Genomic DNA, 230,686 nt, shown 5'->3' on the forward strand with positions numbered 1-230,686 from the left:
CGCCTTCACGGCACCGGCGACGCCACGCTCAACATCCAGGGCAGCGTCGGACTGCTGCCGCCGGCACCCGGCGAGACGATGCCGCGCTACGACAAGCTGGAATTCAAGATGCTGGGTGGGCAGATCGTCTGCGAGGGCGTCATCGTCGAGGCACCTGCGCATGCGAGCCAGCGCAGTTTTACGCGGCTCGCCGAGTCTGCGAAACTCGACCGGGTCCGCGAACCCGTGCGGGAACGTCAGGCCGCTCTCGCCTGATCCTTTGTTCTGCGGCCACCCGAGCTTGTGCTAGGGTGACGTCCCGACAAGGAGATCGCCTATGCGCGCGAGATCGCTGTCTCTGGTCCTGATCGCCGCCGTCTGCACGTCGCAACCCGCTCTCGCGGCGGGCAAGCGACCGCGCCATACGACGGCTCCCGCCACCGATCTCGCGGCGCCCTACAGGGCCGATCGGCTCTCCTCCTCGCGCGGCGAAACGATCCTCGACACGCCCGGCCAGACCACCGTGCTGACACGGCAAGTCCTCGACGACAAGAAAGCAACAAGCCTCCGCGACGCCATGCGCTCGACCGCCGGCGTGACGATCGGGCGTTAGGCTTCGCTCGGCGCTCTCGGCCGACCCGCCGCTATTCCGCGCGGCACATCGATATTTCCAGACACGAAGCAGTTGCCCGCAACGCCAGCCACGACGTAACTTGCGCAGCGGTCGAGCCACACGACATTCGCGCGCCCGATCAAAACGACAAGAACAATCTGGGAGACGAACCATGAGAAGGCTCACGGCCGTACTGTGTGCATCGGTGCTGCTCGCAACGAGTGCGCAGGCGCAAACCATCAAGGATTTCCTGGCCGCGGTCATGCAGAAGTGGACGGCGCCATTCGAGCCATTCCAGCTCATCGGCAACATCTACTATGTCGGCACCGCCGGTATCGCCGTCTACGTCATCAAGACACCGCAAGGCCTGATCCTGATGGATACGGCGATGCCCCAGTCGACAGGCATGATTAAGGACAACATCGTCAAGCTCGGCTTCAAGGTTTCGGACATCAAGATCATTCTCAACACGCACGCACATCTCGATCACACCGGCGGTTTTGCCCAGATCAAGAAGGAGACCGGCGCGCAGCTCGTGGCCGGCGAACGGGACAAGCCGCTGCTCGAAGGCGGCTATTATCCCGGCGACGAGAAGAACGCGGATCTCGCCTTTCCTCCGGTGAAGGTCGACCGCACGGTGAAGGAAGGCGACAAGGTCATGCTCGGCGACGTCACGCTGACGGCGCACGAAACGCCGGGCCACTCGCCGGGCTGCACGAGCTGGGAGATGAGCGTCAAGGACGGCGATCAGAACCGCGAGGTGCTGTTCTTCTGCAGCGGCACGGTCGCGCTGAACAGGCTGGTCGGCCAGCCGACCCATCCCGGTATCGTCGACGACTATCGCGCCACTTTCTCCAAGGCCAAGGCGATGAAGATCGACGTGCTGCTCGGGCCGCATCCGGAGGTCTATGGCATGCAGGCCAAGCGCGCGCAGATGAAGGACGGCTCGCCCAACCCGTTCGTCAAGCCGGAGGAGCTTGCAACCTACATCACCGGCCTGTCGGAGGATTTCGACAAGCAGCTGGCCAAGCAGACCGCCGCGCTGGAGAAGAAATAGCCGCCATCAGGCATTGCGCTTCAACTCGTTCACCCGGAGAGGCCAAAGCCCGCACCGAACCCGCAGCGCGCGAGGTGCTGCGGGCAATCGGCCATGACGACGCGCATGGTTAGCAGGACGTAGCCGTGCCCGCCGACGCGATTGGCGACTAACTGGCAAAGGAACGACTTCGCCTCGACGGCGCCGAGGCCAAGGTCGTGGCGTAGTGGTTGATTGTCAGACCGCGCAGTAGCGCTCCTGGATGTCCTTGTCGGCGAGCAGCGCGGACGCGCTGCTTTGATGCACCACTTCGCCCTGATCGATGATGACGGCGCGGTCGGCCAGCCGCAGCGCCCATTCGACGTTCTGCTCCACCAGCAGCAACGTCTTGCCCTCGTCGCGCAGGCGGCGGAACAGAACCCCCATCTCCTCGACCAGCACCGGCATGATGCCCTCCGATGGCTCGTCGAGCAGGATCATCCTGGGCTTGGCAATCAGCGCCCGCGCGATCGCCAGCATCTGCTGCTCGCCGCCGGAGAGCGTCACGCCCTCCTGATCGAGCCGCTCCTTCAGGCGCGGAAAGGTTTCGGCGATCTCGTCGATGGCCGCGCGTTCCTCGATATCGCTGCCCGCCGCGACCAGGCCGAGCCGGAGGTTCTCGCGTACGGAGAGCCCGGGAACGATGCGACGCTCCTCTGGTACATAGGCGAGGCCCAGGTGGAAACGCTGGTGCGCACGCAGTGGCAGGAGCTCCCTGCCTGCGAAGCGCACGCGGCCCTCGGCCTTTGGCATCAGGCCCATCATCGCCCGCAAGGTAGTGGTCTTGCCGGCGCCATTGCGGCCGACGAGCGCGACCACTTCGCCCGGGTTCACGTGCAGCGAGATGCCGTGGAGAACGTGGCTCGCGCCATACCAGGCATGGAGGTCCTCGATGTCGAGCAGTGCGGTCTCAGCCATAGCCTTCACTCTGTCCGAGGTAGACCCGGCGGACTTCCGGGTTGCTCCTGATGTCGTCCGGCGCGCCGTCTGCGAGCAACCGGCCGTGGTGTAGCACCACGACGCGCTTGGACAGTCCCAGCACCATCTTCATCTTGTGCTCCACCAGGAGCACGGTGCGTTTCTCTGCCAGCCGCTCCAGCAGCGCCACCATGTCCTTGGTCTCTTCCGGGCCCATCCCGGCGGTCGGCTCGTCCAGCAGCAGCAGTTCCGGCTCGGAGACCAGCGCGATCGCGATCTCCAGTGCGCGCTGCTGGCCATGCGACAGGAATTTCGCCAGATCGCCGCGCTTGCCGAGCAAGCCGACCGCCTCGAGCACGGCATCAGCACGTGCATTCAGCTCGGAGAGCCGGGTGCGGTTGCGCCAGATGTCGTAGCTCACGGTCAGCGCCTGTGCCGCCACGCGGACGTTCTCATGCACGGACAGGTCCGGAAAGATGTTCGTGATCTGGTAAGACCGCGAAATGCCCTGATGCACGAAGCGATGCTGCGGCAGGCCGTTGAGCTCGCGTCCCCTGAATTGCAGTCTGCCCGACGTCGGCGTCAAGGCACCCGACAGGATGTTGAAGAGAGTGCTCTTGCCGGCGCCGTTCGGCCCGATGATCGAGGTGAGCTGGCCGGCCGCGAACGACACGGAGATGTCTTCGAGCGCGACGAAGCCACCGAAGCGTTTGCCGATACCATCGGCGCGAAGCAATTCGCCGCTCATGGCTGCGCCTTTCCGATGCGGAGGGCGTCCAGCAGCGTTCCCCAGATGCCCTTGGGCAGGAACAGCACGAACAGGACGAAGATCGCGCCGACGAAGATCTGCCAATGCGGCGTCCAGAGCGAGATGACATCCTCCAGGATCAGGAAGCTTGCGGCACCGACGAAGGGTCCGAAGAAGCTGCGGGCGCCGCCGAGCAGCACCATCATCACGATCATGCCTGAGGTCTGGTAGTGCAGGATGTCCAGCGGTACGATGGACAAATGCAGCGCCAGCATGCAGCCACCGAGCGATGAGATCGCGCCCGACAGCATGAACACGACCAGCTTGCTGCGTTCGACGTCGTAGCCGCAGGCCCGTGCCCGCTGCTCGTTCTCGCGGATCGCTTCGATCACGGCGCCGAACGGCGAGTTCAGAATGCGCGACTGGAACCACATCGCCAGCGCCGCAAAGACCATCAGCACGTAGTACTTGTTGACGGGGTCGAGGAAATTGACCTGGAGACCGAGCAGATTGATGCGGTCGACGGTGAAGCCGCGCAGGCCGTTCTCGCCGCCGGTAAAAGAGGCTGCCTGGAGCGCGACGTAGTAGACGAGTTGCGCCAAAGCGAGCGTCACCATGGAGAAATAGATTCCGCGGGTGCGCGTGGAGACGAGACCGATCACGGCCGCAAGACAGGTGCTGAGAAGCACGGCGAGCCCGACCGCGGCAAGCCACGGCACGCCATAGCGGCCGATCGCGATCCCGGTGAAGTAGGCGCCTGCGCCGAAGAATGCGGCCTGACCAAACGACAACAGTCCGGTGTAGCCGAACAGCAGATTGTAGCCCATCACCACGACGCCGTAGATCAGGACATTGACCGCCAGAGCCTTGGACGGCAGCAGCCAGGGCAGCACGGCCAGTACGGCGATCGAGAGCAGCACGCGGTGGTCGAGAATCCGGTCGAGGCCGCCCGGTGCAGATTTGGCGAGAGCTTCGCCGCTCGAACGTAGCGTCACGCCGTCCTCCCTCTGACGCCGAACAGCCCCTGCGGGCGGATCAGCAGCACCACCGCCATCAGCGCGAACATGACGATGGTCGCCATCTCCGGCGCGAACAGTGCCACCAGGCTGATGGAAATGCCGACCATGAGCCCGGCCACGACAGCGCCGACGATCGAACCGAGGCCGCCGATCACGGTCACGACGAAAGCTTCCGCCAGCACCAGAGAGCCCATTTCCGGGTTGACGCTGCGCATCGGTCCCGCCAGCACGCCGCCCAGGGCGGCGAGCCCGACGCCGAGCCCGAAGATCGCGAGCCAGACCCGGCCAATGTCGACGCCGAGCACCTGCATGATGGTGGGATCGCGCGCGCCCGCGCGCACGATCAGGCCGACGCGGGTCTTCTCCAGCGTCAGCCAGAGCGCCAGCAGCACCACCGCGACCAGCACGATGACGAACAGGCGGTAGCGCGGGAAGAAGCCAATGCCGAGGTCGAGCACGCCGATCAGCTGCGGCGGCGTCGGAAACGGAATGCCGTCGCTGCCGAACACGATGCGCACGCCCTCGACCAGAATGTAGCTGAGGCCGAAGGTGAGCAGCAGCGGATCGTCGATCGAGCGCCCATAAAGCCTGCGGATCAGGACGAACTCGATCAGCATGCCGAAGGCGCCGATCAAGATGGGAGCCAGCAGCAACCCCCACCAGAAGCTGCCTGTGAGCGATGCCAGATACAGTCCCGCATAGGCCCCGATCATGAACAGCGCGCCATGGGCGAAATTCACCACCCCGAGCATGCCGAACACGATCGTCAGGCCAAGTGCCGTGATCACCAGGACCGCCCCAAGGGCGATCCCGGAGAGAAGCTGCATAACGATCAGCGACAGGTCCATCATCACAAGACTTAGGTGGCGTGGCCGAGCTCGCTGCAGCTGCGCAGCATATCGTCAGAGCCGGCGTCGTTGGCCAGGATCGCGAACAGATCGTTGTCGCCCGCCATGGCTGACTTCTTCTTGGACTCCAGCACCAGCACCGACTGGACAGACTGATGGTCGCATTTGCGGTAGTGCTGCGGACCCTTGGTCAGATCGTATTGCAGCTTCTCCAGGGCATCGATGACCTTGTCGGTATCGGTGCCGCCCGCGGCCTGCATGGCAGCCAGCAGCGATCCGACGCCGGAATAGCCGTAAGCGCCGTAGTCGGTCGGGATCGCGCCGCCGTTGGCGGCCTTGAACGCCGTGTTGAAGGCGGCCGCCGACTTGCTCTGCGTCTCCAGGCCCCAATAATAGTTGGCACCGCCGACCACGCCCTCGAACACGTCGGGGCCGACTGCGAGGCGCTGGTTGTGCAGGATGACCGGCACGACGATCTTCATCTGCTGCTTGATGCCGAAATCCACAGCCTGCTTGATCGCGTTGGCCTGGTCGCGGCCGAAATTGGAGATGCAGAGCACGTCCGGCCGCATCGACATCAGGCGCGGCATGAAGGTGGAGTAGTCGGCAGCGCCGAACGGATGCAGGATCTCGCCGACATTGTCGGCACCGATTGCCGCCTGCGCTCGCTTGAAGCCGCGCAGCATCTCATGGCCGTAAGCATAGTCGGCGACGAGATGAGCGACCTTCATCCCCTTCTTCAGGGTCTGACGCGCCACGGCGGCAGTCGTCATGTGCGGGTTCAGCGCCTCATGGAAGGTGTATTTGCTGAAGTCCTTGGCCTCGTTGATGGTGTCGGACTGGCTGATCGAGACGTAGATCACGCCGCGGGCGCGGGTGACCTCGTTGACCGCCAGCTGCACCGCGCTGGAGAGCGCCCCGACCACGGCGTGAACCTTGTCCTTCTCGATCAGCTCGAGCGTGCGGGTCGCCGCCTCGCCGGCATTGAGCTTGTCGTCGCGCACCAGGAGCTCGACCTTGCGGCCGCCGATTCCGCCCTTGTCATTGACGAGCTTGACGGCGAGCTCGGCACACTTGACCTGGTCGCGCGCTTCCGCAGCGAACGGGCCGGTCAGCGGCGTCGGGAAGCCGATGCGGATCGGCTCATCCGCGGCGCGAGCGAGCCGCGGCATCGCGAGCAGTGCCGCGCTGGCCGAGAGGCCGGCGAGCGCGGTGCGGCGGGTCATCTTCGGGGTCGAACCGGATTTTGGCATGATTTCCTCCAACTGTCTTTTTTCTAGAAACGCTTCAGGGCTTTCAGGACTTTGGCGGGCGTGATTGGGATGGAATTGATCTTGGCACCGAACGGCGCAAGCGCATCGTTGACGGCGTTGAGCACGCAGGCGGACGCCGCGGCCGTGCCGGCCTCGCCAACCCCCTTGGCGCCGAGCTCGGTGTCGGCGGTCGGGGTCTCGACATGGGCGATGACGATGTCGGGCATCTCCATCGGCATCGGCACGAGATAGTCGGCGAGCGAGCCGTTCATGAGCTGGCCGGTCTCGCTGTAGCGGCATTCCTCGAACAGCGCCGCGCCCAGCCCCTGCACGATGCCGCCGCGGAGCTGCTCGTCCACCAGCATCGGATTGATGACGCGGCCGCAATCCTCGACGATGAAATGCTTCAGAAGCTTGACGAAGCCGGTCTCGACGTCGACCTCGAGCGAGCAGCCCTGGATGCCGTTGGTGAAGGCGAAGGGATAACCCTGCGGCGCAAAATGGTGGCTAACGGTAAGCTGCGCCTGCGTGCCCGGCGGCAAAGTGTCGGAGCGGAAATAGGCGATACGCGCGATCTCCGCGATCGGCATCCGCTGGTTCCGCGTGCCCGCGTCGACGATTTCGCCATGAACGATGTCGAGCGCCGACGGCTGCTCCTGAAGGATCAGCGCGGCAATGTCCAGAATGTTGCGCTTGAGGGCGCGCGCAGCCTGCAGCGCGGTCTCCCCGCCGATGCCGGCGCCGCGGCAGGCCCAGGTGGCGCCGCCATGCGGCGTCACCTCGGTGTCGCCGGTGATGACCTTGACGTGCTCCTGCGCAAGGCCGAGCTGATCGGCCACGATCTGGCTGATGATCGCCTCGGTGCCCTGCCCCTGCTCGGTGACCGAGATCAGGCAGCGCACCTCGCCTGACGGCGTCAGGCTGACGATCGCGCCATCTTGCGAAGAGATTCGCGCACCGCCGACGCCGTAGAACGCGGGACCTGGATTGGTGATCTCGACGAAGGCCGCAATGCCGATGCCGCGATGGACGCCGCGCGTGCGCAACTCTGCCTGCTCGGCACGGAGCGCATCATAGTTCATCAGTTCGTGCAGGCGTTTGAGGCAAGCCTGGTGGGAGAGCGCCTCGAAACGGTAGCCGGTCGGTGACGTCTGCGGATAGTCATCGTCTGCGATCACGTTCTGCGCGCGGATGGCGAAGGGATCGATGCCAAGCCTGGCGGCGGCCATGTCAACAAGACGCTCGGTCACCGCGCAGGCGATGGGATGGCCGACGGCACGGTACTGGCTGGTCTGCACCTTGTTCTGGAAGATCACCTCCAGCGTGGCGCGATAGTTCTTGAAGCGATAGGGCGCACCGATCAGCCGGATAACCTGATTGCCCTCGACCACGCTGGTGCGCGGATAGGTCGAGAACGCGCCGATCGCGGTCAAATCCAGCACGTCCATCGCCAGGATCTCGCCCTTGGCGTCCAGCGCCATCCGGGCGCGGACGCGATGGTCGCGGGCGTGAATGTCCGACACAAAGGACTCGATGCGGTCAGCAACGTATTTGACGGGGCGGCCGATCAGGATCGAGAGGCCGACCACCGCCATATCCTCGTGATAGACATGCAGCTTCATCCCGAACGAGCCGCCGATGTCGGTGGCAATCACGCGAACACGGGCCTCGGGAATGCCGTAGTGGCGCGAATAGAGGTCCTGGAACTGGTAGGGCGTTTGCGTCGCGTGATGCACGGTCAGCATCCCGGCCGCGGGGACGTAGTCGGCGACGATGGCGCGTGGCTCCAGTGTCACCGCGGTATGGCGGCCGAAGGAAAACTCCTCCTCCACCACATGAGCTGCATGTGCAAACGCGTCGTCGACAGTGCCGCTGTCGAGCTGGCTACGGAAGCAGGTATTGTCGGCGCTGCCGGGATTGATCAGCGGGCCGCCGGCCTCCCGCGCGCGGTCGATATCGACGACGAGAGGAAGGTCCTCGTAGTCGATCTCGATCAGCTCCAGCGCATCCTCGGCGATGGCCCTGCTCTCGGCGACGACGGCCACCACGGCCTGTCCCGCCCAGACAACGCGATCCAATGGCAGCGGCAATTGCGGCGCCGAGGTCATGCCCTTGAAATGATCGAGCGTGCCGATCCAGGGCGTGCAGATCCTGGCAAGGTCCGTACCCGTGGCAACGAGATGTACGCCTTCGAGCCCGCGCGCCTCGTCGGCATTGATCGTGACGATTCGCGCATGTGCATGCGGGCTGCGCAGGAAGGCAGCATGGAGCATGCGCGGCAGCCGGAGATCGCTGACATAGTGCCCGCGTCCGGCGAGCAGGCGCTTGGCGTTCGGCCGCGGCAGGGAACGGCCGATATAGGAGTTCGGGCGGTCGAGCGAGGTCAGCGGCGCGCTCATGTCGCGCCTCCGGTCCCACCGCGCGCTTTGGCGACGGCGTCGATCGCGTCAACGATGGCCTCATAGCCGGTGCAGCGGCAATAATTGCCCGATAGCGCGTCGCGGATCTCCTCGCGGCACGGCTGCGCCACCTGCGAGAGCAGCTCATGGGCATTGATCAGCATGCCCGGGGTGCAGAAGCCGCATTGCAGCGCGTTGCGGCGGTGGAATTCGGCCTGGAGTTCGGTGAGTGCGCCGGCCTCGGTGAGACCCTCGATCGTGTTGATGGTCGCGCCGTCGGCCTGCACCGCGAAGACCAGGCAGGAATGCACCGCGCGGCCATCGAGCTGCACCAGGCAAGCGCCGCAGGCCCCCATCTCGCAACCGGCATGCGTGCCGGTCAGTTCGAGCTTGTCGCGCAGGCAATCGACCAGCGTCTGGCGCGGCGTGACCTCGCAGGCGACCTTGCGGCCGTTGACGACAAGGCGGACCCGGACGGTCTCGTCCGCTACGTCCAGACTATGGTCGTAGCCGCTCATTTGCTTTCACCGAAACGTCCGAGCAGGCGGCCGAGCAGCACGCGGGCAAGATGCATTCGCATCGCCGGCGGCACCTCGTCGCTCTCCGGCGGCGCGAGATCGCCTTCGAGCGCGGCTTGCGCGGCAGCAATCCGGTCGGCATCGAGTCCTTTGCCGACGAGCGTCGCCTCGGTATGCCTCGCCCGCGTCGGCGTGTCGCCAACTGAAAAGAAGGAGATGCGGATGTCGTCGATGCGCCCGCCAGTGAAAGTTGCCAGCATCCCGCAACCGACCAGCGCGTAATCGCCACGCCGCCGTGCCAGCTCGTCGAATGCAAAGCGCTGGTCGGCCTTGAACAGCGGAACATGGATCGCAGTGATCAACTCGCCGGGCTGCAACGCCGTCTCGAACAGGTCGATGAAGAAATCGTCGGCCTTCACGCGTCGGCGCCCTGCCGGACCGACCATCTCGATCTCGGCATCCAGCGCCAAGGTCATGGCCGGAAATTCGGAGGCGGGATCGGCCAGCGCGACGCTGCCGCCTAACGTGCCGCGGTTTCGGATGGCCGGATGGGCGACGAAGGGCGCCGCCGCATGCAGGAGCGGTGCGAATTCGGCGATCAGCGGCTCGCTCAGCATCTCGCTATGGCGCGTCAGCGCGCCGATGCGCAGATAGCCGCCCTCGCGCCTGACGCCGCGCAGCTCGCCGATGTGGGTGATGTCGATCAGCAGCCGCGGCGCCTGGAGCCGCAGCGACAGCGCCGGCACGAGGCTCTGGCCGCCGGCGATGTAACGTGCGTCGTCCCCGGCGCGCGCGTGAGCGTCCAGCGCCTGGTCGATCGTCGCAGCACGAAAATAGCTGAAAGCCCTCGCCTTCACTGCCGTTTCCTCGAGATCCGTCGGCCCATCGGCCTGGATGCCAGATTTGTAACCATCTGGTCTCAAAATCCTGACATGCCGCCGGAAGCCGGTCAACAGGAAATGACCATTTGGTCACAAATGCAGCTTGGGCTATGAAGGACGCAAGACGTTCGATTCAGCGGCGAAATGGCTCGAAAAGCGCAGAAAACGGCAAAGCGACCGGTCCGCAAGCGGACTGAGACAGGCAGCAAGTCTGCGCCAAAGCGCCGCAACATGCGTGCGGCCGATCGCGAGCGCGCGATCGTGGACGAGGCAATCCGCTTCTTCGCCGAGCGCGGCTTCGAGGGCCAGACCCGCGAGCTCGCCAAGCGCATGGGCATCACGCATTCGGCGATCTACCGCCACTTCCCGAGCAAGGAAGCGCTGATCGAACGGGTCTATCAGGAGGTCTATCTCAGCCGCTGGTCGCCCGATTGGGGACCGATGATCCGCGACCGCACTTTGCCGCTCGAGGCCCGGCTCACGCGTTTCTATCTCGACTATGTCGAACGCGTGTTCGAGTACAATTGGGTGCGGATCTTCGTCTTCTCCGGCATGAAGTCGTTTGGCATCACCAGCCGCTATCTCGACATCGTCCGGCGCGAGATCATCGAGCCCGCGGCTGGTGAGCTGCGTTATGAGTTGAAATTGCCCGACGCAAAAGCGCACTCATTGAGTGAACGCGAGACCGAGCTGTTCTGGGGCCTGCACGGCCGCATCTTCTATCTCGCCATCCGCAAGTTCATCTACGCGACGCCGATCCCGCCGGACCTCGACGCGATCGTCCGCGACGCCGTCCAGACTTTCATGGACGGCGCGAAGACGACGATGCCGAGGCTCCTGGAGAGCGGCTGAGGGCGTTACTTCGCCAGGCTCGGCAGATCGAGCCCCTTGTCGCGGGCGCAGTCGATCGCGGTCTCATAGCCCGCATCGGCATGGCGCATGACGCCGGTCGCCGGATCGTTCCAGAGCACGCGCTCGATCCGCTTGGCCGCTTCCGGTGTACCGTCGGCGACGATCACCATGCCGGCATGCTGCGAATAGCCGATGCCGACGCCGCCGCCATGGTGCAGCGAGACCCAGGTCGCGCCGCTGGCGCAGTTGAGCAGCGCGTTGAGCAAGGGCCAGTCGGACACCGCATCCGATCCGTCCTTCATCGCCTCGGTCTCGCGGTTGGGGCTTGCCACCGAGCCGCTGTCGAGATGATCGCGGCCAATCACGATGGGCGCCTTCAATTCGCCGCGCGCCACCATCTCGTTGAAGGCCAAGCCCAGACGATGGCGATCGCCGAGGCCGACCCAGCAGATTCGTGCCGGCAGGCCCTGGAACTTGATGCGCTCCTTGGCCATGTCGAGCCAATTGTGCAGATGCTTGTCGTCAGGCATCAGCTCCTTGACCTTGGCGTCGGTCTTGAAGATGTCCTCGGGATCGCCGGAGAGCGCAGCCCAGCGGAACGGCCCAACGCCGCGGCAGAACAAGGGACGGATATAGGCGGGAACGAAGCCCGGGAAATCGAATGCGTTCTTCAGGCCCATGTCCTGCGCCATCTGGCGGATGTTGTTGCCGTAGTCGAGCGTCGGGATGCCCTGCGCGTGGAAGTCCAGCATGGCCTGGACATGCTCGACCATCGACGTCTTGGATGCACGCTCGACCGCCTTCGGATCGGAGCCACGCTTGGCTTCCCACTCCGCGAGCGTCCAGCCCTTCGGCAAGTATCCATTGATCGGATCGTGCGCGCTGGTCTGGTCGGTGACAATGTCTGGCCTGATACCCCGGCGCACCAGCTCCGGAAAAATCTCCGCCGCATTGCCGAGCAGGCCGACCGAGACTGCCTTCTTCGTCTTCGCCACCTCCGCCATCATCGCCAGCGCTTCGTCGAGCGTTGCGGCCTGGCGATCGAGATATCCGGTGCGCAGCCGCATCTCGATGCGGCTCGGCTGGCATTCGACCGCGAGCATCGAGGCGCCGGCCATGGTCGCAGCCAGCGGTTGCGCACCGCCCATGCCGCCGAGACCGGCGGTGAGAATCCATTTTCCCGCAAGGCTGCCGCCATAATGGCGACGGCCGACCTCGACGAAGGTCTCGTAGGTGCCCTGCACGATGCCCTGGCTGCCGATATAGATCCAGGAGCCCGCCGTCATCTGGCCGTACATCATCAGGCCCTTCCGATCGAGCTCGTTGAAATGATCGAGCGTTGCCCAGTGCGGCACGATGTTGGAGTTCGCGATCAGCACCCTTGGCGCGTCGGCATGGGTGCGGAACACCCCGACCGGCTTGCCGGACTGGACCAGCAGCGTCTGGTCAGCTTCAAGTGAGCGCAAGGCCGCCGCGATCCGGTCGAAGCTGTCCCAGTCGCGTGCGGCGCGGCCGATGCCGCCATAGACGACCAGCTCACTCGGGCGCTCCGCGACATCAGGATCGAGATTGTTCATCAACATGCGCAAGGGCGCTTCCGTGAGCCAGCTCTTGGCGCTGATATCGCTGCCACGAGGGGCGCGGATGATGCGGTCATTGTCCAGTCGGCGGTTCATGCGGACCTCTCAATCAAGTCTCGGAAACGGATCGGATGCAAGCGCGGTGATCGCGACCGCTGGCAACGCGTCGGCCTCGATCAAGGCGGCTGCCTTGGCCAGGTCGCCGGCCATGTAGCGGTCGGCGCCGAGCGCGGACACGTGCTCGCGCAGCTTGGCAATGACGGCAACGAGCGGCGCGCTGGTCGCATGCGGCGCGCGCAGCGTGATGCCTTGAGCGGCGACCAGAAGCTCGATGCCGAGAATGGCGGCGAGATTGTCGGCCATGTCCGACAGCCGCCGCGCGGCATGCGCGGCCATCGAGACGTGGTCCTCCTGGTTGGCGCTGGTCGGCGTCGAGTCGATCGAGCAGGCCAGCGCACGCTGCTTGTTCTCGGCATAGAGCGCGGCCGCCGTCACCTCGGCGATCATGAAGCCGGAATTGATTCCGGGGTCGGGTGTCAGGAACGGCGGCAGACCGAAATTGAGCGCGGGATCGACCAGCGTCGCGATGCGCCGCTCGCTGATGGCGCCGATCTCCGACAGCGCGAGCGCAATCGCGTCGGCGGCAAAGGCAACCGGCTCGGCGTGGAAATTGCCGCCGGAGACGATCTCGCCGGTCTCGACCAGCACCAGCGGATTGTCGGTGACGGCGTTGGCCTCGACCGTCAATGTGCGGGCGGCCTGCGTGATCAAATCGAGTGCCGCGCCGGCGACCTGCGGCTGGCAGCGCAAGCAATAGGGATCCTGTACGCGCTCGTCGCCTTCGAGATGCGACAGGCGGATGTCGCTGCCGTCGAGCAGTGCCGTCAGCGTCGCGGCCGCAGCGGTCTGCCCGGCATGACCGCGCAGCGCCTGAATTTCGGGACGGAACGGCGCCGTCGATGCCATCGCAGCGTCCACCGACAGCGCGCCGGTGACGAGCGCAGCGCGCGCCAGACGAAATGCGCGCAATACGGCGGCGATGGCGTAGGCGGTCGAGAACTGCGTGCCGTTGATCAGCGCAAGCCCCTCCTTGGGGCCAAGCGTGAGCGGCGCGATGCCGGCGGCCATGAGTGCCTCGGCGCCGGACACGGTCTTCCCCTCGACGATCGCCTGCCCTTCGCCGATCATCACTGCCGTCATATGCGCAAGCGGCGCAAGATCGCCGGAGGCGCCCACGGAGCCCTGCTGCGGCACCAATGGGTAGACACCACGCGCCAGCATGTCCTGCAGCTGTTCGATCACCTCGCGGCGCACGCCGGAAGCGCCGCGGCCGAGCGAGACGATCTTCAGCGCCATCATCAGGCGGACGATCGGCTCCGGTGTCGGCTGGCCGACGCCGCAGCAATGCGAGACGATGAGATTGCGCTGGAGCAGCGCCGTCTGGTCGGGCGGAATACGCTTCGACGCCAGCTTGCCGAAGCCGGTGTTGATGCCGTAGACGGGCGCATCAGCCCGCGCCGCCTTCGCGACGATCGCAGCCGCCGCTTCGACCCGCGGCCAGATCGGAGGATCGAGGACGACAGGGGAGCCGGCGAGCACGCGCGCGAGGCCATCGAGGCTGACCGTTCCCGGCTTCACGACGATCGGCGCGCCCTGCCCTGTCACATTCCCCTCCATATCCGCGCGTGCAACGGATTGAAGCCGATGCGATAGACGAGCTCGGCCGGGCGCTCGATGTCCCAGATCGCGAGGTCGCACCATTTGCCGGCCTCCAACGTGCCGGTTTCGTGAAGCACACCGAGCGCCCGCGCGCCTTCGCGCGTGACGCCGGCAAGGCATTCGGCCACATTCATCCGGAACAGGGTCGCCCCCATGTTCATCGCAAGCAGCAGCGAGGTCAGCGGCGAGCTGCCGGGATTGCAATCGGTCGCCAGCGCCGTGTGGACGCCAGCCTTGCGGAACGTCTCGACCGGCGGCTGCTGCGTCTCGCGGATGAAGTAGAAGGCCCCTGGCAGCAGCACCGCCACGGTACCCGCCTTCGCCATCGCGGCAGCGCCGGCCTCGTCGGCGTGCTCGAGATGATCCGCCGAGAGCGCCGCGAATTTTGCGGCAAGCGCGGCACCGCCAAGGTTCGACAGCTGATCGGCATGGAGCTTGACCGGCAGTCCAAGTCCCCGCGCCGTCTCGAACACCCGCGTGGTCTGCCCGGCCGAGAACGCGATGCCCTCCATGAAGGCATCGACGGCATCGGCAAGGCCAGCCTTCGCGACGGCCGGCAGCATCTCATTGCAGACGAGATCGATGTAGCGATCCTTGTCACCATTGGCTTCGATCGGCAGCGCGTGCGCGCCGAGGAAGGAGGTGCGGATCGCAACCGGCCTCTGGCGGCCAAGGCTGCGCGCGGCAGAGAGCTGGCGCATCTCGGTTGCGGTATCGAGGCCATACCCGGACTTGATCTCGATCGTGGTGACGCCCTCGGCGATCAGCGCATCGAGCCGCGGCAGCGCGCTCGCGACGAGCTCCGCTTCGCTCGCCTTGCGCGTCGCCACCACCGTCGACACGATGCCACCGCCGGCGCGCGCGATCTCCTCGTAGCTCGCGCCCTTCAGGCGCAGCTCGAATTCGTGGGCGCGGTTGCCGCCATAGACGAGATGGGTGTGGCAGTCGACGAGACCGGGCGTGACCCAGCGTCCTTCGCAGTCGATCCGTTCGGCGGCATCGGCATCCGCCGGAAAGTCGGCCTGCGCGCCCGCGTAGACGATACGGCCGCCGCGCGCGGCGATCAGGCCGCGCTCGATCTCGCCGAGATCGGGACGATCGGCCCGCATCGTGGCGAGCCGGGCATTGTGCCAGATCCGGTCGAAGCGCTCTGCCATGCAACGGTCCCTTCGCGTGGGATGCTTGACTTATATGTCTAGACATATAATCGTAAGACGGTTCTGTCCAGCCGGCGTGTAAACATGACCCGACTGCATTTCGCCTCCGCGCTCCTGCCCTCGGGCTGGGCCAATGACGTGCAGGTGGCGATCACCGCCGGCGCGATTGCGGAGGTGACGGCGGACGTGGCGCCGGCCGCCGGCGACGAGCGCCATCACATCGCGCTTCCGGGATTGGCGAGCCTGCACAGCCACGCCTTCCAGCGCGGCATGGCGGGACTGGCTGAACTGCGTGGCGACAGCACCGACACGTTCTGGACGTGGCGCGAGACGATGTACCGCTTCGCGCTGGCGATGACGCCGGACGACGTCGCCGCCGTCGCCACGCTGCTCTATGTCGAGATGCTGGAGCAGGGCTTTACCCGCGTCGGCGAATTCCATTATCTGCATCACGATCGCGACGGCGCGCACTACGCTGACCTCGGCGAGATGGCCGCGCGCATCGCACAGGCTGCCGAAGCTTCCGGCATTGCGCTGACGCTGCTGCCGAGCTTTTATGCGCATGGTTCCTTTGGAGGCGCCGCACCACATGACGGCCAGCGCCGTTTCATCTGCTCGGTCGATCAGTTCGCCGCGCTGATGGCGGCCTCGCGCAAGGCCATCAGCGGTCTGCCGGGTGCCAACATCGGCATCGCACCGCACAGTCTGCGCGCGGTGACATCCGACGAGCTCAAGTCGATCATTCCGCTTGCCGATGGCGGGCCGGTGCACATTCACGCCGCCGAGCAGGTGAAGGAAGTCGAGGATTGCCGGGCCTGGTCGGGACGGCGACCGGTGCAATGGCTGCTGGAGCACGCGCCGCTCGATCAGCGCTGGTGCCTCATCCATGCCACGCACACGACGGATGAGGAGGTCGCCGCGTTCGCGAAGACCGGTGCGGTGGCGGGCCTTTGCCCCATCACGGAAGCCAGCCTCGGCGATGGCATCTTCCCGGCCCGCGAGTTTCTCGACGCCGGCGGCACGTTCGGTGTGGGCACCGATTCCAACGTGCTGGTCGGCGCCGGCGACGAATTGCGCCAGCTCGAATACGGGCAGCGCCTCAAGCACCGCCAGCGCAACGTGCTCGCCAACGGCGCGGGCCGTTCCACCGGTCGCACGCTATTCGACCACGCTCTTGCGGGCGGCGCGCAAGCGCTGGCGCAGCCGGCGGTCGGCCTCGTACCGGGCGCGCGCGCCGACATCGTCACGCTCGACACGGCGCATCCTTCGCTGGCGGGGCGCAGCGGCGACGCAGCCATCGACGGCTGGATCTTTGCCGCGGGCAGCGGCGCGATCGATTGCGTCTGGGCCGGCGGCCACAAGGTCGTCGACGGCGGCCGCCACCGATTGCGCCAGGCTGCGCGCGAACATTTCAGCGCCACGGTGCGGAGGCTCGTCGCATGAGCCTCGCGACAGAAGCCGCCGACAAGCCGACGCTCTATAAGCGCATCCGCGCGGACATCGAGAAGCGCATCCTGACCGGCGAGTGGCCGCCCGGCCATCGCATTCCGTTCGAGCATGAACTGGTCGCGCGTTACGGCTGCTCGCGCATGACCGTGAACAAGGCACTGTCGGAACTCGCGCAAGCCGACCTGATCGAGCGGCGACGGCGTGCCGGCTCCTTCGTGCGCCGTCCGCAGCATCAGTCGGCGGTGCTCAAGATTGCCGACATCCGCGCCGAGATCACCGCGCTCGGCCGCGCTTACGGCTACGAGCTGATCGGCCGCAAGCTGCGCGCGGCGACCGCGGCCGACCGCGACCGCCTCGGCGTCAAGAAGGCCGGCAAGGTGGTCGCGATCGCCTGCCGGCACAGCGCCGACAACGTGCCGTTCGCGGTCGAGGACAGGCTGATCGACCTTGCGTCCGTGCCGGATGCCGCAAACGCGGATTTCTCGCGCGAGCCGCCCGGCTCCTGGCTGCTTCATCATGTCCCATGGACGGAGGCCGAGCACACGATCAGCGCCATCGTTGCCGACGACCGCGCGGCGGAGGCGCTCGACATCGCCGTCGGCGCCCCCTGCCTCGTGATCGACCGCTATACCTGGCGCAGCGCGCGCACCATCACCGCGGTACGCCTGCTCTATCCCGGTGACTCTCACCGCCTTGTCGCCCGATTCAAGGGAGGTTGAGGGAAGAATGTCGGCACAATTCGTGCAACGCTTCGGGCAGCGGTCCGCATGGACCAACAAGGATCAACAGGACGTCAATCCATCGATCGGCAAGAGGACGACAAACATGCGTAGTTCAAAAGTATTTGCGACGATCATTGCCCTCGCCGCCTCCACTCCGGTGCTCGCCGACGACGTCAAGGTCGGCGTCGGCATCTCCGGATGGACCGGCTTTGCGCCGCTGACGCTGGCGAAGGAGGCCGGCATCTTCAAGAAGAACGGCCTCGACGTCACCATCAAGAAGATCCCGCAGAAGGACCGGCATCTTGCCATCGCCTCCGGCGACATCCAGTGCGCGGCAACCACGGTCGAGACCTGGATCTCCTGGAACGCCAATGGCGTTGCGACCAAGCAGATCTTCCAGCTCGACAAGAGCTATGGCGCCGACGGCATGGCCGTGCGCAACGACGTCGCCGCGATCAAGGATCTGAAGGGCAAGACCGTCGCCGCCTCCGCGCCCGGCACCTCGCCCTATTTCGCGCTGGCCTGGATGCTCAAGAAGAACGGGCTTTCCGTGAAGGACGTCACCGTCGTGAACCTGGAGCCGGCTGCTGCCGCCCAGGCCTTCGTCTCCGGCCAGAACGATGCCGCGATGACCTACGAGCCCTACCTGTCGACCGTGCGCGCCGCGCCGGACAAGGGCAAGATCATCGCGACCACGCTCGACTACCCGATGGTCATGGACACGTTCGGCTGCACCCCGAAGTTCCTGACGGAAAATCCCAAGGCCGCCAAGGCCCTCGCCGACAGCTATTTCGAGGCGCTCGACATGATCGCCAAGGACCAGGCCAAGGCCTACGAGATCATGGGCGCCGACGTGAAGCAGACCGGCGAACAGTTCGGCAATTCGGCGAAATATCTGCGCTGGCAGGACAAGGCCGCGAACCAGAAATTCTTCGCCGGCGACTTCCTGGCCTTCAACAAGGAGGCCGCCGACCTGCTGCTCGAGATCGGCATCATCAAGGCCGCGCCAAAGGTCGAGGACCTCTTCGACGCGAGCTTCATCAAGTAAACTTCGTCAAGCCGCCGGTTCCGCGCGAGCGCGGGACCGGCGCATCATCGACCTCTCGGATAGACAGTCTGATGCGTCCTCTGGACCCCGTTACATCGAGGCAGCGCGCGGCGTATGGCCTTGCGTTCTTCGTGCTGTTCGTCGCCCTCTGGTCCTGGGCGACGTTCGGCGGCCATGTGTCGAAGACCTTCCTCGCCAATCCCCTGACCATGGTGCAGGAGGGCATTGAGCTGCTCACCAAGCACGGCTTCCTGTACGACATCGGCATGACGATCTGGCGTGTCGTCGGTGGCTTTGCGCTCGCCGCAATCATTGCGGTGCCGCTCGGCGTGCTGATGGGCGCCTACAAGCCGGTCGAAGCGTTCCTCGAGCCGTTCGTCTCCTTTGCGCGCTATCTGCCCGCCTCCGCCTTCATCCCGCTGCTGATCCTGTGGGCCGGCATCGGCGAACTGCAGAAGCTGCTCGTCATCTTCATCGGCTCGGTGTTCCAGGTCATCCTGATGGTCGCTGTGACCGTCGGCGCCACGCGGCGCGATCTGGTCGAGGCCGCCTATACGCTGGGTGCCAGCGACCGCGGCATCATTCGCCGGGTGCTGCTGCCCTCCTCCGCGCCGGAGATCGCCGAGATCCTGCGGCTGGTGCTGGGCTGGGCCTGGACCTACGTCATCGTCGCCGAGCTGATCGGCTCGTCCTCGGGCATCGGCCATATGATCACCGACAGCCAGGCCCTGCTCAACACGGGCCAGATCATCTTCGGCATCATCGTGATCGGATTGATCGGTCTCGTCTCGGACTTTTTGTTCAAGGCGTTCAACGCCTGGCTGTTTCCGTGGAAGCTGGCATGACGACGCTGAAGATCGAACAGGTTTCGCGCACCTTCCCCGCGCGCCACGGCAACGCACCGACCAAGGCGTTGGAGCCGACCGATCTCGTCATCGGCAACAACGACTTCGTCACCATTCTCGGCCCGTCCGGTTGCGGCAAGTCCACGCTGCTGCGCATCGTCGCGGGCCTCGACCGCCCGACCAGCGGGCGTGTCACGCTCGACGGACGCGAGGTGACCGGCCCGGGTGCCGACCGCGGCATGGTGTTCCAGTCCTACACGCTGTTTCCCTGGCTGACCGTGCGCGAGAACATCGCCTTCGGCCTGCGCGAGCGCGGCGTGGCACAGGACGAACGCAACAGCATCGCCGACGCCTTCATCCGCCAGGTCGGCTTGTCCGGCTTCGAGAACCACTGGCCGAAGCAACTCTCCGGCGGCATGCAGCAGCGTACTGCGATCGCCCGTGCGCTCGCCAATGATCCGAAGATCCTGCTGCTCGACGAGCCCTTCGGCGCGCTGGACAACCAGACTCGTGCCCTGATGCAGGAGATGCTGCTGGGGATCTGGGAGCGCGATCAGAAAACCGTGCTGTTCGTCACCCACGACATCGAGGAAGCGATCTTCCTCGGCAGCCGCGTCATCGTCATGAGCGCGCGCCCCGGCCGGATCAAGGCCGAGATCAATGTGGACCTGCCGCATCCGCGCTCCTACAAGATCAAGACCACGCCGGAATTCGTCCAGCTCAAGGAACGGCTGGTCGAGGAGATCCGCACCGAGGCGCTGAAGGTTGCCGAACATGCCTGACACCCAGCCCCGCGCCGACGGGAAACGCGTCCTCGCCGATCTCAACGCGCTCCGCGCGATCGGGACCTACAAGACCGGCGTGCACAAGCCGACCTTCTCCGAGCCGCACAAGCAATCGCTGGACTGGCTGGTGCAGAAGCTGCCCGACGCAGGTCTCAACGCGACGGTCGACGGCATCGGCAATGTCTTCGGCACCAGCGCCAAGTCCGGGCCGAAGCTGCTGGCGGGCTCGCATCTGGAGAGCCAGAATTACGCCGGTTGGCTCGATGGCCCGCTCGGCGTCGTCTATGCGCTGGAAGCCGCGCGCGTGCTCAATGCCGATCCCGCCTTCAAGGGTGCGGTCGAAGTCGCCTGCTGGTGCGACGAGGAAGGGCATTTCGGCAGCTTCCTCGGCTCGCGCTCCTTTGTGGGGCAAGTGACCGAGGCCGAAATCGACGCCGCGCGCGACCGCACCAGCGGCCGCTCCATGCGCGAGGCGCTCGCCGACATGGGTCTCGCCGGACGGGTGCGCGTCGCCGCCGAGCCGGGCCGGCACATCGGATATCTCGAGGCGCATATCGAGCAGGGCGACACGCTCGATAGCGGCGGCCTCGCGATCGGCGTCGTGACGTCCATCGTCGGCATCTGGCAATACAGGATCGACTTCGTCGGCGAGCAGAACCACGCCGGCACGACGCGCATGGCGGTGCGCAAGGATGCGGGGCTGGCGCTGGCCAAATTCTGTGTCGCGATCGACGAACGTTTCCCGGATACTTGCGGCCCGCGCACGGTGTGGACCACCGGTCGCATCACCCTCGATCCCGGGGCACCGAGCATTATTCCGGGTCGCGCGGAAATGCTGTTCCAGATCCGCGACGACGATCCGGCCGTCATTACGCGGCTGGAACAATTGCTGCGGACCATGGCGGACGAGGTCAACGCGAAGGGCCCCTGCACCGTCACCGTTACGAAGCTGCGCACCGGCGCGCCGGCCATGATGAATCTCGCGTTCCAGGATGCAATCGAAGCCGCGAGCAAGGCCATAGCCAGCGGGCGATCGGTCCGCATGCCCAGCGGCGCCGGGCACGATGCGCAGATGCTGGCAACGACCATGCCCGCGGCGATGCTGTTCGTGCCGTCGATCGGCGGCATCAGCCATCACTGGACCGAGAACACCGCCGATGCCGACATCGTCGCCGGCGCGCAGGTGTTTGTCGAGGCCTGCCGCAGAATCCTCGGCGGCTGAGCGAATCCGCCGCCGCGGCCTGATCGATCGCGGCGGGATCGGGCAAATCGCGCCTGCTTCGGGCAAGACCCAGGCGCGGCGGCGTGCCTAGAATCGGGACTCGTACCCGCGAGAGGACCGCCTTGCCAGAGAGCCCGAACGGCGCCGCAACACCCGCCTCCATCGTCCGTGCCCTGAAGGCCCTCGCCGGCAATCCGCCGAATGCGCGCGCAAGCTTCGCCAAGGGCTGGTGCGTTCGCGGCACCTACACACCATCGGACCGGGCGGGGGACGTCACGAGATCGCGGAGTTTCACGAGACCATCGCGCGTGCTGGCCCGCTTCTCGGTGGGCGGCGGCAATCCTGAGGTGACCGATACCGACCGCCACGAGCTTCGCGGCCTCAGCCTCAGGCTCGGCAGCGAGCCTAATCGGTCCGACATTCTCGTTCAGAGCGCGCCCGTATATTTTGCAAGGACGCCCGAACAGCTGCTGGCCTTCCTCACGGCGCACATTCCCGGGCCGGACGGAAGGCCGGATGATGCGAAGGTCGCCGCTTTCTCGGCGGCCAATCCCGAGACGCTCAATCAGGCGAACTATGTCGCTGCGCGTCGCCGGCCCGGAAGTTTTGCGGCTACGACCTATTGGGGCGTGCACGCCTTTCCGGCAACCAGCTTGCACGGCGAGACGCGCTTCATCAAGTTCAAGATCGCCCCGGTCGGCGACGACATCACGCCGGCAGGGCCGGAGGCCGCGACGAAGCCGGCCGATCTGCCGCACCACGATCTGAACGCACGGATCGCCAAGGGCGATGTCCGCTTCAACGTGATGGCGCTGCTCGATCGTCCCGGCGACCCCGTCATGGACGTGACCACACGCTGGCCGGACGAGGACAGTCGCGAGGAGGTGCGCCTGGGCACGATCGTGATCACGGGTTCCGAGCCGAGCCAGATCTGCGATGCAGCCATTTTCGACCCGGCCAATCTCGCCGACGGCATCGGTCACCCCCCGGACGAGATTTTTGCGGTGCGGCGCACTGCCTACGCCATTTCGCTGGCGAAACGCCGCTGAGCGCGTTCACGCCTCGGCGGTCGAGGCGCCGAGTGCTTCGCGGCGCCACGCGGCCGGGCTGACGCCGACGAGCGAGGAAAACACCCGCGTGAAATGACTCTGGTTGGCGAACCCGGCCGAGATCGCGATCTCCGTCAGCGGCAGATCGCGCACGGTCATCAACTGCTTGGCGGCCTTGACGCGCTGATGCAGCAGCCATTGGTGCGGCGGCAGGCCGACGGAAATGCGGAAGGCACGTGAAAAATGGCTGACCGAGAGGTCGAGCTCGCCCGCGATCTTCTGTAACGAGAGCTTGCCGCCGAGGTCTGACTCCAGCCTCTCGCAAGCACGCTTCGCCTGCCACGGAGCGAGTCCGCCGCGGGTCGGGGCAGCCATGCTCTGAAGTCCGCCATAAGTCTGGGCGACATGGGCGGTCAGCCCGAGCATCATGTGGTCGATGAAAAGCTGGTTGGCCTCGTCCGGCCTGCGCAGGCCTTCCCGCAGCGATGCGCCGATGTGGCGGATGGTTCCGTCGTCGTGTGCAACGCCGACCCGACAGTCGAGTTCGTCGATCCGCGACGCACGGCTCTGCTCGCAGATGCTGTCGAGTGCCGACCGCGGAATGTAGAAGTGCAGGGAGTGGAACGGCTTGTCGATCACATAGCGCGGATCGCGCTTGAGGTCGTAGAGATAGGTCGTGCCGGCGCGGACGTCAGCCTTCATGATGCACTTGCCGTCATCCCAGAGCTCGCAATCCGGGTAATCCTGAAGTTTCAGGCTGACGAGAAACGCGTCTTCGGCGGCCAGTGAACCGGACAGGCCGGGCACCGGGCGATCATTCCGTGTTTCGGTCACCGCGAGCTCGGTGCTGCGCAGCGAGCGCGTGACCAAGGCGGGCGGCGTTTCCTTCAAACGCAGGAACTGCCCGAGCCGCTGTCCATAAGCGCCTGGCTGGGTCATGGGATTGGCCTTTCTGTGGAATCCGAGTGCAGGCCACAGTGTCCTGCAATTTCAGGCGCGCATTATCCAACATCCGGAACCGACTGTCCACTTGTGCGCACAAGGCCATCTTCACACGTTTTTCACAAACGCACGATCGCTCTCGGTTCAATTACTGCCACCTCGGAATACTGGATCGCCCGGTCAAGCCGGGCGATGACAGCGCGTGCGTGGCTGCAGACACGGCTTCGCGTCCTCGCGGCGCTTTTCGCCCGAGCTTTGCTTCGTCACTTCGCCCTGAAACCAAGAGGGCGCAGGGAAGGCCGGGTGCCGGCGGCACCCGCGGTCCACTGCGCGAAAGGCACACGCAGGAAGAACCGCACAGCAGCATACAGGTGAAGCCCAACACACGGCCTTCCCTGCGCGGTGGTCGGACGGCTTATGCCGTGCTCTCCCGGGAGCCGAATTCCTTCTGGCCTCCCTCACCCCGGCGAAAGTCGCCGGCACCGCGCCGGTTGACGCGAGCGCCGCATCCGCCGGGGCTTGACCGTAGCAACGACGGCCAGGACCACACGGTTTTGCCGTACGCACGGCCCGTTGGCGCCACAGGGTCCGACGGCGTTGTGCACGTGGCCATCGGACTATGACGCGACGAACCTGACAGCGCCGCTCGTCCACGCAAAGCCCCGGGCTCACGGAGAGCAATCCGCCCTGCCCACGCCTCTCGCGCACGACGCTGCTGCGTCCACCGCAAGCCGGCCCTGCGATCACACGACACATGACCGCCCCTCAAGGGCGAGCCGGGATGGGCGATACATACGTCATTTCCGAATTTCGGTAAAGTGGAATATTTTTGCAGGGTGGGATTGACGGAATAATGCACTGTTTCGCCCGATGGACAGGCCGCGCATTCGACCATGGCTCCGACACAAAGATGCGGCAATGCATGAGGGCTTTCGAATCACCCCTGCCCGCTTCCCCCGGAGTTCCCATGCTTTCTGCCGACCGCCCGGCGACACGCCTCGCGACCCGGCTCGCCTTCCTCGTCGCGGGGTTCGGCATCGCGTGCTGGGCGCCGCTGGTGCCGTTCGCGAAGACGCGCCTCGGCGTCGACGACGGCGTCCTCGGATTGCTGCTGCTGAGCCTCGGGATCGGCTCGGTCCTCGCCATGCTTCTGACCGGCGTCATGAGTGCGCGCTACGGCAGCAGGCCGATCATCATTGCGGGCGGGCTCGGCCTCGCCGTCGTCCTGCCGCTGCTCGCGATCGCGAGCTCGCCCGCGACGCTGGCGCTGGCGCTGTTTGCGTTCGGCGCGGCGCTCGGCTCGATCGACGTCGCCATGAACATCCACGCGGTGGAGGTGGAACGCGCCGCAGCCCGTCCGCTGATGTCCGGCTTCCATGCCTTGTTCAGCATCGGCGGCTTTGCCGGTTCCGCGCTGATGACGGCCTTGCTCTCGCTGCAGCTCGGCGCCCTCGCCTGCACGCTGATCTGCTCCGTCCTGATGCTGATCGCGATGCTGGTGACCTCGCCTCGGCTGCTCCGATCGGCGCAGACGCAGGAAGGGCCGCTGTTCGTGCTGCCGCATGGATCGGTGCTTCTGCTCGCGCTGCTTGGCGCCATCACCTTCCTCGTCGAAGGCGCGATGCTCGATTGGGGCGCCCTGCTCGTCATCGGCGCGGGTCTCGTCTCCGAGGCACAGGGCGGCGCCGGCTATATCGTGTTCTCGATCGCGATGACGATCGGGCGGCTCGGCGGCGACGCCGTCGTCGCGCGCATCGGCGACCGCACGACGCTGTTCTGGGGAAGCCTCATCGCCATCGCGGGCTTCGTGGTTCTGCTCACAGCTCCCACCGCGGCAGCCGCCATGGTCGGCTTCCTGCTGATCGGCCTCGGCGCATCGAACCTCGTGCCGGTGCTGTTCCGCGGGGCGGCCAATCAGACCGCGATGCCCACGGGGCTCGCGGTCGCGGCGATCACGACCGCCGGCTATGCCGGCATCCTGATCGGTCCCGCCGGCGTCGGCTTCGTTGCTCGCGTCAGTGGACTGCCAATGGCATTCTGGCTGCTGGCCGCGCTGATGGGTCTCGTCACGCTGTCGGCAGGCATCGTCACGAGGGAGCAGCGCCGGACATCGCGCGCCAGCGCATGAGCAGGCTCACAGCTGCTTGAGCCCGATCGATTTGATCACGGGCGCAAGACTCGCCGTTGTCGCGTCGACGATGCGTTGAAATCTGTCAGGACTTGAATCGGCGTCCGGCTCCATGCCTTGAGCGCGATAGCTCGCCTGAAGCGCGGCATCGGCCATGGCCAGCCGCGTGGCCTTCGCGATCCGATCGATGATCGCATCGTCGGTACGTTTGGGCGCGAACAGGCCGAACCATCCTTCATAGCGCAGATCCGGCATGCCGGATTCGACGGCGGTCGGAATGTCAGGCGCGCCGCTCAGCCGCTTTTCGGTGGTGACCGCGAGCAGCCGGATCTTGCCGGCTTCACTGAGCTGCTGCAACTGGACCGACATGACGGCAATGACGAGCGATATCTGGCCACTGACGAGATCGTTGGTCGCCTGCGCGATGCCGCGATAGGGCACGTGGACGATGTCGAGCGCCCCGGCCTGCTGCTTGAAGGATTCGCCGACCAGATGATTTCCCGTCGCGACGCCGGGCGTGCCGTAGGACAGCATTCGCGGATTGGCCTTCGCATGGGCGATCAACTCGCGCAGGTCGCCGGCGGGCACGGACGGATGGACGGCGAACACCAGCGCGCTGTTGATCAGGCGATAGATGGCGCGGAAATCGCCGACGGAATAGCCGGGATTTGCCGAGGTCAGGGGAATGATCACCTGCGTGCTGCCGTTTCCGAGCAGCAGCGAATGGCCGTCGGGCTCCTCGCGCGCGACCGAAGCGGTCCCGATCGCGCCGCCCGCACCGCCGATATAGTCGACGAAGGTTGGTCCGAGCAGCGATGTCATCTTGTCGACCCAGGGACGCCCGATCTGGTCGCCCGATCCGCCGGCCCCGTAGGGGATCACGAGACGAATGGGACGCGAGGGATAATCCTGGGCTTGCCCGCTGCGCGGGATCGCAGCCAACCCCGCTGCGCCTGTGAGCGCACGGACGAATTGTCGCCGCGAGAAAGAAGGCATGCTCGAATTCCGGAAGCGTAGTTGCTGTCGAGGCGGAGACCGGCTCCCTGTCATCCCATCGCAGCAATGCGCGACCGCCGTCAAATGCTCGGTCCGGCCGGCCGGCCGCGTCACCGCAGCATCAGCTCGACCTAACCCATTCCATCTTAAGAATTATTCTAAAGAGCTGAGGGCGACCCAAGCGATCCACGCAGGTCTGCCACCCATGCTCCTTTCGGCCAGTTTACTGTACGCTTCGTTCTGATATTCCAGACCGACATACCTTTTGACTCCCGCGAGGGGGCAATGGCGCGTGCCAGCACATAATCAACAAGACTCGGCCATTTCATTCGGGCCCTTCCGGCTGTTTCCGAAGTCCCGGCTTTTGGAGAAGGAGGGCGCGTCGCTTCATCTCGGCGGCCGCGCGCTCGATATTCTGATCTTCCTCGCAGAGCGCCCCGGCGAAGTGATCGACAAGCGCGAGCTGGTCAAGCACGTCTGGGCCGACGTCAATGTCGACGAAGGCAGTCTGCGTTTCCATGTCGCCGCGCTGCGCAAGGCGCTCGGCGATACCGGCAAGTCGGCGCGCTATGTCGTCAACGTGCCCGGCCGCGGCTATTGCTTCGTCGCCTCGTTCGCTCAAGCCGCGCCGCAGGCCGCACCACCGCCCTCCGCCGAGATCGCCGTTCCTCGCTCCCTGCCTGCGCAGCTTGCGAAGATGATCGGACGAGAGGACGTCATCGAGAAGATCGCCAGCGGCCTTTCGCTCCATCGCTTCATGACCGTGGTCGGCCCCGGCGGCATCGGCAAGACGGCCGTCGCCGTCACCGTCGGGCATCGTCGTTCCCCGGATTTCGGCGGCCGCGTGTTCTTCGTCGACTTCAGTCCCTTGCGCGACGCCAGCCACATCGCCACCACCATTGCTTCGGCGCTCGGGCTGGCCATCAGCGCGGAGGATCCGACGCCGGCGCTGCTGACGTTTCTGAAGTCCGGCCCGGCCCTGCTGATCTTCGACAGTTGCGAGCATGTGCTGGATGCACTGGCGCCGCTCGTCGAGCGCATCGTTCGCGAGGCGCCGCAGCTTCGCGTGCTCGCAACCAGCCGCGAGTCGTTCCGCAGCGAAGGCGAGCGGATCTTCCGCCTCTTCCCGCTGGATTGTCCGCCGGAGCGCGACGGCCTCGAGGCCGCTGACGTGCTTGCCTATCCCGCCGCCCAACTCTTCGTCGAACGTATCGCGCAGAGCGCGGGTCCGTTCCAGCTCAGCGCCGAAGAAGCGCGGCTCGTCGCCAGCATCTGCCGACGCCTCGACGGCATCGCGCTGGCGATCGAGCTGGCGGCGGGCCGCGTCAATGCATACGGCATTGCCGGCACTGCTTCCCTGCTCGACAGCCGCTTTTCGCTGCAATGGCGGGGGCGCCGCACCGCCGTGCCGCGACACCAGACCCTCGCCGCAGCGCTCGACTGGAGCTACGATCTGTTGCCCGCGGCCGAGAGCGCCACCTTGCGGCGGCTGTCCGTGTTCGCCGGCCCCTTCGCGCCGGAGGCGGCTGCCGCGGTCGCGGCCGGCGACGGTCTCACGGAGTCAGAGACGCTGGAGGCGATCGATAGTCTGGTCACCAAATCGCTGATCTCGCCGTCGGGCTCACGCGCCCTGCGCTATCGCCTGCTCGACACCACGCGCACCTACGCGCTCGCGAAATTGAACGCGCTCGGCGAAAGCAGGCAGTTCGCGCGGCGCCATGCGGAGCATTTTCGCGACCTCTTCGAGCGCGCCGAAGCCGACGCATCGACGCCGTTGCCGGAATGGCTCAACATCTACGGCGCGGAGCTGGACAATGTGCGCGCGGCGCTGGATTGGGCCTTCGCGCCCGATGGCGATGCCGCACTCGGGATCGCCCTGACCGCGGCCGCGGTCACGTTGTGGGTTCGGCTCTCCTTGTTCGCCGAATGCCGGGAGCGCAGCAGAACGGCCCTCGCCGCGCTGGGCGAGCCCGGCGACGACCGCACCCGCATGCAGCTCCTCGCTGCACTCGGCTGGTCGCTGATGTATGGCGAGGGCCGCGCGCGTGAGGCACGGCCGATCCTGGAGACGACCCTCGAGCTAGCCGACAGGCTCGACGACAAGGATTTCCGGCTGCGCGCGCTCTGGGGATTGTGCATCGACCAGTTCAACAACGGGCAGTTCGGCAAGGCTCGCGTGCTCGCCGAGCGCTTTGCGAATGCGGTCGCGAACTCGCCCGACAGGACCGATCTCATGCTGGGCGACCGGCTGATGGCCGTCGCGCTGCATTATCTCGGCGAGCAGAACGAGGCCCGGGTCCGCATCGACCGCGTCAACGGCTCGCTGCATGTGCTAGCGGAGAAGCCGAAAATCTTCCCGCTCGACCTCAGAATATCGACGCAATATTTCCGCGCCCGCATCCTGTGGCTGCAGGGCCTGGCCGATCAGGCCCAGGCGCTTGCCGCCAGGAACATCGAGGAAGGCCGTGCCAACCGTCATGCCCTGACCTTCTGCAGCGTGCTGGGACAGGCCGCCTGCCCGATCGCGCTCTGGGCCGGCGATGTCGACGCCGCGGAACGCCACGGCACCGAGCTGCTCGAGCACACCGATCGCCACGCCATCCGTCTTTGGGGTTTGTGGGCGCGTGCGTTCAACGCGGCGGTCATCGCCAAGCGCGGCGACGTCGCGACGGGCCTGCCGCTGCTGCGCGAGGAGCTCAATCGCGCCGGCGATGCGCGCTTCCTGCCGCGGTTTCTTCCTTTGCTCGGCGAGCTTGCGGCGGGTTTCCTGGAGGCCGACCAGATCGACCGCGGCCTCGACGTGATCGACGACGTCCTCGCCCGCTGCAACGACCGGCAGGAGCTCTGGTATCTGCCGGAGCTGACCCGCATCAAGGCAGAGCTGATGCTCAGGAGCGCGCGGCACTCAGGCGATGCCGAGGCACGCTTGCACGAGGCCATGGACATGGCCGTTCAGCAGGGCGCTCGCTTCTGGCAGCTGCGTTGCGCAACCAGCCTCGCGCGATTGATGACGGGAGCTGGCCGGAGCGCGGACGCTCTGGCGCTTCTCGACGATGTCTGCGGGGCGTTCGCCGAGGGTGCAGACACAAGCGACATGCGCGTTGCGCGCGACCTCATCGCGCAATGGCGCGGCTGACGGCGTGGCCTAACCTCCGGCAGCAGCTGCGCGGCGCGGCAGCTTCCAGTCGGGCCGGATGAAGTGGCAGGTGTAGCCGTCAGGGTAGCGTTCGAGATAGTCCTGATGCTCTGGCTCGGCTTCCCAGAACTCGCCAGCGGGCGCGACCTCGGTCACGACCTTGCCGGGCCACAGGCCGGACGCCTCGACGTCGGCGATGGTGTCTTCGGCGATCCGCTTCTGCTGGTCACTCGTGTAGAAGATGGCCGAGCGGTAGCTCGTGCCGCGATCATTGCCCTGACGGTTGAGCGTGGTCGGATCGTGGATCTGGAAGAAGAACTCCAGCATGGTCCGGAAGTTCGTCTTCGCGGGATTGAAGATGATCTCGATGGCTTCGGCGTGCCCTTCGTGATTACGATAGGTGGCGTTCTTCACCTGCCCGCCGGTGTAGCCGACGCGGGTGGAGACCACGCCCGGCTGCCTGCGGATCAGATCCTGCATGCCCCAGAAGCAGCCTCCGGCCAAAACTGCGCGCTCTGTCGTCATCTGACGCTCCATTGATTTGATCGCGATATTCAGCGCTTGTCCGCGGCGGGATGCAAGCGCGGATCGTCGTCGTCGTCGTGATATTCGAGGCCCAGCGGCCCGATGGCCGAGACCTGCGTGACATATTCGCCCGATTTCGCCCAGTGGAAATGCCAGGTTTCGCCAGGCAAAACGATGACGCTGCCGGGCGGATAGGCTTTCACCTTGTCGCCATCGAAGCTCTCGCCGAGCCCGATGTAGAAGACGCCCGACATCACCGTGTAGATGCGATCCTCCGGATGCTTGTGCGGCATCAGCTTCGTGCCGCCGGGCACCTTCACCCGGACCAGGTAAGGTCCGGGCTCGGAGGGATGGCCGACCATCACGGCCAGCCGCGCGCCCGGCGGGAAGGCGGGGAACGGCTGCCATGCGACATCCTCGGGCAGGATCGCCCGAAACCGGTCTTCGTCCGGCTGGTGTTGACGAGGCAGATCCTGTCGAGACATGGCAGCGTCCTCTCTGTTCGGTCAGCCCAGCTTGGCGTCGAGCGTGATCGCGGCGTTGAGCACCTTTGACACCGGACAGTTCTTCTCGGCCTCGCCGGCGATCTTCGCAAAGCCAGCGTCGTCGAGATTCGGCACCTTCGCACGCAAGGTGAGCGCCGACTTGCTGATCTTAAAGCCCTTGCCTTCGGGCTCGAGCGTGACGGCTGCTTCCGTCGAGAGCTCCTCCGGCGTGAAGCCCGCCATCTGAAGACCGAAGGCCAACGCCATCGTGAAGCAGCCGGCATGGGCCGCTGCGATCAACTCCTCGGGATTGGTCCCCTTCTCGTTCTCGAACCGGGTCTTGAACGAATAGGGCGTCTCGGCGAGCACACCGGACTCGCTCGAGAGATGGCCCGTGCCGTCACGACCGGTGCCCTTCCATACTGCTTTTGCCTTGCGGATCATCTCAAGTCTCCTGGCTTGTTGTTGAGCACCGGCGCTCGTACCGATGAAAGGCGACATCGGCATGACCGCCAGCCACCATTCCAACCGGTCGAGCGCCGCACCGGTTCCGTCAGCTACCGATCTGCCCGACGTGGAAGCCGAGCCGGTTCTCGACGTCGCCCGCGCGATGAAAGCCCCGCGCCATCAGCGCCTTGATGCGGCTCTGGCTCGCCGGGCGGCCGAGCGAGGCCAGGAAGGCATCCCACTCCGGCTTGATCTCGGCATCCGGCGGCAGGCTCGCAACGTCGACGAGCCGCTTGGTCTCGGCGATCGCCTCCTTGTCGAAGGACGCGATGCGCATGGCCAGCGCCTCGACGAAGCCGTCGAGCTCGGCATCCGGCAGCGACCGGTTCACATAGCCGTAGCGTTCGGCGAGATCGCCGCGGATGTCGTCGGCGCCGAGCAGCACTTCGAGGGCGCGGCCGCGGCCCATCAAGCGCGGCAGCCGCGCCATCGGTCCGCCGCCGGGCACGAGGCCTGCGCCGACTTCCCATTGCGACAGGATCGCCTTCTCGCGGCTGGCAAAGCGCATGTCGCTGGCAAGCGCGAGCTCGCTGCCGACACCGGTCGCGCGGCCCCGGATCGCGGCGATGGAGACGACAGGCGCGCGGCTGAGGCGCACCAGCATATCGGGCAGAGCCTGCAGACCGGTCGGCCCCGGCGGAACGCTGAGGGACTCTTCCAGCGGCGCGAGGAAGTCGTAATGCGTGATGAAGAAGCCTTCGACGGCGCTGTCGAAGACGACCACCTTCACCTGCGGATCGGTCTCGATCGCTGTGATGACGTCATTGAGCAGCGGAAGCTGCCTGGGACCGAAGATGTTGACGGGCGGCATATCGAAGGTGACACGCCAGTACGACGGCAGGCGGCGCTCCAGATGGATGTCTTCGGTCGTGAAGGCGCGTTCGGGACGGTTCATGATTGGCTCCTGATGTGCAGTAAGGGACGGCTTCAGATCGACTGGCGCAGCGGGCGGAATGCGGTGCGCATCTCCGCTGAGAACAGCGCAGGCTGCTCCCAGGCCGCGAAGTGGCCGCCCTTGTCGAGGCGGTTGTAGTGCATCAGCCTGGGATAGGCCTGCTCGGTCCAGCTGCGCGGCGCGGCATAGATCTCGTCCGGAAAGACGCTGACGGCGACGGGGATCTTGACGTGCTTGGGCGCGAAGAACACCAGCTTGTTCTCCCAATAGAGGCGCGCCGACGAGACCGCCGTGTTGGTGAGCCAGTAGAGCGTGATGTTGTCGATCACGTCGTCCCGTGACAGCCCTTCCGCCTTGCCGTCGAAGACACGCGCGATCATCGCGGCACTGCGCGCATCATGGTCGAGCATCCAGGATGCGAGGCCCGCGGGCGAATCCACGAGGCCATAGAGCGTCTGCGGCCGGTTCGACATCTCGATGGCGTAGCCGAGGCCGTGCTTGTAGAAGTCGTCGAGCTGGTCGTAGGCCATGCGCTCCTCGGTCGAGAGGTTTGCCGGCCGCTTTCCGCCGGGCTGAAGCGCCTTGGCGATATCGTCGGGGACGGTCGCGGGCATATTGGTGTGAATGCCGAGCAATTCCGGCGGCGCGATCAGCGCCATCTGCTCGGTGACGGCATTTCCCCAATCGCCGCCTTGCGCGACATAACGGCTATATCCGAGCCGCTGCATCAGCACGATCCAGGCCCGCGCGATGCGCTGCGGATCCCAGCCCAGCGTCGTGGGCTTGCCGGAGAAGCCGTGGCCGGGCAGCGAGGGAATCACCAGATCGAACGCGTCCGTGGCATTCGCGCCGTGCGCGGTCGGATCGGTGAGCGGACCAATGATCTTCATCTGCTCGATGATCGAGCCGGGCCAGCCATGCGTGACGATCATCGGCAGCGCATTCTCGTGCCGCGAGCGGACGTGAATGAAATGGATGTCGACGCCGTCGATCTCGGTGACGAATTGCGGCAACGTGTTCAGCCGGGCTTCCATCTTGCGCCAATCGTAGCTGCTCTGCCAGTAGCGCACGAGCTCCTGCACCGTCGTCAGCTGCACGCCCTGCGACTGGTCGGTGACGATTTCGCGATCCGGCCAGCGCGTGGCAGCCAGGCGGCGCCGCAGGTCGAGCAGGCTCTCTTCGGGCACGTTGATCTGAAAGGGGCGGATCGCGCCGCTCGCGGCCGCCGCCTTTGCCGGATGCAGCGGCAGCAGGCTCGATACGCTGGCGGCAACCGCGCCCATCGCGGCCTGGCCCAGCAATTGGCGGCGGTCGGGGTTGAGGATGTCGGCGCGTGCTTGCGTGGTCATTCTGGATCTCCCTGCTTTGACCGGTGACGTTGACCGAATTTGGAAACAACGTGTCGTTTCGTGTGCAGAGAGATTGGCGCAGGCCTTCGTCATTTGCTCGTTATGGCTTGTTAGCCTGCGTTAGCGCTTGCGAGCTGGCGAACCATAGGAAGTCGCACGACGAAGATGCGTCGACATGATGCGACACGGCGCGCGACGACCAGGTCATCGCGCGCCGTGTCGGCTCAGTCGGAGATCTCTTGAACTCAGGACGGCAGCGGCTGACCGGCCTGTTCGTGCACGATGTAGTCGGCGTACCAATCCGCCCAATTCTCGTCGTGCCCGCCGATCCGCGTCTCATGCTCACCATGTGCGACCGCCGCACGGCGCAATGCCGCCGCCAGATCGGCCTGCGATGCGAACGACGTGTCGCCTGCCGCGATACGTCCGGGCAATCGCGCCGTGACCTCCTGGAACAGCCAGCCGTTGCCATCGGGATCGCTGAACGAGGCAAACGAGCTGTAGCTGCCGCGCTTCGGATCGACTCCGTTGGCCCGAACGCTGCCGAACAAATACGGCTCGTCCGGTCCGGCGTGAGCGTCGCCGGCGCCGTGGAAGGGTTCGCTGACCGCGATACCGCGGTCGAGCAGATCTCGTCGCGCCGCCTCCAGATCGGAGACGATCAAATACAGGCCTCGCGCCGAGCCGGGCGCGGCCGCCGTGACGTTCCTGCCGAAGATCACCGAGCACGCCGAACCCGGCGGCGTGAACTGGATCACGCGCCACTCGTCGCCGGAGGTGAAATCGGCATCCAATCGCCAGCCGAGGCGCGTGTAGAACGCCTTGGCGCGGTCGACGTCGGAGACGGGGATCACGACGACTTCGAGTTTCAGATCGAGGCTGCGCGATGCCGAAGGCTTGGTCGCAGTGTTGCAGTCGATTTCGGTGGTCGCCATGTCGAACTCCCTGAGGTGAGACGTGGGTACAAGACCGTTGAAGTCATGCGGCGACGGGCATCACGAGGGTAACCCTCGTTCCGCCCTGTCCCGCCTCGTCATGCAGTCGCGCATGGATGCTGCGGGCGAGACCTTCGAGGATGCGGCTGCCGGTGCCCCGGAGCGGCGCGGTCGCGCCGATGCCGTTGTCGGACACCGTGCAGAACCAGGCGTCGTCGTGGTGCGCTACCTCGATGCGGATCAATGCGCCGTCCTTGTTCGGGAAGGCATGCTTTGCCGCATTCGTGACCAGCTCGGTCAGGATCAACGCGAGCCGATGACATTGCGAGGCCGGCAGCGTGCCGCTCCCGATCGCGGCCTCGCAGCGAATGCCCGCCGGCTCCAGCACCGCTCCGGAGAGCGCTCCGCACAGATTCTCGAAGAATTCCTCGACCTCGACGGTCGATCGATCGTCGCCGTCGGACAGGAGCTGATACAGCCTGCCGAAGGCGACGATGCGCCGTTCGAACCGGTCCACCGCCATCGACATGTCCCCGGCGCCCGCTCGCGTGAAATCGCGACGGACTGACGCACCCAGCAGCGTCAGCGTGTTCTTCATGCGGTGATGGGATTCCCGCAGCACGAGCTCCCAATCACGCGAAGGCCCATCGGGGCTGGCGACAAATTGAGAGCGAACGACGTCGTCGTTCAGTCGAGCTCCGATACCGGACATGATAGCCTCCCGTTGAAATACGATCCAACCCGCAGGCCATACTGGATGCGTCGCGCGCGTTTTGCCCGTTAGACGTTGCAAGATTCTGTTATGATCGGCGGCATCGCAACGATGGCTGCGGCGACTGCGATCTGACGGTCAAGCATGCTGACGAATTGTCGCGGCCATGTTGTAAACCGCTCGCGTTTAAGCAAAATTTGCGACGGTCTTTCCCCGTGCGCGCGGCGATCGCCACGCGATTTCGCCACTTTCGGCCAGTTTACTGAACTTCCCATTCTGATAGATCAACCCACAGACAACAGCTCATTTACTGGAATCATTGACCCGTGCCGGACACTCGCGACCAGGATGCGGTCATCGCCTTCGGACCATTCCGGCTCTTTCCCAAGTCGCGGCTGCTCGAGAAGAACGGCGCCCCGCTCCAGATCGGCGGCCGTGCGCTCGACATCCTCGTTTTTCTCGCCGAACGAGCCGGCGAGGTCATCGACAAGCGAGAGTTGATCAAGCGCGTCTGGGCCGACGTGAGCGTCGATGAAGGCAGCCTGCGCTTCCACATCACGACGCTGCGCAAGGCTCTGGGCGATGCCGGCGAAGGCGCACGCTACGTCGTCAATGTCCCCGGACGCGGCTATTGCTTCGCGGCCCCGCTGCTTCAGGCTGCACCGGTCGAGGACAGGAGCAGCGGGCCTGCCGCTTCGCCCCATGCGCTTCCTGCGCCGCTTGCGAAGATGATCGGGCGAGACGATGCGGTCGAGAGGATCTGCTCAGAGCTTGCCGACCATCGCTTCGTCACCATCGTCGGCCCTGGTGGGATCGGCAAGACCTCGGTTGCGCTTGCCGCCGCGCACCGCGAACGCAGGGCTTTCGACGGCCGGGTGAGCTTCGTCGACTTCGGTGCGCTGACGGATGCCCGCCTCGTGCCCGCAACGATCGCGGCCGCGCTCGGCCTGACCGTCAGCTCCGACGACCCCATGCCGGGCCTGCTGACGTTCCTGCGCAGCCAGCGGATGCTGCTGGTATTCGACAGTTGCGAGCATATCCTCGACGAGCTCGCTCCGCTGGCCGAGCGCATCGTCCAGCAGGCGCCGGAGCTGCATATCCTCGCCACCAGCCGCGAATCCTTTCGCACCGAAGGCGAGCGCGTTCACCGGCTGTTTCCGCTGGATTGCCCGCCGCAGCGCGAAGGGCTCGGCATCGCCGACATCCTTGCTTATCCCGCAAGCCAGCTCTTCGTGGAACGCATTGCCGAGAGCCTGAGCGAATTCGAGCTCAGCGAGGACGACGCGCCGCTCGTCGCCGAGATCTGCCGGCGCCTGGACGGCATTGCCCTCGCGATCGAGCTCGCGGCCGGACGCGTGAACGCCTATGGCATTGCCGGGACCGCCTCGCTGCTGGACAGCCGCTTCTCGCTGCTGTGGCGGGGACGACGCACCGCGATTCCGCGGCACCAGACCCTCAGCGCGGCGCTCGCCTGGAGCTACGACCTGCTGCCGCCGGCCGAAAGCGCGACGCTGCGCGGATTGTCCGTGTTCGTCGGGCCGTTCACGCTGGAAGCCGCGCTTGCGGTCGCCTCCGGCCAGGGCATCAGCGAGCCCGAAGCGGTCGAGACGATCTCGAACCTGCTCTCCAAATCGCTGATCGCGACATCGCCCGCGGAGCGACGGCTGCGCTACCGCCTGCTCGACACGACGCGCGCCTTCGCCGCGAACAAGCTCGTCGAGCACGGGGAAGCGGAGCGCGCCGCGCGCGCCCACGCCGAGTATTTCCGCGATGTCTTGCGCGACATCGCCGACAAGTCCACGGGCATGCAGAGCGCAGGCGGCTTCCTGCCCTATGCCGACTACCTGCCCAATGTCAGGGCCGCGCTGACCTGGAGCTTTTCGGACGGCGGCGACCGGACGATTGGGCTGGATCTGGCGTCCTCGGCCGCCCAGTTCTTCCTCGAGCTGACATTGCTGACGGAATGCTACCGTTGGACCCGACAGGCGCTGGCATCCCTCGATATCGATGCGATCGACAGCCGCCAGGAGATGACGTTGCAGGCCGCACTCGGCGTCTCCGTGATGTTCACACAGGGCAATACGGAAGCTGTCCGGGCAGCGTTCACGCGCAGTCTCCAGCTTGCGCAGGAGCTGGAGGATTTGCACTGGCAGCTCTGGCTGCTGCGCGGGTTGCACATCTACCTCACCAGGGTCGGAGACTTCCACGGCGCGCTCGGAACGGGCGAACAGGGCGAAAGCGTCGCGCGCAGGCTGAACGATCCCGCCGCCACGCTGAACGTGGAATGGATGCTGGGCGTCGCGCATCATCTGATCGGCAATCAGGACAAGGCCGTGCAGTTCTGCCAGAGCGCGATGGTGCACAACCCCGGCTCGCAGCGGCTGAACATCGGGCATCTCGGCTACGACGACCGCATCGTCGCGCTGGTGGCGCTGGCGCGCGGGCTCTGGCTGACCGGCCGGCCTGATCGTGCCATCGAGGCGGCAAGATACACCGTGCGCGAGGCCGAGCTGCTCGAGCAGCCGCTAACGCTCGGCATCTCCTTGATCTGGACGATCTACGTGTTCCTCTGGATCGGCGACTGGGCCAATGCGGAAATCCTGATCGAGCGGCTGATCGATCATTCCGCGCGGCATTTCCTCGGCCCCTATCACGCGGTCGGCATCGGCCAGAAGGGCGAGCTGCTGCTGCGCCGCGGCGACGTCGCCGCCGGCATCGAGCATCTTCGCCGCAGCCAGGCGACGCTGTACGCTACGCGGCACCGGATCATGACCACGGTGTTTGCAACCGCGCTCGCGGAGGGGCTCCTGGCCCAGGACCAGCCCGACGAGGCCCTGCGGACGATCGATGAGGCCATCGCGCAGATCCCCGATCACGGCGAGTGCTTCGACATGCCGGAGATGCTCAGGGTCAAGGGCGACATCCTGGGACGGGCGGGCCAAGTCGCGGAAGCCGAGATCGTCTTGCGCAAATCGCTCGATCTGTCGCGGCGCCAGTGCGCCGTCGGCTGGGAGCTCCGCGGCGCTATCAGCCTTGGGCGCATCTGGGAGCGGACCGGCAAGGCCGCCGATGCGCGCGCCCTGCTCACCCCGCTCGTCGCCGGGTATCAGGAAGGCCTCGAGAGCCGCGACCTGGTTACCGCAAAGCGCCTGCTTGCCGCCCTGAATTGAGAGCATCTTCAACGGGATACCGTCATCGTGAATGCTTGCAAGTCCTAACAACTTCTAACACGCCAAGCCGCATAGACCCCGCCATGGTGGTGGCACTTCACGGTGGATATGGCGGGACATGGCGCTTCTTGACGATGTAATCGATGCCAGCGGCGGTATGGCCCGCTGGAACAGCTTGAACCGGTTCACGCTCCACCTCTCCGTCGGCGGAACGTTGCTCTCGAACGCCGGCCACGCCCGGGAATTCAAGGACGTGACCGCGGAGGGCTTCACCCGGGCGCAATCGGTCCGCTTCACCGGCATCACGGGGGGCGAGCATTCCGGATCGTTCCAGCCGGACGCGATCACCATCGAGAGCCTGAATGGCGAGGTCCTGCGGACCCGGGACAATCCGAGCTTTGCGTCTCCAGAGGCCGGTCCTGCGCTCGCGGACGAACTGCATCTCGTCTTCTTCTGCGGCGTCGCGATCTGGAATTATCTGACGACGCCGTTCCTGCTCGCCGATCCCGACGTCGTGGTGGAGGAACTGACGCCGTGGCGCGAGAACACCGAGACCTGGCGGCGGCTGCGGGCGCAATTCCCCCCGCGTCTGGTCACGCTCGCTCCCGAGCAGATCTTCTATTTCGACGAGACCGCGCTGCAACGGCGCACGGATCACGATCTCTTCGGGATGAAGATCGCGCACTCCTCCTGGGCCCATGACAGCTTCGGCGGCATCGTGGTGCCGACGCTCCGACGGGCGCAGACGCTGCGGCCCGACGGAACCGTGATCGCCAAGCCCGTGCTGTTGGATGTCGAGATCTTCGACGCCGTCTTCGAATAGCGCGCGCGGGCAAGATCACCGCTCTCGAGGTCTAACAATACATAACGTGCGGGCGGCCGCGCTCGCATGCAGACTGGTTTCGCGAGCACCACGATGTGATCAAGCCCACGCGAGGCGTCGATCTCTCGACGTTGCCGCATTCGGATGTCCGACACATCTGCACGCTACATGCCGCGATTGGAGCCATGAGATGAAAATTCCAGCCACTCTCGCCCTGTCAGCTGCCCTTGCCTGCACGACGCAGGTCTCAGCCGAGGATTTGCGATCGAGCCGGCACTCGATCAGCTACCACACCGTCGATGTCCAGGGGCTCAAGGTGTTCTATCGCGAGGCAGGCCGCGCCGACGCCCCGACCGTCTTGCTGCTGCACGGCTTTCCCTCCTCGTCGCGAATGTGGGAGCCGTTGCTGCCGCTGCTGGCCGACAAATATCATTTGATCGCGCCAGACTATCCCGGCTTCGGCCCGAGCAGCGCGCCGCCGCCATCCGGCTTCAATTATACGTTCGACAACATCGCCGCCGTGATCGGCGAGCTGACGATCAAGCTCGGCCTCACCGACTACGTCCTCTTCATGCAGGACTATGGCGGCCCGGTCGGTTTTCGCATGGCGCTCGCCCATCCCGAGCGGGTCCGAGCGATCATTATCCAGAACGCAGTTGCCCATGAGCAGGGCCTGAGCCCGCTCTGGGAAGCACGCCGGAAATACTGGGCCGATCCGGCACGCGAGCTCGAGGCACTCAAGGCCAACTTCACCTCGCTGGAAGCGACGCGCCAGCGGCACCTCGGCTCCAGCCCGCACCCTGAACGCTACGACCCCGATGCCTGGACCGACGAATACGCGTTCCTGACGCGGCCCGGTCAGGCCGAGATCCAGACCACGCTGTTCCTGGATTACCGGACCAACGTCGCCTCCTATCCCAAATGGCAGGACTGGCTGCGCAAGACGCGGCCGCCGACGCTGGTGGTCTGGGGCAAATACGATCCGTCCTTCACCGTCGCCGGCGCCAAGGCCTATCACGACGATGTTCCGGATGCCGAGGTTCACATGCTGGAAGCCGGCCACTTCGCGCTGGATGAGGCCACCGACGAGATCGCCTCGCTCGTGCGCGACTTCCTCGCGCGACTGGACGGACGCAAAGGCTGAGAACGCGCGTGATCAGGCCGGCGGCATCAACATCAGCCGCGCGGCCCTGAGATCGGCGGTCTCGAATCCCTCGGAGAACCGGGCGTGGGTATTGGCGAGCTGCTGGAGCGGATCATGCGCGCCTCGCCGAGACCGAAGCTTCACCAGCGACATCTCGCTTCGCAGCCGCCAGGACAATGCGCCCTGTTGTTCGGCGAGCGTAGCCGAGGCGACGAGACTTGCCTCGGCGGCGTCGAGATCGCCGCCGCGCGCCTCGAGCTCGCCGCGCAGTCGCAGCAGCTCGGGCATGTCGAAGCCGCCGCCTTCCTGCTCGACCCGCGCGATGGTCTCCTGCAAGATCTGAGCGCCTTCCGTCGCCAAGCCCAGGGCCGCCATGCCCCGGGACAGATCCGCGGCGAACGCCGACGCGTAGAGCTCATAGCGGTCCGCATGCAGACGCGGAAGCGCGCTGCGCAGAAGCTCGATGCCGCCGCTCACCTCTCCGCGCGCGATCATGGTCTGCGCCCGGAAGCCGGTTGCAACGGCTTCGTAGGGCACGAGCCCGTGCATGCCTGCATGCGCCACCAGCCGATCGGTCATGGTCTCGACGGAAGGCCAGTCGCCAACCCAGCCGAACACAGAGGCAGACCAGCACAACGCGATGCAATGCATGACGGCGTCGCGGGGCACCGAGGCGCCGACGAGTGGCCGGACACATTCGACCGCACGATCGGGGAAGCCGCGCAGCCATAGCACGCGCGCAAGCGGGATCTGCGGTGTCCGCGAATAGGCGAAATGTCCGGGTTGCGTTCCGCGCAGCGCGGCATCGTCCCGTACCCCCTCGTCGAGATGGGCTTGGGCCTCGGTCTGGTTGCCGGCGAGGTGATAGGACACGCCGAGAAGCGCTTTGCTGCCGGCAATTCCCGCGGTATCTCCGATCAGATGCGCAACCCGCTCGGCGTGACGCGCAGTCGGCACCAGATGCCGGTAGCTGCCGGTCCGGCGGTAGAACATGTTCAGGCGCGACAACAGGCGGAATGTGTTGGCATGGTCGGAAAGCGCTTCCGCAATCTCCAGCCCGCGCCTGAGCGCCGCCTCCGCGTGCTCGCTGTTGCGCTCGGTGAACATGAAGGCGTGGCCGAGCGCCGACTGCAGCTCGAGCTCCCATGGGCCGCCACGGTTGGCATCGTCGAGCGCCAGGAGCGCGCGGCCCGACCAGATGCGCGCCTCATTCAGCAGATTGAGCTCGACGAACAGCCTCGTGCAGGTGCCGGCGAGCAGCACCCGCAACTCGGCACTATCCTCGTTGCCATAGCTCCATTCCAGCGCCGCGCGGGCATCGGCGAGGAGGTCCGACCTCTGGCCGCTGCCAGCCTGCTTCATCATGCCCGCTTCGAGCGTGCGGTGAACAAACAGCGCGTGACGGCGCGCGATGACGTCGACCTGACCGCGGTCCGCCAGCTTCTGCAAAGCATAGGCGCGCGTTGCGTCGAGCAGACGATAGCGCCGCGATGAGCCGTCCGGCCGCGCGGACACCAGCGACTTGGCCACCAGCTGGTCCAGCGCCTCGACGACGCGATCCTCCGGCATGTCCGCCTCGGCCGCCACCGCTATCGCACCCTGGAACGTGAAGTGACCTGCGAAGATCGCGAGCCGCTGAAACACGATCCGCTCGCTCTCGCCGATCAGGCCAAAACTCCAGTCGAGCGTGGCGCCGAGCGTCTGCTGCCGGGGCGGCGCCGTCCGCCGCCCGCGCCATTCGAGCTGCAGCCGGCTGTCGAGCATCGCCGCCATTTCGTGCAGGCCGTAGAGACCGACACGCGCGGCGGCGAGCTCGATCGCAAGCGCAATGCCGTCGAGCTTGCTGCAAATCCGAGTGAGGACTTTCGCATCCTCGTCCGTCACATCGCCGCGGTGGCCCGCCGCGACGGCGCGATCGACGAACAGTCGCACAGCGGGGTAAGCCAGCACGTCGTCAGCGCTGAGGCGGGCGTCCTGCGGCGGGCCCGCCAGCGGAACGAGCTCGAATATCTGCTCGCCCTCCACCAGCAGCGACTCGCGGCTGGTTGCGAGAAGGGCGATGCCGGGCGCCTCGCGATAGATGTTTTCCGCAAGTCGCGCGACCTCGTCGATGACATGCTCGCAACTGTCGAGAATGAGCAGCAGCCGCCGTCCGCGCAGAAAATTGACGATACTGCCCGACGGATCGTCGTGATGCACGACGAGGCCCAGCGTGGCGGCAACAGTGCTCGCGACCAGTGCGGCATCCTTCAGCGACCCGAACTCCAGGAAGCAGACGTTTCCTTCGAACGTATCGCACATCTCATGCGCGAGCGCGGCTGCAATGGTCGTCTTGCCGATGCCGCCCGGTCCCCGCAGCGTGACGAAGCGGTCGCGAAGCAGGCGTGCCACCAGCTCGCGGACAATGTCGTCCCGCCCGACCATGCGATCCGGGCGATGCGGCAAAGACGGTGGCACCATTGTCTTTTCGGGCGGCCGCGACACTTGCAACGGGGCCTGTGCTCGTTGGCGACGCTCCACCGGTGCGACGAAGCAGTAGCCCCGGCCCGGAATGTTGGTGATGTAGCGGACTCCGTCCTTGCCGTCGCCGAGCACCTTGCGCAGCTCGACGACGTGCACTCGCAGGCTGATCTCCTCGACGGACAACCCATGCCAGGCGAAACCGAGGATCTCGCTCTTTGGCACCACCTCGCCGGCGCGGCTGACGAGCAGGCGTAAAATGTCCGTCGCGCGGCTGCCGAGCTTGACCGGAACCCCGTCCTTTTCAAGCAGCCGCGACCGAAGCGAAAATGGCCCGAACGAGACTACATCGAGATCCAGGATCGTTCCGGTGCTGCCGCCGCTGCGGGGGGCTTGTCCTGCCGAGAGATCGCTCACGTCTCACTCATTCACGACTGCTTCATCGAAGCGCGGCGCGACTATACAAGGCACCGGTGCGAGGTCCAGCAAGGGCACCGCGTCGCTCACAGCGGAGAAACGCACCTTCCTGCGCCGTCCCAGCGTCGGCCACGCCTGTCCAAATACTTGAAATTGCGTACAAAATTGCCTTCCCGCGACGGCTGTTACACCTTCTGCGCATCACAAAAACTAACAGATCCTAATCAGCACTAACGGGCTTCCTGGCAAACTCACGCCTATCCTCCGAGCATCGAAATGATTGCGTTTGCGCGTTTGCCAGCGGTTGCAAACGGCAGCGAAGCAAGGAAGAGGACGAAGCGATGTTGACCAACTTGCACCCCTCGCATGGCTGGATTGATGTCCCGGTCGATCCGCGGGACCGCGAATCCACCCCGCCGACGCCGGCGTTCGCCCGGGAAAGCCGGTGGCGCCAGATCGATCGCACCGCGGAGGCGGCGATCGACGGCATTGCGATTCCGCGATGGGAGGACTCCCGCACTGCTTCGTCGCACGAAGCGACAACGCCGCGGGATTGCTATTTCATCGGCATCGCGCTGAAGACCACGCGCGCGAAGCTGACCCGGGACCGGCAGATCATTTTCGACGGCGTCATGCCCGCGGGAACGCTCTATGTCAGCGCGCCGTCGCGATCTGTCGGAGTGCAATTCCAGTCGCCCTGTGCTTTCCTGCACTTTCACATCCCGACGGATCATTTTCCGGGCGAGCTCACCGCGACCGAAGGACTGAACGACCTCGTCCTGTTGCGCGACCCGCTGGCTGCGGAGCTTGCCAAGGCGCTGATCGAGCGTGGTCGCGCCGCGGACCACCAGTTCATGCGCTGCCTCGGCCAGACCCTCGCGATGCATCTCGCCCGGCTGGAGCCGCCGCGCGCGAGGGTCAATGCCTTGCCGAAATGGCGGCTGCGGCGAGTTGAACAATATATCGCCGATCATTTCGACCGCTGCATCAGCCTGTCCGAGCTGGCCAATGTCGCCGGCCTGTCCAAAATGCACTTTGCGGCCCAGTTCCGCGCCGCGACCGGTTATCGGCCCCGCGAATATCTTCTCAATCACCGCACCGAGCAGGCGAAGACCCTGCTCGCGACAACCGGGCGGCCGTTGGCGGAGATCGCGCTTGCCGTCGGCTTCAGCACGCAGGCGCATTTCTCGACGGTGTTCAAGCGCGTCAGCGGCCAGTCTCCGGCGCGCTGGCGCGCAGCCCGCAAGAGTGATCGCGTTGAGGCTGAAGGGCCTTCGCGGCGGCGCCCCGCTTCGGAGATGGGCTGGACCAGCGCGGCCGCGTAGCTCATCCAGCTACAGGGCGGGTGCCCTAAGCCGGATCGAACGCCCGGATCGGCGGCAGATTGCCGGTGAACTTCTCGACCTCGACCGTCGTGAGCTGCCCCGTGCAGCCCTGGGCGAAAGATGACGTGCCGATGTCGCGGGTGAGCACGTTCGGATTGCCGTGAACGCAAAGCGGCGCGTCGTCCTCGGGGTCCATCGGGTCGTACCAGGCTCCGGTCGGAAGCTGCACGACGCCGGCTGCGACACCGTCGGTGACGTGGACGGCGGCCAAGCAGGCGCCGCGACTATTGAACAGGCGGATGATGTCGCCGTCCTTGATGCCGCGCGGATCGGCATCGTGCGGGTTCATGCGCGCAACCTCGCGGCCGCGATGCTTCGATGCGAGCGAATGTCCGCCGAAATCGAGCTGGCTGTGCAAGCGCGTCACGGGCTGGTTGGCGACCAGGAAACAGGGCGCGCCAGGCCGCGGCATATCGGTCTTGTCGAGCCAGACCGGATGGCCCGGGCAATCCGCATCGCCATGGCCCGCGATCTTCGCCGAGAAAATCTCGATGCGGCCGCTCGGCGTCGGCAACGCATGATCGACGGGATCCTCGCGGAAGCGGCGCAGCCGGCCGCCGTCGTCTGGTTGCTGCGGCACGACGAGGCTGCCGCGTCGCCAGAACTCGTCGAAGCCGGGCGCCTCCAGGCCGCGCCCGGCGAGCGAGGCGCGGGTCGGCTCATAGAGATGTTCGAGCCACTGCCGTGAGGTGCGGCCTTCCGTGAAGGGTTCGCGCGCACCGAGACGCTCGGCGAGATCGGCGAAGATATCATAGTCGTCGCGCGAAAGGCCGAACGGTTCGGCGATCCGGTGCATGGCGACCATCAGGGGATCGTTGGTGGAATAGCCGATGTCCTCGCGCTCCAGCGTCATGGTCGCGGGCAGCACGATGTCGGCGTGGCGGGCCGTCGCGGTCCAGCCGAGCTCGTGCACGACCAGCGTGTCGACCTTCGCGAACGCCTTGCGCAGGCGGTTGATGTCCTGATGGTGATGGAAGGGATTGCCGCCGGCCCAGTAGACGAGGCGGATGTCCGGATAGGTGCGCGTCTCGCCGTTGTAGCGATAGGTGCTGCCGGGACCCAGCAGCATGTCGGCGATGCGCGCCACCGGAATGAAATCGGCGACGCCGTTGCGGCCCTGGCCCAGCGTCGGCCCCGGCACGTCGTTGACGCGGCGACCGTAATAGCCGATCGCACCCAGCGAATAGGCGTAGCCGCCGCCGGGAAGGCCGATCTGGCCGAGCGCTGACGCCAGCACCAGTCCCATCCACACCGGCTGCTCGCCATGCTCGGCGCGCTGCAGCGAATGGGAGACGGTGATCAGCGCGCGCTTTCCGGCAAGGCGACGCGCCAGCGTCCGGATGGTGTTCGCGTCGACGCCCGAGATCGCGGCGGCCCATTCGGCGTGCTTCGCCTGCCCATCGCTCTCGCCGGTGAGATAGCGCAGGAAGACGGGCCAGCCTTCGGTGTAGCGATCCAGGAAGGCCTGATCGTGCAGACCCTCGCTCACCAGCGTGTGGACGATGCCGAGCATCAGCGCGGTATCCGTGCCGGGCAGGCAACTCATCCATTCGGCACCGGCCTCGACCGGCAGATCGTCGCGCAGCGGGCTGACCAGGACGAACTCGCAGCCGCGCTTTCGCGCCGCCGCCATCGCACCACGCTCGACATGCTTGCTGATCGAGCCGCCGGCCACCATCGAGTTCTTCAGCGCCATGCCGCCAAACGCCAGCACGATCTCGGTGTTTTCAGCGATCTGCTCCCAGGTGACGTTGCGCTTGGTGATGTCCTCGTATCCGCAGAGGATCTGAGGCAGCAACACCGAGGACGCGCCGGAGGAATAGGTGTTGACCGAACGCACATAGCCGCCCATCGCGACGTTGAGGAAGCGATGCACCTGGCTCTGGGCATGATGAAAGCGGCCCGCGCTCGACCAGCCATAGGAGCCGCCGAACACGGCGCCGGGGCCGTGCGTGTCGCGGATGCGCGCGAGCTCCGCGCCGAGAAGGTCGAGCGCCTTCTCCCAGCTCACGGAGACGAATTCGTCGCGGCCGCGGCGATCGTCCGGACCTGGACCGCGCTCGAGCCAGCCGCGGCGAATCGCCGGCTGGGCGATGCGCGCCTGATGGCGGAGCGCACCGGGGAAATTGTCGATGATGCCGTTCGGATCGGGATCGCCGGCATAGGCCCTGACCTCGAGTCCGGCCTTGCCATTGCGTGCCGAGAACACGCCCCAATGCGAGGTATGCGGCTTGAAGCCGTCGGACAGGTCGAGGCCGGGGTCGGGAAAGCCAATCGTATCGTCCATCGCCTGATCCTTGTTCCGGTGCGTGTGGCAGTATACCGATCCACGCCCCGATGTCATCGCGATCGGGGTTGACGCAAATGCGGGGTTCCCGTGAGACGTGGAGGCCTCGCATTGGTGCTTCGGGTGTGCGATATGCGTCTCCTCCTCAAGCAACACCGGTCGCATCATGATCAAGCGCGTCTTGCCCTACGAAGGTCTGCTCCACGAAGTGGTCGAGCATAATGGCGTGCTTTACATCGGTGGGATCGTCCCCGAGGACACAAGCCTCGACATGTCGGGCCAGGCAAACGACGTCCTGGGGCAATTGGCAAAGCTGCTGAAGACCCTCGGCTCCGACCTGGGCAACGTCCTGCAGGTGACGATCTACATGACCGACCTGAAGGAGAAGGCCGCGTTCAACGCGGCCTGGAAGGCGCACTTTGCCGAGGCTCATCTGCCGGCACGCGCCGCAATCGGCGTCGCCGACCTCGGGCCGGGCGTGAAGCTCGAGATGACCGCAATCGCGGCCCGACACTAAAGCGCGATGAGATTAGGATGAATCGTCAGCGCGCTTTAGGTTGCTGTTTGAGCATGATCTCCGCGCAAACGCGTTCCGCGTTTGTCGCGAGGGAAAACCGCTTCACACGTTTCGCTAACGCGGCCTTTCGGGTCCGGATCATGCTCTAGCGGCGCAAGCCCGCTCCGCTGTACGGCTTCGCCGCGCGGTCAGACGATCTTCTGCTGCGCGAGGCGTTCGAGCTCGCGATCCGAAAGCCCGAGCCAGCGCTGGTAGACGTCGCGGTTATCCTCGCCGATGTCGCCGCCGGATTTGCGCAGCTCGGTGCGGTCCATTGTGAACCGTGGCACGACATTGCTCATCGCCACCGAACCGAAGTCACGGGGCGTCGCACTTAGGTGTATACCTTACCAGTTCACGCGCACCCCGACCTTTCCGTCATAGGAAAAGCCGCCGCCATCGAACCGGCTCTGATACGAAGCGTTGGCGTAAACCGTCGTTATCGCCGTCACCTGGCCGCTGACGCCCAGATTGATCTCACCCCACAAGCCGCCAAGATCGGCATGAAACGGCACGAAGCCGTTATCCGACGAGAACCACGTCGTCGGGTTGCCGCGGAATTCATTCCAGAGGTTCGGGCGTATCCAGGCCGTGATCGTGCGCGCGCTGTCGTCGATCGCCCAGGTCCGGCCGAACCGCGCGCCGATCCGTGCCGCGAGCGAATCCACGTTCGAGAAGCGGATCTGCGCGCCGATGTCGCTGGAATCGTTGACATGGATATTCTGGTAGACCAGTTGCGCCTGCGGCTCGATGAAATATCCGCCGGCAAGCCTGAAGGGATATCCGCTCTCGATCGACGCCGCCGCACCTTGCGCGCCAGTCTTGAACGCAGGCAGACCGCGATCCGCCGAGCTCCGCATGTCGTAGAAGGTGCCCTGCAAGACCATGTCCACGTACCAGTCGGCCGGACCGAAATGCGTCCAATAGCCGCCGAGCGTATAGGCGGCAAAATCGCTGTCGCCGATCGCGCCGTCGAAATGGGCGACACGTCCCTTCGCCCCGCCGATCGCAAAATAGGCGCCAGCGAGATCGCGCGAGCCATCCGCGGTATCGTGCCGGTACAAGTCCATGCCGGCCTGCAGCGCGGCAAAACTGTAGGCAATGCGCGGGCCGGCCGAGCCGCCGAGCACGCCGAGACTGTCGCCCTCTTGGACGCCGTTGGTGCCGATCAGGCGGCCCCATCCAACCTTCCCGTTCTCCGGATCGGCGCGGACGCGCGAATCCTCTTCCTCGCCCACGCGCTGGTGTAAGGTATCGAGGAGATTGCGGCCATACATCAGCGCCATCGACGGCAACGCGGCGTAGAGCGACGTCTCCTCCCGATAGTCCGGGATGTCATCGCCGCCGCCGCCGCCACCACCACCTCCTCCTCCGCCTCCACCTCCTCCTCCCCCACCGCAGATGCGCAGGTTGGGATGCGCAAGGCAGTCGAGCGTCGAGCGCAGGTACCAGGCCTCGGGATTGCCGGCATCCACGCTCGAGCGAAACAGGGTGTATTCGTAAGGCCCCGCCACAACCGGCCGTGACAGGCTGAAGGCGCCGGATGCCGTGGTCGCGCCGTTGATGGCATCGACGACGAGAATGCCATTGCCGGTGGTGAGTGCGCCGGCGCCCGTAGTGTTGGCGATCTTCAGGAACGTGTTGCCGCTCGCGGTGCCGCCGTCGATTACGAGCCGGTCGGACGGCGAGCTGTCGGTCCCGAGATGGGTGTTCAGGCCGATCGTGCTGCTTTGTCCGAAATAGGTCACCGCCGTGAGTGTCTTATAGCTCGACAGCAGCGTCGGATTGCCGGTTGGCGGCGTGAACTGGATCTCGCTTTGGATGTTGGTTAGGTTCGTGACGCTCGAATTGCCGGTCATGGTCCAGAGCGTGCCGTCGCTCAGCGTGACGTTCGACGTGCTGCCGGCGTCGGTTAGCGCGACGCCCTGCAGGATCGAGCCCTCAGAAGCGAGGTTCAGCGTGGCGCCACCATTCACGGTCAACCATTGCCCGTTGTTTACGACGGCCTCCACGCCGTTGAGGTTGACACTACTGGTGCCGCCGGGCGCCGCGATCGAGGCGCCGTTCGGGCTCGTCAGGAGGGTCACGGTCAGGGTCGCATCGCCGCCGCTGACATTGAGGGCATTCGCGCCGGCGCCGTTCGCCGTCAGATTCCCGGTCATCGTCAAACTGCCACCGCCAGTCACCGCCGCGGCATGAGCCGCCGATCCCGAGGTCGTGACATCGATACCAAGGCCGTTGATCGAGGAGCCGGCCCCGGTCGCGAGCAGACCGACCGCCGATGCGCCGGTCGTCTTCACCGTAAGGTTCCGGAGCGAGATGCTGCCTGCACTGTCCGCCTGCACGCCGGTGGCGTTGTCGCCGCTGGTCGCGATCGCGGTCTCCTCGGCCGTGATCGTGCTACCGGCGCCCGTCGCCTGGACCGCGATGGCCGACGCGGCGCCGGTGCTGACGCTGCCACGCAGCAGTGTGATCGTTCCCGCTGACACGGCCTGCCCGCCTGTCCCGCTGGCGCTGTTCGGGACGGTGACGGCCACATCGGTCGCACTGATCGTGCTGCCGCTGGCCTGTAGTCCGATCTCCCCGCCATTCGTGCCCGTCGCCGCGACGCTGCCTCCGTTCAAGGTGATGGTTGCACTGTCCAGCGCCTTGGCGCCGACTTCTCCGCCCGCACCGGAGACTGTAACTGCGACATTGGTCGCCGTGATCACGCTTCCCGATGCTTGGGCAAGCAGCCCCGTCTCGCCGCCGCCATTACCTGTCACTGTCACCGCGCCCTGGCTCAGCGCCACCGTGCCGCCACCATCAGCCTTTGCGCCGACATCGTTGCCGCCGCCGCCCAACATCGAAATCGTCGTCCCGGTCGACGTGATCTGGCTGGCGGGGCCGGTGGCCCAAAGACCCGTGTTGCTGCCGCCGCCGGCCGCGTAGCTGATGGTGTCGTTGGTCAGCGTGATCCGGGCCGCGTTGGTTGCCCGCGCCACGACATTGTTTCCGGAGCCGTTGAGATTGACGGACAATCCCGTCGCCTGGATGTCCGAGCCTGTTCCATCCGCGAGCAGCGCCGTCCCGCCGCCCCCGAACGACGGATCGATTGTCGCGCCGGATTCGAAGATGACGTGACCGCCGCTCAGCGCCTCGGCCGCGATGCTCCAGTTGCCGTTGATGCTGGCTCCCGCGCCGAGCAGGATGGTGCCGTTCGTATCGGCCAGCGCGCCGATGCTGCCGCCGTTGTTGGGATTGATGGTGACATTGTTGGTGTTGATCGCGGCACTCGTAGAGGAGTGAACACCCGGCGAGCCGGTGAGCGTGGTCCCTGGCGTGATGGCGCAGGTTCCGCTGGTGAGCGTCACGGTGGAATCGGCAGCGACGGTGCACGTTTGCGCCGACACCGGATCGATCGTGGTGCCGAACCCGATCAGCAGCAAAACGAGAAGGCAAATGCTCCGCGCGCGACTGCGCCCGGACCACGAGCAGCGCGAACAATGTCTCCTCCCGCTACCCAAATCGATGGACGCAGCAATCCGATCGCACGCGCCGTTCATTGCGCTGCCCCTTTCATGCTTGTCAGTCGTCAATGCTGACAAATCGAAAGATCGGGTCGCGCCGTTCTGGCTTCGCTTAGAAATTTCTACAATTTAAGATCGCAAGTCGCTGCATCGACTATTGGCATCAAGGACGCCGCGATTGTGGCGAGAGCGAACAGGTTTGCGCTTTTTCAAAAACCTGCGTCGCAGGGGACACACGAATGTTCCGCGATATGCAGATCGTGCCATGCACGGGGCCATGTACAGGTTGCGTCGTAGTCAGGTAAACCCACAGGGGTCGACGGCGTTGTGCACGTTGCCATCGAAATACTGGCACGACGACCCTGACAGCGCCGCTCGTCCACGCGAAGCCCGGGCTCACGGAGAGCAATCCGCCCTGCCCTTGACCTCTCGCGCCCGACGCTGCTGCGTCCACCGCTCCCCGGCCCTGCGATCACCACGACAAGGACCGCCCCTCAAGGGTGTGCCGGGATGAGCGACACATACGCGAATTCCGAATTTCGGTAAATGTGAGTATATTCGCAAAAGGGGATTGATGGAGCGGCGAAACAGCATGGCGCGGCCGTGCCCGGCAACGGGCGGCGCCCCGGTCACCGGCTCCGAGCCGACTCCAGGGCCAATGAAATGTTGAGATTACCTAAGCTCAATGACGGGTCTGCGGCAGCTTCCAGCCCAGCACCTTGCTGGCGACCAGCGTGCGCAGCACCTGGGCCGTTCCGCCGCCGATGGTGAACATGCGCACGTCGCGCGCCATGCGCTCGAGCGGGAAGTCGCGCGAATAGCCGCGGGCGCCGAACATCTGAAGCGCGTCGTTGACGATCTTGATCGCTGCCTCCGACGCAAAGATCTTCGCCTGGGCCGCGAGGGTCGGATCGGGAAACGCGCTGCCGCCCGGGCCTCGCGATGCCGCGGCCGCATGCAGCATCAGGCGCGACGCGGTGAGCTGCGTCTGCATGTCGGCGAGCATCCATTGCAGGCCCTGGAATTCGCCGATCGGGCGCCCGAACTGCTCGCGCGTCTTGACCCATTCGACGGCGTGATCCAGCGCGCCCGCGGCGATCCCCATCGCCACGGTGCCCGCACCGACACGCTGGCTGTTATAGGCGTTGATGAGATCGGCAAAGCCGCGCTTGAAGCCCGACGGAGGCAGCAGCACCATGTCCGGCGTGATCTCCAGATCCTCGAACACGAGCTCGCCCTCGGGCATGCCGCACAGGCCCATCGTCGTCTCGCGCTTGCTCATGCGCAGCCCTTCGGACTCGCCGCGCACGGCGAGGAAGCCGCCGACGCCGAGTTCCTCACCGTCCTCATCGAACACCCGTGCGAAGATCAGATGCAGGCGCGACACACCGGCACCCGTGATCCAATGCTTCCTGCCGTTGAGCACGTAGCGATTGCCGCGCTTGTCGGCCCGGGTCTTCATGCCGCTCGCGTCGCTGCCCGCCTCCGGCTCGGTAATGCAGATGGCCGGCTTGTCACCCGAAAGGACGAGATCGGCAGCGCGCCTGCGCTGCGCATCGGTGCCGTAGGCCATGACGGTCGAGATCGCACCCATGTTGGCCTCGACGACGATGCGCGCCGAGACGGTGCAGGCGCGCGCCATCTCCTCGATCACCAGCACCGAGTCGAGGAAGCTCTGCCCCTGTCCGCCATATTCTTCCGGGATGGTCATGCCCATGAAGCGTTCGGCTTTCAACGCCTCGACGACATCCCAGGGATACTCGCGCGATTGATCGATCTCGGCGGCACGTTTGCGCAGCAGCCCGTTCGAGAAGGCGGCGGCCCTTTCCTTCAAGGCCAGTTGCCGGGATGAAAGCTCCATGGCGTCGCCCCTTCTGTCAGCCGCGGCCCATGGAATAGAACTCGGCATTCGGCCGCATGCTCGTCACGTTCGCGAGCCGGTTCGACATGCCGAAAAAGGCCGAGATCGCGGCGATGTCCCAGATGTCCTCCTCGGTGAATCCATGGTCCTTCAGCGCCGCGAAATCGCTTTCGGACGCCTTGTGCGCCTCGGTCGAGACGCGAACGGCGAAATCCAGCATCGCCTTCTGCCGATCGGTGATGTCGGCCTTGCGGTAGTTGATGGCGACCTGATCGGCAATCAATGGGTCCTTGGCTCGGATGCGCAGAATCGCACCATGCGCGACCACGCAGTATTGGCACTGGTTGAGGTTGCTGGTCGCAACGACGATCATCTCGCGCTCGGCCTTGGTCAGATTGCCGGGCTTGTCCATCAGCGCGTCGTGATAGGCAAAGAAGGCGCGAAACTCGTCTGGCCGGTGGGCGAGCACGAGAAAGACATTCGGAATGAAGCCGGACTTCTCCTGCACGGCCAGGATGCGACTGCGGATGTCGTCGGGCATGTCGCCGAGCTCGGGGACAGGGAAGCGGCTGACGGCGCGTGTTTCGGTCATGAATCGGGCTCCCGGGTAAGATGTGCGCGATAGTCATCGCCCACATCCGAAAAATCAATCTCCGCTTCTTCATCGCCGTCCTGCTCCATTGCAACATGCGTCAGCCGAACAAGGTCCGCGTCCTGGGACGGATGCACCGCGCCGTCGAAGCATAGGGGCCGTCAGTTCGGCGGATTGCCTGCCCTCCTGAATCAACCTCGCTCACGGCAGACTGGCCTTGGCAGGATCGATGGAGATCTGGCGCTTCAGCGTCCGCAAGCCGAATGTGGTCCGGGACTGCCGGATGCCCGGTATCCGGTACAGCGCTTGGCGCAGGAAGCGCTCGTAGTGATCAGTGTCCCGCACGACGACCTTGATCAGATAGTCGTAATCGCCGGTCACCAGATAGGCCTCCATCACCTCCGGTATTCGCGAAAGAGCGCCGCCGAAGCGCTCGAGCGCCTTGTCGTCGTGCTTGTCCAGCGTGATCTCGACGAACGCGACGTTGTTGTAGCCGAGATTGCCGTGATTGAGCACCGCGACGTACTTCTCGATCGCGCCGGTTTCCTCCAGGCGTTTCACCCTGGTCCAGCATGGCGAAGTCGAGAGCCCGACCTGTTCTGCCAGCGCGCTCGTCGTCAATCGACCGTTCTCGCTCAGCGCCGAGAGGATCCGGCGATCCAGTTGGTCGAGTTCCTCGACGGGGCTGCGCTTGGAGGCCATCGGCCGATCCTTCTGTCTATTGGCTTCTGAACGGGAAAAATTTCCGTGATTTCGGCCAATCCGCCGGAATTTTGGGAAATTTTCTCGGGCAAAGAGATTATCATTGTGCCGCGAGAGAACGTGCCATGCAACCTCGACAGCGCCGACGCGTCAGCGTGACGGCCACGACGTCCGATCCCTTTGACGGAATCGTTCGACTGGTCCTCGACACCGCGCGTTTCGGCTTCGACCTCGACCATATCGCGATGACGACCCGTCCCGACGGAGGCCGGTCAATCCGGATGGTCATCGACGTCCAGCCGTCGGCCGACTGCGCGGACATCACGGAGCGATTGTCACGTCATCCGGCCATCACGGAGCTTTGTGTCGTGGAGCTCACGCGCGAAGACCTGGGTCAAGCGGTTGTCGTCGCTCCAGGACCTGCCAACGAGCGGATTCTTCCATGAACAGCCTCATGCCACTTCGCTTTCACGTTCCGGAGCCTGCAAGCCGGCCCGGAGGCAAGCCGGATTTCTCAGGCGTCGCGATCCCGAAGGCAGGCTCGACCCGACGCCCGCCGGTCGACGTCGCGCCGGAGGAGATCCGCGATCTCGCCTACTCGATCATCCGCGTGCTCAACCACGAGGGGCAGGCGATCGGGCCGTGGGTGCCGGACCTCACCCAGGACGAGCTGATCGCCGGGCTGCGTCACATGATGACGCTACGCACGTTCGATGCGCGCATGCAGATGGCGCAGCGCCAGGGCAAGACGTCCTTCTACATGCAGCACACCGGCGAGGAGGCCGTGAGCTGCGCCTTCCGCATCGCGCTCGGTCCCGACGACATGAACTTCCCGACCTACCGCCAGGCCGGCCTTTTGATCGCGCACGACTATCCGCTCGTCGACATGATGTGTCAGATCTATTCTAATGCGAACGATCCGATGAAGGGACGCCAGCTTCCGGTGTTCTATTCATCCCGGAAGCACGGCTTCTTCTCGATCTCGGGCAATCTCGCCACCCAGTTCGTGCAGGCGGTCGGCTGGGCCATGGCCTCGGCGATCAAGGGCGACAGCCGCATCGCGGCGGCCTGGATCGGCGACGGCTCGACCGCGGAGTCCGATTTCCATGCCGCCCTCGTGTTCGCCTCGACCTACAAGGCGCCCGTCGTCCTGAACGTCGTCAACAATCAATGGGCGATCTCGACCTTCCAGGGCATCGCGCGTGGCGGCTCCGGCACTTTCGCTGCGCGCGGCCTTGGCTTCGGCATCCCCGCGCTCAGGGTCGACGGCAACGACTACCTCGCGACCTATGCCGTCGCAAAATGGGCGATCGAGCGGGCGCGGCTGAACCTCGGCCCCACCCTCATCGAATACGTCACCTACCGCGCCGGCGCGCACTCGACCTCGGATGATCCCTCCGCCTACCGCCCGAAGCACGAGTCCGAGGAGTGGCCGCTTGGCGATCCCGTCATCCGGCTCAAGCAGCATCTCATCGCGGCCGGGGCCTGGTCCGAGGAGCGCCACAAGCAGACCGAGGCCGAGATTCTCGCCACGGTCATCGCCGCGCAGAAGGAGGCCGAAAGCTTCGGCACATTGCACTCGGGCAGCAAGCCCTCGTCACGCGACATCTTCGAGGACGTCTATTCCGAGTTGCCGCCGCATCTGCGGCGCCAACGCCAGCAGATCGGAGTCTGAGCGATGCCGCGCATGACGATGATCGAGGCGATCCGCTCCGCGCTCGACGTGTCGATGTCACGCGACGACAATGTCGTCGTGTACGGGGAGGATGTCGGCTTTTTCGGCGGCGTGTTCCGCTGCACGCAGGGACTTCAGCAGAAATACGGCGTCTCGCGCTGCTTCGATGCGCCGATCAGCGAGTGCGGCATCGTCGGCACGGCGGTCGGCATGGCCGCTTACGGCTTGCGGCCGTGCGTGGAGCTTCAGTTCGCCGACTACATGTATCCGGCCTACGACCAGATCGTCTCGGAGGCCGCACGTCTGCGCTACCGCTCGTCCGGCGACTTCACCTGCCCTCTCGTCATCCGCATGCCGACCGGCGGCGGCATTTTCGGAGGGCAGACGCATAGCCAAAGTCCTGAGGCACTGTTCACCCATGTCGCCGGACTGAAGACCGTGGTGCCGTCCAACCCGCACGATGCAAAGGGCCTCCTGATCGCGGCGATCGAGGATCCGGATCCCGTGATCTTCCTGGAGCCGAAGCGGCTCTATAACGGCCCTTTCGACGGCCACCATGATCGTCCGGTCACCGCCTGGTCCAAGCATGAGCTTTCCGAGGTGCCGGAGGGGCACTACACGACGCCGCTCGGCAAGGCCGTGACGCGGCGCCAGGGCGAGGCCGTCACCATCCTCGCTTACGGCACCATGGTCCACGTCGCACTGGCCGCGGTCGAGGAGACCGGGATCGACGCCGAGGTGATCGATTTGCGCACGCTGATTCCGCTCGATCTCGAGACGATCGCCACCTCCGTCGCCCGGACCGGCCGCTGCATCGTGCTGCATGAGGCAACTTTGACGTCCGGCTTCGGCGCGGAGCTGGCCGCGCTCGTGCAGGAGCACTGCTTCTATCACCTCGAGGCGCCGGTGATGCGTGTCACCGGGTGGGACACGCCCTACCCGCATGCGCAGGAATGGGACTACTTCCCCGGTCCCGCGCGGCTTGGGCGCGCCCTGCGCGACGTGATGGAGGCATCCTGATGGCCGAGCACACCATCAAGCTTCCCGATGTCGGGGAAGGCATCGCCGAAGCGGAGCTCGTCGAACTGCACGTCAAGGAAGGCGATCTCGTTCGCGAGGACGACCTGCTTGCCACCGTGATGACCGACAAGGCATCGGTCGAAATCCCCTCTCCGCGCGAGGGCGAGGTCATCTGGATCGGCGCCCGGATTGGCGACACGGTGGCGATCGGCTCGGCGCTCGTGAAGCTCAAGGTCGCCGGTGACGATGCCCCCAATGCCGGCGACGCGACGCCGGCCGAGAAACCCGCCGCCTCGCGGGCCACGACCAAGGACCAGAAGACGGTTGTGGCCCCTGTCGCTTCCGCGCCAGCCGCCCCCCGCGCCCGGCGTCCGTTCGAGGATCAACCGGCATCATCAAGTTCCGGCCATCGCGCGCCGGGCGAGAAGCCCACGGCTTCGCCCGCGGTACGCCTCAAAGCGCGCGAGGCCGGCATCGACCTGCGCCAGGTCCGCGGCACGGGCCCTGCCGGACGCATCACGCACGAAGACATCGATGCCTTCCTGTCACACGGGCCGGTGCCGGCCCATGCGCGCGGCATGAGCCCCAGGACCGATGTGACCGATGTGAAGGTGGTGGGCTTGCGGCGGCGCATCGCCGAGAAGATGTCGCTGTCGAAGTCGCGCATCCCGCACATCACCATCGTCGAGGAGGTCAACGTTTCTCCGCTGGAGGAATTGCGCGCGACATTGAACAAGAAGCCAAGGCCCGATCGTCCCAAGCTGACGTTGCTGCCCTTCCTGATGCGCGCCATGGTCAGGGCGCTTGCCGAGCAGCCCGCGCTCAACGCCCTTTACGACGACGAACTCGGAATCATCCATCAGCATGCCGGCGTGCATATCGGCATCGCCACGCAGACGCAGGCGGGCCTCGTCGTCCCGGTCGTGAAGCATGCGGAGGCTCGCGATCTCCGGGATTGCAGCATCGAGCTCGACCGTCTCGCGCAGCGCGCCCGCGACGGCACAGCGACACGCGAGGAGTTGACCGGTTCGACCATCACCATCACCTCACTCGGCGCGCTCGGCGGCCTCGTCACCACGCCGGTGATCAACCATCCCGAAGTCGCCATCGTCGGCGTCAACAAGATCGCGGTGCGCCCGGTCTGGGACGGCACGCGCTTCGTGCCATGCAAGATGATGAATCTCTCCTCCAGCTTCGACCACCGCGTCATCGACGGGTGGGACGCCGCAATCTTCGTGCAGCGGCTCAAGGAGCTGCTGGAGAATCCGGCGACGATCTTCGTCGATCCCTAGAGCGCGGAAGCAGGAAGCAGCATGACCGAGATCACCTGTCAGCTTGTCGTGATCGGCGCCGGGCCGGGCGGCTATGTATGCGCGATCCGCGCCGGCCAGCTCGGCCTCGACACCGTCCTCGTCGAACGCGGCAAGCTGGGTGGCAGCTGTCTCAATGTCGGCTGCATTCCATCAAAGGCCATGATCCATGTCGCCGAGGAGTTCGAGAAACTGGTCCATGCCGCCAGCGGCAAGACGCCGTTCGGCCTGACGGCGGCACAGCCCGCGCTGGACTTGAAACAGGCGGTGGCCTGGAAAGACGGGATCGTTCAGCGGCTGAACAACGGCGTCGCTGCGCTGCTGCGCAAGGCCAGGGTCAAGATCGTTCAGGGCCACGCGCGCTTCCGCGACGGCAAGACGATCGTCGTCGAGACCGAGACCGGTCCGAAGACGATCAAGGCCGAGACGGTGGTGATCGCGACCGGATCGGCTCCGGTCGCACTGCCGTCGCTGCCGTTCGGCGGCAACGTCATCTCGTCGACCGGGGCGCTGTCGCTCACCAACGTGCCGAAGTCACTCGTCGTCGTCGGTGGCGGCTATATCGGGCTCGAACTGGGGACAGCGTTCGCCAAGCTCGGGAGCAAGGTCGCGGTCGTAGAGGCGCAGGACAGGATCCTGCCGCTCTACGATGCAGAGCTGACGGCCCCGGTCGCAACGCGCCTGGCCGCGCTCGGCGTCGAAGTGTTGACCGGCGCCCGTGCGCTCGGTCCGACCGCGCGAGGCGACGGCTTGCGTGTCGAGACGGCCGATGGCCAGGAGCGCAGCCTGCCGGCCGACAATATCCTGGTCACGGTTGGACGCCAACCAGTGACGGCTGACCTGGGCCTCGAGCAGCTCGTCCTCGACATGGATGACCGTTTCATCCGGATCGGCCAGCGCTGCGAGACCTCGATGCGCGGCATCTATGCGATCGGCGACGTCACGGGAGAGCCGATGCTGGCCCATCGCGCCATGGCGCAGGGCGAGATGGTGGCGGAAATTGCCGCCGGCCTGCCGCGGGCCTGGGACGAGCGCTGCGTCCCGGCAATATGCTTCACCGATCCGGAGATCGTCTCCGTCGGCCTGTCGCCGAACGAAGCGCGGCGGGGCGGGCTCAATGTCAAGGTGGGACAGTTTCCGTTTGCAGCCAGCGGCCGCGCGATGACGCGTCACGGCGAGATCGGTTTCGTCCGCGTCGTCGCCAGGGCCGACAATCAACGCGTCCTCGGGATCCAGGCCGTTGGACAGGGCGTCTCGGAACTCGCCGCCGCGTTCGGCCTCGCGATCGAAATGGGCGCGGTCTTGCAGGATATTGCCGGCACGATCCACGCGCATCCGACGCTGGGCGAGGCAATCCAGGAAGCCGCCTTCAAGGCCCTCGGGCACGCGATCCACATCTAGCGCCAAAGCGCCTTGACAGATGGCTGGGCCTCAGTGATGTTATGTTATAACATTACATTACATCAACCGAAAATGCCCAGTCCCAAGCGCCGCCGCCCTATCCCCTTGAAAAGGCTCTTCGATCTCCATGCACAAACTCCCCGTCACCGTCTTGTCCGGCTTCCTCGGGGCTGGAAAGACCACTTTGCTGAACCACGTCCTGAACAATCGGCACGGCCTGAAAGTCGCGGTGATCGTCAACGACATGAGCGAGGTGAACATCGATGCGGATCTGGTTCGCGATGGCGGTGCGAATCTGTCCCGGACCGATGAGAAGCTCGTCGAGATGACCAACGGCTGCATCTGCTGCACGCTGCGGGACGATCTGTTGAAGGAGGTCCGTGCGCTCTCCGAACACGGGCGCTTCGATTACCTGCTGATCGAATCGACGGGGATCTCCGAGCCGCTGCCGGTCGCGGCGACCTTCGATTTTCGCTCCGAAGACGGCACAAGCCTTTCCGACGTGGCGCGTCTCGACACCATGGTGACCGTGGTCGACGCCGTGAACCTGCTCAAGGACTATTCGTCGACGGATTTCCTGGAGCAGCGTGGCGAAGCCCTCGACAACGACAAGCGCACGCTGGTCGATCTCCTCGTCGAGCAGATCGAATTTGCCGATGTGATCGTCCTGAACAAGGTCGATGACGCCTCGCCCGAGCAGCGCGAGGCCGCACGCAAGATCATCCGCGCCCTCAATCCCGAAGCGGACTTGATCGAAGCCAATCACAGCCGGGTCGCATTCGACCGAATTCTCGACACCGGCCGATTCGACTTCGAAAAGGCGCAGGCGCATCCACTCTGGTACAAGGAGCTCTACGGCTTTGCCGATCACGTGCCGGAAACGGAAGAGTACGGCGTGAGGAACTTCGTCTACCGCGCGCGCCGGCCGTTCGACCCCGCCAAGTTCGACCAATTCATCAAGGAGCCCTGGCCCGGCGTCATTCGCGCCAAGGGGCACTTCTGGCTTGCGACCCGGCCGCAATGGCTGGGTGAAATCAGCCAGGCCGGTTCGATCATTCGCACCGAAGCCCTTGGATTCTGGTGGGCCAGCGTGCCGGCCGAACGATGGCCGGACGATCCCTTCTGGCGGAAGAAACTCCGGCAAAACTGGAGCAGCATCTATGGCGATCGCCGTCAAGAAATCGTGTTCATCGGCGCGGGCATGGACGAAAGCTCGATCCGGGCCCGCCTGGACGCGTGTCTCGTCACGGGAAAGCCTGCCATGAACGTTGCGGAATGGGCAAAGCTTGCAGACCCGTTTCCGACATGGCGACGCGCGCACGAAGCAGCCTGACGACGGGAGCCGACATGGGTGACATCATTCGACTTGTCCCGAAATCCGAGCTCGAGCGGCTTCGTCTCATTCGGGAAGCTCGCGCGATCTACGACAGCATATTCCCGCCAACTGTTATGGCCAGTGAGCAGCCATTTGGTTCAGCACGAAGCGCGCAAGGCTCATCCGATTCCATCAAGAAATCCACGCGCGAAGGCGACTGACGAAGATCCTCGCGTCGTGGTTACCGTGCTTCGGCAATCGTGGAACCGCTGGCTGTGAAGTGGCTCACATCGCGCGAGCCAATCTCGATGTATCCGTCGTGTCGGGTGGACATGGCAGACGGAGATGCGCATGAAACGCCTAACGCTCTCGCTCATTGCAGCATTGCTTGTCGCTGGTACGGCCACCAGCATGCTCAGATCGCACGTTCTGTTCCACTACGGTCGAAGCGACATGCCTTCCATCCAGGAACTGCAGACAGGTCAGGCCAGCAAGCTTCCTGAACAGGAGATGCAGGACCGCTCAGTCTTGTTTGCGAAGGAAACGGCCCAATAGAGCGGGCCGTCGCTTTCCAGGCCGTCCGTGCTACTCGGCTGCCGCGGTCGCCGGTCGAGGCCGCCCGTCGTTCGGACCCGTTCGCGCCTTCTGCTCGTCGAGCCAGAGGCTGTGGTGCTCGCGGGCCCAGTTGACGTCGACCTCGCCCGAGCCCATGGCCTCGAATGCACCTTCCATTCCGATGGTGCCGATATAGATGTGCCCGATCATCGCCGCGACGAACAGCACCGCGACGATGGAGTGAACGATCTGGGCCATTTGCATGCCTTCGATTCCCGTGCCGTAGAACGGGAACATCAGCGCATAGCCGCTCGCCGCGACGAGCGCGCCGCCGATCACGACGATCCAGTAGATCATCTTCTGACCGCCATTGAAGCGGTAGGCCGGCGGATGATCATGCCCGATGATTCCGCCGCCGCGCTTGGCCCATTCGACATCCACCTTGTTCGGGATATTGCCGCCGATCCACATCAGGAAGATCAGGACGACGCCAAGGGTGAACGGGAAGCTCAGATAGTTATGGGCGTACTTTCCCCATTGCGACCATTCCGAGAAAGCCTCGAAGCCGATCAAGGGCAGCAGCAACGGCCGACCGAACGTGATGTTGAGCCCGGAGATGGCCAGCACGATGAAGCAGGTCGCGGTCAGCCAGTGCACGAACCGCTCAAATGCGTTGAAGCGCACGATGGTTCGGCCCGACCGTCCGGCCTGGAGGCGAACCATCCCGACGGTGAGATAAAAGATCACGACGGCCGCGATCATCCCGAGGATGGCGATGCCGCCGATCCAACGCAGCGTCACATCGCGGAATTCCCGCCATTCCCGCCCCTGCGGCTGCTCGAGAACACCGGAGCGCTGATCGGGAATGCTGACGCGTCCCTGGATCCGGTTCAGCTCCTGCAGGAGCTGCTGCTCCTTGACCGAGCTTGCGGTCGGATTGACTTGCTGAGCGCTCGCAGGCGCCGCCGCCACCAGGACAAGCAGCGCCCAAGCTCCCAACGCCAGACGAATGAACCTTCCAAACGATGCCATCACGTCCTCTCCGGTATTGCGCGCCCGTCCGGTCGCCACGTCAGGACTCGATCGACTCGCGATAGGCGGTCTTCCAGCCCCATGCACCCGAGCCGTAGCCGCGCTTCGTGACGCGCTCCTTGTAGATCTGGGCAATGATCTCGCCGTCGCCGGCAAGCAACGACTTGGTCGAGCACATCTCGGCACACAGCGGCAGCTTGCCTTCGGCCAGCCGGTTCGCGCCGTATTTCTCGTATTCCTCCTTGCTGCCGTCAGCCTCCGGTCCGCCGGCGCAATAGGTGCATTTGTCCATCTTGCCGCGCGAGCCGAAATTCCCGACCTTCGGATATTGCGGCGCACCGAACGGACAGGCGTAGAAGCAATAGCCGCAACCGATGCAGAGATCCTTGGAGTGCAGCACCACGGCATCGGCGGTGGTGTAGAAGCAGTTCACCGGGCACACCGCCGCGCACGGCGCGTCGGTGCAGTGCATGCAGGCCATCGAGATCGAGCGCTCGCCCGGCTTGCCGTCATTGATGGTGACGACGCGGCGCCGGTTGATGCCCCAGGGCACCTCGTGCTCGTTCTTGCAGGCGGTGACGCAGGCGTTGCACTCGATGCAGCGATCAGCGTCGCAGAGAAATTTCATCCGAGCCATATGCGTGCTCCTCTCAGGCTGCGACGATCTGACAAAGCGTGACCTTCGGCTCCTGCATGCCCGTCGCGGGATCGTAGCCGTAACTCGTAATCGTGTTGGCGCTCTCGCCCAGCACGATCGGGTCGGTGCCGGCGGGATAGTTCTTTCGCAAATCGGCGCCACCGAGCCAGCCGCCGAAATGGAACGGCATCCAGGCGACGCCCTTGCCGACGCGTTCGGTCACGAGCGCCTTCATCCTGGCCCGCGCGTTGTTCTCGGCGCCGCTCACCCAGACCCAGCCGCCGTCCTTGATGCCGCGATCGGCGGCATCGGCCGGACTGATCTCGATGAACATGTCCTGCTGCAACTCCGCGAGCCACGGGTTGGTGCGCGTCTCTTCGCCGCCGCCCTCGTACTCCACCAGCCGGCCGGAGGAGAGGATGAGCGGGAACTGCTTTGCGATCCCCTTCTCGACCGCCGCCTTCTGAACGGAGAAGCCGATATTGGGCAGTCGGAACTGCTTGGCGTCGGGCAGTGTCGGATATTTTTCCACCAGGTCGACGCGCGGCGTGTAGATCGGTTCGCGGTGCACCGGGATCGGATCCGGCAGACCGAATGCATTCATGCGCGCCTTGCCGTTGCCGAACGGCACGCAGCCGTGCTTCAGCGCGACGCGCTGGATGCCGCCCGAGAGGTCGGTCGCCCAGGACACCGCATCGGGATTGGCCGGATTGACCCGCTGGATGGTTGCCATTTCAGCTTCGGTGAGATCCGTGTCCCAACCGAGCTTCTTCAGGCTCGCCAGCGTGAATTCGGGGTAGCCGTCCTCGATTTCCGAGCCCTTGGAGAAGGACTTGTCGGCAAGCAGGCTCACTTTCCGCGTCGTCCCGTCCGGCAGCTTTTCCTCGCGCTCGATGCCGAACCGCGGCCGGAACGCGCCGCCGCCGTCCATCACATGCAGATTGTTGTTGTAGAGCAGCGCCGATCCCGGATGCTTGACCTCAGGCGAGCCCCAGCACGGCCACGGCAGGCCGTAATAGTCGCCGCCGACTTCCGGGTCGTCCTTGGGCGCGCGCATCGTCACCAGATCGAACTTGTTCTGGTTCTTCATGTGCGCCTTGATGCGCTCCGGCGACTGGCCGCAATAGCCGGTCGACCAGCTTCCGCGGTTGATCTCGCGCAGCACGTCTTCAGCGACGGGAAGATTGTTCTCGACCTTGATGTTCTTGAACATCTTGTCGGCGAAGCCGAACTTCTTCGCCATCAGATAGATGACCTCGAGATCGTCCTTGGACTCGAAGATCGGCTTGACGATCTGTTCACCCCACTGCATCGAGCGATTGGAGGCGACGCGCGACCCCACGCACTCGAACTGCGTTGCCACGGGCAGGATGTAGACGCCGTCCTTGCGTCCCGCCTCCACGGCCAAAGAAGCCCAGGTCGTCGGATGCGGATCTGCGATCACCAGCAGGTCCAGCGCCTTCAGACCCTTCATCGACTCCGGAATGCGGGTGATGCTGTTGCTGGCATGGCCTTGCACGAAGACAGCCTTGACGTTGTCCTTCTGTGCGACATCGGCCTTCGGCAGCAGCGCGGCATCGAACCAGCGTGTCAGCGGGATGCCTGGCGTCTCCATCTGCTTCTTCTCGTCGAAGCGGGATACGAGATAGTCGTATTCGACTTCCCAGACCCGCGACCAGTGCTTCCAGGCGCCTTCCGCAAGGCCGTAGTAGAACGGCAGCGTCACGATATCGAGGCCGACGTCGGTTGCGCCCTGGACGTTGTCGTGGCCGCGCAGGATGTTGGCGCCGGCGCCGGCCTTGCCGATATTGCCGGTCATCAGCAGGGCGATGCAGCTCGCCCGCACATTGGCGGTGCCGACCGTGTGCTGGGTCTGGCCCATGCACCAGATGATGGTCGCGGGCTTGACCGTCGCAAACATCTTGGCGACGCGCTCGAGCTGGGCTGCGGGCACGCCGGTGACGCGTTCGACCTCCTGCGGATTCCACTTCTCGACTTCCTTGCGCAGATCGTCGAAACCGTAAACGCGCTGGGCGATGAATTCCTTGTCTTCCCAGCCATTCTTCAGGATGTGCCACATCATGCCGTAAAGCACGGGAATGTCGGTGCCGGGACGGATCCGGACATAGTCGGTGGCATGCGCCGCAGTGCGGGTCAGGCGCGGATCGAAGACGATGAAGTTCGCCTTGTTGAGCTCCTTGCCTTCGAGCAAATGTTGCATGCTGACGGGATGCGCTTCCGCTGCGTTGCTGCCGATGAACAGCATCGTCTTGGAGTTGCGCATATCGTTGATGCTGTTCGTCATCGCGCCATAACCCCAGGTGTTGGCGACGCCGGTAACGGTGGTGGAGTGGCAGATGCGAGCCTGATGGTCGGTGTTGTTGGTGCCCCAGAACGCGCCGAGCTTGCGGAACAGGTAGGAGCCCTCGTTGGTCATCTTGGCCGAGCCGAGCCAGTAGACGGAATCGCTGCCCGACTTCTCGCGCACCTGGAGCAGCTTGTCGCCGATCTCGTTCACCGCCGTGTCCCACGACACGCGCGTCCATTGCCCGTTCACGAGCTTCATCGGATAGCGCAAACGGCGATCGCTGTGCACGAGCTCGCGCACCGAAGCGCCCTTGGCGCAATGGGAGCCACGATTGATCGGGGAATCCCAGCTCGGCTCCTGCCCGATCCAGACTCCATTGAGCACTTCCGCCGTGACGGTGCAGCCCACCGCGCAGTGCGTGCAGACGCTCTTCTTGACAACGGCGCCGGCGGCAAGCGGGCCGGCCGCGGCCGCTTCAGCCTTGCGCACGCTGCCGACCGGCATGGCCCCCAGCGCAGCGAGAGCGCCGCCGGCGAGGCCCGACCTGCGCAGGAACGTACGGCGATCAAGTCCCCCGCCCTGGCCCGCAAGGGACTCGGCAACGGAACCTCGGCGATCGGAACGCTGATGTGTTCGCTTGATAAGCACGGGCAGCCTCCCTCTCAGGCCGGATAACGATTGACGCGGTAGAACGTCTTTACGTGATCGGATTCCTTGTAGCGCGCCTTGCGCTTCTCATCGTTGTTTTCGCTGTCCGCATGCGCCGACCCGACCAACGGCGTCGCAAGCGTCGCGCCGGCGCCGACCGTGCCGATGCCGACCCGGCGAAGGAAGTCGCGGCGTCCGACCTTTGCTTTCGTCTCGTCACTCATCGCATTTCTCCCAGGACCGACGCGCGTCGATCAATTGGCGAATGTGAATGCTTCCGTCTCGATCTCGATGAAGGTGCGTCCGAGTGCCCCGACCGCGCGATAGAATCGCGCGTTGCCGGCGCTCTCCATGTCTGCGAACAGCCGCCCCATCCACGGCGACAGGTGCTTGTCGAAGAAGGCGCGCTCAGCCTCGGGCGAGGCATCCAGGCAGCCATCGGCAAGGCCCGACATGATCTCGCACAGGATCGCGGCGTGATCCTCGGGCTCGGAATTGTTGGCAATCCGCTCGATGCCGAGCTTCGTCAGGTCGGCGCGCAGGCGCGACAGCGGTCGTTCGTTGAGAAATCCGGTGAGATAGTAGGACGCGTAGGGAAGCAACTCGCCGCGACCGAGACCTACGAACAGATCGAAATATTCCCGCTCGACCTGACTTGGGACCGCCCCCGCGGCGGCGTCGGCGAGCACGGCATGCGCGCGTCCGAGCGGTGTTGCATCACCGGTCAATGCCGCAAGCTTCTCGAGCAATCGCTTCGACGGCGGTGCGGACAGCAACGTCGCCAGCAGCGCATATTCCTGCCCGCGCCCTGCATCGACGGGATCGATGGGCTCTGCGGGCGCGGCCCGTTCGTAGAGATCGGGTCGCAGGTCGTTGCGAGGAATTCCGGTGGCGGTTTCGACGGCAATCACCCGCTGCGCGGGTACGCGTGTCCACGTCGAGACGGAAGGCTGACTGATGCCAATTTTGCGCGCGAGCTGAGCAATGCCGCCTGCGGCATCGATCGCGCGCTCAAGCCCGTCATCACGCACGTGGACCTCCCATCCAAGAGTCCCGTCTGCTGATTATTGCTTTTCTAACAAAGCACTAAGGAGAAGGTAATCCCGGTTCCGCGAACCGTCAATCGCCCGCCCATAGCCCCGGCCTATAGTCTTTGGTCGTGCTGCTTAGCGCGGCAGTGCACCACCGTGCGTACGCGGCCTGGCGGGCTCGGCAAGTTCCGCAGATCTATCCGCCATCGTCGGTTGCGCTGCAGCAGGGATCGGCGGCTGTTCCGCCTCGACCGGCGGCTCGACGACATCGGATACGGCTGGCGCATCGGCCCGATGCAATTGCGCCGAAGAATCCGCTGTTTCAATCGACGCTTCGGGGAGAGATTGGGCCACCTCGCGCACCCCACCGACGATGCGCTCGACGAGTGCGGCCAGTTCCTCGGAGGAACAATCCAATGGCCCAAAACCCGGCATCGCGGTCGGATCGTTGAAGTCCCACGCATTCTCCGCAAGCCCGACGAAGTCGCGAATGGCGGGATCGGCCGCCCAAGCGCGGCGAAGAGCCGCACGACCCAGCTCCTGCGGAATCCCCTTGCGCAGGAACGCGGTGATGTCGGTCGCAGCATTGATCTCATCGATCGACGGCAGGCTCGAGAGATCGATCTCGCTCTCGTTGTCCTTGACCTCGGCAGGAGGCGCAGGCGGCGCCACAGCAGGCTTCGCCGGCTCCGCTCGCGCCTCGCGCTTGCGGCGGGACCAACGGGCAAGGAACTCCTCCTCACTCATTCGTGTCCGCCCTCGTGCTCGCGTCGCGCCAGCGCCTCCGGGTCGGCGCGGCGCCGCTTGCGTTTGACGAATTCCCGCTCGACATGGTGCTCGGCCACGAAGCTTTCAATTGCCTCGCGCAGCATCTCCGGCATCGGCACGGCTTCGACGAGATTGTCGGCGGCTTCGGTAAAGCCCTCGCCCTCCGCGGGATCGGCGGTCACCGCGGCGACCGCATAGGGCCAGGCGCCTTCCGAAGGCGAGAGCACGGTCCATATGCTCGGATTGCCGGAGGCGAGATTGTCACGATAGCGCGCCGTCTCGGACGGATAGAGATCCACGGTCGCACGTCCGGCGTAGAACAGGGTCGAGCCGTCCTGCTCGCGAAGCACGGTCCAGGGGCGCGTGTCCGGCTCGTCCGGCAGGACGGCGATGGCACGCCAGACGAAATCGACCCAGGGCGAGTCGGCCTTGCCCCGCTCGACCACGACACCCACGGCGATCGACAGTAAAGGCCGCGCTGCCGGGCTCATGTCGCCATCTCCGGGCCTTTCACCGGCAGCCCCGTCAGCAGATTCTGCGGCTTCAACCGGAGCTTCTGGTCCGCCGTCATCGACAGGATCAAGTAGACCGGCTCGCCCCTGACATCGTCAAGCGTGCGGCTAGGGGCGGCAAAGGTCAGGCGGAACAGTGCGAGTACCCGGTCGGCGCTGCGCTGATCGAGTTCCTCGCCATGCCAGAGGCGGTCGCCGAGCCTGGTGGCATCGGCATCGAGCCCGACATACCAGGTGAGCTGTTCGTCCTGCAGCGCGCGCAGCGGCTCGATCGCGACGTCGATGCCAAGCAGATGGGAGATCCAGCGCGTCATCGCCTGCGCCAGCGCAGCCGATCCGCGTCCTCCGGCGGTGAGGTCGAGGGCCATGTCGAACTGGTCGCTGCGCTGCCAATAGGCCCCGGCATTCTCTTCGCTCAACACGTCCACCACCGCATCGGTGGTGGCCCCCAGCATCGACATCAGGGACAGCACCGGGGTCGGGCTCCGGCCGCCGACAATCTCCTCGTCGCCGAGCAGCACGGCCTGTTCATGCGGCAGGACCCGCTGGATCCGGAAGAACAGCTCGGCCGCGCGCAGCACGAACGGATCGTCGCAGCCGTCGAGGGCGTTGCGCAGGATGACGTGCACGAGCTGGTTGGCGAATAGCGGCGGCAGATCGCTCGCGCCGGATCGCACCGAGGCGAGGTAAGCAGCTTCGAGCGTCGGATGCCGCAACAATAGATCGCGAAAAGCCAGCACCAACTGCCAGTTCTCGCGGGCGTCGGGATCGGCAAGCGCTGCAATCTCGTCCACGCCGACCGCCTGACGTGGATCGGCGAGCAGTTCGCGATGCAACCGGCGTTCGACCGGGCACGCATCCTCCGGCGGCATCAACTCGGGACGGGCAAAATAGGCCTTGAGGAATTCGTCGGTGACGCGGAGTCCACCGCCCTCGTCCCGATCGAGCAGATGATGGCCGCACGCGATCCAGAAATCGTTCATCTGACGGCTGGCCCCCGGCCGAGATCCGCAAGCCTGAGATTGCCGTCAGGCTCGACGTCATCCTCCATTTCCATGAACGAGAACGCCTTGCCGTGCCCCTGGCCTTCACGGAGTTGCAGCCGGCGGAAGGACTCGCGGACCTCGCCGTCGCTCACCGCACGGTGCACCGCAACAAGCGAGCTGATCGGATGGCTGCAAAGCGACTGCGAGAACGCCACCTCCTCTTCGGCGGCCGCGGTCGCGGTCGCCACGTCCGGCGCACCGAAACGATCGACGAGTTGCCGGGCCAGGAGATCGACCAGGCTGCGGTAATCTTCCTCGGTCGCCGGAACGATCTGCGCCAGCGTCGACCAACCCCAGGATTGCACCCCGAGGAAACCGCCGCGAAACGCCGCGCGCGCCTTGCCCTCGAGCGCCGCAGCATCGCAATCCCAGAAGCGGAAGGCACCGGAGACGGCCCATTCGCCCGGCTCCGCGGCCACGTCGAACACGAATGTGTCGGAAGGATCGAGCGCGATGGTACGCAGGAGCTTCACAGCCGCGGCCCCCCGAGTGCCGGATCGAGCCAGGATGGGGTCGCTAGCGCCTGCACGAGGTCACCGCGCGCGATCGCGTCCGCCCCAATGCGGCGCGTGAGGAGATCGCCGCGATCATCGATGCGCTGGACGATCTGCCGTTCGCGCGGCATGCGGGAGAGATATTCGCGCGCAACGCCGTCAAAGCCGTCCGCCCGCCACCCGTCGAAGGCCAGCATCAGGTGCCGCGCAAAGCTTTCGGTGATTTGCGCCGCGCCAGTCTCGCCAAAGCCCTCCTGGTCGAGCGCCGAGGCGAGCGGGTGTACACCCGGCTCCTCGTCATTCATGGCCACCGTCCGGATCATCGCGCCGAACACCAGCCAGTGCGGCGCCTCCTCCTCATGGGCCGCAAGGGGCCATCCCATGCGCCCGCCGCCAATCAAGCCTCCGTCGATCCTGACGGCATCCGGCCAGGTGATCGTGATGGGCTTGCTCGGCGGCGCGTAGGCGCGCAGGGCATCGGTGAGCGCGACCATACCGGCGTAGAATGCGCGCCGCGCGCTCCGCAGCGGCTCGGCCGGCTCGAGCACCACCGCGAACTCCGCGAGGTCAAAGCGGCCGACATAGACGAGCGTGCCGGCGCCACTCTCCGGTGCAATGCGGCATGCATGGGCAAAAGCGTCACCACTCTCGCGTAGCCGCACCAATGTGAACGGCGGCGGCAGGTGGATCGGTTCCGCCAGGGACAATTGGCTGATGGGGGTCGACGGCAGGCCGTCCTCCGCTTTCCTTTTCTTCCCGATGGATAATGTCTATACGAGGCGAAGGGCCGGCGCGAGTCCGTCGTCGTCGTCCGAATGGCGGAGGGTTCAACCTGGAGCAGCCATCGAAGACCGTCCTGATCTGCTCGTGCGAAGACACGATGCGTCCCGACGTGGCCGCGATCAAGCGCGGATGTTCCAACAGCGAGATCAGGAGTTTCCGTCATCTCTGCGGTGCCGAGCTCGATCACTTTCGCAAGATCGCCGCGACAGACGGCGCTCTGACGGTCGCCTGCACGCAACAGGCGGCGCAATTCGCGGACGAGGCCGGCGAACGGCCCGATCCGATCAGCTTCGTCAACATTCGCGAAACCGCGGGATGGTCGAGCGACGGCGCCCGGGCCGGCGCCAAAATGGCTGCCCTGCTGGCATCCGCCTCCATCCCGGCGCCGGACTATCCACTCGTCACCTTGTCGAGCGAGGGTGTGGTCCTGATCTATGGACGCGATGAGGCCGCGATCGAGGCCGGCCGCCTGCTTGCCGATCACCTCGACGTCACGGTGATGCTGAAGCAACTCGACGAGTTGATGCCACCGACAGCAACGGTCTTCCCGATCGTGAAGGGCACGATCCGCTCCGCCAAGGGACATTTCGGCGCCTTCGAGCTTGCGATCGACGACTATGCGCGTCCCCGCCCCTCCTCGCGCGATCGCTTCGTGCTGGACGCGCCGCGAAGCGGGGTCACCTCGCGCTGTGACATCGTGATCGATCTGTCCGGCGGGATGCCGCTATTTCCCGCTCACGAGCTGCGCGACGGCTACCTTCGCGCGGATCCGAACGATCCCACAGCGGTGTTGCGCGCCGTGCTGAGCGCGCGCGACCTCGTCGGCAGCTTCGACAAGCCGAAATATGTCGACTTCACGCCCAGTCTTTGCGCCCATTCGCGCTCGAAGCGCACGGGATGCCATCGCTGCCTCGACCTCTGTCCGACCGGGGCGATCACGCCCGCCGGCGATCATGTCGCAATCGATCCGAACATCTGCGCGGGCTGCGGCCAATGCGCCGCTGCCTGCCCGACCGGCGCTGCCTCGTATGCGCTGCCGCCCGCCGATACGCAGCTCCACCAAATCCGTGCCATGCTGCTCACCTACCACGAGGCCGGCGGCACCAATGCCGTGCTGCTCTTTCATGACAGCCCGCACGGCACGCCGTTGATCGATGCCCTGGCACGCCATGGCGACGGCCTGCCGGCGAACGTGCTTCCCTTTGCCGTCAACGAGCTCACGCAGCTCGGACTCGAGGCGATCGTCGGCGCCTTCGCCTATGGCGTATCGGCCGTGCGTTTCCTGCTGCGGGCAAAGCCGCGCCACGATGTGACCGGGCTGTTGCAGACGATCGGCATGGCCGAGGCGATCCTCGGAGGTCTCGGATTTGCCGGCCGCCGCCTCGCCACCATCGAGACGGACGATCCCGATGCGCTGAGCGAGCATCTGGCAGGGATCGGCGCGCTCGCAGGCATCGCAACGCCCGCGACCTTCAAGACCGTCGGCAAGCGGCGCGACCTCTTGCGATTCGGGCTGAGCGAGCTGCACCGCCTGGCGCCGCAGCAGGTCGACGTGATCGCGCTGCCGCCGGGAGCGCCGATCGGCGCGATCACCGTCGATACCGGCGGCTGCACGTTGTGCCTGTCCTGCGTCTCGGCCTGCCCGACCGGCGCGCTGCGCGATGATCCCGAACGCCCTGTTCTGAAGTTCGTCGAGGACGCCTGCGTGCAATGTGGCCTGTGCCAGAGCACCTGTCCGGAAAAAGTCATCAGTCTCAAGCCGCAGATCGATTTCCGCGCGGCCCGCGCTTCCGCCGTGATCATCAAGGAAGAGGAGCCTGCGCTGTGCGTCCGCTGCGGCACGGCCTTCGGCGTCAAGAGCACGATCGACCGCATCGCCGCCAAACTCGAGGGCCGGCACTGGATGTATCCGGCCGGCGACAAGCGGATCGCGGCACTCAGGATGTGCGCAGACTGCCGCGTCATCCTCATGAGCGAACAGCAATTCGATCCGTTCAAGGGCGTCCCGGAACGAACGCCACCGCGCACCACGGACGATTATTTGCGCCAGCGCGAGGGCAAGGACAACAACGGATAATTTCGCAGGGTCGGAAAACCAAGGACGCATCACCATGTCTCGTTTGATCGCGGCTCTGTCGACATGCCTGATCTCGGTCGCTCTCGCCGGCGGATCGGCCGAGGCCGCCGCCCCTCCCCTGACCAAGGCGCAGAAGACCGCCGTGAAGCAGGCGATCGTCGCCTGCAAGGCCGAAGCCAAGGGCAAGAAAGTCGCGTGGCTGACGCGCCGGAAATACGTCAACCGCTGCGTCGCGGACACGCTCAAGGAGCATCCCACCATCGACGTCATTCAGATCCTCAAGGAGCATCCGGAGATGAGGGATCTTCCAATGGACAATTGGGACTCGATCTGAGAGACGGCTATCGCGACGTCGCGCGGCCAAGGAAGTCGGTCAATGCGCGGCGGTCCTCGGCCGAACCGATGCGCTGCTCCGGCATCTTCGTGCCGGGCGTGTAGCTGTTCGGCCCGACTTCGAACAACTTTGCGACCGTCTCCGGCGTCCAGACGATGTCCATCGTCTTCAATGCCTCGGAGAATCGGTAGCCCGGGAGCGATGCAATCTTGCGGCCGTACAGTCCGGCAAGCGTCGGGCCCGCACGCTGCACCTCCTTGTCCGACAGCGTGTGACAGGCAACGCACGCGCGAAACACCTCTGCACCGTGGTCGCCGGCATAGACCGCCAGCGGATCAGCCGATTTCCCGGATAGAGGAGAGCTGATCGGCTCGCCCGTACGCGTATTCCAGCGCCGGATCTTGCCGTCCGAGCCACCGGTGATCAGAGTCTCGCGATCTGGAAGGAAAGCCACCGACCACACCGGCAGCCCGGGCCCGATCAACGTACGCAGCAGGCTGCGCGACTTGCGGTCGATGATCGCAACAGTGCCGCCAATGCCGGCCGCGGCAATCAACGAGCCGTCCGCCGAGATGGTCAAGGCCACCACCGGTGTCGCGCCGGCCGCAATCTGGCCGCTGATCTTGCCGTCCCTAGTCAGCATCCGCAGCATGCCATCGACCGCGCCTGTGACGATTTCACCATCCGGGGCCACGGCCACGGCGTTGAGCGGTGCCGGCAAGGTGACGATTTCAGGCTGGCCGTCCGGTAAACGCCAGATGCGCGATGTGAGATCATAGCCGACGCTGACCAGCGACTTGCCGTCCGGTGTGAACGCGACGCCGTTGACGTTCTGCGAATGCCCTTCCAGCACGCGCGAGGCACCGTCCGACAGCGACCACAGCCGCACCGTCCGATCCCATGAAGCCGATGCCAGAAGTGCACCGTCGGGAGAGACTGCGAGCGCGACGATTGGGCCGACGTGTCCCTCGAACACCCGCTCCGGCTGCTGCCGGCCGGCCATCCACACCGCAATCCGCGCATCGGCACCGGCGGTGACCATGCGGCCGTCCTTCAGAAAGGCGACCGCATTGACGGCATCGGCATGGTACCGCAGCACTTGCCCCGCCGTGTCCGTCTCCAGCGACCAGCGAATGGCCGCCGTATCGAAGCTGCCGGACAAGAGGCCGCTCCCATCGGGAGAAATAGCAAGCGCCCTGATGGGGCCGCCATGTCCCACCATGTCAGCGTGCACCGATGATATTGATATTGCGACAATGGCCCACAGGGCTGCGGCGACACCCGCACAGAAAGGTAACCTCATTGCCCCTCACCGGCCCTGGTCACGTTCACACCCTCGAGATTGCCAGAACAGCCGGCCGAGATGAATATCCGATCTATTTGGATTTGGCGGGGGCTGTCGTGACCTTGGATGATCCCTCAGGCGCGGCCTGCATTCCCGGCGGACTCTGACCCTGGGGACTTTCGGCGGGCGCACCGCCCGAACCGGTGTTGATTGGGCCCGTCCAGCCTTGCGGCTGTGGTTGGCCCTTCTCCTCGGGAGGGGTTTGCGCCGCAGGCGAGTTGGTTTGCGCGGGCTGGGCGGAGGCGCTCTCGAAGAGGCCAAGTGTTGCAAAGCACAAAATGCTCATCAGCAATTTCACGTCAGATCCTCCGGTGCACCTACCAAACGAGTTGTCGCCGCTTGCGTTCCGGCAGGTGCGCCGCGACAGACTGACCACGCACACCCGCTTGAACGCAGAAGGACCGGGCACTACGCTCCGGCTGGTCTGGCGAACGTCAGGGATGACGGTATGCAGGGGCGAACGCGGCCATTTCTGCAGATGCTGGCGCGACTGCGCGCCTTTCGCGCGCTCGACGGATCGATAGATCCCGATTCCCGAGGCGCCTCGCCTTTCCTGATTCTCGTTGCCGTCGTGCTTGCACTTGTTTTGGCGATCCTGGAAATCGACCTGAATCACGCCGCCCTTCAGTCTCTTGGTCTGATGGGTGATGCATTTTCCGCCGACCCGATCTTCAAGAGCCCGTAGGACCGCTTGTGCCGTGATGCGATCAACGAGTTTGCTCGCGGCGAGCCGTGTCGTATATACAGCTTGATGTTTCGTCGAGGAGGCTGCGGATGAAGGCGTTTCTTCTTGGCTGCGTCGCGGCCCTGGTGATCGCGATTGCGGGAATGATGCTCCTGAATCGGGTCCAGGAGCCCGTCGCCCAAGCGTTTGCTACGACCGGGGTGCGTCTCTGAGGCGCTTGATTGCGACAGAATTCCTTTGATGCTGCCGGCAGCACAAAGAGAAGGAGGCACCGCCTTCCGCCGCAGCAAGTCGTTTGCCGTTGTGTCCCCGCACGATCTCATGGCTGATGCAAAGCCCAAGTTGCGTGCCTCGCAGACCCGCTTGGCCGCAAAGGTGGCCCGAAGTTGCAGTTGATGTGATCCTTGCCGACTCCATGGCCATTGTCTGAGATTCCGGAACAGGATTCGTTATTTAACACTCGCCTGTTTTGCTGGGACGGATCACCGCGTCATGCAGACTACGCCATCACGCCCGGGGACAGACATCGTGGAAGACGGATCGCAGCGCATCATATCCCGACGGGGCCTGCTGGCGGGCATGGCTGCAAGTTCGATGGCGGGCGTGATGACGCAGCATGCAGCAGCCGGTGAGGCCGACGCCGGCCCCCTCTACTTGCCGTCGGGACCGTCGGCCGACCTCCATGGCGAGGCGGCAGGATACCCCATCGCCGACCCGAGCCTGTCGGTTCAGCCAGGAAATCCGTTCGAGCCAAAATATCGCGTCGGCGCGTTCACACATCTCGACGAGATCTTCAAGACGCGCACGGTCAAGCGCGCGGCTGCCCCGTGGTCCTTCCGGCGCGCCCCCACCGACGTGAACTACTGGCACTTCGGCGACCGTTCATCGGTGCGAGCCTATCTGGCGCGCAACCCCGTCACCGGCCTGATCATCGCGAAAGACGATTGCATCCTGTTCGAGGGTTACCAGTATGGGCGAACGGACAAGAACCGCTTCGTCTCCCAGTCCATGGCGAAGTCCATCACCGGCTTGCTGATCGGCATCGCGGTCAGCGAAGGCAAGATCAGAAGCGTCGACGATACCGCTGAGACCTATGTGCCCGGTTTTGCCGGTACCGAGTACGGCAAGACGCGGCTCCGCGATCTCCTGCACATGTCCTCGGGTGTCGAGTTCGGCGAGGAGGAGGACAACAGCCGCGATCTCAACCGGCTGTGGCGCACCATGGTGCAGGGCTACAGCCTGTTTACCCGCGGGACGATCAAGAGCATCATCCAATTCAACAAGCGGATCGCTCCGGCTGGGACGCGATTCTTCTATGCGAGCATCGAGCCGGACGTCCTGGGCGTCGTGCTGCGCTACGCCACGGGCAAGACGGCCTCGGCCTACCTGGAGGAGAAGGTCTGGTCACAGATCGGCAGCGAATCCGACGCCAGTTGGATGGTCGACAAGGAGGGGTATGAAATCGCTCACGGCTTCTTCAGCGCCAATTTGCGCGACTACGCCCGTCTCGGCCGCCTGCTCGCCCATGACGGCTCCTGGAATGGAAACCAGGTGGTGAACAAGCAATGGCTGATCGACGCCACAACGGTGCGCCCCTCCGACGGGTATCTGTCGCCGGGGAAAGCCGGTCCCAACCTGGGCTACGGCTATCTGCTGTGGCTGCTTCCCGGTACGCGCCGCCAGTTCGCGCTGATCGGCTCTTATGGGCAAATTATCTGTGTCGACCCATCATCGAAGCTCGTCATGGTGCAGACGAGCGTCGAGCGGTCCAACGAAGTCTGGCCATTCTGGGCCACCTTGATGCAACAGTTCGCTCACGGTTGATCGGTAATTACGTTCTCACGATGCCGTAAAAGGCGGCCAATGCCGCCTTGAGCGACGAGCGATCTGAGGCTCGGACTTCACGACATTTTAGAGGTCGATCGTTTGCCGTCAGCGATACGCCTTTGATCGCCTAACCGCGGCCGCGTGCAGAGCCGAACGGGCCTGCGGTGATCGAGGAGGATAGTTGCACTTCCGCCCGGATAGGGTTGCTGGAGCAATTTGCCCAGTTTATAGAAGCCCTTATGCGCAAACTTGACCCGATCAAGCACGAAAAGAAGCGTCAAGAAATCCTGGCCGCCGCCAAGCGTTGCTTCCTCCGAAGCGGCCTGAGCGGCGCCTCGACAGCTCAGATTTGCGCCGAAGCCGGGATCAGCCCTGGTCACCTCTATCATTATTTCGAAAGCAAGGACGCGATCATCGCCGCGATGGCTGACGCCCGGCTTGAGGGAGTTTCAGAGCGATTCAAGCAGGACGTCCATGGCGGTCGTTCGGTCATATCCGCGCTGCTCTCGGAGATCGAGCAGCATCCCGCAAATCCGGCCCAGTCTGCGCTTTTCTTCGAGATGCTCGCGGAGAGCAGACGCAATCCCGAAATGGCGAAAATATTGCACGGCCGCAGTCGGAGAATGCGCAACCTTATCGCCGAAGTGGTCCGCCACGGACAGGCGCAGGCTGAGATCCAGTCCGAATTGGACCCCGAGACTGCGGCTATGGCTATTCTCGGTCTTATGGATGCGACAAAGGCGGTATCGTTGCACGATCCGAAACAGGATACCAAGAAGGTCACAGCTCTATTCAAGCTGTTGATCGACCGTCTCCTCTCTTCGGACAACCAGACAGCAAAGCTCTCGCGGGCGCGGAAATCTGTGCAACGATCACGCTCCGCCTGATCTCATGCTTCATTGATCTGAACAGCATGCGTGCTCGTAGCTGAGACGGTCGGTTTGACCGCGCATTGGAAGCAGCACGGCTGGACATCGATCTGGCCGAGCTTTCCGGCCGTTGCGCAGGAGATGTGCCAGCAACAACTGCCGCTCGCGGCGATCTCTCGCGCATGATCCGCCAACTGCCGGGGCGCGCGCCCAATCAGCGCGCAGATGGAGCATCAGAGCCTTCGCAACGATCGCGGACGCCATGGCTCAGTCCCGCTTGGCGCAAGCTGCCGAGCACCTCGGTGCCATTGCGCATAATTAGAGCGTCTCGTCCATCGAAAGCAGCGCCACGTTGCGACCATATTTATCATAGACTAAACGATCTATATAACTCACGATCTGGATGGAAGAAGATGCTGACCTCGAATTCTGACGCGGGTCGGGAACGCTTCTCCCGAAGCGCGGGCCTGCTTCGTAACAGCATCGCTTCGACCTGGCGCTGAAAAGAAGAGAGACGCCTGCCGCCACTCCGGGTCCCTTCAAGGGGCCCCTCACTGCATTTGAACTGCGATTAACGCCTGTCGCGGGAGAAGTACGAAGCTCGCAGGCGGGAATGCCCAATCGAGCACTCGGCGCTAACGCGTCCAACGAGTCTGCGTAAGTGCTTAATCTCGCTACGGTGGGCGCACCGCACAGGCCTGGTTGGCGACGAGGTCGACGCGATCACTTGTGATGCCCGCGGAGGCCAAGGTGGGTGCCGATGGAGCCAGGGCAGGCTCTCTGCAGCGAGGATTTTCGAACCTGCAAATGCACGCCATTCATCATTGGAACCATATCCGTGGTGGCCGTTTGGCTCGCAGTTGCGCTATTACTTTGCAGAACAGCTCGACAAACCGGCACGAGGTCTAGCGCCGGGTATCCGTCAGGGCCAATCCCATGATGGACCACGGGACCAGAGTTGGAAATCGGTTGTTAGCAGCGTTGCCGCCAGCGGATTTCGCTTTGCTTGCACCTCATCTACGGAAAGTCGTTCTCGGGCGTGATGCCGTACTGGTCCGATCGGGCGATCGGATCGAAAACGTTATCTTTCCCTGTGGTGGCGCGATCGCCTTCATCGTGGACTTGCCCAACGGGCAAACAGTTGCCACGGGGGTCGTCGGCCATGAGGGTGCCATCGGCCTGACCTCGGCGCTAGGCGCATCCCGCTCACCCGTGACAGCAGTCGTCCGCGTCCCAGGGACAGTGCTGCAGATCCCGGCGGCGCAATTTTTGATGGCTCTACGTCGCAGCCCCGCGATCACGTCCATGGTGCAAATTTTCACGCGGTCGCTGTTGACGCAATTTCAACACGTTGCGGCGTGCAATGCCCTCCACTCCGTCGAAGCCCGGATGGCACGCTGGCTGCTTCACATTCACGACCGGACGGATGGCAGCAATCTCCTCCCTTTGACGCAGGAGACCATGTCGGAGTTGCTGGGCGTCCGCCGCACCACCGTCACGCACGTCGTGAGCGCGTTGCGGGCGTCAAGAGGATTGAAATCGAACCGGCGGGGTCAGCTCGAAATTGACCGGCCGCGGCTCGAAGCCGTGGCGTGCGAGTGCTACAGGGTGATGAGCCGCAGGATCGAGCGGATCGTCTCTCAGGGTGCCGCCGAGATTCACGCCACGACGGCGCGAGACGCTTGCCAGCCACCGGGCCGACTATCCGGGGCAGGCTCGTAGACCCAGGCCTCTCTCGCGAACCACTCGTGTGTCGTCGCGCAGATCCGGCAATAAGTGCGTGAAAAGAAAACCGCGCTACACCGGAACCTCTCGCGAGAGGTCTCGATACCGGTTGAAATGGCGCTGCCCGTTTCCGGGCATTTGATCATCACTATACCCATCTTGATTTCCTGCAATCCGTTGCCGGCCCGGTAGGCCAGCCGATCCGCGCGGCCGGTGCCTCGATTCAGACGGTCTTATGCGACGGTCCTGTTCAATACCCGGTTGAAGCCGGACGTGATGGGCTCGGTCGTGTCGATCGCAACCTCTCGCATGTGCGGCCTGCTCGACAAAACCACGGAAGAGTTCCTGGAAATTTGAAAGCGGTGAATCGAGCTTGGCTTTGCTCCATGCGTAATCTCATTCACTGCATCGGCATGCGTTCCGACTTTCACATTGGCATCATTCACGAGCTTTCATCCCTTCAAGCGAAACTAGATAACGGATTGAAGACCCCAACAACTCCGGCATGTGCTGCGCCGGAAGCCCAGTGCCCCTGCTCTTGGCGTGGGGCGGATGAACCGCTCGCCCCCGCACCGGTGCAAACTATGATCGATTAAAGTCGAGCCATCCGTTCGGTTTCGGACACTCGTTGTGATAATTCGATGGAGCGCGGCCGAGAGGCGCAGGCCTGAAATATAAAACTGCCAGTTTGCCGCGACCGTTCGCTTGCCCGCTGAGCTCACTCGCTTTGCGGACATAGCCCGGCTTACACAGGTCGCGCCGACGGTTCTCTTCCCGATCGACTCGGTCTCTGAGATTCTCGGCACGCGTCTTTACGGGCCCGGCTGCACTAGTGCTCAGATCCGGTTACGCTCGAAATTCGGGTGGCTGGTCGCTCACAATCGGGATTGCGCCTCCGCGCAGCGTCGTCTTCATCTGCGCAATCAACGCCTCCAATTGCGGACGGATTTCCAGAGTTCCCGCCGGTCGCGAAAGGACCCTGACCGCCAGAACTCCCTCCACCGGATTCGCCGCTGGACTTCCCGCCGATACTCGATGACGCGCTGCGGCTACTGCCAGATGATCCACCACCTACAGATCCCCCGCCACCGGAGCCCCCTGGCGCTGCCCCGGACGAACGATCGTTGTCGAAGAATGACTGGCTCCTGTCGTCGCCACGCGTCGCGCTGCGCAGGCCGCCTGAACGTGCAATGGCTGTTGATGTCAGTGAGGTGGACAGGAGCAGGGTCATGACAGGGGGCGTAACAGCCGCAAATCTTCCGCAAGTTTTCAAAAATGCCCTCCGGTCGTCATCTTTATCGCCGTCCCGGGTCACGATACGTCCTCCATCAATTTAATAACCATTTAAAAGCTATTATAAATTAAATAAAGGCTCAACAACTATTTCAGCGACGGCCTGGCGTTCGCTACGAAGGTCCGGCCCACTTGAGTCCCCCCGTGCCGGATCAGGGCGCTGCGCCAAAAATTTAGCTTGCGCTTCCGATTTAATATTATTTATTTAGACATTCGCCTCGTCGAACCTAATCGCAACCGGCAGATCGTTGCCATGCCACTGCAATTTCGCCGACCCGCTGCCCAGGGTATCGAGATCTGGAGCGCAAGCAGCGATGGCTTCTCGTTCGTGATCAGTTTCGGGAACCCCACCGGTCCCGGCTTTCATGGACGCTCTGGCTACTTGGCGAGCTGGCGACCGCTTTTCGAGAACATTGGAGCCATCAAGATCAGCGGCTCGCCGTTCCGAACGCTGGCCGAGGCCGAAGGGGCCTGCCGCAACATGCTTGAATATCTAAGCGCGATAGACGACGCCGAAAGCACAAAACAATGACCCATGCATGCCAAGGAGCTAGCTTCTTGGCGCCCACGTCATTTTGCGCTGGCGGGATATCGCTGTAGCAGGCCGGGAGCGTCGATTTCACGAGCCTCCAGATGCTCGCTCCGTGAAATCGCCAGCGCCGCGAGAACAGTCCGGTTGCTGATATCCAGCTTCTGGAAGATGTGATGCAGGTGCACTTTGATCGTGCCGTCGGTGATTTTCAGGCAACGCCCGATTTCCTTGTTCGATAATCCCTCAGATACAAGCCGCATGATCTGCCGCTCGCGGCCGGTTAGCTGCGTCAGTGACTTCTCTTCACCGGCCTGAGGATCCTCGCCGACGTCTCCGGGACTCGCCGAACGTGACGCCAGCCGCTGGTTCTGGGCTACCTTCCGTAGGGTGGCGACCAAGGTCTCCAGCTTGGCATCTTTGGTGAGAACGAGGCAGGAGCCGTCCACGGCCAAGCTTTGCAACTCGCGACGGCCGGCCGCATCTGCGAAGAGAATTACTTGGGTACCTTGGCCCGCAGCGCTTGCAGGAGCAAGAAGGTCCGGCAGTCTGATATCAGACATTGCAGCATCAATCAGCGCAATATCCGGCACAAGAAGCCGTATGGACTGGGTGCAGCTTGCTGCATCTCCGCAAGAGGCCACAATCGCGAGATCACTCTGCATCGAAAGCAGGCTGCTGATCCCCTGCAAGACGATTGGGTGTCGATCCGCGATGACTATTCTGGTGCGGCGCATATTTCCTCTGCCCGAGATCAAAACCCGCACGCCGGCGGTTTATTCCAGCAATGTCCTGACGCGTGACGCACATTAACCATACAGTCGGCGCGCAACGTCAAAGCTTGGCACCTGTCGCAGCGCACAGGGGGCCGCGGCACCGTAACTTGCTTTGAAAATGCCTGCAGCACCGTATGAATGCGGGCTCCGCCCGCCAAGCCCAGCCATGAATTCCTGTAAAGTCAGGTCCATTGGACAATTTTAAATAGATATGTCAAACAAACTCTCGCAACGATGTAGTTGCGTCGACATTGCCTCAGCGTCCACTGCAGATTATTACCAAGGATATATAGTTACATTCGCGATTCAAACCTAACATTCAGCGAAGTTTCGCCGAAAGTGAGGCAGGCCAACAGGAAGGCAAGAAACATTTACCGATCCGTCGAGACCAGGGGGGCTCATCGGATACACAAATAGCTGCAATCTTTTGATTTTGCCGTTGCGGCAGGAGGCTCAAATGAGGAGCGCGAATTTTCTCAATTGTCTGATTTCGAGGGAGGTAGCCGGATAGACGCTTTTCAAACGAGACAGGCTTTCAGTTCCGATTATAGGACCGTTGAACGCTAATCGGCAAAGTGGGTCGGCATCTTCGTCAGCCGGGCAAACTTCGCCAAGCGGTCATTTTCGCCAAGCGGTCATTAAGTGATCTTCAGTAGCGAGTAGGTGGTCACATGTATTCTGCGGCTATTCTGCGTCAAACCCATCAAAATTTGATTATTCAATTCAACGAATTACAAAATTTGCGTAGTCGCGTCTTGAAGGCCGAGCAGCGTATGTTTGGCGGAAGGCGAGCCAATCGGCGCATCACCCCTAGGAGACGCCCTCCCGGCCGGACCGTCGTCCCCAGTCGGTAGCGCTAACAGGCTTGCCCGACGGGGCTTCGACCTGATATTCCCCCTGCTCCTGCTTTGAGGCTGGAAGTAGTTGGGGACAGCTTCCAATGGACAATGACAACTGGACGTCCGCCAGTACGGCGGAGCTTTGGCGGCTGTATGACGAAGTGACTGCGGTTCTTGGCCGCAGAATGACCGCGGAAAAGGTCAAGCTCGAAGAGCGGCTTCGCAGGCTGGAGGGGACTGCCGATGGCCGCGGGGAACATGCACGCCGCCCCTACCCTCCGGTGCTGCCAAAGTACCGGAATCCCAAGAATCCATCCGAAACTTGGTCTGGCCGTGGCAAACAGCCCCGATGGCTGAAAGCGCAACTTCGCTCCGGCAAGAAGCTGAATGATCTCCTGATCGACCGCCGCCCATCCGGACAAAAGCGCCGCCGAACCGCCTGAGCCTCCGACCGTCGTTAGGGCGGCGGTGTCAGGAAGTTGTCGCTGGCGTCACTTCAACGGGTACGAGGGCTGCCATCGTCGCCAACCCTGCCCTTGCCGTTGCTGCACTGCACAATCGCCAGAACTGCGATAGCGGTTGAGGTCCGAGAGGCGGAAGCAGCGGAGCCACCGCTGACGGCGGCGAATTTCCCACAGTTCTTCAAGACCTCCCGACAACTCGTTCTCGGTATCAAGTGAGCCATTGATAGCCTCCCGCTGGTCCAGCCCAGCGGCAAAATAGCGGCGCCCGATATCGCGCATTCAAAATGGTAGGAACAGCTGGCCACAACACCGCTCGCGACACGCGCCTCGTGGATTATTTATTTTGACATTTGAATTTTAGGATTTAATAGTCCTATTAAATATGACGGAGGGCCTGGGTGAGCGTAGACAACCGAAGGCCGCGGAATTGCATTTCGATTACTAGATTCACTTATTGAGAGGCCTCTTTTCTCGAAACGGCGCCTTGCGCCGAGTACGCAAGCACGAGGCCTTCGTTCTTTTTTTCGTCGATAATGTCTTTCCAGCAGAGTTATTGGACATGCTCGCGGGCCGAATGCACTGCCCTCCAAGAGTCCCTCTGACGACCACGAATAGCGATCGCGTGGTGAAGCAGAAGGTATCGGAGGGTTTGGGGGCTGCCCTCCAGCAGCTGTTGAGCTCGGGGGACCGGGCGCGCTTCCGAGAATGCGCATCGGCAGGACCATCAGAGCGCTCATACGCGATCCGTTCTACGACACGCTCCGGGCGACGCGCGATTGGTATCCAGAGCGCCCCGGTCAAAAACACCACGAAGCCGGCTTCCTCCACGGGCAACAGCGGGGCAGATCAATGACTGTGACTGGAACAACGGTCGCGCAATTGCGATCTGGCGATGCGGACCCGAGAGCTTATCACAGACCGGGCTTCTCGCCTGTTCGACTGCGAACGCTGATGAAGCTCGCCGTCGCGGAGACGGGACTGGACATGTCGGGAATGACTGTGCTGACCGAAGCCGCAACTGGCGCTTATGCCGTGACCCCAATCCTCGCAGCGATGGCCGGAGCCAAGTGCGTCTACGCGTTCACGAAGCCCGGCCGCCATGGGACCGTGCTCGATGCCAAGCGTGAGACCATGGAACTCGCGACCCTTCTGGGCGTCGCTGACCGTATCGAGATCTTGGAAAGCATCAGCCCTGAGATCCTCCGCAGCGTCGACATCATAACCAACAGTGGCCACCTTCGTCCTCTTACGGCTGAACTGATCGACCAGCTTCGCGACGACGCCGTGATTGCCTTGATGTTCGAGGCTTGGGAATTTCGCCCTGAGGACCTCGATATCGAAGCGTGCGCACGGCGCGGAATCCCAGTGGTCGGAGTCAACGAGCGGCATCCCGCTGTCGACGTCTTCTCATTCCTCGGCCCGCTCGCCGTGAAGCAATTGCACGACTGTGGTCTGGCGGTCCTTGGCAACAAGATAGGCCTGCTCTGCGATAACGACTTCCTTGCTCCCCTGCACACCGGGCTGACAAGCCTTGGGGCGAAGGTCGAGACGTTCAACAGTGTTGCCGCTGTTCACCCCGATGCGTGGGACGCCTTCGTCGTCGCCTTGCAGCCAGCGACCACATCGCGCGTCGGCCAGGCAGAGGCTACACATTTGGCAGCCTGCGCGCGCGCCGGCGCCGTAGTGGTCCAGTTCTGGGGCGACATCGATCGAACGGCGCTGGCGCGAAATGGCTTCGCTGTCTGGCCAGCGAGTCCCGTAAAGCCAGGCCACATGGGCATTCTGCTGTCGGAGATTGGCCCCGAACCGATCGTACGATTGCAGACTGGCGGCTTGCGTGCGGCCGAATGGATTCGGCGCGGCGGCGCCGTCACTCGGGATGGCTTCGCCCAGCTCGTACCGTGGCCGGCGGCGACATGACGGAACTGCTGCAGCCCGATGTCGTGCTCCTCGCGGACGGACCGACAGGCTTCGCGGCGCTTCGCTCCTTGGCCGCGAAGTGCCGCGTGGTCCAGATCTTCCGAAAACCGGACCAACCCGAGGCCCGTGCGTTCAGCACATTTGCAGAAGCACGCGGCATCCCGGTTACAGAGATGCAGGAGTTGAACCAGCTTCAGAAAGTGATCGCAGACCTGCGCCCGGCGGCAGTTGTGATCTCCTCGTTCGACCGGATCATTCCGCCGCGCATTCTTGCATTGTGTCGCTTCGTCAACGTGCACTATTCCCTTCTGCCGCGTTATCGCGGCCGCGCCAACGTTAATTGGGCAGTCATCAACGGCGAGACCACCGCCGGCATCAGCATTCACCTTGTCATCCCGGAGCTTGACGGCGGAAATCTGCTGTTTCAGAAGGCGATCTCGATCGGTGCGAACGAGACGGTCACCTCGCTCTACGATCGCCTCAACGCGATCCAGGAAGATGAGCTCGGCGGGGTCGTCGTTCGAGCGATCAACGGCTATCAGGGCACGGCTCAAGATGCCGATCACGCCTCCTATGGCTGCACCCGTGTTCCTGATGATGGAGAGATAGACTGGCAGCAGTCGACCGACACTATCGATCGGCTGATCCGCGGCTTGACGCCGCCATTTCCTGGTGCCTTCACCCACCTTGCCGGGCAGCGGCTCATCATCGCTCACGCCTCCCCGCAGCTTGATGCTCGCTGCTATGTCGGCCGCGTGCCAGGCCGGATCGTAGGGCGATCACCTTCCGAAGGCTGGGTCGATGTGCTGACTGGCGACGGCGTCCTGCGTATATTCAGCGTCCTCCTTCCCAACGCCGAGCAACCGAGTGCTGCCGCTTCCGTCATCGGATCGACACGGGCTACCCTGGGGCTGTCGCACCTCGATCTTCTCCGCCGGATTGTCGCGCTTGAGGATCGGATCGCTTCGCTCGAGCGGCTGAATCGCGCTCACGAGTAAGCGCAACCGGTCTCGCCAAGGCAGCCTCGGGCTCCAGCGCTCGTGCCCTCATACCCCTTCTCGTCCAACAGTGGCCCACAGCCTGTCACTGCCGGCGCTTTGCACGCGAACCCAGCGATAGGGCGTCCGTGACCATGGCTTGACCCGTGGCGTGAGATTGTCGAGGACGAAATCGCCGCTCCTAGTCCGCACCAGAAGCACGAGATGATGTTCGCCGGACCTCATGACGACTTCGCTCAATAGGAGGACGCGCGCCGGCCAGCCGCGCCGAAGCAGCTCGTGACGCTTGCTCACCGCGTAATCGTTGCAATCGCCACGATCGGGGTTGATGGTCCACTCTTCGCTGGCGAGACCGAGCTCGCTGCGAGCCGGTTCTATTGCCTGATTGACCGTGCGATTGATCTCCTGTAGGTCCGCCCATCGCTTCTCGGTCAACCGGATCGGACCGCCGCGGAAGGAGCGCCGCGGGCGACATTCGGCCTCATATCGCAGGCAAAACACCGTGTACGTGAGAGGTGGAAGCGTCGGGCGTCCGAGCTCAATGCGGGCCGGTGCCGGCGGCGCCCTTGGCACGGTCAAGAATCCCGCACGGGCCCACTGAACGCCCCCGATCATAACAGCAATCGCTGCCGCGACGGCCAGCCCCGAGGTACGTTGCATCCGCCACCCCCTGAGAACGCCAACTAAGTCAGGATTCACCGCTCCGAGCGGTCCGGTCGCGGAAGCGGTCCGGTCGCTCAGGTTATTTAATATATTTAATGTCTTTTAATTTAAATAGCAATAATCAACTCGACATTAAGTCGGTGCAGATGCCGTACGCAGACGGCCGCAGGGATGTGCGCAGACCGACCTGCTGATGGAAACACTAGGGCGAGTGAACAGAGCGAGAAATTCTGGTCCAGTCGGGCGGTCCGACGAGAGGCCCATCAAGGACGCACGCCCGACGCATCCAGCGATCCCAAGATCCTGCCGCCGCATATAATTCGAGTTCGCGATCTGATTACTCGAGGCAAATGCTCAACGGCACGTCCCTACAGGATCGATGCGCATGCAGATGAGTTGCTCGTGGGCCAAGCTACGATACTTGCCACCGTAACGGCGATGCCTTTCACTCCAGGCGGGCGTGCTGAGCGGACGGCTCGAGCGATCGCTAGCCTTGCCCCAGAGGCAACAGGCTTCCGTTACGGTTGATCCACCGAAAGCCGCGCGACCTGCTGCGGCTCATGAGGAGGCGGGCGATCTCACGACATTCGCCAGGCCAAGTCTCCTGCGGCGAACCGACATTCCCAGAGCGCCGCGGTCAGGCGTTCAAACCAGGTCTCAATCTCCAGCCGGGGATGATGCGCTTTCGTCGCCGGGCACGCCCGCCGCCAATGCGTCAGGTCGCCCTTCCCGGCGCAGCTCGCGGCGCCGACACCCTAGGAATAGGCGCCGGCGCCGAATGCTTGCGCGAAAGGCTCTCAACGCTCCTTGAACGCGTGCCCCGCCTGATCCTGCAGCGGCTTGAGCAGGTATGACAGTGCGGTCCGACCTGCCGTCTTAATGAAGACCTCGACCGGCATGCCGGGCAGCAGCTTGGCCGAACCGAGTTTCGCCAGCTCTTCCGGCTTCAACAGGACGCGGCCCGTATAGTAGCTCGTGCCGGCGCGCTGATCCTGCGTAATATCTGCCGAGACCATGCTGACCTCCCCATCGATTTCGGGCGTAGTCTTCTGGTTGAACGCCGCGAAGCGCATCGTGGCAGTCTGCCCCACATAAACCTGGTCGATATCGCGCGGTGCGATCTTGACCTCGATCGCGAGCGAATCTGCGTCAGGTACGATCAGCATGATCTGCTCGCCGGGCGCGATGACGCCGCCAACAGTGTGGACGTTCAGCTCGTGGACACGGCCGGACTGCGGAGCCCGGATATCGACCCGGTTCAGCTGATCAACCGCGGCAGTCTTGCGCTCGCTCAGTTCGGAGAGTTTCGAGCGTGTTTCGATCAGGTCCTTGCCGACTTCCGTCCGCAAATCCTGGTCGACCTGAATGGTCTGGAGTCCGATTTCCGAGATCTTGCCCTTCGACTGAGCAATCATTCCGGCGAGCTGGCTGCGCTCGCCTTCGATACGGGCGGAGTCGCGTTCGAGGGCATTGAGCCGCGTGATCGGCACCAGATTCTTTTGCCAGAGGCTGCGCACGCCCTCCAGCTCCTGGCGGATGAATTCGACTTCCTTCTGCTTGGCCTCGGTCTGGCCCATATAGCCCTTGATCTCGTTCTCCAGCTGCGCGCTTCTCTCCTGCAACTGCGCTTTCTGGCCGCTCCTTGCCTGACGACGCAGGTCGAACAGCTTCCGCTCCGCGGTGATTGCACGGTTAGCCTCGGAGTTGCTCTCCTTGGCCCGGTCGAGCAGCACCTTGGGGAACACGACCTGGTCGGCGCCATCGCGCTCGGCCTCGAGACGAGCCTGCCGTGCCAACAGCTCATCGATGCTGTTGGTGACGATCGTCGCGTTCGCGAGCGTCTGGGTCTCGTCGAGGCGGATCAAAATGTCGCCTGCCTTGACCCGGTCGCCTTGCCGCACCCGCAATTCTCCCACGATCCCGCCCGTGGCGTGCTGGACCTTCTTGACGCTCGAATCCACCACAACCACGCCCTGGGTGATGACCGCGCCCGACAATTGGGTCGTTGTCGCCCAGCCGCCGACCCCGAAGGTTACCAGAGCCAGCATGATCATTCCGACGATCATGTAACGCTGGATGGATTGCAGCGCCGGCGCTACCTGACCGCTCATCGGCCACCTCCTTGAGCTTCCGCGACGACTTTGAGCGGTATCGGATTACGCAACACCTTCTTGAGAACCTCCTCCCTCTTGCCGAAGGACTGAACCCTGCCGTCTCCGAGACACAAGACATGGTCAACCGCTTCCAGCGCCTTCGGGCGATGCGCGACGACGGCGACAATTCCGCCCCGGCGGCGCACGTTCAAGATCGCCTCGGTCAAGGCCTCCTCGCCCTCGGCATCTAGATTTGACGAGGGTTCATCAAGTACGACCAGGAAGGGCTTGCCGTAGAACGCGCGCGCAAGCCCGATACGCTGCCGCTGCCCGGCGGACAGCGCCAGCCCTCCCTCGCCGATCTTCGTGCTGTATCCCTCCGGAAGGGAGAGGATGAGGTCGTGCGCACCGGCGGCATGTGAGGCTTCCAGAACAGCAGCAGCGGTTGCCTGCGGGTCGAATCTTGCAATGTTCATGGCAATGCTGCCGTCAAACAATTCGACATCCTGAGGCAAGTAACCGATGTGCTTGCCGAGCGCGTCCGAAGACCAGTGATCGAGCGCGGCGTTGTCGAGCCGGATCCGGCCTCGGACGCACGGCCACACCCCAACCAGCGCCCGTGCCAGCGTCGACTTGCCGGATCCGCTTGGACCAATGATTCCGACCGCCTGCCCGCTCCGCAGCTGGAATGACACTTCGCTGAGGGTGGGCCTCTCGCAGTTCGGGGCGCCGACATAGAGATGCTCGGCGGTGAGGGTTTCGACAGGCGCAGGCAGCGCCAACCGCTCCTCCTCTTCAGGGAGAAGCTTCAGCAAGTGATCGAGCCGTTGCCCCGACTGTCGCGCAGCGACGAAGCCTTTCCAGTTCGCAATGGCCATCTCGACGGGCGCCAGTGCCCGCGCGGTGAGGATCGATCCGGCAATGATGATGCCGGCGGTCGATTCCTGGTTGATGACGAGGACGGCCCCGACGGCCAGAACCAGCGATTGCAAGATTGCCCGGAAGATCTTCGAGGCGCCACCGAGTCCGTTTGCGACGTCGCTGGCCCGCTCTTGCGCCGCGAGGTACTTCGCGTTGGCATCGCGCCAACGCAGCGCCGCCTGCTGGCGCATGCCCATGGCCTGGAGAACTTCGGCATTCCGCCGCCCCTCGAGCACAAGGGCAGTTCGCGATACGGCCAGACGCGAGGTCGCCTTTGCCGGCCCCCGGGTTCGCGTTTCCGTAAGGATCGTAATGCCGACAAGCACCAGCGCGCCGGCCAGCGCAGTGACGCCGATCCAGAAGTGAAAGAGGAAGCAGACGCCGAGATAAATCGGCATCCAGGGCAGATCGAACAGCGCCGTCGGCCCGCCGCTCGACAGGAAGCTGCGGACCTGATCGAGATCCCGCACCGGCTGCAAGCCGTCGCCATCCGCCCTGGTCTTGAGAGGCAGTCGAACAAGCGCGTCGAACACGCGAGCACCGAGCATTTCATCGAAATACCGCCCGACCCGGGCACTGATCCTGCTCCTGATGAGGTCGAGCCCACCCTGAAACAGGTAAAGCACCGTCGCCAGGACCATCAAGGCGATCAGTGTCGGTATGCTGCGCCCGGGCAGCACCCGGTCATAGACTTGCAGCATGAAGAACGAACCGGTGAGCATGAGAAGATTGCTCATCCCGCTGAAGGCCGCGAGGGCCCAGAAAATCCGGCGGCAAGACCGCAGGAAGGCCGACAGCTCCGACTGCGAATCGTCATAGTCATCCGTTGGCCGCGGTCGACCAATGAATATTCGTTGCCGCAGGGCGTCGATCGGGCGCTTTGCCCAATCGACCAGTCGCGGTGTCCGCAGCTCGGCCTTTTCCGCCCGCTGCCGTCCAGCCGCCCAGAGCTCTGATATGTGAAGAAGTGGAATTCTAATGAGATTAGCGGGCGGGGGGAATGCCCCCCGCCGTCCAAAGTCCATCATGGTAGCCGCCCTTGAACCATGCCTTTGTCTGAAGATCCCCCAAGAGATCCCCAAGGCAGTTGTTGAGTACTACTTGGTGTGGATGCCCACACTTTACGCGAAGTGGAAGTCCTGGCTGGTCAACGAACCGACCTTCATGTTCTTCAGCGTGAGCGTGTCGCTCCCCGTCGCGATGACGACGTCCTGACCCGATTGGGTCGCGTGAGAGAGAACACTCGCAAAACTGTCGAACACGCTCTTGCTGAACTGGATCGTGTCGTGAGCAGGTCCGCTGGCAGTGAAGTCCTTGATGACATCGTTGCCGAAATTCGCGGCAAACGAGAACGTGTCGGCCTTGGTGGTGCCAACGAAGGCGTCATTGCCTGACGTGCTCGTCTGTACGTTGCTGCTCGTCGAGCTCGAAGTCGCAGCGAGCTGAGTGGTGCTCGTCGACGACGTCGCCGTACCGACCTGCCCATCACCGTTGAGATCCTGATGGAAACTCGTCTCAAGTGATTTAAGGCCGGAGTTCGTACCCGACACGGTGCCGCCCGACGTCGAGCCGGTCAGGCTGCTGACGTGGGAAACGTAGTTACCGTTGTTGTCGGTGTTCCACGCCGTATACTGACCGGTGCTCGCTTCCTTCCAGACGACCTGATAACCGGTCGCCGTCTTCTCTGCACCAATCGGCGCCCAGGTGTGATCTGACCCTTCCACAAAGTCCACGCCGTGATTCTTCAGCGTGGGCCCCGTCCCGGTGCTGCCGTTGAGGTAGAATTTGTCTCCACTCTCAACGAGACGCGTCGCACCGGCCGACTCGATCACTGTACCAGCAGTGGGCGACGTCGGTGAGGTGGGGGACGTGGGTGAGGTGGGGGACGTCGGTGTGGACGTGGACGTACCGATCTGCCCGTCACCGTTCAGATCCTGGTGGAAGGTCGTCTCGAGCGATTTGAGGGCAGAGCTCGTACCCGACACGGTGCCACCCCACCCAGAGCCGGCCAGAGCGACGTGGGAAAGGTAGTTGCCGTTGCTGTCGGTGTTCCAGGCCGTGTACTGACCGGTGCTCGCCTCCTTCCAGACGACCTGATAGCCCGTCGTCGTCTTCTCCGCACCGATCGGCGCCCAGGTGTGATCTGAGCCGTCGACAAACGCTACGCCGCCCTTCTTCAGCGTGGGGCCCGTCGTGGTGCTGGTGTTGAGGTAGAATTTGTCACCACTCTCGACGAGACGTGTTGCACCGGCCGACTCGATCACCGTGCCAGCAGTGGGCGACGTTGGCGTGGTGGGCGTTGTCGGGGTGGTGGGCGTCGTCGGTGTGGTGGGGGACGTCGAGGTGACGCTCGCCGTGACAACAGCGGACGCCGTGCTGGTGTTTCCCGCCACGTCCGTGGCCTTCGCCGTAAGGCTGTGCGCACCGACCGCAAGGGCAGCGGACGTATAGGCCCACACACCGCTGCTGTTCGCCGTCGCGGTCCCGATCTGGGTCGTGCCGTCGAGCACCTTCACGAGGCTACCCGCTTCGGCATTGCCCGACATCACCACCTGGTTGGCGCTGTTCACCTGGTTGCTGGCAATGGTCGGCGCGGTCGGAGCCTTGGTATCGACCGTGACTACCATTGCAGACGACGCCGCGCTGGTCTGCCCCGACGAGTTGGTCGCCGTTGCGGTGAGCGTATGCTTGGCGTCAGTCAGGACCTTCGTGATGTAGTCCCAATTCCCGCTCGAATCCGCGGTGGTCGAACCGAGTTGGGTCGCACCGTCATAGACCTTGACCGTGCTGCCGGCAGCCGCCTTACCCTTCAGCTCGAGAGTGCTGTCGTTCGTGATGCGATCGCCAGCAGTGCCGCTATCGGTGGAAATGGAGGCGATCGTGGGCGCAGTCGGACCGGTCGGCGACGTCGGAGACGTCGGCGATGTCGGTGACGTCGGCGCATTTGCGTCCTGAAGGACGGCACCAGTCTTCATGTTGACGTTGTGGATATAGATCGACTTGGAGCTGGAGTCGTTGGGACCGCCCCGAACACCGCCGAACGCCAGCCCGGAAGACGAGGTGGACGGATCGAAGTAGTTGTCGTGGACGGTGAACGTATTCTGGATGTCCGCCACCGTGACGCCAGTGAAGGCGTTGACGCTGCCGGTGAATACGTTGTTGCCGATTTCGCCGGAGACAATTTCGCCCGGGCTGCTGCCGATGTCAGGCTCCACCATGAAGCCCTGGCTCGCCCCGCCGTTCTGGGTGGTGGTGTTGTACATGATGGTGGCGGTAAACGGCCCATCCATGAACTCGGTGTAGTCGCCGTGCGCACCGGATGCCATTCCGGCGTTCTGCAGCAGATTGTACTCAACGACAAGGCCGGCCGCTTTGCCGCCATTGTGCATTTGAATCATGTCGCCGCCGGCATTCTTGAGCCAGGAATACTCCACGGTCAGCGTGCCCGAACCGCGATTCTCGATGAGACCGCTGACATTGCCGTTGTTGTTGCCGTCGAGCGTCGAGTACATGACCGTCAAATTCGACGACGAATCCGTCGCCAAGATCGGTTTGAGGCCATTGGACCCGACCTGGAAGTTGGAATTCAGAATCTTTGTGCCGGCGCCCTGGACGACAACGCCCCAGCCCCCGTTGAGCGAGAAATCATAGCCGTCGAGCGTGACGTTGCTGCCCGTGACCGTGATGGTGTGGTTCGCCGTATTCACCGATACCCCGGCCATCGAGATCGTCGCCGGATTTTTCAGCGCTAATCCCGAAGGCGTCCCCACATGGTAATCTACGCCCGCGACATTCCATCCGGGCCGGTTCGCACCGTAGGAATCGAGCAAGTTCGGAAGCTGCGGCGTTCCGATTGGAGCATTTGCGGAGCCGTCGTTAATTGCCATCTACCCTGTTCTCCTGATTCATTAGGAACGATAGGCATGCGCTCAACCGCGAGGTCCCCCGAGCAACACGCTATCCTTAGAAGCCGATTATCTCGGCCGCGGCGACTCTTGGCCGAGTACCACGGACTTTTTTTGGACTAGAACGAGGCTGTGCTGGGGTCATGTCTTGGCTCAGACCGCCACACTCACGTGCTTTTAAAAGATTAAACACGTGATTTGCACAAACGCACCGGCACGAATCACCACCCACAGGCAACATCGCACTATAACCGTGCACAGAAAAGACCGGTAGCCGATTTGCCAGCGATGAATTGACGCTAAGGAGCCTTAAATAATTGCGTCAACAAATAATATTCTATTCCGCAATAATCATTTTAATATAAATACATAACTTGGATCGATGCCGGCAAGTAAATCGGTCGTCCTGATCGAAGGCATTACGCCAAGCCCACACGCCAAGCCCACGCCACAATATCCGGACGATCCCGGCCCTTTCTGACGAACTAGCTCGTGGTGATCGATTGAGGGTACGGGTCGCCACGACCAGGGCCGCCCGAACTGATACACGGGCGCCTTTAGGCGGGGAGCCTTATTGCAACGCGTCAAGCAGCGCCGCCCAATTGGCGCAGGCTCGCCAACCGCGCACTCGCACAAGACAAGCACGAGCCGCCTCCGGCGATTGAAGCTGGAATATGCCGCGCCTAGCCGGGCTGAGGCAGTCGCACAGAAGCGTCGGGTTTTCCGGATTTTCCCTGAGCGCCGTCCATCAGGCCGACAAGGGTGACCTTCGCGGCCGACGGCGCGCCAATAACGACGTACCTGACTGCGTGCAGCAAACCCCAGCCAAAGTGAAGCAGCCACCGGCGTTTGGCCCACCGGCGCGCGAAGAGGATGCTGTTGCGCGCAGACAGATAGACCGAAAGGAATGATTGCTTTCTGGGATCAATCGCAGAACCAATAGCGGTGCCGCCGACGTGGCGTACGATCGCCCGTTCCGCGAAGCCTATCCTGTGCTTGCCGCGGCGACGACCCCAGTCCACGTCCTCCATGTAGAGAAAATAGTCCTCTGCCATCAGTCCGACGTCCTCGATAAAGGCTCGCGTGACCAGCACGCAGGCGCCACTGATCGTATCGATCCGTGAAAGCACCTCAGGTGCCGGAGAGGTGCCGGCCGCAAAATTCCGGCCGACTGCGAGAACCCGGCCTGTGACGGGCGACCATTGAAGCCCGTAATTGATGATTTTGTCGGGCGCATCATCGAAAACGAGGGTACCACCAATCATTCCGAAGCCCTGGTCTGCCTTGGCCATGAATTCCGTCAGGCAGTTCTCGTGCACTTCGGTATCGGGGTTAAGAACCAGCACCGCTTCCCAGCCGCGCGTACCCAGCAGGCGCTCGAGCCAGGCGTTTACCCCTCCGCCATAACCGAAATTATCTGTCGCCAGTCCAAGTCGGACGATAACGGCCCGATTCTGGAATCGGAATTTAATGACAGAGCTGAACCGCCCGCCGGGCATATCCGCGACATCATCTTCGTCCCGGATACATGGCAGCATCCGCTCCTGACCGTTGAGCGCAGCCGCCAACCTTTCGAAGGCTTCTTTCCCTCCATTTTCGCAGACAAAGACTTCAAAATCCTGCCAATCGGACCCTGCGAGCGACCTCAAGCAGCGCTGAATGTCATCGGGATTACGGTACCCGACGATGAGCACTGCGAGCTTTGCGCGATCAGAGGCCATGGCCAAGGCATTCCTCGATCTGCTGACGACGCTGACTGGCGACCTCAGCCCAGACAAAACGCTCGGCGCGCGCGGCAGCAGCCTCCGACATCGTTCGTCGAATCTTGAGGTCCCCTGCCAGCAAACGAATAGCCTCGACCCAACGCCGCGCATCGTAGGGATCGAGCACAAACCCTTCATGACCGTCTCGCACGAACCGCCCTGCCCCCATCTCCGTCGTGACGACCGGAAGTCCAGCGCCGCACGCTTCGTACATGACCAAAGGACTTCCCTCCTCCAACGAAGGAAATATGAATAGATCTGCCGATCGATAAAGCGCGCCAACGTCTTTGAGATAGTCGAATACGATCACATCATCCCTCGCAAGAAGGCTGGCGCACTTCTCACTGATGGTCGGCTCCATCTCCCCCGCAAGCACAAGCCTTCCCTTCACCCCGCTCTTTGCCCAATAATCCAGAAGCAAATGGGCCCCTTTCCGCACACAAATGGCGCCGACAAACACCACTGTGACGCCAGCGCTCGGTTCGAGCAAAGGCTGTTTTCCGACAAGCCGTGCCGGCTCCCAGCCGTAACTTGCCTTCAAGAACTTGGAGCGAGGCACGCCGTTCTCCACCAGCGAGGCCTCGACCAGCGGGCTCGGACAAAACACGTGATCCACCGCCTCCAGGACTTGTGCCTCACGATCGACCTTCGCAGCCGTGATCCCATGCGCCGGCGCTACTCCAAGCCGCTCATATGCGTGATCCAGAATCCTTTTTGCTGTCCCGGTGTGGCAATTGAACTGTTCACGAAACACAGTAACCCCGCGCCGCTTCAGTTCCTTGATCGTCTCCAGGCTTGCATCCGGCCAAAGATAAGCTGCCGACCTCTTGGCTTGAAACTCGTCAATGCTCGAGAGAAATACGCGTTCGATTGTACGGCCGACCCAGCGTCGCACGAACCGGTATGGGACGTATCGCGCCCAATCCGGCAGCACCTCGACGAGTTGGACCGGTGGCAACGCCAACTGCGCCCGCGGCGTCACGATCGTCACATCGAAGTTCTCGCCCGCCATCCCCTTTGCGAGGGAACTGCATGTATAGCCAACTCCCATTCCATTGAGTGGCAGCGGCATCAGCACATTTAATGAGACGCTCTTTGCGACTGCGCGCGCGACAGCGCGACCCTGCCTCTGATGAATACATCCGGGTTCTTCCGCAAGAACTCCGGGACGCACATCTCGCCTTGTTTTGGGGCCATTCACGGGCTTCACGATCATGACGGCGGCGCCCGATAAGACGGTTGACTGCTAACCCCGGTCCGCCACTTTCGCTTGATTCCCGCGAGCCATGATCTCCCCAGCAAACTCTTGGCCAGACGATTCATCTTACCGACAGAGGTGCGCAGGAGGTTGATGCAGACCGCCTTGAATCGCGGAGCAAAGATATAGACCGTCGACTCCTGCCTCGAGAGGTTGGCCAGCAGATCCTTGTAAGTTGCGTCGCCGATGCCAAAGTCGACCAGCCGCACCGGCCGGCTCGACGACGCCTGTAGTTCTTCCAATATGCTCAGAATCAGATGGAGGCCGGGGCCGTACTTCGCGTAGGCCGGATCGAAGGAAACATACTCGCTGAGAAAGACTCCGTTGCGCAGCGAGCCGATCCAGAGAGCGACCGGTTGGCTGTCGAGATAAAGAATGTATCCTCGCAGCCAGCCCTTGCTTGCTTCGAAACCGAGCCGCGATCGGATGATCGGCGTTTCAGAGAAACCTACACCCAGCCCCCGCTGATAGGATTTGGCCGCGATGGTCTCCGCGTCTCGCATCAACTGATCCAGTTCAGCGGGTGAACCAAATCGCTCGATCCTGCTGTCCTCAAAATCACAAGCTATAGTTTCGACGCGTTTACGCTGGTTGTATCGCCCCTTCTTCGGAAGACCAGCCAGGAACGAACCCGCTTTCTCCGGAAGTTCGCACAACCGATGGGCTTGTGGGTTGATCAAATGATCGGCGCACCACCGCGAAGGAAGATCGCGGGCATATTTGACAAGGGGGGAATTGACGTTCGGAGAGTGAAATGACGCTGCATCGGCCTCCCCAGCTGCCAGCGAATTCATGATGCTCCCGAGCAGCATCTTTGCGTTATGCTCGGAGATCTCTCCCAACCAGCCGCCGTGCACGATCTGAAGCACTCTCAACTCGGGAACCGGAAGCGCAAAATACCCCAGCTTGACCGGCACCTGGCTCGTCTCCAGTCGACCTACGAGAAGTGCGCTGGGAACTCCTCCGTCGTAGAGAACCACGATATGCGGCCGCTGAACTTGCGGATACACCTCCAGGATAAATAGGAAGAAATCGATATCTGCGTCTCGAGGGGGATTGCACGAGTCCCAGAACTCCCGGAGTGGCTCGATCTCGGAGGGTGTTCTAACAACCTTGATTTGATGGCGCGCAGTGATTTCGTTCATGGCGTTGACCTGACGAACACTCCCTCGGCTCTCATTCCTGCCCCTGCACGATGCTGATGGAGCCAGGCCGATACACGACCTCAGGCGATCAGCGACGAGATATCCCACTTGTCTTGACATCCTGCACGATGGCGCCCGTGAGCATGTTCACGTTGCGCAGATAGATCGATTTGGCGCTGTTGTCGTTGGGTCCGCCGCGGATGGGTCCGCCAAATGCCAGTCCCGACGAGGTCCTCGAAGGATCGAAATAATTGTCACGCACCGTAAACGTGTTCACGATATCGGCGACAGTGACGCCAGTGAACGCGTTGACGGTGCCGGTGAACGTGTTGTTGCCAATTTCGCCCGAGATGATCTTGCCGGGGTTGGAGCCAATATCGGGCTCAACCATAAACCCCTGACTCGCGCCTCCGCTCTGGGCGGTCGTATTGTACTCGATCGTCACCGTAAACGGTCCGTCAATGAACTCCGTATAGTCGCCGTGCGCCCCACGCGCCATACCGGCATTCTGAATGAGATTGTACTGAAGAACGAGGCCTGCTGCCCGGCCACCATTATGCATTTGAACCATGTCGCCGCCGGCATTCTTCAACCAGCAATACTGGACAGTCAGCGTACCTGAGCCACGGCTTTCGATGAGGCCGCCGACGCTGGGCTCGTTGTGGCCGTCAATCGCACAGTACGCGACTGTCACGTTCGATGACGAGACCGCCGCAAGGACGGGTTGATTGCGATTGGCGCCAACAAGGAAATTGCAATTTTGAATCGTTGCATCATTTCCCTCGACCACGACGCCCCAGCCTCCATCGAGGGAGAAATCATAGCCGTCCAGCGTGACGCCGTTTCCGGTTACGGTGACGAGTCGTTTCTTGTGATCGACCGTCACCCCGGCCATCGAGATTGCAGCAGGATCCTTGAACTCGATCGCCGCAGGGTGACCGACGCAATAGTCAACCCCAGCAACCGGCCACGGAGGACGCGCGCGATATCGGCTTAGCAGCGAGGGATACTGAGCGTCGCAACGAGGCGCGCTGGCGGCCCCATCGCCCTTCTCCGTGTATGCCCGTGGCGCACCTGTCTCCTCGCCCGCTCCTGCGACAGCGTAACCCGCATGCAGTGCCACTGCGGCAGCAAATGCGCAGGCAAGCAAACTTCCAACGGTGGTTGTCAAAGTCGACTGCATGGACACCTACCATCGACGCCCGGTTGCCGGAACATAGACCGGAGGATCATACCAGGCAGTGGAAAGCTCGCTGAGATGTCTCGTCCCCAGAAAATGTTCGTAGAGTGAGGCCCGTATTCCTATATAGGCCCCCCAAAGCATCCACATCGTGTTCCAATAGTGCACGGTTAATCCGACCAGCACGAACGTCATGACCGCAAGCGTAAAGCCCGTTCGCATCCTGTCCATGTAAACATCCATCGTCGGGCCAACGGTCTTTCGTCCAAACCCGACGAAGAATGAGGTCACATTGGCCAGCAGTATGAAGACGACGATCGGAACACCAAATCGGAGCGCGATGACCAGCCAAACGGCGTCCACCGAAGCATTGTCGAAGAATTCCAGGCTTTCGCCAATATCGCCAAAACCAAAGCCGACCCAGGGCGCGAAACCGATATTGTAGAATGCTCGATCCCATGTGGCCTTGCGAAAATAGCCTGTAGAGGGATCGAGAGTGAGGTGCGCGATGATCCAGGAAGTCGGATTGTTTGTGGTCAGGTAGATGAAGGCGAGCACGGCTCCGATGACCGCTGCGAACAACTTCCATCGCCATGGCGAGGATTTCAGGAGCCGGTCATAGCTGTAGACCGACAGGACCACCATGAACATCAGCATCGGGGCCGAAGACATCGCCAGGAAGCATCCGACGAAAGCAATCCCAACCCAGCAAATCTGAGACACCTGGCGGCTTTCCGAGTATAGAAATATCGCTCCGGCGGCAGTGCAGAATGTCCCATAGGAGATCGCGTGCGGAAAGACCGACGCCGCCCTCATCAGGCCGTTCCTGTACTCCGGCTCGCTATTCAGCCCGAGAAAGCTGTTGACGATGAGCTTTCCCGACATATGGTCGACCATCGCGACTGCAACGATGGTCACGACTGCAACCTTCAAGACCTTGATGAAGTCGGCGACCGCCAGGTGCCCGAAGAAGAATGCGCGCGCGACAATATAGCCGCCCAGGAATTCGAGCGCCACTGCGCCAGCCGACGACAATTCGGCGGAGCGGACCTCTGCTGATACTCCAAGCATCCATGCTGACGCCAGCAAGACGAACAGATCGCAGGCTAAGAACCGCCGTCCCTTCTGCAGCAACAAGAGAAAGGCCGGAATCATGAGCAGTGCGATGACGAGCCGTTCGGGATTGAACTTCGCTCCCCCGAGCAAGAAGCTCATGTCGCCGGGCAATACGAGTCCGAGAATGAACAGCCAGGTCGCGAATGGATGGACGCGTTGCGAAGCCGCACCGGCACTCGCGATCAGCCAAGGCTCCTGTCCGACCGGGCCCTTGGCTACCGCAACGTTGGGGAGGCGGTTCCTCAACGAATGTCTCCCCACCTGTTGGGCCGATCCGCTCGCTGTGCCTGCAGCAGGACGCTCTTCGCCATGCCGAATGAAAAGATGATCAGCGCCTGAACATTCTCGGAATCTGCCAGACGATGGGCGGGATGAAAGGCTTGATGACCTCGAGGGACGTTCGCCTTCTGACCTCGCCCGGCCGCATTTTGAAGATCGTCGTGTGGTCTTCGGACATTTCGTCTTCCGGTCGACCATTGGTGTAGTAGTAAAGCGCGATCGACTTGCGATACTTTCCTTTGGGACTCGTCAGGGGATCGGGATGCCCGTGATAGGCAGTATCGGTCGTTGAGAATACAACGATCCGGTTCGCGATCGGAAAATAGGCCTTTTGTTTTGCCTTGACGTCCTTATCCCACAATTCGAGGGCTCCGCCCCACTCCTGCTTCCAATCATGGTTCAGATAGACCAACAGATTGAGCCGGCGGTCCAGCCTCAGCTTCTTGTGCTTGTTGAAGTCCGCGTGAATGGCGAGCCGGCCTCCGCGCGGAATCATGTGCAGCCCGCCACCAACGAGGTAAGGATCGGAAATAAGGCCCTCGATGCCCGTGAGGCGCTCGAGAAAATCAAGAAAGAGCCGCGAATTTAGCGAACTGACGAATTGCTGAATGTAAGGAGGAAAATCCTCAAATCGGTCGAGGCCGAGCTTCTGCTCCTCGTACGCGCCGGCATCGAGGAAGGTCCGATTCCACGAACTCTCGAACTCCCCGGGAAATTCCGCGGCGACCTTTCTGATGACCTCGTCATCAAAGAAGGTATCAATTCCGATGTGAGGAAACGGCTGGTTGTCCCGGTATTGCTCGGCCCATGCATCGGCCTGGCGGCGCATTTTGTCCAGCGGAAGAAAGGACTTGGTGTCGAGACATTGGGATTCCGCAGACCGCGGGAGCACAGCTGTGGCAACCATTTCTACCTCTTTCCCCGTTCAGCGGGACAAATGACAGCCTTGCATGCCGTCCCTCGCGTGGCCGGCCGCATTATTAAATTACAATACATTATTCTATTATATACGGCAAGCCAATTAAATAATTTCTAATCACGAACGTTAATATTGCCACCTGAGGAGACACCGGGCCCGCAGCAAGAAAGCCGGATTGAATCACGCCGGCGTCAGGCAACCATTCTCGGACAAGGAAGCCGCCAACATCCGGTCCATCCCCAGCTCCCGAGACTTTGCGCTGGGATCCGACGTTCGCTGCGTCGAATACGTCGACCGTCGGAAGATCGCCTTATGGCGCATGCGCAGGCGACGCATCGGCAACACGAGCGGATTGCGGCTGATGGTCCCGCACGTGGTCTGGACAGGAAGGCGATCTCGCCATTTCCGCACCATGTAGCGATAGGATCGGACGTAGTCGCGCCCCAACGACAGCTGTGCCTTGGCGTTGTGAATCAACGGCAGGTCCAGACCGTAGCAGGACCTGCCCAGCCTCTCGGCTTCGAGCACGATATCTGCCCCGTAGAGGTGAAACTCCGGTAGCAAGGGATCGAAGGACACCCCCGAATCCCGGCGAACAATGATCGCCAATTCATCCACGCTGACCACTGGTACGGGTGCCTTCAACTGCCCCCCATGAATACCTCCAGTTTGAGGAAACAGCGGAGCAAGAGAAGCATCCCACGTGCGACCAACCACGTCTCCCGCCGCAGTGACGCTGCTCATTCCAGCCACGGCCCACTGGCTGTCTTGCTGCGTGAGCCGTCGGATTTCCCACTCCAGCCGCTCGAACCAGTATTCGGGGAAGAAAACGTCGCAATGGGCAAAAATGAGGATATCCTCTTTCGCACTTGCGATCGCCCGGGCATAGGCGCTGGAAGCGCTAGGCTGATTCCATAGGACCGTGAGCTTTACGTCTCCTCTGGCAATCGCCGGCGAGCGCCGAAGGTCGCGTTCGAGGATTTCGACGTCCGTTGATCGAGCACAGGTATATACGTGAAAATTAGCGCCCGGGAACATTAAGACACCACCATATAATAATCATTAAATAGCCAATACATTAACTTGCGACGGCTCTTAATCAAGCCCTCGACGAATAAAAGAGCGTCGCCTGTTCGGCGCTCGATCTTGGTCGTTTCGCTAATCAGCGCCGCATCGCGGTCTGATGATCCGGGCGGCAGCGAACTTGCAAATGTAACCGACGCCGCCCCCTAAACAGTAACGAGGTGGAGAATGCCGACGGATTGGGCATGGCGCTGCCGTTACTCCATTTTTCATGTCGCGCGAGCTAGTTGAATTCTTGACTCGGAGCTGCGCCACTTTTCCGTCTCATCGCATCCTGGATCAGCGACGCTATCGCTCGCGCCCCCTGTCTGGGGGTATGGCGCGTCTCAAATTTGCGTTTCGCCGCGCGTCCCATTTGCTCCCGCAGCGAAGGGGACGAGAGGAACTCGATCACCTTCCTACTCATTTCCCCAACATCGAATTCGGCCACGCTGAAGCCGGCGTCCGGTTCGACAAATCTCCGCGCCGCATCGCTTGCGTCGAAGCAAATCGTGGGCGTGTTGCGCCGAGCCGCTTCCAGAACCACGAGGCCGAACGCCTCCTCGCGCGACGTGAGAAGAAAAACATCGGATGCAGCAAAATATGTATCGACGTCGGCCTTTCGCCCAACGAAGCGCACTTGCGCGGCCGGCGCCTCGCTTCTGAGCCTGCGCCGCATGGTTCTGACTTTGTCCGGCGCGCCGCCCACCCAAACGAATTGGACATTTCGCCCACCGACGCCGCCAGCAACCTGTCGAGCGACCTCGATGAACAGGTCCGTGCCCTTTCGTGCCTCGATCGAGCCGCAACCGCACACGATGCTTACGTCAGGCGAGATGTCCAATTCGTGCGCGAGCCTCAGTCGCGCTTCCTCCGCGTCGGTCGAAGCGTCTTCGAGCTCAGGAATGAACGGATCGACGACCTCGATCCGGTGCGGCGCGATGTCGAAATCCCCGATCAGGCAATCCCTCACAGCGTCAGACACCGCAATATAACGCGGACGGCGCCGTTCAAGCGCTGCGAGATTCGTCAATCCCACGCTTCGGATCGCTCCCGCAAGCTCATGGACGTGACAGAGCACTTCGCAATCGCCAATCGGCAATCGCTCGAGCAACCGCCCAGACGCTACCGAATTGACATAGACGAGATCGAATCGCTCGTTGGAAAGATTCTCTTGCAGGCGGGCCAGGTGGCTGGATTGCAAGGCATGATGCAAATCGAAGCGTCTCATCGCACGATAGAGCACATCGCCCGGTTCGACGGAATCGACCTTGCCGAGCATGGCGAATTCGCTGCTGAGTTCACCCGGGCTGGCGATCACTGTGCGGAAGGAAACGGAATCGTTGCGACGAAGCCAGCGTTGTACGTTGAGGAGCATGATTGGCGCCCCCGTCCGCGACGCCTCATGGCTGAGGAAGAGCACCTTATTCGTCATAGCCTAGCTCTGGCGATCGCTATCCGCGCCTAGAACGGGGACGGCGGCTGAAGCCTGCAAAACCTTTCGCTGTCGCGCCTTCGATTGCCCCATCAAGGACAGGAGCCTTTGGCGCCCCTCCGGCCCAGGCATCCGCAGAAGCCGCCAGACCGGCGGAAGGTAACGCATCCCTGGGTCGAGGCTCATGGCCCAGCGTAGAAGCGCAAAGCCACTCTCGATACGCCCCTGCCGGATATAACTGATCCCGCTGTCGAAGGCCTGGTCGGCGAGCGAGTGCGCCACCTGCCGCTGCAACAACGGCATGTCCTGGCGTCGATCGTGGCAGGTCTCGAAGAAGCTGTCGAACGCTGCTTTCCTCTGTCGGTACTCCGTGATCATCTCCGCAAGATAGGGGTTCGACATAGCCGAATCATGCTTTCGATAGATCCCCTGCACCGCCTCGATCCTGGCGACTTCCGCATGCGCACCAAACCGGAGCCACATCTCCAGGTCGCCGCTGTGAGGAAGCGAGGGTCGATAGCCACCTACGGCCTTCTGGACACTTGTTCGCGTGATCGCTGTCGCCGTGGCCACGAAGTCGGAACCGGTCCGGCACATGTCCGCCACCACGTCCTGCTTGGTCCATCGCAAGTCCTGCACCGGCTCGACGAAAGGCCGAGGCGTGTCCCGACGCCACACCAGGCATTCGCCATAGGTCAATCCCACTTCCGGTCGCGAATCCATGATTCCGGCCGCACGTTCGAACGCGCCCGGCACGAGCAGATCATCGGCGGACAGCAGCAGGAAGTAGTCGCTTTCCGCCCATTCGATTCCCTCGTTGTATGTTGCGATATGTCCTTTGTTGCTTGCGTGGGCCACAACGCTTACGCGTGTGTCACTTTCAGCGAGGCCACGCGCGATTTTCACAGACGAATCTGAGGATGCGTCATCGATGATGAGGATTCGAACGTCGGCAATGGATTGATCAAGCACGCTTCGCACGCAATCCGTCAGGTACCGCCCGTAATTGTAGCAGGGGACAAGGACGTCAAACTTGGCCATTGCTCCGATTTCTCCTGTCGTGGCAACCTCGCGAGATGAGAGGGGGCTGCGCCGAACTGTTACACTCTTAGCGATTTTCGCCCGAACCAGCTCTGTCTTGAGAGCTTCAGCCGCTCTTTCCCGGTCATCGGCGCGCATCTGTGCGCTCAAGGGGACGCTGACTCGCGTGCACTCCTCGAGTGTCTGCCGCGGGCCTGCCTGGCAAGAGCTATCCCTTGGCCAGTTCCGCTTTAAGACCCTCTGCGACGCGAAGCTGCTCTGCCTCGCTCATCTGCGCGTAAATCGGCAGCAGGATTGAACGATCCTGCGCGAGTTCTGAGTGGCGAAGGTCGTGGCGCTGCGCCGCCTTCGCGTAAGGCGGTTCGCGATGCGAGCACATGATGCCGCGGCGCGTCGCGATCCCCTGGTCGAGCAAACTTTGCATGACCGAGCGCTGATCGAGGCGATTGGGGAGGCGCACGCAATAGCTTTGCCAGTTAGACTTGGCCCATTTGGGCTCAGCTGGCAGCCTCAAACCTTCGAAGTTGCCAAGCAGCTCGGCGTATCTGGCCGCAACGGCACGGCGGCGTGCCACCAGTTCCGGAAGCCGTTCCAGCTGTTTGCGCCCGATCGCGGCCTGCATGTCGGTCATCCGGAAATTGTAACCGGAAACAAGGTATTCTTCGAAGATCACCTGCGAAGAGCCATGCCGCACCGTATCGGGAACGCTCATCCCGTGCTGGCGCAGGAGCCTGAACTTGCGGTCGAGCTCGGCATCCGCAGTGGTAAGCATCCCACCCTCGCCTGTCGTTATCACCTTGCGCGGATGAAAGGAAAAGCAGGCGATCCGCCCGTGCGGCTTGCCAATCCGCTCCCAATTCTCCTTGATCTGGATCTCGCTGCCGGCAGCACAGGCTGCGTCCTCGATCAGGGTGATGCCATGGCGATCCGCCAAAGCCGTCAGGGCTCCCAAATCGCACGGCATGCCCATCTGGTGAACGGCGATAATCGCGCGCGTGCGCGGCGTAATCGCATCCACCAACCGGCGGGGGTCTATGTTGTAGGTCTCCGGATCGACATCGACAAAGACAGGAACAGCGCCCTGATTTCGGATTGAATTGGCCGTTGCGATGAAAGAATGGCTTGCTGTGATGACCTCGTCGCCGGGTCCAACGTCCAGCGCCGCCAGCGCGAGTTGCAGGGCTGTCGTGCAGTTGGACACGGCACACGCAAAAGGCGCGCCGACGAAAGCGGCAAATTCACGCTCGAAGGCCGCCACTTGCGGACCTTGCGACACCCATCCGGAGAGGACGGCTGCTCGCGCCGCATCGGCCTCTTCCTCGGCAAGGAGTGGCATTGCAATCGGAATCATGATGCCGCTGCCTGTCCCTGATCGACAGCACTGAGCTCGCGTTCAGCCAGCCACCATTTCACGAGATCTGAAAGCCCCTGCTCAAGCGAGATGGTGGTGCGGAAACCCAGCAGACGCTCTGCTTTTCCAACCGAAGCCAATCGGCGCGGCACCGGATTGACCGAGCGTTCCGGTGCGAACTCGGGCATCATTCTGGGCTGGCCCATGACGGAAGCGAGGGCTTTGGCAAGGTCTACCAAGCTCGTTTCGGTCCCGCTGCCTACGTTGAACACTTCGTCGGTCACCTTGGCCCGGGCTGCCAGTATGTTTGCACGGGCCACGTCGCGCACATGCACGAAATCCATGGTTTGCTGGCCATCGCCAAAGATGACCGGTGGCAGACCGGCCTCGAGCCGTTCCATCCAGCGGATCAGCACCTCGGTGTAGCGCCCGTGAATGTCCATGCGGCTGCCATAGACGTTGAAGTAACGGAACGCCACGTAGTCGAGGCCGTACATGTCGTTGAAAGTACGAAAAAGGCCTTCGTTGAACGCCTTTGCGGCGCCATAGAGAGTTCGGTTGTCGTAGGGATTTTGCCGCTCGGTTGTGGGGAATTCCTCCGCCATACCGTACACGGATGCGGAGGACGCCGCGACCACCTTCTCGACGTCGTGCTTGACGCAGAGCTCGAGCAGATCGAACGTGGCATCCACCATGACTTCCTTGGCCAGGCGGGGCTCAGCGGCGCAGTGCGTGATCCGCAGCGCTGCTTGGTGAAATACGATATCGGCCGCCTTAACCAGCGCTCCCATCAGCTTGTTGTCGCGTATGTCGCCGTGGACGAGCCGTACCGGCCCGCGCCCCAGCGCGCGCCTGAGATTCGCTGGCCGGCCTCGCACCATATTATCGAGGGCCACGATTTCGATGCAGCCTTCGTCGCACAGAAGGTCGACGATATGGGAGCCGATAAACCCCGCTCCCCCCGTAACCAAAATGCGTTTGCCCTTGAGATCGATCAAGACGCCCTCCTGTTGCTGGGCTCTGCCGGAATTTGATCCCGCTCGCCGTCAACATCCCGAGCGAATTCCAGCGGCGCCACTCTCTTCAGAGTGGAGACGACTTCGGCAACCTGCTCCGGCAATAGCTCCGGATAGATGGGAAGCGAGAGAAACTCGTTCGCCAGCATCTCCGTGACGGGGAGATCGCCAGGCTGATAACCAAGTTCCGCATATGCCTTTTGCAGATGAACCGGAACCGGGTAATGAATCCCGACGTCGATGCCGGCATCACGTAGCGATTTGATCGCATCGTCGCGCCGTGACAACCTGACGGCATATACGTGATAGACGTGGCGGCTGTACCAGGGCGGCTGGGGACAAGCCAACTGATTATCTGACAAGAGCTTATCGTATCGCTCGGCGAGAGAACGGCGCGCGTCCGTCCAGGACTCGATGTGATTCATCTTGACGTTCAGCACCGCGCCCTGGATGCCGTCCATGCGGTAGTTGTAGCCGGCAACGACGTGCTTGTACTTGGCCTCCTGGCCCCAGTCCCGCAGCAACGACATACGACGTAGAAGGTCAGGCTGATCGGTAACGACTGCCCCACCCTCGCCGAATGCGCCGAGATTCTTGCCGGGATAGAAGCTGAAGCACCCCACATCGCCGATCGAGCCGGCGCGGCGGCCCTTGTACTCCGCACCATGCGCCTGTGCCGCATCCTCGATGACGACCAGGCCATGACGGCGGGCAATGGACATGATCGGATCCATGTCGGCCATCAATCCATGCAGGTGAACCGGCATGATCGCCTTGGTCCGTGGCGTTATCGCCGCCTCGATCAAGGCAGGATTCATCGTCCACGTATCGGGATCGACATCGACGAACACCGGTTTGGCGCCGCTGTAAAGAATGGCCGCCGTTGTCGCAACGAACGTCATCGAAACCGTGATGACTTCATCGCCCGCGCCGATCCCGGCCGCGAGCAACGCCAGGTGAAGTGCCGACGTACCGCTGTTCACTGCACGGCAGTGAGAGGTCCGGCAATATTCGGCGAAGCGTTCCTCGAACGCCGCCACCTCGGGACCGAGCACGAAGTTTGCGCTTCCGATGACTCGCGCCACCGCTGCATCGATCTCAGGCTTGATCCGCGTGTATTGGGCTTTCAAATCCAGGAAAGGTATCAAGGTCAAAACTCTCTCAGCGTGCGCTTTTGCAATTTAAATTAGTTTAAATGCCATTATCGAATTAAATCAATACTAAATATTCGCCTATCACCTTTTAATGGTTTACGGAGAATGACCAACGACGCGCTCGCGCCGCAAAACCGGTGCTTCTTCGGCGACTAGAGGCCGTGCAGGCACTCCTGCCACGATCGCGCCGGGCGGGACGTCCTTGGTCACCACAGCGCCGGCGCCGACGGACGCGCCGGCACCTATCGTCACACCGCACAGGACGGTTGCATTCGAGCCGATAGAAGCTCCTCTGCAAACACGGGTGCGCTGCAACGTCCAATCGGAGGCCCCTTGAGGCCGGCCATCCGCCGTGGTCGCCCGCGGGTGCTTGTCGTTCGTGAACATTACGCCATGGCCGACGAACACCTCGTCCTCGATCGTGACGCCTTCGCAGACGAAGCTATGGGAGGAAATCTTGCAGCGCGCGCCGATCGTGGCGCCCGCCTGGATTTCGACAAAAGTGCCGATTCTCGTTTCGTCGCCGACCGTGCAACCGTAAAGATTGACCAGTTCCGGATGAAAGATCCTGACATCGCGGCCGAGCTGCACATCACTTGTAATCGGCATCTTCGTCTCCAAAAGAATTGCAGGGCCTCATAGGGCCGAACGTGACAGTCGCAGCCTTGGCGCAATACGGGCAAGATCCGCCACCACCTGGTGAAGCTGATGCAGCAAGGGATGGCCGGTCAGTAGCAGCCCCAGCCACCAGCACAACGCCCCGGCACAGGTTGCCAGAACGAGCCCGGCCAGGGGGTTCAGCACTCCAGCTTCCATCAACGTCGCACAGCCGGCAACGCCGAATGCAGTTGCCGCAGTGACGATTACGCTCCTCTTCAGCGCCCGCATGAGATCCTTTAGCCCAAAGCGCAGGTGCCGTCCGATGAAGTAAATCGCGACTGCGGCCTGAAATGGCAAAGTCAAAAGTGCCGCTCCCGCGACCGCCTGCACACCGAAGAAGGATGCGCCCAGAACAACGAGAAGCGACGGCGGTAGCGAGATGCAAGAGGAGATCAAGGCGTCCCGGACGCTTCCAACGGCGACGAGTACCGGATAACTCAAGCACGCTGCAAAAAGCGCCATGTTCGCGATGCACAGCAAGCGCACGAGCGGCACGATCTCCAGCCAGGTCGGACCGAGCCAGATCGCAATGATCGGCCGAGCCATAAAGGCCACAAATATCAGGAAAGGCCATTGGGCGACCGAAAGCAGTTCGATCGCCTCGAGGTAAACGGCCTTCAAATCCTCCTTGGCTTGGCGCTTTGCGACAATGGCCGGCATGATGACGGGGTTCAGGACCTGCGTGACGAGCCTGTCAAAAACCTGCGTCAAATTGGTCGCGCGGCTGTACAAACCGACGGACGCAAAGTCGAGGATTCTGGCCAAGAATAGCTGGGGTGCCAGATTGTAGAAGATATTGATGACGCTGACGCCACTCGAATACAGGCCAAAGCTGACGATGTCGCGGTAGGCGAGAAGCGAAGGACGCAGCGCGCCAGGATCCCGATAGCCTACCATTAGCGCCAGAGTCAGGGCCACGTTTCCAGCCAGACCACCCCAGACCGGAGCCATATAGCTCAATCCTGCTACCGCAAGTCCAATCGAGACCAGCGCGACCACCAGGCCAGACACAAAGTTGCATATGGCCAGCGTTCCGAACTTCATGTCCCTTCGCAGCAAGGCAGAATACGTTCCGGAGATCGGCAGTAGCAGGAAATTCAGAGCCGAGACCTCGATGGCTTCCTTGAGGCTATCCTGCGCGAACAACAGCGACAGCCTGTCAGCGAAGACGAACAAAAGAACGGAAACTGCGCCCGAAATGATGAACGTGATGGTGAAGGCCGAGCGGACATCTTCGGCCGACAAGTCACGCTTCTGAATCAGATAACTTCCGCCTCCGAACTCCTGGAACGAAGCCGCAATGACCAATGCGATGGCGTTGACGACCGCATAGACTCCGAATTCCGCCGGCGACAATAAGCGAGAAAGGACTGCGGTAGCCGTGAAGAACAGGACAAGATTACCATAGCGGTCGGCCGCAGAAAGCAGGATGGAACGCTGGACCGAATTCATCGCGAAACCGTCGCTTCTCGGCTATTGGCAATGCTCGCCGGCATCAGGATCTAGGCCGTCGCGCGGACGCGCTCCCGAATCAGCTGCGGCTGCTTGAGGACGACTGGCTTGCCGTGCTCCGATATCGAGCGCGACGCCGCCTCCAGCACCTCAATTACCCGCAATGCGGATGTCCCGTCGGAAATTGGTCGGCTACCGGTGCGCACGCAGTCCAAGAAGTGCCCGACTTCCGTCTGCAGCGCCTCCTGAGGCGAGATGTGCGGAGCCCACATATCGCCGGCACGATATCCAATTCGAAACTGGTGTGCGTCCTCGATGCTCGCATCGAGCGTAATTCCCTTGTCGTAGACCTTGATCTTTTCGGTCGGCTCGAGGTCGTCGTAGACGATCATCTTCTTGCTGCCACCGATGAAGGTCTGGCGCACCTTGACGGGCGAGAGCCAGTTGACGCTGACGTGTGCCACACATGCGTTGGCAAAGAACAACGTGATATGCGCCATGTTCTCGGGCGAGCCCGCAACATGGCACGACCCCGTGGCCGAAACCGCCACCGGCTCCTCATCCAGGATATGGTGGATGATGGAGATGTCGTGCACCGCCAAATCCCAGATCACGTTTACGTCTTTCTGAAACAGACCCAAGCTAGAGCGCGTGCTGTCATAATAATAGATATCCCCGAGCTCTCTCTTCAGCAGCAGCTCGCGAATCTTCTGGACCGCTGGAGTGTAGAGAAAGGTGTGATCGACCATCAGCGTCAATCCGCGCCGGTCGGCCTCGTCGATCAAATGCATGGCCTGCTCTGCGCTCGATGCGATGGGCTTCTCGACCAGCACGTGCTTGCCGGCCCTCAAAGCCGCCATCGCCAGCTCGTAATGCGTACGCACCGGCGTCGCGATTGCGATTGCATCGATGGAGCTGTCCTTCAACAGATCGTCATAACGTGTCGTCGTCTCTACCGCAGGGTAAAGCTGTCTAATCGCACCGAGCCTGCCTGGATCCAGGTCGCTTACGCCGACGACACGCGCGGCCGGATTGACCGAGAAATTACGGACGAGATTGGGGCCCCAATAGCCATATCCCACGACCCCGATTCCCAGCTGACTATCTCGCATGCTAACCTCGAACCATTTGGGAGTTACTGTGTGCCTTACGTCCGCGCCGGCATATCCTGCCAGATGCCTCGCGTATCGATGACGTCCAGATGCCGGCGCTCTGACAGCGGCACCATTCTGAATTCATCATGATCGACAAGGAGAACCGCAATCTCGCAACTGCGCAGGGCTTCCTCGATGTTCATGAACGCGACGCGATAGTCGGCCAATTGAGGCGGCAGGCGACGCAAGTTCGGCTCGACGACCTTGATCCGCTCGCCGTACTTCGCCGCGAGATGCGTTGCGATCTCCATCGCCGGGCTTTCACGCAAGTCGTCGACATTGGCCTTGAACGTCAGTCCGCAGCAGGCGACGTTGGCATAGGGATGATCGTCGATCAGTGCCTCTGCGCGCTCGATGATCTTGTGCGTCTTGGCGTTGTTCACTTCCCGACTTGTTCGCATCACACGCGCAAGGTCCGGGGCAGAGTCGATGATGAACCAGGGGTCGACCGCGATGCAGTGCCCGCCCACTCCCGGTCCGGGGCGCAGTACATTTACGCGCGGGTGTCGGTTGGCGATATCGATCACCTCCCAGACGTTGATGTCGAACCTGTCGCAGATCAACGAGAGTTCGTTCGCAAATGCGATGTTGGTATCGCGATAGGCGTTTTCCGTTAGCTTGACCAGCTCCGCCGCGCGCGCCGTAGTGCCGACGCAAGCGCCGCGAACGAACATCTTGTAGAATCGCTGAGCGAGTCGGGTGCAGGTCGGCGTGATACCACCGATGCACCTGTCATTGTTGATGAGTTCGGTCAATATCCGTCCCGGCAACACGCGCTCGGGACAGTAGGCGACGTAAATCGCTCCGGCTTCCTTGCCGTTCCCACCGATGTGCAGATCCGGCCTGCGTTCGACGATCCGCTTTGCGATCGCTTCCGTCGTTCCAATCGGCGATGTCGATTCGAGAATGACGAGATTGCCAGGCGCGATGAGATCGACGATGCTGTCGACTGCGGCGTTCACACTCGACAGGTCGGGACGGCTCTCGCGATCGATCGGCGTCGGTACTGCGATGATGAAAACGTCGGCCGGCTGCGCCGTCTTGGATGTGGTCAACGCACCGCTCGACACCACCTTGGAGACGAGACCGTCGAGATCGGGCTCCGCGATGTGGATCTTGCCGGATGCAACCGTCTCGACGATCCGCTCATTGGTGTCGATGCCGACTACCTGCAACCCCCGGCTCGCAATCAGAGCGGCGGTCGGCAGTCCAATATAGCCGAGCCCAACGACATTGATCTTTTTGAATTCATGCATCGAGGAGAACCTTCACGATCCGCTCGCTCGCGTGACCATCACCGAAGGGATTGTGCGAACGCGCCATGGCGGCATAAGTCTCGTCATCGTCGAGCAGGCGAAACGTTTCCCCAACGATCCTGTCGTAGTTCGCACCGACCAGCCGTGCCGTTCCCGCTTCCACCCCTTCGGGGCGCTCGGTGGTATCGCGCATCACCAGGACCGGTTTACCGAAGGTCGGCGCCTCCTCCTGGACGCCGCCTGAGTCCGTCAGGACCAAATGCGAGAGCGACAGCAGGCTCACGAAATCGGTGTACTCCTGAGGAGAAATAAGAACGACCCGCGGGTGATCCGACAGCCGGGCCGCAAACAGGTCGCGGACGTTCGGATTCGGATGCACGGGAAGCACCACTGCGACGTCCTCCCTGCGCAGGATCGTCTCCAATGCGTTCACGATGTTGACGACGCCGCCCCCGAAGTTCTCCCGCCGGTGGCAGGTCACCAGGATGATGCGTCGATTACCGTGGCGCTGCTTGATGCCGTCCCAACGACTCGACAGACCGGGATCGGATTCGACCATGGCTTTCGCGAGAATGAGAGCATCGACCACCGTGTTGCCGGTGACGTGTATGCGGTCAGTCGAGATATTTTCAGTGCGCAGTGCGCGTGCAGCGCGCTCGGTCGGAGCAAAATGTTGATCTGCGATCGAGCCGACGATCTTGCGGTTCACCTCTTCGGGCCAGGGCGCGAAGATGTCGCCGCTGCGAAGTCCTGCCTCGATGTGCGAAACCGGTATGCGATGATAATAGGACGCCAGTGCGCCCGCCATGGCGGTCGCCGTATCACCTTGGACGATGACCCTGGTGGGCTTCACTTTCTCGAGCAGTTCGCCGATCTGTCCGAGCAGCCGAGCGGTCAGATTGTCCAGCGTCTGATTGGCTGTCATGACATTCAGATCGAAATCAGGGACGACTTTGGCCAGCTTCAGGACCTGGTCGAGCAGCTGTCGATGCTGCGCCGTCGCACAGATCGTCAGGGAAATGTCCTTGCGATTCTCGGCCTTGAGCCGGTTGATAACCGGAAAGAGCTTGATTGCCTCTGGCCGTGTCCCCAGAAGGATGAAAAAATGCTTGTGCACGCCTTACCCTCCGATCCGGCTCGGCCCCGGCGGCACCGCGCCCGGCGCGTCAAGCACATGCTGAAACAGCTGCCTGATGAGCGCTTGTACCAGGACGCCCGCAAACAGCGTGTTGGTCCTCGCATATCGCCACCACATCCGTCCTGGCTCCTGATAAATGCGGTACAACCATTCGAGGCCGAGCTTCTGAATCCGTGCCGGCGCGCGCTGAACGGTGCCTGCTAGAACGTCGAACGCTCCACCCACCCCCATGATGAAGGGCACGCCGAGATCGTCGCGGTGGGCGGCGAGAAAGCGCTCCTTCCGAGGCGTCGGCATGCCGATGAAAAGGCAGTCGGCCCCGCTGGATTGGATATCGCGGACGACGTCGCCCTCCTCCTCCCGCTTGAAGTAGCCGTCGTGCCAGCCGGCGAAGGAGAGTGAAGGATGCCTCTCGCATGCCGCCTGCAGGGCCTGGTGCAAAACGGCGGGGGTGGCGCCCAAAAAATATGGCTTGAAGCCTTCCTGCGCACATATCGCGAGCAACTCGGCGAGAAGATCGACGCCAGCGACCCGCGATGCCGCGGGAAGTCCCAGCGCTCGAGCGCCCCAAAGAATCCCCATGCCGTCGATACCGACGATATCGCTGTTGGCAACGTCGGTTGCGAGCACGGGGTCGGATCGCATGTTGACGAATTTTGCGACGTTGAGCGCGACGTGCTGCAGCCGCTCCCTGCTGCGCATCGCGCCCCGCGCCAGATCAACTGTCTCGGCCATCGTCAGCAGGTCAACGGGGCATCCCAGAAATGAGGCGCGCATCGGAACCCAGCTCCCAGAAAAATTGATCAATTTAAAAAGTTGGCATTTAACATTATTATTGAGATAATACGCACCGGGCATTTAATTGCAAGGTTTAAATCGATCAAATGACATCGCGCACCGCAAAAAAGCGAGACCGGCGAAAGACGGCCGCAATTCGAATTAAATGAAGGGTTTAACCAATGATCTCCGTCATTATCCCCCACCTCAACCAGCCTCACGCGCTTGAGGCCTGCCTGCGCAGCCTGGACACGCAGACCCTGGGGCGGGACGCGTTCGAGATCATCGTGGTGGACAACGGCTCGGCGACGCCCCCGGTGGACGTCGTAGCCGATCATCCTGGTGTACGACTGCAGTACGAACCGCGTTCGGGCCCTGGCCCGGCGCGAAATGCAGGCGTTGCTGCCGCCATGGGCGATATTCTCGCGTTCATCGACGCTGATTGTAGAGCTCATCCGGATTGGCTGAGCAGTGTGCTGAAATGGTTTTCCTTATCACCAGCTGGCACGGTTCTCGGGGGCGACGTCCGTATCTGGCGGCCGGAAAATGCGGAGCTCGACGCCATCGCCGCTTATGAGAGCGTCTTCGCTTATCGCTTCAAGCTCTATATCGAGCGGCATGGCTATTCCGGCACCGGCAACATGGCGGTGCTTCGGCGTGACTTCGATCGCGTCGGCCCTTTTGCAGGCATCAATGTCGCCGAAGATATGGAATGGGGGCAGCGTGCGCTCCGCGCGGGACTTCGATTTCGCTACATCCCTGAAATGATCGTCTTCCATCCGGCCCGGAGCTCGCTCCAAGAGCTTTACGCAAAATGGGACCGGCATATCGCGCACTATCGAAACATGGCGGAAGGGAAGCCGATTTGGCAATTGCGCTGGATCATGCAAGCGTTGCTCGTCTTCGCATCCCTCGCGCCAAACGCCGTGACCGTACTCACCAGCGATCGCCTGCATGGTAGCAGCATCCGCCTGAAAGCCATCGCCGTACTGTGTGCGGTCCGAGCACATCGCGCCATGACGATGCTCTCGCACTTGCGAGGCCGGCGAGCGGTCGCCTGGAATCGCTAGCGAAGGAGCGACGCTGTCAGGCGTCGCCGAAGGCACAATTGTGCGTCAGCTCCGGCAAGTCAGTGCGTCGACCGAATGACCACAGGATCCAACCTAGCTCGTAGCTGCGGCACTCGAGCCTGACTTCAACGTCAGCACTGTCGATCAGCCGTGCCTCGCTGCCGGTCCAGGCGTTCCTGACTGCGCGCAATATCCGGGGCGCCTTTGTCGTCAATTCACCCCGGCGAACCTGCGAGCGGATGGTCAAGCTCAGCTCAGGCACGAGCATGGTCCGGCCAAGCTGGTTATGGCCAAGTGCCCAGTTGAAGCCCTTGACCAGAGCCTCCCGCGCCCCGCGCTGCCCAAAACGCTCGGCCCATTCCAGCAATGCCGGGGCCATACCATACTGATGGACCGAATAGACTTCGTAGAAATCGAGGACGCGGCCGGTCTGCGCGTCGAAAAACCAGGGCCATTCACCTTGCGGGCCTTGAAGCGCAATCAGATTGCGCACGCAGTTGTCGGCCATGACGAGCGCGGACGCATCGCCGGCGAATTCGCCATACTGATAGCAGGCGATCGAGAGATATGTCTGCGTGGCAAAGGACGAGAAGCGCCGCCGAACGCCAAACGGCGCATCGAAGAACAATCCCGATTCGCTATGGAAGCGTTCCTTCAAGAAACGATAAAGCGGCCCGGCGTAGCACCACCATTCGTTCTCGCCGGCCCTTGCCTGGGCGACGACCCCCGTGAGCAACATGCCAAGATCCTGGGCACGGAAGCTCTTCCACCGGGATTCATCGGCAAGAAGCGTTCTCAGCTCGCGTTTGACCGGGTCCGGTATCTCGAGGCCGAGCTGGGCACCGCTCCATAGCGCCATGCCGAACGCGTATTTGCGCACCGGAAGCTTTGTCAGTTGCAGAACGTTGCGATGGAATACTTCGGGCAAGTCAATGCCATCCGGCACTTCGCAGATGCGCGACATCCCGAGCAGAACATTGAGGGTATAAAATACGTCGCTGTTTGGTACCGACTCGTTGGGCGAAGAACGTCCGTCGAGATGGTAAATATGCGACCATCGGCGGTGCTCAGGTAGCCAACAACGTTCAAGCCCGTTGAGCGCATAGTTCACCAGCGGTGAATTTTCCGACAGTTTACTCGCCGCCGTTGGCACCACCAGCTTTACCCCACAGTTCGGACTAATGATCATGATCAATCGCCATCCTGAGCCAAGTTAGTATTCACGGATGCTTTCATCCAATCCGCGCAGCAATGGATAGAGGAAATAGGAAATCACAGTGCGCTTGCCGACCTTCAGTTCGGCGGTCACTGCCATACCCGGAATCAGTTGAATGCGCTCGGCCGGCGGCCGAAGGTGCGTGTCCGACAGATCGACCAGTACGCGGTAATAGGGAGCTGGCGCGCGGCGCGCACCTTCGGTCTTCGCATCCGGCGAGAACGTATCCTGACTGATGACGCGGACTTCCCCCGTTGCAGTTCCATACTTCTGGAACGGAAAAGCTTCGAACTTGATACGGACAGCCTGCCCAAGCGCGACCTGCCCGATGTCCCGGCCCTCGACGTTGACTTCCGCCTGAAGCGGCACGTCACGGGGAACCAGGACAAATAGGGTTTCTGCTTCGCGAACCACTGAGCCGACCGTCCGGCTCGCGATGTCCAGCACCACGGCATCTGCCGGCGCCTGAAGAACGATCAACTGCCGGCGAAGTTCGGCCTTCTTCAATTCCTCGGCCACGCTATTGCGCTTCGGCAACGTCTCCACCAGCTCCTGATACGCGGTGCGACGAAACTCCTCGGCAAAGACCTTCTGGTCAGCACGGGCCTTCTCCAGCCGGTGGGTCGTATCGGCGATACTACCGCGAACACGCGCCAGGTTGCTTTCAACGTCGAGCCGTGCATCACGAGAAAGCAGAAAATTCAGCCTCGAACCGACCTCCTTGTCCATCAACGAGGTGCGCATGGCTTCAATTGAACGCATCGTATCGAGCCGCTGAAGGAGCACCCCCTCTTCGTCCTGCGCTGTCTTGAGATTGGCCCGAGCCGAAGCGATCTGGGCGTCGAAGTTCTGGATTTGCGCCTCATAGGCGGCTTTCCTCTGCAGGAACAACTTTCCCTGCAGGATCTGGTCCGCATTGGTGAGGTCCTTGACGGCATACTCGGCCCCGTTCAGTTCGGCACCCAGGCGATCGATCGACGCATCGAACCCAGCCACTCTGCCGCGCAGTTGATCGAGGTCCGCCTGTGAGAAGGTCGGATCGAGGGTAGCCAGGAGATCACCACGGTTGACGCGATCGCCGGCCTTGACGTGGATCTCGCGTATGACCGACGTCTCCAGGGGCTGCACGACCAGGTTGGGACGTGTCGTGGTCAGCTTTCCCGGCGCTGTGACGATCATCTCCACTTGCGAAATGGATGCCCAGATGACCGCGAAGGCCATCAGTGCAAGTACGCCGTAGAGGGTGAGACGGGCGAGCCGCGGCGGCGCTTGCTGCTCGACCTCGGTTGCATCCGATTGAAACTCGGCGACCACCGGCGTTCGCCTCGGCCCCGGCCTGAACAGCTTTCGCCGTCGCTCGGCCGATCTGGCGGGGACCAGACCGTCCGGCTTCCCATCCGCGCGTGATTGCTTTGTCTCCTTCATGCAATCTGCTTCATCTGCTGGTTCCACAAATGCCTGTAGATGGTGCATTTCGACAGGAGGTGGTCGTGACGATCCACGTCAACGATCCGGCCGCGGTCCATCACCAGGATCTGGCTCGCTTCCGTCAGCATCGACAGCCGATGCGAGACGATGATGACGGTACGACCCGCCGCCAAACGGCGGAGATTCCGTCTGATGATCATTTCGCTTTCGGAGTCGAGTGCACTCGTCGCCTCATCAAAGATCAAGATCCGTGGATTGACGATGAGGGCCCTCGCAATCGCGAGCCGCTGTTTCTGCCCGCCGGACAGGTTCGAGGCGTCCTCCTCGAGCATGGTGTCGAAGCCGCGGGGCAGCCGTTCGATGAACTCGTCGGCGCCGGCGAGCTGGGCCGCAGCGACGACCTCGGCAAAGGTCGCGTCGCGTTTCACGCAGGCGATATTGTCGCGGACCGTCCCACGAAACAGGAAATTGTCCTGCAGAACGATTCCGAGGTTTCGGCGCAGATGTGCCAGATCGAGCTCCCTCGCATCATACCCATCGATACGCAGGAGCCCCTGCTGCACCGGATACATGCCCGAGATCAGCCGTGTGAGCGTCGTTTTGCCAGAGCCACTCCGGCCCACGATCCCGAAGATCGAACCCGGCTCGACCGTGAAAGAGACATCTTCGAGCGCCGGCGCTCCTTCAGCTCCGTAGCGAAAGGAAACACTCTCGAACTCGATTTTTCCGGCGAAGTCAGGCCGCAGCCCATCTTTCTTCCCATCACGCTCCGGTGTTTGATTCATCACCTCGCCCAGCATCTTCACGGCGAGAGCAACTTCCTGGTATTCGTGCACCATGGTCACGAGTTGGACCAACGGTCCGGAGACCCTCCCGGCCAACATGTTGAAGGCGACCAGCGCTCCGATTGTCATTTCGCCCGCGAAGACATCGAGTGCCCCGACGGCGATGATCCCGAGCGTCATGATCTTCTCGAGAAATCCTGTGAGCGCCTGGGCGCCCGCGGAAATCTTCTCGACACCGAACCGCATGGCTACGGATTGCGCACAGCGGCTATCCCAAACCCTGCCCTGCACGGGCTCCATTCCCAGCGATTTCACGGTACGCATACCGTGAACTGTTTCGACGAGCAGCGCCTGCCGCGCGCCTTCCGCCTGGTAAAGATCGTAAAGACGTCGCCGGAAAGGGCCCATCAGCACGCCGACGACAGCACCGCTCGCGGCCGTGAAGGCCAGAACCATCAGCGTCAGCTTGACGCTGTAGAGCGCCAGGACCGGCAGGAAAACAAAGAGCGAGAGCGCGTCGAGACTCGTCAAGAATAGCCGCCCGGTCAGAAACTCTCGAATGCGGGCCGCTTGCTGCATGTGCTTGACCAGCACCCCGGCGGCCATGTGCTCGAAGAACGTAACCGGCAGCCCGAGAAGATGCGCGAACGTCTTTGTAGCAACTCGGATGTCGACCCTATTGGTCGCATAGAGCAGAAGATAGCGTCGCAGAAAGCCGAATATCGCGTCAAAGACAAGTGCTACGGCCGCTCCTGCCGCAAGTACGTAGAGCGTGGTGAAGCTCTCGTGAACCAGAACCTTGTCGATGACGAGCTGGAAAAAGATCGGAATAACGAGGCCCAAGGCATAGAGCAGGACGGCGGCAATCGCGACATCCCTGAACAGTCGCCATTGACGAAGCAACTCCGGTACGAACCACCGTAAACCGAAACTCCTCCGACCATCCCGAGCCGGCTGCTCGCGCTTGATCAGGATCGTGTCACCGACCCATTGGGCACAAAATCGGTCCCGATCGACAACCAGGACTTCGTCCTTGCGGTCGGCGAGCGGATCGAAGATGCAGACCGCATCGCTCTCAGCGCCTCGTTCCGTACCAAGAACCACGATCCAGTTGCCATTGGCGAGCCGAACCAGCGCCGGATAGGCCTCTCCGAGACGTACCAATGCGGTCCAATCCAGCTTCGCGCTTTTCGCGCGCAGGCCTGCATCCTTCGCCATCCGCAACAGCAGATCCAACGAGGGCGGAGCGGCCACGGCATAGGCGTGCTTCAGGCGCTCGACCGGCAGGTCGATGCCATGATGTCCGCATATCTTAGACAAGCATTCCAATGCCGTCTGCGTTACCGGCTCCGGCGCGCCTGCCGCGTGGTCGTTCGCGCCATCGGCGGGGTCGATTTCAGCGGAAATTTGAAGAGACATTCAAAGACCGTGTGTTAGGCGACTGCGCATCATGCACTCCCGACGAGCCATTGCGCGCCTCAGCGGGCGGGGTCCTGCGCACCACACCCGCATCAACCAGTCCCTGCAGTGCCTTCTGCATCACGTCGACCGAATTGGCGAAGGATTCGACCGAAAAGATCAGTCGCTGAGAAAACACGCGCTTGGGGACATTGTTGTCGTCACGTTCGGTCGGTGAAAGACTGACCAGATCGACGCGGACGATGGTTCCGCTGACGGTAATCTCCTCAATTCCATCGGTATAAAGTTCGGGGTGCATACACGTCTCCTATGCTGCTAGCTTCGGCCTGAGAACAACGTCAGCGCCATCGCTCGTTGAGTTGTGGGGTGTTGGTCGGAAACAGCCTGCCTGTGCCGTACGGAAACACACCGTTGCTGCCGATCGATGCGGAGGACGGGGCCGAAGCCGGTGAGCCCAGACCGTTGGTTTTCACCAAAGAAAGGGGATACCCCCCCGGAAACACGGCCCGCGCGCCCCGACCGACGACGCTTTTGGTCCAGCATGGCCACACCAATTAAATAATTCGCTATTATATATTTTAATTCTATTTAAAAAGGCCGTCAAACTTTTAATGCGAATTTAATGCGATTTCCCGTTGCCGGTAAGGATCGTTATTGGGAAGCAAATTGCGGGAGCGCCGTGATTTCGCTCAGATATTTGCCGTAGCCACTCTTCTCCAGCGGTCGCGCAAGCGCGAGAAGTTGATCCCGATTGATGAAGCCGAGCCTGAAGGCGACCTCTTCGAGACAGGCGATCTTCATTCCCTGCCGCTTCTCCAAGGTCTGCACGAACGTTCCTGCATCGATGAGAGACTCGACCGTGCCGGTGTCCAGCCAGGCAAAACCCCGCCCCATACGCTCAACATGGAGCGCGCCTGCCGAAAGATAGCGCATCTGAAGATCGGTAATCTCGAGCTCGCCGCGTGATGATGGCTCGACGCGACGAGCGTACCGAACCACGCGATTGTCGAAGAAATACAACCCCGTAATCGCCCAGTTCGAAGCCGGCCGCTTGGGTTTCTCCTCGATCGATACCGGGCGATCCGCCGCATCGAACGCGACCACGCCATATCGTTCCGGATCTCGCACATGATAGGCAAAAACCGTTGCACCTTCCTCACGCCCTGCCGCCCTGGCAAGCAGATCGCTCAGGCCGTCGCCGAAGAAAATGTTGTCCCCCAGCACCATCGCCACACGATCGTTTCCGATGAAATCGGCCCCCACAATGAAGGCGTCCGCGAGACCGGCGGGACGGGTTTGTTCCGCGTAGCTGAGCCGAATGCCCCATTGGCTGCCGTCACCCAGCAACTGCTCGAACTGACACCGGTCCGAGGGCGTGGTGATGATCAGAATTTCACGAATTCCTGCCAACATCAGCGTCGACAGGGGATAATAGATCATTGGTTTGTCATAGATCGGAAGCAATTGCTTGCTGACCACGCGCGTGATCGGATAAAGGCGCGTTCCGCTGCCGCCGGCCAGCACGATTCCCTTCAGCATCGGTTTCTCCCAGTTGCTCCAGACAAGCTTTCAGTGCATGGCGCCAAGGCGCTAATCGAATCCCAAACACGCGTTCTGCCTTGGATGAATCCAGGCGCGAATTCCGCGGCCGGCGCGCAGCGGTCGGAAATTCCTCAGTCGTGATCGCTTCCAGCGCCGGAATTCTCGCTCCACGACGGGAACGCTCGCAGAAGATTACTTGTGCAAAGTCGTGCCAGTTCGTCTCACCTTGGCCCGCGAGATGAAAGATGCCGGCCGTGGCCCTGCGATCGTCCATTGCCGACCGCTCTGCGATCCGAAGAACGGCGTCCGCGAGGTCGAATGCGGAGGTCGGATTGCCATGTTGGTCGCGAACGACCCTTACAGTTTGCTGCGTTTCACACAGCCGCAGCATCGTTCGGACGAAATTGCTGCCATAGGGGCTGTAAAGCCACGAACATCTGATCACGGTCGCAAGGGGGTGCGCTGCCAGCACAGCAGCTTCACCGGCCAGCTTCGACGCGCCGTAGGCGTTCAACGGTGCGGGAATGTCACTTTCATCGTATGCATCCGGCTTCGAGCCGTCGAATACATAGTCGGTCGAATGATGAATGAGCGGGATATTCATCTGCCAGGCGATATCCGCCAATGCCGCCGCGCCGTCGCGGTTGACGCTGAACGCCTTCGCCGTTTCAGATTCGGCCTGGTCGACCGCAGTATATGCGGCCGCGTTGATGATTGCAGAAGGCGCGATCGACGCAATGAGCTTGTCGATCCCCGCGCGGCTCTCCAGATCCAGTTCTGGGCGCCCGAGCGCCACCACGGGCAGACCGCGCATTGCGGCAAGTTCACGAAGACACCTTGCCAACTGACCGTTTCGGCCGGCAATGAGGATGGGTTGCACCATCATCTTCACCTCAGTGTTGGGAGGCCAGGAGACCGAGACGAGAGCCGTCATAGGCGCCGCGGCGCGTACGCTCCCACCACGCACGATTCTTGAGATACCATCCGACTGTCTCGGCCAGCCCCTGTTCGAAGGTTCTCGTCGGTTTCCAACCGAGTTCGCGATGTGCCTTTGACGCATCGATTGCGTAGCGCGCATCGTGCCCCGGACGATCCGGCACGAATGTGATGAGCGATCGTCTTGTTTCCTCGGAGGGCGACCAACGATCCAGCACATCACAAACTTGGGTGACGACGTCCATGTTGGATCGCTCCGCATTTCCACCGAAATTGTACTTCTCGCCTGGCTTCCCTTCGTACAGCAGGCTTATCAAGCCGGCGGCATGATCGTCGACGTGAAGCCAGTCGCGGATATTCTTGCCATCGCCATAAACCGGTAAAGGCTTTCGGTCGATCGCATTGAGGATCGTCAGCGGGATGAGCTTCTCCGGAAACTGGTACGGTCCGTAGTTGTTCGAGCAGTTCGATACGATGACCGGCAAGCCATAGGTTCGGAACCACGCTAGCGCGAGATGGTCCGATGCGGCCTTGCTCGCCGAATACGGCGAGCTCGGCCTGTAAGGCGTGTCCTCCCGAAACAAATCGTCCGGGCCCAATGAGCCGTAGACTTCGTCTGTCGACACATGAACGAAGCGAAATTGCTTCCGCCTCGGAAGCGGCAGACGTTCGTAGTAGGTTTTGGCAGCCTCCAGTAGCGTGTAGGTGCCAACTATGTTGGTGTTGACGAATGCGCCGGGTCCATCGATCGAGCGATCGACGTGGCTCTCTGCAGCCAAATGTATGATCGCATCCGGCTCGTAGTCGGCGAACGCAAGATCAATAACTTCGCGATCGCAGATGTCGGACTGCAGGAACTCATAGGGCTCCAGTCTCTCGAGGCTCGCAAGCGACGCTAGATTGGCTGCATATGTCAGTTTGTCGACGTTGATCACTGCGGCGCCGGTCTGCAACACCAGACGACGACACACCGCAGAACCGATGAAGCCTGCTCCGCCAGTCACCAAGATACGCATCTATTCGCCTCCATCAGTCGAACACGCAACCGAGCTGGTTGAGCGCAGGAAGGATCTCGTCCTTCGGCGACAACTGAGCCTCGGAGGTTGTCACAGGCCACTCAATCTTCAGCGCTGGATCGGCCCAATAGACGCCGCCGTCATGGCTCGGGGCGTAGACCTGGTCTACCTTGTAGAGGACGACGGTGTTGGGTTGCAGCGTACAGAAGCCATGCGCAAACCCTTTCGGAATGAACACCTGCTCGCCGCTTTCACTATCCAACTGGATGGCGATGTGCTTGCCGAAGCTCGGCGATGAACGCCGGAGATCCACTGCGATATCGAGAATGGCGCCGCTCAACACCCGTATAAGCTTCGCCTGGGCGAAAGGCGGACGCTGAAAGTGCAGTCCACGCACCGTGCCGATACGATTCGAGCTGGACTGATTATCCTGAACAAAGTCATGGAGAATTCCCTTCTCCGCAAAAGTCGATCGTTGGAAGGTCTCGGAGAAGTAACCGCGGGCGTCGGAAAACCGATCTGGGCGAATTACTTTGACATCGGGGATCGCCAAGGCTCGCAATTCCAGCATCGGGTACTCTCCTGCCCGCCTAAACACGAATTAGGTTTCGATACGGTAGGCCATGGTGCGACGGCATTATTACTCCGCCCCTTCATCTCACGCCTGAACCTTCGAATTAATTTTGGCCGACTTACTATTACGGCATTAAGTCATTGAAATATATCGCTTTTATCGGCATCAGCTTGCGCGGATTTGCCACAACGTCATTTTCTCTCTTGGGTCGATTAATATATGATTTATTTAATTTGGCAATATGATTTTTATAAGATATATAATCACCCGCCGGCTGCAGGTCTCCTCGAATGGGCCTGCGAGCGAGCGGCCGCAAAGACCCACCCGTCGAGACAGGTACGTGATGCTCCAGAACAACCTTAAAGACACGGACAGGCTACGGCTGCCGGTGAACCTGACCCCACCCAGTCAGGCCGACGGCGGAGGGATCACCGAGGTCATCAATCTCGGGATCGGACTGTTACGGCGTCAATATCTGGTGATCCTTGTCACCGCCGCGCTCGTCATTGCGGTCAGCCTGCTCTATCTCAGACTGGCATCTCCAACCTACACGGCGCAGGTTCAGATTCTGTTGGCCAATCCAAGGGCCCAGTTTGTCCAGCAGCAGTCGCTTCTCGCCGAACCGCCTTTCGATCTCAACCAAATCGAGACCCAGATTCAGCTCGTGAGGTCGAAAGCTACCGCTGCTGCGGTAATCGACCAGTTGAAACTGACCAACGATCCTGACTTCAACGCGTCGGGGCCATCCCTACATTCGCTCTGGCAACGAATTCGATCATGGGCATCGACTGCATCGCCGAAGGATGCGCCATCCGATAGGCATGGCGAACCATCGGATGCCATTGTCGACGCATTTCTCAGTCGGCTTTCCGCGATGCGTGTCGGGTACAGCAACGTCATTGAAATCAGCTACAATTCGAGTTCTTCAGCTCGAGCCGCCGAGATCGTCAATGCGGTAGCCAACACTTATGTTGCCGATCAGCTCAATGCAAAATTCGACGCCAATCGCCGGGCAACAAGCTGGCTGCAAGACAGGCTGCGGGATCTCGGGGACCAGGCCCTAGCTGCACAACGTGCGGTCGACGTCTACAAGGCCCAGAACAACATCGTCTCTCTGGACGGGCGTCCAATCGACGAGCATCAGCTCACGGAAATCAACAATCGATTGGCCGTCGCACGTACCCAGACCTCCGAGGCCACGGCCAAGCTGTCTCGCTACGAAACCCTCCTTGCTTCCTCCGATCCGAAGAAGCCATCCTCGATGCTCGATCTGGATGCGATCGGAAGCGACGGGCTGAACAGTACGATCATCACGGGGCTGCGCCAGCAATATCTCGAGCTCACCCGACGTGAGGCGGAGCTGACGGCAAGGGTTGGCCGCGACCACTTGGCAGTGGTCAATGTCCGGAACCGCGCGCGAGAGTTTCGCGTCTCCATTTTCGATGAGGTCAGGAGGCTTGCTGAAGTCAGTCGAAGTGAATTCGAACTCGCAAAGCAGCGCCAGGAGGAAATCGAGAAACAGCTGGCTAAGGCCGTTGTACAATCCCGCTCGGTCAATTCCGCCGAGTTGACCATCAAGGATCTGGAAAGCCGGGCAAAGGGCTTGCGCAGCTTGTATGAGACCTTCCTGCAGCGCTACATGAGCTCCGCGCAGCAAGAGACATTTCCCATCTCTGAAACGCGGGTGCTTTTCCCCGCTTCGCCGCCGTCGAGCAAAAGCAAACCAAAGTCACGATTGGTGCTGGCGCTCGGCATTGTCGGCGGTCTCGCACTCGGCATCGGCTTGGCGCTCCTCAGAGACCTAATGGACCGCGTCTTTCGTACCTCCTCACAGGTGGAAACCGTGCTGGAACTGCCTTGTCTATCCATGGTCCCGTTCTTGCCGACCCGCAAATCTCCGAAGCCGGCAGCGCGACTTCAGAAAACCGATGATGATGTTCAGCAACGTATAGTTTCGCCTCCGACCGCAATCCATCGGACCGTGGTCGGGATGCCGCTTTCTCGATATACCGAGGCAATTCGTTCCATCAAGCTGGCCATCGACCACAATCCGGAGAAGATCTCCTCGCAGGTGATCGGTATCACCTCGGCGCTTCCCAATGAGGGAAAGACCACAATTGCAGCCTCGCTTGCGCAACTGATCGGCCACGCCGGCAAGAAAGCCATCATCGTTGATTGCGACCTCAGGAATCCTTCACTGTCTTCCATCTTCGCGCCCAAGGCAGCCTGCGGAATCATCGAGGTTGCAAACGGCAGTCGATCGCTCTCCGACGCAATCTGGCGGGATCCGACGACCAATCTTGCGTTTCTGCCCGCCGTACGGCGAGGACCTTTGCTTCACACCAGCGAAATTCTCTGCGCCGACGCGATCAGCAAGCTGTTCGACCGTTTGCGTGCCCAATATGACTACATCATCGTCGACCTTCCTCCCCTAACCCCGTTGGTTGATGTCCGCGCCACTTCGTCTCTCATTGATTGCTACATCCTTGTCGTTGAATGGGGCCGGACCAAAATCGATGTCGTGCAGCACGCACTGCACACGGCTCCCAACATCCAGGATTCACTGATCGGAGTGGTTCTCAGCAAGACGGATACCAAGGCAATGGCCCGATATGACGGTCATCGGAGCTACTATTATCATGACAGCCACTACATCCGTTATGGTCTTTCTGGCTCTTGAAGCGGTCCCCTGGCGGCCAGCACGTTCTCCGGCCAGCGGACAGCGGAGTGGCCGCACCACACGATGGTGTTAGATGATTATCCGGCTTGTCATGTTGGCCGAACTGGTCGCGATTGCCGCAGCGCTCGTAATGCCGGAAAATCTACGAAGCTGGGTGTTCGTAGCCTTCGTGCTTGCAACAGCGTCGATGATCGTGGCGATTTTTCCACCGGTCGCCGCCCTCGGGCTCGCCAGGCTGCTGCGGCCGGGCCTGGTCGTCGTGCTTGCGACTCCAGCGTTCCTGATGGCTCTGCAGGCCGTGCCGATGCCAATCGGCACGCTCGGAAATCCCATCTGGGCAACCGCATCGACGGCCTTGAACGAGCCCCTCGCCGAAATAATCACAGTCGATACTGGGGCGACCATGTTCTCGCTCGCGCAGTATTGCGCCGTGCTCGCCGCAGCCCTCGTCACTGCGGTCATCACGCTTGACCGGATTCGCGCGGCCCAGGTCCTGCATCTCCTGTTGTCGCTGACCACGATCGCCACGGCTCTGTGGTTCACCAAGGAAACGACTGGTGCCGCTGGCCCCGACGGTTCAACCCTCGTCGTGCTCGGTGTCTTGGTGTCCGCCGCGACGGCGATACGCGCGGTCGATCAGTTGCGGAGGCACCGTCGACCTGGAACGATTGTGTCGGCCCCGCTCCCTGCTCTGTTCGCCGCGATCATCACAATGATTGTCTGCGTGGCAGCGCTGCTCATTCGGGCCAACTTGGCCGCGGTCGTTGCCGCCCTCCTCGGATCGGGACTATTGCTCTCGGTGTTCGCTATTCGCAGGTGGTTCTTGGGCTTGTGGGGTACCGCTGGCGTTCTCGCCGCCGCCATGATCATCTTCATTGCCACTCTAACCGTCATTCCGCTCAGGACGAACACCGATCCGACGATTGCGTTGTCGACGAGTAGCCAGACCGCAACCGAGCGCATGCTGCAGGATGTCGGGCCGGCGGGATCGGGTGCAGGCGCTTCGACGGTCCTTTTGCCGATTTATCGGGACGCTGGCGTCAGCGCCTCGCGAGAGAGGCCAACCGCCGCCGCCGCGATCGTCATAGACATGGGGTGGGTCTTTCTTTGCGGCGTCCTGATCTGTGCAGTGCTGGGCGCGGGTGTCCTGATCTGGCGTTCTCTGTCGCGAGCCCATGATTACATATATCCAGCCTTGGGTGCCGCAGCTTCAATTGCGCTGATGATACTCGCCTTTGCCGACCACGGAGTTCTGGGTTTGGGCGCGTCTCTTTCGGCCGCCGTGCTTTTCGGACTTGCGTTCGGCCAAAGCGGCCCAGGCGCAGGCCGTGACGCCCTGTCTTTGGAAGCGAAAGAAGCGCCCGACCGAGCTGCCGACCCCGTTCCAGCTTCTTACCCGAAGTTCGCGTCGGCGCTTGTCACCGCTTGGCCGCGCGTCACGCTGATGGTGCTAGGGATCACGCTGATCATGCAAGCACTGTGGATGGTCTTCCCTGAGTGGTATCTCGGTGGTCAATCCTCATCGAAGATTGTGTCGACCGCAACGGCATGGCCGAACGGGATATCGAAGCCGGCTTCGATTGCAGCAGCGCGTGAAGACTTGTGGATCCGAGGGGGATCAAAACCCGGCGCGAATTCGGCCTCTTCTGCGGACGAGCAAGAGGCGACGGCTCCTCCCGTGCCTTCGAATACGCTTGCCCGCGCATTGCGCTCGTCGCCGCTCCGCGGAGACATTTGGCTCATGCTCGCGGCGGCGTCCAAGCCCAGTTCGCCGCAGCCTGGCACAGCAGCAATGCTCAAGATGTCGTACTACACCGCACCGAATGATTTGGATCTGCTGCCGCTACGCGTATCCGTCGCACTCGCTACAGATGCCGTGGTACGGGAGCCGGAGTTTCGCGACTTGATCAAGCGCGACGTGAACCTGGTCGTTACGCATCGGCCAGCCCTCAGACCGGCGCTTGTGAGCGCGTACCGGTCAGCCTCGGCCGACGGCAGGACCTATCTCGAGAGCCTGATTTCGGAACAGGATCCGTCATACCTCGACCAAGTGCGCGCGCGCAATTTCCGACAGGGATCTCGGTAAGCCGCCGGCGCCCTGGTTCGACAGACGATAATGGATCCGGCGACAAGACAGCGCACGGCCAAAATTAATTTGCCGGAGTCGCCATTTTAAGCTTGATAATTCCAGTTAATTAATAATAAATTAAATATTAAATTGCAGGGCACGCGCGATGAATTTCGTGAATCGACATTTCCCTGATCGTGAGATTGCCGACCGTGTCAGCCCCGGGCTGCCAGCACCCCGCCAGCACAAGTGGCCTCTTCGTTATGACGCGGTCGAACACGTGGCGGTGTGTGCGGACATTGCAACCATCCTGGTTGCTGGCGTCGTCGCTACATTTCTGTTGCAAGCTCAGAATGGGCAAGCCGCGGCCGAGCTGAGCGACATGATTGGCCTGGCGCTGGTCAGCGCCGCTTGTCTCGTTTGCCTGCTGAAGACCCAAGGCCTTTATCGGCCAGTTGAGCTCCTCGTCCTCCGAAACCAGATACGCTCCGTTTGTACGGCCTGGGCGTTATTGCTGATCTTCTTTTGGGTCCTGCATGGCTTGGAGGTTCGCCCGGGGACCTCTCAGCAAGCGGCCCTGGCTTTTGGCGTCCTCGCCTTGGGCCTCCTTACAGCCGAACGGTGGGCGGTCAAGGTGCTGCTCGGAAAGGGGCTGAGCGGCAGAAAGTTCGCCAATACGAATATCGTCCTGATCAGCGATCAACCACTGTCGAAGAACGTCGGGCTGTCTGAAACCCTATCCATGCATGGCTATTGCATCAGGGGACGGTTCAGCTTGCCTCCGCTTGGTTTTGGTCCCGCCAGCCGAAAGCGGCTCAGAGCGCGGGTGATCGACTACATTCGCAATTGCCAGCTCGACCAAGTGGTGGTGGAAGCCGACCCGGAGCGATGGCCCGAACTGCGAGCCTTCGTTGCCGAATTGCGAGTATTGCCGTTCCCGATCATGTTCGTGCCCGTCGGCACGACATCCGAATTGCTTCGGCATCCTACGCGGAGGCTCGGAAGTGCCGTTTGCGTAGAACTTCAGCGTGGCCCCCTCACCCCGCTGGAATGTGGGGCAAAGCGGATGATTGATCTTGTTGGCGCGGGCCTCGCCTTAGCAATATTTGCCCCGTTGCTGGCTCTGGCAGCGGTTGCGATCAAGCTGGATTCTCCCGGTCCGGTCTTCTTTCGGCAGCAACGCTGCGGCTTCAACGGCCGGATCTTCTTGATCCGTAAATTCCGGACCATGCATGTGCTTGAGGACGGACCCGTGATCCTTCAGGCCAACCGCACGGATCGGCGCGTCACCCGCGTCGGCAAATGGTTGCGCCGGACAAGCTTCGATGAACTGCCGCAACTGCTGAATGTTCTCGACGGAAGCATGTCGTTGATCGGGCCGCGTCCTCACGCCTTGGCTCACGACGGGAAATTCGACAAGCTCGTACGGAACTACGCCCTTCGCCGCAGGGTCAGGCCAGGATTGACCGGATGGGCGCAGGTCCACGGCTGCCGCGGCCCGACGCCCACGGCCGTCATGGTCGAAACACGTGTGCAATACGATCTCTGGTACATCGATAACTGGAGCCTTCGGCTCGATCTCGCAATCCTACTGCGGACCCCGGTCGAGGTGCTGCGGGCGCGCAATGCCTACTAGCAGCACGGGTCTATCGGGCTGTGTTGTCGACCGTTTCCCAACCATCCGCCTGAGAGACTGCAAGTCCGATCAGGCCCGCTGGCGAAGCTTCGACCCCGCCTCCCCTATGCGAAATTCCTCAATCCGCTTGCCAGATTTCATGGCTGCAACCAACCACCGCGGTCGCTTGCCACGACCAGACCACGTCTCGGAAGTCTGGGGGTTCCGATACTTCGGCAGCACCCGCGGATATTTGCGCCTCGGCTTCCCGGTCGACGATAGCTTTGCCGCGCCTGAGTCCACCAAAACAGCCGCACTGCCACCGAGAGCGGCCAGGCGTTTCTCCAATTCGTGCTTTTCTGCTTTGATCCGGTCCGACAAGATCCCGCTGATTTCCTCATGCAGCGACCAGAGATCGTCAAGCGACATGGATTCTAATTCGAGTTTCTTTGCCGACATGTTCCACCGTATAGTTGTGCCCAACTGATAATGTTCCACCTAACATTAATCAAGCCGAAGAGTTCAGATGTTTACAAAAAAATATATGGAACCGTGCGGAAACTGGCGCCCCACATAACTGCGCCGCGCCGACTAATCAAGCCAGGAAACGAACGATCCGCAGAATTAACTGCGGAGCCCGGTTATATTGCACGCCTGAGATGCAGCCGCGGAACCGTTCACGCGACGTCGCCCACGTGGCGGGTGAAATTAACCAGGTCGCGGGAATGACCTTCCACGCCGCCCCCTCGAAGCACGTGGCGAGCCGCCTTTCGCTCGTCGGGACACTCTCGTTGTCTGCCGGCCATCCCATAGCCGCAGACGGGAGCGAATAAGTTCGATATCCCGGAGCGCACGATGTCGGAGCTCAATTTGGGACGTCAGGGCCTGGATGTCCGACAATGCAGCCGAGGGAACGACAAATCGGCTTATCGAATCTTGAAGACGCTCAAGAGGATACTCGATCAAAACTATTCCTCCGCCATGCGCCCTTTCGGCGCCGCGCCCTTTTGGGCAAATTAATAAAATAACCGTCGTAATAATTATTAAATACCATATAATGATTTTATTGTTACGTCAATTTCAACACTGACGTCACTCGATTAGGGGATGATGGATGAATGACCAGTCCGTCGAACGGTGACGAGAATGCTATGCGAAGGCAGGATCTCGAAGCCATGGATTTTGAGGAACTTTGGCTCCTGCACGAGGAGCTCACGAAGATTCTCGCTGAGAAAATTACAGCCGAGAAGCGGGAACTGGAAAAACGCCTTGCACAGCTGAACCAGCCGGACCAATTCGGTGAAGCTGAAAGTGGGGCGGCCGAAACGGGGACAGGCCAGCCGCAGCCACGCCGCAGATATCCGAAGGTCTTGCCGAAATACTGCAACCCGCTCCAGCCGACCGAGACCTGGTCCGGGCGCGGTAAACAGCCTCGCTGGCTGGTCGCCGCCCTCCGATCCGGCCACACCCTGGAGGAGTTCAAGATCCGCGAGAACGACGACTCGCCTAATCGGAATGCCAGTGGGCAGGAGCATTCCTAGCTCTACAGGCACTGCGAAGATTCTCCCGTCATCTCCAAGCCCGATGTTGCGTCGCCCCCTAGACCTTCCCTGCACGGGCTGCGGTGGCCGCCTTCAGCAGAAAATGCAAGGTGTCCACCTTTGGGATCGACCACAGCCCACGGCGCGCGTTCCGCGGGTAGCCAAGGGACGCGTCTCGCCGGTAGTTTCTGAGGTCCAGAGCGGTCATCGCGAGGAAGGGCACGCGCGAGCTCGGAAAGCGCGCCTGCATCAATTGGCGAACGAACTGCAGACGCGGAATCAGTCGGGAACGCAGCGCGGGCGGGATCTCGACCCCAAGCAGTTGCGCAAGGGCGACCAGCTGGGTTTCTAGCGCGTTCTTCATCACTCCGCCCGAGATATGGGAGCTGAGTTCCTCCCAATCGAGACCTCCAACGGAACTGTTCAGATCGCGCAACTCGACCAAATGCCGAAGGTCCAGGTCGCCGAGCCAATAGCCGTAGTCCTGGATCTGATCATGGATGATCAACATGAGCGCCCGGTACGTGGGCGTCGGAATTCGCACGCTCCCCCGCCCCAGCGCCGCAGGGACACAATGGCTCAGCACAGGGTCGCGGTAGAAGTGGGCAGGACCCGGAGCGGCCTGTTGCAGATCGATTGCGCCGACATCGATCGATCGGATCAGCTCGACGAACCATCTCCGGCTTTCGCGAGGAGCCTCGGCATGAACTTCATAGCCAATGGCGCGAAGAGCAGCAATTGCTCTTTCAGCTTCGTCCGGCATAACCATGATGTCCAGGTCGGACATCAGCCGAATCCCTCGCCGTTCGCGAGGCGTGACAGCTAGCGTCGCCGCTCCTTTGAGCAACACTGGCGTAACTCCGCGATCATTCATCGCAACGACGGCTTCCTCCAATTGATCCGCCAACCGCTCGTTGCGCTGAACATTCCGACGATAGATTTGACGGACATACGCGCAGACGTCCTCAGGGAGCACCGAGGCATATCGATCAACGAAGTCAACAAGCGCGGGCGTCGTCAGCGTCTGGTTCGCAAGCCCGATGACGGACATCCAATCCACGTCGACGGGCGGCGCGCCTCGCAAGCAATGACAGAGGCTGATCAGTGCCGAACTATGCTTTCCCATTGCACAAATCCACCAACAGCTCCCGAGCTTCTACCGCCTCGCAGTAGGTAAGCAGAAACGATCGTGCACCAGAAACAATCTCCTTCAACGCGAAGAAGCCGGTCGTCGACAACCTTCCGTCAGCGGCAAATGCCCCCTCGATGAGCCGCCTCATCGAGTCGAGCTGATCCAAGGCGGTCAGCTCCGGGGAACCGCTCGCGACCCTGTTCAGGAAAATGATCCAGCCGACGGGAAGACTTCCGTTATGCGCGTTCGAAACTGGCAAATATCGCACCTGAGCGCCATCGGCTCGACGATGAGTGACGCCGTCCCAATTGCTGTGCAATACCGACGACCACTCCCACGATCCCTCCTTTAGGGTGAGAGCAAACGGGATTCCACAGGCAGTGCCGTCGCTTTCGATCAGTGCAACATCATCGCCGGAATACTGAAATCCAGCGCCCACCAGCTGCAATGCAAGTGTCGACTTGCCGGCTCCCGCTTCGCCGCACAACAGCAAGCCAGCCCCATTCTTCGCAAGAGATGCAGCATGGAGGGCGAAGACCCATCGATCACTTCGGATAAGCCGGTCGGTGAGGCGAGCTTTGATTGTAGGCGCAAGTGCCTCGACTCCGCATCTATGGAGGCCCGCGTCAATTCCGCCGAACAGCACCTGATCTTCCAGCATCATGGCCTCGACCGCGATATCGGCTTGGCCGTCGACGTTGTCCGAAGCACAAAACAGCGAAACCAAACGCTGCAGGAGGTCCCGGTTTTCAGCCCGGACACTGATACGATGCCGCCCCAAGACCGTGGAGAAAGCACAATTCGTCGACATTCGCCGATCGACGTCCAGCAGCCCTCGATCGATCCAGGAGCTTATGGCCTGCCGCACGAACTGGCGCGCTACCGGTTCAACAATGTCCAGCTTGCCCATTTCGTGATACACGGCTGCCAGAGAGGCTCCCTGCGCCAATCTGCACCAGATAAAGCCACCCACCTGGTCCAGCTGATAGATCTTCTGCCCTGCCGCACTGAACAGCACAGGCTGGCCATCGAACAGCGCAAAGACCGCATCGACCGCCGGCTTAAGCACCACTTCTGCGGAAGATTTTTCCAGCACCAATTCCACCAAAATGAGCGATCGACCTCGCCCCGGGATCGAGCCAGCGGCGAGCAGATCCTCGCCGCACTATTCGCAGCATTCGATCGAACGAACAGCCACCTCAGCTTGGTAGTGTTTCGAAGGCGATATAGGCCTTTAAGTTCGGCGCCGGCATACATCACTCCCGGCGCCTCGTTCGAACGAACGATGCCCCACTCGATCAGACGGCCAGATGATTGCTTTCGCCCTTTCCAATTGGTGGGATGTTTAACACGTCTTCGTCGGCATTTTGCCACGCAGCCACACGATGAGCATCGAGTAGATACCGGTAGACTTCCCGACTAGCGCTCCGCTCCCTTAGAACACGCTCTTTCTCGCCGATAATTACGAGTTCCTCGCGCATTTTAGCCAATTGCTGTGCAGTGGCACTGGAGTTGCGCTTCTTGAAAATTGATTGAGACATCGTTCCCTCCCAACCGAACGAACCCAGATAAAAATAGCTTACGTCATCCGTCTAAATTAACAACGAAAACTCATAATATAAAAGAACAAAAATTTTGCTCTTTTGGCTGAACCCTCAGCATGGCCTTCGATACAAAGAAACGCTCGGGACTCGCTGCCGCAGCCGGAAATTAATCCCAGCAGCGCTACAGAAATCGCGATCCCGTAATTCAATCAAAGAACAAATCCTTAATTCGTAAATCGAATTTCTGATGTGAGTATGCGTGCATGCATAAGCGGGAGTGAGCTCGTGATTGATCGGATCGATACATCTGTTGTGCATCAAGGCTTTCACCAGACAGGGCGCCGCCGCCATTCTGAATGCTTCCCATCGGCGCCTCGAAGCGTTCGGAAGCGACCACCGATATGACTACCACTCACGGGCCGCTCTGCAGTCCTGGGAGTTCACACCTTCGTGCGCAGCGCGCCAGGTAAACCCGCACTCGCACCGCAGCCCGACCACTACCAGCGAGCAAGCTCCAGGATTGGTCCACATGGGTATGATTATGGTTAAATGCCCCCAAACCGATCGCGCTATTCCCACCGGCATTGCATCCGATCGTGAGACGTTTCTGCGAAGCGCAGTATTTTTCGGCAATACCCATTGTCCGGTCTGCCGCGCCAATCACAATTGGTTCGCTCGCGACGCTTGGGTCGAGGAGCCAGTCGCTCCGTCTGCGGAGATGTTCACCGCAGCGCGGTCGTGCTGACCGCCGGATCTCGTCGGCGCACATTTGGAACCGATTGACGGCCAGCCTGCGAGCCCGAACGGGTATGGATTGGGTGCCGCGGTTCTGAGGTTCTTCTCGGTCTCCCTTCGTCGCGCCCGTGAAAGGGCTCAACCGCTCGAGCGGGTGGGATCAAAGGGATGCGCGGATTAAAGGCTGGTGAGCCGAGACCCACCAGCCGCCCGTCTATGAGGAACTGGTACGCAATGCAGCTAAGCTGAACGAGGATTGACGATGGCGTATCCTTTGAGGGAGCGCGCATGGATTCTCGTTGTGCGCCCACCCGAGTTAGCATCGTACGCCATCCAAATGTCACCGGCGACGTGCCGCTCCAGTACGAAGACGTGCCCACGCCGCGCGGCAACCATTCCCGGCGCCGGCGCGGAACGGGGAAAACGCAGCCAATTGGCCGCAAGATTCAACTCGGGCACGATGCGACCAAACACACGTATGGCCGCACCACACCCACAGAATGATCGCGGGCACCCCGCCGGGCGACCACCGACGATCTTAGTTCCAGACGAATCTGAGCTGTCGACGGACATTTGAAAACTGCGAGCGCCATGTCGCTCTGGATTCCGGGCTGGCGCGATGACTCTCTGGGTATGCGTCACCGGGTATGAAAAATCGCAAGGCATACTTACGTTGCATTCAGGTGGGGGAGTCGCCCGTAGCGGGCGCGCCTCCGAGGAAAAACAAGCTGCCAACACGACAGCTGACGCAATTACTATTCGGCCGAACATGCAGGACTCCAGGTTGATGGACCCTGCCCCGACACCGAAAGGGCGCTGCATTCTGTCGAAATTAAGTCATTAATCGCAAATTAAATGGCAGCAGCGGGATTATCAAATAACTCCAGGCATCTATACTTGGCTCACCCTGCTCAGCACCACTGTAGACACTTGCGGGATCTGCGGTCTTCCGCTGCCGACGCGCGTGCGGCTATGTTTGACTTGAAAGATCCGCTTTGCCGCTTGATCAAGTGCAGGAGGTTTTGGGCTTAGTGGCAGGGCTCGGGGAGCGCTCTCACCATCACTGGCGTGATGACGCAGACGTTGCAATCATGGATCCAACGATCCGAGCCCCTTGGCCTCAGCGCAAACTATGCGCAATTCAATCCTCTTCTACGATGACGGCACATCATCGCGACAGCCCCGTCCCTGCGGCGCATGAAGGCGACACCGGCCCTATGATGCTGGCGCGCCCTCCATCCGCCCAGTTCGTCACTTACTGCCTCGCGTCCCACATCAGCGAGACGTAGAGGTGGACCGCGGACAGAAGGACAGCCGCGTACCCCGCCAAGAACAGCATTTGGGGCATCGCGCGGAGGATAGTTTCTTTGAAGTTGCCCATGTGGGCTCCACTGGGCGTGCGGGTGTTCGAATTTGTTCGCAGAATGGAGAGTTTCGGTGCACTCATTGCCGACCTTGGAATGAAAGGCAGAGTTATAGCCTGTTAAAATGCAGCTATTCAGTATGGCAACATATGCGCTGACCAATGAGCGCATCGGCGTGGAAACCACCTTCGTCCACGAACGATTTAATTCGCAGTTTACGCTATTCGAGAAAACGGCATATATACCTTAAGCTATAGCCCCCGCCTCGCACGATTTTACCTCGGTCATGACTTCGGGAACAACTCTGCGCGGCCTCGCGTCGGTTGCGGCTGTGCTTTTGAGGTCGATTCGGCCAGACCGGCATTTTGCTCTTGAACGATAATACCCGACCGCCCTCTAGAGAGGCTTTAGTGGCTCCTGATCTGCATTTTCGTGCGCCAGCGGATCGAAAGCGGTTCGCACCTCCGGGCCGTGCATTAGGACGCATTGGGCCGCCTAGGCTCCGCAATCGGATCACAAGCTAATGGTCGCGGCTTGCCTTGAACCATTTCAACGGCAATCCGAGGAGATAGCCCCGCTTCTTCAATTCATCTTCGGTTCTATTCAAAGCCTGGGCGATTGACCTCGACGATGCTCGAGAATTGACCAGTTGTCGGAAAAGATCGTCTTCCCGGCTTGTCCAGCGGTTGGCGGTGACATTCATCTCGGATCCTCTCTTCACCTCAAGCGCTCGGGTAAACATCCCTGCCGCCAAGGGCTGCCCAGAGGGAGGCGGCGTCGTTCTCGCAGATCCCCTAAGCCTGCCTTTCTAGCACTAACGGAGGAGATACGATTTTACTTAATTTGACTGATTAATATCAGACTTAATGGCCAGTCATGTGTCAGTGGATGTTCGAGGCTCGACGCTTCGGGCAGAGTTGCCAGCCGTGAGACCCGAACAGGAAGGTCTCGTAAGGGCCGCCGTGCTGCTGAACGATGCGCGCAGCAGCGGTCGACTCGCTTATGCAGATACGTCATTGCCAGCTGCTGCCCCCGCTACCCAGTCAGTTGCGGACGGAACAGTACATCCACGCCGTAGCTCGTTGAGTTGTAAGTGTTGGACGGGAAGAGGCTGTTTGACCCGTATGCATATACTCCATTGCCTCCGCTCGAAGCTGAGGATGGTGCAGTCAGCGGTCCGTTGCTGATCGCCGAACTAAACAGGTTGGGATCGACGGAGTAATTTCCTGACGTGTGATACGATGCAACATACGTCGCCCCCGGCGTGAGGGTTACGGCCGTGGGGAAGTTGACTTGCTGCCAGCCGCTTGCCGTCTCATTGGTGAAGGTGGTTGTGGCCAGCAGGGTGCCGGTGCTGTTCCAGAGATTCGCGGTGTGAGTGCCGGTGTTCGACGGGCCCTTGTAGAAGCGCAATCCCGTGACATCGCCGGCGCTCGACGCCTGGAATTTGAACCCGAGCTCCACCGAGTTCGGATCATTGACCGATATCACGCTCGGCGTCGGATTGCTGCTGAACAGGCTGACAATGCTCCCGGATGCAGCATTGACGTTCAGAGAGGCGGACGCGCTTGCCGTCCCGCCTCGACCGTCAGAGATTGCATAAGTGAACGACGCCGGGCCTGTATATCCGGAGTTCGGTGTGAAAGTGACGGTGCTGGTCTGCGCGTTGTAGCTCGCGGCGCCGCCGGTGCCGTTGCTCACGCCCGTGATGGTCAGGGCATCGCCGTCGGGATCGGTGTCGTTGGCCAGCAAGGCCGAAGCCGGGATCGAGATCGGAGAGTTTTGAGTAGCGCTGAACCCGGAATCATTCGCCGCGACCGGCGACCGGTTGACACCGCTGGTAGGACTATACACCACGTCCACCCAGTAATTGGTGGCCCCGAAGGTGCTGGTTGGGAACAGATTGCCGGTGCCGTAGGTATAGACGCCATTGTTGCCGGCGGGCGCTGTGAGCTGACCATTGACGCGCGGGGTATTAAAGTAGTTGCTCGTGGACGTGTAGTGCCCGTTGCTGTGGTAGCTTGCCACATAAGTCGTGCCGGCGGCGATCGAAACCGGATTGTTGAAGATGACGGTCTGCCACCCGCTGCTGGTTTCATTCATAAACGTAGCGGTCGCCAGCAGCGTGCCTGTGCTGCTCCATAACGAGCCCGTATGGGTGCCGGTGTCGCCCGTACCCTTGTAGTACTTGATACCGTTGATGGTGCCGGCCGCGGATGACGTGAACCGCACCCCGAGATTGACCTGGGCGGCGTCAGGATCCGAAAGAATGGCCGGCGTGTCGGAACTTGAGAACAGGCTCACCGCCGGCGTGGTCACTGTCAAGTTGGCCGTTGCTGTCGCAGTGCCGCCACGACCATCCGAGATGGTATAGCTAAAGGATGCGGCGCCGGTGTAGCCGGTGGTCGGCGTGAAGGTGACGCGACTGGTCTGGGCATTGAAGCTGACGGTGCCGTTGACACCGGCGCTCACGCCAGTGATCGTCAGCGGGTCGCCATTCGGATCGGTGTCGTTCGCAAGCAGGGCAGACGCGGCAATAGTCAAAGCCGTGTCCCGCGTGGTGCTGTAGCCGCTGTCGTTGTTAGCTACCGGCTGCTGGTTGGTTGCGGTATTCACCGTCAGGCTGACCGTGGCAGTTGCGGTTCCACCCTGTCCGTCGGCGATGGCATAGCTGAAGGAAGCCGCACCGGTGTAGCCCGTGTTCGGCGTGAACGTGACCGTATTGGTCTGGCTGTTGAAGCTGACCGTTCCGTTGACGGCGCCGCTCACGCCGGTGATTGTGAGAGTGCCGCCATTGGGATCGGAGTCGTTGGCGAGCAGCGCGCCACCTGCAATTGTCAGCGCGGCGTTCTGGGTAGTGGTGTAGCCGCTGTCGTTGTTGGCAACCGGCGGCTGGTTGCCGCCGCCGGACGGCGCGAACACAACATCGACCCAGTAGTTCGAGGAGTTATAGGTGCTGGTCGGGAAGATGCTGGACGTGCTGGTGCCGCCATAGGAATAGACGCCGTTGCCGCCGGCGGTGGTGCCCGAAAGCGCGGTCAATGGGCCGTTGGTGACAGCCGTGCTGAAGTAGTTGTTGGTTGCCACATAGGCGCCGGTGGTGTGATACGAGGCGACATAGGTCGTGTTGGCGGCGATCGAAACCGCTGACGGCAGGGTAACGGTCTGCCAACCGCTGGCTGACGTATTGGTGAAGGTGGCGGTAGCGAGGCGGGTGCCCGTCGACGTCCAGAGATCAAGGATGTCGGGGCCGGTGTCGCCAGCGCTGCGGTAGAATTTGAGAGCCGTGATCTGGCCGGCGACCGAGGACGTGAACTTCATCCCGACCCCAAGTTGGGATCCGTCATTGAGGTTGGTCTGCGCTGGTGTATTTGACGCGCTGAACAGGCTGAAGGGACCCGCTCCGAGCGGTGCCACCGTGAGGCTGACATTGGCCGTGGCCGTGCCGCCGCGCCCGTCGGAGATCGTGTAGCTGAAGCTAGCCGGGCCGGTATAGCCGGCGTTGGGCGTGAAAGTGATGGTGTTGTTCTGCGGGTTGGGTTGAGTATTGAGGGCGACCGTGCCGTTCGTCGCTGCGCTCACTCCGGTTATGGTCAGCAGATCTCCATCGGGGTCACTGTCGTTAGCGATCAGCGACGCCGCCGTGATCGTCGCGGGTGTATTCTGTATCACGGTGGAGGTATCGTTCGCAGCCACCGGCTTTGTATTGGTAGTGGAAGGGTTGAACATGACGTCAACCCAGAAATTTGTCGATTGGAACGTGCTGGTCGGGAACGCCGTATTGTTGCTGTAGGTATAGACGCCATTACCATTGGCGAGGGCGGTCAGCGGACCGCTGGTCACATTGCTCGTGAAGTAGTTCACGCTGGAGGAGTAGTGACCCACATTCGTATGATAGGATGCGACGTAGGTGGCGCCTACGGTGAGCGGGACCGGGTTGGAGAAGGTCACACTTTGCCAACCGCCTACCGTTTCATTTGTAAAGGTGGCGGTTGCCAACAAGGTGCCGGTGCTGGTCCAGAGCTCACCGGTGTGGGTGCCTGTATCCTGGCTGCTCTTGTAGAAACGAATCCCGCTTACGGTGCCGGCGGTCGACGTTTGGAACCTCACACCGAGTTCGACGGCGCTTGCATCGGTGGTGTTGACTGTGGCGGGAGTTGCCGAGCCCGGAAAGAGCGAGACGTAAGTCGGCGCGGTAACTGTCACCGTGCGACCTGCCGAAGGCGCTTCCAGATTGATGCTGTCGTCCACTGCGCGTGATTTGATGTTGTAAGTCCCGGCAACCTGCGGCGACCAGGTATAAGTCCACGTCTCGTCACCGATCGCGTTTTGCCAACTCAGTCCGCCATCGGTCGAAACTTCCACGCCAGCGATCACGCCGCCGCCGACATCCGCTGCCGTGCCGGAAATCGTGACCGAGGTTCCGACACTGAAACTTGCCAGTGCGTTGATGGCGGAGGTCGGAGCCGTCGAGTCCGTCGAGGCGGTACCCGCGATCATCCCCGGCTGTAGCGTGCCTGGCTGAATCCCCATCTCGGCGAGCAGGTTGATCATCGCCTGTTGCACGCGCGGATCGGTTGGCGTCGGTGCCAGATCGTGATTGTCGCTCAGGCCCCACGACCAATAGACTGTGCCGGCGCCGAAGACCAATGCGCCGCTCGGAGCGCGGTAGAGCGTCAGGTTGTGGGTTGAGACGCCAGGTCCTGTCGTGTTGCCATAGTCAAGCAGATAGGTATTGACCGGAATGGTTGTCGAGGAGAGCCGGACCAGGCCGGCTGGATCGAATCCGTTGTCAGGCGCCTCGTCCCACTCATAGCCGAGATAGTTCTTGGTCAGCGTGGCTGTTTGCCCGGGCTGAAGATTGGCGACGCTGGTGTTGCGCCAGAATCGCAGATTGGCGTCATCATAGGGAATTGTGATTGATTGCAGCCCGCTGCCTTGGCCGACATCATCGACCTGGAACATCTGCCCAATCAGGGCATTTTCAGGGATTCCCCCGCCGACCGCCGGCGGGCTGAGGCGTGGATCACGGAACGTCCCGGTCCACTGGTCGCTCGGATCAATCGAGGCACCTGGTGACCAGGTCTCCTTATAGGAGATCAAGGTGCGGTAGGCGGCGGCGTCGCTGCTGATGCTGTTGCCCCAGCGCGTGCGCCAATACATCTCGTTGCCGCTCCAGAACGCGAGATTCACGCCGGCATCGCGGGCCGCCTGGACATTGGCGCGTTGTTGCCCCGACCAATATTCGTCGTGACCAACGTCGAGGTAGAGCTGGTGGTTGAGGAGGAGACTGCCGTAACGGTCTGCATCGACTCCCGACATGTAGGAGACGTCGTAACCATTCTGCTCCAGCCAGTAGATCGCAGAATATTCGGCGCCGAACAAATAGTCCTGCGGACCGGCATAGGTCCCGACGTTGCCGCGGGTGGCGATCGGCCGGTTGTAGCTCACCGCATAGGCGCGTCCCGCGCCTTGACCGGTCGCGGGACCGTTGCCGCCATAGAAATTGGCGCCGCCCCAGCCGTTATAGGCCTGCCAGGTTGTGTCCGAGGTCTGGAAGATCACATCGCTGGTGCTGCTGTCGTCTCGAACGATGAAGGGGATGTGATTGGCGCCGGCAGTTCCATCCTGGCGCACAAGCTTTGCGATATAAACGCCGGACACGGCATCGGCCGGAATATCCCAGGAAGCTGAGACGGACCAATTGCCGGCATCGACCAGGCCGGTCGCCGCGTCGCGCAGCGCTGTAGGCTGGTTCTGCACGCCCGTGTGCTGGATGGTGGTGACCTTTCGCGCTCCCATGCCGCCATAGTAGCCGAGGCGGTAGATGTCGATCCGGTAGTTCGATGAATTCGTATTGATCTTGAAGTCGACCCGATTGCCCCGATTGACGCTGATGTCGGTGGCGAAACCCTCGATGTTCGAACTACCCGCGCCAACGATATCCCATTCGCTCTGCGGGTTTCCCGGCTTCTGGTTCTCGAGAACGACTGGATTTGTAGAAGTCGCTGCGGCCGCGAGAAGGCTGGTCGACTCCGTCGTGGCGGCCTGCCGGCCGGCTGGGGGAGCAATTGCACTCGTCACCGAGCCGGACAGAATTCCGATTTGACCCGTCGGCGTCCCGTTACCAATCTCTCCTCCGCCCGGCAGGACGTTCCAGTTGGTAAGCGGCGCAACGTGCTGCAGTGACATGTCGTCACTGGTGGAGGTTCCCATGATCCCGGCCTGGCCGGTCAGCACGAAATCCGCTCCGCCGGAAACTCGCGTACCCTGCAATTGCCCGCTGTGGGCTGCACTTTGATCAAGCAATCGCGTTGGGGCAATGAAATAGCCGCAACCACAAACCTGCGCGGCCGCTGGAATTGTAGACGATCCGACAATACTCGGGGCCAAGGCCGCCGAGGGGATTCGACCAAGGATGACGACGGGATTTGAAGCCGTTTGGTCGGCTGCCGCAGAGGTTGGCGTTCGCAATCCTGCGGTCACGCCGGCGAATTGGGCGCTCAAAGCCATGCTGGATGAAGATAGCGCGGCGGCATCTGAGGCGCGCAGGCCCGCTTCCAGCGGATTTGGCGCGGGGTGCGGTGAGAGCCGCTCGTCCTCGGCCTCTGGTTCAGACGCCCAGATGGTCCTCCGGTGCGGGGTCCGCGGCCACGTCCTCAATCCGAGAGCTAACTGGCTCAAGCCAGACTTTTCGTACAAGGACCTCATGACATCCTCGCGATAGATGGGGAAATGTGAATGACAGATTCTGATGGCCGTCGTCTGGACGGCGGCGTGGACGCCGAAGCGTCATCTCAAATGTTCGCGAACGAGCCAATTTTGGACTGACAGGCGGGGCTCTGAACCAGGAGGCGAGCGCGAAGCCGCACTGTTCGATCTGCCGTTTGGCTGTGATTGCACCGTTGCTCGTAGTGGTTGCTATAACCATGATCGCCAAAGATTCAATCGAGCCAAATTAAGCCGAATTAAAGTGGATATATTAATATATTAAATATTTAATATCAAGATTTTTCACATCACATGATCGCCATCGAGAGCTTAGACGTAGCGCCCCGGGCGCCGTCTAGCTTGCGTGATCAGGATAATGCCAAGGCGGAAAGGGATCGCTGAGATTGCACCAGCTCTGGGGGTCGAACCCATTCTCCGAATCGGCAAGGCAGGCATCAAGCGAGGCTCGAATGTACGCTTCGTCCATGCCTGAACCGATGAACACAAGCTCCTGGCGGCGATCGCCCCACGTGCTGTCCCATTGGTCATCGAGATGTTGTTGGACCTCGGGATGGCTCGGCCACGTCGACTTCGGGACCGTTGCCCACCAATATCCCATGGGCTCGCATCGGCGTTGCATCCCCGCGACGGAGAGGACACCCACCCAATCCGGACGGGTCGCAAGCCAGAAATGTCCCTTGGCGCGTATCACGCCCGGCCAGGGTTTATTGAGAAAGGACAACAGGCCGAGGGGATCGAACGGACGTCTTTCCGAGTAGACGAAACTTGATATGCCGTATTCCTCGGTTTCCGGAACATGGGAAGCGGGATTGTATAACTCCTTGTTCCAGAGAGGATGAGTCGCAGCCTTCGCTTCATCGAAGAGGCCGGTGTCGAGGACTGCGCGGAGCGGAACGTCGCCAAAGTCGGTCTCGATTTGGCGCGCTCGTGGATTGAGCGCGGCAACGACCTTGCGAACCTCCGCACGCGTCGCCTCAGTGGTTTCCGACACCTTGTTGATCACAACCACGTCCGCAAATTCGATCTGCTCGACGAGGAGATCAACGAGCGTGCGTCCATCGGACGCATCGCGTGACTCGCCGTGATCGCGCAGCAGATCGCGGCTGTTGTAATTGGCGAGCAGGTTCAAGGCGTCCACGACGGTAACCATTGTGTCGAGCTTCGCAAGATCGGAGAGCGAGACACCGGCTTCGTCGCGAAAGGAGAAAGTTGCTGCGACAGGAAGAGGTTCAGAAATTCCGGTACCTTCAATCAGGAGGTAGTCGAAGCGTCGCTCTTCGGCTAGTCGCCTGACCTCCACCAGGAGATCGCCGCGCAGCGTGCAGCAAATGCAACCATTGCTGAGTTGTACGAGCGCTTCGGTTGTATGCGACAGATTGGCGCCACCGTTTCGAACCAGATCTGCGTCGATATTCAACGCACTCATGTCATTGACGATGACGGCAACCCGGAGGCCCTCGCGATTCCTCAGCACCTGGTTGAGCAATGTCGTCTTCCCCGAACCCAAAAATCCACTGAGCACGGTGACTGGTAACCGATTGGCGGCGCTTGCTGCCTCTTTCATGAGTCTCCTGGCCGATAACCTGCGGACTGAACAACATTGACGGAGGCAGGTTGTGGTGCAGAAGGTCGCATCGCTCCATTTTGACCCGTCCGCCCCTCTCAGCCTCCGCAAATTAAATAATTCCGGCCTTTATATTATTATTGAAATCCGCCAATTAAATCAAGGAGGGCGGTCATCGGTCGAAAAAGGGCATCCCTCGTCCGCTGCAAGGCGGGGCGTAGAGGTCGATAGAAAGTCGAAAGATTGATCCCTCCAGTCTCGACTGCGCTAATTCCGCCGAACGTTCTAGGAATGAGCCGTGCCGGACGGCCCGACGTCGAGACGAACGGCGACACCGGCCAGGTCGGGGCTCGGCGGCGGATAGAACTCCATAACTCGCGGATCGTGGCCGGGAACGATGTGGTCCGCATCAATCGCCGCTGCCCGGAGCTTGTCAAACCCCACCAGCATGTCACCGACATGAAACGCCGTCGTGAACGGGCGCTCGCTGATCATGTTCTCGTAGAAGTGACTGACGTCGGAGGCGAGCACGACCGGGCCGCGGCGCGTGTTGACGCGGACGAATTGAAGGCCGGCGGAATGCCCGCCGGCGGCATGGACCGTCAGTCCGGGCGCGATCTCGGCGTCGCCGTCGTAGAACAGCACTCGCCGCGCATAGTTCAGTCGCACGATTCCGCAAACATCCTCGACCTCGAAGGAGTGCGACAGCCTCGGATAGTGCATGTATCGTCCGGTGGCGTAAGCGAGCTCCCGCTCCTGCAGATGAAACCGCGCATTCGGAAACCGATCGAAATTGCCGGCGTGGTCATAGTGCAGATGCGTGAGGATCACGTCCTTGATGTCGGCGACATCGACGTCCAATGCGCAAAGGGTCTCAACCGGGCAGCGCAGGAAGGTCCGCCTGCGCTGCCTTGCGATTTCGGCGTTGAACCCGGTGTCGATCACGAAGGTGCGCCCGCCTCCTCTTGCCAGCCACACGAAGTAGTCCATCGGCATCGGTCCGTCATGCGGATCGCCGCCGATGAAGTGCTCGCTGCGTTGCGCATCGCGCGTTGCGTAGCGGATCGCGAAGAGCTCGTATTCCGGGTCAGCCATGAGGTCTTCCAACCAATCAGCTCAGGAACCAGCCGCGTCGACCTCGTTGAAAGCCTCGCGCGCATTGCGGAAGGCATCGATGCCGGCGGGCACGCCGCAATAGACGGCGACCTGGAGCAAAATCTCCTTGATCTCCTCCTTGGTCAGGCCGTTTTTCAGCGCGCCCTTCACGTGCAGCTTCAGCTCGTGCGGCCGGTTCAGCGCACCGAGCATTGCAAGATTGACGATCGAGCGTGTGCGCCGGTCGACGCCTGGCCGCGTCCACAGCGCGCCCCAGCAGAATTCGGTCGACCATTCCGCCATCGTGCGCGTGAACTCATCGGCACCTGCGATCGACTTGTTGACATAGTCCTCGCCGAGCACCTCCTTGCGAACCTTGAGGCCCTTCTCGAACAGTTCGGTCTTGCTCATCTTCGTCCCTTTCCGGTCTTGAGATTCTAGTTCGAAGTTGTTTGGTGCGACGCCAATGGCCGCCGCAGCGACCGCACGAGATCGCCGACGTCATGCGCTGCATCGAGCCTCCAGACCGCATCAATGATGCGGTCCGCGTCCCAATTGCTTTGGCCGGTGCGGACGCCATCGCACAGCTTTTGCTCGAGCTCGCGATCTTCGAGCGGCGCAGCCTGACTGCCGCGCGGCGAGACGACCACCTCGGTGAAAGCCTCACCGGACGACAGGTTCAAGATCACGCGCGCTGCACCGTCGGGCATCTCGCGATCGAGCTCCGCCCACACCTTCTGCCGCAGCCGCGCAATATCGGCCCGGACCACGGTCTCCCGCGCGAATTCAGCGACGCCGGCCGCGCCGAGCAGCAGTCCGCAAGCCACGCAATGATGGATGCTGACCCGCGCATCGCGCTCGTTGTTGACGGGGCGATCGCCGCGTGCAAGCAGCAGCGCCGACCCCTGCACCGTCACCGAATCGACCTGATCAATTCGCCGTCCGATCCGTTCGCGCAACAGCAGGCAGGCATCGATCACCGCATGGAAGACGATGCCGGCGGGATAAGGCTTGTAGGTATTCTTCGCGATCTCCCAGGTCTTGCCCAGACCATCGAGAAGACGTGGGAGATCGGGCTCATCACCCATGGTGCGGGCCCAGCCGAGCGGCCCCTCGATGGCGCAGGGCGCAGCCTCATAGCCCTGCTGCGCTAACAATGCTGCGAACAGTCCGTTGCGCGCTGCGTTACCAACGCTGACATTCTTGGCGGCGCTCGGCAGGTTCTCGACATTACCGGCCGACTGGCTCGCCGCGATTCCAATCGCGTTCGCAATCCCTTCCGCAGGTAGATCCAACAACTTTGCGCAAGCCGCCGCCGCACCAAAGATCCCGCAGGTCGAGGTGATGTGCCAGCCGCGTGCATAATGGCGCGGCGACACCGCATTGCCGATCCGGCACTCGATATCCACGCCGAGGATGAATGCCGTCAGCACGTCCTGCCCCGACAGCCTTCGCGTCTCCGCGAGCGCCAGGACGGGAGCTGCGACCGGTGCTGCCGGATGGATGATCGTCTCGGGATGCGTGTCGTCGAAGTCGAGCAGATTGGCCGAGATGGCGTTGAGAAACGAGGCACATAGCGCATCCATCGGCTGCGAGTGGCCGATGACTGTCGAGGTCGCCGCGCCGCTGAACGGCGACAAGCTCCGCATCGCGGCCATCACCACCGGATCGCGTGCGGAGCCGAGCGCTGTCGCGAAGAAGTTGAGGATCGAGCGCCGCGCCTCGATGCTCTGCACCGCCACGTCCGCCCATGACGTGGCCGCGACGAAATCGGCGAGGGTCCTGCTCACGCTTGAAGTTGGGTCTTGCGGCACGCGGGGCGTCTTCCTCGTTTTTTCGGACCTTATGCCGATCCGCGTCAAACTGTCGACCCCAAATGTTATGCTTGACAGCTTGTCTGACAATCATAACAATCCTGCCGCTGGCGCGGGAACCCCGCCGCCGCAACGACGGCGGTCGTCGGGGCCGGCCGGCGAAGAACAAGACGAGAAGATCAAGAAGGCGCGCCCGTCACGGGTTCGCGCGACAGGGAGTGAACGATGGCGGGAGAGACGCTCGGCGTGATCGGAACGGGCCGCATGGGCGGCCCCATGGCGGGGCGATTAATGGACGCGGGCTATTCGCTCGTCGTCTACGACACGCAAACCGACGCGACGCAGCCGCTGGTCAAGCGTGGCGCCCTCGCCGGCAAGTCGCCGGCGGACGTCGCCTCGCGCGCCGACATCGTGCTCGCCAGCCTGCCGACACCGGATATCGTCAAGGCGGTTACGCTCGGCCAGGACGGCATCAGCAGCGGCAACCGCGCCAAGATCGTGGTTGACCTCTCAACCTCGGGTCCTGGCGCGGCGAAGTTCGTCGCGGAAGGCCTCAAAACCAAGGGCATGACGCTGGTCGATGCGCCCGTGAGCGGTGGCATCAAGGGCGCCGTCAACGGCACTCTGGCCGTCATGGTGTCGTGCCCGCAGTCCACCTACGAGACCGTGCAGCCGATCTTGAAGAATTTCGGCAAGCTGTTCTACACCGGCGACAAACCCGGCGTGGCGCAGACGGCCAAGCTCGCCAACAACCTGATGGCGGCGGCAGCGCTCGTGATCACATCGGAAGCTGTCGCCATGGGCGTCAAGGGCGGCGTCAACGCCAAGGTGTTGATCGATATCATCAACGCCAGCAGCGGCCGCAATAGCGCGTCCGAAGACAAATTCCCCCGTGCCGTGCTGCCCGGCACGTTCGACTTCGGCTTCGCCACCGGCCTCTCCTACAAGGACGTCCGCCTCTGCGTGGACGAGGCCGAGGCCATGGGCGTGCCGATGGTCTGCGGCGCGGTGGTGCGGCAAATGCTCGCGATCACCAATGCCAAGTACGGGGCGTCGTCCGACTTCACTTCGATCGCCAAGGTGCTCGAGGAATGGGCCGGCGTGGAGATGCGCGGCTGATCGCGCAAGCCTTGAGGGAGAGCGATTGCGATGACGATCGGCCCGACCGGATCCGGCAAGGTCTCGCTCGCGCGCCATATGGCGCGGAGCGTGCTTGTGCTGGATCTCGGAGACTTCAGGCCGGACGTCGTTGCCAAGGCAAAGCTCTGCCTGCTCGACTTCCTCTCCTGCGTATTCGAGGCCTCCCAAGATCCCTGGAGCCGCCAGGCCGTTGCGATCGCACAAGGTGGCGGCGGAGCAACGATCATCGGAACGTCGCAACTCTCCTCGCCGGCCGATGCCGCCTTCGCCAATGCCGTGATGGGGCATGGCCTCGTGCGCGAAGACATGCACGCGGCCAGCATCGCGCACCACGGGGTCGTGATCTGGCCGACATTGCTCGCGCTATCGGAACAAGCACCCCTGCACGGCGCAAGACTGCTCGCCGCCGCCATCATCGGCTATGAGACCGGCGCGCGGATCGGCCGCGCGTTGCTGACCTCCGATCTCGCTCGCCTCTATCGTCCGACCGGCCTCGTGGCCCCTCCGGGCGCGGCGCTCGCCGGCAGTTTTGCGCTCAGCCTATCCGAGGATGCCGCAACCAGCGCCATCGCGATCGCGGCCAACACGTCCAGCGGGCTGAACGAGTGGCCGCATGCTGGTGGCTCCGACATGTATTTCCATCCGGGCTTTGCAGCCAGCAATGCGATCAAGGCGGTCGGTCTGGCCGCAGCCGGCGCTTTCGGTTCCGAAACCATCCTCGAAGGCGAGGCCGGCCTCTTCGCCGCATATGGCCGTCAGGCTGCACCGGACAGCATCGCGCTCTTCCCTGACGGGGAGTGCGAGATCATGGCGGTCTACAACAAGCCGGTCCCCGCCTGCAACTTCGCGCAGACCGCCGCTCAAGCTGCGCTCCGCGTCTCGCACGAGCTCGCCAGCACCGATGAGATCGACCGCGTCGTCATTCGCGCCCCCGCTGCTGCGGTTCGCTATCCCGGCTGCGATTCCATGGGGCCCTACCGGAATGCGCTCCAGGCCAAGATGAGCATTCCCTTCAGCGTCGCCGCGACACTGGCGCGAGGGGAGATCGAGGAAGGCAATTACGCCGAACTCAATGATGCCGACATCATCCGCCTGGTTGCGCTCACCGATCTCAAGGCCGATGCCGGCTTCACCGCCGCCTTCCCCGCCAAGCAGGGTGCGGACGTGACCGTACATCTGCGCGACGGCCGGACGATCAGGCACGCGCTACCCGACGTCATCGCCGCAACGCCTGCAGAGGTTCGCATGCGATTCCGCGCTGCCGCTCATGGAGTCCTCGGCGAGGACCGCGCGCACCGGCTGGAGCAACTGATCGAGAACTGCGAACGGCTCGGCAATGCCGGCGACATCGTAGCGCAATGCCGCCTGGACGCGGCGGAACGGGTTTTACGATCGGCATCATAAGAAGTGCCGAAGAGTACGGGGGGAAACATGGTCGACTTCGAGACCTGCTTAGGTTCGTCAGCCGCGCGGAGGCGAGGCTGATGGAGGGATTTCTGCAAGCACTCGCCGCGGGCCTTTTGATTGGCGCCGTCTACGGCCTGATGTGCGTCGGGCTCGGCCTGATCTTCGGTGTCATGCGTGTCATCAACTTCGCCCATGGCGATTTCATGATGCTGGGCATGTATACCGCCTTCTATCTCTTCACTGCGGCCGGTATCCAGGCGTTCTTCGGCAACACGGTCGGGCCGTTCGTCGCCATTCTCCTGGCCGGGCCCGTGCTCGCCGTGTTCGGCTATTTCGTGCATCTGGCGCTGATCTCGCACGTCTCAGGCACGCGCACCGCCTCGCTCGAAGGCGAAGGCCATTATGCCCAGCTCATCCTCACGCTCGGCATCGCGCTGATCCTGCAGAACGGTGGCCTCCTCGTGTTCGGCTCGGTGCTGGCCTCGATCCGCACGCCGCTTTCGAGTTCGGCCTGGGAGCTCGGTCCCTTCTTCGACATGAGCATCTTCCTCAACAAGGCGCGCAGCATCGACATGATCGTGTCGCTGGCGATCATGATCCTGCTTTCGCTGCTGATCACACGCACGCGTATCGGAAAGTCGCTCCGGGCGGCCGCCGACAATCCGACCGCTGCGACCTATATGGGCATCGACGTTGACCGCGCGCACCGCACCGCCTTCGCGCTCGGCTGCGGAATCACGGCGATCGCCGGCGGCCTTCTTGCCACGAACTATCCGTTCCACCCGTTCGTGGGCCTCGAATATGTCATCGTCATGTATGCGGGCGTCGTGCTCGGCGGCATGGGCAGCATCATCGGCGCCTTCTGGGGTGGCATGACGATCGGCCTCGTGCAGCAGATGTCGACGCTGATCCTGCCGACGCAGCTGCAGAACGCCGCGATCTTCGCCGTATTCCTCCTCATCATCTTCTTCCGTCCGCAAGGCTTCTTCGGGCGAATGGTGGAGAGGACGTGACATGCTCCGGATGCGCTCCTTTCTGCCTCCCCTGCTCTTCACCCTCGCCTATGCCGCGCTCTCGCTCGGCGTCACCAATTCCTACTACCAGCTGATCCTGACGCTGGTGCCGGTGTGGGCGGTGTTCGGCCTGTCGTGGAACCTGCTAAGCGGCTACACCGGACTGATCTCGTTCGGCCACGCCGCGTTCTTCGGCATCGGCGCCTATGCGACCGCGCTCGGCCAGATCTACTTCGGCATCTCCCCCTGGCTGCTGATCCCCATCGCCGCCGTGCTCGGCGGCATCGCCGGGCTCTTGATCGGGTTTCCAACCTTCCGCCTCCAGGGGCACTATTTCGCCCTGGCGATGCTCGCCTACCCTCTCGCCATCCTCTACGTGTTCGAGTGGCTTGGCTTCCAGGAGGTGACGCTTCCGATCAAGCGCGATGCGCCGATCGCCTTTATGCAGTTCGCCGATCCACACATCTACACGCTGCTTGGGCTAGCGATCATGCTGGCCACCATCGTGCTGACGCAGTTGATCGAGCGATCCCGTTTCGGCATGGCGCTGCTTGCGATCAAGCAGAACGAGGCCGCGGCCGAGGCGGCCGGCATCAACACTCTGGCCTGGAAGCTGCGCGCGATCACGCTGAGCGGAGCCATTGCCGCCGCGATCGGCGGCTTCTATGCCCAGGTGCTGCTGGTCGTGACGCCGCAATCGGTGTTCGGCATGCTGGTGTCGGCACAGGCGCTGACGGTCGCCATGTTCGGCGGCGTCGGCACGGTCTGGGGTCCGGTCATCGGCTCGGTGATCCTGATCCCGCTCGCCGAGATCCTGCATGCCGAGGCCGGCGCGCGCTTCCCGGGCATCCAGGGCGTGATCTTCGGCTTCGCCATCGTCTGCGTCATCCTGCTGGCGCCGGAGGGCCTGTTCTGGAAGTTGCGCGATCTGCTGCGCAAGCGGATCGCGCCCAAGGCGGTTGCGGCCGATGTCCCCGAAACCGCGGCCGCCAATGTCACGGCGCTGAAGCCGGCCCCGCGGCAGCGCGCCGCCACCGGCGAAGTCATGCTCGAGGTCAAGAATCTCTCTCGATCCTTCGGCGGCCTCAAGGCCGTGCAGGATGTCAGCTTCAAGCTGCACAAGAACGAGATCCTAGGCATCATCGGGCCCAACGGCGCCGGCAAGACCACGCTGTTCAATCTCCTCAACGGCTTCCTGAAACCGAGCGAGGGCGAGGTTCTGATCGACGGGCGCAACATGTCCGGCCAACGGCCGCACGTGATCTGCGAGGCCGGTATCGGCCGCACCTTCCAGGTGATGCGGCCGTTCCTGCGCATGTCGATCCTCGACAATGTCGTGGTCGGCGCCTATGTGCGCGCGCGGTCCGACGAGGAGGCGCGCAAGCTCGCCGCCGACGCGGTCGCCCGTGTCGGGCTCTCCGCCGTCGCCGACCGTGTCGCGGGCGAGCTTTCGACCAAGGAATTGCGGCTGATGGAGCTCGCCCGCGCGATTGCCGGCCAGCCACGCATCCTGCTGCTCGACGAGACGCTCGCGGGGCTCGGACACGGCGAGGCGGACGAAGTCGTCGCGGTGATCCAGCAGCTCGCGCGCGACGGCATGACCATCGCGATCATCGAGCACACGATGCAGGCGATGGTCCGGCTGGTCGACAGGTTCCTCGTGCTCGACCACGGCGCCGTCATTACCGAAGGCCTGCCAGAGGTGGTGACGCGCGACAACCGCGTGATCGAGGCCTATCTCGGCAAGAAATGGATGGGCCATGCTGCGAATTGAGGGATTGAGCGCGGGCTATTCGGCCAAACCCGTCCTGAACGACATCTCGATCAATGTCGGCGCCGGCCAGTTCGTCGCGATCGTCGGCCCCAACGGCGCCGGCAAGACCACGCTGTTCAAGACGATCTCCGGCATCGTCAAGCCGAGCGGCGGGGCCATCACCTTCGACGGCATCGACCTCCTCGCGGTGCCGCCGCCGCAGCGCGCCCATCTCGGCATCGCCCACGTCCCCGAGGGCCGCCAGGTCTTCCCGTCACTGACCGTGATGGAGAATCTGGAAATGGGCGCGATGACCGAGAGCGGCCGGCGAGACTGGCAGAGTAACATTGAGCGCATCTTCGAATGGCTGCCGGTGCTGAAGGAGCGCCGCGACCAGTTCGCGGGCACGATGTCCGGCGGCCAGCAGCAGATGCTCGCGATCGGCCGCGGCCTCGCCTCCTCGCCGAAGCTCTTGATGCTCGACGAGCCCTCGATGGGTCTGGCGCCCTCGACCGCCGACTTCATCTTCGAGCGGCTGATCGAGATCCGCCGCCAGTCCGGCCTGACCATGCTGCTGGTCGAGCAGCGCGTAGCGGAAGCTCTGGAATCCGCCGACCACGGCTACGTCCTCGAAGCCGGCCATGTCGTTCTCGAGGGCAACAACGACACGCTGCGCGCCGACGATCGGGTCCGCAAAGCCTATCTCGGCATGTGACGACATAACAAAAAAGAGCAGGGAGCAAACAAGATGAACAAGACATCGAAGGGCAAGGCAGCGACAGGCCTGACGCGCCGAACCGTGCTGTCCGGCGCTGCCGCCGTAGGCCTCGCCGGCGTGGCGCGCGCGCAGACACCGGCCGAGATCAAGGTCGGGCTGATCGTGCCGCTTTCGGGCATCTATACCCGTCCCGGCCAGGTGATGAAGATGGGCGCCGAGATGGGCATCGAGCACATCAATGCGCAGGGCGGCATCAAGGCGCTCGGCGGCGCCAAGCTGAAACTCGTCGTGATCGACTGCGGCGATACCACCGAGAAGGCCAAGAACGCGGCGCAGCGCATGGTCGCACAGGAGCCCGACCTCGTCGCCGCGACCGGCTCCTATCTCTCCTCCTTCACGCTGGCGGTCACCGAGGTGACCGAGCGCGCCGAGCTGCCGGTGCTGACGCTGTCCTATTCGGACCTTTTGACCGACCGCGGCTTCAAATACATCTTCCAGACGGCTGCGACCGCAAGCCGCCAATCCGAGCTCGGCCTGCCGACGCTGATGAAGCTCGCCGAGAATGCCTCCGGCAAGAAGCCCAAGACCGTGGCGATGCTGATGGACAATACGGCGACTTCGGTCGCCACCGCCAAGGCGCTGAAGGAAAGACTGTTCGCGCAGGAAGGCCTCCAGCTCGTCGTGGAGGAGGTCTGGACCCCACCGCTTTCGGATGCGACGCCGCTGATCCAGAAGGTTCGCTCGGCAAAGCCCGATCTGCTGCTGTTCATGCCGAACGCAGTGTCGGACGCCAAGCTCGGCCTGGAGAAGATCAGCGAGTTCGGCCTCGGCCAGGGCAAGATCCCGACCGTGTCCTTCAGCATCACCATCGCCGAGCCGGACATGCTCCAGAGCGTAAGCCCGGAGACCGTGCAGGGCATCATGACCATTGTCGCCAATTGGGGTTCGAAAGGCCACGAGGCCCTGATCGCCGAGCTGAAGGCCAAATACAAGGAGCCCTGGATGACGCAGAACGTCATCTCGACCTATGGCGACATGTGGCTGATGAAGGAAGCCCTGGAGAAGGCCGGCAAGGCCGACCGCAATGCGGTCGCGCAGGCCTTCCGCACCATGGATGCCGGCCCGTCGAAATATTATCCGGGCGGCCAGCTCAAGTTCGACGAGAAGGGCCGCAGGATCGGCGCCGGCGTCGTCATCGTGCAATGGCAGTCGGGCGTGCCAGTCACCGTTTATCCGCCCGAGCTCGCGCAGGCACAGCCGTTCTGGCCGAAGAAATCATAGAGCATCGCGCATTTTCAGGGAGGAGAATTGTCATGAGCAAATTCACGATAAGTCGGCGAACACTGCTTGCCGGCGCGTCCGGCACGCTGATCGCATCCCGCGCCTGGGCCCAGCAACCTTCAGAGGTGAAAGTGGGCCTGCTGGTGCCGATCTCCGGTATCTACGCCCGTCCAGGTACGGTGATGCGGCAGGGCGCCGAGATGGCGGTCGAACACATCAACGCGCAAGGCGGCATCAAAGCGCTCGGCGGCGCCAAGCTGAAGCTCGTCGTGCTGGATTCCGGCGACACCACCGAGAAGGCCAAGAACGCCGCCCAACGCATGGTGGCGCAGGAGAGCGATCTGGTCGCGGCCAGCGGCGCCTATCTGTCATCCTTCACGCTCGCGGTGACTGAGGTCACCGAGCGCGCCAACCTGCCCGTCCTCACCCTCTCCTACTCCGACCTGATCACGGATCGCGGCTTCAAATACGTGTTCCAGACCTCGGCAACGGCGGGATCGCAGGCCCGTCAGGCCTTGCCGCAGATCATCAAGCTGGCGGAGACCGCGTCGGGCAAACGGCCGAAGACGGTCGCGATCCTCACCGACAACACGGCCGCCTCGATCGCCTCGGCGAAATCGATGCGTGAGGGCCTGCTGGCGGAGAACCAGCTGCAGCTGATCGTCGACGAGACGTTCACCCCGCCGCTGGCGGACGCGACATCGCTGGTGCAGCGGATCCGCTCGGCGAAACCCGATCTGCTCTTCTTCCTCCCGACGGTGATCTCGGACGCAAAACTGCTGCTCGAGAAGATGAACGAGTTTGGCCTCGGCCAAGGCAAGATTCCGACGATCTCGTTCGGCATCGCCATCGCCGAGCCGGACATGCTGCAGACCGTGAGCCCGGAACTGCTCCAGGGCGTCCTGACCTGCGTTGCGAGCTGGGGTGCCAAAGGCCACGAGGCCCTGATCGCCGAATTGAAGACCCGCTACAAGGAGCCGTGGATGACGCAGAACGCGATTTCCACCTACGGCGACATGTGGGTGATCAAGGACGCGCTGGAGAAGGCCGGCAAGGCCGACCGCGTCGCCGTCGGCGAAGCCCTGCGCACCATGGATGCGGGGCCTTCCAAATATTACCCACTGGGCGAGATCAAGTTCGACGAGAAAGGCCGCCGCGTCGGCGCCGGCATGACCATCGTGCAGTGGCAATCCGGCGTGCCGGTGACGGTGTTTCCGCCTGAGCTCGCGCTGGCGAAGCCGTTCTGGCCCAAGAGCTGATACCGCCCGAAAGAGAAACGGAGAACAGAATGGACAAGGCGACCTACGACCGCGGCCTGGAGATCCGCAAGAGCGTGCTCGGCAACGAGTTCGTCGACAAGGCGATCGCATCCGCGGACGACTTCAACCGGCCGATGCAGGACCTCACCACCGAGTATTGCTGGGGCTATGTCTGGGGACGTGAAGGCCTGACACGCAAGACCCGCAGCTTCCTCAATCTGGCGATGCTCTGCGCGCTCAATCGACCACACGAGCTGAAGACCCACGTCCGCGGCGCGCTCGCCAACGGCGCAACCCGCGAGGAGATTCGCGAGGTCTTCATGCAGGTCGCGATCTATTGCGGCGTACCGGCCGGCGTGGACGCGTTCCGGAACGCGAAGGAAGTCTTCGCCGAACTCGACAAGAAGTAGCGGAGAGCGGCTGCGATGAAGGGCAAGTGGGCGCTCGTGACCGGTGCGACGGCGGGCCTTGGCCTCGCCGTAGCCGAGGGCCTGGCCGGCGCGGGCGCGAACATTGTCCTTCATGATCTGGTTGCGCCGAAGCAGGCCGCGGACGATCTCCGCACCCGCTTCAGCGTCGAGGTCATCCCCGCGGCTGCCGACCTATCCCGGCGCGACGCCATCGAGACCATGATGGCTGACCTGCTCGACCGCTGCGGCGCCATTGATGTCCTCGTCAACAATGCGGTTATCAGGCATTTCTCGGCCATCGAGCAGTTTCCACCCGATCGCTGGGACCAGGCGCTCGCGGTGAACCTGTCGGCGCCGTTCCACCTGATCCGCCTCGCCCTGCCGGCCATGAAGCAGCGCGGCTGGGGCCGGATCGTCAACATGGGCTCGATCTATTCGAGCCGCGCGGTCGAGGACCGCATCGATTACGTCACCACCAAGACGGCCATTCTCGGCCTGACCCGCGCGGTGGCCATCGAGACCGCCCGCAGCGGCGTTACCTGCAACACGCTCTGCCCCGGCACGCTGCCGACGCCCGCAATCCTGAACAAGATCGCGACGATCGCATCAAGCAGCAATCGTCCGGTCGACGAGGTGACCCGCGAGTATCTCGGCGAGCGCCAGCCCACCCAGCGCTTCATCGAAATGGATGCGGTCGCCGCCATGGTCGTCTTTCTCTGTGGTCCCGCCGCAAACGACATCACCGGAGCCAGCCTGCCGATCGACGGCGGCTGGTCAGTTGCATGAGAATATTGGAATGGGAGTGCTGCGATGACTGAACAATCGGGCCACACCGTCGTCCTGACCGGCGCCGCCGGCGGCATGGGACGCGCCATCACCAAGGCGCTGCTGGACAGCGGTCGCCGCGTCGTGCTGGTCGACCGCGACGCCAAGGCGCTTGAGGAGCTGTCCGCCACGGCCGGCGACAAGGTGTTCCCGATCCAGCTCGACGTCAGCGATCCCCGGGCCGTGGATGGTCTGCCGGACGCCATTCCCGGCCATTTCAAGCCGGTCGATGTCCTCATCAACAATGCCGGACACGACATTGGCGGCCGGACCCGCTTCGACGCCGGCGCCGCCGACGACTGGTCCAACATCATTCAGACCAACCTGATCGGCCTGATGCGCGTCACGCGCGCGATCCTCCCCGAAATGGTTCGGCGCAACGCCGGCCATATCGTCAACATCAGCTCGATCAACGCCGTCCGGATCGTGCCCGACATGGCCGCCTACAGCACCAGCAAGGCCGGCGTGCACATGTTCACCGAGACCCTCCGGGGTGAGCTCGCGGAAACGGCGATCCGGGTCACCGAGCTCCAGCCCGGCCTGACCAGGACCAACATCATCCTGACCCGCTACCGCGGCGACAAGCAGAAGGAAAAGGACTATTTCGACCAGTTCAGAATGGCGCTCGACCCGGCCGATATTGCCCGCTCGATCGTGTTCGCCCTGGACCAGCCCGCCCACGTTCAAATTGCCGAAATGATGATTCTGCCTGTAAACCGGTACTAACTTTTCCCAACCAAGGCCCGGACATGGAAAGACGTAGCGAATTGCAGTCGACACTCCGCATCGAGGACGTCCCGACCGTCCGGGCGATGGTCGCGCAAAAGCTGCGCGAGGCGATCATGTCCGGAACGCTGAAGCCGGGCCAGCGCCTGGTCGAGCGTGAGCTCTGCGAGATGATGGGGGTCAGCCGCCCCTCGATCCGCGAAGCGCTGCGGGCGCTGGAGGCCGACGGGCTGGTGAATACCGTCCCCCATCGCGGGCCCGTGGTCTCCACGATCAGCCTGGAGGAGGCCCGGCAACTCTACGCGGCGCGCGCCGTCCTCGAAGGCTTCGCCGGCCGCGAATGCGCCAGGCTTCACGATCCGGACGTCGCTCGCCGGATCGGGGATGCCCTGACACGGCTGAAGGCGGCCGCCGCCAAGCAGGATCTCGTCGGGTGCCTCGAGGCCAAGACCGACTTTTACGCCGCGCTGATCGGCGGCTGCCGCAACGCCTTCATCGAGCGCGCGCTCAAGCCGCTGCACGACCGGATCCAGCTGTTGCGGATCACCTCGATGTCGCAGCCGAAGCGGATCAACAAGAGCCTGCGCGAAGTCACCGCGATCTGGCGCGCGATCCAGAACGGCGATGCGGACCTCGCCGAGCGCTGCTGCGTCGACCACATCAATGCGGCGGCGGTGGCCGCGCTCGACATGATCGAAAAATCGTCGGCGGCCAAGGAGGCGGCGGCGTCCGACGACTAGAACAATGCCGCCAGGGAGTGTTCGATGCCGTATCTCGTACGATCGCTGATCCTGTTTTTCCTGCTCACTCCCTGCGGCGCGGCCATCGCAGACGACTACCCCTCCCGCCCGGTCACGATGATCGTGCCCTTCTCCGCCGGTGGTCCCGGCGACGTGATCGCACGAATCCTCGGCAGCGCCATGAGCTCGCTGAAACAGTCCATCGTGATCGAGAATGTCGTCGGCGCCGGCGGCACGCTCGGCACCAACCGCGTTGCCAAGGCGGCCCCCGATGGCTACACGCTGCTCCTGATGCATGTCGGCCAGGCTACTGCGCCCGCCCTTTACGCCAAGCTACCGTTCGACCCGGTCGGCGATTTCGCGCCAATCGGGCTCGTCACCGACGTCCCGATGATCCTCGTGTCGCGCCCGAACTTTCCGGCCAAGGATCTCCGCGATCTGGTCGCGCACATTCGAAGCGCCGGCGACAAGATCACCTTCGGCAATGTCGGTCTGGGCTCAGCCTCGCAGCTTTGCGGCCTGATGTTCATGAGCGCCACCGATACCAAGCTCACCCCGATCTACTACAAGGGCGGCGGGCCTGCTTTGAACGACGTCATCGCCGGCCACATCGACGTCTATTGCGACCCTGCAACCGGGCCGACCCCTTATATTCAATCGAACACGATCAAGGGCTACGCGATCACCAGCAAAAAGCGGGTTGCAACGCTGCCGGACGTGCCGACCTCGGCCGAGGCCGGTGCTCCCGAATTCGATGTGACGACCTGGTACGGTCTCTACGCGCCCCGCGGCACACCGAAGCCAGTGATCGACCATCTTGTCGGCGCGCTGCAGACGGCACTGAAGGATCCCGCCCTAATCAGCCGTTTTGCCGAACTCAGCATGGCTCCGGTCGAATCCAGCCGCGCAACCCCGGATGCCCTGGAATCCTTCTTGAAGTCTGAGATCGGCAAATGGGGACGTATCATCAAGGCGGCCGGAATCGAACCCCAATAGAGCGGCCAACGGGCGGCGGCGCACCGGGCGCCGGCGTTGCCGGCGCTGCCTGATCCGGCTTGGCCCCCGGCCGCCCCAAGCAGCGAGGCGCGCTTTGCATCTCGCACACCTCGCCAAGCGTCACTAGGCTGATGAAACATTTCCGCCTTGCGCCCCGCGGGCAGATCGGAACTGGCGACGCCGCTTTGGAGATTCCGACGGTGAATGGCCCGTTGGCACAAACTGCATATTCATTGCCCCGAAATGCAGCATTGAGGCATTCTACCCGGCGTGGTCGCGTGACGATTAAGTCACTACCGGAGAAAAACGCTCAATCGCGCGAACCAAATCCCAAACGTGGCGCACCAGAGGCTTTGTCTTTCCCTACAATGAGTTGTCCCTTGGCGCTTCCGGGAACTTCGAATGATGGATCGATGGTCGCAACGAGCGCGCGCAATCGTGGCGCTGGTCGCGATCGCGCTGGTGCCGGTTTCGGCCAGGGCTGACAACGGCGGCATCGGTTTCTGGTTGCCGGGCACCATGGGCAGCCTCTCGGCAGTGCCTGGCCAGCCCGGGATGAGCTACACCTTTCAGTATATCCACCTCGACGCCGTCGCCGGCGGAGGCAAGGCCTTTCAGAACAATGCCAGCATCGTTGCTGGCCTGCGCGCAAAAGCCGATGTTGGAGTCTTCCTGCCGACCTACACGTTCGCAACGCCCGTGCTCGGCGGCCAGTTGACGATCGGGGCGGCAACGGTGCCGGGCAATATCGGCGTCGATATCAGCGCAACGCTGACGGGCCCGCGCGGCAACACGATTTCCGGTTCGGCCTTCGACAACAGGGTCACCTGGGGCGACCTGTATTACATCGGCACCCTGAAATGGAACTTCGGCGTCAATAATTTCATGACATACCTGTTCGGCAACATCCCGACCGGCACCTATGATTCCACCCGCCTTGCCAATCTCAGTCCCGGGTTTGTTTCGGTCGATACCGGCGGCGGCTACACCTATCTCAACCCCAAGACCGGCCGGGAGTTTTCGGTGGTCGCGGGGTTCAGCTTCAACGGTACGAATAATGCGCTGGATTACCGCAACGGCATCGACTTCCATGCCGACTTCGCGGCCTCGCAATTCATCGGCAAGAGCGTCCACATGGGGGCCGTCGGCTATGTCTATCAGCAAGTCACCGGCGACAGCGGTACCGGCGCAAAACTTGGCGACAACAGGGGCTCGGCGATCGGCCTCGGCCCGCAGATCGGCATCTTCTTCCCGGCATGGCAAGGCTATACCGGCTATGTCAACTTCCGTGGCTATGTCGACATCCACACTGAAAACCGGCCGACAAACTCCACATTCATGGCGACCCTGAGCTTTGCGCCGGCCGCTCCGGAGCAACCGGTAACGCCACGTGGGCCGCGGCACTTGAAATAGGTCAGAACGGGTTGACATAGTTTACGATCGCCACCTGACGCAGGATCACGCGCCGGACCACATGCGTCGGCTTCAAATGTTCGGTGTAGATCGCCGCCGTGCCGACCGAGCCGGCGGGAAGACTGCGCGCGATCGCGCCATCATCCAGCTTGACCCGCACCACGAAGGGCGCGGCCACGATCGTCCCTGGCATCACTGCAGAGCCCGACGTCTGTGTCTGTCCGGTGGCGATCGCCTGCAGCACGCTTTCGACCTTGCCCTTGTAGATATGGCCAGGCGCGAACTTGAAGGTCACTTCGGCCTCCTGCCCCGGCTCGACATAGCGGGCATCGTTCTGGTTGATCTCGACACCGATGAGGGTGTCCGAGGTATCGATGAAGGCCATGACAGGCGAGAGTGGCAGGTTCGCCACCCGGGCGCCCTTGCGCAGCGCGAGGTTGGTGACGTAACCGTCGGCCGGCGCTCGCACCGTGGTCTTGTCGAGATTCCACTGTGCGGCCTCGAGCTGGCCCTTGAGCTGATCGACCTCGGACTGCCGCTGCTCGACATCGAAGCCACGGCCGGAGTCGCGCTCGAAAAGCTGCGTCATCTGGACAAGGCGGGTCGAGGACAGCCTTAGCTGCGCCTCGATCGTCTTGACCTGCGCCTGGAATGGCGTGGGATCGATCTTGAACAATACATCGCCCGCCCGGAGAGGCGTGTTGGCCATGACCGGCACCTCGGCCACCTCCCCCGCCACGTCGGGCACGATCGAGACGGCATGTCGCACCACCAGCGCCGAGCCCTGCGGCGCGCCCCAGCCCATCGGAACGAGCAAGCCAAACAGCGTCAGCAGGATGACGAGAAACGGCGAAACCTTCCAGAACAGGTTGAACGGCACGATCCGGAAATGCACCAGCAGGAACAGCAGCACGAGGTAGGAGTTGATGATCGCAACGCCCATCAGGCCTCTCCCGCCTTGCGCGCGGGCACATCGACATAGGCCCAGATCAATACCACCGGCCACAGCGCAAAGCCGCAGATCAGCGTGATCCAACCCGCCACCGTCACCGCCTGCGCCCAGGGGTGGCCACGGCCCTTCGCAATGTGCCCCGGCAGCCAGCCCGCGATGCAGAACACGCCGACGCAACTGGCGACCAGGATGATCAGCACGATCCAGGCGAAGATGTCGTAGCCGGTCATGGCTCAACTCACCGGTTTTGGCTCCGGGAATTTCCACTTCCCGCTCAGGATTTCTGCGCGCGGCCGATAGAGGCGCACGGTGTAGTTCCAGCCTTTTGTTATCGGGATGCAGTTCGGGATCTTGCCGTCGCAGCCGCCGAACTGGATCGCAACCGAGCCATCCGGGCTCTTTTGTCCTGTGATGCTATTGACCGAGTAGGCGTTGAGAGGATTCTTTTCGAAGTATCCCTCGGCATTGTAGACGCTCACGGACCAGAAGGCGTTGACCGGCACATCCTTGACGTTGAGCTTGTAGACCGTCGACCCATCATTCTTGGCCGGCGTAACGCCCAGATAGGTCGCGTCCTTGTCGGGATTGCCGCCCCAGCCCGCCGCAGTGCCGAGCAAATGACGGACAGGATCGACCTGCCCCTTGGCGCCGAACGCATTCTTGAAACCGGACGTCGTCGCGGAAAGGACTAGAAGCGCGTCACGCACCTTCTTCTGGCTGACCTGGTCCCAGTTCGGCGTTTCGAACTTGCCCGCAGCCTTCTGTTCGACCTTGATGCCGTCCTGAAGGGCGTGAACCTGCGCGATATCCTTGGGGTCGGCGGGATCGACAAGGGTGCGGATACCCGCCAGCATGTACCGCGTACCTACCTTCTCGCGGGTAAAGGTATGCCGTCCGGCGTCGTAGGTGACCGACACCACATAGTGATCCTCATTGACGACCATCAGCGACATGAATTTCTTGCCGGCGTTCGGCATCGTGATCGTCGCAGGTCCTGCGTCGAGATCGAACACCGCGGACGAATAGAGCGTATCGCGGTTGAGACGGATCACGGTCTGATTGTCGATCGTCGCAGGTTCACGCCGATGAAGCAGTTTACCGAGCCCGCCGGCATCCTTTACCATGCTGCTAAAATACAAATCGGACTCGGCACGGGCGAAATTATCGACGGTAACGGGGATCGAGCTGGCGGTCGGCGACTGCGCCAGCGTCATGCCGCTCCAGGCGGCCCAGCCCAGCAGCGTGTAAAGAAGCATTCGTGGTTTCATCGCAGATACCGTCATTTCATTACGATCCTGTTTCCAGTCTGGGCTGTGTTCTCAAGAGCACGAAGTTCACTGCTTCACGCCTGTCGTAGCCGTCTCCACCCACACCGCAGGCGGCGTCCATGACCCCTCCATGATATCCGCCTTCGGCCAATAGGCTCGGACGTAGAGCGAGAAGTCACCCTTCGGAGCCGGTAGCCAAGCGAGCAGGACATTCCGGCGGTCCGCATCTGCCCTCATTTGCTTCCCCCAATCGTTGAAGCCGTGAGCGCTTCCACGTCCGGCAGCTTCCACACCTTGTCGAAGAACTCCTTCTTCGGACCGTAGAGACGGAACATCAGCTCGAACTTGCGGGCGGGATCAGTCGGTATCCAGTTCGTTTCCTGGCCGGCTGGAGCCTTGGGGCCGAGATAGATGTCGACCGAGCCGTCGGCATTCTTCTTCACATCAGCGGCGTTCGACGCGCGGCTGGCGCGATCGACATTCTTGATCAGTGCGTGGGTGTCGCGGTCGTACGCTGTCAACGACCAGTATTGTTCGATCGGCACATTCGGGGGAACGCGGAGACGATAGGTCTTTGCGCCGTCGTAATCGGCGCCGTCCTTGTCCTTGATGTTGATGAGATAGAACTGCCCGGCACCCAGCCGTTTGATGCCGATATAGGCGTAGTGATAGGTGATCCCGCGCCAATCCACGGGATAGTCGTTCGCTCCCTCGAAATCCTCGCCTGCCCCCTTGAGCAGTTCAGGATGCGCGGGAAATGTCCAATGCGTGCCTTCGAAAAACTGCGGCGGCGCCCCATCATATTTGGCGGCCATCCACGCATGTGCGTCGGCAATACCATCCTTCAATGCCTGCTTCGTCTTTGCGTCGGGGGCAAAGGGTTTGCCCTTCTCGATCCCGATCGAACGCAACTGGTCGATCATTGCGCGGTCGCGGCCCAACCACGGCTCGCTCTGGATCATGCGATCGAGATTGACGAAGAAGCTCTCGTCGTAACGTATGGTGGTGTCGAACAGGATATCCTTGACGTCGGTAAAGACGGTCGCAGGCGGATTGGACGCCTGCGACAGCGGGTAGACCTTGAGCCGCTTGGCATAGGCGACGGAGTTCGCGACATCCGTCTCGCTGTGGCTTTTCAGGTTGGAGCGGATCAGGGCGTAGCTGCCCCAGGTATTCGGTTGCAGCGCTTCATAGCCCGCCGGTACCCGCTCCTTGTAGCCAGGCGGCAGCATCAACAGCTTGACGCCGGCGCCCTTATCCACGCCGAGCAGGCCGCCATCCTCCAGCGGCATCTGCCAGACATTGACGATGTTTGCGTTGAGCGAGCCGGTCGAGTCCGCCGGCGGGATCTCGATCACGATCGGCCCGACGTCGTTGGTGTTGAGGAACGTCATGAAATAGAGCGTGTCGGGATTGGGCGTCAGCGTCTGGTTCTTCCAGTCGAGCGGCTTGCCCCAATAGATCACCTGGTTCACCTTGCCCGGCGTCTTAGTCAGCATTTCCTGCAGCATCAGATCGTAATTGACGACGGGCATGCCCCAGATCGCAGCTTCGACGGCACGGCTGCGAATGAGCCGCTCCTGCGGCGTCGTCTGGGCGATCGCAACTCCTGCAAGGCTGGAAAGGGCAAGTGCAACAAACAGCGTCCTGTTCATCATCATCCTCCTCGAGCTCTGGCTGCTGCTTGCGTCGCGAGCGAAAGTGCGCGGGCGTCCTTGAACGCGATCACCGCGATCCGCTCGGCCGGTGGCACGAAATCAGCGCCGCCCTGCGTGGTCACTCTGGCGACGAAATCGGTGATGGATTTTTTCGTTGCACCGTCGTTCCAGGACGGTATCGGGTCGGGCTCCGCGATTGCCTTGCGGTTTGTGAGGCCGCAAGCCATCGTGGCTGCATTGACAAGCACCACACGCCGGCTCAATTGCACGATTTCGCTCTTCATGGCGAATTCCTTGGTCGGCTCATGGTCTTTCCAATCAACCCGACTGCGGTCGCTTCAGTGTCTCCATGATTTGATCGACGCTGAAGCTGGATGGCGTCTGCCGCGGCGGGAATTCGTTGAACGTCTCGATGAAGTGCGCGGCCATGACTTGCGCGGGGACCGCCAGGAAGGACACCTTAAGCACACAGTCGTTGTAGGTGTTTCGCGGCGACCAGGGTAGACGTTCCAAGCGGGATATTGCGGCGGTTGAAGGCGCGGTCATTGGTGTCGGTGAAGTGTTCGGTCGGGTTGTTGGTCTTGTTGCCTGACATTCAATTCTCCACGTGGGCCGACGTTGGAAATCATTACGTGAGCGGATTCCTCACCACACACCGGAACCCAAGGTGACTGGTCGAGGTATCGATCGCCTCAGCATGCCGCGCCGCCGGGCGATAACGGCGGCAGTAATTCGGCGCGCATAGATGCGAGCCGCCCTTCAGGACTTTGCGCGGAATGCGGATGGCGGGTTGACATGGATCAAGGCTCGCTGCTTCGGGTCCGCCGCGCGGATTTTGTGGAATGCAGCATGGCTTGGCGGCGTCGGCCTCGTGTTTGGCGGACCACCAGTCGGCCGTCCATTCCCAGACATTGCCGATCATGTCATGGAGGCCATAGCCGTTCGGTGGAAACGCCGTCACCGGCGAGGTGCGCTCGTAACCATCCTCATGGAGATTGCGCAGCGGGAATTCACCCTGCCAGGTATTCGCCATATGCCGGCCATCGGGCATGAACTCGTCGCCCCATGCGAATTCGGCGCCATCGAGGCCGCCGCGCGCAGCGAATTCCCATTCGGCTTCAGTCGGCAGGGCCTTGCCGGCCCATCGCGCATAGAGGAACGCGTCCGCGTACGACACGTGCACGACGGGATGATCGTTCAGGACGTTGATGTCGCTCTTGGGTCCGTAGGGATGTCGCCAGTTGGCGCCCTTCATAAAGCTCCACCACTGGCTCCAGTCGCGCAGATCATAGGTCGAGCGTGGTCGCTCGAACACCAGCGAGCCCGCGTAGAGCATGTGCGGCAATGCGCCCGGATAATGCTTTGGATCGGGTGGTATCTCGGCAAAGGACTTGTGACCCGTTTCAATGACAAACCGCTTGAACTGACGGTTGGTCACCGGCGTGGGGTCGATCCAAAAGCCGTCGACCGTCACCCGATGGCTTGGGGCTTCCTCGGGATAATGACGATCGGACCCCATGCGGAACGTACCGCCGGGAATCCAGACCATGCCGGTCGTCGGGCCATCTCCTGATTGCTCTTGTGATTGCTCTTGGGCCCGTCGCAAATCGGTCTGCAGCAGCGTCATGACACTGTCCCCCGACGATACGCCTTATTGGCAATAGTCCCAGAAGCCCTGCCTGCGTGATGGGTCCGTGTAGTACCAGCACATGCCTGGAGCAGGAGCGGCGCCCGCCCAGGCGGCGGCGGTCGCGGCTGTTACAAGGCCGATGGCCGCACCGGCAGCGATGGCACCGCCCCTCGGCCAATAGTAGTGACCTGGTCGCGCCCATCGCGCGCCACCGCCATAGCCCGGACCCACCACGGCGCCACGCCGCACCACGGTGCGGCTTGCGACGCCTCCTCGCGGCCCCACAACGGTGGTGCGGCGCACGGCACCGCCGCGCGCGACGGCACGCACCTCAATCAGATCGGGATTGTGCACGTTGACAGGTATTTGCACGAGCGACCGTGCGGCGCCGAGATTCGTTGCATGTGATGGATTGGGTGTTGCGACGACGCCCAGCAGGACAATGCCGGCAAGCTTGCGGACGATCTTCCAAATGTCTCGTTCCCGACGATCGATCGCCGTCTTGGGTAGACGCATTGTCGAGCCCTTTCATTTTCCGCTCCACCGGACTGCCGGCGGAGGAAACAAGTCAGCCCCTCTTCCCGATTCTTCGGTGCGCAAATTTCGCGCAGACTCCTCTCTTCGTTCGCGCGCTGGTGATGCAGCGCGGACACGTGTTCGCTTCCGGAATTGCTAAGATAGATCAACGCCAAGCGCGTGTGATGTGCAGTTCGTGCCAAATGTCGGCGGCCCCGTGGCACGCTTAATGGAAGCTCTCCAACACCGGTCGACCGATCATCCTTGTGCGCATCATGTTTTACGAAAATCTGCGAGACGTTCAGGTGGGATGCAACGATCGGCAGCATGCGTCAGCGCGACGTGGCTCTGTCCACCGTGGCAAACGGTCTCGTCGCAAAAAAATCATGATCGCCAGATAGTTGCATGGAATACTCGGTTCGCGTAATTGCCAGGGGGTATATTTGTATGGGTAACCGCCTTTCGGTCATGAGCAGCGACCTCAACGGCTTCGAGGGTCTGCATCAGGCCGTCCAGGGTTCGCATGTCGATGTCATGCAGCTCGGACGCGGCAGGTTGCGCGGCACGCTGTCGCATATCGGGATCGGTGACTTCTCTCTCAGTGTCGGTTCGTTCAACCTGGGCGTCCGAACGCAGCGCACCTCCAGTGACGAGAAGCTGATCGTCGGGATGCTGCTGTCCGCGGAAGACCGTGTCAGCCATTTTGCTTTCGACATGCGCCCGGCGGATGTGCTGGTGATCCCGCCAGCGGTGGAGCACGACGGCATCTTCCACGGTGCTTCTTCCTACGCCGCGCTGCGCTTCGATCTCGCCGATGTTGCCACGATGTTCGCCGGCGAAGCGCGCTTGAGCGATCCCGTGACCTGGCTCGAGAAGAATCGTTATCGCGCCGATCCCGCCATCATGCCGGTGACAACAGGCCGCCTGCAGCAGATCGTTTCCTGCCTCGCGCAGCATCAGGACAGTTTGACGGAAGCATCCGCCGATTTCTGGAAACGCGCCATTGTCGATTGCATCACCGCGACGATCTTCCAGTCCTTACCCGCGGACGAGCATGGCACGCTGCCGGCGGCGCTGAGGCTGGTGCACAATGTCGAGGATTATCTTGCCGCCGCTGAATCCCGGCCGGTGCATGTGTCGGAGCTTTGCGCCGCTTTTCGCGTGTCGCGACGCGGACTGCACCGCGCCTTTCATGACGTGTTCGGCATCGGGCCGGTAACGTTTCTGCGTCACAAGCGACTTTGCGCCATTCGTAACGCCTTGAGGGCCAGTTCGCCCGGCAAGACCACCGTCAGCGCGACCGCCCTACAACAGGGTTTTGTCGAGCTCGGTCGCTTCTCACAATATTACCGCGCGCTGTTCGGCGAATACCCTTCGGAGACGCTCGGCCTACGGGCTGCCGGTTCGCCGCCATTGCATTGACCGGCACCATGTTGCGAGCGGTCGGGTTTCGGGGGCAGCGGTCTGCTGCCGAGCCGGAGGGGCTTCGCCTCTATCGCGCGGCCATGGTACCGGACATCGGGACCCAGCGTTCGCCATCGAAGCGTTGCGGCCGGAGTGACTTGATGAGGCGGTAATCGTCAGGGGTGGAGTTGACAGTGATACCGCCAATCAGGCCCGGAAGCGCAACGTTCTTTAGCGCTGTGGCGTGCTTCATGATGTTCTCCCGCGAGAAATCCGTCCCGCAAGCCTCGAGCACCCTCGTCATCAGAACCGCGACGTTCCACCCGGTGAAATTGAGTTGATCCTCAATGTCGCCTTCGGGATAGTATTTCTTCATGAAAGCCAACCACTCCAGATAGGCGGGGTCGCTGGCCCATTCGGGATCTCCTACCGTTTTCGTCGGCGTGGCCGAAATCGCGCCCTTGGCATTTTCGAGCCCCGCCGGCTTGAGAATCGTCGCGACAAAGTTGCTTCCGATCGGCAAGAACTGCTGCGCGTGCCAGCCCAGTTCGCCGGCCTTGCGGATCGCCTGCGACGTGAACTTGCCCGTCGACGCGTTCAGGAAAACGTTGGCATTGGTACTGGCCAATGAGACGACCTGGGACTCAACCGTCGGCGACGTGACCTCGTAGGGCGAGGCGGCGACTATCTCGGCCTGCGGATCGAGTCGCGCCAGCTCGGCTTTGAAGCTGCGGAGATATTCGCGTCCATAGTCGTCGTTCTGATAGAGTACCGCGATACGCGCCCGGGGTGTGCCCTCGGAGACAAGGCGCGCGTAGATCGCGGCCTCGGTGCTGAACAGCGTCATTCCCGAGATCGTGTAGGGACTGGTCTTCGGATCGGCAAAGCGATCGCTGGCGGCAAAGACGAACAGCTGCGGCACCTTCCGGCTGTTGAGATACTTCTGGACTGCCGCATTCTGCGCCGTCCCCATGCTGCCGAAGATCGCGACAGCTTCATCGCTCTCGACCAGCCTGCGAGTCTGCTCCACCGCCTTTGGCGGACTGTAGCCATCGTCGAGCGAGATCAGCTTGATCTTGCGGCCGTTGATTCCACCGCGCTCGTTGATCATCTGGAAATAGCGGGTCTGCACCTTGCCGACCGCGCTCAGCGCCGAGGCCGGGCCGCTATAGGGCATCGTCTGGCCGAGGATCAGGTCTTCTTCACCCGCCAGAGCTGCGCTTGAAGCAATCAGTGACGCTGCCACAAGGAATGCCGAACCAAGTCCCCGCATATTGACCTCCCATTCTTATCTCTTACTCCGAATATTCTTCCCAGGAAGATAGTTGTCAATATCATTAAGCGGCGGCAAATGGCCGCCGCATCGGAGCTGCACGCCAACCTTCGACCCACCTCGGGAACTTGCTGCGCGACACGTGACGTCGCGCGTGTTAGATTGTACTCAAGTATGATGCCAGCGCCTTCAGGCGCCTGACCAAAGGTGAGTAAGAAGGAATGCGGAAGAAGAACGCGCCGCGCGTTGCAGTACCTGCCGGCAAAGCCGTATCCAAGCAAGATAATGGCCTCTACGACGATATCGAAGCCGCCTGGCTTGAACAGCGCCCCGATCTCGATCTGGCCGCAGCCTGCACCCTGTTGCGGCTGGAGCGGGCGAACCAGCTTCATGAAGTACGCCTGCAGGAGATATCCAAGACCATTGGCCTGCAGACCGGCGAGCTCTACGTTCTGCTTGCGCTGCGGCGCTCGGGAAAGCCTTACGAGTTGCGCCCGACCGACCTGTTTCGTGCGCTGTTGGTCACGTCCGGTGCCATGACCAAGCGCGTGGCACGGCTGCAGGAGGGGGGCTTCATTCTCCGCGTCTCTGCCAACGATGACGGCCGCTCCGAGTTGGTCCGCCTGACCGCGAAGGGCCTTGCGACCGCCGACCGTGGCATCACCGAGATCGCGAAGGTGGTGGAAAGCGTCACCGAAGCCAGCGGCCTGACCAAGGCCGAGATTGCAATGCTCGACCGATGCTTGCGCAAGCTATTGTCTGTGAAGACGGTGAGGGCGACGAAGAAAGCGAGCCGGCTTGCGGCGACGGGCTAGGATCACGGCCCGATGAGACCGTACGATGGCCTGTCGATGCTCTTCAGCAGCCCTTTGATATCGAACGCGCCATCTGCCGCCTGTCCCGGCGTCGGTGAAATGCCCGCTGCGATTAGGCGCCGCGCCGCCATCTGGTCGCCCGGCTTGTTGATACTGTCCACCGCGACCAGCCTCCCCCGCCTGTAGTGAAACACTGAGACTCTGCCCTCATCGATCGAGCCGCGCGTCACCATCTGGTCGCAACGGCCGGAGAGCCCGACGACCTGGAGCTTGAGGTCGTACTGATCCGACCAGAATCTGGGGACACTGTCGTAGGGCTCGTGGCGATCCGCGATCGCGAGCCCCGCCGCCCTGCCCTGGTCCTGGGCGTGCTGAACCGACTCCAGCCTAAGCCAACCCTCCGCAAACCGATTGTAGTGGTTTGCACAATCGCCAGCCGCGTAGATGCCGGGCACGTTGGTGCAGCCGTGCTCATCCACAACGATTCCATTCGAGCAGTTCAACCCTGCGGCACTGGCGAGTTCATCGCTTGCGATTCCGCCGATGCCGACGACAACGAGATCCGCGCTCAGGCGATCGCCGCCGCGAAGATCACCCCCCGCAACCCGACCGGCATCGCCGGTCAATGCAACGACCGTCTCGCCAAGCCTCACATCGACGCCCGCTTGCGCATGTACATCGAGCAGGAAGCGCGAGACGATCGGGGACACCGCGCGCTCCAACAACCGCGAGGCGGCTTCGACCACCGTGACTCTCTTGCCCAGCTTCGCCGCCGACGAAGCAACCTCAAGGCCAATGAATCCGCCGCCGACAATGACGACTTCGTTCGCCCGCCGCAGGCGGGCCTTGAGATCGACAGCATCGGCGACTGATCTGAGATAGCAGACCCCATCGAGCTCGGCGCCGGGGATTGATATCCGTCGCGCTCGCGATCCCGTAGCAATCACGAGCCTGTCGAAGTCCAGCCGCGTACCGTTCGCCAGCGCGATCTGCCGGGCCCTCCGGTCAATCTCGATTACGCTGTGCCCAAATAGCAAATCGATTTGCTCGCGCGCAAAGAACGCGTCGTCGCGCAGGACGAGATTCTGCTCGCTCGCCGCGTCGAGCAGAAACTCCTTCGATAGCGGCGGCCGCTCATAGGGAAGCGAATATTCGTCGGCCACCAGGGTCACCGGCTCGGAATAGCCGGCTTGGCGGGCATTCAGCGCCGCCTGAACACCGGCATAGGATGCCCCGATGATGACGAGCCCACTCACGCCTTGGCATCCAGCGCTCGACCGGGGACTCCCCGATTCGCAGCGCCTTCTTCGAGATCCACATAAATCTCGCCATCGCGAATCTCGACCTTGAATGCCCTGATGTCGCTATAGCCGCCGGACCGGCACTTGCCGTCGCGGACATCGAACATCGCACCATGCAGCGGACATTCGACGACATGGCCTTCAAGAAAGCCGGTCGAGAGCAGCGCGAAGGCATGCGAGCAGACGTCGTCCGTCGCGTAAATGTCGTCGTCGACTTTGTAGAGCGCGACACGCTGGTCACCGAAGTTGAAACCCAGCGGCTCTCCGTCGGACAGCTTCGAGGCGGCGCACAAATGCTTCCAGGTCATGGCCACGATATCTCCAGAACCGGCGAACGGACGCGGACGGGATGTCCGCGTCCGACGCTTACAATCCCGTCAGCGGGGAATCTGCCGCCAGTCTTCGGCAGCGGACGCCAGCCGGCCGCCAACTGCACGGATGTCCTTATAGGACATGGTCTCGCTCTGGCCGCTCTTCGGCGACTTGCCGTCCATGAAGCCGCGCACCTCCTCGAGCAGCTGGCGGCGTACCCTGACGATCGCCTGGTCCGCCGAACAGAGATATTCCTGTGACCGGTCGACGATCGGGCCCATGCTGACCATCACCACGAAATCCTCGATGACGATCTCGTGGAAGCCGGTGCTGTTGCCGGCATCCATGATCGGACGGTTCTGTCCCCAATTGTTAGATTCATCGCCCGGGAGACCGCCGGCCATCGGCCATTGATTGGCCCGCTGCACCTTGCGCCAGGAATCCACCGGCTTCTCGGGATTGTAGAAGATGTACCATTGGATCAGGTTCTCATCGTCGATCGGCACTGCGATGATCGCAGTGCGATCCTGCTGCGGCCCCGAGAAAATCGGCGCGATCAACCCGTAATACGGCATCACGAACTCCGTCACGCGCGCAAGACATGACCCGTCGGGGCCGGAGCGAAGCGCGGCCGCTCGAAATCCATACGGTTTCTTGTCAAACTGGTAGCTAACTTCGGTGTTGACCCGTGTTGCCCCAAAGTCCGTCGCCGAGCTCGCGGTCCAACTCTGATGCAGCAGGGCGACATGCGAGGAATCGATGGTCGCTTCGACGCCCTGCAACCAGTTCGCGTTGAGCTCGATGCCGGCCGCGTAGACTTGGTCCGGCGGCAAATCCATCCATTCGAAGTCCGGCGCGGGTGGCGCCGTGCCTTCGCCGAGCCAGACCCAGATAAGACCCGCGCCTTCGCGCGTCGGATAGGCCTTCGCCTTGACCGTCTTGGCGAATTCCCTGGGATTGTTCGGCTCGTTGGGAACGTCCAGCACCTCGCCGCCGGCACTTATCTTCCAGCCATGGAACAGGCAGGTCAGCGAGCAATCGTCGACCCGCGCCAGCGCGAGCGAGGCACCTCTGTGCGGACAAGCTTCATCGAGGAAGCCGACAGTCCCATCCCTGCCCCTGAAGGCCACGAAGTTGCGGCCGAACAGCTTGACGCGCACCGGCGCCTCTCCTTTGCGTACCCGCACCGAGAGCACGGCCGGCAGCCAGTAATGCTGTCGCAGCATGCGTCCCATCGGCGCATCACCGGTGACGCGGCACAGCAATTCATTCTCTTCTCTCGTGACCATAGCGATCCATCCCTAGTTGACGCGCTTCGTTGTCTCGGCCTATTATCTTCCTAGGAAGATTATTGTCAATACATCTTCCAAGGAAGAAATATTGGGAGGGCACATGGCCGAGCGACGCCTGAAGGATTGTGTTGCGCTGGTGACGGGAGGAAGCCGCGGGGTCGGAAAGGGCGTGGCCATCGGCCTCGCTGAGGCTGGCGCGACCGTGATCGTGACCGCACGCACGCGTAACAGCAGCAGCGGCGCGGAATGGCCCGGCTCTCTCGACGAGACCATATCGGCAATCCACGACTCCGGCGGAAAGGGCGTCGGCCTCCTCTGCGATCATGCCAATGACGGTTCGGTCAGGGAGGCTTACGACCTGATCCGGCGCGACTACGGACGTCTCGATCTGCTCGTGAACAACGTGTTCGCAGCCCCGAACGTCATGCCCGTCAACGTGCCCTTCTGGCAGCTGCCGACCTCGTTGTGGGACACCCTGCATCACGTCGGCCTGCGATCGCATTTCGTGGCCAGCCAGTTTGCGGTCCCGCTGATGCTGCCCCAGAGGCGCGGCCTGATTGTCAATACATCGTCAGGTGGCGGCGTCCGGTACACATTCAACGTCCCGTTCGGCGTACAGAAGTCGGGCGTCGACAGAATGGCGCGCGACATGGCGCATGAACTGAAGCCGTTTGGAATTTCCGCCGTTTCGATCTGGCCCGGCTACATCAAGAGCGAGAAGCTTTTGGCGCAGCCCGATCGGGTGCCAGCGGCTCTCGCCAGGCTGATTGCCGAGAGAGGCGAGACGCCGGTCTTTGTCGGACGCGCGATTGCGGCGCTGGCCGCCGATCCAGATGTGATCGTCAAGACCGGCCAGATCCTGCTCGCCTCGGAGTTAGCCACGGAATACGGTTTCACCGACATCGATGGGAAGATTCCACCTCCGCCGAGCCGCGATCCCGCGCCGCTTTCAGTGTTCAATCCTGCGGCCGCCACTTGAGACTCAAGAGGAGATGTCAATGACCGTTGCATTGGAAACGATGACGCAGCTTGCGGAGTGCAACTGGCGTCGGCTGTCGCTGGCTGTTGTTGCCGGTTTCGCCTGTGCGGTGACGATCTCGAGAACTTTGCCTGTGGCGATGGACGCGATATCGGCAATTCCAGCTCCGCTATGCGCCGACAATATCACGGGCTCATCGCTCAACAAGGTCGAGGTGATCGCCTCGCACGCACTGTCGAATGTTCCGGGCAAGAGGGTCACTGTGGTCCGCGTGAGCTACGGCCCCGGCGGCTTCACGCCGCCGCACCGCCACGGCGGATCGGTAACGGCCTACATCACCAAAGGCGTGGTACGCTCGCAGCTCAAGGGTGGCCCGCTGGAAACATTCGAGGTCGGGCAATCCTTCTTTGAACCCCCGGGCGCGACACACATCGTTTCTGCCAACGCAAGCAACACCGAACCTGCCGAACTGATTGCTGTCTTCGTCGCCGACGAGGGCGCGGAGCTGACGACTCTCCTAGACCGTTAGCTTCGAGCTTTCAATGTTTCCGATCCGATCTCCATGAAGCAACTGATCGCTCGCTGTTACATACGAAAACGGTCATCACAGAACTTGGAGCAAACCAGCCGCAGAAATTGTTAGGACAAATGGTATCCCCGCCGAGAAAGCGGCTCGCCTGTCCGCGTTGCCATGGTGATGGCCAGCACGGCCTGGACAACAGAATCGTACTACCCAGGAATTGCCCTGATTCTGAGATGAATCCGCAGGTCGCCTGGATACTACCGGTTCAGGACAATGGCTCTCCGGAGCGGTCTTCAAAAACCAAAAGCGCGAAAGCGCTGAGGGTTGCGGCCCCGATGACGGCGAATGCCGGCGCACCAACAAGTCCAGTGACCACGATCAGCCAGGTCGCGAACGCCGGCGCGAAGGCTCCGATGATGCCTGCGATCCCATAGGTCAGCGACACCGCCACGGCGCGAATCCGTGTCGGAAACAGTTCGGCCAACGCAGAAAAAAGCGGACCAACATACAGGGCAAGCAGTATACCAAATCCTGACTGGACCAACAGCAGCAGGGCGATCGATGGCCAGGCTAGAATGAGAACGAATGCCGGATAGGTCAGCAGCACGAAGCTGACGGTCGCGATCCACAGCAGCGGCTTGCGGCCTAGTCGATCCGACATGGCTCCCGCAACCGGTGTGCAAGCAATCGTCACGCAGGTCGCCACAACGGTTGCAAAGAGCGCGCTCGCCCCGGTAAGCCCCAGCTTCTGCACCGCAAAGGTCGGCATGTAGACAAACAACACACTGCCCGCGATGACGTAGAGAAACAGCATGCCAAGGGCCAACAGCAGCGACCCGGCTCGCCCAATCGCAAAAGCTGACCGCATCCTCCGTTCTTTGGCCCGCTGCCGAAAAATATCCGGCTCGCCAAGGTTGGCCCGGATATAGAGCGCGGCCGGCACAATCGCCAAACCGAACACGAACGGCAGACGCCAGCCGCCCGCATCGATCTCATCCTGCGCCATGGCGAGGTTCATCACCATCACAACGAAGGCAGCAAGCACGAACCCGATCTGCTGGCTTGACGCGTTCAGGCTTGCATAGAGACCCCGCGATCCGGCAGGCGCGCTCTCTACCAGCAGAGCCGTGGCGCTGCCGATCTCGCCCGCCCCGGAGAATCCCTGCAGCAAGCGCGCCAGCAGGACTATCAAGGGTGCCCACACACCGATGGTCTGATAGGTCGGTGCGAACGCCATCAAGGCCGTACCAAGGCCCATGATGAACATTGCAGCGTAGAGCGCTGCGGAGCGTCCGATGCGGTCGGCATAGATGCCAAGCACGATCGCACCGACGGGTCTCATCGCCAACCCGGCGCCGTAGGTTACGAACGCCAGGATCAACGATGTCGCCTCGTTCCCGGCAGGGAAGAACAATCTCGCCATCGTGAGGGCGAGCACGCCGAAGATGAAATTGTCATACCATTCGAGCAAATTGCCGATTGTGGCTGCAACAATGACGCGCCGCCTCTTGACGTTGATCGCGCCGGTCGTCGGAGCAATTGTCGGTTCTGGGCTGGACATGCAGGAGGCCGCCGCCGCAGTGCAAGGCGCCTGCGATCTCAGTATCGGCTGATCCTACTCATCCCTTCACGCGGCGCAAACTGCGTCATCGTGCCCCTGGCGTGTATTGCCGCGGTACAGGTTCCCGGAAACCATCGACAGCCCGGGAACCGAAAAGTGAATCTGACGCAAGGCCCCCAAGGACCGGCGCAGACGTCAGCATCGGAGCACGCTAGAGGTCACGACCTTGCGGCCACGGGTGCACCTTGCGCTACTCGTGATTGAACATCGTCTTCGCGTAATTGATGCCAATGCCAAAGGCGCCGCCGTACTTTCGCGCAATACCAGTCGTGATCTCATAGGTCTCAAGACGCGCCCAATCGCGCTGCAGCTCGAGAAGATAAGTCAGCGCCGTAAGCGGACGAGCGCCCGCCTGGACCATGCGCGCAACCGCACGCTCATGCGCCTCCTCGGTCGTGTCGCCGCAGGCATCGGTGACCACGTAGACCTCGTAGCCCTGCTCCAGGGCCGACAGCACAGGGCCATTGCAGCAAACCGAGGTCCACAGGCCGCACATGACAAGCCGATCCTTGCCGACGGCGTTGACGCGCGCGATGAAGTTCTTGTCTTCCCAGGCATTGGACGTCGTACGGTCCGTCACCTCCGCGTTAGGAAAGGTCTCCGTGATTTCATCGAACAATGGACCTGCAAAACTGTCCTTCGAGATGGTCGAAATGATCGTCGGGACGTTGAAGCCCTTCGCTGTCTCGGCGAGAATTCCCACATTTGCCCGCAGACCGGTCAGATCGATCGACTTTGTGTTGAATGCCATCTGCGACTGATGATCGATCAGGATCAGCGCATGGTCTCTCGGACTGAGTAGCGTGTCGGCCGGTTTGGCGGTTGCCTTGATGCTCATATTGAATTGCTTTCCGATCTGGATCTCTGCTGGTTTGATCGATTAAGGCTGTTACTCGCACCGCATCCCGAGCGCTTTGGCGACACCCGCCCCGTACGCGGGATCAGCCCGGCGGCAGTTTTCGATATGCCGCTGCTTCACTTCCAGGCGCGCATCACCCATGGCTCGGGCCGTGTTCTCAAACAGCAGCTGTTGCTGCGCCGACGTCATCATACGGAACAGGTTGCCCGGCTGCTCAAAATGGTCCTCATCGACGCGGTGATCATAATGCGCAGCGTCGCCTTCCAGCCCGAGCGGCGGCTCCATCAACTCGGGGGCGTCGCCAATCCAGGCTCCCTTCGAATTCGGCCAGTAGGTTGGCTTGTCTCCGGCGTTGCCGTCCGTGCGCATCTTGCCGTCCCGATGATAGCTATGGACCGGACAGCGCGGGGCATTGACCGGGATGTGGTTGAAATTGACGCCGAGCCGATAGCGCTGGGTGTCACCATAGGAAAACAATCGGGCTTGGAGCATCCGGTCGGGCGAGAACCCGATGCCGGGGACGATATTGGCGGGCGAGAACGCCGCCTGCTCCACCTCGGCAAAGTAGTTCTCCGGATAGCGGTTCAGCTCCATCACGCCGACTTCGATCAGCGGATAATCGGCCTTCGGCCAAACTTTGGTGAGGTCGAACGGATTGTGCTTGTGACTTCGGGCCTGCGCCTCGGTCATCACCTGTATGTACAGTGTCCATTTCGGGAAGTTTCCGCCATCGATGGCTTCCAGTAGATCGCGACCGTGCGTTTCACGGTCACCGGCGACCCGCGCAGCCGCCTCCTGATCGGTCAGGTTCTCGATGCCCTGCCGGCTGCGGAAGTGAAACTTGACCCAGACCCGCTCGTTCGCTGCATTGAGCATCGAGAAGGTATGGCTGCCGAATCCATGCATGTGTCGAAAGCTCTTTGGAATCCCGCGGTCCGACATCACGATCGTCACCTGGTGCAGCGCCTCCGGCAGCAGCGACCAGAAGTCCCAGTTGTTGTCGGCCGAGCGCAGCCCCGTGCGCGGATCACGCTTGATGGCGTGATTAAGGTCCGGAAAGCGCATGGGATCGCGAAAGAAGAAGACCGGCGTGTTGTTGCCCACGATGTCCCAGTTTCCCTCCTCTGTGTAAAACTTGACCGCAAAACCGCGAATGTCGCGCTCGGCATCCGCCGCCCCGCGCTCGCCGGCCACGCTCGAGAAGCGAACGAAGAGGTCGGTGGTCCTGCCAACGCTCGAAAAGATCTTGGCTTTCGTGAAACGCGTGATGTCGTGCGTCACCGTGAATTTGCCGTAGGCGCCCCAGCCCTTTGCGTGCATCCTGCGCTCGGGGATCACTTCCCGGTCGAAGTGCGCCATTTTTTCGATCAGCCAGATGTCCTGGAGCAGCGCCGGGCCGCGCGGGCCGGCGGTCATCGTGTTCAAATTATCGACCACGGGCGCGCCTGTGGCATGTGTCATCGGAGGTCGAGAGTCGGTCATTGCGTAACCTGCTACATTTTCGTGGTTGGAAGCCGTGAAGCTAAGAGCGTCTGAGATTCGTGGCCGCTAAACGGGCCAGGCAGAGCCCAGGATGATCGAGCAGAAATTCTGGCGAACGTAGTTCATATCCTTGAGCGCGAGCACGTCGGCCTTGACGTTTCCAAGCGTCGTCAACGGCTTCTTGATGATTCCGTTCGCGAAGTGGTCGATGATGCTCTCCTTGAAATTTGCTTCGCGCGGATGGTGGGCGCAGACATGATCGCGCTGCTCGTGTGAAAAATCGTGATACGCGATGCCCAGCACGTCCATCTCGACCCCTGCCGTCACCAGTGCGATGGTCGGCCGCATGTGCTCGGGGATACCGGGCGTCGTGTGGAGCGCGATGGCGGCCCAGACGTCGTCGATATCCTGCTGGGGAACACCGTAGCTCCTGAGGAAGTTGCGTGCTGCGTTGGCACCATCCACCTCAAAGCGCAGATCCGGACTGGAATGTGCTTCGGTCAAACCCATGTCATGAAACATCGCGCCGATGTAAAGCAGCTCCGAATCGTACTTCAGACCCTTCCGTTCGCCGGTCAGCGCCCCCCAGAAAAACACCCTGCGGCTGTGATTGTAGAGCAGGTCGTCCTCGGTATCGCGGACGAGTTGGGTCGCCGCCCGTGCCATGGCACTGTCGGGAACGCGGATACCTGCAATCAAGTCGGTCATTGGAAACACTCCTTCAAATTGGGCCTGCTGAGGCCGGGCTGCGTTCAAGGGGCGCGGAAGGTCGAACCGCGCGGATTCGTTAGTCGACCGTGCGTGTTGAAAGTGCGGCTGCAACTTTTATGGGGTCTTCGGAGCGTGCTCGCACTAGCACTCGCCCGTCGGATCGTGACAATGGCACGCTGATTCACGCCAACATCGACATTGGGAACCAAATGACCGGCCAGAAGATAGGCATCGTCATCCACGAAGGCGTGCAGGCCCTCGATGTAGCAGGTCCCGTTGATGTCTTCGCCGAAGCCAACAGCTATGTGGGTGAGGACGCACAATACGAGACGCTGCTGATCGCGGCGGACCTCAATCCGGTCCGGGCTTCGAACAAGATGCGGCTGGTGGCCGACTTGAGCTTTGCCGAAGCAGTCGGTGGCTTCGACATGCTGTTCGTCGCAGGTGGCCCGGCGCTTCCCAAGGCGGATCCGGACACGGCGCTTACGGAGTGGCTGCGCGGCGCACCCTGGCGCGCCAGCACCTACGGATCGATCTGTACCGGCGCATTTGCGCTCGGCCATGCCGGACTTCTCGACGACAAACGAGCGACGACTCATTGGCAGAATGCGGCAGAGCTCGCCGCGCGCTTCCCCCGAGCACACGTTCAGCCCGACTCGATCTATGTCCGTGATGGCCATCTCGTGACATCGGCCGGTGTCACGGCGGGCATCGACCTTGCCCTTGCGCTGGTCGGCGAACGCCACGGCCCGGCCGTAGCGGTTGCTGTCGCCAAGCGACTGGTGGTGGTGGCTCAGCGCCAGGGCGGTCAATCGCAGTTCAGCCCGTATCTCACTGCACAAGCCGATCCGTCCTCTCCGATAGCGCGCATTCAGGATCATGTGATGGCCCACATTGGCAACCGTCACACGCTCGCATCGCTGGCAGGCGTCGCCGGGATGAGTACACGTAACCTCAGCCGGCACTTTTTCCGGGAAACCGGCATCACACCGCACGAATTCGTCGAACGGGCGCGTATGGACGCCGCCCGCATGTTGCTGGAGGGCAGCGACCGCCCCCTCAAGAGCATCGCGTATGACTGCGGATTCGGAACGGCCGACCGGATGCGAGTTGTGTTCAGCGAACGCCTGGGAATTACGCCAGCACAATATCGAGCCAGCTTCCGGCGATCCGAACTTGATGCCAACACTTGGTGATCGAGAAACTTGCATTGAACCAATTGGTCTGAATGTTTTCAGACGTCGATGCGGAATTGCGCGGCTCTTCCTAGTCATCCGGCAGTCGCAGGAGATACGAATAGATCGCTCGAAGTTCATCATCGTCCATTCGACCGATCGGCTCCCAGGGCATGTCTTTGCTGATGGCGTGACCGTTGGGATCGATGCCGGTGCGGAAGGTTTTGACGAACTCGTCGAACTTCCAGCTCTTTACGAGCCGCAGATCGGGACCGAGCGGAGGCAGCTGACCTGGTGTACCCCCAGTAAGCCTTCTTCCATGGCACTCACGACAGTCCTGATACGAGAGAATGTACTCACCGAACCGCGCGTGGGGAGCCTTGGCAGGAGCAGTGACTGCGCCCGTTGCAACTGGCTTTCCCGTCGGCAGAAGGCCGGCGCCGAGCATCGCCAGGCCTAGGACATTCAATCGATCCGCAGGCTCCGGCGTCCTTGATCCCGCAGCGGGCAGGCTACGAAGGTATGCGATGACTGCCGCTGTATCCTCGTCGCTCAGCTTACCGGCATTGGTGTAGGACATGATGACCAGCCAACGCCCTTCGGGATCGACACCGTTGCGAATGGCTCGAAATATGTCTCCGTCCGACCATCGACTTAATGCTCCGGCAGGAGTGAGGTTGGAGGCCACAAACGAGCCGAACCTAATGGGGAAATTCACAGCGAGATCCAGCCCGCCGGTCAGCGTCCCGTTCGTCGAATGGCAGCCGCTACAAAAGCCGTCGGATATCTCCCGGCCGCGCTGAATTTGGGCAGGAGTTCTCGTGACATTCAGCGTGACCGGAGGCGCGCTGCGCGCATGCAGCTTCCATAGCCCGATGGCCATGACTGCGCCGATCCCAGCCACGGCGGCGAAAGCAATGGCTGCAAGCCCCGCTCCAACCCACCGCCGGGCAGTGCTTTCAGCACGCCAGGCACGAAGGCCGGACCAGAGCAGCATGGCTGCGATTGCAATCGCGAAAGTGAGCGCGAACCAATCGGACATCACGAATTGCCTCGTCGCCCTAGAAGTCGAAATCGCTGAGTTCGGGATGGTCGTCGGGCCGCCGCCCGGCGGGCCACAGAAACATCCGCTCGGCCTCAGCAACTGGGTGTTCGTTGATGCTGGCGATGCGCCATCGAATAAGACCGTCGGGATCGAGCTCCCAAGCTTCGTTGCCGTAAGCCCGATGCCAATTCCCACCTTCGTCCCGGCACTCGTAGGCAAATCGCACGGCTATCCGGTTGCCGGCCGCTACCCAGAGTTCGTTTATGCGGCGGTATTCTGCCAGCTTTGCCCATTTGCGCGTCAAGAACGCTTCGATCGCTACTCGCCCTGACAAGAACTCGACACGGCTTCGCCAGAAGCTGTCGATCGTGTAGTCGCGCGCCACCCTGCCGGGATCACAGCTATTCCAGCTGTCTTCCATAGCCCGGACTTTCGCCGCGGCCACTCCCCAGTTGATGGGGGATACGAGAGGAGGCGACATGAAACTTGCTCCGGCCAGTGACGATGCGTCGTCACAGACTGGCGCCATCGGAGGCCGGTTGCGAGTTTTTTGGTGTTAGGAAGTGTAAATGCTGGCGCGACGCACTCACGTTCTCTCAATTGTCGGTATGAGAGACTTCAAGAAGGAGGATTCGGAGCACCCAGGGCACGAATCTGACGTTCAGCCTCGCATAGATCGGCCGTCGCAAAACCTTCCGTGAACTGCCCGAAGGCGTCCGTCAGGAGAGCACGCGCTTCGTCAACGCGCCCAGCATCGGCCCACAATCGCGCCAGGGCGATTGCGGAACGCAATTCCCATCCCGGAGCGGACTGGCGGCGCGCGCACTCGCGTGAAGCCAGGAGCGAGGCCTCGACTTCGGACCAATTCTCGCGCGACGCTGCCAAGAGCACCTCAGAGCGTGCCCGCATCAAGTCCGGCAATTCAAACGTTCCGGAGCTGGCCGCAGCGTCGGCCAGCGTGGCATCGATGATGATGGTGGCTTCTGCCGCACGACCGGATCGCGCCAGCCCCTCGGCCAGGGCACGGGAAAGCGCCGAAAGAAGAATGTATCGCCGTCCAGCCTGCAGGGTTGGCAACGCAGCACGCAGCGATTCGACGCCCGCCTGAACTTCTCCTCTCGCGATCATGAGTTCGCCTCGCAAACCCAGGCCGCCCGCGTGGTACGATGCGAGCGAGTACTTGGCGGCATGAGCGATGAGCCGCTCTATGATTTCCTCGGCGACCTGGTGGTCGCCCCGCCACAAAAACACCGGCGCGGCGTAAACAAGGCAAATTCCCAGCGATACGGGGTGCGCTTGTCGCTCGGCAACTTCAATGCCTTCGTAAGCGAACTGCGTCGCCTGGTCTGGAAGGCCACGAAGCCAAAGTGTCCGTGCGTAGCCGATCAGGGCCCTCACCTGGTGATCGTATCCAAAGGAACGCACTCCGCTCAAACCGACTGCCGCTGCCCGCTTGAAGCCGCTCTCATAACTTTGTTGCGCGGAGATCTGATTCCCCACCAGATGATGGCTCGCTCCCAGCATCCACTCGGCCGTCACAGCTTCTCTCGATCCACCCAATTCTCTCGCAATAGCGGCATAACGTTCTGCCGCTGCCAGTGAAGCGCCGGCATCCGAGAAACGCGTCGTATACAGGTTGAAGCCGGTCAGCAGCTCAAGCTGACACTCGGCATCTCCCAGAGAGTCTGCAAGCGCAAGCCCCCGCTCCAGCGCTGTTCCCACCTCGCCACTATCGCTGTGTGCGTGGTGCGACGATATCGCCAACGCCAGCTGCAGCCCGATTTCAAGCCTTGTCCCACGATCCTCTTCCGGCAGCGCCTGTATCAATCGCAGGCACCAACGCCGGCATTCGAGAAGCATCGACATGCCAAGGAACAGCTGCACGGCCCCAGAGCCGAGGGATGCGCCGACTGAATGATCGCCTGCATCCGACAAGCTCCATTCGAGGGCGGCCCTGATGTCGCCGACCTGGCGCGCATGCAACGTAAGGTCGCCCCCTCCCGAGACCATGGCTCGAACCCCTGCCAGTCGCTCCGCATAAAGAAGTGCATGCCGCCTTGCGATCGAATTTGCCTCTCCCCTCTCCTTCAACCTGACCGCAGCATAGGCGCGCGTGGTATCGAGGAGCCGATAGATATTCTCTCCCTCCGCTTGTTTGACCGAGATTAGCGATTTTTCTGCAAGGCTCGTGACCACGCTTGCAACCGACAACCCATCTCGCTCCAATCCGGACGCAACGGTCTGCGCCATCTCGAGCGAGAATCCGCCTACAAAAACCGATAGTGCGCAGAGTACGGCCTTCTCATCCTCCGACAGCAGGTCGTAACTCCAATCGAGCATCGCCTGAAGTGTTTGATGGCGCGGGACACCGAGCCGCTTCTGCCAGCGCAATACCAGGTGATCGCCGATCAGTTGAGCAAGCCCCGTGATGCCATAGGTGCTCGCCCGACTGGCTGTCAGTTCGATTGCCAGCGGTATGCCGTCAAGTTGCCGGCATATTTCGGAAACGACAGGCGCCTCTTCGTCAGAGAGACCAAGCCGGTAGCCGCCTGCTGCGGCACGTTCCATGAAAAGCTGAACAGCCGAGGACGCCATCGCCTCGGCGGCTGTTCCGCTGGCCTCCCACGAAGGGCTATCCAGCGACTGGAGTACATGGATATGCTCACCTTCGACACGTAGCGCTTCGCGCGTGGTTGCGATGATGTGCACAAGCGGCGCCTCGCGGAACAACCCCTCCGCTACCCTCGCAACCGACTCCACGACATGCTCGCAGCTGTCGAGGATCAAGAGGGCTCGCTTGTCAGCTGCGAAAGCTAGGAGGTGATCCAAGGACTCTTGTGTCTGCTCCAGGCACCCGATTGCCGAGGCAACGACCGGGACGACCAGGGCACCATCCTGGAGAGCGCTGAGATCCACGAAGCAGATTGCACCGGGAAAATCCGCCGACATCTCGTGCGCTACCGCGACGGCTACGGTCGTCTTGCCGACACCGCCCGGTCCCACGATGCTGACGAACCGCCGAGAGGCAAGCTCAGCCCGCAGCAATCCTATCGTTTCATCACGTCCCACCATCCGTTGCAGGCGTACGGGCAGCGTTTCGGCCCTGATGCGCCCGGCGCGAGCATTGGCGGATCGGCCGCCTGATGACCCGCGCTGCACTGGCCAGACGAAGCAATACCCTCTCCCGGGCACGTTCGTAACGTAACGCGCACCGTCGCGGCCGTCTCCAAGCGCCTTGCGAAGTCCGGCGATATGGACCCGCAGGCTGGTCTCTTCGACGACGACTTCAGGCCAGACCCGTTTGACCAGCTCCCTGTGGCTAACGACCTCCCCGGCGCGCTCAACCAGCGCGATCAGGATGTCGAGCGCGCGACTACCTACCGCGACCTTGTCACCTGCTTTCAGCAGCAATCGTTCCGAGACGAACAGTTGGAACGGTCCGAATTGAAACGTCTCAGAATCGTTGGAGCTTTTCTGCAAATTCGACCTGCCGAAATAGACGTTGCCGTCGAGCAAAACATGCTGGCCCGGATAGCACATTTCCGCGACACGGACAGCTTTTCGGAGCGGTCCCACCGCCTCGCCGGACTTCGCAAGACGGCACCGCATGGTCTCGCCGCACCCTCAGGCTGGCCGCGAGCAACGAGACGACCTGGCGAGGATGGAGAATCTTGTTCCACGGGATAGTACTGAACTAACGTCGACGCGATGTCCGAGCATTGCGGTGGCTTGTCGCACGATGAACAGCCCAATGCCCAATCCATCTCTCTGCGCTGAGTCGAATCGAGCAAATGCTTCGAATATCTCCGGCATTTGTTCCGCGGAAATGCCAACGCCGGTGTCTACGACGTCAATCCGAACAAGACACCCGTGCTGACGGCAACCGAGCAGGACCCGGCCACCTGGCTCGGTATACCTGATCGCATTGCTGACCAGATTGCGAACTATAGCGCCAAGGAGAAAAACGTCGCTTATGATCCAGGCGGTTGTGTGAACGAGTCGAATTTGAACGCCCTTCTGAAGGGCCGCACACTCACTTTCAAGCCAGACTTTCTGCAGCAGCGGTCCAAGCGCGATCGGGGACGGCTGAATGCTCCCGGCACGTTCGCGCAGCCGTAGAGCGCCCAACAGCTGATCAAGCTGGTACCTCAATTGATCAATTGCACTCTGCCCTGCCCTCAAGAGACGCAGTTCCGATTGCGTCCGCGCCTCCCTGCCAAACCGGTCGTGCACACTCTGGAGGATCTGGAGGGGCTGCCGGAGGTCATGACCCGCGATCGCGAGGAGAACCGCCTCGAAATCGCAACCGTCAAGCCCGGATTTTGCGCGTTGGAGATCCGCGGCAGCAGGCCCCCCGGTGCTTTCGTCATAACTCGGCGCCCTATGCATCACGCGACTTCCCTCAGTCAAACAGGATGTCAAAGTTACCTATGATGCCAGAGCTTGGCGTATTCGGTCGTATCGGGCGAGTTCAGCCTTGTGAAGTTGTGTGAATCCCACCCGGACGCAACCCCTTTTCCATCTCAGGGGTCCTCGACTGCAGGTTCGGCCGCCAGCGGTCAACCGCGCGTCGTCTCATAGAGAAACCAGACCAGACGCTCGGTTTCGTCGATCCAATTCTCCAGAACGCTGGCGGTTGCCACATCGCGGCACTCGTCGCACAACTGATGCGTGGCGCGCATGAAGCCAAACAGCTGAAGATTGTCGCTCCGCAGTTCGGTCAGCATGCTTTCCGGCGCAACGTATTCGGCATCATTGTCCAGAATGCGCTGTCTGCGACTTACGTCACCGATCGAACGGATGGTGCGCCCGCCAATCTTTCGCACACGCTCCGCGATGTCATCGGTCATCGCGAAGATCTGGCCGGCCTGCTCATCCAGCATCAGATGATAATCGCGAAAGTGATTGCCGGACATATGCCAATGAAAATTCTTCGTTTTGGTGTAAAGCGCGAAGACGTCGGCCAGCAGAACGGTCAGCGCGCCGCTGATATCGCGTACGGCATTCGTACCAAGATCAGTTGATGCGAGCCCGCTCACTTCAGCGTCTCCAGATACGCAATGAGGTCGCTCCGCTGCTGCTCGTCCGGTATTCCCGCAAATGGCATGGTCGTACCTGGCACGGCCTTTTGAGGCGCAGCGATAAAGGCGTCGAGAGACTTCTCATCCCACACCTTGTTGGCGCCCCTCATTGCTCGGCTGTAGTGAAAACCCTGCGCCGCTCCAGCCTGCCTACCGACAACGCCGAGCAGAGCAGGGCCCAGTCGATTGCTCGAATCCTTTGCATGGCAGGCGGCACATTTCGCAAAGACCTGCTGGCCCTTCGCTGCATCGCCTGCAGCGTGTACGGCGCTTGGGAGTATGACAAACAACGACAGAATGGCAGATGCGATCACGCGTTGAACATCGCGCATGAGCGGCTCCTCAGAAGTTCAGCAGGATGTGCGGTTTGAGCTAGAGCATCTGCGGACGCTGGACGTAGCGGACGAGATCGTCGCCGAGCCGAAGCGACAGGGCTCCCAGCGGGCCGGTCGGGTTGTATCCCGCATTGAAGGGATAGACCGACGCGCCGACGACGAAGAGATTCTCGGCATCCCAGTGTTGAAGATGCGGCGATACCACGCTGGTGTGCGGATCGGCACCCATGACGGTGCCACCGGTCACATGAGTGGTCTGGTACACCCGCGCGTCGTACGGCCCCTTCCGTGGAGACGGTGTTCCGACAATGGTGGCGCCGCTCGCGCGCGCGATCTCCGCGGCCTTCCCTGTCAAATACTCCGACATACGCAACTCGTTCTCGCGGATGTCGAACGTCATTCGTACCAGCGGCTGGCCATAAGCATCCTGGTAGGTCGGATCAAGGTCGAGGTAGTTCTCGCGATGCGGATACCAGCTGCCGTGGACATAGATATTGAAACTGTGTGCATACCAGTCGGCATTCGCCTGTTTCCACTTGCTACCCCATTGCGGCGTGCCGGGAGGAAGGAGACGCCTGGTAATAGGCCGGCCACTGGTGGTGTTCGAGTAGATATACCCCCCACCGAAGAAGCCGAGACCGCTGTGATCGAAATTGTCGCCGTTGAACTCGTCGATGCAGGTTTGCGAGGCGCCGGAGGCAAGGAAAGGGTTGATCCAGCGATCTCTGAAATGAACGTTCACGCCTGACATGGTCTGATGGCAGAAGTTCTTGCCGACGACTCCGCTGCCCGTCTTCGGATCGTAGGGTTTTCCGATACCCGACACCAGCAGGTGCTTTGTGTTCGACATCGTGAAGGACGCCAGGATGACGACGTCGGCCGGCTGCAGATATTCCTCGCCGCTGAGCAGGTCGACGTACCGGACCCCACGCGCTCGCTTCGCTTTTCTATCGTAATCGACCCTGGTTACGTGCGAATGCAGCCTAAGTTCGAACTTCGGCCGCTTCAGCAACATCGGATACAGGAGGACTTCGGGACTTGCCTTTGCGTTGGCCTCGCAGATGAAGCGCTCGCAATGGCCGCAGAACTGACACTGGCCGAGTTGCATGCCGTCGGGATTCGTGTAGGCGTTAGGCGAGTTAGCGGCCGCCATGGGGAACGGCTTGTGACCGAGGCTCTCGGCCGCTTTCGAAAAGATCAAACCGGCTTCGGTCGGCGGCAGTGGCGGCTGGGGATATTCGTCCTGCCGCGGTGCCTCGAACGGATTGCCGCCGGGCTGGATTTGACCGCGGATATTGCCGGCCTTACCCGAAATGCCGAACAATTTCTCCCACAATGCATGATACGGCTCTAGTTCGAAATAGGTCACGCCCCAGTCCTGCACCATCAGTTCCGGAGGAATTGCCTTCTTGCCATATCGCGCTTCAAGCCGGGTTCGCAGCATTGGGTCGTACTCGGCCCAACGCCATGTCTGGCCGTTCCAGTGATTGGCAGCGCCTCCCATTCCTTCGCCGGGAAGAAATGCTTCCATGCGGCGAACCGGGAGAGCATGTTCGCTGCTCGCATGGCGCAAAGAATAGGTCTCGACCGACCAATCCTGAACCAGGCCTGCATGAACATCCCATCGCAGTTCGTCCCGCTGATTGGGTAGCCTCGCTTCCGCAGCACCGGTATGATCGCCTCCCCGTTCGAGGACGAGGACATCGATACCCTGTGCAGTGAGCTGCCTGGAAATAAGGCCTGCTGTAAACCCGCCACCGCAGATCACAACCGTTCGCGACTTCAACGTCTTGACCACCACATCTCTCCTAACTGAAATCGCCGATGGCCTTCGGATCCTGCGCGCCGGGGTATGGCTTTCCGCGGAATTGCACCATGTCCTCACCGTGAACCGCGGGCAGGCCCGGGTAACCGATCATTCGCCAGAACACCTTGTCGATGTTCCCGCCATAGATGGGATCGGCGAAGCAGGCCTGCACGAACAGCGGATAGACCAACTCGTTGAACCAGGCCCCGATTGGTAGGGTTGCGTCTGCAATCTTGCCGGCAGCGAGGTCATGCAGAAACGCATCTGCTTCGTCGGGTTGAAGATCGCTAAAGCCGCGGCTAAATTTCCGTTGAGCCGCTTCATTGGTTGCGGCAATGCCAGCCTTGAAGAACTGTTCCGGAGTTAATGGCAACTGATAACCCTGCTGCGGTTTTCCTGCCTTCCAGGGACCGCGCATGTAGAGTCGCTCGCCCTTCCCGAAGCCGCCCGCCAGTTGTCGGTCAATGTAGACCGCAAGGCCGCAATCGACTCCATTCGGGGTCAAATGATCCGCCGGGCACATCACGTTAACCAGCGCTTCGACAAAACCGGCTTCGTCCGGGCCCAGCGACTGGTAACCCGCCGCCGGCGCCGAAAGCTTCTGCATCCCGCCCGGTTCGGGCGTTGGTGCGGCGCCTATTTCACCTTCGGCTGCCGTCGCTGACGGAGATCCGAGCGATACTGTGCCTGTAACTGCAGCAACTCCCCGCAAGAATCCCCGGCGGCCAAGCTCGATACGATTATCGACTCCCATGACGTTCCTGCTCCAAGCCCTGTCGCCTCATCATCCGATGCGCCCTCCAGCGGTTGAGGGCCGACAAGAACGGCTGTAGCTCCGGCGCAGCGCGGGATGAAGTTAAGCTTCGAGAATCTACGAGAACCGTCGTGAATACGTGCTTCGGCACGAATGAACCAACAGTTGATTGCGCAATTGCCTCACGGAGTGCCTATCGGCGCCAGTCAAATCGATGTTGATGGACGCGGTCGCACGACGGACCAGAATAAAGGCCAAGACGCGTGAATCGTGAACCACAGATCGCTGAAAGGCCCCTGGCGAGCTTTTTCAGATTGCCAGGCTCGGCGCCTTCATCGGCGGGGGGTCTACGGAAGACTGATAAGCTTTCGCATATTACCTTATCAGTTCGCCAACTGAGTCCATTTCGGCATTTTCCCTACCAGTTAGAAAACTGACTCGATTGCACGCAGCCTCAATATGGCGGCCTTCTCGGTAGCTGCGTCCATTCAGTTGCGGTCGCCATTGAGGCCCCAAAACCGAGAAACAGCCCCGTATTCGACTGCTCGCTGTCCAGTCTTCAACTGAAGTCCATCGGACTTCGGAAGGCGATGAGTCATGGGTTATTCGCTTGGGGACTGGCGCTGCGAGCCAGCCGCGTATTTACGGCTCTTAAATATTTCGACGACGGTATCGGACCAGCGGTTCGTCCGAGCTTTTCTTGCGAGTCCATCTGGGCGGCGGCCGCTCTACGTTGCAGACCGCAAGGATAAGATCTGGACCGAGCGCGACATTGCCGCGTTTCTCGCGGTCACATCCAGCGAGATCCAGCTCGCGCTGATCTTGGCTCTGTGGAGCGGGCAACGGCAGGGAGACCTTCTGCGTCTACCATGGTCGGCCTACGAGACCCCGTACATTCGCCTTCGCCAATCAAAAGGTGGGCGCCGGGTCGCGATGCCCGCTGGCGCACCCTTGAGGGCCTTGCTCGATGCGACGACCCGCCGGGGGCCGGTTATCCTGTGGACCTGCTGGGCCGCCCCTGGACGTCCGATGGCTTTCGTACGTCGTGGGCGAAGGCTTGCGAGCGCGCCGGTATCGACGGCCTGACGTCTCATGATCTGCGCGGCACGGCGGCGGTCCGCCTCGCGATCGCAGGCGCCAGCGTGCCGCAGATCGCGGCCGTCACCAGTCACTCGTTGAAGGACGTCGTGGCTATTCTCGATGCCCACTATGTCGGTCGTGAGATGCAGCTCGCAGAAGCTGCCGTGCTGAAGCTCGAAGCGAGAACAAAACTGTAAGCGGTGGCGTCAACGGCTCCGGTCTTGCCGCTTGCTCAAACCGCTAAGTGTTTGATTTATATGGTGGGCGCACCAGGGCTCGAACCTGGGACCCGCTGATTAAGAGTCAGCTGCAGGCTGAGTACAATTAATGACTTACCAGTCGCACCACTGAGCTTATTCGGACGAAAACAGGCATCCGTCGCACGATTTGAGCAGCCTGATGCCGCCAGCAACGACAAAAAATGAATCGCCGACCGATTCTGGCAAGAGCTCCCGAAACCGCCGGGGGCCACACTTGGCGTAGGGCCTACCTCTATCGCATGGGACGCTTTCTCTGCGCGCCACGAACGCCTTTCGGAGAGGGACCGTGACCTCCCACGGTCCCTGAAGGCCTGGTTCACTCACGAAAGTTTCGCCGCTTCTGAAGCAGCAATCTGCCACACCCTGCCGGCAACGAAGCGCTTCTCGCTACCAGCTTTCTCCAAACGGTCGCAATTCGACGTTGAACGACCATGCGCTTCGGTCCTGGTGGGCGACGTGCCAGATCTCGTCCGCGATGGCGCGCGGCTTAATGAAGAAATCGTCCGGCCGATCTGGCCAACGTTTCCGTGTCCACTCCAGGTCGATCACGGCATCGACCACGACGTAAGCGACGTGAACGCCCTGTGGCCCGAGATCGCGCGCCATCGCTTCGGCCAGGATGCGCTGCGCCGCCTTGGTCGGCGCGAAGCCGGCGAAACCGGCTTTGCCGCGCAGGGCCGAGGTGTTGCCGGTGGCAACGATCGCACCCTTTCCGGCCGTCACCATCGCGGGGACGAACCGCCGCGCCAAATACAGCAGTCCCATGGTGTTGACCTGGAAATTGCGATTCAGGATCGATGGATCGATCTCGCGAAATGTGCCGAACGCACCACCGACGGCGTTGTGGATGACCACGGCGGGATAGCCGAGATCGCGCTCCACGGCCGACCCTACCGCGTCGATCTGCTCGGGATCGGAAACATCGCAGCGGAATCCTTTCGCGCCCGGCAGTTCCTTCTCAAGGGCAGCGAGACGCTCCTCGTTCCTGGCGAGCAGAGCGAGGCAATAACCACCCTCGGCAAACCGCCTGGCGAGAGCGGAACCTGTGCCAGGGCCGACACCGGATATCAGGCAGACAGGCGCGGTCATGCGATTAGTCTTCCACGTTCGGCCGGCAGGTCAGTTGCCGGCCTTCGCCAACAGCTTTTCGACGTATGGCTTCAGATCAGGCTGGAAATGCACGTGCTCGACGAGACGAGCGAAATGAGCAAAGGTCCGCGGATACTCATCCTGCAGAGCCGGATGCAGGATCCTGTCCAGCCCGTGCTTGTGCAATTGCTCGGCCCGCGCATGCTCATTCATGAACAGCGCAAACTCTGCGGCAAAGCAGATATCGGCCAACGATAATCCCGTACCCACCAGTGCCTCGCGCCGCGGGGACAACGCCTGTTCGATCCCCGATGCATAGATCGCAAACGCTTCCCTTGCTCGCGCGTGAACGGCCGCATCGACCGTGCCGCCCGACAGCGCCAGGAGATAGATCTGCGAATCTCGGGCAAACACCAAGCTGACGTCGAGAAAGCTGTCGATCCTGGACGCCTCATAGGCATCGCGCCCGTAGAGCGTGGACTTCGACTCGCCGAGCCGTGCCACCGCCCGCATGATGCTGTTCGATTCGAAGATCCCGATTTTGCCATTAGGCCCGAAGGCAGCAGGCACATTGCCGAAGGGTTGCGCTTCCATAAACGCATCGGTCTTGAAGAGTTGCGAACCGGTCAACCCAACCCGACCGGTTCGCGCCAGCGAAGATAGCGAGACGCGTTCATGCTCCGCCAATGGGCGGGCGTCATAGTCCCATAACCAGTCCCGCAACTCCTTGGGGGGAGCTCCCCTGACCTCGACCTCCACACCGCAGAACCGCGCTGCGATGGTCACCTTCCAGACCCGGGGGTTCGGCAAGTAGGAGAATATCCGCAACTCAGCCATGGTGGACTCATCCTGATCGTTTCCGGCCCTCGTCGGACCACCTCGAGGCCTGGAACGTCATGCGACAGATGGGTTACTCGGAGCTCGCGTCAAGGATCTCACCGAACGGTTCCCAGCGGCTCCCGGTCCAGCGCTGAAGCTGCAGTTGCGTCCAGACCATGTTGTTGGTTTCGCTGGTGTTGATCCGGATGCCCGGCAGTGCTGTCGACAACATGAAGTTCTTCAGCGATTTCGCCTGCTTGAGGACGTTCTCGCGCGAGAGGTCGTCGCCGCATTGCTTGAGGATCTGTTCCAGCAGCATGCCCTGCTGATAACCGGTCAGATAACTCGTATTGGTGATATCGGAGCCTGCTAGATACCGATCGAAGAAGGCGCGATAGGCCTTGATGGCCTCATCGTCCTTCCACCTCTCGTCGTTTGGATCCTTGTTGAAGGTGCCGACGATGACGCCCACTGAATTCTCCAGCCCTGCCGGCTTAATCGTTCCGGCAATCGACGACGACGGGAAATTGATCAGGATCGTCGGCTTCCACGCCGTCTCGGCCGCCCGACGGATCGCCTGTGCGGCGAACTTGGGCGTGCCCGCGATGAACAGCGCCTGCGCGCCGGAGCTCTTCAGCGCCACGACCTGCGAGTCGATCGTCGGCTCGGTGACCTCGTAGCTGGCGGTGGCCACGCGCTTGTCGAAATCGGCGCCGAGAACTGCCTTGAAGGCGCTGACGTAGTCGCGGCCGAGATCGTCATTCTGGTAGAGAATGGCGTATTTCGCCGAGGGCAACGCGCGCATCAGATATTTGGCGTAGATCTTCCCTTCGGTGTCATAGCTGACGAGCCCGGTGGTGGTCAGCGGATAGTCCTTGACACTGGTGAACTTGCTCGCGCCAGTGACGATCGCAATCGTCGGCACGCGCTTGGCAGCCAGATATTTCGCCACCGCAGTGTTGCCTGCAGTACCGAGCTGGCTGAACATGAACGCGACTTCGTCGCCCTCGACGAGTTTTCGTGCATGCTCCACCGACTTCGGCGGGCTGTAGGCGTCGTCGAGCATCAGATAGTCGATCTTGCGTCCATTAATGCCGCCGCGCTCGTTGACCGATCGCATATACGCCAGCACGCCATGTCCGACCTGGCCGATCGAGGAAGCAGGCCCGCTGAGCGGAAAGATGCCGCCAATCTTGATGCTTGTCCCGGTGACGCCGACCGGATCGGCTGCCCAGCAGGGTGCGGCTGCGGCGATCAAGAGTGCACAGGCCAGTCGGATGCTCCTAAACATCACGTGTTCCTCCAATGTTGCTTTTGCGCGCGGCCTTCCGTGCGGCAGGCCGTGATGGACCCTTGGCGCTTCTTCAGGCGGCTAATTTGAGAATCTTGACGACGTCCGCGGGCTCACGGATCGGCTGAGGATTGGCCCGCGTGAAGATCGAGAGCATTGCGTTCTTGCCGATTAGCTCGAAGCGGTCCTCGGCAACGCCGACGTCCGCGAGCCTCCGTGGCAATCCGAGCTCCGCGATGAATGTCGCGAAAGCGTCGCTGGCATCCCGTTGCGGTGCGCCAAGCGCCGCTGCGACCAACGTCTGTGCGGCTTCCGTGGCGGGGCGATTGTATCGGAGCACGCTTGGCATCATCACGGCCGTGCAGAAATAATGCGGCACGTCGCAGGTCCCACCGAGGACATGGCCGATGGCATGGCTGGCCCCCATCGGAACGCGCGACTGCAACCCGAAGGCCGACATCCAGGACCCCAACTGACAGTTCAGGCGCGCCGCTTCATCGTTCGGATTGTCCTTGGTGCGTCGGAGTCCGGCATACAGATAGTGCAAGCCCTGCAGGCATACGGCGTTGACGAGCACATTGGGACGGCTGGAGCAGATCGCCTCGATGCCATGGTCCATCGCGCGCGTGCCGGACCCGAGCCAGAGTTTCTCGGGCGTGTATTTCGTGATCGCTGGATCGAGGATGATGCTTCGCGGCATCATCATCGGATGATTGAAAATCTGCTTCAGCTTGCGGCCGGTGTCGGTGACCAGCGCACCCGAATTGTATTCGCCGCCGGAGAGCGTGCTCGGGATGGCGATCATGCGTACCTTCGGAGCCCGGAACGGCCCGAAGCGGCGATCCGGCGTGGTCTCGAATCCATCGAGCCCCATCGGCTCAAAGATCTCGTGCTCCATGCACATCAGCACGATCTTTGTCGCGTCGACCACCGAGCCCCCGCCGATTGCAACGACCAGGTCGGCCTGAGCGTCCTTGGCCTGCCGGGCGATCTGCGTGACCACGTCCCGGGTCGTGTGCTGCGGTACGCCGTCAAAGGTCGCGGCATGGCGCGCACCGAGCGCCGTCCGGATCTTCTCGATCTCGTCAGTCGTGGTGTTGAGCGTGCGGCTCGCGATCAGATAGACACGCTTGGCACCCAGCCGCTCGGCCTCCTCTCGCAACGCCTCAGCCGCGGGCTCGCCGTAGATCACGGATTCCATAGTGGGGTATTGATGGCTACCTACGACAGGCATGCTCTTCCTCCCTGATGTTCTATTCTCTGCACCGCTGCGGCGTCAGCATCGCGACGCCGTCAGCCACCCGGTCTTGTGCTCGTATCTCGCCCTTCATCAGGCGACCGCACGGGCCCGCTGCGTCTCGACCTTGCCGTCGAGGAAACCGGTCAACCGCTGGCGGATGATCGCCTCCGCTTCCGCCATGATGCGGTCGATCAGTTCCTTGACCGTCGGGATGTCGTGGATCAGTCCGACCACCATGCCGCAGCTCCAGGCCCCGGCATCCATCTCGCCATCGACCATCACCTTCGGATAGACGCCGGTCACCTGCTCGAGGATGTCGTCGATTTTCAGACCTGCGCCCTTCTCGCGCTCGATCTCGAGCAATTCGCTGACGCCCTTGTTCTTCAGCACGCGCTCGGTGTTGCGCAGGGCGCGCATCACCAGCACGGTGTCGAGCTCGGTCGCCTTGACCAGCGTCTGCTTCACGTTGTCGTGGACCGGCGCTTCCTTGGTGGCGACAAAGCGCGTGCCCATGTTCATGCCGGCCGCACCCATTGCGAGCGCGCCGACAAGACTGCGTCCGTCCGCCATGCCGCCGGAGGCCACGAACGGGATCTTCAGTTCGTCCGCCGCCCGCGGCAGCAGGATCATGTTCGGGATGTCATCCTCGCCGGGATGACCGCCGCATTCAAAACCGTCGACACTGACGGCGTCGCAGCCGATCTTCTCGGCCTTCAGCGAATGGCGCACCGAGGTGCATTTGTGGATCACCCTGATGCCCGCCGCCTTGAGCGCCGGCATATAGGCCTCCGGGCTACGGCCCGCGGTCTCGACCGCCTTGATTCCGCCCTCGCGAATCGCGGCAATGTATTCCGGATAGGGTGGGGCCGACAGCGTCGGCAGGAAGGTGAGGTTTACGCCGAATGGCTTGTCGGTCATGTCGCGGCAGCGCGCGATCTCCTTGGCGAGGAGTTCCGGCGTCCTCTGGGTCAGGCCCGTGATGATGCCGAGACCGCCGGCATTCGACACGGCCGCAGCCATCTCGGCGAAGCCGACATAGTGCATGCCGCCCTGGATGATCGGATGCTGGATGCCGAACAGTTCGGTTATTGCTGTCTTCACGTGAATACTCCGTCTTCCGATCAGTGGACGATTTCGAACAGACCGGCCGCACCCATGCCGCCGCCGATGCACATGGTCACCACGCCGTATTTCGCCTTGCGCCGCCGGCCTTCGATCAGGATATGCCCCGTAAGCCGCGCGCCGGTCATGCCATAGGGATGACCGATCGCGATCGAGCCGCCGTTGACGTTGAGCTTGCTGGGATCGATGCCGAGCTTGTCGCGGCAATAGATCACCTGAACCGCATAGGCCTCGTTGAGCTCCCAGAGATCGATGTCATCGAACTTGAGGTTGTGACGTTTGAGGAGCCTCGGGATCGCAGCGACCGGGCCGACGCCCATCTCGTCGGGCTCGACGCCGGCGGCAACGAAGCCGCGGAAGATGCCGAGCGGCTTCAAGCCCTTCTGCGCCGCGATCTTGTCGCTCATGATCACGCAGGCGGAGGCGCCATCGGAGAGCTGGCTGGCATTGCCTGCGCTGATGGTCTTGCCCTCGAACACAGGCTTGATCTTTGCAAGGCCCTCGGCGGTCGTGTCCGGACGCGGGCCCTCGTCCTTCGACAAGGTCACCTGCTGATACGTCACGTCCCTGGTGTCCTTGTCGACCAAGGCCATCTTGGTCGTGATCGGTACGATCTCGTCGTTGAAACGACCGCCCTGCCGCGCCGCGCCGACCCGGCGCTGGCATTCGAGGCTGTATTCGTCTTGCTGGTCGCGGCCGATCTTGTAACGCTCGGCGACCACTTCGGCCGTCTCCAGCATCGACATGTACATCTCTGGCTTCATCGTCATGAGATCCTGATCGATGGCATGGAACTTGTTCATGTGATCGTTCTGCACCAGGCTGATCGACTCGATGCCCCCGCCGATGGCGATCTCGACGCCGTCGAGCATCACCGAACGCGCAGCCACCGCAATCGCCTGCAGACCGGAAGCACACTGGCGGTCGATCGTGGTGCCGGCCACGGTGACCGGAAGGCCGGCGCGGATCGCACCCTTGCGGGCGACGTTCATCACCATGGTGCCCTGCTGCATGGCGCAGCCCATCACCACGTCCTCGACCTCGCCGGGCGCTATGCCCGCACGCTTCACGGCCTCGGCCATCACGTGGCCTGCCAGGGTCGGACCATCGGTGTTGTTGAGCGCGCCGCGGTAGGCCTTGCCGACGCCGGTGCGCGCGGTCGAAACGATCACTGCTTCAGTCGTCATGTCTGCCTCTCTGCTAGGCGGCCGCATCGAACTGCGCGTAGCGCAGCAGGTGAAAGGCGGGATCGCCGAACTGGATGTTGATGGAGGAAATCCGCTTGAAATAATGTCCGACGTTCAATTCGTCAGTCATGCCCATGCCGCCATGCAGTTGCACCGCCTGGTCGGCGATGAACTTGCCGGCATAGCCAATCTTCGACTTGGCGCCCGACGCGAGACGCGACACGCCAGCCTCGCCTGCATCAAGGCTGAGCGTGAGATGCTGCATCAATGAAAGCGCTTCCTGATGCGCGATGAACATGTCGACCATCCGATGCTGCAGCACCTGGAAAGAGCCGATCGTCGTGCCGAACTGCTTGCGGGTCTTGGAATAGTCCAGCGTCGCGGCATTCAATTCAGCCAGCGCACCGACCGCCTCGGCGCAGAGCGCGCCGATGGCACGGTCGCGGCAGGCCTCCAGCGCGGCCACACCCTCGCCCTCTTCGCCCAGCAACTGACCGGCAACACCGCGCAGGCTGATCTCGGCCGCGCGTCGGCCGTCGATCGTCCTGAAGCTCTGCAGATTGAGGTTGGCGGCGCGGCGATCGACCACGAACAGGCTGACGCCGCCGCGATCGCGCTGCTGGCCGGACGTGCGCGCCGAGACGATCAGATAATCCGCCCAGGGCGCGGCGACAACCGCGGTCTTTTGGCCGGTCAGCATATAGCCGTTACCCTCGCGCCGAGCAGTGGTTGTGACGTTGGCGAGATCGAAGCGCGACTTCTTCTCGGTCCAGGCGAGCGCCCAGGTCGTAGTGCCAGCAATGATGTCCGGAATGAAGCCGTGTTTCTGTTCGGCGGAACCGGTACGCTCGAGCAGACCGCCGGCGAGCACAACGGTCTCGACGAAGGGCTCGACCACGAGATGACGGCCGAACTCCTGCATGATGATCATGGTCGACAGCGGACCGCCGCCGAGACCGCCGACGTCCTCGGAGAACGGCGCCGCCAGCAGGCCGAGCTCGGCAAATGACTGCCATTGACTGTGGCTGTACCCCTCCTGGCTCGCGAGGTTCTTGCGCCGCGCATCGAAATCGTACTGGTCGCGCAGCAGGCGCTGGATGCTGGATCGGAGCAGCTCCTGCTCTTCCGTGAACTGGATATCCATCCGATTCCTCCCGTGTTACTGTTCGCTAGAGACCGAGCACGGCCTTGGCGATGATGTTGCGCTGGATCTCGTTCGATCCGCCGTAGATGGAGAGCTTGCGCGAGTTCAGGTACTTCTCCGACGCGGTGTGACCATAGTCCGGTCCCGGCATGAAGTGGTTGGCGCTCATCGGATGCTCGCGAATTGCCAGCCCGTAATTGCCTATTGCGCGATGCGTCAGCTCGGTGATGTCCTGGAATATCTCGGTGCCACGGATCTTGAACAGCGAGGCCGCCGGCCCCGGATCGAGACCGCGGGCCATCTGGGCGACGACGCGCAGCTCGGTTGCTTCCAGCGCCAGCACATCGAGCTCGATGCGGGCGATGTCCCTGACAAATTCGGTATGCGCCGGATCGTCTGCGGGAATCTCCGCCTTCACGATCCTCTTCAGCTTCTCGATATAGCGCGTCGAGCGGCCGATGCCGGCCATGCTGGTGCGCTCATTGCCGAGCAGGAATTTGGCGTAGGTCCAGCCCTTGTTCTCCTCGCCGATCAGGTTTTCGACGGGAACGCGGACGTTTTCAAGGAAGACGTCATTGACTTCATGGGCGCCGTCGATGGTGATGATCGGACGCACGGTGACGCCCGGTGACTTCATGTCGATCAGCAAGAACGAAATGCCGGATTGCGGCCTTGCGGCCGGATCGGTCCGCACCAGACAGAAGATCCAGTCGGCATGCTGCGCCAGCGTGGTCCAAGTCTTGTGGCCGTTGACGATGTAATGATCGCCGTCGCGTACCGCCTTGGTGCGGACGGTGGCGAGGTCGGAGCCCGAGCCGGGCTCGGAATAGCCCTGGCACCACCATTCCTCGCCCGAGAGGATGCGGGGAAGAAAGTTCTTCTTCTGCGCTTCATTGCCGAACGTATAGATGACGGGACCGACCATGGTGACACTGAACGCCAAAGGCGGCATCGTGCCCGCGCGCGTAGTCTCCTGCTCGAAGATGAAACGGCGGGTGATGGACCAGCCGGGCCCGCCATATTCCTTGGGCCAGAGCGGCGCGATCCAGCCCTTCTTGTGCAGGATGCGATGCCACAGCAGCATCTGCTCCTTGGAAAGGTCGGTCTCCGGATTGGGGACGCGCATCTCGGTCGGATAATTGTCCTCGATGAACGCACGGACTTCGTCGCGAAACGCCGAATCTTCCGGGGATAGCGCGAGCTCCATGGGGCGCGCTCCTACCACTTCTCGCCGAAGGGACGGATCTCGAGCTCAAACGTCCAGGCGCTCTTGGGCTGTTGGTAGAGCTGCCAATAGGACGCCGCCACCGATGCAGGCGGCATTAGCAGGTCCGGATCGTCGAGCGCATTGGGGCCGAGCGCTTCGAGCCGGCGCTGGCGCACCCATTCGGTATCGACGCCAGAGTCAATGATAAGATGCGCGACGTGGATGTTCTTCGGCCCGAGTTCGCGGGCCATCGCCTGCGCGACGGCTCGCAGGCCGAACTTCGCGCTGGCGAAGGCGGCATAGCCGGAGCCGCCGCGCAAGCTCGCAGTCGCGCCGGTGAAGAAGATGTTGCCGCCCCCATGCGGCAGCATGAGCCGCGCTGCTTCGCGGCCCGCAAGGAAGCCGGAATAGCAGGCCATTTCCCAAACCTTCCGGAACACACGTTCGGTGGTCTCGAGGATCGGGAAGTTGACGTTGGCGCCGATGTTGAAGATGCAGACCTCGAGCGGCGCATGATTGTCGGCGTCATTGAGGAAGGAGATGATCTCCTCCTCCTTGCGCGCATCGAGCGAGCGGGCATGGATCTCGCTGCCGACCGCCTCGATCTCCTTGACCAGCGGCGCGAGCTTGTCGCCATTGCGGCGGCCAGCGAAGATGGTGAAGCCTTCCGAGGCGAATTTCTTGGCAATCTCGCCGCCGATAAAGTCACCGGCGCCGATCACCGCAACCGTCCTGTTTCTCTTCTGCATGGGACTTCTCCAGCTTCGTGAGATGTTGGAGCGATCTCGCCCGCCTCAGTTGCGGAGCGATTCCGCCAGCTTGTGTTTCAGGAGCTTGCCTGTCGACGTGGCCGGCAGCGCGTCCATGAGGATGATCTCGGATGGCCGCTTGTAGGACGTGAGCTCCGGCGCGACATGTGCCATCAAATCCTGCGCGGTTGCCGAGGAGCCCTTGAGGAGCTGGACGAACGCCACAATCTCTTCGTTGCCCGGGACCGATCGTCCGACCACGGCGCATTGCACCACATCTGGATGCGTGCTCAGCACCGCCTCGATCTCGGCCGGATAGACGTTGAAGCCGGAGCGAATGATCATCTCCTTGGTGCGACCAACGATGAACATCGCATCGCCCTCGAAGCGCGCGAGGTCGCCGGTGTTGAACCACCCTTCCGGGTCGATCGCTTTCGCCGTGAGGTCGGGCGCGCGATAGTAACCGCGCATGACGTTCGGCCCACGGACATGCAGTTCGCCGATGTCGCCGTTCGTCACGATCGCGCCGCCCCGCGCAACGATCCGGGCCTCGATACCCGGCACGAGGACTCCGACCGAATTGTCGCTACGCGGCGCCTCGGGCCGCACACCGGAAATTCCGGGCGAGCATTCGGTGATGCCGAAGGCGTTGCCGAGCGGCAGACCAAGCTCCTTCTCGACCCTTGCCTTGAGCTCGAGGTCAAGCGGCGCGCCAGCGACGCTCATCAGGCGCAGCGCGCCGCGCATGAGCTTGGGCAAGCCGGCCGTCTGCTTGTATTCCAGCAGCCGCTGGTAGGTGGCGGGCACGCCGTTCAAGAGCGTGATGCCTTCCTCGGCCAGCGCCTTGGCAAGCGCAGCGGGATTGTATTTGGTGACCAGCCGGGTCACACCACCGACCATCAGCGTCATCGTCAGCAGCGAGATGCCGACGATATGCGAGATCGGCAGCACGCAATACTGCACGTCCTCCGCCGTCATGCTCCGCAAGTTCGCGGTGGTCCTTGCGGAAAACAGCAGGTTCCGATGCGTGAGCATGACCCCCTTCGGCGCTCCAGTCGTACCGGACGTATAGATGAGCACCGCCACCTGACGTGCGCCGTCGGCCTCGACCGGCTCGGCATGCGTGTCCTCGTTCAGGACAGACACGCCGATGCCGTGGAGCGGACCAACATCCTGCACCGGAGCGTTGTAACGCGTGGCGTGCGAGGCCGCCTCTTCGGAAACCTCCGCCGTAAAGAACATGCGACGGGCGCCGCTGTGATCTCTAATCTGATCGAGCTCACGCGGCGACAGCCGCGGGTTAGCCACGATCGCCCAGGCATCGAGGCGACTGGCCGCGAACAGGAGGCAGGCGAGCGCGATCGCGTTTTCGCTCACGATCATCATCCGATCGCCGGCGCGGATGTCGAGGGTGCGTAGCGCCTCCGTCGTGGCGCCGACCGCGCGGTCGAGCTCGCGATAGGTCAGCGTGGTATTGTCTTCGATGAGCGCCGTCCGGTCGGGTGTGGTGGCAACATAGGGGTCCATCACCTCATGAATGCGCTGCGGCAACATCTCGGTGATTTCCGCTGCAGCCTGCTGCCAGTTCGCCAATGCCACCTCCCGTTGAAAGGCCCTTTGCGGGCTCGACTCGTTCCGGATATCCCCCGCCCGGTCAGGCGCTCTTGCGCCGCGCTGCGACCGATTGCGCCTGGATTTCCTCCTCGACGTCGCGCAGGCTGTCCTTGCCGAAGTAGATCTCGTCACCGACGAAGAACGTCGGCGAGCCGAACGTACCGCGCGTCACGGCGCTGCTGGTGTTCTCGATCAACCTCTTCTTGACGTCGTCCTGCTGAGCGCGGGCGCTGATGCGATCGATGTCCAGCCCTGATGACAGAAACGCATCGCGGAAGACCTGCGGATCGTCCATCTTCTTGGGCTCGACCCACATGTGGTGATAGGCAGCGCGGAAGTAGGGCTCGAACGCCCCCTCGAACTCCGCGGCAACAGCGCCGCGCATCAGCGCCAGGGTGTTCACCGGGAAGAACGGGTTCACCGTGAACTTCGTGATGTTGTGCCGGCGCAGGAAGCGTTGGGTCTCGAGCGCATTGTATTCCGGCTTGTTCTTGATCCCGCGCAGCGACTCGGCAGGCGACAGGTTGCCGGTCGCCTTGTAGACGCCGCCGAGCAGCACCGGCACGTAGTCGAACTTGACGCCGGTTCGCTGCTCGATGCCGGGCAACGCGAGCTCGGCGAGGTAAGCGTTGGGACTGCCGAAATCGAACTGAAACTCGACCTTGAGCGGAGCAGCCATGGAACGCCCTTCCCTTCGATGGCGGTGGTTGTTCGCCACCCGATTGATCGTGCTGCACCGATAAGGTTCTATTTTAGAACTGTCAATATGATGTTTATCATACAATGCCTATAACGATGCGCGAATAAGGGCATCCTATTGATTTACTGTGAGTTCCTATTTAGAATTTATTTGCAATGCCGCCACGGATTCGCTGGAGACGACAATGAAATGGGATACCCTTGAGGAGGAGCCATGCTCTCTCGCCCGTACCGTGGCGGTGATCGGTGACCGCTGGAGCCTCCTCATCCTGCGCGAATGTTTCTTGCGCATTCGCAGATTTGATGACTTCCAGACGTCGCTCGGAATCACCCGCCATCTGCTCGCCGATCGGCTGAAGAAATTCGTCCGCTTTGGCGTACTGCGCAAGATTCCGTATCAAGAAGCGCCGAAGCGCTACGAGTATATCCTGACGCAAAAGGGTCTCGATCTCTACCCGATCATCATGTCGATTGTGCACTGGGGCAACGTCCACATGGTCGACTCGCGCGGACGACCGCTGCTGCATGAACACAAGAACTGCCACAAGATGTTTGATCCTGTCATGATCTGCTCCGAATGCGGTGAGCCGCTGACGGCGACGGCAGTCCACGTTCATCCGGGCCCCGGCGCGAGACGGTCTTCGCCGACAAGCAACGGCGTTTCGGCGAAGAACGCTGGTTGACCTCCAACGTCTCAACAGCTCGATCCAGGAAGGCAGGCCCGCTGGAACGTTGTGGACGACTTCAACCAGCCAATGCATCCGCAGATGGCCTTGCCGTGGCCGAGCGCCTGGCGACTTGGCGTTGCGCAATTGGCAAACAGGATGGCAGGGTAGCTTAGGGTAGAAAGCCCCCGACCCGAACATTCTGGTTGTGACTCTGCGACCAGAATCGCGCCCGCGACGACCACCAAACCGATCTCTTGACGAGCCGATAGGCAACCGCCGTGGCTTCAGGCTCAAGTCCGAAACGATCGGTTCAAATTGGCACCAATCCAATCTCGGATTGTCCGATTTGTACATCGCCGCACCCACTATCTCCGAAGTCCTGTTTTCCTACCGAAGGGCAGCCCTTGCTAGTTCGTCAAAAGCCGCCGTTCGCACGCAATTCCTCGCCGGGCGAGAAATGGTCCGGAGCAGGTGGTCAAAATGAGCGACCGCTATCGGCGACGAGAGCCTTCGACTTCGGAGAGAGGCTCGGTGACTGACGCCGAGATCGTATTGCTAGAGATCGAACGAATCCGTGCAAGGCGATGCCGCCGGCACAAGGACTTCAGCTCCGGCGGCGGGGCGCCCTTCCCCTCGAGCATCACCAGCGCCAGCGCAGCCTCCACCCGCACGCTCGGATCCTCATCGCCCGCTAGCTGTCGGAGGGGGTGGAGCGCTTGTTCGATCCCCGGGAAGACCGGACCGAGGCGACCGAGATGCCAGGCCGCCAGGCTGCGGACGAAGGCAAGCTCGTTGCCCAACTCGAGCGGACGGCTTGCCGCGCAAGTCGTAACAGGAGGTCTGGCATGTAACCCATGCGGTCGAGGGCACCATGAACGGATGAACCTGCTTCCATCTTTGCGCGCAGAACCAAGCCGCCCGACAATTAAATCGTGGTTTTCCATCTTCCCCGGAAGGATGAGGATCTGTCTCCACAGACAGAAACCCCACCCTCCGCGAAGCTTCCGAAATGATCGATCTCAGAGCAACCGAGTTGTTTGAGACGGCGGCCGAAAGCCACCCATGCCCCCAAAAAGAAGGGGGGTAAGTGTCGCGCCGCGAGACTCTAAAACACCTTGTCCACGGGCAGACCCAGCGCGATCGAGCCAGCATACAGCTCTTGGGGTCCAGCCTGCAGCGGGTGGTAACGGGCGGCCTGAATGTCGCGGAAGCGGCGTTCAAGGCCGGTGGCGCGGAAGAAGCCGGCGCCGCCGGCGAGCTGCATCCCAAGCTCTACGGCCGCAATCGCGTGGCGCTCAACGAGTTGGCGGCCCATCATCACCTGGTTAATGGTCTCGGCCGACGGCGCATCCAGCCTCACGGCCGCCAGCATGGACTCGCGCGCAAGGCGTGCGGCGGCGAGCTCCGGCTGGGCGCGGTCGGTATTGTTGGAAGCTGGCGCCATCCTGGCGTGCGAGGAACACGGTTGGATGCAAGACCGAGCGGACCCTCACGCTCGCGATCGCCTTGGATGTCGCCAGACTGGATCCGCCACCTGGATTGTCGCCGGAGCAAGCGGCTGCCGAGATCAGCGCCGTGTTCGGATCGATCGGTGACACATGCCCCGAATGTCTCTCCCAAAACTGAATACGAAAGCTGGACGACTTCCCGCGCCGCAGGGCGTAAGGCGCCAAAAATCGTCGAGAGAGTCCTGCACCAGATCGTGTTCTTCCCGCGCCAATACGATCTCCTGCTATTGGAACCGTCAGGTCTTCCCAGTCTTAAACCGAATATTTTCAACCGACGGGAGGAGCGTCATGCCTCGTGGCGACAAGTCCAGTTACACCGACAAGCAGAAGCGCCAGGCCGAGCACATCGAAGAGGGCTATGAGCACCGCGGCGTTCCGGAGAAGGAAGCGGAACGGCGCGCCTGGGCGACCGTGAACAAGGAGACCCACGGCGGGAAGAAGAGTGGCTCGGGTCGTGGCGCCGAGGAAGATCATTCGCCGGCCCGCAAAGGCGGCCGATTGGGCGGCGCGGCCTCGGCCAAGCGGCCGGCATCGGAGCGCTCGAGGTCCGCCAAAAAGGCGGCCAAGACTAGAAAACGGCGCGCTGCGTAAGTTGCCATAAGGAGAGCAAGATGGGTCTCGAAGCCGTCTTTTTCCTTGGAGCGCTTGTACTCCTCACGGCACTAATCTATGGCGTCATCAGCTATCGCTACCGAAACCGTGCATTGGATCGCGTGGCCGAAGACGTCACGCGTGAGAGGTATCGAAGAGACGAGACTTAACGGCATTCCTTCACGACTGCCGACAAAGACATTGTATCGGCCAAGCCGGCACGATTGGCTTTAGTCGATGCTGCCCCCGTCTTTCGTCGCCGCGATATCGATCAGCGCTATGCCAAGCTCAGGCTTCTTCTTACGCCTGAGATGGGCTGGCGTGTCCGCCACGACAACTTCGAGTGTTGGTCGGACCTTTGCTTCGAGAAGGTGCCCGCCGCGAGTGGTCCCGTTGGCCAATCCCAAGACCACATGCACGTGAAGACTTGCCTTACCGTCGTCGCCGACGGCGATGTCGCCGATCGCGCTCAGCACTTCGCACTGCTCTGCGATTTCGATCTTCTTGTAGGTCTTCTTCTCGAAATCGAACCAACCAACCGTCGCTCTTTCGAAGGCGCCGATAGCGGTGAGCGACGCCGCGGTAATCCCCGCATCGTTCGCAAATTTGGTAAGCGTGGCGAACGCTTCCTCCCCGGAGTCGAGGATGATGACGCGGGTTGCGGAACCCGCCTTGCCCGACATCTTCACACTCTGCATTGTTGTCAGGCCGCGCTGCGCCGGGTGTGTCGACCTTCCTTGACCTCCTCGATGATTTTGTCACAGAAGGCCTCAAGATCACCCGGGTTGCGGGAGGTGATAACGCCCTGGTCCACGACGACCTCCGCGTCCTCCCACTTCGCGCCGGCGTTCGCCACGTCCGTCTTGATCGACTTGAATGACGTCAACTTGCGACCTTTCGCTATGCCCGTCTCGATGAGAAGCCAAGGGGCGTGGCAGACGGCTGCGACGATCTTCTTGGCATCGAAGATGTCCTTGATGAACTTCAGCGCCGCGGGCTCCACCCGCAGGAGATCGGGATTAATCTGTCCGCCGGGCAACACAACGGCGTCGTAGTCAGCAGCCGATGCCTGGTCGAGCGTCTTGTCGACCTTTACCGGTCGCCCCCAATCCTTCTTATCCCAGCCCTTGATCTCGCCTGCGGCGAGCGAGACTACATCGACCGTTGCGCCAGCTTTCTTCAGGCGCTCCTGTGGCACTTCCAGCTCGGCCTGCTCAAAGCCGTTCGCGGCGAGAATGGCGATCTTTTTGCCGGTCAAATCCATGGGACCAATCCTTCGAGTTGAGTTTTGTCCAACAATCGATCGTCTCGAATATCGTTCCTGAAAAGCCGGATCCTCGAAAATTAGGACCCGACGGCTGTGACGACGGTTATCCGGGGGGTAGACGCAGCAGGAGGCGTCCCGCATGGCGGACAGGTTCCACGGTAAGGTCGTCATCGTAACAGGTGCAGCTTCCGGTATCGGAGAAGCGACAGCACGCCGCTTCGTTACGGAGGGCGCGAAGGTTGCCTTGGTCGACCGCGATAAGGCATCACTGGAAAAAGTGGCCAGGAGTCTACCCGCAGACCAGGCGATGGCCCAAGCCGCCGACGTGTCGGATTCGAGCGCCATCGACGAAATGGTCGCAGCAGTCGTCGACCGCTTCGGTCGTCTGGACGTCATTGTGAACAACGCCGGCGTCCATGAAGGCGGCGACCCGGCTTCCATCACCAATGAGAAATGGCGGACGGTGATGTCGACCGACGTCGACGGCGTGTTCTACGGCTGCCGCGCGGCACTGCCCCATCTTGAAAAGACCAAGGGCTCAATCGTGAATACGGCGTCGGTCTCGGGGACTGGCGGCGACTGGGGCATGAGCCCCTACAACGCAGCGAAGGGCGCCGTGGTCAATCTGACGCGTGCTCTCGCCCTGGATCTCGGTAAGAAGGGCATCCGCGTGAATGCGGTGTGTCCCAGTCTGACGCGTACGGGCATGACGGAAGACATGATGGACGACAAGAAGCTGCTGGCGAAATTCGCCGAGCGGATCCCGCTAGGCCGCGTCTGCGAACCCGAGGAAGTCGCGGCCGTGATAGCGTTCCTGGCAAGTGACGACGCAAGCTTCATTACCGGTGCCAATGTGGCGGTGGACGGCGGCGTATCCGCCTCCAATGGTCAGCCGCCTCAAGAATAACCGCCGAGCGCCGTTCGCCGTCCTATTTTGCGAGCGCCGTGCTGTGGAAGCGTGCGTAGAGAGCGCTCGGTCCGGGGTACACTTCGACGCACCCCGCCTCTCGCAGCGGGCTTTCGGTGAACCCGCCGCAGAGTACGCCGATGGTCGGGATGCCGGCCTTGCGGGCGGCCACAGCGTCGTACGGCGTGTCGCCGATGGCGACCGCTTCGGCTGCTTTAATGCCAAGCTTCACCAGGCATGACATCGAAGATGTCCGGTGCCGGCTTGGACTCGTCGACATCTTCGGACGAGGTCGCGACGTCCACCAGATCGACGATTCCTGCAATGGCAAGATACTTCTCGAGTTCGTCCTTCTTGGCGGAGGAAGCGACGGCGACCCGAAGCCCCGCCTTGCGGACACGCCGCAAAAGGTCCGGAACCGCCGAGAAAGGACGGACGAGCGGCAGGTACGCCGACTTAAAGCGCTTACCGCGCCATTCGTCGAGGATCTGGCCGTGGTCCCTTTGCTTAGCCTCTGTGAGAAATACCGGAATGAGTTTGTCGCCGCCCTTCCCGATCTGGCTTCGCGCCTGCTCGAACGTGACGTCGCGGCCGCCGTCGCCCGTGGCGTGCCAGTGATCGCCGGGACACATCGCAACCGTCTGCGAATAGTCGGAGACACAGGCTTCCACCATCGCGCCCTCGTCGCCATAGGGCCGCAGCGAGTAGCCGAGCTGCCACCACGCGAGACTATCAGAACGTTTCGCCGAAAGCTGAATTGGAGCGATACGAGCCGAGCCGAGTTCGCATTCTGTTTCCACTCGGTCGTGCGTTTTGGAAACTGATGGCGCATTGACACCATTTGTTCCTTGCCGTGCTATCGGCAGACGAAACGCCATCGTCACAAATCCTCAATCTGCGAGCATTCTAAAACAGCCCGCCTTCATCATAGGCAAGCTATCAGGAAAAACGCGTCATGACCGAGCATCGCAACCGCCTGCGAGATGCGGCTCAAAGAGAGCTGCGTGAATTCGAGCGGAAGGAGAAGGAGTTCCGCATGAAGGATCAAGAAGAGCGCGCCGCTGAACTGCGATTGCCGCTAGAAAATATCAAAGTCCACTAGGCCATCGCGTTCACACGACTGTCATGGCACGTTTCTAGCTTGGCAGGCCGACGTGGGGCCCGGCGCGGCAGCTCCCCGCTCAGCTCTGGCCTAGACCACCAGACTGGCCGAGCGGGGAGCTTGCCGGCCGCAACTCAAAGAAGCTTCCGCCGGTCGAAAGCGGAGGGAGCTTTGTTCCTATTTTCCGTTCATCTTCGGGTCATTCATTGTCGCTCCGGGATTTGCCGATCCAGGACTGCTCGAAGCCCCTTGACCGCTCGTCGCCGCCGGAGAGTTGCCGCCGCCTCCACCCGAGCCCGCGCCGCTCCCGCCTGCGCCCGAACCAGCACCGGCGCCGCCGGCTCCGCCCGCTCCTGCACCTGCGCCTGCACCGCCTGCGCCACCGGCACCGCCACCGGCGCCACCGCCCTGTGCCGATGCGGCAGCGATCGATCCGAGTATGAACGCCGCCGTCAGCGCTATCTTCCCAAACTTCATGGTTGTTTCCTCCTGTTGAAGTCTGGTTGCAACCGACCGCTCTTTGCCTAGTTCCTAAGCTGGCGGTGTTTCAAGCGCGTCCGCGTGCCGCTGAAGGGCCGCGAGCGATTCACTTGCTTTAATGCAATCGCCGGCCGTTCGCCTTTTACTGCGGTGTGTTTCATAAATTTCTGTAGTTAGGGGCTTTCATGCGAAAATCCCGTGGGATCGCTTTTGCCCACCGTTTGAACGAACTCGTTGCTCAGCTCTCAGAATTGGAAGATCTACGAGACCGGGTCGCAGAAGCGGAGCAACGCGCCGCCTCATCCCATTTTACACGTTCTACTTCGCACTGCTTTCGGGCCCCTCCCCTCATAGAGATCTCGCTGATACTTCACCCGCGCGCGCCCCGCGCTCTCGAGCCCCTGAAGGGAGTTAGTCGCGATGAGGGCTAAGCTGAATAGGCGAGTTAACTAAGGTATGCCGGCGCGCGCCTTGAGCGCGGCGACCGCGCGGATCGCGATCTCCGCGCGGCCATTCATTCGCCTGTTCTTTCACTCCGACTGGCATTGCAGCGTCTGGCGCCGACATTGGTAAATTTCCACGTCGCACCGATGATCGCAAAGCCGCGCTCGGCGGCCTACAGCGTGCAATTGATGGTGATCGGGACATCCGCCGGGACGGGCCATGCACGCCTCCGCTACAAAGCCGGACCACGTACGCTTTTGGTGCGATCATTGCGGCAACGAAAGACCGTGCTTACTCACCCATCCTAGCACACACGAGCATACCAGGGAAAACAGGCCGCCCCACAGCCAGGAGCGGCGGCGCGCAGCAATGATGGATCTCAGATACAGGAATGCTCCGAGCAGCGTGCCGTAGTTTCTCCTGAAGTCGCCGTTGAGCTTGGCAATCTTCGACAGTTCCGACGACACATCGGCTTCATCGGCCATTGCGCTGGGTCCTTTCGCATCGTTAGAGCCAGCGTCTTATCAATCATTGTTTTGCCCGACGGAGCAAGACAAATTTCGGTATTTCGAAAGTTATTTTTCCAGATCGAAGCACTACTCGATATTGACCAACCTTTTGATGCGGTGCCGCAGGGACGCCTCTAGGCCTAGCGGCTTGCCTCCCGCTCAGTTCGCCGGAATCTATCTCGCATGAGCACCAAGTCGCGAGAGGTCATCTGGGGCGGCCGGATCCTAGGCGCGAAGATCCACGCCCAAGGAGCCCGTGAGCGCGCCCAGGAGGGCTGTACGTGAGGCCGACCGGGCGGAGGCGGAAGCCTGGTCCATCGCATGGAAGGCTACGGCGGTCCTGCCCAACCCTCTCCGACGATTGGCCAATGCCTCAACGGCGGGCTTGCTTGGCTGGAGGTCGAGTACGCGCGATGTAAAACGCGAGCCAGGCTCCCGTTCGTCGCCGTCCGACGACCCGGGATACGCCGCTCGGGAAACCCCAAGCTTCCCGCAGTGTCTAGGTTCGCTTCCGGCCGCCTCGTCAGCGTAAATCCGCGCTTCGTCTATTAGCGGCAAGTGCCTCGGCGCCATCGGCGATAACGGGACGATCCGACGCGAGAGCGCGCCTCGCGCCAGGCTTCAGGCGGAGCATGCAAGGTCCGGTTCGAGCCCTTTTGCGCAGATTTCGAAACTACCATTTCTTGCTGGTCGAACTCGCGCGAGCAGTCAGGCGTGTCAGGTCGACCGCGAGATTTTTTCTGACTTATGTCCACTTTTGGACCGCAACAAAAGCCGCTCGAGCGCGTCTACCGCTCATGGAGGGAGATGATCTCCGAAGACTTGCTCAACTTGTTCGAGGAGGCTGAGCGAACCGAAGCAGCCAAAACGTACACATGTTGACTGAGATCCGCTTTAGGACGCCTTGGCGCCCGAGACATCCGATGAACGGACCATCTTCGTCCAAGGTTCTGAAGGGAGATTCACAATGGACTGGAATCGTGTGGAAGGTAACTGGAAGGAAATGAAGGGCAAGGTCAAAGAGCAGTGGGGCAAGCTGACCGACGACGATCTCGATGTGATCGCTGGTAAACAGGATCAGCTCGAAGGCCGTTTGCAGCAGCGGTACGGCTACGCAAAGGACCAGGCTCGAAAGGAAGTCGACGACTGGTACGGACGCCAGAAGTGGTGAACAGCAAGGGCCCTGCCAACGCGGGGCCCTTCTTTCTCTATGCTAGCCGCTCAAGGAGCTAGATCATGACGGCGCCAACCGAAGACGAGATCCGAGCAAAAGCGTTTCAGCTATGGAAGGACGCTGGCGAACCTGAAGGGCAAGCGGATTCGTTCTGGCGTCAAGCCGAGGACGAATTAAACCGGGAGGGAACTGAACTCGGTGAACCTCCTCCCGGCCTGACCGACAATCTGCCGATCTAAAACACCATAGGGATGTGCTGAAGAGTCGAGTCTTCCACACCCACGGCGGGCAGTAGCTCGCGCGCGTTCCGAGGCTCAAGGGATTGATAATTTGACTCTGGCCAGCGGCTCGTCTCGATGGCGGCATGCCCCGCTCTGCTCAACGCCACACACCTACGCACGCCGACGGTCGGCCGCTCAAGATCACCTTCGGCGAAATGCGCGAGATGGGCTTACGCGGCGTCCTTATCTATTGCCATTGCGGGCACCACATCGCGCTTAACGCCGATCGCTGGCCTGACAATGTTCGATTATCCGATGTTGAGTTGCGCTTCGTCTGCGGCGCGTGCGGCAACCGCGGGGCCGAGGTCAGGCCGGATTTTGGGAGCGGCAAGCCGCCGCAATTCGCCAACTGAGGCGGGCTTACAGGCTCATGGAAAGGATGGTCGCCAAGCCCAAGGCCGCTATTGCCCACGCCAGCACATGAAACATCCAAGGCTGCATCCAAGGTTGCATCGTTGCCTCCTGCAAGGAGGCTGTATCGGGATCAGGCGCGCTAGTTGCGATAGATCAATGTCCTTGGAAAATCACCCTATGCTTAGAAAGACAGAACCGCGATTGCTGCGAGCACCGTATTGAGGGCACCAACTGCGATGATGGCCGCCGTAACAATCCGGTCATTGCTCATTTTACTTCCCCGGCGCTAATCCGGGAGATCCTATTACGACAATCTAGGCGGGAAAATGGTGGCGTTGCTGACCTTTGGGCGTTCACTAAGGCGGCGGCTACACTTCTCGGGGGCACGGGATGCCAGACTTTAGGGACGGGCATCCTCAGTAGCTGCTCGGCTTTAAAGAGCAGATCAAATGACCTCGCGATCATCTCCCTGTCGCGCTTGGCGGTGGCGCGCATGTAGCCCAGCCCTGTACGGATCTCCTCAGCAATCCGCTCGAAGTCACCTGTCATGATCGGCCCCAGCACGGCAGACCGCTATTAACTTAGGTTACGCCTAACGCTCCCTGCCGTCCATCAACTCTCGACGAGGAAACGGCTCCAGTCTTGAGCAAAACCGGAGCCGCTGTTGCCAATCTTCTGGCCGCAGGTAGGGGATACGGGGACCAGAAGCGAAACACTAAACCCTGAATTGGGGGATTGGTTTCACTGGCGGTCAAATTGAGAACGATGGCCGACAGCTGCGGCGGCCTTACCGCACGCCCATGAGCATGAACAGCGCAGCAATGAACACAGCTGCGCCGAAGACTGCGATGCCAAGGCAGATACGAGCGTGTACAGAATATGGATTAGTATGGGGCTGTTCGATCATGGGCTTTACTTCGGCGGCTGCAAGCCGGGGGAGCGCAACCAATCGCTCAAGTGCGCGCCAGTTTCGGCAACCCTGGCTCGTTGAAGTAAGGCCTCGCGTTCGGCTCCAGCCGGTAGTTGAGAGGCCTGCTCCTTGAACTTCGTCGCCAGGTAGGCCATTCGCTCTTGCAGCGAGACGGTTTGCTTCACTCTGCGGCGGCTCGTCATGGCGCACCCTTTCATGCCCCCAACGAGGTCCGACGGATTCTGTTCCTAAAGCGAAACCAAGGAAACACTGCCTTTTTCGCCGCTCGATTCACATATGCGAATGCATCTACCAAGCTGATGGCCCTCCCCTGCTATGGCTGGGCAAACTAGGAGCTGCTTCGTTGACTGACGAGATCCCACCGCAGAGCCGCTTTTTCGTTCGAATGGGCGGCAAGGGTTGGATGATCTACGATCGAGAACGCAAGGGCCCCGCATACATCGGGGATTACATGGCGGCCAATTTGACGAAGGAGCGAGCTGAACAGTTGCTACGTTCACTTACGGACCCGCGCGCGAAGCCCGCCAACTGAGGCGGCCTTGAGAGTCGTCTGCACGTGGAGCATTCACGGTCGCGTGTACGAAACCACTTAGGCGTCAAGCGAAGCGAAACTGAAACAGTGCAGTCCGATGCTGTAGGGACTAGTTTACGGAGGCTCAGATGCGTAGCCTGATTTTTGGTGTGGCTCTCCTAGCGCTGGCGACCATCGGAAGCTCCGTGTTTATTTCGGCCGCCCTTTCTGCAGCCCGGGATGCAAAAGCAGCGACTATTTCAGATCGGTTCGCACCGCCGACCAAGGTCCTCTCAACGAATTGGGCCCGCATTCTCTGGGCCGAAGCCCCTAGCTCTGCCCTCGAGCCATAAATCCGCAGGAGCCGTTAGCGCGGGGTGAGCTGCTCGGTGTGGACAACGGGCCCAGCCTCCCCCTGGTCGTAGTTCCCGCTTGCGATCAGTTCAATTTTCCAGCGGTACTGCTCAAACGTGCCTCTGACGTCCGTTTGACGGGTACCATCCTTTGCGGCGCGATCGAGCAATGCAGCCCAGGTGACGAAGCAAAGGACTCGCTGTTCGCTGTCGAACATCGCAAACGCGATGCCTTCGAAAAGCTGGAGCTCGGTAAAGCGAGATGGATCCGTAGTAAGGGGCATTCTGATATCTCCAATAGGCAATCCCTCGATTCTGGTGGGTTCTGTCGTTCCTCACAAGGGGTGGAACGGTGAGGCCTTCGGCAAGACCAACCTGATGCGCATGCAGCAGACGGCGCTGCTGGAGAGGTGCACATTCAGACCGCGCAAATTACTCTGGTCGCCGCGGGGCTGCTGAAGGTGCCCGACGCCGGCGCGCTTCTGCGGCGCAACGACTACGCTGGCATCGTCCGGCTGATCGATGTCATTCAGGCCGCAATGCTCGATCGGCTGAAGGGCGGCATGTGCGCGCCGCGACCGCGCGGGCGACTGCACGGCGAAGGGCGTTGTCTTCGCCATCTGATCCGCCTCGACCGGGTTGCAGCTGATGCAGCACTCCGAGGCCCCTCGCATTGTCGCGCAGCGCCGGCCCTGGTCGCTTCGAAGAACACTCTAAAAGCTCCGACGGAAGAAGCGCAAAAGAGAAGAAAAAGGGTGAACGTATACAGCAGACGCGGCGCTGCGTTTCTGTGAAGAAACCTTCAAGCAACCCGGCCGGGACAGATAGTTGGTTCAGATGACCAGCTGCTTCGGCTGAGGCTCGAATGCATTCCCTGCAGTTCGCGCAACCTACGAGCGGTAGACGTGGGAATGAGGGCGATGTTAACGGCGCAACCGGAGAACTTTCGGGCTGAAGAAAAGGTAATGAATCGAGACGAATACGTTAAGCGGAGCAAGGAACACGCGCTCTCGCTACTAGAAGCTGGCCGGGTCCATGAAGCGGTGGCCTCGATGATTACGGATATGAGGGGAAGCTCAAGCTTTGGCGTTCCTCGCGAAATTCACGCAATAGGTATCTGCGCCGCTGCCGCCAACGATGCGGCCGGAGTACGCACCTACATTGAGGGCTTCAACTGACAGCGCTCACCTGAACGGCGCGGACGCGCCCTCCTGGGAGCCTGGGTAGGCCTTTATTGTGGAAGGACTATCGTCGCGCTCCGGCCGCCTCGACCCGGGTGACACTGATGCTCTCGCCCGCGAGGATGCGCGTCTCCAGGCCGCGGCGAACGCGCTTCGGCAGATTCGAAGATGAAAGGGCGACCAAGCCTCGCCATGACAGCCGGGAGGTAATTTCCTCGCGCTCGCCGTAGACTTTGGTAACGCGCATCAACTGCGAGACCGCGGACGCCTCAAGATCAAACTGTCCGCGCACCACTTCGCCGAATTTCCTGTTGTTCGGTGTTTGCTCCCTGAGCACCAGGAGTTTGCGACCCAATTCGATCTTCGCGCTGTTCTCAGCTACCCGAGTTACTGACCGCGGCAGCTTCTTCTCGACCTTTCTGCGTTCCACCTTTGGCTCGGCGAAGATGGTAGAGAGCTCCCGGAAGAGCCCAGCCGCCACACCGTGGCGCTGCGGAAGCACACGGCGGCTTGCCTTGGCTTGGGACCGGATCTGGCCGAGATCGATAGTGTCAATAGCCTCGAGCCAAGCCCCTCTGAGGCCACTCTGGGTGGGCAAGCATCACGTCACTTAAGCCCCGCAGCACGAAGTCATTGTAGTCCGAGCGGGTTTGAACGCGCTTGTCCGCTGCACGATCGACTGCGGCAGTGAAGTGCTCTGGAGCTCGAATCTGAAGTAGCGCGTTAAAGGGCGCCACTCGGGCATGCGACATCGTTTCCACCGTACTGGAATGCCCAAACGCGCAATGTCGTCGTTTACGCGAGTGAGCAACCACCGGTAGCGATCGACCTTCTCGTCAATTTCGACGCACTTCTCGCACATGGTGCCGCCCCGTTGCGGGTATCTGCAAGTTGCTCAATTAACAAATGATAGGAACGTTCCCAACTGGAATTGGCATAGCGAGGTTCTACACAGAGAGACTGACGATAGCGGCACTTGTTATTCAAAACTGAGCTTCTGCTTAGGGTCAAAATCAGCGGTCCCGACCGCTGCAATCAATTTCCGCTCCACACCCAAGAGCCGACGCCCCAACGTGCATTTCGCTGGGCTGCGATGGGCCATGTGTGGACGGCTCCGGGTTGGCAAGGGTTTTCTTTACGCATGCGGCGGTAGTCGGAGCAGCCATGCGTTCGGCCTGTTAGCGCGGTTCACGTGACCGCTGGCCATAATGCCCTCCGCGGATCAGGTCCCGGTCAAAAGCACGCATTCGAAGATGCCATGGCCCAAGTGGGTTGTCCTGATCGCCGGATCGACCGGCGCTGCATTACGTGCTGTTCGCCCTCTCAACCGTTACGTCACACCGGATGTCCGGCGCGATAGGTTACGCCGCGAGCGCGACGGGCTCCCTGTAGCGCTCACCCCTGGCCATCATAGCCCACGCCATCCGAGCAATCTTGTTGGCGAGCGCGATCGCAGCCACCTTGGTGGGTCGGCGCGTCAGCAGTCCCGTAAGCCAAGGCCGGTGCCCCGCGCCATGGATCTTGGCATAGCGGATCACGGCGAGTGCGCCTGCCGCGAAAAGGCTGCGCAAATAGCGATCGCCTTGTTTGCTAATGCTGCCAAGCTTGTCCTTGCCGCCGCTCGAGTTCTGCTTCGGCACGAGCCCAACCCAGGCCGAGAAGTCTCGTCCCGATCGGAAAGCCTTGGGATCGGCAATGCTGGCGATCAGAGCTGTTGCCAGCGCCGGCCCGACGCCGGGGATCGCGTCAAGCCGCTTGCTTGTCACGCTTGATCGATGCCAGGCGATGATGCGTCGGTCGAACTCCAGGATTTGGGCCTTCAGCGCGCGCAATTGATTGCCGAGAGCAGCAAGACAAGCGCGCGGGCCACCTCGGGGAGCCGGTAGTCGGCTCTATCGGCGACGATCTCCAGCAGTTGCTCAACACCCCTGCGCCCGACAGGGGCGACAATCCCGAACTCGGCGAGATAGGCGCGGATTGAATTGATCACGGCGGTCTGCTGACGGATGAAGAGATGGCGCGCCCCGTGAAGCATCAGGCAGCTCTGCTGCTCGACCGTCTTGGTCGGTACAAACCGCATGGTAGGTCTCGTGACCGCTTCACAGATCGCCTCCGCGTCGGTGCCGTCGTTCTTTTGCCGCTTGACGTAGGGCTTCACGTAGGTCGGCGGCATCAATCGTACGGTATGCCCCAACGCCTGCAGCTCGCGAGACCAATGGTGCGATGATGCGCACGCCTCGATGCCTACCAGGCATGGCGCCAGCTTCTGGAAAAATGCCAGGACGTGGCGACGCTTCAACTGCTGGCGCAGCACTACTGGCCGGCCGCATCAACGCCGTGCACTTGAAAGACCGACTTGGCGATATCGAGACCGATTGTCGAAATCGACTGCATAGCTAGCTCCTCCGAATCGTGGGAGCCCTCAAACGGCGCCCACTCCTTGGCACTCTCGTGCCGGTGGAGGAGCCGTCCACAGCATCAAGAACGGACATCGGCGGCCAGATCGGCCATGTCGGAGCGGGCAACCCACCTCTCATCTGTGAAGAGTATTTTCCCTTACGTTCAGTGCTAACGCCGCCCCAGCCCTATGAGGGCCGTCGACACCGAACTAAATCCCTTTGCCCCACCAGAACACACTCGCCTCCTTAGCGCAGTGAGCAGCCGTTCAGCATCTCCGGGATCCAAATTATCCAACGTGCGCCTCAGCCCGGTTCCGCGCGCTTGTTGCCAATACTCCTCGACATCGACGTATTTGAATGAATGAGATTCGATACGTACTGAAACGTCAGTGAACCCCGCTCTAGTCAAGAGGCTTGATAGTTTCTCTGGTTCGGCGATCCAGCCGGGCGCCTGCTCCCTCTTCATGCCCAACTCGTCCACGGCGGCCAGAATTTCGCTTATTTGTGCTACTCTCCATGTCGAAACAGCTAGCAGTCCTCCGGATTTTAGCACTCGTTGGAACTCTCCGAGAGCGTGCAATTGATCAGGAAAGAACATAATCCCAAATCCGCATAGCACACGATCAAAGGCAGCGTCCTTGAACACCAAGTGCTCCGCATCCATGACCTGGGCACGTCCAGGGACACCCCTCCGCGATGCTTCCGCGTTTGTGGCGCACACCATTTCATCCGAAAGGTCGATGCCGACGATCTCACCTGCGCTACTCAAAAGCTCAGCAGTTGGAAAAAAAGCTGCTCCTCGGCCGGTTGCCACGTCAAGTACTCGGTGATCGGGTAATATTTCCGCCGATTCCACCAACCGCCTACCAAAATAGGCAAAGCATCCTGGGCCCGTGTCATACTCCAATGCGGCGGTATCAAACTGCGCTCTAACTCGAGCTTTCTGCGCGGTTGCTTCGCTGTCCATGAAGCCTCCTTCCCGAAGCTGTGTTGGTCGATCAGGATCAATTATGGACGTCCGAGCACAGGCAAGTGCCAGTGTTGCTACAGATGATTACCTATCGGGCCGCATTACGCAATCCGGCCTCAACCGGATATGCATTGTGACCGGGGCTATCTGACCGTCGAGGTTCGCACCGGGTCATGAGGCGACGTTCCTGCCAGCCAGCTTTTGCGAGTCCTCATCCTAGTAAAGACTGGTTCGCACCCGTTCATCCGCGATGGCTTGCATTTCCTGAACCGAGAGTTCGAGTTTCCCGTGTGCGACCATTGCCGATGCAATGGTGAACTGCATGCACTCGGGCTTCCAAGATTCAGGCTTCCAGAGTTCTGACCGCACCATGCACTTCGTGCAATGCGCAAACACCTCCTCGACTCTGACGACGAGTGCCAATTCCGGCACTATTCCCTTGTGCGCCAACTTTTCCCGTAGCCAGGAGTCGCGAACTATCCGCGCCGTCCCATTGATTCTGAGCGTTTCCCCTTTTCCGGGGACGAGAAATACGAGTCCGACCTTGGGATTTTGCAGAACGTTTCGAAATGTATCAGCTCTCCGGTTGCCTGGTCGTTCAGGAATGGCGAGCGTCCAATCGTCGAGCACTTGAACGAATCCAGCCGGATCGCCCTTCGGCGAACAATCCATCCGACCTTGCGAATCCGACGACGAGACAACCAAAAACGGCGATGCGCCAATAAACTCCCGGCAAAGATCGTCAAGCCTGTTGGTGACTTTAGCTAGCACTCGGGAATTTGGTCGCCCAATGATGCTGTCAATCTCGGCCTCGCTGCTCAACACTTCCTTGAAAATAATCGAGGATTCAGACCCGTCCGCATGAGCGACGCTAACGTCCTTTTCCACCAAGGTGGCCTCCTTGCGCGTGAAATGGGGCAGCCGTCCATGTCATCAAATCACAAAGCGCGTCGTTCGACCAAGGCCGAGGCCCGGAAATGTTCGCTTCGGGTCAATAGGCGAAGAACTCAAGCTGAGCAGATATCGTTCGCTCTGCCCCAACGAGCGGACCTGCGTCAGCCGACCCGCAACTTCGCTGATGGGCCAACAGCAGACAGTCCATCGAGGATCGCGGACCGCGAGCAATCCGCGCACAACAGCGAAACAGTTAGCAATCAGTTCTTACAAGGCCGATCAATCGTCTACGCCAAAGTCCGTCAATTTCCAGCCTGATTCATCCTTAGCGAAAGAGTAGATGATCGAGTCGCAAAAGGCAGAGTAAGTAACCACCCCCTTGGGGGATGTGTCCTTGACAGGCTTCTGCTTGGCAAGACACGCCCGGTGCGCAGGTCTGAAAGCACCCTTCCAGATCACAGGAAACTCCGCCGCTCGCCGCAGATCCTGGTAGAGGACAGGATATTTAATCATGTCCGATACGGCCTTCTGGTCGTTCTTGCCGACTGCAGCTTTGAACTGCGTCCAGAACGTTGCGAAACCGTCATCGCTCCCCGCCGCCAGCCCCGGTCCCGCTGATGTTAGCAAACCAGCTACAAACAGCGCCCCGCCGATGACCGGTCCGATCCAATTCACTTTAATTTCTCCAGCATCCACTACCAAACTTGAGACCAGCCAAGCACCAAGACCTCGCGACATCTGTCGCAGGAGAGAACTTGTAGGTTCACAAGGAAAGGTCGCCTGATCTACAACTATTACCTCGGATATGGCTGCTCGAGTGGCCCGGGAAACTGAAAGCATCAGGTCCGCTTTCCACCGCCAATAGCCGACATCACGATAGCTTCAACCTTGTTCGGCTAAGGGCCACAAGCGGAAGTGAGGTCGGCCCTCATCGTAAGTCTCCCAGGCGCCATTCGCCGTTACGGCGCTCGATAGAGCTGGCGACATTCCGTTCAGGCGCGCTCAGTGATGACGCAAGAAGTTTGACGCGAGTGTTTCCTTCCCACCCGGCAAATTCATAGAGCCATTGGCCATCGTCCGGGATTCGGTAGTGCCACTCCTTGAGAGATGGACTGGGTATGCTTGGAACAATATCCATGCCGTTGGGGGTCCAGCGGGACCTACAGACGAGGCGACGGATACGAGCCAGCGTCTGTCCGGCGAATAATGTGGGGGCGCGACGATTGCTACTTCTTCACCCGTTTTGGCTCTTACCAGGAGCCAACTCGCACCTTCCCAATAATCAACCTCGATCAGAATAAGGTCGTGCTCGGCAAAATATCCCGTCAGTTGGTACTTAACGCAGCCGTCCGCGTCGTTAGACTGACACTTCGCCTCCTCGTTGAGATAAATTCTCGTCTTCCCGTTCCTAAACTTCAACTGCAAGCCGTGGCCCACGCGTTGGGCCAAGTCGCCAACCTGCGCCAGACAGGCGTTTTCCGACCGGTCAGTTTCGCCGACCCCCTGGTCCCCAACGCAGCGACCGTCCTGCGACGGATGATCAGAGAAAGAGTAAGGAACGCCAGCAGACGCATCCGCTTCGATCAGCAGAACCGCAGTCGCCGCGGCAAATGCAAGCCGTCTGAGGGAAACCGTCATCGCAGAGCCCGCGTTAGCCAAAGGAGGCCAATCTGATGGCAGAAAATCCCTGTTGCGCGAGTTAATTGCTCCAGTCAAACTTTCCAAGTGTCCGATTTCCGCTTTGGGTCAAGCGCTCCACGATGGCTTTCCGCTCAGCGCTCGGAAGCGGACCGTGCGAGGCCAAGAAGGAAAGTCAGCCACGGGCCAGAACCGGCCGCTTGCTGCACTATCGATGACCGCCGTCGATAGCGTCTCGGCTCTCTGACGTGATCGATAGCCATCGGCGAAGATCAGGCGTTGGTCGCCGAATGCTCTGCTTTGCGCGACATCCTACTTTCCCTTGTTGGGGGCATCTGATGTTCGACACGGCGACCACCGCGCTTTTGCGCGCGGTCTTCGAAGATGGGAATGCTCATTGAACATTGACCCCCATCGGCGGCGTCGAGACCCCTTCAGGACGTTGATTTCATTGAATTGTATGGCGGGACCCGTACGCCGATCATGGTCGAGACCCTACGCCATGCGACTCTCATGACGCCGCCATTTTTTGATGCCGATGCCGCCACTTTATCCTACTTGATCGTCGCGTGGACCGTGATTACCGACGTACCGGACGCCTTCGGCCCTTTACCCGTTGCCTTAATGACGAAGGTGTCGGTTCCTTTGTATCTGCCCTTCGTCTTGTATTCGTAAGTTGCAACGTTGAGCCTTTTCAGCTTGCCGTGCACAGGCTTCAACGAGATCTCCGAGCTACTGGCCGCGCCGCGTACAGTGATCGGGAAAACGCAACTGCTCCCAGACGAGACGCTGATGTCAGCCGTCGAGTTCTCACCCCAATCCGCCAATTCCATTGATCTCGAACATTCCGAAGCTGCTAGCGCCACAGAAATGCAAGTTGGGCCCCACCCCCACAGGATAAGCGCTGAAACAGCAAGGATAGACAACCGCATCCCGCGCCTCCCCGAATAGTGCGAACCACAGACCGTCGCCTTCGCGTGTACTCAGAAACCAAGAGGTGGACCAGCGAATAATGTCCGCTTGTGCCTCGGTAGCGGCCTAGAAGCTTCCCTGCGGGGACGTCCATTCCATAAGGAGACTTCTACCCAGTTGGGTTTGCTTCTCCATGACGGCTAAAGGCAATGCAAGCCGACAACGGAACTATTGGCTTGCCGCCGCAGCGGCGGTCGCCACATATTTCGTATAGAATTCGCCGACCCGGCTGCGCCACATGCCGACGAACGCCTCAGACGTCACATTGTCTACCGATTTCCAGGTGCGCTTGAAGGCCGGAAGTGCATTGCCCCAAATCGCGCGTTTGCACCACCTCTCGCCCTTCTCCTTGCCTTCGCTGGTGGCGCACATGGACTTCCAGGCGATGCGACCGGGCCGGCTGATGTGCTCAGCGGCGCCTTCCCAGCCCTGCTGATGGATCAGGTAAAGATCGCTCATGTCCGGTGTCCGGTGCGTGATCCACTCGAACTGAACCCCTTCGGTAATGATTTTGTAGGCGGCTGCTACGGCATTGTCCCGCGGGCTGCGAATCTGCCCGAAGCCGAACTTCCCGAACTCATAATGGCTCAGCTGAAAAAGGCCGATGTACGACCCGGTGCGTTGATTGGGGTTGAAACCGGATTCGATCTTGGCAACCGCCATCATGAAATTGAAATCGAGACCAAACGCGTCGGACGCGCGCTTGATCTCTTCGGCCGGCGTTCCGACCGGAATGTCCTTGAACGCGCGCAAGACGATCTCCGCCGGTTTCTCGGCGGGCGGCAACTCGGACCAGACGTAGTAGACCAGATAACGGAAATCCTGCGTCGACGCCGCTTTCGGAGCATCGCTGGAGGCATCGGCGTCTGCCGGCAGCGGTTGGACGATATCCTGTCCCAGCGACGCCAATTTTGGCGCAACCGGATTGTCGACGACGTCGGCTCCGGTGTTCAATGGCGCGAAATCTTCTGACGTCACCGAGCCAAGCTCTGCTCTTTCAGCCCGAAGCGCTGCCGCAAGTCTGACGGATGCCTCTGCGTATAAGGCAGGCGTCACAATGTTCGCAGGAGCCGCTATGTTCGCTGCAGCTTCCGCCATGACATCCGGCACCGTCGCGGGCGGTCTGTTACCGGCCGCCAGATAGAGTCCCATGGATGCGATCGCAGCCGCAATGCAGCCGGTCTGCCAAACCTTCATTGCCCGAAGTCCAGGATGGCTTTCTGTGCAAAGGCTGTTCGCATGTTCCTGCGGCCTGTGGGTGAGTCTTCTTCATAGAATCTTAAGGTTTAAATGTGGTGAACAGAGCAGGCTTTCTTCCTCGCCAATCATCAGATGTGTCCCGCTTTGGGTCACAAGGGGCCTGCCGGGAGACGCTCGAGGGGGCGGTTAACGTTTGCCCCATGCGATCCTATGCTTGCGGCCGACACGACAATCGCTCCTGCTCCGCTCTCAGCGCTCTGGCTGCTCTAGGTCGTGGACTTCCGGAAGCGGTCCATCAGACGTAATCTCGATCGTTGCAAGCGTGATCGGCAGCTTGAAGCGTCGGCGTCCGGCGCTACCTGGATTGAGGTAAAGGACGCCTTCGACCGTCTCGACCTTCGGCACATGCGTATGGCCTGAAATGACGATGTCGATACCACGCGCGGCAGGATCGATTTGCAGCGCCTTCAGATCGTGCAACACGTAGATCGACATCCCGGCTAGGCGGACAATCTCTGTATCGGCGTATTTCGCAGCCCATTCGCCTGTATCGATATTGCCCCTAATCGCAGTCACGGGCGCGATCGAGTGCAGCGCGCTAATAATGTCGGCCTTTCCAATGTCGCCCGCATGCACGATGTGATGAACGCCCGCCAGGCGGCCGACCGCTTCTGGCCTTAAGAGGCCGTGGGTGTCGGAAATGATGCCAATCCTGAAAGCCATATCCGGGCTATGCCGCGCGTTGGGTTAGCCGTCTACTGCCCGCACAGTGTTGAAAGGATTGAACGCTCAAACTGTGTCAGGAGCGCTGCAGGTGCATGGAATATCTGGGCACACCCGGCTGCCCGCAACTCCACTTCCTTGAATCCTCCGCAGAGCACACCTATAGTGCGGACCCGTACTTTGGATGCCGCTTGAGCATCGTACGGCGAGTCGCCAATTGCGACCGCACTATCACCGTCGATCGCAAGCTTCTTCAGGACCGCTTCAAAGACGTCCGGCTCCGGCTTGGACTCGTCGACATCATCTGACGAAACGGATACGTCGACCATCTTCGCAATAGCTGCGATGTCGAGATACTTCTGAAGTTCGTCTTTCTTGGCCGATGAAGCAATGGCGATGCGGAGCCCCGCGTCCCGGGCTCGCTGCAGCAGATTGGGCACCGCGGAGAACGGTTGGACCATCGGCAGATATTGAGCTTTGAAGCGTTGGCCGCGCCAAGCGTCGAGCTCCTTGCCGTGATCGCTGCGTTCATCGTCCGACAAGAATACCGGAATGAGCTTATCACCGCCCTTCCCGATTTGACTACGCACCTGCTCGAAGCTGACATCGTGACCGAACTTCACCATGGCTTCGTGCCAAGCCATCGCGTGCAGATCGACGGAGTCCAGCAAGGTGCCGTCCAGATCGAAGATGGCCGCTTTTGGCAAACCGCTTCTCCGCTTAATCAACTTTCGTCTTTCCAAACCACGATGCGGAGCGCGTGTACCTCGCCCTGTGCCGATTGAGATCGGGTGTTCCGTCGCTCCACGAGACAGTACCGCGTTTCAAGCGAATTTCCGACGCGCGCTCTCCAACGAGATAGAGGTCCTGCTCGTCCTGGTCCGAAACAATGACCTTCTCAGGCGGCCGTACACAAAACAAGCGTTCTTGGTGGGCACGATCGCCTAACTTTTCCTCTCGGCACAGCAACGCTGGATTCAAGTTGGCCAAAGACAAGCTCTGAACCTTTTTCTCCGGTCCCGGCGTCGCCAGCGGCTTTATCACTCAGTTTGCTCCACCGCCGCGGGCATCTTCGCGACCGACATCAGGGACCGGGCAACCTGATTGAGTAGCTGATCAGCGTTTTCCTCCTCCGCGAGCGATTTCGACAAGAGGCTGACGATGGCGCTATGTCGAAGCTGCTGGGCGAGATTGCGCGCTGTGGTATAGCCGGCGATCTCATAGTGTTCGACCCTCTGCGCGGCTCCAATGAGTGCGAGGTCGGCCGCGGCGTCTTCTTTCTGTTCACCCTCGGCCATGATTTCCTGACCTTCTTCGACGAGGCCCATCATTCCCTTGCAAGGCTTGGCCCGCGCCGACTTGCCAAGCAGCTCAAAGCATTCATTGATGCGCTCGATCTGGGTTTCGGTCTCGCCGAGATGCAGCTCGAACAGCTCGCGCAATTGATCGAAACGCGCCGCTTGAGCCATCTTGGGGAGTGCCTTCGTCAACTGCTTCTCAGCGTGCAGGATATCGCGAAGTTCGTCCAGCAGCAGATCGCCAAGGCCAGCTTCGTCCACCGGTGATGAGCTTTCGGTGACGATGGCCGTCGCAGGACCGGGTTCGCCGGCCTGGATCGCCGGCGATTCCGTAAAGACCCATTCCCCGCCCTCGTTCCAGGGCCCGCGGGTGTCGATTTCACCATGATCGCCGGTGCCCGTGGAATCGTTGAAAAACTGATCGACGAGCCCGGGGGTCGGGGCGATGCGGCCGATGCTGAAGGCCGGCTTTGCCATGCTCTCGAGCGCGAGCGAAAACGCCTTCATGTGTGTGATTTCACGTGTCATCAGGAATTGCAGGGCGTCCTTGGTGCCGGCGTCGTCGCAGAAATTGATGAGTCGCTCGTAAACGATCTTGGCCCGCGCCTCCGCGGCGATGTTGCTGCGCAGATCCACATCGAGTTCGCCGGTGACTTTCAAATAGTCGGCGGTCCAGGCGTTGCCTTGCGAATTGAAAAGGTTGACCCCACCGCCGCCTGCAATCGCGATCAGCGGATCGGCCTCGGCCGCCTGGCGGTCGAACTTCGCCGGCTTGAGGTGCATGCGGGCCAATGTGCCGACGACCTCAAGATGGCTCAGCTCTTCGGTGCCGATATCCATGAGAAGATCCTTGCGATCGGGGTCTTCGCAATTGAGACCCTGGATCGAATACTGCATGGCGGCTGCGAGCTCGCCATTGGCACCGCCAAACTGTTCAAGAAGCATATTGCCAAAACGCGGGTCCGGCTCATCGACGCGGACGGTGAACATCAACTTCTTGACGTGGTGATACATGGGAGAGCCTCGGCTTGAAGGGAGAAGATCACAGCCGAACGGTCCGGCGCCGCCGTTGTTCCTATCGGGGCCGACCCGCCCGCGCCCCCGCGTCGGTGGCCGGGCCAAGTCCGATGCTGAGATTTCGATTCCCGAAATAATGGGCTGCAGCGATCCGAGCGCCGCCGGTTGCAGGAACGGATGGTTGCCCAACACATTCATTGTTCTGAACGCTTGTAGGAGGAGGATCAAATGGCTAGTGAAGACGCCTTGGGCAAGGTGAAAGAGGTGTCGGAAGGCATACGCGAGACCGCCCGCACAGTCAGGCAAAACCTCGAAGAGGGACAGCCGCCTGGCCAAGCGGTTGCCATTCTGCGCGATGTGGTGCGCGAGGCTCCGCTACCGTCGTTGCTCGTCGCCTTCATGCTGGGCGTGCTGATAGCACGGCGTTAGCCGGAAATATCGCGGTCGATCGCAAGATCATCGAGCAGGGCCGAAGAGCCGCCGGCAAGCAATGTGGTCAGCAGTTCCGCCGCGAGGAAGCTGAAGGTGATGCCGTTGCCGCCATAACCAAAGGCGGCGTATATGTTCTTGCAGCCGGGTACCGTGCCGATCAACGGCAAGCCGTCCTGGGTAGTATCGAAGGCACCCGACCAGGAGAAGGCCACGTGGCTCGATGCATGCGGCCAGAGTACCTTCAGATAGTCCTTGAGCGCCCTCACCTTTGCCGGCGTCGCGTTATCACGAGCCGCGGGCTCGATGAGCGCATGATCATCCTCACCACCAAGAATGATGCGCCCGTCGGCCGTCGTCCGCGCATAATGGTAGCTCCGGCTCGCCTCCCAGATCAGGGCCTGCTCGGGCCACAGATTACCTGGCTGCCGTCGGGTCGCGATGGCCCAGCTGGAAGTTTGCTGCTGGGCAGTGGGCTTCACGATTTCTGGCATCACGTAACCGGTCGCCAGCACCACATGACGTGCTTCGATCGAAAGCCCGCTTTCAAGGCCGACAGTTACCTTCTCGGCCGTGCAATCGTAGGCAACCGCGTTGGCCTTCAGAAGGCGGGCTCCCCGCTGGCGAGAGATATCGAGCAGACCATGCGTGAGCTGCACCGGATCAGCGTCGGCTGCGTCCCTTGACAAAAGGGCACCCGCCCGCGTCATACCGAACCGCTTTAGCAGCGCGCCGTGATCGAGATAGAGAGACGGCAGATCGGCGCGGCTCCTCAGCGCATATTCCTCCTGAATAAGTCGTGGACTGTCATCGACAGCAAGGTAGAGCGAAAGACGTGGCCGCATCTGGCAGGCTATTGCATGATGAGCCACCAACGAGACTAGACCTTGCGCCGCATGGTGGCTGGCCCGATAGCAGCGGATGGCCCTTTCGAAGCCATAGAGCTGCGCGAGTTCAAACGACGGACGGTCGATTTCCCAGAGCAGCATGGCAGTGCTCGCGACCGTACTGCCAAGACTGGGAAGCTCGCGATCGATGATGACCACCTGGCGGCCTTGCCGGGTCAGACGCTCGGCCACCAATGCACCGGTGATACCGGCGCCGATGATCAGAACCTCACAACGGAAGCTTTCGGCAATAGGCTCAATCGGCGATGGCGGCAGGACGGCCCATGGTGTGCGCGGGCTGCGCAAATCCTCCTGCTCGATGTCTTCGTCCTTGAAGATGGATCGCTCCTGGGAATCCTGACCAGATCTCGCTAGACCTTCACCGGCCGCAAAGCAGAAACGGCCGGGGCATTGATCGGCTGTCCGTTGGGCGCAAAGATCGAGCCGTGGCACGGACAATCCCAGCAGCTCTCAAAGCTGTTCCAGTGCAGATGACAGCCGATATGGGTACAACTTGCCGCATGCAGATGTAACTCGCCGGCTTTGTCCTTGTAGGCGGCGACCTTTTCGAGACCCTGGCGCAGGATAGCGCCCTCACCCGGCTTCAGTTCCTCAAGCGAGGCGATTTCACCCGGCGCAACATATTCCGCAAGGTTCTGCAGGATGGTCAGGTTCTCGCGCAGGAAGTTTCGGGCGGCGGCGAGAGGCTTGCGATCAGGGGCATAGACCGACTGCCACGGGTTGTCTTCGCCGAGAATGAGCGCCGTGTTCAACATAGCGCCCATCACACCATGGGTCAGACCCTGGCCGGAATCGCCCATCGCAAGATAGACTCGTTCGCTGCCGGGCTCGCGGCCGATGAAGCCGGCATAATCGATGGTATCGAGCACCTGGCCCGACCAGCGGTGTGTCATTTTGCCAAGAGCCGGGATCAATTCGCGCGCCCAGCTCTCCAGCCGGGCACAGCGCTCGTCGGCATTGTTTGCCTCGCCGCTCTTGTGGTC

The 230,686-nt window shown here is 62.0% G+C and carries 206 protein-coding genes and 3 pseudogenes (2 of these 209 only partly in view); 75 read left to right on the plus strand and 134 right to left on the minus strand.

The features are described 5' to 3' along the window. The 3 genes from HAP40_RS27795 to blaBJP all read left to right on the plus strand — a co-directional run. Positions 1-255: the final stretch of a hypothetical protein gene (locus tag HAP40_RS27795; protein WP_334270716.1), read on the plus strand. Its footprint begins 1,065 nt before the window's first position; 255 of the gene's 1,320 nt are visible here — the last part of the coding sequence; its start codon lies off the left edge, out of view; the stop codon is at positions 253-255. Positions 256-316: 61 nt separating this feature from the next. Further along, positions 317-592: a TonB-dependent receptor plug domain-containing protein gene (locus tag HAP40_RS27800; RefSeq protein WP_166814751.1), complete on the plus strand. Its 276-nt coding sequence runs from the start codon at positions 317-319 to the stop codon at positions 590-592. A gap of 172 nt (positions 593-764) precedes the next feature. Next, positions 765-1,649, plus strand: coding sequence for a BJP family subclass B3 metallo-beta-lactamase (gene blaBJP / locus HAP40_RS27805; protein ID WP_166814750.1), 885 nt, complete (start codon positions 765-767; stop codon positions 1,647-1,649). 216 nt (positions 1,650-1,865) lie between these two features. Here blaBJP and HAP40_RS27810 read toward each other — a convergent pair whose 3' ends face one another. The 8 genes from HAP40_RS27810 to HAP40_RS27845 are packed head-to-tail and all read right to left on the minus strand — an operon-like array spanning position 1,866 to position 10,227. Next, positions 1,866-2,585, minus strand: coding sequence for an ABC transporter ATP-binding protein (locus HAP40_RS27810; RefSeq protein ID WP_166814749.1), 720 nt, complete (start codon positions 2,583-2,585; stop codon positions 1,866-1,868). Beyond that, positions 2,578-3,333 (minus strand): ABC transporter ATP-binding protein, encoded by a 756-nt coding sequence (locus tag HAP40_RS27815; RefSeq protein ID WP_166814748.1) that lies wholly within the window; start codon positions 3,331-3,333, stop codon positions 2,578-2,580. Before HAP40_RS27815 ends, HAP40_RS27810 begins: the two co-directional genes overlap by 8 nt. Continuing rightward, entirely contained in the window at positions 3,330-4,328 is a 999-nt protein-coding gene (locus HAP40_RS27820) for a branched-chain amino acid ABC transporter permease (RefSeq protein WP_166814747.1), read from the minus strand. The genes HAP40_RS27815 and HAP40_RS27820 overlap by 4 nt, the downstream gene beginning before the upstream one ends. After that, on the minus strand, positions 4,325-5,200 hold the full coding sequence (locus HAP40_RS27825; protein ID WP_166819333.1) for a branched-chain amino acid ABC transporter permease: 876 nt from the start codon (positions 5,198-5,200) through the stop codon (positions 4,325-4,327). The genes HAP40_RS27820 and HAP40_RS27825 overlap by 4 nt, the downstream gene beginning before the upstream one ends. 11 nt (positions 5,201-5,211) lie before the next feature. Then, positions 5,212-6,453: an ABC transporter substrate-binding protein gene (locus HAP40_RS27830; RefSeq protein WP_166814746.1), complete on the minus strand. Its 1,242-nt coding sequence runs from the start codon at positions 6,451-6,453 to the stop codon at positions 5,212-5,214. Between the two features lie 23 nt (positions 6,454-6,476). Beyond that, on the minus strand, positions 6,477-8,852 hold the full coding sequence (locus tag HAP40_RS27835; protein WP_166814745.1) for a xanthine dehydrogenase family protein molybdopterin-binding subunit: 2,376 nt from the start codon (positions 8,850-8,852) through the stop codon (positions 6,477-6,479). Next, positions 8,849-9,370, minus strand: coding sequence for a (2Fe-2S)-binding protein (locus HAP40_RS27840; protein ID WP_166814744.1), 522 nt, complete (start codon positions 9,368-9,370; stop codon positions 8,849-8,851). The genes HAP40_RS27835 and HAP40_RS27840 overlap by 4 nt, the downstream gene beginning before the upstream one ends. After that, positions 9,367-10,227, minus strand: coding sequence for an FAD binding domain-containing protein (locus HAP40_RS27845; RefSeq protein ID WP_166814743.1), 861 nt, complete (start codon positions 10,225-10,227; stop codon positions 9,367-9,369). The genes HAP40_RS27840 and HAP40_RS27845 overlap by 4 nt, the downstream gene beginning before the upstream one ends. A 255-nt stretch (positions 10,228-10,482) precedes the next feature. Here HAP40_RS27845 and HAP40_RS27850 point away from each other — a divergent pair, with 255 nt between their 5' ends. After that, a complete protein-coding gene (locus tag HAP40_RS27850; protein ID WP_166814742.1) occupies positions 10,483-11,103 on the plus strand; it encodes a TetR/AcrR family transcriptional regulator in 621 nt (206 codons plus the stop codon). A 5-nt stretch (positions 11,104-11,108) separates the two neighbouring features. Here the strand turns inward: HAP40_RS27850 and hutU are convergent, their stop codons facing one another. Genes hutU through hutI form a run of 3 tightly spaced genes read right to left on the minus strand, consistent with a single transcriptional unit; the run spans position 11,109 to position 15,559 of the window. Next, on the minus strand, positions 11,109-12,779 hold the full coding sequence (gene hutU / locus HAP40_RS27855; protein ID WP_166814741.1) for a urocanate hydratase: 1,671 nt from the start codon (positions 12,777-12,779) through the stop codon (positions 11,109-11,111). A gap of 9 nt (positions 12,780-12,788) precedes the next feature. Beyond that, complete coding sequence (hutH, locus tag HAP40_RS27860) at positions 12,789-14,348, minus strand: histidine ammonia-lyase (RefSeq protein WP_166814740.1); 1,560 nt, start codon at positions 14,346-14,348, stop codon at positions 12,789-12,791. Further along, positions 14,345-15,559, minus strand: a complete 1,215-nt coding sequence (gene hutI, locus HAP40_RS27865; protein ID WP_166814739.1) for an imidazolonepropionase — start codon at positions 15,557-15,559, stop codon at positions 14,345-14,347. The genes hutH and hutI overlap by 4 nt, the downstream gene beginning before the upstream one ends. An 84-nt stretch (positions 15,560-15,643) precedes the next feature. On the opposite strand from hutI, the gene HAP40_RS27870 reads away from it, so the two are divergent. From HAP40_RS27870 to HAP40_RS27900, 7 genes are all read left to right on the plus strand, one after another. Further along, entirely contained in the window at positions 15,644-17,002 is a 1,359-nt protein-coding gene (locus HAP40_RS27870) for a formimidoylglutamate deiminase (RefSeq protein WP_166814738.1), read from the plus strand. Then, on the plus strand, positions 16,999-17,727 hold the full coding sequence (gene hutC / locus HAP40_RS27875; protein WP_166814737.1) for a histidine utilization repressor: 729 nt from the start codon (positions 16,999-17,001) through the stop codon (positions 17,725-17,727). The genes HAP40_RS27870 and hutC overlap by 4 nt, the downstream gene beginning before the upstream one ends. A 106-nt stretch (positions 17,728-17,833) precedes the next feature. Then, complete coding sequence (locus HAP40_RS27880) at positions 17,834-18,778, plus strand: ABC transporter substrate-binding protein (protein WP_166814736.1); 945 nt, start codon at positions 17,834-17,836, stop codon at positions 18,776-18,778. Between the two features lie 71 nt (positions 18,779-18,849). After that, complete coding sequence (locus HAP40_RS27885) at positions 18,850-19,623, plus strand: ABC transporter permease (RefSeq protein WP_166814735.1); 774 nt, start codon at positions 18,850-18,852, stop codon at positions 19,621-19,623. Further along, positions 19,620-20,405, plus strand: coding sequence for an ABC transporter ATP-binding protein (locus HAP40_RS27890; protein ID WP_166814734.1), 786 nt, complete (start codon positions 19,620-19,622; stop codon positions 20,403-20,405). Before HAP40_RS27885 ends, HAP40_RS27890 begins: the two co-directional genes overlap by 4 nt. Then, positions 20,398-21,630 (plus strand): Zn-dependent hydrolase, encoded by a 1,233-nt coding sequence (locus HAP40_RS27895; protein WP_166814733.1) that lies wholly within the window; start codon positions 20,398-20,400, stop codon positions 21,628-21,630. Before HAP40_RS27890 ends, HAP40_RS27895 begins: the two co-directional genes overlap by 8 nt. 122 nt (positions 21,631-21,752) lie before the next feature. Then, on the plus strand, positions 21,753-22,679 hold the full coding sequence (locus tag HAP40_RS27900; RefSeq protein ID WP_166814732.1) for a catalase: 927 nt from the start codon (positions 21,753-21,755) through the stop codon (positions 22,677-22,679). 6 nt (positions 22,680-22,685) lie between these two features. Here the strand turns inward: HAP40_RS27900 and HAP40_RS27905 are convergent, their stop codons facing one another. Continuing rightward, complete coding sequence (locus HAP40_RS27905) at positions 22,686-23,618, minus strand: helix-turn-helix domain-containing protein (RefSeq protein ID WP_166814731.1); 933 nt, start codon at positions 23,616-23,618, stop codon at positions 22,686-22,688. Positions 23,619-24,588: 970 nt separating this feature from the next. Between HAP40_RS27905 and HAP40_RS27910 the strand changes: the two genes are divergently transcribed. Beyond that, complete coding sequence (locus tag HAP40_RS27910; protein WP_166814730.1) at positions 24,589-25,749, plus strand: MFS transporter; 1,161 nt, start codon at positions 24,589-24,591, stop codon at positions 25,747-25,749. A gap of 6 nt (positions 25,750-25,755) precedes the next feature. Here the strand turns inward: HAP40_RS27910 and HAP40_RS27915 are convergent, their stop codons facing one another. After that, positions 25,756-26,745 (minus strand): Bug family tripartite tricarboxylate transporter substrate binding protein, encoded by a 990-nt coding sequence (locus HAP40_RS27915; protein ID WP_166814729.1) that lies wholly within the window; start codon positions 26,743-26,745, stop codon positions 25,756-25,758. Positions 26,746-27,037: 292 nt separating this feature from the next. On the opposite strand from HAP40_RS27915, the gene HAP40_RS27920 reads away from it, so the two are divergent. Then, positions 27,038-29,881 carry an ATP-binding protein gene (locus tag HAP40_RS27920; protein WP_166814728.1) on the plus strand — a complete coding sequence of 948 codons (2,844 nt, stop codon included), beginning with the start codon at positions 27,038-27,040 and terminating at the stop codon, positions 29,879-29,881. Between the two features lie 9 nt (positions 29,882-29,890). On the opposite strand, the gene msrA is transcribed toward HAP40_RS27920, so the two are convergent. From msrA to HAP40_RS27955, 7 genes are all read right to left on the minus strand, one after another. Continuing rightward, positions 29,891-30,406 carry a peptide-methionine (S)-S-oxide reductase MsrA gene (msrA, locus tag HAP40_RS27925; RefSeq protein ID WP_166814727.1) on the minus strand — a complete coding sequence of 172 codons (516 nt, stop codon included), beginning with the start codon at positions 30,404-30,406 and terminating at the stop codon, positions 29,891-29,893. A 29-nt stretch (positions 30,407-30,435) separates the two neighbouring features. Further along, positions 30,436-30,891, minus strand: a complete 456-nt coding sequence (locus HAP40_RS27930; RefSeq protein WP_166814726.1) for a cupin domain-containing protein — start codon at positions 30,889-30,891, stop codon at positions 30,436-30,438. A 21-nt stretch (positions 30,892-30,912) separates the two neighbouring features. Next, on the minus strand, positions 30,913-31,335 hold the full coding sequence (locus tag HAP40_RS27935) for an OsmC family protein (RefSeq protein ID WP_166814725.1): 423 nt from the start codon (positions 31,333-31,335) through the stop codon (positions 30,913-30,915). A gap of 109 nt (positions 31,336-31,444) precedes the next feature. Next, entirely contained in the window at positions 31,445-32,293 is an 849-nt protein-coding gene (locus HAP40_RS27940) for an enoyl-CoA hydratase/isomerase family protein (RefSeq protein WP_166814724.1), read from the minus strand. Between the two features lie 32 nt (positions 32,294-32,325). After that, on the minus strand, positions 32,326-33,642 hold the full coding sequence (locus HAP40_RS27945; protein WP_166814723.1) for an epoxide hydrolase family protein: 1,317 nt from the start codon (positions 33,640-33,642) through the stop codon (positions 32,326-32,328). Positions 33,643-33,887: 245 nt separating this feature from the next. Further along, positions 33,888-34,577, minus strand: coding sequence for a VOC family protein (locus tag HAP40_RS27950; RefSeq protein ID WP_166814722.1), 690 nt, complete (start codon positions 34,575-34,577; stop codon positions 33,888-33,890). Between the two features lie 43 nt (positions 34,578-34,620). Beyond that, positions 34,621-35,289: a sensor histidine kinase gene (locus HAP40_RS27955; protein WP_166814721.1), complete on the minus strand. Its 669-nt coding sequence runs from the start codon at positions 35,287-35,289 to the stop codon at positions 34,621-34,623. Between the two features lie 326 nt (positions 35,290-35,615). Here HAP40_RS27955 and HAP40_RS27960 point away from each other — a divergent pair, with 326 nt between their 5' ends. The 3 genes from HAP40_RS27960 (at position 35,616) to HAP40_RS27970 (ending at position 40,426) form a co-directional block, all read left to right on the plus strand. Beyond that, positions 35,616-38,459, plus strand: a complete 2,844-nt coding sequence (locus HAP40_RS27960; RefSeq protein WP_166814720.1) for an ATP-binding protein — start codon at positions 35,616-35,618, stop codon at positions 38,457-38,459. Positions 38,460-38,577: 118 nt separating this feature from the next. Continuing rightward, on the plus strand, positions 38,578-39,282 hold the full coding sequence (locus HAP40_RS27965; protein WP_166814719.1) for a hypothetical protein: 705 nt from the start codon (positions 38,578-38,580) through the stop codon (positions 39,280-39,282). Positions 39,283-39,472: 190 nt separating this feature from the next. Beyond that, positions 39,473-40,426: an alpha/beta fold hydrolase gene (locus HAP40_RS27970; protein ID WP_166814718.1), complete on the plus strand. Its 954-nt coding sequence runs from the start codon at positions 39,473-39,475 to the stop codon at positions 40,424-40,426. A gap of 12 nt (positions 40,427-40,438) precedes the next feature. On the opposite strand, the gene HAP40_RS27975 is transcribed toward HAP40_RS27970, so the two are convergent. Further along, positions 40,439-43,303: an ATP-binding protein gene (locus HAP40_RS27975; RefSeq protein ID WP_166814717.1), complete on the minus strand. Its 2,865-nt coding sequence runs from the start codon at positions 43,301-43,303 to the stop codon at positions 40,439-40,441. Between the two features lie 341 nt (positions 43,304-43,644). On the opposite strand from HAP40_RS27975, the gene HAP40_RS27980 reads away from it, so the two are divergent. After that, positions 43,645-44,628, plus strand: a complete 984-nt coding sequence (locus HAP40_RS27980) for a helix-turn-helix domain-containing protein (protein ID WP_166814716.1) — start codon at positions 43,645-43,647, stop codon at positions 44,626-44,628. A 25-nt stretch (positions 44,629-44,653) separates the two neighbouring features. On the opposite strand, the gene HAP40_RS27985 is transcribed toward HAP40_RS27980, so the two are convergent. After that, positions 44,654-46,975 carry a molybdopterin guanine dinucleotide-containing S/N-oxide reductase gene (locus HAP40_RS27985; RefSeq protein ID WP_166814715.1) on the minus strand — a complete coding sequence of 774 codons (2,322 nt, stop codon included), beginning with the start codon at positions 46,973-46,975 and terminating at the stop codon, positions 44,654-44,656. Between the two features lie 166 nt (positions 46,976-47,141). Here HAP40_RS27985 and HAP40_RS27990 point away from each other — a divergent pair, with 166 nt between their 5' ends. After that, positions 47,142-47,492 carry a RidA family protein gene (locus tag HAP40_RS27990; protein WP_166814714.1) on the plus strand — a complete coding sequence of 117 codons (351 nt, stop codon included), beginning with the start codon at positions 47,142-47,144 and terminating at the stop codon, positions 47,490-47,492. 188 nt (positions 47,493-47,680) lie between these two features. Here HAP40_RS27990 and HAP40_RS27995 read toward each other — a convergent pair whose 3' ends face one another. The 5 genes from HAP40_RS27995 to HAP40_RS28015 all read right to left on the minus strand — a co-directional run bounded on the left by HAP40_RS27995 (position 47,681) and on the right by HAP40_RS28015 (position 54,195). After that, on the minus strand, positions 47,681-47,821 hold the full coding sequence (locus tag HAP40_RS27995; protein ID WP_166814713.1) for a hypothetical protein: 141 nt from the start codon (positions 47,819-47,821) through the stop codon (positions 47,681-47,683). Positions 47,822-47,878: 57 nt separating this feature from the next. Continuing rightward, positions 47,879-50,923 carry an autotransporter outer membrane beta-barrel domain-containing protein gene (locus HAP40_RS28000; protein WP_166814712.1) on the minus strand — a complete coding sequence of 1,015 codons (3,045 nt, stop codon included), beginning with the start codon at positions 50,921-50,923 and terminating at the stop codon, positions 47,879-47,881. A gap of 799 nt (positions 50,924-51,722) precedes the next feature. Continuing rightward, a complete protein-coding gene (gene acdA, locus HAP40_RS28005) occupies positions 51,723-52,901 on the minus strand; it encodes a 3-sulfinopropanoyl-CoA desulfinase (protein ID WP_166814711.1) in 1,179 nt (392 codons plus the stop codon). Between the two features lie 16 nt (positions 52,902-52,917). Further along, complete coding sequence (locus HAP40_RS28010; RefSeq protein WP_166814710.1) at positions 52,918-53,493, minus strand: peroxidase-related enzyme; 576 nt, start codon at positions 53,491-53,493, stop codon at positions 52,918-52,920. Positions 53,494-53,694: 201 nt separating this feature from the next. Beyond that, positions 53,695-54,195 (minus strand): Lrp/AsnC family transcriptional regulator, encoded by a 501-nt coding sequence (locus tag HAP40_RS28015; protein WP_166814709.1) that lies wholly within the window; start codon positions 54,193-54,195, stop codon positions 53,695-53,697. A 155-nt stretch (positions 54,196-54,350) separates the two neighbouring features. On the opposite strand from HAP40_RS28015, the gene HAP40_RS28020 reads away from it, so the two are divergent. The 8 genes from HAP40_RS28020 to HAP40_RS28055 all read left to right on the plus strand — a co-directional run bounded on the left by HAP40_RS28020 (position 54,351) and on the right by HAP40_RS28055 (position 61,471). Next, positions 54,351-54,641 carry a hypothetical protein gene (locus tag HAP40_RS28020; RefSeq protein WP_246741300.1) on the plus strand — a complete coding sequence of 97 codons (291 nt, stop codon included), beginning with the start codon at positions 54,351-54,353 and terminating at the stop codon, positions 54,639-54,641. After that, entirely contained in the window at positions 54,638-55,870 is a 1,233-nt protein-coding gene (locus HAP40_RS28025; RefSeq protein WP_166814707.1) for a 3-methyl-2-oxobutanoate dehydrogenase (2-methylpropanoyl-transferring) subunit alpha, read from the plus strand. The genes HAP40_RS28020 and HAP40_RS28025 overlap by 4 nt, the downstream gene beginning before the upstream one ends. 3 nt (positions 55,871-55,873) lie before the next feature. After that, on the plus strand, positions 55,874-56,890 hold the full coding sequence (locus HAP40_RS28030) for an alpha-ketoacid dehydrogenase subunit beta (RefSeq protein WP_166814706.1): 1,017 nt from the start codon (positions 55,874-55,876) through the stop codon (positions 56,888-56,890). Beyond that, positions 56,890-58,182 (plus strand): dihydrolipoamide acetyltransferase family protein, encoded by a 1,293-nt coding sequence (locus HAP40_RS28035; RefSeq protein WP_166814705.1) that lies wholly within the window; start codon positions 56,890-56,892, stop codon positions 58,180-58,182. The genes HAP40_RS28030 and HAP40_RS28035 overlap by 1 nt, the downstream gene beginning before the upstream one ends. Positions 58,183-58,203: 21 nt before the next feature. Continuing rightward, positions 58,204-59,601, plus strand: coding sequence for a dihydrolipoyl dehydrogenase (lpdA, locus tag HAP40_RS28040; protein ID WP_166814704.1), 1,398 nt, complete (start codon positions 58,204-58,206; stop codon positions 59,599-59,601). Between the two features lie 127 nt (positions 59,602-59,728). Beyond that, positions 59,729-60,934, plus strand: coding sequence for a zinc metallochaperone GTPase ZigA (gene zigA / locus HAP40_RS28045; RefSeq protein WP_166814703.1), 1,206 nt, complete (start codon positions 59,729-59,731; stop codon positions 60,932-60,934). A 14-nt stretch (positions 60,935-60,948) separates the two neighbouring features. Next, positions 60,949-61,137, plus strand: a complete 189-nt coding sequence (locus HAP40_RS28050) for a hypothetical protein (protein WP_166810880.1) — start codon at positions 60,949-60,951, stop codon at positions 61,135-61,137. A 130-nt stretch (positions 61,138-61,267) separates the two neighbouring features. Beyond that, the gene (locus tag HAP40_RS28055) at positions 61,268-61,471 is read left to right on the plus strand and encodes a hypothetical protein (RefSeq protein WP_246741299.1); all 204 of its coding nucleotides are present in this window, start codon (positions 61,268-61,270) and stop codon (positions 61,469-61,471) included. 30 nt (positions 61,472-61,501) lie between these two features. On the opposite strand, the gene HAP40_RS28060 is transcribed toward HAP40_RS28055, so the two are convergent. The 10 genes from HAP40_RS28060 to HAP40_RS28105 all read right to left on the minus strand — a co-directional run bounded on the left by HAP40_RS28060 (position 61,502) and on the right by HAP40_RS28105 (position 70,654). Next, positions 61,502-62,503 carry a formate dehydrogenase subunit gamma gene (locus HAP40_RS28060; protein ID WP_166814701.1) on the minus strand — a complete coding sequence of 334 codons (1,002 nt, stop codon included), beginning with the start codon at positions 62,501-62,503 and terminating at the stop codon, positions 61,502-61,504. Positions 62,504-62,543: 40 nt separating this feature from the next. Next, positions 62,544-63,140, minus strand: coding sequence for a formate dehydrogenase FDH3 subunit beta (gene fdh3B, locus HAP40_RS28065; protein ID WP_140981445.1), 597 nt, complete (start codon positions 63,138-63,140; stop codon positions 62,544-62,546). Between the two features lie 13 nt (positions 63,141-63,153). After that, entirely contained in the window at positions 63,154-66,096 is a 2,943-nt protein-coding gene (locus HAP40_RS28070; protein WP_166814700.1) for a formate dehydrogenase subunit alpha, read from the minus strand. A gap of 14 nt (positions 66,097-66,110) precedes the next feature. Then, positions 66,111-66,320: a twin-arginine translocation signal domain-containing protein gene (locus HAP40_RS28075; protein WP_166814699.1), complete on the minus strand. Its 210-nt coding sequence runs from the start codon at positions 66,318-66,320 to the stop codon at positions 66,111-66,113. Positions 66,321-66,350: 30 nt separating this feature from the next. Beyond that, complete coding sequence (locus tag HAP40_RS28080; protein ID WP_166814698.1) at positions 66,351-67,127, minus strand: molecular chaperone TorD family protein; 777 nt, start codon at positions 67,125-67,127, stop codon at positions 66,351-66,353. A 135-nt stretch (positions 67,128-67,262) separates the two neighbouring features. Next, positions 67,263-67,874: a DUF3306 domain-containing protein gene (locus HAP40_RS28085; RefSeq protein ID WP_166814697.1), complete on the minus strand. Its 612-nt coding sequence runs from the start codon at positions 67,872-67,874 to the stop codon at positions 67,263-67,265. Next, positions 67,871-68,386: a DUF3305 domain-containing protein gene (locus HAP40_RS28090; protein ID WP_166814696.1), complete on the minus strand. Its 516-nt coding sequence runs from the start codon at positions 68,384-68,386 to the stop codon at positions 67,871-67,873. Before HAP40_RS28090 ends, HAP40_RS28085 begins: the two co-directional genes overlap by 4 nt. Further along, positions 68,383-69,390: a DUF6352 family protein gene (locus HAP40_RS28095; protein ID WP_166814695.1), complete on the minus strand. Its 1,008-nt coding sequence runs from the start codon at positions 69,388-69,390 to the stop codon at positions 68,383-68,385. Before HAP40_RS28095 ends, HAP40_RS28090 begins: the two co-directional genes overlap by 4 nt. After that, positions 69,387-69,926, minus strand: coding sequence for a DUF6505 family protein (locus tag HAP40_RS28100; RefSeq protein ID WP_166814694.1), 540 nt, complete (start codon positions 69,924-69,926; stop codon positions 69,387-69,389). Before HAP40_RS28100 ends, HAP40_RS28095 begins: the two co-directional genes overlap by 4 nt. Next, a complete protein-coding gene (locus HAP40_RS28105; RefSeq protein WP_246741298.1) occupies positions 69,923-70,654 on the minus strand; it encodes a biotin/lipoate--protein ligase family protein in 732 nt (243 codons plus the stop codon). Before HAP40_RS28105 ends, HAP40_RS28100 begins: the two co-directional genes overlap by 4 nt. Before the next feature lie 173 nt (positions 70,655-70,827). On the opposite strand from HAP40_RS28105, the gene HAP40_RS28110 reads away from it, so the two are divergent. Both HAP40_RS28110 and HAP40_RS28115 read left to right on the plus strand, forming a co-directional pair. Further along, positions 70,828-72,807 carry a 4Fe-4S binding protein gene (locus HAP40_RS28110; protein WP_166814693.1) on the plus strand — a complete coding sequence of 660 codons (1,980 nt, stop codon included), beginning with the start codon at positions 70,828-70,830 and terminating at the stop codon, positions 72,805-72,807. A gap of 34 nt (positions 72,808-72,841) precedes the next feature. After that, positions 72,842-73,141: a hypothetical protein gene (locus tag HAP40_RS28115; RefSeq protein WP_246741297.1), complete on the plus strand. Its 300-nt coding sequence runs from the start codon at positions 72,842-72,844 to the stop codon at positions 73,139-73,141. Positions 73,142-73,148: 7 nt separating this feature from the next. Here the strand turns inward: HAP40_RS28115 and HAP40_RS28120 are convergent, their stop codons facing one another. Continuing rightward, positions 73,149-74,363, minus strand: a complete 1,215-nt coding sequence (locus tag HAP40_RS28120) for a c-type cytochrome (RefSeq protein ID WP_414645411.1) — start codon at positions 74,361-74,363, stop codon at positions 73,149-73,151. Positions 74,364-74,934: 571 nt separating this feature from the next. On the opposite strand from HAP40_RS28120, the gene HAP40_RS28125 reads away from it, so the two are divergent. The 6 genes from HAP40_RS28125 (at position 74,935) to HAP40_RS28150 (ending at position 81,417) form a co-directional block, all read left to right on the plus strand. Further along, on the plus strand, positions 74,935-75,171 hold the full coding sequence (locus tag HAP40_RS28125; RefSeq protein WP_246741296.1) for a hypothetical protein: 237 nt from the start codon (positions 74,935-74,937) through the stop codon (positions 75,169-75,171). 89 nt (positions 75,172-75,260) lie between these two features. Next, positions 75,261-75,383, plus strand: a complete 123-nt coding sequence (locus HAP40_RS28130; protein WP_256380462.1) for a hypothetical protein — start codon at positions 75,261-75,263, stop codon at positions 75,381-75,383. A 382-nt stretch (positions 75,384-75,765) separates the two neighbouring features. Next, positions 75,766-76,995, plus strand: coding sequence for a serine hydrolase domain-containing protein (locus HAP40_RS28135; RefSeq protein ID WP_166814691.1), 1,230 nt, complete (start codon positions 75,766-75,768; stop codon positions 76,993-76,995). 167 nt (positions 76,996-77,162) lie between these two features. Continuing rightward, a complete protein-coding gene (locus HAP40_RS28140; RefSeq protein WP_166814690.1) occupies positions 77,163-77,885 on the plus strand; it encodes a TetR/AcrR family transcriptional regulator in 723 nt (240 codons plus the stop codon). A 951-nt stretch (positions 77,886-78,836) separates the two neighbouring features. Then, positions 78,837-79,589 carry a Crp/Fnr family transcriptional regulator gene (locus HAP40_RS28145; protein ID WP_414645346.1) on the plus strand — a complete coding sequence of 251 codons (753 nt, stop codon included), beginning with the start codon at positions 78,837-78,839 and terminating at the stop codon, positions 79,587-79,589. A gap of 1,474 nt (positions 79,590-81,063) precedes the next feature. Continuing rightward, positions 81,064-81,417 (plus strand): hypothetical protein, encoded by a 354-nt coding sequence (locus HAP40_RS28150; RefSeq protein WP_334270717.1) that lies wholly within the window; start codon positions 81,064-81,066, stop codon positions 81,415-81,417. 38 nt (positions 81,418-81,455) lie between these two features. Here HAP40_RS28150 and HAP40_RS28155 read toward each other — a convergent pair whose 3' ends face one another. Beyond that, complete coding sequence (locus tag HAP40_RS28155) at positions 81,456-82,151, minus strand: LuxR C-terminal-related transcriptional regulator (RefSeq protein ID WP_166814688.1); 696 nt, start codon at positions 82,149-82,151, stop codon at positions 81,456-81,458. A 979-nt stretch (positions 82,152-83,130) separates the two neighbouring features. Here HAP40_RS28155 and HAP40_RS28160 point away from each other — a divergent pair. From HAP40_RS28160 to HAP40_RS28170, 3 genes are all read left to right on the plus strand, one after another. After that, positions 83,131-83,472 carry an H-NS family nucleoid-associated regulatory protein gene (locus HAP40_RS28160; RefSeq protein WP_166814687.1) on the plus strand — a complete coding sequence of 114 codons (342 nt, stop codon included), beginning with the start codon at positions 83,131-83,133 and terminating at the stop codon, positions 83,470-83,472. Positions 83,473-84,444: 972 nt separating this feature from the next. Beyond that, on the plus strand, positions 84,445-85,413 hold the full coding sequence (locus HAP40_RS28165; RefSeq protein WP_166814686.1) for a hypothetical protein: 969 nt from the start codon (positions 84,445-84,447) through the stop codon (positions 85,411-85,413). After that, positions 85,410-86,411 (plus strand): methionyl-tRNA formyltransferase, encoded by a 1,002-nt coding sequence (locus HAP40_RS28170; RefSeq protein WP_166814685.1) that lies wholly within the window; start codon positions 85,410-85,412, stop codon positions 86,409-86,411. The genes HAP40_RS28165 and HAP40_RS28170 overlap by 4 nt, the downstream gene beginning before the upstream one ends. 48 nt (positions 86,412-86,459) lie before the next feature. On the opposite strand, the gene HAP40_RS28175 is transcribed toward HAP40_RS28170, so the two are convergent. The 22 genes from HAP40_RS28175 to HAP40_RS28280 form a co-directional block, all read right to left on the minus strand. Further along, entirely contained in the window at positions 86,460-87,071 is a 612-nt protein-coding gene (locus HAP40_RS28175; protein WP_166814684.1) for a transglutaminase-like cysteine peptidase, read from the minus strand. Positions 87,072-87,871: 800 nt separating this feature from the next. After that, positions 87,872-89,185, minus strand: coding sequence for an HlyD family type I secretion periplasmic adaptor subunit (locus HAP40_RS28180; RefSeq protein ID WP_166814683.1), 1,314 nt, complete (start codon positions 89,183-89,185; stop codon positions 87,872-87,874). Beyond that, positions 89,182-90,825 carry a type I secretion system permease/ATPase gene (locus tag HAP40_RS28185; protein WP_246741294.1) on the minus strand — a complete coding sequence of 548 codons (1,644 nt, stop codon included), beginning with the start codon at positions 90,823-90,825 and terminating at the stop codon, positions 89,182-89,184. Before HAP40_RS28185 ends, HAP40_RS28180 begins: the two co-directional genes overlap by 4 nt. 384 nt (positions 90,826-91,209) lie before the next feature. Beyond that, complete coding sequence (locus HAP40_RS28190; protein WP_246741293.1) at positions 91,210-93,975, minus strand: Ig-like domain-containing protein; 2,766 nt, start codon at positions 93,973-93,975, stop codon at positions 91,210-91,212. 701 nt (positions 93,976-94,676) lie between these two features. Next, on the minus strand, positions 94,677-95,714 hold the full coding sequence (locus HAP40_RS28195; RefSeq protein ID WP_166814682.1) for a glycosyltransferase family 2 protein: 1,038 nt from the start codon (positions 95,712-95,714) through the stop codon (positions 94,677-94,679). Then, positions 95,704-96,972 carry a glycosyltransferase family 4 protein gene (locus HAP40_RS28200; protein WP_166814681.1) on the minus strand — a complete coding sequence of 423 codons (1,269 nt, stop codon included), beginning with the start codon at positions 96,970-96,972 and terminating at the stop codon, positions 95,704-95,706. Before HAP40_RS28200 ends, HAP40_RS28195 begins: the two co-directional genes overlap by 11 nt. Next, complete coding sequence (locus HAP40_RS28205; protein ID WP_166814680.1) at positions 96,969-98,159, minus strand: GNAT family N-acetyltransferase; 1,191 nt, start codon at positions 98,157-98,159, stop codon at positions 96,969-96,971. The genes HAP40_RS28200 and HAP40_RS28205 overlap by 4 nt, the downstream gene beginning before the upstream one ends. A gap of 88 nt (positions 98,160-98,247) precedes the next feature. Next, a complete protein-coding gene (locus tag HAP40_RS28210; RefSeq protein WP_166814679.1) occupies positions 98,248-99,342 on the minus strand; it encodes a hypothetical protein in 1,095 nt (364 codons plus the stop codon). Between the two features lie 6 nt (positions 99,343-99,348). Continuing rightward, complete coding sequence (locus HAP40_RS28215; protein WP_166814678.1) at positions 99,349-100,701, minus strand: hypothetical protein; 1,353 nt, start codon at positions 100,699-100,701, stop codon at positions 99,349-99,351. A gap of 82 nt (positions 100,702-100,783) precedes the next feature. After that, the gene (locus tag HAP40_RS28220) at positions 100,784-101,641 is read right to left on the minus strand and encodes a 2OG-Fe(II) oxygenase (RefSeq protein ID WP_208024879.1); all 858 of its coding nucleotides are present in this window, start codon (positions 101,639-101,641) and stop codon (positions 100,784-100,786) included. Between the two features lie 192 nt (positions 101,642-101,833). Next, the gene (locus HAP40_RS28225; protein ID WP_166814677.1) at positions 101,834-102,691 is read right to left on the minus strand and encodes a glycosyltransferase family 2 protein; all 858 of its coding nucleotides are present in this window, start codon (positions 102,689-102,691) and stop codon (positions 101,834-101,836) included. 268 nt (positions 102,692-102,959) lie between these two features. Beyond that, entirely contained in the window at positions 102,960-104,150 is a 1,191-nt protein-coding gene (locus tag HAP40_RS28230; protein ID WP_166814676.1) for a glycosyltransferase family 4 protein, read from the minus strand. 3 nt (positions 104,151-104,153) lie between these two features. Beyond that, positions 104,154-105,191 (minus strand): glycosyltransferase family 2 protein, encoded by a 1,038-nt coding sequence (locus HAP40_RS28235; protein WP_166814675.1) that lies wholly within the window; start codon positions 105,189-105,191, stop codon positions 104,154-104,156. A 208-nt stretch (positions 105,192-105,399) separates the two neighbouring features. Further along, positions 105,400-106,542 carry a DegT/DnrJ/EryC1/StrS family aminotransferase gene (locus tag HAP40_RS28240; protein WP_166814674.1) on the minus strand — a complete coding sequence of 381 codons (1,143 nt, stop codon included), beginning with the start codon at positions 106,540-106,542 and terminating at the stop codon, positions 105,400-105,402. Then, on the minus strand, positions 106,539-107,540 hold the full coding sequence (locus HAP40_RS28245; protein WP_166814673.1) for an NAD-dependent epimerase/dehydratase family protein: 1,002 nt from the start codon (positions 107,538-107,540) through the stop codon (positions 106,539-106,541). Before HAP40_RS28245 ends, HAP40_RS28240 begins: the two co-directional genes overlap by 4 nt. After that, a complete protein-coding gene (locus tag HAP40_RS28250; protein WP_166814672.1) occupies positions 107,537-108,706 on the minus strand; it encodes a DegT/DnrJ/EryC1/StrS family aminotransferase in 1,170 nt (389 codons plus the stop codon). The genes HAP40_RS28245 and HAP40_RS28250 overlap by 4 nt, the downstream gene beginning before the upstream one ends. 102 nt (positions 108,707-108,808) lie before the next feature. Continuing rightward, positions 108,809-109,321 carry an acyltransferase gene (locus HAP40_RS28255; protein WP_166814671.1) on the minus strand — a complete coding sequence of 171 codons (513 nt, stop codon included), beginning with the start codon at positions 109,319-109,321 and terminating at the stop codon, positions 108,809-108,811. A gap of 27 nt (positions 109,322-109,348) precedes the next feature. Then, positions 109,349-110,824 (minus strand): oligosaccharide flippase family protein, encoded by a 1,476-nt coding sequence (locus HAP40_RS28260; protein ID WP_166814670.1) that lies wholly within the window; start codon positions 110,822-110,824, stop codon positions 109,349-109,351. A gap of 50 nt (positions 110,825-110,874) precedes the next feature. Continuing rightward, the gene (locus tag HAP40_RS28265) at positions 110,875-111,936 is read right to left on the minus strand and encodes a Gfo/Idh/MocA family protein (protein WP_166814669.1); all 1,062 of its coding nucleotides are present in this window, start codon (positions 111,934-111,936) and stop codon (positions 110,875-110,877) included. 35 nt (positions 111,937-111,971) lie between these two features. Continuing rightward, the gene (gene wecC, locus HAP40_RS28270; RefSeq protein ID WP_166814668.1) at positions 111,972-113,234 is read right to left on the minus strand and encodes a UDP-N-acetyl-D-mannosamine dehydrogenase; all 1,263 of its coding nucleotides are present in this window, start codon (positions 113,232-113,234) and stop codon (positions 111,972-111,974) included. Beyond that, on the minus strand, positions 113,227-114,351 hold the full coding sequence (wecB, locus tag HAP40_RS28275; RefSeq protein ID WP_166814667.1) for a non-hydrolyzing UDP-N-acetylglucosamine 2-epimerase: 1,125 nt from the start codon (positions 114,349-114,351) through the stop codon (positions 113,227-113,229). The genes wecC and wecB overlap by 8 nt, the downstream gene beginning before the upstream one ends. A gap of 3 nt (positions 114,352-114,354) precedes the next feature. After that, on the minus strand, positions 114,355-115,149 hold the full coding sequence (locus HAP40_RS28280) for a WecB/TagA/CpsF family glycosyltransferase (RefSeq protein ID WP_166814666.1): 795 nt from the start codon (positions 115,147-115,149) through the stop codon (positions 114,355-114,357). A gap of 182 nt (positions 115,150-115,331) precedes the next feature. Here HAP40_RS28280 and HAP40_RS28285 point away from each other — a divergent pair, with 182 nt between their 5' ends. Further along, positions 115,332-116,219 carry a glycosyltransferase gene (locus HAP40_RS28285; protein WP_166814665.1) on the plus strand — a complete coding sequence of 296 codons (888 nt, stop codon included), beginning with the start codon at positions 115,332-115,334 and terminating at the stop codon, positions 116,217-116,219. 16 nt (positions 116,220-116,235) lie between these two features. On the opposite strand, the gene HAP40_RS28290 is transcribed toward HAP40_RS28285, so the two are convergent. The 8 genes from HAP40_RS28290 to rfbC form a co-directional block, all read right to left on the minus strand. After that, positions 116,236-117,408: a hypothetical protein gene (locus HAP40_RS28290; RefSeq protein WP_246741351.1), complete on the minus strand. Its 1,173-nt coding sequence runs from the start codon at positions 117,406-117,408 to the stop codon at positions 116,236-116,238. Positions 117,409-117,432: 24 nt separating this feature from the next. Beyond that, the gene (locus HAP40_RS28295; RefSeq protein WP_166819325.1) at positions 117,433-118,749 is read right to left on the minus strand and encodes an HlyD family type I secretion periplasmic adaptor subunit; all 1,317 of its coding nucleotides are present in this window, start codon (positions 118,747-118,749) and stop codon (positions 117,433-117,435) included. Between the two features lie 107 nt (positions 118,750-118,856). After that, entirely contained in the window at positions 118,857-121,067 is a 2,211-nt protein-coding gene (locus HAP40_RS28300; RefSeq protein WP_246741291.1) for a peptidase domain-containing ABC transporter, read from the minus strand. Continuing rightward, positions 121,045-121,365 (minus strand): hypothetical protein, encoded by a 321-nt coding sequence (locus HAP40_RS28305; RefSeq protein ID WP_166814664.1) that lies wholly within the window; start codon positions 121,363-121,365, stop codon positions 121,045-121,047. Before HAP40_RS28305 ends, HAP40_RS28300 begins: the two co-directional genes overlap by 23 nt. Before the next feature lie 353 nt (positions 121,366-121,718). Further along, complete coding sequence (gene rfbA / locus HAP40_RS28310; RefSeq protein WP_166814663.1) at positions 121,719-122,606, minus strand: glucose-1-phosphate thymidylyltransferase RfbA; 888 nt, start codon at positions 122,604-122,606, stop codon at positions 121,719-121,721. Continuing rightward, positions 122,515-123,495 (minus strand): dTDP-4-dehydrorhamnose reductase, encoded by a 981-nt coding sequence (gene rfbD, locus HAP40_RS28315; protein ID WP_166814662.1) that lies wholly within the window; start codon positions 123,493-123,495, stop codon positions 122,515-122,517. Before rfbD ends, rfbA begins: the two co-directional genes overlap by 92 nt. 7 nt (positions 123,496-123,502) lie before the next feature. After that, entirely contained in the window at positions 123,503-124,561 is a 1,059-nt protein-coding gene (rfbB, locus tag HAP40_RS28320) for a dTDP-glucose 4,6-dehydratase (RefSeq protein WP_166814661.1), read from the minus strand. Between the two features lie 13 nt (positions 124,562-124,574). Beyond that, positions 124,575-125,132 (minus strand): dTDP-4-dehydrorhamnose 3,5-epimerase, encoded by a 558-nt coding sequence (rfbC, locus tag HAP40_RS28325; RefSeq protein WP_166814660.1) that lies wholly within the window; start codon positions 125,130-125,132, stop codon positions 124,575-124,577. Positions 125,133-125,478: 346 nt separating this feature from the next. Here rfbC and HAP40_RS28330 point away from each other — a divergent pair, with 346 nt between their 5' ends. The 3 genes from HAP40_RS28330 (at position 125,479) to HAP40_RS28340 (ending at position 131,519) form a co-directional block, all read left to right on the plus strand. Continuing rightward, the gene (locus tag HAP40_RS28330; RefSeq protein WP_166819323.1) at positions 125,479-127,815 is read left to right on the plus strand and encodes an AAA family ATPase; all 2,337 of its coding nucleotides are present in this window, start codon (positions 125,479-125,481) and stop codon (positions 127,813-127,815) included. A 73-nt stretch (positions 127,816-127,888) separates the two neighbouring features. Continuing rightward, positions 127,889-129,901: a hypothetical protein gene (locus tag HAP40_RS28335; RefSeq protein WP_166814659.1), complete on the plus strand. Its 2,013-nt coding sequence runs from the start codon at positions 127,889-127,891 to the stop codon at positions 129,899-129,901. 148 nt (positions 129,902-130,049) lie between these two features. Further along, a complete protein-coding gene (locus HAP40_RS28340; RefSeq protein ID WP_166814658.1) occupies positions 130,050-131,519 on the plus strand; it encodes an exopolysaccharide biosynthesis polyprenyl glycosylphosphotransferase in 1,470 nt (489 codons plus the stop codon). Between the two features lie 69 nt (positions 131,520-131,588). Here HAP40_RS28340 and HAP40_RS28345 read toward each other — a convergent pair whose 3' ends face one another. Beyond that, positions 131,589-131,957: an H-NS family nucleoid-associated regulatory protein gene (locus HAP40_RS28345; RefSeq protein WP_166814657.1), complete on the minus strand. Its 369-nt coding sequence runs from the start codon at positions 131,955-131,957 to the stop codon at positions 131,589-131,591. A 692-nt stretch (positions 131,958-132,649) separates the two neighbouring features. Here HAP40_RS28345 and HAP40_RS28350 point away from each other — a divergent pair. Continuing rightward, on the plus strand, positions 132,650-133,039 hold the full coding sequence (locus HAP40_RS28350; RefSeq protein WP_166819322.1) for an H-NS family nucleoid-associated regulatory protein: 390 nt from the start codon (positions 132,650-132,652) through the stop codon (positions 133,037-133,039). Between the two features lie 58 nt (positions 133,040-133,097). Here the strand turns inward: HAP40_RS28350 and HAP40_RS28355 are convergent, their stop codons facing one another. The 9 genes from HAP40_RS28355 to HAP40_RS28400 all read right to left on the minus strand — a co-directional run bounded on the left by HAP40_RS28355 (position 133,098) and on the right by HAP40_RS28400 (position 148,995). Beyond that, the gene (locus tag HAP40_RS28355) at positions 133,098-134,090 is read right to left on the minus strand and encodes a nucleotidyltransferase family protein (protein WP_246741290.1); all 993 of its coding nucleotides are present in this window, start codon (positions 134,088-134,090) and stop codon (positions 133,098-133,100) included. A 61-nt stretch (positions 134,091-134,151) separates the two neighbouring features. Then, positions 134,152-135,276, minus strand: a complete 1,125-nt coding sequence (locus tag HAP40_RS28360) for a serine/threonine protein kinase (RefSeq protein WP_246741289.1) — start codon at positions 135,274-135,276, stop codon at positions 134,152-134,154. Positions 135,277-135,469: 193 nt separating this feature from the next. Next, a complete protein-coding gene (locus HAP40_RS28365; RefSeq protein ID WP_166814655.1) occupies positions 135,470-135,712 on the minus strand; it encodes a hypothetical protein in 243 nt (80 codons plus the stop codon). A 2,622-nt stretch (positions 135,713-138,334) separates the two neighbouring features. Beyond that, positions 138,335-138,517 (minus strand): hypothetical protein, encoded by a 183-nt coding sequence (locus HAP40_RS28375; protein WP_166814654.1) that lies wholly within the window; start codon positions 138,515-138,517, stop codon positions 138,335-138,337. Positions 138,518-138,849: 332 nt separating this feature from the next. Further along, a complete protein-coding gene (locus HAP40_RS28380) occupies positions 138,850-144,054 on the minus strand; it encodes a DUF4082 domain-containing protein (RefSeq protein WP_334270718.1) in 5,205 nt (1,734 codons plus the stop codon). A gap of 826 nt (positions 144,055-144,880) precedes the next feature. Beyond that, on the minus strand, positions 144,881-146,110 hold the full coding sequence (locus tag HAP40_RS28385) for a GTP-binding protein (RefSeq protein ID WP_166814652.1): 1,230 nt from the start codon (positions 146,108-146,110) through the stop codon (positions 144,881-144,883). A 285-nt stretch (positions 146,111-146,395) separates the two neighbouring features. Continuing rightward, positions 146,396-147,205: an N-acyl homoserine lactonase family protein gene (locus HAP40_RS28390; RefSeq protein WP_166814651.1), complete on the minus strand. Its 810-nt coding sequence runs from the start codon at positions 147,203-147,205 to the stop codon at positions 146,396-146,398. A 21-nt stretch (positions 147,206-147,226) separates the two neighbouring features. Then, the gene (locus HAP40_RS28395) at positions 147,227-147,616 is read right to left on the minus strand and encodes a carboxymuconolactone decarboxylase family protein (protein WP_008557256.1); all 390 of its coding nucleotides are present in this window, start codon (positions 147,614-147,616) and stop codon (positions 147,227-147,229) included. Positions 147,617-147,642: 26 nt separating this feature from the next. Then, positions 147,643-148,995: an MmgE/PrpD family protein gene (locus tag HAP40_RS28400; protein ID WP_246741286.1), complete on the minus strand. Its 1,353-nt coding sequence runs from the start codon at positions 148,993-148,995 to the stop codon at positions 147,643-147,645. 249 nt (positions 148,996-149,244) lie between these two features. On the opposite strand from HAP40_RS28400, the gene HAP40_RS28405 reads away from it, so the two are divergent. From HAP40_RS28405 to HAP40_RS28465, 13 genes are all read left to right on the plus strand, one after another. Beyond that, positions 149,245-150,138 carry an NAD(P)-dependent oxidoreductase gene (locus HAP40_RS28405; protein WP_166814649.1) on the plus strand — a complete coding sequence of 298 codons (894 nt, stop codon included), beginning with the start codon at positions 149,245-149,247 and terminating at the stop codon, positions 150,136-150,138. 30 nt (positions 150,139-150,168) lie between these two features. Continuing rightward, positions 150,169-151,563: an MmgE/PrpD family protein gene (locus HAP40_RS28410; protein WP_166814648.1), complete on the plus strand. Its 1,395-nt coding sequence runs from the start codon at positions 150,169-150,171 to the stop codon at positions 151,561-151,563. Between the two features lie 80 nt (positions 151,564-151,643). Then, on the plus strand, positions 151,644-152,579 hold the full coding sequence (locus tag HAP40_RS28415; RefSeq protein ID WP_166814647.1) for a branched-chain amino acid ABC transporter permease: 936 nt from the start codon (positions 151,644-151,646) through the stop codon (positions 152,577-152,579). 1 nt (position 152,580) lies between these two features. Then, positions 152,581-154,353 (plus strand): ABC transporter permease subunit, encoded by a 1,773-nt coding sequence (locus HAP40_RS28420; protein ID WP_166814646.1) that lies wholly within the window; start codon positions 152,581-152,583, stop codon positions 154,351-154,353. Then, entirely contained in the window at positions 154,340-155,047 is a 708-nt protein-coding gene (locus HAP40_RS28425) for an ABC transporter ATP-binding protein (protein ID WP_166814645.1), read from the plus strand. Before HAP40_RS28420 ends, HAP40_RS28425 begins: the two co-directional genes overlap by 14 nt. Positions 155,048-155,080: 33 nt before the next feature. Then, positions 155,081-156,331 carry an ABC transporter substrate-binding protein gene (locus HAP40_RS28430; protein WP_166814644.1) on the plus strand — a complete coding sequence of 417 codons (1,251 nt, stop codon included), beginning with the start codon at positions 155,081-155,083 and terminating at the stop codon, positions 156,329-156,331. A gap of 32 nt (positions 156,332-156,363) precedes the next feature. Further along, positions 156,364-157,590 (plus strand): ABC transporter substrate-binding protein, encoded by a 1,227-nt coding sequence (locus HAP40_RS28435; RefSeq protein WP_166814643.1) that lies wholly within the window; start codon positions 156,364-156,366, stop codon positions 157,588-157,590. A 29-nt stretch (positions 157,591-157,619) separates the two neighbouring features. Beyond that, the gene (locus HAP40_RS28440) at positions 157,620-158,000 is read left to right on the plus strand and encodes a carboxymuconolactone decarboxylase family protein (protein ID WP_008557226.1); all 381 of its coding nucleotides are present in this window, start codon (positions 157,620-157,622) and stop codon (positions 157,998-158,000) included. Positions 158,001-158,015: 15 nt separating this feature from the next. Next, positions 158,016-158,786, plus strand: coding sequence for an SDR family oxidoreductase (locus HAP40_RS28445; RefSeq protein WP_166814642.1), 771 nt, complete (start codon positions 158,016-158,018; stop codon positions 158,784-158,786). A 24-nt stretch (positions 158,787-158,810) separates the two neighbouring features. Continuing rightward, positions 158,811-159,551 carry an SDR family oxidoreductase gene (locus tag HAP40_RS28450; RefSeq protein WP_166814641.1) on the plus strand — a complete coding sequence of 247 codons (741 nt, stop codon included), beginning with the start codon at positions 158,811-158,813 and terminating at the stop codon, positions 159,549-159,551. 23 nt (positions 159,552-159,574) lie between these two features. Next, positions 159,575-160,291: a GntR family transcriptional regulator gene (locus HAP40_RS28455; protein WP_166814640.1), complete on the plus strand. Its 717-nt coding sequence runs from the start codon at positions 159,575-159,577 to the stop codon at positions 160,289-160,291. A gap of 24 nt (positions 160,292-160,315) precedes the next feature. After that, complete coding sequence (locus HAP40_RS28460; RefSeq protein WP_166814639.1) at positions 160,316-161,287, plus strand: tripartite tricarboxylate transporter substrate-binding protein; 972 nt, start codon at positions 160,316-160,318, stop codon at positions 161,285-161,287. A gap of 438 nt (positions 161,288-161,725) precedes the next feature. Next, entirely contained in the window at positions 161,726-162,700 is a 975-nt protein-coding gene (locus HAP40_RS28465; protein ID WP_246741285.1) for a SphA family protein, read from the plus strand. Between the two features lies 1 nt (position 162,701). Here the strand turns inward: HAP40_RS28465 and HAP40_RS28470 are convergent, their stop codons facing one another. The 8 genes from HAP40_RS28470 to HAP40_RS28505 all read right to left on the minus strand — a co-directional run bounded on the left by HAP40_RS28470 (position 162,702) and on the right by HAP40_RS28505 (position 168,724). Then, positions 162,702-163,643, minus strand: a complete 942-nt coding sequence (locus HAP40_RS28470; protein WP_166814638.1) for an HlyD family secretion protein — start codon at positions 163,641-163,643, stop codon at positions 162,702-162,704. After that, positions 163,643-163,882: a DUF3302 domain-containing protein gene (locus HAP40_RS28475; RefSeq protein WP_166814637.1), complete on the minus strand. Its 240-nt coding sequence runs from the start codon at positions 163,880-163,882 to the stop codon at positions 163,643-163,645. Before HAP40_RS28475 ends, HAP40_RS28470 begins: the two co-directional genes overlap by 1 nt. A 3-nt stretch (positions 163,883-163,885) precedes the next feature. After that, complete coding sequence (locus HAP40_RS28480) at positions 163,886-164,908, minus strand: DUF1214 domain-containing protein (protein WP_246741284.1); 1,023 nt, start codon at positions 164,906-164,908, stop codon at positions 163,886-163,888. 245 nt (positions 164,909-165,153) lie between these two features. Continuing rightward, entirely contained in the window at positions 165,154-166,575 is a 1,422-nt protein-coding gene (locus tag HAP40_RS28485; RefSeq protein ID WP_166814635.1) for a DUF1254 domain-containing protein, read from the minus strand. A gap of 2 nt (positions 166,576-166,577) precedes the next feature. Then, positions 166,578-166,862, minus strand: coding sequence for a hypothetical protein (locus tag HAP40_RS37390; protein WP_414645347.1), 285 nt, complete (start codon positions 166,860-166,862; stop codon positions 166,578-166,580). 176 nt (positions 166,863-167,038) lie between these two features. Continuing rightward, positions 167,039-167,173, minus strand: a complete 135-nt coding sequence (locus tag HAP40_RS28495) for a hypothetical protein (RefSeq protein WP_256380461.1) — start codon at positions 167,171-167,173, stop codon at positions 167,039-167,041. A gap of 33 nt (positions 167,174-167,206) precedes the next feature. Continuing rightward, positions 167,207-168,127: a formylglycine-generating enzyme family protein gene (locus tag HAP40_RS28500; protein ID WP_166819319.1), complete on the minus strand. Its 921-nt coding sequence runs from the start codon at positions 168,125-168,127 to the stop codon at positions 167,207-167,209. 102 nt (positions 168,128-168,229) lie between these two features. Beyond that, the gene (locus tag HAP40_RS28505) at positions 168,230-168,724 is read right to left on the minus strand and encodes a hypothetical protein (RefSeq protein WP_246741283.1); all 495 of its coding nucleotides are present in this window, start codon (positions 168,722-168,724) and stop codon (positions 168,230-168,232) included. 447 nt (positions 168,725-169,171) lie between these two features. On the opposite strand from HAP40_RS28505, the gene HAP40_RS28510 reads away from it, so the two are divergent. Next, complete coding sequence (locus HAP40_RS28510) at positions 169,172-170,146, plus strand: helix-turn-helix domain-containing protein (protein WP_166819317.1); 975 nt, start codon at positions 169,172-169,174, stop codon at positions 170,144-170,146. Positions 170,147-170,216: 70 nt separating this feature from the next. On the opposite strand, the gene HAP40_RS28515 is transcribed toward HAP40_RS28510, so the two are convergent. Next, positions 170,217-171,401 (minus strand): ABC transporter substrate-binding protein, encoded by a 1,185-nt coding sequence (locus HAP40_RS28515; protein WP_166814634.1) that lies wholly within the window; start codon positions 171,399-171,401, stop codon positions 170,217-170,219. A 221-nt stretch (positions 171,402-171,622) separates the two neighbouring features. Here HAP40_RS28515 and HAP40_RS28520 point away from each other — a divergent pair, with 221 nt between their 5' ends. Further along, the gene (locus HAP40_RS28520) at positions 171,623-172,216 is read left to right on the plus strand and encodes a MarR family winged helix-turn-helix transcriptional regulator (protein ID WP_166814633.1); all 594 of its coding nucleotides are present in this window, start codon (positions 171,623-171,625) and stop codon (positions 172,214-172,216) included. A gap of 2 nt (positions 172,217-172,218) precedes the next feature. Here HAP40_RS28520 and HAP40_RS28525 read toward each other — a convergent pair whose 3' ends face one another. The 3 genes from HAP40_RS28525 to HAP40_RS28535 all read right to left on the minus strand — a co-directional run bounded on the left by HAP40_RS28525 (position 172,219) and on the right by HAP40_RS28535 (position 175,118). After that, entirely contained in the window at positions 172,219-173,472 is a 1,254-nt protein-coding gene (locus tag HAP40_RS28525) for an NAD(P)/FAD-dependent oxidoreductase (RefSeq protein WP_166814632.1), read from the minus strand. Further along, on the minus strand, positions 173,469-173,825 hold the full coding sequence (locus tag HAP40_RS28530; protein ID WP_208024928.1) for a Rieske (2Fe-2S) protein: 357 nt from the start codon (positions 173,823-173,825) through the stop codon (positions 173,469-173,471). The genes HAP40_RS28525 and HAP40_RS28530 overlap by 4 nt, the downstream gene beginning before the upstream one ends. 69 nt (positions 173,826-173,894) lie before the next feature. Beyond that, on the minus strand, positions 173,895-175,118 hold the full coding sequence (locus tag HAP40_RS28535; protein ID WP_166814630.1) for a Rieske 2Fe-2S domain-containing protein: 1,224 nt from the start codon (positions 175,116-175,118) through the stop codon (positions 173,895-173,897). A gap of 16 nt (positions 175,119-175,134) precedes the next feature. Here HAP40_RS28535 and HAP40_RS28540 point away from each other — a divergent pair, with 16 nt between their 5' ends. Together HAP40_RS28540 and HAP40_RS28545 are read left to right on the plus strand one after the other, a co-directional pair. Beyond that, positions 175,135-176,100: an SDR family NAD(P)-dependent oxidoreductase gene (locus HAP40_RS28540; RefSeq protein WP_208024878.1), complete on the plus strand. Its 966-nt coding sequence runs from the start codon at positions 175,135-175,137 to the stop codon at positions 176,098-176,100. 19 nt (positions 176,101-176,119) lie between these two features. Further along, positions 176,120-176,629 carry a cupin domain-containing protein gene (locus HAP40_RS28545; RefSeq protein WP_166814629.1) on the plus strand — a complete coding sequence of 170 codons (510 nt, stop codon included), beginning with the start codon at positions 176,120-176,122 and terminating at the stop codon, positions 176,627-176,629. Positions 176,630-176,888: 259 nt separating this feature from the next. Here HAP40_RS28545 and HAP40_RS28550 read toward each other — a convergent pair whose 3' ends face one another. From HAP40_RS28550 to HAP40_RS28565, 4 genes are all read right to left on the minus strand, one after another. Continuing rightward, a complete protein-coding gene (locus HAP40_RS28550; protein ID WP_166814628.1) occupies positions 176,889-178,184 on the minus strand; it encodes an MFS transporter in 1,296 nt (431 codons plus the stop codon). Between the two features lie 250 nt (positions 178,185-178,434). Continuing rightward, entirely contained in the window at positions 178,435-179,082 is a 648-nt protein-coding gene (locus tag HAP40_RS28555) for a hydrolase (RefSeq protein ID WP_166814627.1), read from the minus strand. Positions 179,083-179,133: 51 nt separating this feature from the next. Continuing rightward, positions 179,134-180,585, minus strand: coding sequence for a catalase (locus HAP40_RS28560; RefSeq protein WP_166814626.1), 1,452 nt, complete (start codon positions 180,583-180,585; stop codon positions 179,134-179,136). 66 nt (positions 180,586-180,651) lie between these two features. Further along, positions 180,652-181,293, minus strand: a complete 642-nt coding sequence (locus HAP40_RS28565) for an HD domain-containing protein (RefSeq protein WP_166814625.1) — start codon at positions 181,291-181,293, stop codon at positions 180,652-180,654. A gap of 212 nt (positions 181,294-181,505) precedes the next feature. Here HAP40_RS28565 and HAP40_RS28570 point away from each other — a divergent pair, with 212 nt between their 5' ends. Then, positions 181,506-182,492, plus strand: a complete 987-nt coding sequence (locus tag HAP40_RS28570) for a GlxA family transcriptional regulator (protein ID WP_166814624.1) — start codon at positions 181,506-181,508, stop codon at positions 182,490-182,492. Positions 182,493-182,562: 70 nt separating this feature from the next. Here the strand turns inward: HAP40_RS28570 and HAP40_RS28575 are convergent, their stop codons facing one another. The 4 genes from HAP40_RS28575 to HAP40_RS37395 all read right to left on the minus strand — a co-directional run bounded on the left by HAP40_RS28575 (position 182,563) and on the right by HAP40_RS37395 (position 187,494). Further along, positions 182,563-183,513, minus strand: coding sequence for a cytochrome c (locus HAP40_RS28575; protein WP_166814623.1), 951 nt, complete (start codon positions 183,511-183,513; stop codon positions 182,563-182,565). A 19-nt stretch (positions 183,514-183,532) separates the two neighbouring features. Beyond that, positions 183,533-183,997: a DUF1348 family protein gene (locus HAP40_RS28580; protein WP_166814622.1), complete on the minus strand. Its 465-nt coding sequence runs from the start codon at positions 183,995-183,997 to the stop codon at positions 183,533-183,535. Between the two features lie 137 nt (positions 183,998-184,134). Next, the gene (locus HAP40_RS28585) at positions 184,135-187,056 is read right to left on the minus strand and encodes an ATP-binding protein (protein WP_166814621.1); all 2,922 of its coding nucleotides are present in this window, start codon (positions 187,054-187,056) and stop codon (positions 184,135-184,137) included. A gap of 84 nt (positions 187,057-187,140) precedes the next feature. Next, positions 187,141-187,494, minus strand: coding sequence for a sensor histidine kinase (locus HAP40_RS37395; protein WP_414645412.1), 354 nt, complete (start codon positions 187,492-187,494; stop codon positions 187,141-187,143). Between HAP40_RS37395 and HAP40_RS28590 the strand changes: the two genes are divergently transcribed. Continuing rightward, entirely contained in the window at positions 187,387-187,635 is a 249-nt protein-coding gene (locus HAP40_RS28590) for a hypothetical protein (protein ID WP_246741281.1), read from the plus strand. The genes HAP40_RS37395 and HAP40_RS28590 overlap by 108 nt on opposite strands. A 440-nt stretch (positions 187,636-188,075) precedes the next feature. Here the strand turns inward: HAP40_RS28590 and HAP40_RS28595 are convergent, their stop codons facing one another. From HAP40_RS28595 to HAP40_RS28610, 4 genes are read right to left on the minus strand one after another with little or no spacing between them, the layout of a single operon-like run. Next, positions 188,076-188,555 (minus strand): Dps family protein, encoded by a 480-nt coding sequence (locus HAP40_RS28595; protein ID WP_208024877.1) that lies wholly within the window; start codon positions 188,553-188,555, stop codon positions 188,076-188,078. Next, the gene (locus HAP40_RS28600; RefSeq protein WP_208024876.1) at positions 188,552-188,929 is read right to left on the minus strand and encodes a c-type cytochrome; all 378 of its coding nucleotides are present in this window, start codon (positions 188,927-188,929) and stop codon (positions 188,552-188,554) included. Before HAP40_RS28600 ends, HAP40_RS28595 begins: the two co-directional genes overlap by 4 nt. A 40-nt stretch (positions 188,930-188,969) precedes the next feature. Then, the gene (locus HAP40_RS28605) at positions 188,970-190,730 is read right to left on the minus strand and encodes a GMC family oxidoreductase (protein WP_166814619.1); all 1,761 of its coding nucleotides are present in this window, start codon (positions 190,728-190,730) and stop codon (positions 188,970-188,972) included. 10 nt (positions 190,731-190,740) lie between these two features. Beyond that, entirely contained in the window at positions 190,741-191,493 is a 753-nt protein-coding gene (locus tag HAP40_RS28610) for a gluconate 2-dehydrogenase subunit 3 family protein (RefSeq protein ID WP_166814618.1), read from the minus strand. Between the two features lie 998 nt (positions 191,494-192,491). Between HAP40_RS28610 and HAP40_RS28615 the strand changes: the two genes are divergently transcribed. Continuing rightward, on the plus strand, positions 192,492-192,770 hold the full coding sequence (locus HAP40_RS28615) for a tyrosine-type recombinase/integrase (protein ID WP_246741280.1): 279 nt from the start codon (positions 192,492-192,494) through the stop codon (positions 192,768-192,770). Positions 192,771-193,220: 450 nt separating this feature from the next. On the opposite strand, the gene HAP40_RS28620 is transcribed toward HAP40_RS28615, so the two are convergent. From HAP40_RS28620 to HAP40_RS28670, 11 genes are all read right to left on the minus strand, one after another. Then, positions 193,221-193,922 carry an SDR family NAD(P)-dependent oxidoreductase gene (locus HAP40_RS28620; protein WP_166814617.1) on the minus strand — a complete coding sequence of 234 codons (702 nt, stop codon included), beginning with the start codon at positions 193,920-193,922 and terminating at the stop codon, positions 193,221-193,223. Positions 193,923-193,952: 30 nt separating this feature from the next. Next, positions 193,953-194,759 (minus strand): glutathione S-transferase, encoded by an 807-nt coding sequence (locus HAP40_RS28625; protein WP_166814616.1) that lies wholly within the window; start codon positions 194,757-194,759, stop codon positions 193,953-193,955. Positions 194,760-194,832: 73 nt separating this feature from the next. After that, on the minus strand, positions 194,833-196,032 hold the full coding sequence (locus HAP40_RS28630) for an ABC transporter substrate-binding protein (protein ID WP_166814615.1): 1,200 nt from the start codon (positions 196,030-196,032) through the stop codon (positions 194,833-194,835). 73 nt (positions 196,033-196,105) lie between these two features. Then, a complete protein-coding gene (locus HAP40_RS28635; protein ID WP_166814614.1) occupies positions 196,106-197,266 on the minus strand; it encodes an iron-containing alcohol dehydrogenase in 1,161 nt (386 codons plus the stop codon). 96 nt (positions 197,267-197,362) lie between these two features. Beyond that, positions 197,363-198,373, minus strand: coding sequence for an NAD(P)H-dependent flavin oxidoreductase (locus tag HAP40_RS28640; protein WP_166814613.1), 1,011 nt, complete (start codon positions 198,371-198,373; stop codon positions 197,363-197,365). 20 nt (positions 198,374-198,393) lie between these two features. Beyond that, positions 198,394-199,581 (minus strand): acetyl-CoA C-acyltransferase, encoded by a 1,188-nt coding sequence (locus HAP40_RS28645; RefSeq protein ID WP_166814612.1) that lies wholly within the window; start codon positions 199,579-199,581, stop codon positions 198,394-198,396. Between the two features lie 13 nt (positions 199,582-199,594). Continuing rightward, complete coding sequence (locus tag HAP40_RS28650) at positions 199,595-200,725, minus strand: acyl-CoA dehydrogenase family protein (protein ID WP_166814611.1); 1,131 nt, start codon at positions 200,723-200,725, stop codon at positions 199,595-199,597. Positions 200,726-200,750: 25 nt separating this feature from the next. Continuing rightward, positions 200,751-201,932 (minus strand): acyl-CoA dehydrogenase family protein, encoded by a 1,182-nt coding sequence (locus tag HAP40_RS28655; protein WP_166814610.1) that lies wholly within the window; start codon positions 201,930-201,932, stop codon positions 200,751-200,753. 11 nt (positions 201,933-201,943) lie between these two features. Beyond that, a complete protein-coding gene (locus HAP40_RS28660) occupies positions 201,944-202,681 on the minus strand; it encodes an SDR family oxidoreductase (RefSeq protein WP_166814609.1) in 738 nt (245 codons plus the stop codon). Between the two features lie 45 nt (positions 202,682-202,726). Beyond that, complete coding sequence (locus HAP40_RS28665) at positions 202,727-204,280, minus strand: class I adenylate-forming enzyme family protein (protein WP_414645348.1); 1,554 nt, start codon at positions 204,278-204,280, stop codon at positions 202,727-202,729. Between the two features lie 55 nt (positions 204,281-204,335). After that, complete coding sequence (locus HAP40_RS28670) at positions 204,336-204,974, minus strand: 2-hydroxychromene-2-carboxylate isomerase (protein WP_166814608.1); 639 nt, start codon at positions 204,972-204,974, stop codon at positions 204,336-204,338. 205 nt (positions 204,975-205,179) lie between these two features. Here HAP40_RS28670 and HAP40_RS28675 point away from each other — a divergent pair, with 205 nt between their 5' ends. After that, a complete protein-coding gene (locus tag HAP40_RS28675) occupies positions 205,180-205,677 on the plus strand; it encodes a winged helix-turn-helix transcriptional regulator (protein ID WP_166814607.1) in 498 nt (165 codons plus the stop codon). Between the two features lie 476 nt (positions 205,678-206,153). Here the strand turns inward: HAP40_RS28675 and HAP40_RS37400 are convergent, their stop codons facing one another. Continuing rightward, entirely contained in the window at positions 206,154-206,606 is a 453-nt protein-coding gene (locus HAP40_RS37400; protein WP_414645349.1) for a HEAT repeat domain-containing protein, read from the minus strand. Between the two features lie 161 nt (positions 206,607-206,767). Continuing rightward, positions 206,768-207,106: an acyl-CoA dehydrogenase family protein gene (locus HAP40_RS28680; RefSeq protein ID WP_166814605.1), complete on the minus strand. Its 339-nt coding sequence runs from the start codon at positions 207,104-207,106 to the stop codon at positions 206,768-206,770. On the opposite strand from HAP40_RS28680, the pseudogene HAP40_RS28685 reads away from it, so the two are divergent. Together HAP40_RS28685 and HAP40_RS28690 are read left to right on the plus strand one after the other, a co-directional pair. Continuing rightward, positions 207,033-207,288: pseudogene (locus HAP40_RS28685) on the plus strand (hypothetical protein). The gene HAP40_RS28680 and the pseudogene HAP40_RS28685 sit on opposite strands and share 74 nt — an antisense overlap. A gap of 170 nt (positions 207,289-207,458) precedes the next feature. After that, positions 207,459-207,761: a plasmid stabilization protein gene (locus HAP40_RS28690; protein ID WP_166814604.1), complete on the plus strand. Its 303-nt coding sequence runs from the start codon at positions 207,459-207,461 to the stop codon at positions 207,759-207,761. A gap of 230 nt (positions 207,762-207,991) precedes the next feature. Here the strand turns inward: HAP40_RS28690 and HAP40_RS28695 are convergent, their stop codons facing one another. Together HAP40_RS28695 and HAP40_RS28700 are read right to left on the minus strand one after the other, a co-directional pair. Continuing rightward, the gene (locus HAP40_RS28695; RefSeq protein WP_166814603.1) at positions 207,992-208,459 is read right to left on the minus strand and encodes a PPC domain-containing DNA-binding protein; all 468 of its coding nucleotides are present in this window, start codon (positions 208,457-208,459) and stop codon (positions 207,992-207,994) included. A 5-nt stretch (positions 208,460-208,464) separates the two neighbouring features. Next, complete coding sequence (locus HAP40_RS28700) at positions 208,465-209,025, minus strand: type 1 glutamine amidotransferase domain-containing protein (protein WP_166814602.1); 561 nt, start codon at positions 209,023-209,025, stop codon at positions 208,465-208,467. Between the two features lie 142 nt (positions 209,026-209,167). Between HAP40_RS28700 and HAP40_RS28705 the strand changes: the two genes are divergently transcribed. Next, entirely contained in the window at positions 209,168-209,935 is a 768-nt protein-coding gene (locus tag HAP40_RS28705) for an SDR family NAD(P)-dependent oxidoreductase (protein WP_166814601.1), read from the plus strand. 22 nt (positions 209,936-209,957) lie between these two features. Here HAP40_RS28705 and HAP40_RS28710 read toward each other — a convergent pair whose 3' ends face one another. Both HAP40_RS28710 and HAP40_RS28715 read right to left on the minus strand, forming a co-directional pair. Then, entirely contained in the window at positions 209,958-210,179 is a 222-nt protein-coding gene (locus HAP40_RS28710; RefSeq protein WP_246741279.1) for an HAD family hydrolase, read from the minus strand. Further along, positions 210,151-210,813, minus strand: a complete 663-nt coding sequence (locus tag HAP40_RS28715; protein WP_246741278.1) for an HAD family hydrolase — start codon at positions 210,811-210,813, stop codon at positions 210,151-210,153. The genes HAP40_RS28710 and HAP40_RS28715 overlap by 29 nt, the downstream gene beginning before the upstream one ends. A 77-nt stretch (positions 210,814-210,890) precedes the next feature. Between HAP40_RS28715 and HAP40_RS28720 the strand changes: the two genes are divergently transcribed. Continuing rightward, positions 210,891-211,037 (plus strand): hypothetical protein, encoded by a 147-nt coding sequence (locus HAP40_RS28720; RefSeq protein ID WP_166814600.1) that lies wholly within the window; start codon positions 210,891-210,893, stop codon positions 211,035-211,037. 1,190 nt (positions 211,038-212,227) lie between these two features. Here HAP40_RS28720 and HAP40_RS28725 read toward each other — a convergent pair. Next, positions 212,228-212,446, minus strand: coding sequence for a hypothetical protein (locus HAP40_RS28725; RefSeq protein ID WP_166810878.1), 219 nt, complete (start codon positions 212,444-212,446; stop codon positions 212,228-212,230). A 207-nt stretch (positions 212,447-212,653) separates the two neighbouring features. Between HAP40_RS28725 and HAP40_RS28730 the strand changes: the two are divergent. The 5 genes and pseudogenes from HAP40_RS28730 to HAP40_RS28750 form a co-directional block, all read left to right on the plus strand. After that, positions 212,654-212,961, plus strand: a pseudogene (locus tag HAP40_RS28730) (hypothetical protein); the annotation flags it as partial. Between the two features lie 476 nt (positions 212,962-213,437). Further along, positions 213,438-213,641, plus strand: a complete 204-nt coding sequence (locus HAP40_RS28735) for a CsbD family protein (protein WP_166814599.1) — start codon at positions 213,438-213,440, stop codon at positions 213,639-213,641. Positions 213,642-213,706: 65 nt separating this feature from the next. Beyond that, a complete protein-coding gene (locus tag HAP40_RS28740; RefSeq protein ID WP_166814598.1) occupies positions 213,707-213,883 on the plus strand; it encodes a DUF2934 domain-containing protein in 177 nt (58 codons plus the stop codon). 125 nt (positions 213,884-214,008) lie between these two features. Further along, complete coding sequence (locus HAP40_RS28745) at positions 214,009-214,278, plus strand: hypothetical protein (RefSeq protein WP_166814597.1); 270 nt, start codon at positions 214,009-214,011, stop codon at positions 214,276-214,278. A 1,275-nt stretch (positions 214,279-215,553) separates the two neighbouring features. Beyond that, entirely contained in the window at positions 215,554-215,742 is a 189-nt protein-coding gene (locus HAP40_RS28750) for a hypothetical protein (protein WP_208024961.1), read from the plus strand. Between the two features lie 346 nt (positions 215,743-216,088). Here the strand turns inward: HAP40_RS28750 and HAP40_RS28755 are convergent, their stop codons facing one another. Beyond that, complete coding sequence (locus HAP40_RS28755) at positions 216,089-216,358, minus strand: DUF1488 family protein (RefSeq protein ID WP_166814596.1); 270 nt, start codon at positions 216,356-216,358, stop codon at positions 216,089-216,091. Positions 216,359-216,484: 126 nt separating this feature from the next. Between HAP40_RS28755 and HAP40_RS28760 the strand changes: the two genes are divergently transcribed. After that, positions 216,485-216,868: a hypothetical protein gene (locus HAP40_RS28760; RefSeq protein ID WP_166814595.1), complete on the plus strand. Its 384-nt coding sequence runs from the start codon at positions 216,485-216,487 to the stop codon at positions 216,866-216,868. A gap of 126 nt (positions 216,869-216,994) precedes the next feature. Continuing rightward, positions 216,995-217,252, plus strand: coding sequence for a hypothetical protein (locus HAP40_RS28765; RefSeq protein WP_166814594.1), 258 nt, complete (start codon positions 216,995-216,997; stop codon positions 217,250-217,252). Between the two features lie 67 nt (positions 217,253-217,319). On the opposite strand, the gene HAP40_RS28770 is transcribed toward HAP40_RS28765, so the two are convergent. From HAP40_RS28770 to HAP40_RS28815, 10 genes and pseudogenes are all read right to left on the minus strand, one after another. Further along, entirely contained in the window at positions 217,320-217,853 is a 534-nt protein-coding gene (locus HAP40_RS28770; protein ID WP_166814593.1) for a hypothetical protein, read from the minus strand. A gap of 763 nt (positions 217,854-218,616) precedes the next feature. Then, a pseudogene (locus tag HAP40_RS28775) lies at positions 218,617-219,649 on the minus strand (IS110 family transposase). Positions 219,650-219,823: 174 nt separating this feature from the next. Beyond that, on the minus strand, positions 219,824-220,621 hold the full coding sequence (locus tag HAP40_RS28780) for a class I SAM-dependent methyltransferase (protein WP_166814592.1): 798 nt from the start codon (positions 220,619-220,621) through the stop codon (positions 219,824-219,826). A gap of 219 nt (positions 220,622-220,840) precedes the next feature. Then, positions 220,841-221,512 (minus strand): MSMEG_1061 family FMN-dependent PPOX-type flavoprotein, encoded by a 672-nt coding sequence (locus HAP40_RS28785; RefSeq protein ID WP_208024926.1) that lies wholly within the window; start codon positions 221,510-221,512, stop codon positions 220,841-220,843. Positions 221,513-221,797: 285 nt separating this feature from the next. Beyond that, the gene (locus tag HAP40_RS28790; protein ID WP_166819310.1) at positions 221,798-222,193 is read right to left on the minus strand and encodes a hypothetical protein; all 396 of its coding nucleotides are present in this window, start codon (positions 222,191-222,193) and stop codon (positions 221,798-221,800) included. Between the two features lie 1,517 nt (positions 222,194-223,710). Further along, positions 223,711-223,875, minus strand: coding sequence for a hypothetical protein (locus tag HAP40_RS28795; RefSeq protein WP_246741275.1), 165 nt, complete (start codon positions 223,873-223,875; stop codon positions 223,711-223,713). 421 nt (positions 223,876-224,296) lie between these two features. Then, complete coding sequence (locus HAP40_RS28800; protein WP_166814591.1) at positions 224,297-225,325, minus strand: transglycosylase; 1,029 nt, start codon at positions 225,323-225,325, stop codon at positions 224,297-224,299. A gap of 252 nt (positions 225,326-225,577) precedes the next feature. Continuing rightward, on the minus strand, positions 225,578-226,051 hold the full coding sequence (locus tag HAP40_RS28805) for a metallophosphoesterase family protein (protein ID WP_166814590.1): 474 nt from the start codon (positions 226,049-226,051) through the stop codon (positions 225,578-225,580). Positions 226,052-226,083: 32 nt separating this feature from the next. After that, a complete protein-coding gene (locus tag HAP40_RS28810) occupies positions 226,084-226,758 on the minus strand; it encodes an HAD family hydrolase (protein ID WP_166814589.1) in 675 nt (224 codons plus the stop codon). Between the two features lie 333 nt (positions 226,759-227,091). Beyond that, positions 227,092-228,363, minus strand: a complete 1,272-nt coding sequence (locus tag HAP40_RS28815) for a DUF892 family protein (protein WP_166819308.1) — start codon at positions 228,361-228,363, stop codon at positions 227,092-227,094. A 231-nt stretch (positions 228,364-228,594) separates the two neighbouring features. Between HAP40_RS28815 and HAP40_RS28820 the strand changes: the two genes are divergently transcribed. Next, positions 228,595-228,795, plus strand: a complete 201-nt coding sequence (locus HAP40_RS28820) for a hypothetical protein (protein ID WP_166814588.1) — start codon at positions 228,595-228,597, stop codon at positions 228,793-228,795. Here HAP40_RS28820 and HAP40_RS28825 read toward each other — a convergent pair. Continuing rightward, positions 228,792-230,135: an NAD(P)/FAD-dependent oxidoreductase gene (locus HAP40_RS28825; RefSeq protein ID WP_246741274.1), complete on the minus strand. Its 1,344-nt coding sequence runs from the start codon at positions 230,133-230,135 to the stop codon at positions 228,792-228,794. The genes HAP40_RS28820 and HAP40_RS28825 overlap by 4 nt on opposite strands. After that, positions 230,054-230,686: the 3' portion of an FAD-dependent oxidoreductase gene (locus tag HAP40_RS28830; RefSeq protein ID WP_166814587.1), read on the minus strand. It continues 873 nt past the right edge of the window; only the last 633 of its 1,506 coding nucleotides appear in the window; its start codon lies beyond the right edge, outside the window; it ends in the stop codon at positions 230,054-230,056. Before HAP40_RS28830 ends, HAP40_RS28825 begins: the two co-directional genes overlap by 82 nt.

Source organism: Bradyrhizobium sp. 1(2017) (assembly GCF_011602485.2).
Lineage (GTDB): Bacteria > Pseudomonadota > Alphaproteobacteria > Rhizobiales > Xanthobacteraceae > Bradyrhizobium.

Excerpts from the sequence above, each read along its gene's own strand:
- HAP40_RS28440 (WP_008557226.1), top strand. The coding sequence starts at position 157,620 with ATGGACAAGGCGACCTACGACCGCGGCCTGGAGATCCGCAAGAGCGTG.
- HAP40_RS28625 (WP_166814616.1), bottom strand. The coding sequence starts at position 194,759 with ATGGCTGAGTTGCGGATATTCTCCTACTTGCCGAACCCCCGGGTCTGG.
- HAP40_RS28230 (WP_166814676.1), bottom strand. The coding sequence starts at position 104,150 with ATGACGAATAAGGTGCTCTTCCTCAGCCATGAGGCGTCGCGGACGGGG.
- HAP40_RS28755 (WP_166814596.1), bottom strand. The coding sequence starts at position 216,358 with ATGCCCCTTACTACGGATCCATCTCGCTTTACCGAGCTCCAGCTTTTC.
- HAP40_RS28565 (WP_166814625.1), bottom strand. The coding sequence starts at position 181,293 with ATGACCGACTTGATTGCAGGTATCCGCGTTCCCGACAGTGCCATGGCA.
- HAP40_RS28300 (WP_246741291.1), bottom strand. The coding sequence starts at position 121,067 with ATGTCTCTTCAAATTTCCGCTGAAATCGACCCCGCCGATGGCGCGAAC.
- HAP40_RS28620 (WP_166814617.1), bottom strand. The coding sequence starts at position 193,922 with ATGACCGCGCCTGTCTGCCTGATATCCGGTGTCGGCCCTGGCACAGGT.
- HAP40_RS28410 (WP_166814648.1), top strand. The coding sequence starts at position 150,169 with ATGACGATCGGCCCGACCGGATCCGGCAAGGTCTCGCTCGCGCGCCAT.
- HAP40_RS27905 (WP_166814731.1), bottom strand. The coding sequence starts at position 23,618 with ATGACCCAGCCAGGCGCTTATGGACAGCGGCTCGGGCAGTTCCTGCGT.
- HAP40_RS28645 (WP_166814612.1), bottom strand. The coding sequence starts at position 199,581 with ATGACGACTGAAGCAGTGATCGTTTCGACCGCGCGCACCGGCGTCGGC.
- HAP40_RS28670 (WP_166814608.1), bottom strand. The coding sequence starts at position 204,974 with ATGGCTGCTCCGCTCAAGGTCGAGTTTCAGTTCGATTTCGGCAGTCCC.
- HAP40_RS28765 (WP_166814594.1), top strand. The coding sequence starts at position 216,995 with ATGTTAACGGCGCAACCGGAGAACTTTCGGGCTGAAGAAAAGGTAATG.
- HAP40_RS28445 (WP_166814642.1), top strand. The coding sequence starts at position 158,016 with ATGAAGGGCAAGTGGGCGCTCGTGACCGGTGCGACGGCGGGCCTTGGC.
- HAP40_RS28495 (WP_256380461.1), bottom strand. The coding sequence starts at position 167,173 with ATGTCAGGCAACAAGACCAACAACCCGACCGAACACTTCACCGACACC.
- rfbA (WP_166814663.1), bottom strand. The coding sequence starts at position 122,606 with ATGCTGAAGGGAATCGTGCTGGCCGGCGGCAGCGGAACGCGCCTTTAT.
- HAP40_RS27870 (WP_166814738.1), top strand. The coding sequence starts at position 15,644 with ATGACCCGACTGCATTTCGCCTCCGCGCTCCTGCCCTCGGGCTGGGCC.
- HAP40_RS28025 (WP_166814707.1), top strand. The coding sequence starts at position 54,638 with ATGAACAGCCTCATGCCACTTCGCTTTCACGTTCCGGAGCCTGCAAGC.
- rfbB (WP_166814661.1), bottom strand. The coding sequence starts at position 124,561 with ATGCGTATCTTGGTGACTGGCGGAGCAGGCTTCATCGGTTCTGCGGTG.
- HAP40_RS28055 (WP_246741299.1), top strand. The coding sequence starts at position 61,268 with ATGAAACGCCTAACGCTCTCGCTCATTGCAGCATTGCTTGTCGCTGGT.
- HAP40_RS28120 (WP_414645411.1), bottom strand. The coding sequence starts at position 74,363 with ATGGTGGGACATGGCGGCCCCATCAGGGCGCTTGCTATTTCTCCCGAT.
- HAP40_RS37400 (WP_414645349.1), bottom strand. The coding sequence starts at position 206,606 with ATGGAAAACCACGATTTAATTGTCGGGCGGCTTGGTTCTGCGCGCAAA.
- acdA (WP_166814711.1), bottom strand. The coding sequence starts at position 52,901 with ATGGAGCTTTCATCCCGGCAACTGGCCTTGAAGGAAAGGGCCGCCGCC.
- HAP40_RS27895 (WP_166814733.1), top strand. The coding sequence starts at position 20,398 with ATGCCTGACACCCAGCCCCGCGCCGACGGGAAACGCGTCCTCGCCGAT.
- lpdA (WP_166814704.1), top strand. The coding sequence starts at position 58,204 with ATGACCGAGATCACCTGTCAGCTTGTCGTGATCGGCGCCGGGCCGGGC.
- HAP40_RS27885 (WP_166814735.1), top strand. The coding sequence starts at position 18,850 with ATGCGTCCTCTGGACCCCGTTACATCGAGGCAGCGCGCGGCGTATGGC.
- HAP40_RS37390 (WP_414645347.1), bottom strand. The coding sequence starts at position 166,862 with ATGAAGAGCGAAATCGTGCAATTGAGCCGGCGTGTGGTGCTTGTCAAT.
- HAP40_RS27810 (WP_166814749.1), bottom strand. The coding sequence starts at position 2,585 with ATGGCTGAGACCGCACTGCTCGACATCGAGGACCTCCATGCCTGGTAT.
- HAP40_RS28805 (WP_166814590.1), bottom strand. The coding sequence starts at position 226,051 with ATGGCTTTCAGGATTGGCATCATTTCCGACACCCACGGCCTCTTAAGG.
- msrA (WP_166814727.1), bottom strand. The coding sequence starts at position 30,406 with ATGACGACAGAGCGCGCAGTTTTGGCCGGAGGCTGCTTCTGGGGCATG.
- HAP40_RS28330 (WP_166819323.1), top strand. The coding sequence starts at position 125,479 with ATGCTCCAGAACAACCTTAAAGACACGGACAGGCTACGGCTGCCGGTG.
- HAP40_RS28715 (WP_246741278.1), bottom strand. The coding sequence starts at position 210,813 with ATGGCGTTTCGTCTGCCGATAGCACGGCAAGGAACAAATGGTGTCAAT.
- HAP40_RS28575 (WP_166814623.1), bottom strand. The coding sequence starts at position 183,513 with ATGTCCGATTGGTTCGCGCTCACTTTCGCGATTGCAATCGCAGCCATG.
- HAP40_RS28115 (WP_246741297.1), top strand. The coding sequence starts at position 72,842 with ATGTCTCGTTTGATCGCGGCTCTGTCGACATGCCTGATCTCGGTCGCT.
- HAP40_RS28035 (WP_166814705.1), top strand. The coding sequence starts at position 56,890 with ATGGCCGAGCACACCATCAAGCTTCCCGATGTCGGGGAAGGCATCGCC.
- HAP40_RS28430 (WP_166814644.1), top strand. The coding sequence starts at position 155,081 with ATGAACAAGACATCGAAGGGCAAGGCAGCGACAGGCCTGACGCGCCGA.
- HAP40_RS28450 (WP_166814641.1), top strand. The coding sequence starts at position 158,811 with ATGACTGAACAATCGGGCCACACCGTCGTCCTGACCGGCGCCGCCGGC.
- HAP40_RS27830 (WP_166814746.1), bottom strand. The coding sequence starts at position 6,453 with ATGCCAAAATCCGGTTCGACCCCGAAGATGACCCGCCGCACCGCGCTC.
- HAP40_RS28485 (WP_166814635.1), bottom strand. The coding sequence starts at position 166,575 with ATGAACAGGACGCTGTTTGTTGCACTTGCCCTTTCCAGCCTTGCAGGA.
- blaBJP (WP_166814750.1), top strand. The coding sequence starts at position 765 with ATGAGAAGGCTCACGGCCGTACTGTGTGCATCGGTGCTGCTCGCAACG.
- HAP40_RS28345 (WP_166814657.1), bottom strand. The coding sequence starts at position 131,957 with ATGTCGGCAAAGAAACTCGAATTAGAATCCATGTCGCTTGACGATCTC.
- HAP40_RS28405 (WP_166814649.1), top strand. The coding sequence starts at position 149,245 with ATGGCGGGAGAGACGCTCGGCGTGATCGGAACGGGCCGCATGGGCGGC.
- HAP40_RS28125 (WP_246741296.1), top strand. The coding sequence starts at position 74,935 with ATGCAGGGGCGAACGCGGCCATTTCTGCAGATGCTGGCGCGACTGCGC.
- HAP40_RS28710 (WP_246741279.1), bottom strand. The coding sequence starts at position 210,179 with ATGTCATGCCTGGTGAAGCTTGGCATTAAAGCAGCCGAAGCGGTCGCC.
- HAP40_RS27955 (WP_166814721.1), bottom strand. The coding sequence starts at position 35,289 with ATGTCCGGTATCGGAGCTCGACTGAACGACGACGTCGTTCGCTCTCAA.
- HAP40_RS27950 (WP_166814722.1), bottom strand. The coding sequence starts at position 34,577 with ATGGCGACCACCGAAATCGACTGCAACACTGCGACCAAGCCTTCGGCA.
- HAP40_RS28200 (WP_166814681.1), bottom strand. The coding sequence starts at position 96,972 with ATGATCGTGAAGCCCGTGAATGGCCCCAAAACAAGGCGAGATGTGCGT.
- HAP40_RS27915 (WP_166814729.1), bottom strand. The coding sequence starts at position 26,745 with ATGCCTTCTTTCTCGCGGCGACAATTCGTCCGTGCGCTCACAGGCGCA.
- HAP40_RS28455 (WP_166814640.1), top strand. The coding sequence starts at position 159,575 with ATGGAAAGACGTAGCGAATTGCAGTCGACACTCCGCATCGAGGACGTC.
- HAP40_RS28425 (WP_166814645.1), top strand. The coding sequence starts at position 154,340 with ATGCTGCGAATTGAGGGATTGAGCGCGGGCTATTCGGCCAAACCCGTC.
- HAP40_RS27930 (WP_166814726.1), bottom strand. The coding sequence starts at position 30,891 with ATGTCTCGACAGGATCTGCCTCGTCAACACCAGCCGGACGAAGACCGG.
- HAP40_RS28085 (WP_166814697.1), bottom strand. The coding sequence starts at position 67,874 with ATGAGTGAGGAGGAGTTCCTTGCCCGTTGGTCCCGCCGCAAGCGCGAG.
- HAP40_RS27985 (WP_166814715.1), bottom strand. The coding sequence starts at position 46,975 with ATGGACGATACGATTGGCTTTCCCGACCCCGGCCTCGACCTGTCCGAC.
- HAP40_RS28375 (WP_166814654.1), bottom strand. The coding sequence starts at position 138,517 with ATGAATGTCACCGCCAACCGCTGGACAAGCCGGGAAGACGATCTTTTC.
- HAP40_RS27980 (WP_166814716.1), top strand. The coding sequence starts at position 43,645 with ATGTTGACCAACTTGCACCCCTCGCATGGCTGGATTGATGTCCCGGTC.
- HAP40_RS28240 (WP_166814674.1), bottom strand. The coding sequence starts at position 106,542 with ATGATTCCGATTGCAATGCCACTCCTTGCCGAGGAAGAGGCCGATGCG.
- HAP40_RS28655 (WP_166814610.1), bottom strand. The coding sequence starts at position 201,932 with ATGGAGCTCGCGCTATCCCCGGAAGATTCGGCGTTTCGCGACGAAGTC.
- HAP40_RS27965 (WP_166814719.1), top strand. The coding sequence starts at position 38,578 with ATGGCGCTTCTTGACGATGTAATCGATGCCAGCGGCGGTATGGCCCGC.
- HAP40_RS28535 (WP_166814630.1), bottom strand. The coding sequence starts at position 175,118 with ATGGTCACGAGAGAAGAGAATGAATTGCTGTGCCGCGTCACCGGTGAT.
- HAP40_RS28740 (WP_166814598.1), top strand. The coding sequence starts at position 213,707 with ATGACGGCGCCAACCGAAGACGAGATCCGAGCAAAAGCGTTTCAGCTA.
- zigA (WP_166814703.1), top strand. The coding sequence starts at position 59,729 with ATGCACAAACTCCCCGTCACCGTCTTGTCCGGCTTCCTCGGGGCTGGA.
- HAP40_RS28110 (WP_166814693.1), top strand. The coding sequence starts at position 70,828 with ATGCGTCCCGACGTGGCCGCGATCAAGCGCGGATGTTCCAACAGCGAG.
- HAP40_RS28600 (WP_208024876.1), bottom strand. The coding sequence starts at position 188,929 with ATGCGCGATGTTCAACGCGTGATCGCATCTGCCATTCTGTCGTTGTTT.
- HAP40_RS28090 (WP_166814696.1), bottom strand. The coding sequence starts at position 68,386 with ATGAGCCCGGCAGCGCGGCCTTTACTGTCGATCGCCGTGGGTGTCGTG.
- HAP40_RS27835 (WP_166814745.1), bottom strand. The coding sequence starts at position 8,852 with ATGAGCGCGCCGCTGACCTCGCTCGACCGCCCGAACTCCTATATCGGC.
- HAP40_RS28510 (WP_166819317.1), top strand. The coding sequence starts at position 169,172 with ATGGGTAACCGCCTTTCGGTCATGAGCAGCGACCTCAACGGCTTCGAG.
- HAP40_RS28205 (WP_166814680.1), bottom strand. The coding sequence starts at position 98,159 with ATGAACGAAATCACTGCGCGCCATCAAATCAAGGTTGTTAGAACACCC.
- rfbC (WP_166814660.1), bottom strand. The coding sequence starts at position 125,132 with ATGCTGGAATTGCGAGCCTTGGCGATCCCCGATGTCAAAGTAATTCGC.
- HAP40_RS28570 (WP_166814624.1), top strand. The coding sequence starts at position 181,506 with ATGACCGGCCAGAAGATAGGCATCGTCATCCACGAAGGCGTGCAGGCC.
- HAP40_RS28705 (WP_166814601.1), top strand. The coding sequence starts at position 209,168 with ATGGCGGACAGGTTCCACGGTAAGGTCGTCATCGTAACAGGTGCAGCT.
- HAP40_RS28720 (WP_166814600.1), top strand. The coding sequence starts at position 210,891 with ATGACCGAGCATCGCAACCGCCTGCGAGATGCGGCTCAAAGAGAGCTG.
- HAP40_RS28680 (WP_166814605.1), bottom strand. The coding sequence starts at position 207,106 with ATGGCGCCAGCTTCCAACAATACCGACCGCGCCCAGCCGGAGCTCGCC.
- HAP40_RS28530 (WP_208024928.1), bottom strand. The coding sequence starts at position 173,825 with ATGACCTGGAAGCATTTGTGCGCCGCCTCGAAGCTGTCCGACGGAGAG.
- HAP40_RS28420 (WP_166814646.1), top strand. The coding sequence starts at position 152,581 with ATGCTCCGGATGCGCTCCTTTCTGCCTCCCCTGCTCTTCACCCTCGCC.
- HAP40_RS28800 (WP_166814591.1), bottom strand. The coding sequence starts at position 225,325 with ATGAAGGTTTGGCAGACCGGCTGCATTGCGGCTGCGATCGCATCCATG.
- HAP40_RS28210 (WP_166814679.1), bottom strand. The coding sequence starts at position 99,342 with ATGCAGTCGACTTTGACAACCACCGTTGGAAGTTTGCTTGCCTGCGCA.
- HAP40_RS28135 (WP_166814691.1), top strand. The coding sequence starts at position 75,766 with ATGGCGGGCGTGATGACGCAGCATGCAGCAGCCGGTGAGGCCGACGCC.
- HAP40_RS28305 (WP_166814664.1), bottom strand. The coding sequence starts at position 121,365 with ATGCACCCCGAACTTTATACCGATGGAATTGAGGAGATTACCGTCAGC.
- HAP40_RS28500 (WP_166819319.1), bottom strand. The coding sequence starts at position 168,127 with ATGGTCTGGATTCCCGGCGGTACGTTCCGCATGGGGTCCGATCGTCAT.
- HAP40_RS28700 (WP_166814602.1), bottom strand. The coding sequence starts at position 209,025 with ATGGATTTGACCGGCAAAAAGATCGCCATTCTCGCCGCGAACGGCTTT.
- HAP40_RS27945 (WP_166814723.1), bottom strand. The coding sequence starts at position 33,642 with ATGACCACGCAAGCACGCGCCGACATCCTCAACCCCGACCGCCGCCAA.
- HAP40_RS28340 (WP_166814658.1), top strand. The coding sequence starts at position 130,050 with ATGAATTTCGTGAATCGACATTTCCCTGATCGTGAGATTGCCGACCGT.
- HAP40_RS28735 (WP_166814599.1), top strand. The coding sequence starts at position 213,438 with ATGGACTGGAATCGTGTGGAAGGTAACTGGAAGGAAATGAAGGGCAAG.
- HAP40_RS28635 (WP_166814614.1), bottom strand. The coding sequence starts at position 197,266 with ATGCCTGTCGTAGGTAGCCATCAATACCCCACTATGGAATCCGTGATC.
- HAP40_RS28225 (WP_166814677.1), bottom strand. The coding sequence starts at position 102,691 with ATGTTCCCGGGCGCTAATTTTCACGTATATACCTGTGCTCGATCAACG.
- HAP40_RS28180 (WP_166814683.1), bottom strand. The coding sequence starts at position 89,185 with ATGAGCGGTCAGGTAGCGCCGGCGCTGCAATCCATCCAGCGTTACATG.
- HAP40_RS28050 (WP_166810880.1), top strand. The coding sequence starts at position 60,949 with ATGGGTGACATCATTCGACTTGTCCCGAAATCCGAGCTCGAGCGGCTT.
- HAP40_RS27910 (WP_166814730.1), top strand. The coding sequence starts at position 24,589 with ATGCTTTCTGCCGACCGCCCGGCGACACGCCTCGCGACCCGGCTCGCC.
- HAP40_RS27880 (WP_166814736.1), top strand. The coding sequence starts at position 17,834 with ATGCGTAGTTCAAAAGTATTTGCGACGATCATTGCCCTCGCCGCCTCC.
- HAP40_RS27825 (WP_166819333.1), bottom strand. The coding sequence starts at position 5,200 with ATGGACCTGTCGCTGATCGTTATGCAGCTTCTCTCCGGGATCGCCCTT.
- HAP40_RS28095 (WP_166814695.1), bottom strand. The coding sequence starts at position 69,390 with ATGAACGATTTCTGGATCGCGTGCGGCCATCATCTGCTCGATCGGGAC.
- HAP40_RS28580 (WP_166814622.1), bottom strand. The coding sequence starts at position 183,997 with ATGTCGCCTCCTCTCGTATCCCCCATCAACTGGGGAGTGGCCGCGGCG.
- HAP40_RS27890 (WP_166814734.1), top strand. The coding sequence starts at position 19,620 with ATGACGACGCTGAAGATCGAACAGGTTTCGCGCACCTTCCCCGCGCGC.
- HAP40_RS28725 (WP_166810878.1), bottom strand. The coding sequence starts at position 212,446 with ATGGCCGATGAAGCCGATGTGTCGTCGGAACTGTCGAAGATTGCCAAG.
- HAP40_RS27990 (WP_166814714.1), top strand. The coding sequence starts at position 47,142 with ATGATCAAGCGCGTCTTGCCCTACGAAGGTCTGCTCCACGAAGTGGTC.
- HAP40_RS28365 (WP_166814655.1), bottom strand. The coding sequence starts at position 135,712 with ATGTCTCAATCAATTTTCAAGAAGCGCAACTCCAGTGCCACTGCACAG.
- HAP40_RS27800 (WP_166814751.1), top strand. The coding sequence starts at position 317 with ATGCGCGCGAGATCGCTGTCTCTGGTCCTGATCGCCGCCGTCTGCACG.
- HAP40_RS27815 (WP_166814748.1), bottom strand. The coding sequence starts at position 3,333 with ATGAGCGGCGAATTGCTTCGCGCCGATGGTATCGGCAAACGCTTCGGT.
- HAP40_RS28610 (WP_166814618.1), bottom strand. The coding sequence starts at position 191,493 with ATGGGAGTCGATAATCGTATCGAGCTTGGCCGCCGGGGATTCTTGCGG.
- HAP40_RS28350 (WP_166819322.1), top strand. The coding sequence starts at position 132,650 with ATGCGAAGGCAGGATCTCGAAGCCATGGATTTTGAGGAACTTTGGCTC.
- HAP40_RS28260 (WP_166814670.1), bottom strand. The coding sequence starts at position 110,824 with ATGAATTCGGTCCAGCGTTCCATCCTGCTTTCTGCGGCCGACCGCTAT.
- rfbD (WP_166814662.1), bottom strand. The coding sequence starts at position 123,495 with ATGATGGTGCAACCCATCCTCATTGCCGGCCGAAACGGTCAGTTGGCA.
- HAP40_RS28480 (WP_246741284.1), bottom strand. The coding sequence starts at position 164,908 with ATGCTTCTTTACACGCTGCTGGGCTGGGCCGCCTGGAGCGGCATGACG.
- HAP40_RS28390 (WP_166814651.1), bottom strand. The coding sequence starts at position 147,205 with ATGGCTGACCCGGAATACGAGCTCTTCGCGATCCGCTACGCAACGCGC.
- HAP40_RS28650 (WP_166814611.1), bottom strand. The coding sequence starts at position 200,725 with ATGGATATCCAGTTCACGGAAGAGCAGGAGCTGCTCCGATCCAGCATC.
- HAP40_RS28355 (WP_246741290.1), bottom strand. The coding sequence starts at position 134,090 with ATGTCCGTCATCGGGCTTGCGAACCAGACGCTGACGACGCCCGCGCTT.
- wecC (WP_166814668.1), bottom strand. The coding sequence starts at position 113,234 with ATGCATGAATTCAAAAAGATCAATGTCGTTGGGCTCGGCTATATTGGA.
- HAP40_RS27840 (WP_166814744.1), bottom strand. The coding sequence starts at position 9,370 with ATGAGCGGCTACGACCATAGTCTGGACGTAGCGGACGAGACCGTCCGG.
- HAP40_RS28545 (WP_166814629.1), top strand. The coding sequence starts at position 176,120 with ATGACCGTTGCATTGGAAACGATGACGCAGCTTGCGGAGTGCAACTGG.
- HAP40_RS28660 (WP_166814609.1), bottom strand. The coding sequence starts at position 202,681 with ATGCAGAAGAGAAACAGGACGGTTGCGGTGATCGGCGCCGGTGACTTT.
- HAP40_RS28030 (WP_166814706.1), top strand. The coding sequence starts at position 55,874 with ATGCCGCGCATGACGATGATCGAGGCGATCCGCTCCGCGCTCGACGTG.
- HAP40_RS28185 (WP_246741294.1), bottom strand. The coding sequence starts at position 90,825 with ATGAGCAATCTTCTCATGCTCACCGGTTCGTTCTTCATGCTGCAAGTC.
- HAP40_RS28550 (WP_166814628.1), bottom strand. The coding sequence starts at position 178,184 with ATGTCCAGCCCAGAACCGACAATTGCTCCGACGACCGGCGCGATCAAC.
- HAP40_RS28470 (WP_166814638.1), bottom strand. The coding sequence starts at position 163,643 with ATGGGCGTTGCGATCATCAACTCCTACCTCGTGCTGCTGTTCCTGCTG.
- HAP40_RS27940 (WP_166814724.1), bottom strand. The coding sequence starts at position 32,293 with ATGAACCGTCCCGAACGCGCCTTCACGACCGAAGACATCCATCTGGAG.
- HAP40_RS28815 (WP_166819308.1), bottom strand. The coding sequence starts at position 228,363 with ATGTATCACCACGTCAAGAAGTTGATGTTCACCGTCCGCGTCGATGAG.
- HAP40_RS28675 (WP_166814607.1), top strand. The coding sequence starts at position 205,180 with ATGAAATGGGATACCCTTGAGGAGGAGCCATGCTCTCTCGCCCGTACC.
- HAP40_RS27935 (WP_166814725.1), bottom strand. The coding sequence starts at position 31,335 with ATGATCCGCAAGGCAAAAGCAGTATGGAAGGGCACCGGTCGTGACGGC.
- HAP40_RS28515 (WP_166814634.1), bottom strand. The coding sequence starts at position 171,401 with ATGCGGGGACTTGGTTCGGCATTCCTTGTGGCAGCGTCACTGATTGCT.
- HAP40_RS28265 (WP_166814669.1), bottom strand. The coding sequence starts at position 111,936 with ATGCGAGATAGTCAGCTGGGAATCGGGGTCGTGGGATATGGCTATTGG.
- HAP40_RS28280 (WP_166814666.1), bottom strand. The coding sequence starts at position 115,149 with ATGCGCGCCTCATTTCTGGGATGCCCCGTTGACCTGCTGACGATGGCC.
- HAP40_RS28385 (WP_166814652.1), bottom strand. The coding sequence starts at position 146,110 with ATGAAAGAGGCAGCAAGCGCCGCCAATCGGTTACCAGTCACCGTGCTC.
- HAP40_RS28560 (WP_166814626.1), bottom strand. The coding sequence starts at position 180,585 with ATGACCGACTCTCGACCTCCGATGACACATGCCACAGGCGCGCCCGTG.
- HAP40_RS28630 (WP_166814615.1), bottom strand. The coding sequence starts at position 196,032 with ATGTTTAGGAGCATCCGACTGGCCTGTGCACTCTTGATCGCCGCAGCC.
- HAP40_RS28395 (WP_008557256.1), bottom strand. The coding sequence starts at position 147,616 with ATGAGCAAGACCGAACTGTTCGAGAAGGGCCTCAAGGTTCGCAAGGAG.
- HAP40_RS28155 (WP_166814688.1), bottom strand. The coding sequence starts at position 82,151 with ATGCGCCGCACCAGAATAGTCATCGCGGATCGACACCCAATCGTCTTG.
- HAP40_RS28745 (WP_166814597.1), top strand. The coding sequence starts at position 214,009 with ATGCCCCGCTCTGCTCAACGCCACACACCTACGCACGCCGACGGTCGG.
- HAP40_RS28255 (WP_166814671.1), bottom strand. The coding sequence starts at position 109,321 with ATGCCGATTACAAGTGATGTGCAGCTCGGCCGCGATGTCAGGATCTTT.
- fdh3B (WP_140981445.1), bottom strand. The coding sequence starts at position 63,140 with ATGGCTCGGATGAAATTTCTCTGCGACGCTGATCGCTGCATCGAGTGC.
- HAP40_RS27850 (WP_166814742.1), top strand. The coding sequence starts at position 10,483 with ATGCGTGCGGCCGATCGCGAGCGCGCGATCGTGGACGAGGCAATCCGC.
- HAP40_RS27970 (WP_166814718.1), top strand. The coding sequence starts at position 39,473 with ATGAAAATTCCAGCCACTCTCGCCCTGTCAGCTGCCCTTGCCTGCACG.
- HAP40_RS28290 (WP_246741351.1), bottom strand. The coding sequence starts at position 117,408 with ATGATCATTAGTCCGAACTGTGGGGTAAAGCTGGTGGTGCCAACGGCG.
- HAP40_RS28190 (WP_246741293.1), bottom strand. The coding sequence starts at position 93,975 with ATGGCAATTAACGACGGCTCCGCAAATGCTCCAATCGGAACGCCGCAG.
- HAP40_RS28435 (WP_166814643.1), top strand. The coding sequence starts at position 156,364 with ATGAGCAAATTCACGATAAGTCGGCGAACACTGCTTGCCGGCGCGTCC.
- HAP40_RS28175 (WP_166814684.1), bottom strand. The coding sequence starts at position 87,071 with ATGCAACGTACCTCGGGGCTGGCCGTCGCGGCAGCGATTGCTGTTATG.
- HAP40_RS28585 (WP_166814621.1), bottom strand. The coding sequence starts at position 187,056 with ATGTGCTATCCGGGCCAGCATGTTTTGCTCGACGGCAACGTCTATTTC.
- HAP40_RS28170 (WP_166814685.1), top strand. The coding sequence starts at position 85,410 with ATGACGGAACTGCTGCAGCCCGATGTCGTGCTCCTCGCGGACGGACCG.
- HAP40_RS28165 (WP_166814686.1), top strand. The coding sequence starts at position 84,445 with ATGAAGCTCGCCGTCGCGGAGACGGGACTGGACATGTCGGGAATGACT.
- HAP40_RS28075 (WP_166814699.1), bottom strand. The coding sequence starts at position 66,320 with ATGAGTGACGAGACGAAAGCAAAGGTCGGACGCCGCGACTTCCTTCGC.
- HAP40_RS28060 (WP_166814701.1), bottom strand. The coding sequence starts at position 62,503 with ATGGCATCGTTTGGAAGGTTCATTCGTCTGGCGTTGGGAGCTTGGGCG.
- HAP40_RS28285 (WP_166814665.1), top strand. The coding sequence starts at position 115,332 with ATGATCTCCGTCATTATCCCCCACCTCAACCAGCCTCACGCGCTTGAG.
- HAP40_RS28690 (WP_166814604.1), top strand. The coding sequence starts at position 207,459 with ATGCCTCGTGGCGACAAGTCCAGTTACACCGACAAGCAGAAGCGCCAG.
- HAP40_RS28780 (WP_166814592.1), bottom strand. The coding sequence starts at position 220,621 with ATGGACAGCGAAGCAACCGCGCAGAAAGCTCGAGTTAGAGCGCAGTTT.
- HAP40_RS28010 (WP_166814710.1), bottom strand. The coding sequence starts at position 53,493 with ATGACCGAAACACGCGCCGTCAGCCGCTTCCCTGTCCCCGAGCTCGGC.
- HAP40_RS28160 (WP_166814687.1), top strand. The coding sequence starts at position 83,131 with ATGGACAATGACAACTGGACGTCCGCCAGTACGGCGGAGCTTTGGCGG.
- HAP40_RS28220 (WP_208024879.1), bottom strand. The coding sequence starts at position 101,641 with ATGGTTGCCACAGCTGTGCTCCCGCGGTCTGCGGAATCCCAATGTCTC.
- HAP40_RS28195 (WP_166814682.1), bottom strand. The coding sequence starts at position 95,714 with ATGGCCTCTGATCGCGCAAAGCTCGCAGTGCTCATCGTCGGGTACCGT.
- hutI (WP_166814739.1), bottom strand. The coding sequence starts at position 15,559 with ATGGCAGAGCGCTTCGACCGGATCTGGCACAATGCCCGGCTCGCCACG.
- HAP40_RS28475 (WP_166814637.1), bottom strand. The coding sequence starts at position 163,882 with ATGACCGGCTACGACATCTTCGCCTGGATCGTGCTGATCATCCTGGTC.
- HAP40_RS28235 (WP_166814675.1), bottom strand. The coding sequence starts at position 105,191 with ATGGCCAAGTTTGACGTCCTTGTCCCCTGCTACAATTACGGGCGGTAC.
- HAP40_RS28130 (WP_256380462.1), top strand. The coding sequence starts at position 75,261 with ATGAAGGCGTTTCTTCTTGGCTGCGTCGCGGCCCTGGTGATCGCGATT.
- HAP40_RS28520 (WP_166814633.1), top strand. The coding sequence starts at position 171,623 with ATGCGGAAGAAGAACGCGCCGCGCGTTGCAGTACCTGCCGGCAAAGCC.
- HAP40_RS28820 (WP_166814588.1), top strand. The coding sequence starts at position 228,595 with ATGGCTAGTGAAGACGCCTTGGGCAAGGTGAAAGAGGTGTCGGAAGGC.
- HAP40_RS28415 (WP_166814647.1), top strand. The coding sequence starts at position 151,644 with ATGGAGGGATTTCTGCAAGCACTCGCCGCGGGCCTTTTGATTGGCGCC.
- HAP40_RS28335 (WP_166814659.1), top strand. The coding sequence starts at position 127,889 with ATGATTATCCGGCTTGTCATGTTGGCCGAACTGGTCGCGATTGCCGCA.
- hutU (WP_166814741.1), bottom strand. The coding sequence starts at position 12,779 with ATGAACCGCCGACTGGACAATGACCGCATCATCCGCGCCCCTCGTGGC.
- HAP40_RS28695 (WP_166814603.1), bottom strand. The coding sequence starts at position 208,459 with ATGCAGAGTGTGAAGATGTCGGGCAAGGCGGGTTCCGCAACCCGCGTC.
- HAP40_RS28015 (WP_166814709.1), bottom strand. The coding sequence starts at position 54,195 with ATGGCCTCCAAGCGCAGCCCCGTCGAGGAACTCGACCAACTGGATCGC.
- hutC (WP_166814737.1), top strand. The coding sequence starts at position 16,999 with ATGAGCCTCGCGACAGAAGCCGCCGACAAGCCGACGCTCTATAAGCGC.
- HAP40_RS28460 (WP_166814639.1), top strand. The coding sequence starts at position 160,316 with ATGCCGTATCTCGTACGATCGCTGATCCTGTTTTTCCTGCTCACTCCC.
- HAP40_RS28555 (WP_166814627.1), bottom strand. The coding sequence starts at position 179,082 with ATGAGCATCAAGGCAACCGCCAAACCGGCCGACACGCTACTCAGTCCG.
- HAP40_RS28505 (WP_246741283.1), bottom strand. The coding sequence starts at position 168,724 with ATGCGTCTACCCAAGACGGCGATCGATCGTCGGGAACGAGACATTTGG.